The 226979-nt window shown below is 66.0% G+C and carries 193 protein-coding genes, 1 tRNA gene and 2 riboswitches (2 of these 196 cut by a window edge); of the genes, 94 read left to right on the top strand and 100 right to left on the bottom strand.

Annotated elements, in window-relative coordinates; translation table 11 throughout:
- A protein-coding gene (locus ACQ4L4_RS04460) for a winged helix-turn-helix transcriptional regulator (RefSeq protein ID WP_431103020.1) crosses the window boundary here: on the top strand, positions 1–94 show its final stretch. The gene continues 434 nt to the left of window position 1, outside the view; only the last 94 of its 528 coding nucleotides appear in the window; its start codon lies off the left edge, out of view; it ends in the stop codon at positions 92–94.
- Between the two features lie 11 nt (positions 95–105).
- On the opposite strand, the gene ACQ4L4_RS04455 is transcribed toward ACQ4L4_RS04460, so the two are convergent.
- Positions 106–603 (bottom strand): TetR/AcrR family transcriptional regulator, encoded by a 498-nt coding sequence (locus tag ACQ4L4_RS04455; RefSeq protein WP_431103019.1) that lies wholly within the window; start codon positions 601–603, stop codon positions 106–108.
- Positions 604–821: 218 nt separating this feature from the next.
- Here ACQ4L4_RS04455 and ACQ4L4_RS04450 point away from each other — a divergent pair, with 218 nt between their 5' ends.
- Positions 822–1628, top strand: a complete 807-nt coding sequence (locus ACQ4L4_RS04450) for an SDR family NAD(P)-dependent oxidoreductase (protein ID WP_431103018.1) — start codon at positions 822–824, stop codon at positions 1626–1628.
- A 69-nt stretch (positions 1629–1697) separates the two neighbouring features.
- Here ACQ4L4_RS04450 and ACQ4L4_RS04445 read toward each other — a convergent pair whose 3' ends face one another.
- Both ACQ4L4_RS04445 and ACQ4L4_RS04440 read right to left on the bottom strand, forming a co-directional pair.
- On the bottom strand, positions 1698–2207 hold the full coding sequence (locus tag ACQ4L4_RS04445; RefSeq protein ID WP_431103017.1) for a winged helix-turn-helix transcriptional regulator: 510 nt from the start codon (positions 2205–2207) through the stop codon (positions 1698–1700).
- Between the two features lie 434 nt (positions 2208–2641).
- Positions 2642–3532: a hypothetical protein gene (locus ACQ4L4_RS04440; protein ID WP_431103015.1), complete on the bottom strand. Its 891-nt coding sequence runs from the start codon at positions 3530–3532 to the stop codon at positions 2642–2644.
- A gap of 164 nt (positions 3533–3696) precedes the next feature.
- On the opposite strand from ACQ4L4_RS04440, the gene ACQ4L4_RS04435 reads away from it, so the two are divergent.
- Positions 3697–4926, top strand: coding sequence for an MFS transporter (locus ACQ4L4_RS04435; protein WP_431103013.1), 1230 nt, complete (start codon positions 3697–3699; stop codon positions 4924–4926).
- Between the two features lie 57 nt (positions 4927–4983).
- Complete coding sequence (locus tag ACQ4L4_RS04430) at positions 4984–6540, top strand: cation:proton antiporter (protein WP_431103011.1); 1557 nt, start codon at positions 4984–4986, stop codon at positions 6538–6540.
- Positions 6541–6575: 35 nt separating this feature from the next.
- Here the strand turns inward: ACQ4L4_RS04430 and ACQ4L4_RS04425 are convergent, their stop codons facing one another.
- Positions 6576–6941 carry an OsmC family protein gene (locus ACQ4L4_RS04425; protein WP_431103009.1) on the bottom strand — a complete coding sequence of 122 codons (366 nt, stop codon included), beginning with the start codon at positions 6939–6941 and terminating at the stop codon, positions 6576–6578.
- Between the two features lie 135 nt (positions 6942–7076).
- Positions 7077–7547 (bottom strand): hypothetical protein, encoded by a 471-nt coding sequence (locus ACQ4L4_RS04420; protein ID WP_431103007.1) that lies wholly within the window; start codon positions 7545–7547, stop codon positions 7077–7079.
- A 485-nt stretch (positions 7548–8032) separates the two neighbouring features.
- Between ACQ4L4_RS04420 and ACQ4L4_RS04415 the strand changes: the two genes are divergently transcribed.
- The 4 genes from ACQ4L4_RS04415 to ACQ4L4_RS04400 are packed head-to-tail and all read left to right on the top strand — an operon-like array spanning position 8033 to position 15038.
- Positions 8033–9505 (top strand): DUF3375 domain-containing protein, encoded by a 1473-nt coding sequence (locus tag ACQ4L4_RS04415; protein ID WP_431103006.1) that lies wholly within the window; start codon positions 8033–8035, stop codon positions 9503–9505.
- On the top strand, positions 9489–10355 hold the full coding sequence (locus ACQ4L4_RS04410; RefSeq protein ID WP_431103004.1) for a DUF4194 domain-containing protein: 867 nt from the start codon (positions 9489–9491) through the stop codon (positions 10353–10355). The genes ACQ4L4_RS04415 and ACQ4L4_RS04410 overlap by 17 nt, the downstream gene beginning before the upstream one ends.
- Entirely contained in the window at positions 10355–13783 is a 3429-nt protein-coding gene (locus tag ACQ4L4_RS04405) for an ATP-binding protein (protein ID WP_431103003.1), read from the top strand. The genes ACQ4L4_RS04410 and ACQ4L4_RS04405 overlap by 1 nt, the downstream gene beginning before the upstream one ends.
- Complete coding sequence (locus ACQ4L4_RS04400) at positions 13770–15038, top strand: Wadjet anti-phage system protein JetD domain-containing protein (RefSeq protein WP_431103002.1); 1269 nt, start codon at positions 13770–13772, stop codon at positions 15036–15038. The genes ACQ4L4_RS04405 and ACQ4L4_RS04400 overlap by 14 nt, the downstream gene beginning before the upstream one ends.
- A gap of 39 nt (positions 15039–15077) precedes the next feature.
- On the opposite strand, the gene ACQ4L4_RS04395 is transcribed toward ACQ4L4_RS04400, so the two are convergent.
- The 4 genes from ACQ4L4_RS04395 to ACQ4L4_RS04380 form a co-directional block, all read right to left on the bottom strand.
- The gene (locus ACQ4L4_RS04395) at positions 15078–15299 is read right to left on the bottom strand and encodes a hypothetical protein (RefSeq protein ID WP_431103001.1); all 222 of its coding nucleotides are present in this window, start codon (positions 15297–15299) and stop codon (positions 15078–15080) included.
- Positions 15300–15531: 232 nt separating this feature from the next.
- On the bottom strand, positions 15532–16773 hold the full coding sequence (locus ACQ4L4_RS04390; RefSeq protein ID WP_431103000.1) for a hypothetical protein: 1242 nt from the start codon (positions 16771–16773) through the stop codon (positions 15532–15534).
- 237 nt (positions 16774–17010) lie between these two features.
- Entirely contained in the window at positions 17011–18039 is a 1029-nt protein-coding gene (locus ACQ4L4_RS04385) for an aldo/keto reductase (RefSeq protein WP_431102999.1), read from the bottom strand.
- A gap of 74 nt (positions 18040–18113) precedes the next feature.
- Positions 18114–19325 carry an MFS transporter gene (locus tag ACQ4L4_RS04380; RefSeq protein WP_431102998.1) on the bottom strand — a complete coding sequence of 404 codons (1212 nt, stop codon included), beginning with the start codon at positions 19323–19325 and terminating at the stop codon, positions 18114–18116.
- A 391-nt stretch (positions 19326–19716) separates the two neighbouring features.
- Here ACQ4L4_RS04380 and ACQ4L4_RS04375 point away from each other — a divergent pair, with 391 nt between their 5' ends.
- The 4 genes from ACQ4L4_RS04375 to ACQ4L4_RS04360 all read left to right on the top strand — a co-directional run bounded on the left by ACQ4L4_RS04375 (position 19717) and on the right by ACQ4L4_RS04360 (position 24826).
- On the top strand, positions 19717–20211 hold the full coding sequence (locus tag ACQ4L4_RS04375) for a (2Fe-2S)-binding protein (protein WP_431102997.1): 495 nt from the start codon (positions 19717–19719) through the stop codon (positions 20209–20211).
- Positions 20212–20216: 5 nt separating this feature from the next.
- Positions 20217–22496, top strand: a complete 2280-nt coding sequence (locus tag ACQ4L4_RS04370) for a molybdopterin cofactor-binding domain-containing protein (RefSeq protein ID WP_431102996.1) — start codon at positions 20217–20219, stop codon at positions 22494–22496.
- Positions 22493–23803: a c-type cytochrome gene (locus ACQ4L4_RS04365; protein WP_431102995.1), complete on the top strand. Its 1311-nt coding sequence runs from the start codon at positions 22493–22495 to the stop codon at positions 23801–23803. Before ACQ4L4_RS04370 ends, ACQ4L4_RS04365 begins: the two co-directional genes overlap by 4 nt.
- 189 nt (positions 23804–23992) lie before the next feature.
- The gene (locus tag ACQ4L4_RS04360; protein ID WP_431102994.1) at positions 23993–24826 is read left to right on the top strand and encodes an enoyl-CoA hydratase/isomerase family protein; all 834 of its coding nucleotides are present in this window, start codon (positions 23993–23995) and stop codon (positions 24824–24826) included.
- Positions 24827–24919: 93 nt separating this feature from the next.
- On the opposite strand, the gene ACQ4L4_RS04355 is transcribed toward ACQ4L4_RS04360, so the two are convergent.
- Positions 24920–26884 (bottom strand): hypothetical protein, encoded by a 1965-nt coding sequence (locus tag ACQ4L4_RS04355; RefSeq protein WP_431102993.1) that lies wholly within the window; start codon positions 26882–26884, stop codon positions 24920–24922.
- Between the two features lie 179 nt (positions 26885–27063).
- Positions 27064–28068 carry an alpha/beta fold hydrolase gene (locus tag ACQ4L4_RS04350; protein WP_431102992.1) on the bottom strand — a complete coding sequence of 335 codons (1005 nt, stop codon included), beginning with the start codon at positions 28066–28068 and terminating at the stop codon, positions 27064–27066.
- 388 nt (positions 28069–28456) lie between these two features.
- On the opposite strand from ACQ4L4_RS04350, the gene ACQ4L4_RS04345 reads away from it, so the two are divergent.
- On the top strand, positions 28457–29404 hold the full coding sequence (locus tag ACQ4L4_RS04345; RefSeq protein WP_431102991.1) for an alpha/beta hydrolase: 948 nt from the start codon (positions 28457–28459) through the stop codon (positions 29402–29404).
- 106 nt (positions 29405–29510) lie between these two features.
- Here ACQ4L4_RS04345 and ACQ4L4_RS04340 read toward each other — a convergent pair whose 3' ends face one another.
- From ACQ4L4_RS04340 to ACQ4L4_RS04315, 6 genes are all read right to left on the bottom strand, one after another.
- The gene (locus ACQ4L4_RS04340; protein ID WP_431102990.1) at positions 29511–29939 is read right to left on the bottom strand and encodes an OsmC family peroxiredoxin; all 429 of its coding nucleotides are present in this window, start codon (positions 29937–29939) and stop codon (positions 29511–29513) included.
- A gap of 176 nt (positions 29940–30115) precedes the next feature.
- Positions 30116–30643, bottom strand: coding sequence for a Dps family protein (locus ACQ4L4_RS04335; RefSeq protein WP_431102989.1), 528 nt, complete (start codon positions 30641–30643; stop codon positions 30116–30118).
- Positions 30644–30744: 101 nt separating this feature from the next.
- Positions 30745–32160 carry an efflux transporter outer membrane subunit gene (locus ACQ4L4_RS04330; RefSeq protein ID WP_431102988.1) on the bottom strand — a complete coding sequence of 472 codons (1416 nt, stop codon included), beginning with the start codon at positions 32158–32160 and terminating at the stop codon, positions 30745–30747.
- Complete coding sequence (locus tag ACQ4L4_RS04325) at positions 32160–33269, bottom strand: HlyD family secretion protein (RefSeq protein ID WP_431102987.1); 1110 nt, start codon at positions 33267–33269, stop codon at positions 32160–32162. The genes ACQ4L4_RS04330 and ACQ4L4_RS04325 overlap by 1 nt, the downstream gene beginning before the upstream one ends.
- A 17-nt stretch (positions 33270–33286) precedes the next feature.
- Complete coding sequence (locus ACQ4L4_RS04320) at positions 33287–34816, bottom strand: MFS transporter (protein ID WP_431102986.1); 1530 nt, start codon at positions 34814–34816, stop codon at positions 33287–33289.
- A 120-nt stretch (positions 34817–34936) separates the two neighbouring features.
- Positions 34937–35227 carry a hypothetical protein gene (locus tag ACQ4L4_RS04315; RefSeq protein WP_431102985.1) on the bottom strand — a complete coding sequence of 97 codons (291 nt, stop codon included), beginning with the start codon at positions 35225–35227 and terminating at the stop codon, positions 34937–34939.
- A gap of 238 nt (positions 35228–35465) precedes the next feature.
- Between ACQ4L4_RS04315 and ACQ4L4_RS04310 the strand changes: the two genes are divergently transcribed.
- Together ACQ4L4_RS04310 and ACQ4L4_RS04305 are read left to right on the top strand one after the other, a co-directional pair.
- On the top strand, positions 35466–36566 hold the full coding sequence (locus ACQ4L4_RS04310) for a ZIP family metal transporter (protein WP_431102984.1): 1101 nt from the start codon (positions 35466–35468) through the stop codon (positions 36564–36566).
- Positions 36567–36580: 14 nt separating this feature from the next.
- Entirely contained in the window at positions 36581–37516 is a 936-nt protein-coding gene (locus tag ACQ4L4_RS04305; RefSeq protein ID WP_431102983.1) for a LysR family transcriptional regulator, read from the top strand.
- 106 nt (positions 37517–37622) lie between these two features.
- Here ACQ4L4_RS04305 and ACQ4L4_RS04300 read toward each other — a convergent pair whose 3' ends face one another.
- From ACQ4L4_RS04300 to ACQ4L4_RS04285, 4 genes are all read right to left on the bottom strand, one after another.
- Entirely contained in the window at positions 37623–38471 is an 849-nt protein-coding gene (locus ACQ4L4_RS04300) for a nitroreductase family protein (protein WP_431102982.1), read from the bottom strand.
- A 210-nt stretch (positions 38472–38681) separates the two neighbouring features.
- Positions 38682–39755, bottom strand: coding sequence for an XdhC family protein (locus ACQ4L4_RS04295; protein WP_431104870.1), 1074 nt, complete (start codon positions 39753–39755; stop codon positions 38682–38684).
- A 109-nt stretch (positions 39756–39864) separates the two neighbouring features.
- Complete coding sequence (locus tag ACQ4L4_RS04290) at positions 39865–40290, bottom strand: OsmC family protein (protein WP_431104869.1); 426 nt, start codon at positions 40288–40290, stop codon at positions 39865–39867.
- A 206-nt stretch (positions 40291–40496) separates the two neighbouring features.
- Positions 40497–41471: an MBL fold metallo-hydrolase gene (locus tag ACQ4L4_RS04285; protein ID WP_431102980.1), complete on the bottom strand. Its 975-nt coding sequence runs from the start codon at positions 41469–41471 to the stop codon at positions 40497–40499.
- 287 nt (positions 41472–41758) lie between these two features.
- Between ACQ4L4_RS04285 and ACQ4L4_RS04280 the strand changes: the two genes are divergently transcribed.
- The 3 genes from ACQ4L4_RS04280 (at position 41759) to ACQ4L4_RS04270 (ending at position 43686) form a co-directional block, all read left to right on the top strand.
- Positions 41759–42397, top strand: coding sequence for a cysteine hydrolase (locus ACQ4L4_RS04280; protein WP_431102978.1), 639 nt, complete (start codon positions 41759–41761; stop codon positions 42395–42397).
- Positions 42398–42476: 79 nt separating this feature from the next.
- Positions 42477–43118 carry a cysteine hydrolase gene (locus ACQ4L4_RS04275; RefSeq protein ID WP_431102976.1) on the top strand — a complete coding sequence of 214 codons (642 nt, stop codon included), beginning with the start codon at positions 42477–42479 and terminating at the stop codon, positions 43116–43118.
- Positions 43119–43293: 175 nt separating this feature from the next.
- Positions 43294–43686, top strand: coding sequence for a hypothetical protein (locus tag ACQ4L4_RS04270; RefSeq protein ID WP_431102975.1), 393 nt, complete (start codon positions 43294–43296; stop codon positions 43684–43686).
- 145 nt (positions 43687–43831) lie between these two features.
- On the opposite strand, the gene ACQ4L4_RS04265 is transcribed toward ACQ4L4_RS04270, so the two are convergent.
- Positions 43832–44116: a hypothetical protein gene (locus tag ACQ4L4_RS04265; RefSeq protein ID WP_431102974.1), complete on the bottom strand. Its 285-nt coding sequence runs from the start codon at positions 44114–44116 to the stop codon at positions 43832–43834.
- Positions 44117–44299: 183 nt separating this feature from the next.
- Positions 44300–45751: a catalase gene (locus ACQ4L4_RS04260; RefSeq protein ID WP_431102973.1), complete on the bottom strand. Its 1452-nt coding sequence runs from the start codon at positions 45749–45751 to the stop codon at positions 44300–44302.
- A gap of 345 nt (positions 45752–46096) precedes the next feature.
- Here ACQ4L4_RS04260 and ACQ4L4_RS04255 point away from each other — a divergent pair, with 345 nt between their 5' ends.
- Positions 46097–47296 carry an efflux RND transporter periplasmic adaptor subunit gene (locus ACQ4L4_RS04255; RefSeq protein WP_431102972.1) on the top strand — a complete coding sequence of 400 codons (1200 nt, stop codon included), beginning with the start codon at positions 46097–46099 and terminating at the stop codon, positions 47294–47296.
- Between the two features lie 189 nt (positions 47297–47485).
- On the opposite strand, the gene ACQ4L4_RS04250 is transcribed toward ACQ4L4_RS04255, so the two are convergent.
- Both ACQ4L4_RS04250 and ACQ4L4_RS04245 read right to left on the bottom strand, forming a co-directional pair.
- Positions 47486–47869 (bottom strand): response regulator, encoded by a 384-nt coding sequence (locus tag ACQ4L4_RS04250; RefSeq protein WP_431102971.1) that lies wholly within the window; start codon positions 47867–47869, stop codon positions 47486–47488.
- 103 nt (positions 47870–47972) lie between these two features.
- Positions 47973–48593 (bottom strand): response regulator transcription factor, encoded by a 621-nt coding sequence (locus ACQ4L4_RS04245; RefSeq protein ID WP_431102970.1) that lies wholly within the window; start codon positions 48591–48593, stop codon positions 47973–47975.
- A gap of 176 nt (positions 48594–48769) precedes the next feature.
- Between ACQ4L4_RS04245 and ACQ4L4_RS04240 the strand changes: the two genes are divergently transcribed.
- Both ACQ4L4_RS04240 and ACQ4L4_RS04235 read left to right on the top strand, forming a co-directional pair.
- Positions 48770–50521: a P-loop NTPase fold protein gene (locus ACQ4L4_RS04240; RefSeq protein ID WP_431102969.1), complete on the top strand. Its 1752-nt coding sequence runs from the start codon at positions 48770–48772 to the stop codon at positions 50519–50521.
- Positions 50522–50673: 152 nt separating this feature from the next.
- Positions 50674–52044 carry an MBL fold metallo-hydrolase gene (locus ACQ4L4_RS04235; RefSeq protein WP_431102967.1) on the top strand — a complete coding sequence of 457 codons (1371 nt, stop codon included), beginning with the start codon at positions 50674–50676 and terminating at the stop codon, positions 52042–52044.
- Positions 52045–52076: 32 nt separating this feature from the next.
- On the opposite strand, the gene ACQ4L4_RS04230 is transcribed toward ACQ4L4_RS04235, so the two are convergent.
- Positions 52077–52457 (bottom strand): hypothetical protein, encoded by a 381-nt coding sequence (locus tag ACQ4L4_RS04230; RefSeq protein ID WP_431102965.1) that lies wholly within the window; start codon positions 52455–52457, stop codon positions 52077–52079.
- A gap of 109 nt (positions 52458–52566) precedes the next feature.
- Between ACQ4L4_RS04230 and ACQ4L4_RS04225 the strand changes: the two genes are divergently transcribed.
- The 3 genes from ACQ4L4_RS04225 to ACQ4L4_RS04215 all read left to right on the top strand — a co-directional run bounded on the left by ACQ4L4_RS04225 (position 52567) and on the right by ACQ4L4_RS04215 (position 54687).
- Positions 52567–52962 (top strand): hypothetical protein, encoded by a 396-nt coding sequence (locus ACQ4L4_RS04225; protein ID WP_431102963.1) that lies wholly within the window; start codon positions 52567–52569, stop codon positions 52960–52962.
- Between the two features lie 260 nt (positions 52963–53222).
- On the top strand, positions 53223–53888 hold the full coding sequence (locus ACQ4L4_RS04220; protein ID WP_431102962.1) for a flagellar basal body L-ring protein FlgH: 666 nt from the start codon (positions 53223–53225) through the stop codon (positions 53886–53888).
- 28 nt (positions 53889–53916) lie between these two features.
- Positions 53917–54687: a cyclic nucleotide-binding domain-containing protein gene (locus ACQ4L4_RS04215; protein WP_431102961.1), complete on the top strand. Its 771-nt coding sequence runs from the start codon at positions 53917–53919 to the stop codon at positions 54685–54687.
- 886 nt (positions 54688–55573) lie between these two features.
- Here the strand turns inward: ACQ4L4_RS04215 and ACQ4L4_RS04210 are convergent.
- Complete coding sequence (locus ACQ4L4_RS04210) at positions 55574–55945, bottom strand: hypothetical protein (protein WP_431102959.1); 372 nt, start codon at positions 55943–55945, stop codon at positions 55574–55576.
- 283 nt (positions 55946–56228) lie between these two features.
- Between ACQ4L4_RS04210 and ACQ4L4_RS04205 the strand changes: the two genes are divergently transcribed.
- The 3 genes from ACQ4L4_RS04205 to ACQ4L4_RS04195 all read left to right on the top strand — a co-directional run bounded on the left by ACQ4L4_RS04205 (position 56229) and on the right by ACQ4L4_RS04195 (position 59027).
- Positions 56229–57899 (top strand): peroxidase family protein, encoded by a 1671-nt coding sequence (locus ACQ4L4_RS04205; RefSeq protein WP_431102957.1) that lies wholly within the window; start codon positions 56229–56231, stop codon positions 57897–57899.
- A 78-nt stretch (positions 57900–57977) separates the two neighbouring features.
- On the top strand, positions 57978–58403 hold the full coding sequence (locus ACQ4L4_RS04200) for a hypothetical protein (RefSeq protein WP_431102955.1): 426 nt from the start codon (positions 57978–57980) through the stop codon (positions 58401–58403).
- 324 nt (positions 58404–58727) lie between these two features.
- Positions 58728–59027 (top strand): hypothetical protein, encoded by a 300-nt coding sequence (locus ACQ4L4_RS04195; RefSeq protein WP_431102954.1) that lies wholly within the window; start codon positions 58728–58730, stop codon positions 59025–59027.
- A gap of 329 nt (positions 59028–59356) precedes the next feature.
- Here ACQ4L4_RS04195 and ACQ4L4_RS04190 read toward each other — a convergent pair whose 3' ends face one another.
- A complete protein-coding gene (locus tag ACQ4L4_RS04190; RefSeq protein ID WP_431102953.1) occupies positions 59357–59866 on the bottom strand; it encodes a hypothetical protein in 510 nt (169 codons plus the stop codon).
- Between the two features lie 346 nt (positions 59867–60212).
- Here ACQ4L4_RS04190 and ACQ4L4_RS04185 point away from each other — a divergent pair, with 346 nt between their 5' ends.
- Positions 60213–60863: a hypothetical protein gene (locus tag ACQ4L4_RS04185; RefSeq protein WP_431102952.1), complete on the top strand. Its 651-nt coding sequence runs from the start codon at positions 60213–60215 to the stop codon at positions 60861–60863.
- A 57-nt stretch (positions 60864–60920) separates the two neighbouring features.
- A complete protein-coding gene (locus ACQ4L4_RS04180; RefSeq protein WP_431102951.1) occupies positions 60921–61577 on the top strand; it encodes a hypothetical protein in 657 nt (218 codons plus the stop codon).
- Between the two features lie 348 nt (positions 61578–61925).
- On the opposite strand, the gene ACQ4L4_RS04175 is transcribed toward ACQ4L4_RS04180, so the two are convergent.
- Positions 61926–65045, bottom strand: coding sequence for a DEAD/DEAH box helicase (locus ACQ4L4_RS04175; RefSeq protein WP_431102949.1), 3120 nt, complete (start codon positions 65043–65045; stop codon positions 61926–61928).
- Positions 65046–65531: 486 nt separating this feature from the next.
- Here ACQ4L4_RS04175 and ACQ4L4_RS04170 point away from each other — a divergent pair, with 486 nt between their 5' ends.
- A complete protein-coding gene (locus ACQ4L4_RS04170) occupies positions 65532–66437 on the top strand; it encodes a DNA adenine methylase (protein ID WP_431102947.1) in 906 nt (301 codons plus the stop codon).
- Between the two features lie 80 nt (positions 66438–66517).
- Here the strand turns inward: ACQ4L4_RS04170 and ACQ4L4_RS04165 are convergent, their stop codons facing one another.
- The 3 genes from ACQ4L4_RS04165 to ACQ4L4_RS04155 form a co-directional block, all read right to left on the bottom strand.
- Complete coding sequence (locus tag ACQ4L4_RS04165; RefSeq protein ID WP_431102945.1) at positions 66518–66802, bottom strand: DUF433 domain-containing protein; 285 nt, start codon at positions 66800–66802, stop codon at positions 66518–66520.
- Positions 66803–67055: 253 nt separating this feature from the next.
- Positions 67056–69032: an ATP-binding protein gene (locus ACQ4L4_RS04160; protein ID WP_431102943.1), complete on the bottom strand. Its 1977-nt coding sequence runs from the start codon at positions 69030–69032 to the stop codon at positions 67056–67058.
- Positions 69033–69184: 152 nt separating this feature from the next.
- Positions 69185–69520 carry a hypothetical protein gene (locus tag ACQ4L4_RS04155; protein WP_431102942.1) on the bottom strand — a complete coding sequence of 112 codons (336 nt, stop codon included), beginning with the start codon at positions 69518–69520 and terminating at the stop codon, positions 69185–69187.
- Between the two features lie 257 nt (positions 69521–69777).
- On the opposite strand from ACQ4L4_RS04155, the gene ACQ4L4_RS04150 reads away from it, so the two are divergent.
- From ACQ4L4_RS04150 to ACQ4L4_RS04135, 4 genes are all read left to right on the top strand, one after another.
- The gene (locus tag ACQ4L4_RS04150) at positions 69778–70002 is read left to right on the top strand and encodes a DUF3606 domain-containing protein (protein WP_431102940.1); all 225 of its coding nucleotides are present in this window, start codon (positions 69778–69780) and stop codon (positions 70000–70002) included.
- 769 nt (positions 70003–70771) lie between these two features.
- Positions 70772–71320, top strand: coding sequence for a tetratricopeptide repeat protein (locus tag ACQ4L4_RS04145; protein ID WP_431102938.1), 549 nt, complete (start codon positions 70772–70774; stop codon positions 71318–71320).
- Between the two features lie 50 nt (positions 71321–71370).
- Positions 71371–71895: a hemerythrin domain-containing protein gene (locus ACQ4L4_RS04140; protein ID WP_431102936.1), complete on the top strand. Its 525-nt coding sequence runs from the start codon at positions 71371–71373 to the stop codon at positions 71893–71895.
- 62 nt (positions 71896–71957) lie between these two features.
- Positions 71958–72188 carry a DUF2789 domain-containing protein gene (locus tag ACQ4L4_RS04135; RefSeq protein ID WP_431102934.1) on the top strand — a complete coding sequence of 77 codons (231 nt, stop codon included), beginning with the start codon at positions 71958–71960 and terminating at the stop codon, positions 72186–72188.
- Between the two features lie 383 nt (positions 72189–72571).
- On the opposite strand, the gene ACQ4L4_RS04130 is transcribed toward ACQ4L4_RS04135, so the two are convergent.
- Positions 72572–73531 (bottom strand): LysR family transcriptional regulator, encoded by a 960-nt coding sequence (locus tag ACQ4L4_RS04130; protein WP_431102932.1) that lies wholly within the window; start codon positions 73529–73531, stop codon positions 72572–72574.
- Between the two features lie 109 nt (positions 73532–73640).
- Between ACQ4L4_RS04130 and ACQ4L4_RS04125 the strand changes: the two genes are divergently transcribed.
- The 5 genes from ACQ4L4_RS04125 (at position 73641) to ACQ4L4_RS04105 (ending at position 77141) form a co-directional block, all read left to right on the top strand.
- Positions 73641–74444, top strand: coding sequence for an NADPH-dependent F420 reductase (locus ACQ4L4_RS04125; RefSeq protein WP_431102931.1), 804 nt, complete (start codon positions 73641–73643; stop codon positions 74442–74444).
- A 101-nt stretch (positions 74445–74545) separates the two neighbouring features.
- On the top strand, positions 74546–75313 hold the full coding sequence (locus tag ACQ4L4_RS04120) for an SDR family NAD(P)-dependent oxidoreductase (RefSeq protein ID WP_431102929.1): 768 nt from the start codon (positions 74546–74548) through the stop codon (positions 75311–75313).
- 184 nt (positions 75314–75497) lie between these two features.
- Positions 75498–75878: a DUF427 domain-containing protein gene (locus ACQ4L4_RS04115; RefSeq protein WP_431102927.1), complete on the top strand. Its 381-nt coding sequence runs from the start codon at positions 75498–75500 to the stop codon at positions 75876–75878.
- A 462-nt stretch (positions 75879–76340) separates the two neighbouring features.
- On the top strand, positions 76341–76724 hold the full coding sequence (locus tag ACQ4L4_RS04110; protein WP_431102925.1) for a response regulator: 384 nt from the start codon (positions 76341–76343) through the stop codon (positions 76722–76724).
- Positions 76725–76736: 12 nt separating this feature from the next.
- Entirely contained in the window at positions 76737–77141 is a 405-nt protein-coding gene (locus ACQ4L4_RS04105) for a response regulator (RefSeq protein WP_431102924.1), read from the top strand.
- Between the two features lie 24 nt (positions 77142–77165).
- Here ACQ4L4_RS04105 and ACQ4L4_RS04100 read toward each other — a convergent pair whose 3' ends face one another.
- A complete protein-coding gene (locus ACQ4L4_RS04100) occupies positions 77166–77435 on the bottom strand; it encodes a DUF6471 domain-containing protein (protein ID WP_431104867.1) in 270 nt (89 codons plus the stop codon).
- A gap of 288 nt (positions 77436–77723) precedes the next feature.
- Here ACQ4L4_RS04100 and ACQ4L4_RS04095 point away from each other — a divergent pair, with 288 nt between their 5' ends.
- The 9 genes from ACQ4L4_RS04095 (at position 77724) to ACQ4L4_RS04055 (ending at position 87399) form a co-directional block, all read left to right on the top strand.
- Entirely contained in the window at positions 77724–77876 is a 153-nt protein-coding gene (locus tag ACQ4L4_RS04095; RefSeq protein ID WP_431102922.1) for a hypothetical protein, read from the top strand.
- Positions 77873–78745, top strand: a complete 873-nt coding sequence (locus ACQ4L4_RS04090) for a TnsA endonuclease N-terminal domain-containing protein (RefSeq protein ID WP_431102920.1) — start codon at positions 77873–77875, stop codon at positions 78743–78745. The genes ACQ4L4_RS04095 and ACQ4L4_RS04090 overlap by 4 nt, the downstream gene beginning before the upstream one ends.
- A 104-nt stretch (positions 78746–78849) precedes the next feature.
- A complete protein-coding gene (locus ACQ4L4_RS04085) occupies positions 78850–81084 on the top strand; it encodes a hypothetical protein (protein WP_431102919.1) in 2235 nt (744 codons plus the stop codon).
- Positions 81081–82646 (top strand): ATP-binding protein, encoded by a 1566-nt coding sequence (locus tag ACQ4L4_RS04080; protein WP_431102917.1) that lies wholly within the window; start codon positions 81081–81083, stop codon positions 82644–82646. The genes ACQ4L4_RS04085 and ACQ4L4_RS04080 overlap by 4 nt, the downstream gene beginning before the upstream one ends.
- Positions 82646–83824: a TniQ family protein gene (locus ACQ4L4_RS04075; RefSeq protein WP_431102916.1), complete on the top strand. Its 1179-nt coding sequence runs from the start codon at positions 82646–82648 to the stop codon at positions 83822–83824. The genes ACQ4L4_RS04080 and ACQ4L4_RS04075 overlap by 1 nt, the downstream gene beginning before the upstream one ends.
- A gap of 76 nt (positions 83825–83900) precedes the next feature.
- Complete coding sequence (locus ACQ4L4_RS04070) at positions 83901–84251, top strand: hypothetical protein (RefSeq protein WP_431102915.1); 351 nt, start codon at positions 83901–83903, stop codon at positions 84249–84251.
- Between the two features lie 536 nt (positions 84252–84787).
- Positions 84788–85840 carry a hypothetical protein gene (locus tag ACQ4L4_RS04065; RefSeq protein WP_431102914.1) on the top strand — a complete coding sequence of 351 codons (1053 nt, stop codon included), beginning with the start codon at positions 84788–84790 and terminating at the stop codon, positions 85838–85840.
- Between the two features lie 366 nt (positions 85841–86206).
- On the top strand, positions 86207–86566 hold the full coding sequence (locus tag ACQ4L4_RS04060; RefSeq protein ID WP_431102913.1) for a hypothetical protein: 360 nt from the start codon (positions 86207–86209) through the stop codon (positions 86564–86566).
- A 107-nt stretch (positions 86567–86673) separates the two neighbouring features.
- Positions 86674–87399, top strand: coding sequence for a hypothetical protein (locus ACQ4L4_RS04055; protein WP_431102911.1), 726 nt, complete (start codon positions 86674–86676; stop codon positions 87397–87399).
- On the opposite strand, the gene ACQ4L4_RS04050 is transcribed toward ACQ4L4_RS04055, so the two are convergent.
- From ACQ4L4_RS04050 to ACQ4L4_RS03960, 19 genes are all read right to left on the bottom strand, one after another.
- Positions 87354–87734 (bottom strand): hypothetical protein, encoded by a 381-nt coding sequence (locus tag ACQ4L4_RS04050; protein ID WP_431102909.1) that lies wholly within the window; start codon positions 87732–87734, stop codon positions 87354–87356. The genes ACQ4L4_RS04055 and ACQ4L4_RS04050 overlap by 46 nt on opposite strands.
- Before the next feature lie 233 nt (positions 87735–87967).
- Positions 87968–88441: an HD domain-containing protein gene (locus ACQ4L4_RS04045; protein WP_431102908.1), complete on the bottom strand. Its 474-nt coding sequence runs from the start codon at positions 88439–88441 to the stop codon at positions 87968–87970.
- Positions 88442–88774: 333 nt separating this feature from the next.
- The gene (locus tag ACQ4L4_RS04040) at positions 88775–90361 is read right to left on the bottom strand and encodes an MFS transporter (RefSeq protein WP_431102906.1); all 1587 of its coding nucleotides are present in this window, start codon (positions 90359–90361) and stop codon (positions 88775–88777) included.
- A gap of 413 nt (positions 90362–90774) precedes the next feature.
- On the bottom strand, positions 90775–92118 hold the full coding sequence (locus ACQ4L4_RS04035) for a hypothetical protein (RefSeq protein ID WP_431102905.1): 1344 nt from the start codon (positions 92116–92118) through the stop codon (positions 90775–90777).
- 675 nt (positions 92119–92793) lie between these two features.
- Complete coding sequence (locus ACQ4L4_RS04030; protein WP_431102904.1) at positions 92794–94041, bottom strand: hypothetical protein; 1248 nt, start codon at positions 94039–94041, stop codon at positions 92794–92796.
- Complete coding sequence (locus ACQ4L4_RS04025) at positions 94034–94702, bottom strand: response regulator (RefSeq protein WP_067273685.1); 669 nt, start codon at positions 94700–94702, stop codon at positions 94034–94036. The genes ACQ4L4_RS04030 and ACQ4L4_RS04025 overlap by 8 nt, the downstream gene beginning before the upstream one ends.
- Positions 94703–94818: 116 nt before the next feature.
- Entirely contained in the window at positions 94819–95088 is a 270-nt protein-coding gene (locus tag ACQ4L4_RS04020; RefSeq protein ID WP_431102902.1) for a hypothetical protein, read from the bottom strand.
- Between the two features lie 353 nt (positions 95089–95441).
- A complete protein-coding gene (locus ACQ4L4_RS04015) occupies positions 95442–96590 on the bottom strand; it encodes an ABC transporter substrate-binding protein (RefSeq protein ID WP_377155543.1) in 1149 nt (382 codons plus the stop codon).
- Between the two features lie 109 nt (positions 96591–96699).
- Positions 96700–98022, bottom strand: a complete 1323-nt coding sequence (locus ACQ4L4_RS04010) for a TRZ/ATZ family hydrolase (protein WP_431102901.1) — start codon at positions 98020–98022, stop codon at positions 96700–96702.
- A gap of 101 nt (positions 98023–98123) precedes the next feature.
- Positions 98124–99104 (bottom strand): nucleoside hydrolase, encoded by a 981-nt coding sequence (locus ACQ4L4_RS04005; protein ID WP_431102900.1) that lies wholly within the window; start codon positions 99102–99104, stop codon positions 98124–98126.
- Positions 99105–99123: 19 nt separating this feature from the next.
- The gene (locus ACQ4L4_RS04000) at positions 99124–100125 is read right to left on the bottom strand and encodes a ribokinase (RefSeq protein ID WP_431102898.1); all 1002 of its coding nucleotides are present in this window, start codon (positions 100123–100125) and stop codon (positions 99124–99126) included.
- Entirely contained in the window at positions 100122–101138 is a 1017-nt protein-coding gene (locus ACQ4L4_RS03995) for a LacI family DNA-binding transcriptional regulator (protein WP_377155547.1), read from the bottom strand. Before ACQ4L4_RS03995 ends, ACQ4L4_RS04000 begins: the two co-directional genes overlap by 4 nt.
- Positions 101139–101527: 389 nt before the next feature.
- Entirely contained in the window at positions 101528–102838 is a 1311-nt protein-coding gene (gene gltA, locus ACQ4L4_RS03990; protein ID WP_421037247.1) for a citrate synthase, read from the bottom strand.
- Between the two features lie 30 nt (positions 102839–102868).
- Complete coding sequence (locus ACQ4L4_RS03985) at positions 102869–103150, bottom strand: succinate dehydrogenase assembly factor 2 (protein ID WP_431102897.1); 282 nt, start codon at positions 103148–103150, stop codon at positions 102869–102871.
- Between the two features lie 28 nt (positions 103151–103178).
- The gene (locus tag ACQ4L4_RS03980; protein WP_431102896.1) at positions 103179–103883 is read right to left on the bottom strand and encodes a succinate dehydrogenase iron-sulfur subunit; all 705 of its coding nucleotides are present in this window, start codon (positions 103881–103883) and stop codon (positions 103179–103181) included.
- A 22-nt stretch (positions 103884–103905) separates the two neighbouring features.
- A complete protein-coding gene (gene sdhA, locus ACQ4L4_RS03975) occupies positions 103906–105714 on the bottom strand; it encodes a succinate dehydrogenase flavoprotein subunit (protein WP_431102894.1) in 1809 nt (602 codons plus the stop codon).
- A gap of 3 nt (positions 105715–105717) precedes the next feature.
- On the bottom strand, positions 105718–106080 hold the full coding sequence (gene sdhD / locus ACQ4L4_RS03970; RefSeq protein ID WP_088408869.1) for a succinate dehydrogenase, hydrophobic membrane anchor protein: 363 nt from the start codon (positions 106078–106080) through the stop codon (positions 105718–105720).
- A 75-nt stretch (positions 106081–106155) separates the two neighbouring features.
- On the bottom strand, positions 106156–106596 hold the full coding sequence (sdhC, locus tag ACQ4L4_RS03965; protein WP_431102893.1) for a succinate dehydrogenase, cytochrome b556 subunit: 441 nt from the start codon (positions 106594–106596) through the stop codon (positions 106156–106158).
- 126 nt (positions 106597–106722) lie between these two features.
- Complete coding sequence (locus ACQ4L4_RS03960) at positions 106723–107505, bottom strand: GntR family transcriptional regulator (RefSeq protein ID WP_431102892.1); 783 nt, start codon at positions 107503–107505, stop codon at positions 106723–106725.
- Between the two features lie 255 nt (positions 107506–107760).
- Between ACQ4L4_RS03960 and ACQ4L4_RS03955 the strand changes: the two genes are divergently transcribed.
- From ACQ4L4_RS03955 to acnB, 6 genes are all read left to right on the top strand, one after another.
- A complete protein-coding gene (locus ACQ4L4_RS03955; RefSeq protein ID WP_431102891.1) occupies positions 107761–108747 on the top strand; it encodes a malate dehydrogenase in 987 nt (328 codons plus the stop codon).
- 189 nt (positions 108748–108936) lie between these two features.
- Positions 108937–109947, top strand: a complete 1011-nt coding sequence (locus ACQ4L4_RS03950) for an HpcH/HpaI aldolase/citrate lyase family protein (RefSeq protein ID WP_431102890.1) — start codon at positions 108937–108939, stop codon at positions 109945–109947.
- A 181-nt stretch (positions 109948–110128) separates the two neighbouring features.
- Positions 110129–110725: a hypothetical protein gene (locus tag ACQ4L4_RS03945; RefSeq protein WP_431102889.1), complete on the top strand. Its 597-nt coding sequence runs from the start codon at positions 110129–110131 to the stop codon at positions 110723–110725.
- A 336-nt stretch (positions 110726–111061) separates the two neighbouring features.
- The gene (locus tag ACQ4L4_RS03940; RefSeq protein ID WP_377155558.1) at positions 111062–111307 is read left to right on the top strand and encodes an AbrB/MazE/SpoVT family DNA-binding domain-containing protein; all 246 of its coding nucleotides are present in this window, start codon (positions 111062–111064) and stop codon (positions 111305–111307) included.
- 1 nt (position 111308) lies between these two features.
- Positions 111309–111731, top strand: coding sequence for a type II toxin-antitoxin system VapC family toxin (locus ACQ4L4_RS03935; protein ID WP_431102887.1), 423 nt, complete (start codon positions 111309–111311; stop codon positions 111729–111731).
- A 56-nt stretch (positions 111732–111787) separates the two neighbouring features.
- Positions 111788–114376, top strand: coding sequence for a bifunctional aconitate hydratase 2/2-methylisocitrate dehydratase (gene acnB / locus ACQ4L4_RS03930; protein WP_431102886.1), 2589 nt, complete (start codon positions 111788–111790; stop codon positions 114374–114376).
- A gap of 171 nt (positions 114377–114547) precedes the next feature.
- Here acnB and sodC read toward each other — a convergent pair whose 3' ends face one another.
- The 7 genes from sodC to ACQ4L4_RS03895 all read right to left on the bottom strand — a co-directional run bounded on the left by sodC (position 114548) and on the right by ACQ4L4_RS03895 (position 119859).
- Positions 114548–115084, bottom strand: a complete 537-nt coding sequence (gene sodC / locus ACQ4L4_RS03925) for a superoxide dismutase [Cu-Zn] SodC (protein ID WP_431102885.1) — start codon at positions 115082–115084, stop codon at positions 114548–114550.
- 15 nt (positions 115085–115099) lie between these two features.
- Positions 115100–115603 carry a tetratricopeptide repeat protein gene (locus ACQ4L4_RS03920; protein WP_431102884.1) on the bottom strand — a complete coding sequence of 168 codons (504 nt, stop codon included), beginning with the start codon at positions 115601–115603 and terminating at the stop codon, positions 115100–115102.
- Between the two features lie 251 nt (positions 115604–115854).
- Positions 115855–116592 (bottom strand): anti-sigma factor, encoded by a 738-nt coding sequence (locus ACQ4L4_RS03915; protein WP_431102883.1) that lies wholly within the window; start codon positions 116590–116592, stop codon positions 115855–115857.
- On the bottom strand, positions 116589–117164 hold the full coding sequence (locus ACQ4L4_RS03910; RefSeq protein WP_431102881.1) for a sigma-70 family RNA polymerase sigma factor: 576 nt from the start codon (positions 117162–117164) through the stop codon (positions 116589–116591). Before ACQ4L4_RS03910 ends, ACQ4L4_RS03915 begins: the two co-directional genes overlap by 4 nt.
- 46 nt (positions 117165–117210) lie before the next feature.
- Entirely contained in the window at positions 117211–117816 is a 606-nt protein-coding gene (locus ACQ4L4_RS03905; RefSeq protein WP_431102880.1) for a DUF3455 domain-containing protein, read from the bottom strand.
- Positions 117817–117907: 91 nt separating this feature from the next.
- Positions 117908–118789 carry a YbgC/FadM family acyl-CoA thioesterase gene (locus tag ACQ4L4_RS03900; protein WP_431102879.1) on the bottom strand — a complete coding sequence of 294 codons (882 nt, stop codon included), beginning with the start codon at positions 118787–118789 and terminating at the stop codon, positions 117908–117910.
- On the bottom strand, positions 118786–119859 hold the full coding sequence (locus tag ACQ4L4_RS03895) for an alpha/beta hydrolase (RefSeq protein ID WP_431104866.1): 1074 nt from the start codon (positions 119857–119859) through the stop codon (positions 118786–118788). The genes ACQ4L4_RS03900 and ACQ4L4_RS03895 overlap by 4 nt, the downstream gene beginning before the upstream one ends.
- A gap of 141 nt (positions 119860–120000) precedes the next feature.
- On the opposite strand from ACQ4L4_RS03895, the gene ACQ4L4_RS03890 reads away from it, so the two are divergent.
- The 3 genes from ACQ4L4_RS03890 (at position 120001) to ACQ4L4_RS03880 (ending at position 123178) form a co-directional block, all read left to right on the top strand.
- Positions 120001–121161: an iron-containing alcohol dehydrogenase gene (locus tag ACQ4L4_RS03890; RefSeq protein WP_431102878.1), complete on the top strand. Its 1161-nt coding sequence runs from the start codon at positions 120001–120003 to the stop codon at positions 121159–121161.
- A gap of 58 nt (positions 121162–121219) precedes the next feature.
- Entirely contained in the window at positions 121220–121807 is a 588-nt protein-coding gene (locus ACQ4L4_RS03885; RefSeq protein WP_431102876.1) for a TetR/AcrR family transcriptional regulator, read from the top strand.
- A 120-nt stretch (positions 121808–121927) separates the two neighbouring features.
- Positions 121928–123178, top strand: a complete 1251-nt coding sequence (locus ACQ4L4_RS03880) for a hypothetical protein (protein ID WP_431102875.1) — start codon at positions 121928–121930, stop codon at positions 123176–123178.
- A gap of 40 nt (positions 123179–123218) precedes the next feature.
- Here the strand turns inward: ACQ4L4_RS03880 and ACQ4L4_RS03875 are convergent, their stop codons facing one another.
- Both ACQ4L4_RS03875 and ACQ4L4_RS03870 read right to left on the bottom strand, forming a co-directional pair.
- Positions 123219–124946, bottom strand: coding sequence for an IlvD/Edd family dehydratase (locus tag ACQ4L4_RS03875; protein WP_431102874.1), 1728 nt, complete (start codon positions 124944–124946; stop codon positions 123219–123221).
- Between the two features lie 7 nt (positions 124947–124953).
- Positions 124954–125997 carry a Bug family tripartite tricarboxylate transporter substrate binding protein gene (locus ACQ4L4_RS03870; RefSeq protein WP_431102873.1) on the bottom strand — a complete coding sequence of 348 codons (1044 nt, stop codon included), beginning with the start codon at positions 125995–125997 and terminating at the stop codon, positions 124954–124956.
- A gap of 162 nt (positions 125998–126159) precedes the next feature.
- On the opposite strand from ACQ4L4_RS03870, the gene ACQ4L4_RS03865 reads away from it, so the two are divergent.
- The 3 genes from ACQ4L4_RS03865 to ACQ4L4_RS03855 all read left to right on the top strand — a co-directional run bounded on the left by ACQ4L4_RS03865 (position 126160) and on the right by ACQ4L4_RS03855 (position 129472).
- Positions 126160–127050 (top strand): LysR family transcriptional regulator, encoded by an 891-nt coding sequence (locus ACQ4L4_RS03865; protein WP_431102872.1) that lies wholly within the window; start codon positions 126160–126162, stop codon positions 127048–127050.
- A 231-nt stretch (positions 127051–127281) separates the two neighbouring features.
- Positions 127282–128247, top strand: coding sequence for a tripartite tricarboxylate transporter substrate-binding protein (locus tag ACQ4L4_RS03860; RefSeq protein WP_431102871.1), 966 nt, complete (start codon positions 127282–127284; stop codon positions 128245–128247).
- A 211-nt stretch (positions 128248–128458) separates the two neighbouring features.
- A complete protein-coding gene (locus tag ACQ4L4_RS03855; RefSeq protein WP_431104865.1) occupies positions 128459–129472 on the top strand; it encodes a Bug family tripartite tricarboxylate transporter substrate binding protein in 1014 nt (337 codons plus the stop codon).
- 4 nt (positions 129473–129476) lie between these two features.
- Here ACQ4L4_RS03855 and ACQ4L4_RS03850 read toward each other — a convergent pair whose 3' ends face one another.
- Positions 129477–131891, bottom strand: coding sequence for a M66 family metalloprotease (locus ACQ4L4_RS03850; protein ID WP_431102870.1), 2415 nt, complete (start codon positions 131889–131891; stop codon positions 129477–129479).
- Between the two features lie 188 nt (positions 131892–132079).
- Here ACQ4L4_RS03850 and ACQ4L4_RS03845 point away from each other — a divergent pair, with 188 nt between their 5' ends.
- Positions 132080–133615, top strand: a complete 1536-nt coding sequence (locus ACQ4L4_RS03845) for an alkaline phosphatase D family protein (RefSeq protein ID WP_431102869.1) — start codon at positions 132080–132082, stop codon at positions 133613–133615.
- Between the two features lie 493 nt (positions 133616–134108).
- The gene (locus ACQ4L4_RS03840) at positions 134109–135071 is read left to right on the top strand and encodes an IS110 family transposase (protein ID WP_431102186.1); all 963 of its coding nucleotides are present in this window, start codon (positions 134109–134111) and stop codon (positions 135069–135071) included.
- 144 nt (positions 135072–135215) lie between these two features.
- On the opposite strand, the gene ACQ4L4_RS03835 is transcribed toward ACQ4L4_RS03840, so the two are convergent.
- From ACQ4L4_RS03835 to ACQ4L4_RS03820, 4 genes are all read right to left on the bottom strand, one after another.
- Positions 135216–135998, bottom strand: a complete 783-nt coding sequence (locus ACQ4L4_RS03835) for a M15 family metallopeptidase (RefSeq protein WP_431102868.1) — start codon at positions 135996–135998, stop codon at positions 135216–135218.
- A gap of 57 nt (positions 135999–136055) precedes the next feature.
- Positions 136056–136775: a GAF domain-containing protein gene (locus ACQ4L4_RS03830; RefSeq protein ID WP_431102867.1), complete on the bottom strand. Its 720-nt coding sequence runs from the start codon at positions 136773–136775 to the stop codon at positions 136056–136058.
- Between the two features lie 51 nt (positions 136776–136826).
- Positions 136827–137798 carry a bifunctional helix-turn-helix transcriptional regulator/GNAT family N-acetyltransferase gene (locus ACQ4L4_RS03825; RefSeq protein ID WP_431102866.1) on the bottom strand — a complete coding sequence of 324 codons (972 nt, stop codon included), beginning with the start codon at positions 137796–137798 and terminating at the stop codon, positions 136827–136829.
- A 100-nt stretch (positions 137799–137898) separates the two neighbouring features.
- The gene (locus ACQ4L4_RS03820) at positions 137899–138390 is read right to left on the bottom strand and encodes a response regulator (protein WP_431102864.1); all 492 of its coding nucleotides are present in this window, start codon (positions 138388–138390) and stop codon (positions 137899–137901) included.
- Positions 138391–138592: 202 nt separating this feature from the next.
- On the opposite strand from ACQ4L4_RS03820, the gene ACQ4L4_RS03815 reads away from it, so the two are divergent.
- The 4 genes from ACQ4L4_RS03815 (at position 138593) to ACQ4L4_RS03800 (ending at position 148497) form a co-directional block, all read left to right on the top strand.
- On the top strand, positions 138593–143728 hold the full coding sequence (locus ACQ4L4_RS03815; RefSeq protein ID WP_431102863.1) for a HAMP domain-containing protein: 5136 nt from the start codon (positions 138593–138595) through the stop codon (positions 143726–143728).
- Positions 143719–146214 (top strand): response regulator, encoded by a 2496-nt coding sequence (locus tag ACQ4L4_RS03810; protein WP_431102861.1) that lies wholly within the window; start codon positions 143719–143721, stop codon positions 146212–146214. Before ACQ4L4_RS03815 ends, ACQ4L4_RS03810 begins: the two co-directional genes overlap by 10 nt.
- A 98-nt stretch (positions 146215–146312) precedes the next feature.
- On the top strand, positions 146313–146510 hold the full coding sequence (locus ACQ4L4_RS03805) for a hypothetical protein (protein WP_431102860.1): 198 nt from the start codon (positions 146313–146315) through the stop codon (positions 146508–146510).
- A gap of 139 nt (positions 146511–146649) precedes the next feature.
- Positions 146650–148497, top strand: a complete 1848-nt coding sequence (locus ACQ4L4_RS03800; protein ID WP_431102859.1) for a hypothetical protein — start codon at positions 146650–146652, stop codon at positions 148495–148497.
- Positions 148498–148624: 127 nt separating this feature from the next.
- Here the strand turns inward: ACQ4L4_RS03800 and aceA are convergent, their stop codons facing one another.
- Entirely contained in the window at positions 148625–149923 is a 1299-nt protein-coding gene (gene aceA, locus ACQ4L4_RS03795) for an isocitrate lyase (protein WP_431102858.1), read from the bottom strand.
- Between the two features lie 469 nt (positions 149924–150392).
- Between aceA and ACQ4L4_RS03790 the strand changes: the two genes are divergently transcribed.
- Entirely contained in the window at positions 150393–150578 is a 186-nt protein-coding gene (locus ACQ4L4_RS03790) for a hypothetical protein (protein WP_431102857.1), read from the top strand.
- A gap of 338 nt (positions 150579–150916) precedes the next feature.
- Positions 150917–152467 carry a methyl-accepting chemotaxis protein gene (locus ACQ4L4_RS03785; protein ID WP_431102856.1) on the top strand — a complete coding sequence of 517 codons (1551 nt, stop codon included), beginning with the start codon at positions 150917–150919 and terminating at the stop codon, positions 152465–152467.
- Here the strand turns inward: ACQ4L4_RS03785 and ACQ4L4_RS03780 are convergent.
- Positions 152454–153431: a tripartite tricarboxylate transporter substrate binding protein BugE gene (locus ACQ4L4_RS03780; RefSeq protein WP_377155601.1), complete on the bottom strand. Its 978-nt coding sequence runs from the start codon at positions 153429–153431 to the stop codon at positions 152454–152456. The two genes, ACQ4L4_RS03785 and ACQ4L4_RS03780, sit on opposite strands and share 14 nt — an antisense overlap.
- 244 nt (positions 153432–153675) lie before the next feature.
- A complete protein-coding gene (gene queG / locus ACQ4L4_RS03775) occupies positions 153676–154755 on the bottom strand; it encodes a tRNA epoxyqueuosine(34) reductase QueG (RefSeq protein WP_431104864.1) in 1080 nt (359 codons plus the stop codon).
- Positions 154756–154850: 95 nt separating this feature from the next.
- Here queG and tsaE point away from each other — a divergent pair, with 95 nt between their 5' ends.
- Together tsaE and ACQ4L4_RS03765 are read left to right on the top strand one after the other, a co-directional pair.
- The gene (gene tsaE, locus ACQ4L4_RS03770; RefSeq protein WP_431102855.1) at positions 154851–155357 is read left to right on the top strand and encodes a tRNA (adenosine(37)-N6)-threonylcarbamoyltransferase complex ATPase subunit type 1 TsaE; all 507 of its coding nucleotides are present in this window, start codon (positions 154851–154853) and stop codon (positions 155355–155357) included.
- Between the two features lie 141 nt (positions 155358–155498).
- Positions 155499–156917: an N-acetylmuramoyl-L-alanine amidase gene (locus ACQ4L4_RS03765; protein WP_431104863.1), complete on the top strand. Its 1419-nt coding sequence runs from the start codon at positions 155499–155501 to the stop codon at positions 156915–156917.
- A gap of 367 nt (positions 156918–157284) precedes the next feature.
- Here the strand turns inward: ACQ4L4_RS03765 and ACQ4L4_RS03760 are convergent, their stop codons facing one another.
- Positions 157285–160782 carry a S41 family peptidase gene (locus ACQ4L4_RS03760; protein ID WP_431102854.1) on the bottom strand — a complete coding sequence of 1166 codons (3498 nt, stop codon included), beginning with the start codon at positions 160780–160782 and terminating at the stop codon, positions 157285–157287.
- A gap of 246 nt (positions 160783–161028) precedes the next feature.
- Positions 161029–161679 carry a DedA family protein gene (locus ACQ4L4_RS03755; RefSeq protein WP_431102853.1) on the bottom strand — a complete coding sequence of 217 codons (651 nt, stop codon included), beginning with the start codon at positions 161677–161679 and terminating at the stop codon, positions 161029–161031.
- 153 nt (positions 161680–161832) lie between these two features.
- Between ACQ4L4_RS03755 and mutL the strand changes: the two genes are divergently transcribed.
- A complete protein-coding gene (gene mutL, locus ACQ4L4_RS03750; protein ID WP_431102851.1) occupies positions 161833–163881 on the top strand; it encodes a DNA mismatch repair endonuclease MutL in 2049 nt (682 codons plus the stop codon).
- Between the two features lie 72 nt (positions 163882–163953).
- On the opposite strand, the gene ACQ4L4_RS03745 is transcribed toward mutL, so the two are convergent.
- The gene (locus tag ACQ4L4_RS03745) at positions 163954–165000 is read right to left on the bottom strand and encodes a hypothetical protein (RefSeq protein WP_431102850.1); all 1047 of its coding nucleotides are present in this window, start codon (positions 164998–165000) and stop codon (positions 163954–163956) included.
- Positions 165001–165093: 93 nt separating this feature from the next.
- On the opposite strand from ACQ4L4_RS03745, the gene ACQ4L4_RS03740 reads away from it, so the two are divergent.
- The 6 genes from ACQ4L4_RS03740 to ACQ4L4_RS03715 all read left to right on the top strand — a co-directional run bounded on the left by ACQ4L4_RS03740 (position 165094) and on the right by ACQ4L4_RS03715 (position 172923).
- Entirely contained in the window at positions 165094–165873 is a 780-nt protein-coding gene (locus ACQ4L4_RS03740; RefSeq protein ID WP_431102849.1) for a pseudouridine synthase, read from the top strand.
- A complete protein-coding gene (locus ACQ4L4_RS03735; protein WP_431102848.1) occupies positions 165870–167108 on the top strand; it encodes a multidrug effflux MFS transporter in 1239 nt (412 codons plus the stop codon). Before ACQ4L4_RS03740 ends, ACQ4L4_RS03735 begins: the two co-directional genes overlap by 4 nt.
- Entirely contained in the window at positions 167105–168124 is a 1020-nt protein-coding gene (gene miaA / locus ACQ4L4_RS03730) for a tRNA (adenosine(37)-N6)-dimethylallyltransferase MiaA (RefSeq protein WP_431102847.1), read from the top strand. The genes ACQ4L4_RS03735 and miaA overlap by 4 nt, the downstream gene beginning before the upstream one ends.
- Positions 168125–168206: 82 nt before the next feature.
- On the top strand, positions 168207–168866 hold the full coding sequence (locus tag ACQ4L4_RS03725) for an ABC transporter ATP-binding protein (protein ID WP_431102846.1): 660 nt from the start codon (positions 168207–168209) through the stop codon (positions 168864–168866).
- 137 nt (positions 168867–169003) lie between these two features.
- Positions 169004–171646 (top strand): FtsX-like permease family protein, encoded by a 2643-nt coding sequence (locus tag ACQ4L4_RS03720; RefSeq protein ID WP_431102844.1) that lies wholly within the window; start codon positions 169004–169006, stop codon positions 171644–171646.
- A gap of 155 nt (positions 171647–171801) precedes the next feature.
- Complete coding sequence (locus ACQ4L4_RS03715) at positions 171802–172923, top strand: lipocalin-like domain-containing protein (protein ID WP_431102843.1); 1122 nt, start codon at positions 171802–171804, stop codon at positions 172921–172923.
- Between the two features lie 7 nt (positions 172924–172930).
- On the opposite strand, the gene ACQ4L4_RS03710 is transcribed toward ACQ4L4_RS03715, so the two are convergent.
- Positions 172931–173548 (bottom strand): GGDEF domain-containing protein, encoded by a 618-nt coding sequence (locus ACQ4L4_RS03710; protein ID WP_431102842.1) that lies wholly within the window; start codon positions 173546–173548, stop codon positions 172931–172933.
- A gap of 308 nt (positions 173549–173856) precedes the next feature.
- Between ACQ4L4_RS03710 and ACQ4L4_RS03705 the strand changes: the two genes are divergently transcribed.
- Positions 173857–175941: a CHASE domain-containing protein gene (locus tag ACQ4L4_RS03705; RefSeq protein WP_431102840.1), complete on the top strand. Its 2085-nt coding sequence runs from the start codon at positions 173857–173859 to the stop codon at positions 175939–175941.
- A 58-nt stretch (positions 175942–175999) separates the two neighbouring features.
- Complete coding sequence (locus ACQ4L4_RS03700) at positions 176000–176539, top strand: GNAT family N-acetyltransferase (protein ID WP_431102839.1); 540 nt, start codon at positions 176000–176002, stop codon at positions 176537–176539.
- Positions 176540–176653: 114 nt separating this feature from the next.
- Here the strand turns inward: ACQ4L4_RS03700 and ACQ4L4_RS03695 are convergent, their stop codons facing one another.
- Positions 176654–177256: a MarC family protein gene (locus tag ACQ4L4_RS03695; protein ID WP_377155647.1), complete on the bottom strand. Its 603-nt coding sequence runs from the start codon at positions 177254–177256 to the stop codon at positions 176654–176656.
- Positions 177257–177382: 126 nt separating this feature from the next.
- On the opposite strand from ACQ4L4_RS03695, the gene ACQ4L4_RS03690 reads away from it, so the two are divergent.
- Positions 177383–177895 carry an Lrp/AsnC family transcriptional regulator gene (locus tag ACQ4L4_RS03690; RefSeq protein ID WP_431102837.1) on the top strand — a complete coding sequence of 171 codons (513 nt, stop codon included), beginning with the start codon at positions 177383–177385 and terminating at the stop codon, positions 177893–177895.
- Here the strand turns inward: ACQ4L4_RS03690 and ACQ4L4_RS03685 are convergent.
- The 7 genes from ACQ4L4_RS03685 to ACQ4L4_RS03655 all read right to left on the bottom strand — a co-directional run bounded on the left by ACQ4L4_RS03685 (position 177888) and on the right by ACQ4L4_RS03655 (position 187308).
- Positions 177888–179993 carry a hypothetical protein gene (locus ACQ4L4_RS03685; protein WP_431102836.1) on the bottom strand — a complete coding sequence of 702 codons (2106 nt, stop codon included), beginning with the start codon at positions 179991–179993 and terminating at the stop codon, positions 177888–177890. The genes ACQ4L4_RS03690 and ACQ4L4_RS03685 overlap by 8 nt on opposite strands.
- Positions 179994–180271: 278 nt before the next feature.
- Entirely contained in the window at positions 180272–181234 is a 963-nt protein-coding gene (gene xerD, locus ACQ4L4_RS03680; RefSeq protein ID WP_431102834.1) for a site-specific tyrosine recombinase XerD, read from the bottom strand.
- A gap of 188 nt (positions 181235–181422) precedes the next feature.
- The gene (locus tag ACQ4L4_RS03675) at positions 181423–183015 is read right to left on the bottom strand and encodes a Do family serine endopeptidase (RefSeq protein ID WP_431102833.1); all 1593 of its coding nucleotides are present in this window, start codon (positions 183013–183015) and stop codon (positions 181423–181425) included.
- Positions 183016–183146: 131 nt separating this feature from the next.
- Complete coding sequence (locus ACQ4L4_RS03670) at positions 183147–183587, bottom strand: hypothetical protein (RefSeq protein ID WP_431102832.1); 441 nt, start codon at positions 183585–183587, stop codon at positions 183147–183149.
- 582 nt (positions 183588–184169) lie between these two features.
- The gene (locus ACQ4L4_RS03665; RefSeq protein ID WP_431102831.1) at positions 184170–185657 is read right to left on the bottom strand and encodes an ATP-binding protein; all 1488 of its coding nucleotides are present in this window, start codon (positions 185655–185657) and stop codon (positions 184170–184172) included.
- A gap of 8 nt (positions 185658–185665) precedes the next feature.
- Entirely contained in the window at positions 185666–186325 is a 660-nt protein-coding gene (locus tag ACQ4L4_RS03660; protein ID WP_297524135.1) for a response regulator, read from the bottom strand.
- 50 nt (positions 186326–186375) lie between these two features.
- On the bottom strand, positions 186376–187308 hold the full coding sequence (locus ACQ4L4_RS03655) for a hypothetical protein (protein ID WP_431102830.1): 933 nt from the start codon (positions 187306–187308) through the stop codon (positions 186376–186378).
- A gap of 115 nt (positions 187309–187423) precedes the next feature.
- Positions 187424–187527: riboswitch (glycine riboswitch) on the top strand.
- A 10-nt stretch (positions 187528–187537) separates the two neighbouring features.
- Positions 187538–187657, top strand: a riboswitch (glycine riboswitch).
- Positions 187658–187722: 65 nt separating this feature from the next.
- On the opposite strand from ACQ4L4_RS03655, the gene gcvT reads away from it, so the two are divergent.
- The 4 genes from gcvT to ACQ4L4_RS03635 all read left to right on the top strand — a co-directional run bounded on the left by gcvT (position 187723) and on the right by ACQ4L4_RS03635 (position 193921).
- Positions 187723–188856 (top strand): glycine cleavage system aminomethyltransferase GcvT, encoded by a 1134-nt coding sequence (gene gcvT / locus ACQ4L4_RS03650; RefSeq protein ID WP_431102829.1) that lies wholly within the window; start codon positions 187723–187725, stop codon positions 188854–188856.
- Positions 188857–188944: 88 nt separating this feature from the next.
- Entirely contained in the window at positions 188945–189316 is a 372-nt protein-coding gene (gene gcvH, locus ACQ4L4_RS03645) for a glycine cleavage system protein GcvH (RefSeq protein WP_431102828.1), read from the top strand.
- 190 nt (positions 189317–189506) lie between these two features.
- The gene (gene gcvP / locus ACQ4L4_RS03640; protein ID WP_431102827.1) at positions 189507–192398 is read left to right on the top strand and encodes an aminomethyl-transferring glycine dehydrogenase; all 2892 of its coding nucleotides are present in this window, start codon (positions 189507–189509) and stop codon (positions 192396–192398) included.
- Positions 192399–192529: 131 nt separating this feature from the next.
- Positions 192530–193921 (top strand): L-serine ammonia-lyase, encoded by a 1392-nt coding sequence (locus tag ACQ4L4_RS03635; RefSeq protein WP_431102826.1) that lies wholly within the window; start codon positions 192530–192532, stop codon positions 193919–193921.
- Positions 193922–194129: 208 nt separating this feature from the next.
- Here ACQ4L4_RS03635 and ACQ4L4_RS03630 read toward each other — a convergent pair whose 3' ends face one another.
- Positions 194130–194435 carry a hypothetical protein gene (locus ACQ4L4_RS03630; protein ID WP_431102825.1) on the bottom strand — a complete coding sequence of 102 codons (306 nt, stop codon included), beginning with the start codon at positions 194433–194435 and terminating at the stop codon, positions 194130–194132.
- A 269-nt stretch (positions 194436–194704) separates the two neighbouring features.
- Between ACQ4L4_RS03630 and ACQ4L4_RS03625 the strand changes: the two genes are divergently transcribed.
- Positions 194705–196150: a DHA2 family efflux MFS transporter permease subunit gene (locus ACQ4L4_RS03625; protein WP_431102824.1), complete on the top strand. Its 1446-nt coding sequence runs from the start codon at positions 194705–194707 to the stop codon at positions 196148–196150.
- A gap of 60 nt (positions 196151–196210) precedes the next feature.
- On the opposite strand, the gene ACQ4L4_RS03620 is transcribed toward ACQ4L4_RS03625, so the two are convergent.
- The 9 genes from ACQ4L4_RS03620 to ACQ4L4_RS03580 form a co-directional block, all read right to left on the bottom strand.
- Complete coding sequence (locus ACQ4L4_RS03620) at positions 196211–197143, bottom strand: S1 family peptidase (protein ID WP_431102823.1); 933 nt, start codon at positions 197141–197143, stop codon at positions 196211–196213.
- On the bottom strand, positions 197140–198444 hold the full coding sequence (locus ACQ4L4_RS03615) for a GNAT family N-acetyltransferase (RefSeq protein ID WP_431102822.1): 1305 nt from the start codon (positions 198442–198444) through the stop codon (positions 197140–197142). Before ACQ4L4_RS03615 ends, ACQ4L4_RS03620 begins: the two co-directional genes overlap by 4 nt.
- 75 nt (positions 198445–198519) lie before the next feature.
- Positions 198520–201420 carry an XrtA/PEP-CTERM system TPR-repeat protein PrsT gene (prsT, locus tag ACQ4L4_RS03610; RefSeq protein ID WP_431102821.1) on the bottom strand — a complete coding sequence of 967 codons (2901 nt, stop codon included), beginning with the start codon at positions 201418–201420 and terminating at the stop codon, positions 198520–198522.
- Positions 201421–201465: 45 nt separating this feature from the next.
- Entirely contained in the window at positions 201466–202833 is a 1368-nt protein-coding gene (prsR, locus tag ACQ4L4_RS03605) for a PEP-CTERM-box response regulator transcription factor (protein WP_431102820.1), read from the bottom strand.
- A 73-nt stretch (positions 202834–202906) separates the two neighbouring features.
- Positions 202907–205045 (bottom strand): XrtA/PEP-CTERM system histidine kinase PrsK, encoded by a 2139-nt coding sequence (prsK, locus tag ACQ4L4_RS03600; RefSeq protein ID WP_431102819.1) that lies wholly within the window; start codon positions 205043–205045, stop codon positions 202907–202909.
- 107 nt (positions 205046–205152) lie between these two features.
- The gene (locus ACQ4L4_RS03595; RefSeq protein ID WP_431102818.1) at positions 205153–206529 is read right to left on the bottom strand and encodes a TIGR03013 family XrtA/PEP-CTERM system glycosyltransferase; all 1377 of its coding nucleotides are present in this window, start codon (positions 206527–206529) and stop codon (positions 205153–205155) included.
- Positions 206530–207096: 567 nt separating this feature from the next.
- Entirely contained in the window at positions 207097–208239 is a 1143-nt protein-coding gene (locus ACQ4L4_RS03590) for a branched-chain amino acid ABC transporter substrate-binding protein (protein WP_377155678.1), read from the bottom strand.
- A 352-nt stretch (positions 208240–208591) separates the two neighbouring features.
- Positions 208592–209020, bottom strand: coding sequence for a DNA polymerase III subunit chi (locus tag ACQ4L4_RS03585; RefSeq protein ID WP_431102816.1), 429 nt, complete (start codon positions 209018–209020; stop codon positions 208592–208594).
- A 55-nt stretch (positions 209021–209075) separates the two neighbouring features.
- On the bottom strand, positions 209076–210536 hold the full coding sequence (locus ACQ4L4_RS03580; RefSeq protein WP_431102815.1) for a leucyl aminopeptidase: 1461 nt from the start codon (positions 210534–210536) through the stop codon (positions 209076–209078).
- A 28-nt stretch (positions 210537–210564) separates the two neighbouring features.
- Between ACQ4L4_RS03580 and lptF the strand changes: the two genes are divergently transcribed.
- The 5 genes from lptF to ACQ4L4_RS03555 all read left to right on the top strand — a co-directional run bounded on the left by lptF (position 210565) and on the right by ACQ4L4_RS03555 (position 215564).
- Entirely contained in the window at positions 210565–211764 is a 1200-nt protein-coding gene (gene lptF, locus ACQ4L4_RS03575; RefSeq protein ID WP_431102814.1) for an LPS export ABC transporter permease LptF, read from the top strand.
- Positions 211761–212924: an LPS export ABC transporter permease LptG gene (gene lptG, locus ACQ4L4_RS03570; protein WP_377155683.1), complete on the top strand. Its 1164-nt coding sequence runs from the start codon at positions 211761–211763 to the stop codon at positions 212922–212924. The genes lptF and lptG overlap by 4 nt, the downstream gene beginning before the upstream one ends.
- Positions 212925–212985: 61 nt before the next feature.
- The gene (locus tag ACQ4L4_RS03565; RefSeq protein ID WP_431102813.1) at positions 212986–213411 is read left to right on the top strand and encodes a sirohydrochlorin chelatase; all 426 of its coding nucleotides are present in this window, start codon (positions 212986–212988) and stop codon (positions 213409–213411) included.
- A 30-nt stretch (positions 213412–213441) separates the two neighbouring features.
- On the top strand, positions 213442–214386 hold the full coding sequence (locus ACQ4L4_RS03560) for a CysB family HTH-type transcriptional regulator (protein WP_431102812.1): 945 nt from the start codon (positions 213442–213444) through the stop codon (positions 214384–214386).
- A gap of 8 nt (positions 214387–214394) precedes the next feature.
- On the top strand, positions 214395–215564 hold the full coding sequence (locus ACQ4L4_RS03555; protein WP_431102811.1) for a pyridoxal phosphate-dependent aminotransferase: 1170 nt from the start codon (positions 214395–214397) through the stop codon (positions 215562–215564).
- Positions 215565–215726: 162 nt separating this feature from the next.
- Here the strand turns inward: ACQ4L4_RS03555 and ACQ4L4_RS03550 are convergent, their stop codons facing one another.
- Positions 215727–217832: a type IV pilus assembly protein FimV gene (locus tag ACQ4L4_RS03550; RefSeq protein ID WP_431102810.1), complete on the bottom strand. Its 2106-nt coding sequence runs from the start codon at positions 217830–217832 to the stop codon at positions 215727–215729.
- Positions 217833–218069: 237 nt separating this feature from the next.
- Here ACQ4L4_RS03550 and ACQ4L4_RS03545 point away from each other — a divergent pair, with 237 nt between their 5' ends.
- From ACQ4L4_RS03545 to ACQ4L4_RS03535, 3 genes are all read left to right on the top strand, one after another.
- Complete coding sequence (locus ACQ4L4_RS03545) at positions 218070–218774, top strand: Crp/Fnr family transcriptional regulator (protein WP_088408218.1); 705 nt, start codon at positions 218070–218072, stop codon at positions 218772–218774.
- Positions 218775–218913: 139 nt separating this feature from the next.
- Positions 218914–219954, top strand: coding sequence for a phosphotransferase (locus ACQ4L4_RS03540; RefSeq protein WP_431104862.1), 1041 nt, complete (start codon positions 218914–218916; stop codon positions 219952–219954).
- A gap of 105 nt (positions 219955–220059) precedes the next feature.
- Positions 220060–220136 (top strand) — tRNA-Pro (locus ACQ4L4_RS03535).
- A 243-nt stretch (positions 220137–220379) separates the two neighbouring features.
- Here the strand turns inward: ACQ4L4_RS03535 and ACQ4L4_RS03530 are convergent.
- The 6 genes from ACQ4L4_RS03530 to ACQ4L4_RS03505 all read right to left on the bottom strand — a co-directional run bounded on the left by ACQ4L4_RS03530 (position 220380) and on the right by ACQ4L4_RS03505 (position 225111).
- Entirely contained in the window at positions 220380–221156 is a 777-nt protein-coding gene (locus tag ACQ4L4_RS03530) for an anti-sigma factor family protein (protein ID WP_431102809.1), read from the bottom strand.
- Complete coding sequence (locus ACQ4L4_RS03525; RefSeq protein ID WP_431102808.1) at positions 221156–221689, bottom strand: sigma-70 family RNA polymerase sigma factor; 534 nt, start codon at positions 221687–221689, stop codon at positions 221156–221158. Before ACQ4L4_RS03525 ends, ACQ4L4_RS03530 begins: the two co-directional genes overlap by 1 nt.
- A gap of 10 nt (positions 221690–221699) precedes the next feature.
- Entirely contained in the window at positions 221700–223169 is a 1470-nt protein-coding gene (locus tag ACQ4L4_RS03520; RefSeq protein ID WP_431102807.1) for a YncE family protein, read from the bottom strand.
- 8 nt (positions 223170–223177) lie between these two features.
- The gene (locus tag ACQ4L4_RS03515; protein WP_431102806.1) at positions 223178–223504 is read right to left on the bottom strand and encodes a DUF305 domain-containing protein; all 327 of its coding nucleotides are present in this window, start codon (positions 223502–223504) and stop codon (positions 223178–223180) included.
- Positions 223505–223651: 147 nt separating this feature from the next.
- A complete protein-coding gene (locus ACQ4L4_RS03510; RefSeq protein WP_431102805.1) occupies positions 223652–224014 on the bottom strand; it encodes a DUF4148 domain-containing protein in 363 nt (120 codons plus the stop codon).
- A gap of 182 nt (positions 224015–224196) precedes the next feature.
- Positions 224197–225111, bottom strand: coding sequence for a LysR family transcriptional regulator (locus ACQ4L4_RS03505; RefSeq protein ID WP_431102804.1), 915 nt, complete (start codon positions 225109–225111; stop codon positions 224197–224199).
- A 154-nt stretch (positions 225112–225265) separates the two neighbouring features.
- Between ACQ4L4_RS03505 and ACQ4L4_RS03500 the strand changes: the two genes are divergently transcribed.
- Positions 225266–226369, top strand: coding sequence for an NADH:flavin oxidoreductase/NADH oxidase (locus ACQ4L4_RS03500; RefSeq protein ID WP_431102803.1), 1104 nt, complete (start codon positions 225266–225268; stop codon positions 226367–226369).
- A gap of 135 nt (positions 226370–226504) precedes the next feature.
- Here the strand turns inward: ACQ4L4_RS03500 and ACQ4L4_RS03495 are convergent, their stop codons facing one another.
- Positions 226505–226979, bottom strand: the 3' end of a protein-coding gene (locus ACQ4L4_RS03495) for a hypothetical protein (RefSeq protein WP_431102802.1). It continues 1007 nt past the right edge of the window; only the last 475 of its 1482 coding nucleotides appear in the window; the start codon falls outside the window, past its right edge — the gene reads right to left on this strand; its stop codon occupies positions 226505–226507.

Below are 226979 nucleotides of genomic sequence, written 5' to 3'. Positions count from 1 at the left end.
CCAGCTCAACCGCGCTTTTGCTTCGGAGCGGGAAGAACGCAAGGCAGCGTTCATCGAAAAGCAGCGGGGTAAGTCTCGTAGGGCTCCCAAGTAGCCCGCAACGCATCACTGCTGCGCTCCGACGGTTGAGAGCAGCTCCTTCGACAGCGGCTGATCCCCCACTGCGCGAGCCAACACCATCGCTCCGACCATCTTGACCACGAGGTCCAGCGCTGCCTGACGTCCGCTGTCTCCCGCTTGTCCCATGGTCGGATCTGCTCGCTGGAATTGCTCCACTATGGCTTCCAGGTGGGTCGCAAATGCCGCGCGTAGCGGGTTAGTCGCATTCGTGCGGCCAACGTCCGTGGCAAGGGCAGCCATGAGGCATCCGCTTTGCGGCGCATCCCTGTGAGCTTCGCTCAAATAGCCTCCCACGAACGTCCCTAAGTCGGAGGCGAGGATCGCCGCCGACATCTCCTCTAGCGACGTCGCCGAGGCGAAGGAGAAGCTCTTCTCCAGCATGTCCTGCTTCGACTTGAAGTGGTTATAGAACGGGCCGTGAGTCAGCCCGGAGCCGCCCATCACACCAGCCACGCTTGCGCCGGCGAGCCCGTTCGACCGCATGACCTCCGATGCGCGACGGAGAACGCTTTTACGCCTTCTCTCCGCTTCCGCAGCTGGATATCGCATAGTCACTTCCTTTTTTGTAGGGACATTCCGAAGCGTACTTGACCCTCTTCATGTTGGTCATCATGATTGATATATACATGTCGCTCGTCATGTTATTTGCCGCCCGGGGCGACTGCCTCTGCGGTTCATCTTCTCCCTGAAGGACGATTCCCATGACCCAAGCATCGACCGCATCCCTTGGTACGGCCGCAATCACCGGCGCCTCCTCGGGCATCGGCCGCATCTACGCCGACCGCCTTGCACGCAAGGGATACAACCTTCTGCTGATCGCACGTCGCGGCGAACTGCTGGAGAAAGCTGCCGCCGAACTTCGCCAAGCTCATGGCGTGGCGGTTGAAACCCTCGTCGCCGACCTCGGCTCGCCGCCGGACCTCGCAAGTACTGCCAAGCGCTTGGCGGAAGACTCCGCTATCACCCTGTTGGTGAACAACGCCGGCGTCTCAACTCTCGCGCCCGTGGCCGACACGACCCAGGGTCAGATTGACGCGATGCTCAGCGTCAACATCGCGGCTCTGGTCACGCTCAGCCGCGCTGTGGTCGAGCGATTCCGCAAGGAAGACTCCGGCACCCTCGTCAACATCGGCTCGGTTCTCGGCTTCGCCACACTGCCAATCAGCAGCGTGTACAGCGCGACCAAGGCTTTTGTGCACTTGTTCACCCGCGGCCTACAGGATGAGCTGCAGGACAGCAAGGTCCGCGTTCACCTGGTGCTTCCGGCTGCCACGGCAACCGATATCTGGGAACTGTCGGGCGTGCCGCTCGAACATCTGGACGCTTCGATCGTCATGAAGGCCGAACACTGTGTCGACGCAGCGCTCGCCGGACTAGACGCAGGTGAGCGGGTGACCATGCCCTCCGTGGAGGATGTTGACACTCTCACGTCGCTCGACAAGGCTCGATTGACTCTGCTGACCTCTTCGCAAACTGGTCGCCCTGCCACGCGCTACAACGTGGCGTGAGAACGAGCAAGCGGCTGCGCACGGGAGTGCAGCAGCCGCTTGCCTCCCCACGCTGAGCCGGAACTACAACTAATCGCTCTTGCGCCCGTGACGCTCATGCCAAGCTTCTCGGTCGGCACGCTCCCTGACGAACGTCGGCCCTAACTCGACGTCATAGTCGTCAAAGCTGAACCCTTCGAATTGCTGGGCATCAGCCAGCGAATTGACAAGGGTTCCTGAGGCTCGGCTGCGAAGATCGATGGCGGATTCGCCGGGTGGTTGGTCGCCCGACCACTTTCGCCCCCAAGAGCGAAGAAGCATCAGAATGGGATCCAGCTCCTTGCCCTTCTCAGTGGTGTGGTACTCGAAGCGCAACGGCCGATGGCAGTAGGCTCGCCTTTCCACCACCCCATCACTTTCCATACGACGGAGGCGGGTGGTCAGGAGATGCGAAGACATTGTTGTCTGCGCCATCAGGTCGTCGAACCGATGGACGCCCATCGCTATCTCTCGGAGCAGTAGCAAGGTCCACCGGTCTCCGATGACGGCGAGGGACCTCGCGATCGGACAAACACTGGCGGTGACGCTCTCCCAGCTCATACCTCTGTCTCCCTATCGCGCGATAGACGATGTCTCTCGGGCGTTGACTACTTCGACCTGGCTACTCCCTGGGGAGCCAACGAGATGCATGTTGCTATGACAAGGGCACCGGGCGTTCCTGAGGCAGAAGGGTCAAAAATGATTAGTAACTTCGTTTGTTGAAGTCACATACGATAATTGTTCCAGCAACATATCGGCCGCACGTTGCCGCGATGCAGGCTCTCTATGGCTCTCCGCAAACGAGTCTACGCGCTTGATCTTACAGACAAAGATGCGAACCACCACACCCTGTCAATCTCTAGACGAGCCGCATATCGCCAAGTCAGAAGTCTGAAGGGCGGCCGCGGGCTTTGAGGTCGACCGAAGGTGGTCGCTTTTGCCTGCGACTGCAAGCGACCGCTAGCCCAGGATCTGGGAGCGGCGCAGACCAAGCATCACGCCGGCGAGAAATCTCGCGGATTGCGTCCCGCGAGCCAGAGCGCGACGTTGATGGCGTATTGCTTGGTCGATCTCAACGCATCGTCAAACTTGCGCATGTTGTCACCGGTGCGATCCGTCACGAACGATGGCGAGCCGTGCTCGATGTCCCAATTGAAGTCCGCGAAATGATGGAAGGTTGACTGTGCGATCGCCCTGCCCCCGTGTTCAGTGGCTTCGAAAGCAACGGCCAGATTGAAGCGTCTTGTGGTCGCGATGCTGCGCCCTTGCATGATGACTCTGGCGGTGTGGTCATGACGCGGCGCGCTGACCAGGCCTTCATGTGGATGAGCCGGCAAGTACTTCAGCGTCTGATCACTTTCGGTGGGGTCGTACAAAACCTCATGAGGCGCCCCAACCACGGCAATCCGCTGATAGTCGCCGTTCTCTCCTGAGTAGTAGTTCGGCCAAGAGATGCTCGTGTTTGTTGTGTTATCCGGATGCTGAAGCGTCGGATCCTCGTGAACGTTCTTGCTGTGGAAATGATGGGCCGCGCCCACGCCTCCGAGCGTGCACACTGAACTTCCGAGGTCCATGTGGTCCCGCGTGACCATGAGGCCGCCGCCCCGACGCCGGAAGGCACTCAGGCCCGCGCAATCCTCCGGAGCCAGCCCGTCACCCACATCGACCGCGATCAGCCAGACTTCATCGAAGTCCGACTCAGCCAGAGTGGAGATGATTGGGTCTGGAGAACCGCGCAGCGCGCGGTTGCGGGCCGTTACGTCGAAGACTTTGGCGCCGCTAGCATCGCGGGCGCTCTCCAAGTGTTGCTTCAGCAGACTGAAGCGTTCGATGTTCCAGTCATCTTCGATGGACTCGATAGTCGTTTGGAGAAGTACTTTGATCATGAATTCGCCGCCGCAGCGTCTGAACGCGAGAATTTCGCAAGTTTGATTCGTAACTGATGCGCGCTGAAAGCGCACCTATACCTTCGGATGGTTCGAGACAACTAACCACCGCAACTCTCACTCCATAGTAGCATCCGTTTTTGAAGTCTCTATGGAGCGAAGGTATGACATCGAATGCAAGCGAGAGTGAGAACGTCGTTCCATATAGGACTTTGCTCTGGCTAGCGCTCGGAACTTTTGCGATTGGCACGGAGGGGTTCATGATTGCGCCCCTGCTGCTAGAAATCACGAAGGACCTGCACGTCTCCGTAGCCGACGCGGGCCAACTTGTCACCGTCTTCGCGCTCACATACGCGATTAGCTCTCCAGTCCTTGCGGCCACCCTTGGCGGGGTCAACCGTCGAAAGCTCCTCATCGCCAGTCTGGTCGTTTTCACGGTCGGAAACCTGCTGGCCTGGGCGGCGACAAGCTACTCCACGCTTCTTATCGCTCGCGTGCTCTTGGCCCTCTCGGCTGGCTTGTATGTTCCTAGCGCCAACGCCGTCGCCAGCGCACTGGTTGCCCCCGCGCGCCGCGGCACCGCGCTGGCGATCGTCAATGGCGGACTGACGGTCGCTATCACGCTCGGAGTTCCGGTCGGTGCGCTGATCGGCGACGCCGCCGGCTGGAGGTACACGTTCGTGGGTGTCGCCGTCCTCTCCGTTCTGGCCACCGTTGGCCTTCTCCTGGGTCTTTCCAGGGACTTCGGACGCGGGATTCCCACAGCGACGCTAGCGGAGCGTCTCGCAGTGGCACGGCACCGTCCTGTTCTGTTGGCCTTGGCGACGACTACCCTGTGGGCAGCGGGCACTAACAGCGTCTACACGTACTTCTCGGTCTATTTCTCGGGGACGACTGGCGCCTCAAATCTGGCGCTCAGTGCAGCCATGTTCCTTTATGGGCTGGCAGGCGCCGCCGGGATGTACATCGGCGGCAAGACGACGGATAAGCACAGCCCCTCGCACGCGCATCTCCCATCATTGCTGGGCATGACCGCCACCTTCCTCTGTATGGCCATCGTGGCTTGGGCCATCCCTGCTCCAGCGAGCCTGATCCCTGTCTTCGCCCTTGTGATCGCTTGGGGAATCTCTGCATGGGCCTTCCATCCCGCACAACAGGCTCGCCTGATCGAGCTCACCGGGATCGGCGTGGCGCCTGTCGTGCTCTCCCTCAACGCCTCCTTCCTCTACCTCGGCTTCTCCATCGGTGCAGCCGCAGGTTCTGGCTTGGCCTCACCCGCAAGCGCTGGAAAGATTGGATTGCTCGGTGCCGCGTTTGAAGTTGCTGCCATCGCCCTGCTCTTGGTGCGCAAGGCTCACCCGCATCGCACCCGGCACGTGAGGGAACACGGCTGACCGATGGCGATGCGCGGCACTCTGCGCGTCTGCCCACCAACCACAAATAGCTCAGCCATGGAAAATCTTGAGGTAACTCTGGCCCTGCTGGCCATCTCGCTCCTGGTGCTGCACCTGGCGCGGCAGTTTCGGCTCCCCTACCCTTCAGTGCTGGCCATCGCGGGATGCGTGGTGGCAGCGGTCCCCTTTCTGCCGGTGCTGAGCATCGAGGCCCAGCTAGCCTTGGCCTTGTTCATCGCTCCCGCGGTCTTGGACAGCGCAACAGAGATCTCACCCAGAGAGCTGCGCCACAACTGGCTTCCGCTCTTGTCCCTTGCGGTGCTGCTGGTCATCGCTACCAGCCTTGCCGTCGCATGGACTGCCGTCTCTTATGCTGGTCTTGCGCTGCCAGCCGCGCTCGCTCTCGGCGCAATTGTGGCTCCGCCGGACGCGGCGGCCGCGACAGCAGTCCTGCGCCAGTTCAACCTCCCCCGGCGGACCATCGTCGTACTTCAGGGGGAGAGCCTGTTCAATGACGCCATCGCTTTGCTCATCTTCGGCCTGGCCATCGCCATGTGGGCCTCGCCTGAGACTCTGTTTACAAGGTCGCTCCCGCAACTTCTCGTTGCCGTCCCGGCCGGCATCGCGCTGGGTGGGGTTGCAGCGATAGTGAACATTCAGGCGTCGCGGCGGCTGAAGGGAACCCTCTCTTCAGTCGTCCTCAAGGTCACCATCACCTATGGAACCTGGGTCGCAGCGGAGCATCTTCATCTTTCCGCTATCGCGTCGATGGTGGGCCTGGCCATGGTTACCGCGAAGTATCTTCCCAAACACCTGTCCGCGCGCGATCGCGTGCAGGCGGAGGCGGTCTGGGTCTCATTCGTCTTTGTCCTGAACGTGCTGGCGTTTCTCCTGATGGGCCTTCAGGCTCGCAGCATCGTGACTGGCCTGGACAACGCCACCCTCTGGAAGTCGCTCACGTTCTCCGGCGTCATCCTGTTGGTGGTGCTGGTGACAAGGGCGGTCTGGGTTTTTGCGTACGGAACCATGTTGCGCAGCCTTCGAGGGGTTCTGGCGGATAAGGCTCCTCTGGTTTTTGTGCCAAACAAGAGAACGGGCGTCCTTGTGATGTGGTGCGGCATGCGAGGTCTCGTCACCCTTGCCTCTGCGCTTGCACTACCCGAAGCATTTCCTTCGCGCGACCTCATCGTTCTCAGTGCATTCGTGGTGGTGGTCGGAACGCTGGTTATTCAGGGACTGACCATCCGCCCGTTGATCGGAGCGCTCTCCTTGTTGCGAGGGCCGGCTGGTGGGGATATGGCTGAAGTCCGAGCAAAGCTGCTTCGCGAAGCACTGTCGACGTTGGAGCGCTCAGAGTCGCCGGCCGCGGCGCACCTGCGTGAGGAGTACGAGCAAGTCCGAAGCAAGCTGCTGCAAGGGTTGTTGCCAGCGGATGAACGCTCTGAGTTCGACCAACTGCGCGCGGAAGTGCTGCACTCTCAGCGCCTGCTCTTGCGCCGACTTCGCAGTGAGGACCAGATCGACGATGAAACCTTCCGCTGCATCGCACAGGACCTCGACTGGGCTGAGATCGCCGCCCAGCCTCGGGAGCAGACGCAGATCGCTGACGCATAACGAGCGCGTCTGCCTCGTGACAACACAACCTGCACCTATGCGGACTCACGAGCGCTGTTGAGGATCGCGTCCAGAGAGATGTCGACATCAAAAAGTCTTGATGTGGCACAGCTCGCCTTCGCTTGGCTCGCCAGGCGAATGAAGAGCCCACCGCACATACCAGGGACGTGGCCAGTCAAGGTCAGATGAAGACGGACCACCGCGCCCTGCGGGTCATCTTGGCTGAGCGTCACTTCCGCCTGCGTGCGTAGACTTTCCGGCTGGTAGTTGCTGTCCGACAGGATCCTGATCAGCTCCATCGTGAAGCACGCGGCGTGGGCAGCGCCCAACAACTCGCCGGCGCTGCAGCCCTGTCCCACTGACGTGGCGGTCGCTCCGCCACCAAGCTTCAGGGTTGGCAAGCCGTCGTCGACACCTGTCGCGGCGTGAGACCGCGCGCCACCCGACGTCCAGCGGGCACCGGAGCTCCGAAGGAACTTCATACATAGGCCCCGTTTAACATGGGCCATCGGCCAGCAGGTCGGTGCTTGGTTCGATCAAGCGCGAACGTCAACGTACTGCCCCTTCTGCGCATCGTTGTCCCTTCCCGCGTCTTGCGTAGCTAGGGACTCGTAAGTGGTGCTTGGGAAAGAGGCTCCGCCCGTCTGCGTATCCTCACCCTGCTCCCCGTCGGACAGTTCGACCGCATCCGCGCTGTCGTCGCCGTCCGCGGAGACGGGAGACTGGCCGGCATCGTCTGGCGTGTCCACTTCGGCTGACGCGAGCAGATCCGCCCGCGTCTTCTTCTCATCCGAAGCCTGACTGAGCGCCTGCAGCTCTTTCCCTTGCGCCATCAGCGGACGTAGCTTGGCTTCCTTTTCGGACTCCGAAAGCTTGGCATCGCTTCGAATCAACTGCGCCTGCAGCCCTCCGGAAGCGAGTTCTTGCACCCCTGCCGCTTCTTTCTGGCCTTGATTAGGACGCTGAAAGTTGGGCGCAGCTCGCACCGAGCTCATGCTGATGTTCATTAGGAATCTCATCCAGTCCAGCCCCGAGTCCCGGGGCAACACCTCCGTTATCGGCACTCACTTCTAGTTCTGAAGTTAATTGCAATGGACCGGTGCTTCAGTAGTGCCGCATGCACTCCGTGTCGACTTGTGTTGCGCTCGTCCGACGAACTTGAGCGGTCCACCGATTTGAGGGAGTCAGGGATGTTGATCGCGCAACGTAGAGGTTCTGAAGCCCACCGCACGCTACAGCTCAGGATCTGCCGGCCTTCGCGGCTCCGAACCCGAAGTCCAGGAAAGCGCTAGATAACGCGTGGGCGTTCCTGCTTGGTGTAACACCTGCTCGCTTAGCCTTTCGCAGCCTGCTAATTTGCATCAACAAAAGACGGTCAGGGAGGACCGATGGATGCCCATCAGATGGCAGGGAGGAGCACGGCCAGTGGCGACGCACCCGGGGAAACCCTCGCGCACCTGGTGAGCTACCAGACCCGAAGAATTTGCGCACCATGAGTACGCAAGATGCGCTCGCCCTCTACGAGGACTTGAGAGCCCGCCGGGACGAGCCCGCGTGGAGGCTTTTGGCAGCCATGCAGTCCCCTGCAATCTGCTCCTGCCTGAAGACCCTATTCGCCGCAGATCGCAATCTCGCAACATCGGCGTTCCACGAACGGCTGCATCGGCAGCTTGAGCTCGTTCGGCGCGCCGGCGCCGACCTGCCCAAGGCAGCACATGAATACGCAGCAGACTGGCTGGCCGAGGGGTGGTTGAGGCGGGATTTTCCGGCCGGCGCCACGGAAGAGGTTTTCGAGCTCACCGCCGCGACAACGGACGTCTTCCGCTACCTGGACCGCCTTAGCCGCCCTAGGGCAACGGCGACCGAAAGCCGTCTGACATCGGTCGTGCAGTTGCTGCAGTCTCTCGCTGAGGAAACCGACGAGAACCCGCGGACCCGCCTGGCCAATCTTCAGGCAGAGCGAAGCCGGTTGGACGAGGAGATTGAAGCTGTCAGGTCCGGCAAGGTTGTTCAGTTGCCCTCAGAGCGAGCGATAGAACGCGCGCGCGAGATCCTCGCCCAGGCCGACGAGCTATTTGGCGACTTTGGGCGCGTGCAAGAGCTGTTGGCGCAGGTCAACCTTCAGTTGCGCCGCGAACTTGTGGAGAACGACGGTGCCCGCGGCAACACCCTCGAGCGGATATTCAGCGGCATCGACATCATCAAGCAGACCGAGGCAGGCCGAGCCTTTGATGCTTTTTGGCGTCTTCTGGTCGACCCAGCCGCTTCCTCCAAGTTTGAAGCGGCCCTGGCGCAGGTGCTCGTCCGGCCATTCCTAGGCTCTCTAGAAGCCACTGAGCGGCGATCCCTGAGTAAGCTCAAGAGCCGCATGGTTGAGCAAGCTGCTAATGTCCACGCCGTCCAAGCGAGCTTCGCATCCGGCCTTCAGACGTTTGTCCGCAGCCGTGAGTATCGCGAGCAACGCCGGCTAATAGCCGTACTCCGAGATTCCATGAAGTCTGCGATCGCCGCAGCTGAAGAGATTCGACCTAACCAGAAGATCGACTTCTTCTTGATGCGCACCAGCGCTGCAGTCAGGTCTGCATCCCAATGGCAGCTGCATGACCCGGCCGAGCATGCGGTCAACGCTTCCATGAACGAGATCGAGGTGAGCGATGCGCGGCTAGAGGACATCGAGGAACTCGTTCAACGGTCAGAAATTGACATGCGAGCACTGAAGCGCAGTCTCATCGACGCGTTCTCAAGCGGAGCTGACCATCTAAGCATCGCTCAAATTCTCGAGCTTCATCCGGCCGAACAAGGACTTGGCTCAGTAGTCGGCTACATGCAGTTGGCAACCAAACATGCCCACCCGACGGATCGACGCGAGTTGGTGCGCTGGGAGGGAAGCGACGGACTTTGGCGGCGTGCAGATGCGCCTCTCTTCTATTTTCCCAAGGAGTGCGTGAATGAGCTTGTCGATTGACGCCGTACCGGATGAAGGATCGGCCAAGGCGGAGGAGCGGCCTGTACAGATGGACGCGGACGGCGTCGTGCCGCCCGCCGCAGTACTGTCAGCTCGCGTCTCGCACTGGCTCGCCTCGGCGCAGGAGGACGACGATCCAGGCGACGCGCCACCGCCTACTCCCTCTGGTCTCTTTAACGGTGACACCGGTACGCTGAGATCGGAGACGAGGCGCTGCCTGGTCGCACTGCTGAACGGCCCCAGCGTTGACGGTCGCCGACAAGGGCAGCTCTGGTCCATCCTCACGCGCGACCGTGAGGCCATCCAGACCTTCCTGCACAACATCTTTCTGGACCTCGTTGTGGACATCCCACAGCAGGTGGCCTTCATCCGCCAAGTACCCGACGAAGGAGAGGCCGACATCCCAATTCTGCTACGTCGCCAGCAGCTGACGTTCATCGACTCAGCGCTGGTCTTGTACCTTCGCCAGCGCCTTACCGAAGCGGACTCCGCTAACGAGCGTGCGGTCGTCTCCACCCAGGAAATGTCTGAGCACCTGGCAGTGTTCGAGAAGGCGCGCAACACAGACTTGGCGCGCTTCGATCGCCAGATTGCCGGTGCTATAGAAAAGTGCAAGACGCTGAATCTCATACGTCCGATACGAGCCAGCGAGGGACGTTTCGAAGTTTCGCCCACGCTGAAGCTGCTTTTCTCGGCAGAAGACATCCAGGCACTGACGAACACCTACGAGGGACTGAAAAGCGCGCCTCCGCCCGCAGCGGAACTGACGCTTGATGAAGCAATAGCCCGAGGTGTAGCCGGTGCGGACGCGCTTGACGACGATGAAGCGATTGATGACCGGGAGGAATGATGTCCAGCAACCAACCGACCAACCTATACCCCCTGCCAGCACCGGCTGAACCCACAAGTGCTGGAAGCGATGCCTCTACGACGGAGGATCTACGACTTGCTCAAGAGCGCAAGGAACAGTTCCGTCTGGTCCGAATCCAGAGCTACAACTGGGGAACCTTTGACGGCATCCTGCGCGTTGACGTGTCCGAGAAGGGGATGCTCTTCATCGGCCCGTCCGGCTCAGGGAAGTCCACGATCTTCGACGCCCACGCTGCACTGATGACCCCTCCTCGTCTGCTGCACTACAACGTCGCAGCTCGGGAGTCCGAGACCAAGCAGGACCGCACCACCCTTACCTACGTGCGAGGCGTGTGGGGCGAACAGACCGCGGGCACGGGAGAGATCGCGCAGCAGCAGCTCCGCCCCGGCCCGACTTGGGCCGTCATCTCGGAGGTCTATCGGAACGGGCTGGGGGATGTGGTGACCTTGGCACACGTCTACTGGGTGAAGGGCAGTTCGAATCAGACGCGTGACGTTCATAGACGCTTTGTTGTCGCCAGCCGCCTTCTGGACCTCAGCGAACTCGACTTCTTCCCGGAGTCGCAGTTCAACGTACGCCGCTTCAAGTCGGACCTGCCTGGCGTTTGGGAAAGTGACTCCTTCTCGGAATACCAGGAGCGCATGAGATCCAGGCTGGGGATCGATGCCGAGAACGCCCTCAAGCTTCTGCACAAGACGCAGTCGGCGAAGAACCTGGGCAGCCTGACAGATTTCCTCCGAGATTTCATGCTCGACGAGCCCAAAACTCACGCGATGGCCGATCACCTCGTCGAACAGTTCGAGCGGTTGGAAAATGCGCACAACGAAGTGGTTTCTGCAGCCAAGCAGATTGCCACACTGACACCCGCGAGAGTCCAGAACGCCGATCGGGAGGCCAAGATTTCCCAGCGTAGCGAGCTCAGCGAGGCACGAACCGGTATCGAGCACGTCGAGCGGGAGATGCTTCGCGATCTAAGACTCACCCGTATCGCGGCGCTCGAAACCCGGTTGTCCGGTCTTCAGTCTCTCTTGCTGATCAAGCAGCAGGACAGCGTCGATGCGCAAGGATCCGTCACGACTCTCCAGAGGCAACGCGACGGACTCGGGGGTGAGCAGCTGGCCACTCTTGACGCATCTCGTGCGGCCGCGGAACAGGACGCGTCCGAGAAGCAGGTTCGCTTTAACCAGATTGCTACGGCATGCCGGCACCTGGGGCTGACCATGCCCGGCGATCCGCTGAAGCACGCCGAGCTGGTCACGCAGGGGCGCCGGGAACTCGACAACGCCGCCGGCGGCGGCCCGGAAGGATCAACTCACCGCGATGAGCTGGTCGTTGCACAGCACGAGGGGAAGAAGGAACTTGACCAGATTCAGCGAAACCTGGTCGCTCTAACGCGCCTGCCCAGGTCGAAGATGCCTCCGGAACTGACCGATATCCGCAGGCACATCTGCAGTGAGATCAAGGTCGATGAGGGCGCCCTTCCGTTCGCTGGTGAACTCATCGAGATGGATCCCGCCGAAAAGGGCTGGCAGGGTGCGGTAGAGCGTGTACTCAAGGGATTCGCCAAGACCTTGCTTGTGCCGGAGGAGCTCTACGGCCCGGTGTCACGCATCGTCAACTCGACCAATCTGCGCGGCCGCCTTGTGTACCTGCGCCTGATTCCTCACAACGGTCGCAGCCCTGCTCCTCAAACCAATGGTCTGTTTGAGAAGGTTCAAGTCTCGGAGGGGCGCTTCCAGTCGTGGGTAGAGCGGGAACTGCTTCAGGGCTTTGATGCGGTCTGCGTTGAGACCGTCGAAGACCTGCAGGACGTCTCCTTCGGTGTCACCCGAGCCGGTCTGATGAAGTACAACGGCCGCCGACATGAGAAGGACGATCGATTCGCCGTCAACGACCAGCGTCATTGGGTGCTGGGCGCCGATACCCGCTCGAAGGCAGCGGCCCTACAGGACAGCCACGACGAACTGGAGCGCCGCATCGCGGGCATCGAGTCCGAGCTTCAGAAGATTGACACCAAGGAGCGCGCTCGCATTGGCCGCATGCTGCACTGGCAGACGCTTGTGGACCGAACATGGGAGGAAATCGACCATCAAAGCGCCGCGCTGAGGGCAACGAGGTTGAAGGGTGAAATGGATGCTCTGCGAGCTGCCAGCCCCGATCTCGACATTCTCGAGCGGAAGATTTCCGAAGCAGTAATCGCTGCGAAGAAGGCGGCGGAACGGCTTGATACCCACAAGGACACCATCAGTGGCGTCAAGTTCGACCTAGGAAACCATCAGAACGCCTTGGCCAGCGCCGATGCGTTGGCGCCAGTTGCTCCGACGCCGCTTCAACGGCACGCGGTGCAGCAGCGTCTTGACGAGCTCGGCCTGACCCCGACCATCGAATCGATCAGTAAAGACATCAACCAGGTCGACCGAAAAATCGGCAGCGAGATTGGTGCCCTTGACAGCGCGATCGCCCAGTTGGTGAACAAAATCGAGAAGCAGTTCAGCGAGTACAACCGTGTCTGGGAGGCGGAGTCTGGCGGCCTTGACCCGACGATGGCGAGTTTCGAGGAGTACGACGCAAAGCTCACGCGGCTTGAAGTCGACGATCTGCCGCGGTTCGAGGTCAGGTTCAAAGAGCTGCTCAACGAGCAAAGCAACCAACACATCGCGCTCTTGTCAAATCAGCTAGAGCAGGAGCGTCGGGACATCTCGGACCGGATGGATACGGTCAACGAAAGCCTGGCCAGAGCCGAATACAACAAGGGGACGCATCTGCTCATCGAGGTGGAGGAGCACACTCCATCGGAAGCTGTGGAGCTCAAGGCCCAGCTCCGGGCGGCATTGAGCCACTCGCTGTCCATGGATGACGCCGAGGCGGAGGCCCGTTTCCAGACCATGAAGAAGCTCATCCGGCGACTTGCGAGCCAAGAGCCCCAGCAGGTCGCTTGGCGAAAGCTCGCCCTGGACGTGCGCCTACACGTCGAGTTCATCGCTCGAGAGCTGGATGAAGAAGACCGCGAGGTGCAAGTCCACCGTAGCGGAGCTGGCAAGTCTGGCGGCCAGCGCCAGAAGCTCACAGCCACCTGTCTGGCCGCCGCACTCCGCTATCAGCTCGGCGGGTCCGGTCGCACCCTGCCCTCGTACTCCACGATTTTCCTTGACGAAGCCTTCGACAAGGCCGACGCGGACTTCACCGACGCCGCGATGAAGATTTTCAAGTCGTTCGGCTTCCAGCTCATTGTCGCCACGCCGATCAAGTCCGTCATGACGATCGAGCCATATGTCGGAGGAGCCGTCTTCATCCACATCAAGGACCGCAAGCACTCGCGCGCGCTCGTCCTTCGCTACGACGACGAGACACAGAAAATCGACTTCAGACCCATCGACGGTACGAGCGCGAACGATGAAGCATCCTGACGACATGCTGCGCTTCATCAAGCAGCGCTATCTCAGACAGCGGTGGCGCTGGCTCGAGGGTTCCGGCGCGTGGCCTTACCAAGTTTCCCTGGAACGCCCCACGCAGAAGGAAACGCTCGCCAATCCCGCGGGGGTGCGCGCCTGGTCTTCAGCCTGGCAGGCTTGGCGCAACGAGCCGTCTGTCGCCAAGCTCCGTCCGGAGCTCAGTTCTGTAACCATGTCATGGTCCGGCTTGGGGACTCAGACGTTACCCGATCGCCTGACTTTCCCTTCTGCAGAAAGCGTGGCGGAATACTGCGGAGACCTGGGGACTTGGCGCCTGGTGGCGCAACGTCGCGGCCAGATGCTCGAGCTGTGGCCAGCGCTGGAGAAGGCAGGCTTTGGCGCTCACTACGAGATGCTGGCAACCTACTCGAAAGCGGACTTCCAGCGCCTACTTGACCTGCTCACTTGGCTCGTCGCCAATCCCCGATCCAACCTTCTGCTCCGCCAGCTTCCTGTTCGCGGCCTGGATACGAAGTGGATTGACCTTAGACGGCGGGGCATGGTCGCCGACTTGGTCAGACGAATCCTGATGCCGCCGTCAGCTGCCGCTGCGATAGAGCCTTTGGCACCTCAGGAAGGCGATGAAAACACGGCTGCCCTCCTGCCCGTCGAAATTGCCGGTGACTTCTACGAGATCTGTGGTCTGCGAAAGCCCCCGCCTCGCATCCGAATCCTGGTTTTATGCCCTGAACTCAGGACGCACATCGGAGGCTTGCGAGACGTCGAAGCGGATGTAGAGGACTGGATGGGCTCACGCCTGCGGCCCGACCGCCTCCTCATAGTGGAGAACAAGGAGTCCGGTCTCTGCCTCCCAGACATCCCTGGCGCCGTTGCCGTCATCAAGCTTGGCAACGCCGTTTCCCTACTCAAGCAGTTGGCCTGGCTTCGCGACGTGCCCGCCGTGTACTGGGGGGACATCGACACCCACGGGTACTCCATTCTCACGCAGGCCCGAAAAGTGTTTCCGCGGATCCGCTCCGTGCTTATGGACGAGGGAACGTTAGAGGGGCACCTCGACCGACTGGTTGACGAACCGCAGCAGACCAGAGCCGTCGACACGTCCCTCCTGACGGTTGAAGAGCTGGCGGTCTATACGGGTCTGCTTGAAGGGCGCTGGGGTGCCTCGCAGCGGCTTGAGCAGGAGCGGTTGGAGTGGCCAAGTGCGCTGCGTGCTGTCACGGCCGAACTCTGGGTCGAATCGATGAACTGACATTCGCGAGAGCTAGGCCGGTATCGCCAAGTTCTAACCTTAGCCCTTATCTGACTCGTCTGATCCTAGAGCCATGGCCGCAATCGCGTCCATAGCTGCTTCGCGCGCTGCCTCCGGGTGATCGAACGTGCCTTCCAGCGGGATACGCACGTCTTCGCCACTTTCCGGCTCGCCCTGCCCGACAACGAGGACCGCGAACCACTTACCCTCCTCTGTCTGCTCCACCCTGACATCGGCCCAGAAATTTTCGGAATCGCTCACATCGCATCCTCCATGGGTGGGAGTAGACACTCTTCCTGGTCCCACCGCAAAGCTGAAGCCGGTGAAGGATCGGCTTTGATAGAAATCGGAACACGAAAGTCGGTTGAACCCGCCACAGTTCGGTCCGTGGTCGACGTGACCACCTCACTCAGGAGCCGAACATGACCAAACACCCGCCCAGCCAAACCGATCTCGACAACCACGCGAACCAGCTCAACCCCAATCACGATGCCTACTGGCAGTCGCGGGCCGAGGAGGAGCGCCCAGTGGACTGGGAGGAGCGCATCCAGGACGGGGACGAACGCTGATCGAGTAGCCAATCAGGCCACCGTAGATTTCCCGACATCGGCAGTTGGGCAGCCCAGCGCCGACGGTGGCCCTGCCACAGCGCGCGGTACAGGTCTTCGGACGGTATGAGAATCGATTTCGCTCGACGACTACCGCTGTCGGGAGTCACCATGTGCCTCTCGAACCATATCGCCATCACGATCCAGAGCCAAGGAGCGTCGAACTCTTCCCGGGGTGACAGCGTTTGACAAAGACTGCGCCAGATCGAAACGACCACCTTCCCTGTTGCCTTCTTCTCGCCGATGAAAAGTTTCCGGAGCTGTCCGTCGCCAAGGGCCACAAGTCCGATGTCTTCGGCTAACTCAGTCGCGCCAGCGTAGCCCCTCGGCCAGACTCCCTGTCGGTCGTACTTTCTTTTGACGAGCAGCCACATCACCTGCAGGAGGCTTTGCGCCGGATGAATGACTACACCTTTCTTCAGCTTGTGCGAATTGCGCTCGTCGAAGTCAGGATGAAATCTCGGCCAGAGCCAAGGGAGCGTGGGCTCCGGCTCGAGCGGCGACAAATAGCTTAGGTGCCACTCAAGGTCCAGGCCGGCGGCAAACGCCCACCAAGCGTGGTCGAGAAGCCTGCTGGTTGGGCTGATGAGGTTCAACCAGGTTCTGGCCTGTTCCAGCACCCTAACAAGCGCTTTGACGTTATCTGCGAGTTCGCCCTCTAGCAGCGCTAAGCAACCGCTTCCGACGGAAATTGCAGCAGCTCGATAGGCCGCGATATCCCTGCTGGCGAGCGCCGTCAATGCCTGGCCAATTGCAAGATCCAAACTCTCGGCCCGCTGACCGGAGAGGGGGAACTTCGCTACGCCCAACAGGCCAAGTCCATACGCGAACCCAGCGTAAGCGCCGCTCGGCGCGTTAGCAAAAATCTCTTCGATTTCGCGCAGCGAGTACCCGGCCACCTGTAGATCGGCGCCAAGCTTTTGCTGGGTGAACGCTTCCGCCTGTCTTGCGCGCGCGGCTGTTTTCGTCGTCAGACCATGGGAACTGACATGAGCCTGCGAAAGTCCGGAAAATCGCTTGAAGAACGTCTGAGCCGAGACTCCTTCAAATGCGATGTTCATGTGTAAAGGCAGCTCCTGGAACACAGTCCAGGCGCGCCGGAGTTCGTTGATGGAAGTGTGATCCATCCGAGCAAGGCCCTCTCATCCGGTACTGTTCGCGCACATTCTCCCTCCGCCGCTCCGCCGCTCCACCCGAAATGGCCTCGATTCTGGAGGTCCCGTCGCTCGCTTCGAGGCTGTCGACCAACGGCATACCAGCGTCCGCGGTGCCCTGCAGACGGCCACCAACATAGAAAAAGGCCATCCTTCCAGCCAAGAAGGATGGCCCAAGCGCGCTGCATTGCAGCGCCCACCACCGTGAGGTCAGACGACCGCGGGATTTCTCTCCGAGAAGGTGTCGCGCTGGTGCCAGTACGGGTAAACCGGACGTGTTGCGCTGACGTCATCAAGGCGCTTGATCTGTTCCGCGGTCAGCTTGAAATCAGCCGCTCCAACGTTGTCGCGCAACTGCTGCTCGTTCCGCGCGCCGATGATGAGCGTGGAGATGGTGGGGCGCTGCAGGACCCAATTCAGTGCCACCTGCGACACGCTCCGTTCCACTTCTTTCGAGATGGCCTTCAGCACGTCGACCAGGTCGAAGAACTGGGCTTCAGGAAGTTCGGGGCCGTGTGCGCCCAGCTGCGCGGAACGGCTTCCGGCCGGCGCGGGCGTATCGCGGGAGATCTTGCCGCTGAGGCGACCGCCAGACAGCGGACTCCACACCACCGTGCCGACGTTCTGGTCTTTGGCCAACGGCATCAGTTCCCACTCGTACTCGCGCGCCAGCAGCGAGTAGTACGCCTGGTGCGCGACGTGGCGGGCCAGCCCCTGCTGCTCGGAGATGCTCAGCGACTTCATCAGATGCCACCCGGAGAAGTTCGAGCAGCCGATGTACCGAATCTTTCCTGCCTTTACTAGGTCGTCCAGCGCTCGCAAGGTTTCCTCGATCGGCGTCATGGCATCGAAGGCATGAAGTTGCCAGAGGTCGATCCGGTCGGTTCCTAGGCGTTTGAGGCTTGCCTCGACGCCTTCAACGATGTGTTTCCTCGAGGAGCCAATGTCATCCGGGCCAGGCCCCATCCGGAAGGTGCCCTTCGTAGAGATGAGCAGCTCGTCACGTCGCCCGGCGATCGCCTTTCCAAGGATGGTCTCCGCAGCGCCATCGGAGTAGACGTCCGCGGTATCAAAGAGATTGATGCCGGACTCGAGAGCGGCGCTCACCAGTTGCGTGGCCTCGGCCACGTCGGTCTCGCCCCAAGCCTTGAAGAACTCATTGCCTCCGCCGAAGGTCGCCGTACCGAAGCTGAGCACCGAGACCTTCAGATCCGTGCCACCAATGTTGCGATATTCCATGAACTACTTTCCACGGCCACCAAGAGCCGCAAGGTGAAACAGCCGTCCGCACTCGGCGACCGGCGACGCGAGCTTCAGATGGTGGTGTCGACCACCGCCGTGCCAAGCGCCTTGCGACGCTCCGAGCCGAGCCCGTATATCTGCGCCTTCGCTGCGATCGTAGCCAGCGAAAGGACCGAGAAGAGGATCCCACACCAGATGACTCCGCGCGTTCCGAAGGTCTCAATGGCCATGCCACCTGAGAACGATCCCAGGACGACACCGGCGTTCGCAGATGACAAGTAAAGACTGTTCGCGAACTCGGGGGCTTCCGTGGCGACCGATGTCAGCCACGTCTGCGTGACCACCAAGCCGCTCGTATGCGCGGCGCCCCACACGAGCGCGACTAGCGCCATGACGAGCACCGACGGGGTGCTGAACGCTTCCAGGATGACATAGGCCGCAGCAAGCGCGATGGGATAGCCCAGCGCGGTAGCGAGCGGGCTTCGCGTCATCAACGCGCCTGCGGCCAGGTTTCCGGCGAACCCTCCAACTCCGAAGACAACCAGAATCAGGCTGATGGTTTGGCCGTCCATGTGCGCTTCGGAACGAAGGAATTCTGCGGCATAGCTATAAACCGCGAAGCCCGCCGAGAAAACGAGGATGCTCGTGACGATGCTCAGCCACAGGGCGCCCTTCTTCAACACGGCGACCTGGTGTCCAAAGCTCAACGGCTCAGATCGCTCCGGCCTCGGCAACATCGCAACGAGGCCCAAGCCGGCCAGCAACGTCACCGCCGCGCAGAAGAGGAACGATGCTTCGTAGCCGAAGCGGGCCGCAACCCAAGTCATGAGCGGGACGCCGAAGACGATGCCCAGCGTGGTGCCAACGAAAGCGTGAGAAGTCGCTTGAGCCGCTCGCTCTCGTCGGTAGAGCGAAGCCGCCGTCGCAAAGGCTGCGGAGAAAAAGATGGGATGCATCAACGCGGGGATCACCCGCAAGACCATCAGAGTGGAGAAATGGGTGGCGTATGCCGTGAACACACTGCACACGGTGAAGCCCAACAAGGTCCATGCCAGGGTGGACTTTCGATCGAACCGCGAGGTCATCAGCACCAGGATGGGACCCAAAAACGCAATGATGAGCGCGAAGAGGCTGATCAGTAGTCCCGCTTGAAAGACAGATACCCCAAACCTCTCAACGATGACGGGGAGGATTCCAACCACCCCGAACTCGACGGCATACAGGCCGAAAAGTCCGAGGGCGATAAAGGGCATGGACGACGCCGGCTTGGCGCTTTGGTTCATCAAGTACTTCCCAAAAAAAGAATGGCCAACAAGCGGCCCCGCCTCGAACTGCGGTGTCTATGCAGGACGTCTCAACCAGAGGGTCAGCCAGCACCGTTTTGACCGTCCCCCCGCTCTGCAACGTACCGGCGCGGTGATGGCTTGGATCCAAGCGATTGCAGCGAATGTAGTCATGCCTAGGGTGCTTGACGCCCATACCTTCGGATGAATTGACGCATCCAAAGGTGGAGGATGAAATTCGTTGTGCTTCTATCTTTGAAGCCTTATGCCGAGCGACGCCTACTAGGCTCATCGGAGCGCAGATGACGTGCTTTCGGGCGCCAGCCCGCTCGCCACAAGCAAACCTTGCGCGAACCTCGCCCAACCTGCAGCGGCTGTAGAAAGACCAACAATGTTTGACCTCAACGTAAACGGCAATCGTCACTCTGTTGACGTTGCCAGCGACGTCCCCCTGCTCTGGGTCCTGCGAGACGTCATCGGCCTGACGGGCACGAAGTTCGGCTGCGGGGTCGCGCAGTGCGGAGCCTGCACGGTCCACCTGGACGGACAGCCCGTCCGATCCTGCGTGCTGCCAGTCAGCGCCGTGGAAGGTCGTGCGGTCACGACGATCGAAGCGATCGGCGATACCGCCGTCGGCAAAGAGGTCCAGAAGGCGTGGCTGGACGTTGATGTCGTTCAGTGCGGGTACTGCCAATCTGGCCAGATCATGTCTGCGGTGGCGCTGCTGAAGCGGCTTCCCGACCCCACGGATGAGGACATCGACGTCGCGATGGCCGGGAACATCTGCCGTTGCGCCACGTACGTACGCATCCGAGGAGCTATCAAGCAGGCTGCCACAGGCAAGGTTGTGATGATGCAGTCGATCGCACCTTCGAGCAAAGGCTGACGAGCATGAAGAACATCATCACTTCCAAGTCAGCTGCTCCCATCGGAATCTCTCGTCGTGACGCGCTGCGTACGACCGGCCTTGCGATAGCTTTCGTCTGGACGGGTGGGGCCAGCAAGGCGGCTCTCGCAGGCATCAATCCTCGCCATCAGCCCGAGGACGCCGCGGCCGCAGCACTGGACGGCGCGCCGGCGTTTGCGCCCAACGCCTTCATCCGCATCGACACCGATGGGACGGTCAGACTCGTTATGCCCACGGTCGAGATGGGCCAGGCGATTTACACCGGCTCAGCCATGCTGTTGGCGGAAGAACTGGGCGTTGATATGGACCAGATCAAGGTCGAACACGCTCCACCCAACGAGAAGCTCTACGCGCAACCAATCCTTTTTGGCCAGATCACCGGAGGCTCAACCAGCACACGGGCAACCTTCCGAGTGCTGCGCGAGGCCGGCGCTGTCGCCCGGACGCTGCTCGTTGGCGCAGCAGCCGCCGCGTGGAAGGTCGACCCTGGGACCTGTACGGTCAAACGCGGTCAGGTGCTGCATCCAGCAACTGGTCGCTCGGTCGGATTCGGATCCATCGCCGCGGCCGCGGCGAAGCTGCCCATGCCCGAAAGCGTGAAGCTGAAAGACCCGAAGGACTTTCAGCTGATCGGACGACCGCTGCGACGAGTTGATTCCGTTGGGAAGGTCAACGGCTCGACGCCGTTCGCCATCGACACTTGCCTGCCTGGCATGAAGGTCGCTACTGTCATGGCGTCGCCGACGCTTGGCGGCACGTTGGTATCTGTCAATGACTCGGTGGCAAGGTCGATCCCTGGCTATGTCGACTTCGTCAAGATTGGCAACGCGGTGGCCACGATCGGGGAGCACTACTGGGCGGCAAAGCGTGCCTTGGACGTTCTGAAGATTGTCTGGAACAGGGGCTCGAACGCCACTCTGACGACCAAGAAACTGCGCGAGGCCATCGCCAAGACTTCCGAGACGGGCAAATCCATCGTTGCCCGAGAGGTGGGTAGCAAGCCAACAGGCACGACCGTTGAGGCTCTCTATCAGCTGCCGATGCTAGCGCATGCACCCATGGAGCCCATGAACACGACGGTTCACGTAACACCGCAAAAGTGCGAAATCTGGGTCGGTACGCAGCTTCCAACGCGGTCCGTTTCTTTAGCCGCAAAAATTTGCGGGCTCCCCGAGGAGAAGGTTGTCCTTCACAACCAGTATCTTGGTGGCAGCTTCGGCCGGCGGCTGGAGACCGACTTTGTCGAACAAGCAGTCGCCTTCGCGAAACAGGTGCCCTATCCGCTGAAAGTGGTTTGGTCGCGCGAGGAAGACATCCGCCAGGACATCGTTCGCCCGATGTACCACGACAAGGTGTCTGCCGTCGTCGACGCGGACGGAAAGCTCGTGTGGTTCGGCGATCGCATCTGCGGCGGCAGCGTCCTTGACCGCTGGCTGCCGGTTGCCTTGCGCAAGGACGGACTTGACGCGGACGCCACCGAGTGCGCAGACACCCTGCCCTACGATGTCGAGAATCTGAAAGTCGAGTGGGTTCGATACGTTGTTCCGGCCGGTATGCGAGTCGGCTGGTGGCGTGGTGTGGGACCGAACCACAACCTGTACGTCGTCGAGAGCTTCATCGACGAGCTGGCACACCGTGCTAAGAAGGACCCGGTCGAGTATCGGCGGGCAATGCTTCGGAAGAACCCGCGCATGCTCGCAGTTCTTGACCTGGCGGTGACCAAGAGCGGCTGGGGCAAGGCCACCCTGCCCGCTCGCGTGGGTCGCGGTATTGCCATCGGCGACGCATTCGGCACCAAGGTCTGCGCTGTGGTGGAGGTAGAGGTATCGCCACAGGGGGAAGTCAAGCTGCGCAAGGCGACCGTGGCTATCGATTGCGGCCTGATCGTGAACATAGGGTCGGTGGAAGCTCAAGTCCAGGGCGGCCTGCTCTTTGGCTTGAGCGCGGCCTTGTTCAACAACGCTACGTTGGAGAACGGTGCCATCCAACAAAGCAACTTCCACGACTATCGGACGCTTCGCATCAACGAGACCCCCATCGTCTCGGTGCACACCGTGAAGAGCGAAGAGTCGCCAGGCGGCCTTGGCGAGGTCGGCACAGCGATCGCCGCTCCCGCCCTCAACAACGCCATCTTCGCTGCCACCGGGGTTCGACTGAGAGAGCTTCCGGTCGACCGAGCGCTGCTGGCTCAAGGGAAGGAAGTTTTCAAGAGTGCGGTTGGCCTGCGGAATGACGCCGATGCCAACGAAGGAGCTCAAGCATGAAGCGCGTCGCCTCCTTGGTCGTCGCTGTCGCGGTGCTCGGCGTCGCGGGGTATGCATACCTGAACCGTGTCGATCCGAACGACGGGACTGCACCACTCATCGCCGGAGCGCCGGCGGATGCACCTCTACTGGTGCGCGGCGAGTACCTCGCAAAGGCAGCGGACTGCGTCGCCTGCCACACAGCCAAAGGCGGCGGGACGCCGTTCGCCGGCGGGTTGGCGTTCTCACTTCCCTTCGGCAAGCTATACGCGCCGAACATCACGCCGGACGTGAAGACCGGCATCGGCGCTTGGACCGACGATCAGTTCGTCAAGGCGATTCACGACGGTGTTCGCGCAGATGGCCAACGTCTGTATCCGGCGTTCCCCTACACCTCGTACACCCAACTGAGCCGTGCCGACATCCTTGCCATCAAGGCCTACTTGTTCAGCCTGACGCCCGTCGAGCAGAAGAACAAGGAGCCGGAGCTGATGTTCCCGTTCAACCAACGGTGGGCGATGGGCTTCTGGAACGCCGTGTTTTTCAAGAACGAACGGTTCCAGCCCAACCCCGAGAAATCGACGCAATGGAACACCGGCGCTTACATGGCCGTCGCCTTGGCCCACTGTGCGGAGTGCCATACGCCTCGCAACATCGGCTTCGCTCTGAACAAGAGCAACAACATGGCCGGTGAGGTCATCCAGGGCTGGAAGGCTCCCAACATAACCTCGGACCCGAAGCACGGTCTTGGAAGCTGGAGCAATCAGGAGATTGCGGACTACCTGATGAAGGGTCACGCTCAGGGTCGCGGATCGGCCGCCGGTCCGATGGCGGAGGCTGTCGAGAATAGCCTGCAGTACATGAATCGTCAGGACATCGACGCGCTGATTACCTACCTGCGAGATGTGCCGGCACGGGAAGGAAAGTCGCCGACGACCATCGACCCACGGCCACCGCTCGCCACGACGGCAACGGCCTTTGCGCCTGCGAGCAGCACGGTTCCCGAGCATGAACTTGGCATGCGACTGTTCTCCTCGGCCTGCGCAAGCTGCCATCAGTGGAACGGCGTTGGCCAGCAGACCGCCCACGCATCCCTGCTCGGCGCTCGCAGCGTCAACGATCCGGAGGGCACGAACGTGATGCAAATCGTGCTGGAGGGCGTCAACGTCCACGTTCAAGGCAAGGCCGTCTACATGCCAGCGTTTGGCCACGCGTACTCGGATACCGAGATCGCAGCCGTGTCCAACTTCGTGATTCAGCAGTACGGCAACAAGAAGGGGCTGGTCACGCCCAAGGACGTCGCCGAACAGCGGAAGAAGTCCGAATAACGCTTGGAGGCAGGCATGTCTGACAGCAGCACAAAAAAGCCCTCCTCGACACCGCAGCTCTCGCGCCGCAGCATGCTCGCTCAGAGCGCCGCGTCTGCAGCGGGAGCACTTGCCCTACCTGCGCTGGCAGCTGGCGAAGCTCCTGGAATCTCCGCGGCAGCCACTCCCAACTCCTCAGGAGGAAAGTCGATGTCATACAACTTTGCGACCATCAAGACTCGCCTGGAAGCAGGCGTCCTCTTCGCTCAGATCGACAACCCGCCTCTTAACCTGGTCGGGCCGGAGCTAGTTCGAGATCTGGTCGACCTGCTCAACACCCTGGAGCAGGACATCGAGGTTCACGTGGTGGTGTTCTCGAGCGCGGACAAGCAGTACTTCATCCCCCACGTGGACATCGCGAAGGTGGCCGAATACACAAAGCAAACGGCGCGCATCCCGGGAGCGGCCAGCGGCTCGCTGGGTGGGCTTTTCCGCCGCCTGAGTGAGACACGTCAGATCACGATCGCGCAGGTCGAGGGCTTCGCACGTGGGGCCGGCAGCGAGTTCGCGCTGGCCTGCGACATGCGCTTTGCAGCCCGCGAGTCCGCCGTCTTCTGCCAGATCGAGGCCGGTTTCGGTGCCGTTCCCGGTGCCGGAGCCATCCAGCATCTCACCAGGCTCATGGGCCGCGGACGCGCGCTCGAGGCGATTCTCTCCTCCAACGACTTCGACGCTGACTTGGCGGAGCGCTACGGCTGGATCAATCGCGCGCTGCCGCAAGCCGAGCTCGCACCATTCGTCGAGCGCCTTGCACTGCGCATCGCAAAGTTCCCGCCGGCGGGCCTGGTTGCCAACAAGCGACGCGTCAACGACATCGCGTTGCCTCCTCTGGCCGACGTCCGCAATGACGGCGCGCTGTTCCAGTCGACCATCCGAGAACCACGAGCTCAGGCCCGGACGAAGGAGCTTCTGGAAGGCGGAATGCAGACTCGAGGCGACCTTGAGCGAAACTTCGCGGATGCGCTAGGTAAGCTGAAGAGCTGAATTTGAGAGGAATGCTGGCAGAGCGCCTCCTCGTCCCCCGGTCCACCCGGTGCCACCTTCATCTGGCGCCGACCACAGCCCGGTCTGCTCGGATCACTCAGACTGCTCGCCCGGGGGTTGACGCACGTCCACCAGTTTTTTCTCAATCAGTACCTGCGAAAGCTCCGGGGGGAACATCAGCTCTGCAGTCAACCCGCTCCGTTCGAAAGAGAGCGTCCCTTCCAACACCCCGTCCAGCTGCTTGCTGGGCCTGGTCCGAGGGTCTAGGGTTCTAACCTGCGCAGCCAAAGCTTCGATCCAGTCCGATGCAGGTTTCGTGGCGTCCACGACAACGAACAGCTTCGAAAGCAGAAGCTGCACCAGATCGGACGGTCCCCTCAAGCTCAGCGATACGATCAGATCGCCTTGCGGCCAGCTCAAGCAAAGTGCAATGCTCTTGAGTCCGAGAGAGGCCACGTCGACGGCTAGCGCTTCGCTCAAGTCGCGAACGAACGCGTGCATGGTTCCCGGGAAACGTTCGGACGCCCCAAACTTCAACGGGACTAGCTGAAGTCGATCGTCCGGGACCTGTATGGAGGCCACCGCGGCGAGGTTCTTACGGGCACGTAGAAGCTTGTCAACCGCCCCGAATCCGACCTCCATGACCTGGACGATGTGTATCCCGTCAGCAAGTACAACTGGTCGCAGCCCAAGCTCGAGCTGCTTCATGGGGCACCCCGGATTCAACCAGATGAAGGCGCTCAATGCATCCTCGGCCGCAGCGGCATCTGCTTGAGCATCGCCCTTCGCGATCTGCTCCGCGACAACATCTCGCTCATCCTCCAATCCGTCGGTTTGGGCGCCCAGGTACTCCGGAACCAACGGATTCCCCTTGAAGTAGTCGCTGAGCAGACGCTTCCATTGGTCCACGCCCAAGATCCCATCGAAGCGAAATAGCTTCGTGTACTCCGAGTGTTTTCCTGCTCGGTCGATGTTGAGGTCGATCCGCTCGAGGTACCGTTCCACAGGGTAGGCACGGATCGCGCCGTCGAAGTGTGTGATGCACCGGTCTTCAAGCGAGTACTCGGCGTGAGCGTAGCGACACCCATACCGCTCCCCGGGCAGCCCTGACGACGGAATGTCTCTTAACTCCTCCAACTCCAAGGTACGGAAGCTCCTAGCCCCCTCACCGCTCGATCGAGTCTCAGGCGGTTTCCACCACACGTGGGTCTTGTCGACACCTTCGTAGTCCCTTGTACCCTCATCCGCTTTGTGCTCGGCAACGCCGCTCGGAATTGACGCGATGTCGTCGGAATAGCGCGGCCCATGCCAATACTCGAACTCCAGGAGCTCTTTGACTTCATCAGGATGGCCAACGCGGTCAGGATCCAAGCGAAGCCTTGCTCGCAATTTCACATCCTTAGCAGCCTTAGAGAAGCTCCTGAGGAAGTAGTCGTTGAGCTTGTTGACGTGTGCCTGGCCCCTCCTAAAATATCTATGGGCGAACAGCACTAGCTGCCGCTTCTCATCGACAAAGACGCCGGGCGACCGCACTTTGCAGCGCGTGAGCAGATAGGAATAGTCGACCAAACCGTCCTTGTCGACATGCTCGCTGGAAGGATCGAAAAGATCCGGATAGAGCCTAGCGGCCAGCCCGTCACGGATAGCCACGGCTGTCTCGACACGGAGATGCACTGTGTCCTGCTCATCCAGCACCTCCGGAACCACGCGCTCTGCCAATTCCTTTCGAAGACGTTCCGATCCGTCGGTGTGATGGCACTCCCAATAACGTCGTATGAATTCCGCCAGCTCCGCCCGTTCGGCCTCGGTCTCAGCCTGCTGGATGAGTCCAACTACCCGAACCATGGCGCCATCTATGAAGTGGCCAAGCGTAGCGCTCCAACCTGCAGGTCTGGTCAAGTCATGCTGCAAATTGACAGGCATCCCTCTCATCAGGCCGTGCTTCATCACGTGGACGAGATGACTTTCTTCCGCCTCCATCAAGGCGGAAGCCGGCACGCGCATCTTGGCGCGATTGACTTGGTCGGAATTGAAAATCTGCAGGCTTCTTTTTGGCATCAGTGACCTCCCAAGGTCAATTCTGCACGGGCTTCACTCCAAGAACATATATCCGCCTCCCAGCACGCCGCGGCCCCCCCGTGGCTACCAGCGCGGGGCTCGCGGCACCATCAAGTACGAAGGGGCTGGCCGCCTTGGCGAACCAGCCCCTTCCAAGTAGACAGCTACGAGGTGGCCTGTCAGTTCAGGAAGTCCTTCAAATACTTCAGAACGATCTCGGGCTTCTCCTCCGCCACAAAGTGGCCACTGCCCTCAACACGGAAAGTCTGGGAACCAGGCGCACGCTCATTAAGCGTTGCCTTCAGCCGCGGATAGCCTGGGCCACCCAGGCCAAGGACCGGCATCTTCAAAGGACCATAGTTCGCGTCATCGGCGATGTCCTGCTCAAACGCCTGGTACCAACCGTTGCTGGCACGGATGGCATCCTTGCTTCCGTAGGCAGCCGCATACACGGCGCGATCGCGCTTATCGATTGCGGCTTCGTTCTTCAGCATGTAGCGGAAGAACCATTCGTGCTCTAGGTGGGCCCTACCCTCGAGCAGCTCCTCCGGCAGCCCCTTGACCTGATGGAACGCGAACCACCAGAGGTACGGATGGTTCTCATCAATCTTGTCGTTGAAGGTGCCCGGGTCCGGCAGCATCGAGATCTTCATGTAGCCGGCCGAGGGGTGAGCGACGTCGAGCATCACCAGCTTTCGGGTCTGGTCCGGATGATTCGCGGCAAAGCTGAAGGCCACCATCGCACCAATGTCGTGGCCAATCACATCCACCTGTGAAAGCCCCAGCTTCGTCACCAACTCAGACATGTCCTTGGCCATGTTCTTCTTGTCGAAACCGCCGCTGGTCTTCTCGGACTGGCCCATACCGCGAAGGTCCGCAACGATCACGCGGTGGGACTTGGCCAGCTCAGGCATGATTTTGTGATACGACCACCAGGTGACGGGCCATCCGGGCAGCATCAGCACCGCAGGTCCTTCTCCTCCAACGACGTAGTGGATGCGAGCTCCATTCACCGTGGCGAATTCGCTCCTGAAGCCAGGCAACGTTTTGAGAAGCTCTGCATCCGAGACCGCGAGCTGCGCGGAGCTTCCACGCGGATTCCCCTTGTGCGGCACGTCGGCTGCCGATGCAGCGAAGGCAACCAAGGCGAAGGAGATCGCTGTGAGGGTGGTCTTTAGATTCATGAAGTGTGGAGTTGCTTGAACCACTCGACCACGGCAACCTTTGCCTTTGGAGCGAGTGGCATTCGTAGACACCCGGCGCACCGATCGGCGCGGCGGCCTTGAACTTCATGATAGGAAGTGGCTAAGTGCGGAACAACCATACAGAAGTCTGATCCGCAACCTCCATCCAAGACCTCGCTAGTACATCTTCTGTCTGCAAGCTTCGGCGCGCGCAAGAGTCCCCCGTGCGAAAGCGAGCAAATCCGACCCAGATAGGCGCGTCGGAACAACCCTGCGTATAGTTGTCACTTCCTTTTTTATAGTGACAATCTACTGAAATTCCGTTGCGCGTGAACTTTGTCTCCGGACGGGACGCAGCGGGTCTACAGCAGTGAAGTTGGAGTTGTTGATGAATTTTTCTCGTCGCCGGTTCGGCGGTCACGTCACAGGCGCGGCAGTTGGTGCCGCTTTGGCCGCTTGCGGTGCGGAAGGCTCTGACGGGTCCACTTCCAAGCGAGCGGTGGTCCTCGTTCACGGGTCCTGGTTCGGCGGCTGGTCCTACGCCCAGCTCATCCCATTGCTGGCAGCCAAAGGCATCACGGCCGTCGCGCCGGATCTGCCAGGCCATGGCCTGACCGCAAAGTTCCCGACTAGCTTCGGCCAACGGCCGCTGAACGCAGGAACGTTCGCGACCGAACCTTCCCCACTGGCGTCGATTTCGCTCAGTCAGTACGTCACTGCCATCCTGCAGACGGTCGACCAGCTCACGGCTGCTGGCTTCGGACCGATCTCGTTGCTCGGCCACAGCATGGCGGGCATCCCGATCACCGCGGCGGCCGAACAATCGCCTTCGAAGATCGCCAAGCTCATCTACCTCTCGGCGTTCATGCCTGTCACCGCTGCACCCGCAGCCGTGTATCTGCAGAAGGCCGAGGCCGCAACCAGCCAGATTGGACCGCTGTTGATGGCCGACTTTGCGCAGGTGGGAGCTCTTCGGTTTGACACCAACTCCGCCGACTCAACGTACCGTCAGGGTCTGAAGAACACGTTCTGCGCCGATATCTCTGATGACGCCTTTGCGGCCGTCGCTCATTTGATGCAGCCCGATGACCCGGTTCAGGCATTTGGAACCCCGACCGGCGCCACAAGCGCAAAGTGGGGATCGGTTGCTCGGGCGTACGTCGGTTGTACTGCAGACAACGCAGTCCCTCCGGCGCTGCAGAAGCTCTTCGTTTCCGAGGCCGACACCCTGGCCCCTCAGACCAAGACGGACTTCCGGACCTTCTCCGGTAGCCACACGCCGTTCTTCTCGAACCCGTCAGGCCTTGCCGACCTGCTGGCGACGCTCATCGCTTAAGCTCCTCGTCGAATAAACAAGCGGGGGACAGAACGCAAGTTCTGTCCCCCGCTCAGTTTTGTCCAGGGCGTCGACGAACCCGCCCCGGCCCGCTGGTCGGCGCGGATTAGGCCAGCAGCGTCGCTTCCATCGTAATCTCGCACTTGAGAAGCTTGGCGATCGTGCAGTTCGTCTTGGCTCGGTTGGCGCAGTGGAGGAACATTTCCTCCGTGGCACCTGGCACCTTGGCCGAAACGATGACATGGATGCCCTTGATGGTCGGGCGGCGGTCGTCGTCATAGCCCAGGTCCACATCGACATAGGTGTCGACGGATTTGGCCTCGAGCTTGTTCATGCCGAAGTTGTTCGCCAGCGCTTGGTTGAAGCAGCCGGCGTAACCGGCGGCCAGGAACTCTTCGGGGCTGGCGCCAGGCGTTCCTTCGAATCGGCTTGAGAACGAATACGGAGCCTTGTTGACGACGCCAGAGCGAGCCGAGATGGTTCCCTCCCCGGTAATCCATGGCCCTGTCCAGGTTGCGGATGCACTTGCCTTCACAGTTGACTCCTTCGTGAGGTAGGAAAAGTGTTGGAGGCCCTCCCCGACTCACGGGTTGAGTAGCGGGGGCACCTTCAAATTCAAAACATGTTTAGTGAACGGCTTCAGTTTTGGAAGCCATACATCGGTGTGTCACTGGGAAAGTGCCACCGACCGCTTAACGGAAGTTGGTGAGGTCAGCCCTGCAACAGCGAGCGAAGCATCCACGCCACTTGCTCGTGCTCGTTCAGACGCTGCGTTGCCAAGTCGGCTGTTGGCTCGTCGTGAGCGACGCCGGCCAACACCAGGACCGCCCGAGCGGTCCGGGCGACGGTCTCGTGACCCACCAACAGGATCCGAACCATCTCCAGGGCGGGAGGCGGCGCGCTGGGGGCGTCCTTGAGGGTGCTGAGGGCGCTGAACTCGGCGTACGAGCCTGGCGCGATGTGGCCAAGGGTTCGAATTCGCTCGGCGATGGGATCCACGGCGTTCCATAGCGCGGTGTATTGCGCCTCGAACATTCCGTGGAGCGAGTTGAACATCAACCCCGTCACGTTCCAATGAAAGTTGTGCGTGGTGAGGTAGAGCGTGTAGGTGTCGGCCAAGAGTCGGGACAGGAGCTCTGCGATCGCGCTACGGTCCTCGCTGGAAAGGCCGATGTCGACCTTCGGGGTGTTAGGCGTTCCCAAGGTCGCAGTTTTTGGCTTCTTCGCTCGTTGAATCATGTAGGTATGTAGATGGGAGGGGAAAAACTGGCGGCACGGCGCTCCGCCGCAGAGAGATCTCTACTGCGACCGTGGGGCGTCCGACCGGGCGCTGAATCAGCTCAGCGTGCTCGCGGCGGACTGTCTGGCTGCCAACCGCCGCCGAGTGCTTTGAACAGATTGACGTTGGCGACCAGGATGTCCGCACGGATCTGGACCGCCTGCTGTTCCGTCAAGAACAAGGTGCGCTGAGCGTCGAGCACTTCGAGATAGGTCGAATAGCCGGCGCGGAACCGGTTCTGAGCGATCCGTAAGGCCTCTTGGGTTGACGCACGCTGGGCGTCTAGTTCCATCTGCTGTTGGCTCGTGGAGGTGACGGTCGACAGCTGATCTTCCACTTCGGAGAATGCCGTCAGGACGCTCTTCTCGTAGTTATGCAGCGCCTCTGACCGTTGGGACTTGCTTAGCTCCACCTGCGCACGGAGGCGGCCACCCTCAAAGATGGGCGCCAGCACGCTGCCGCCCAAGCTCCAGATCTTGAACGGGTCCCCCGTGTAGACCGATGACCCAGTGCCGCCCAGCGCAGCAGTCAATCGAAGTGAAGGCAGTAACTGGGCGCGCGACGCTGCAAGCTGGGCGTCGGTGGCGGCAACCAGTGCTTCGGCTGCAGCGATATCCGGGCGACGGCGCACGAACTCCGAAGGAATACCGGTCGCGGGCAAATCTGGCGAGACGAGTCGACCTAACGCCGATCCACGCTCCACCGCCCCTGGCGCGCGGCCCAGCAGAAGGCAGATTGCATGCTCAGCTCGGCTGACAGCCAGCTCCAACTGAGGCACGACCACAGCCGTTGCCCGGTACTCTGACTCTGCCTGCGCCAGCTCGAGCTTGGAGGCGTATCCGTGCGCCTGTCGCGCTTTGGCGAACGAGACTGCAGCCTCTCGCGAGTTCAAGGTATGCCGAGCCAGCAGCAGGCGTTCATCCAGCGCTAGCAGGTTGATGTAGGCTGAGGCGGTGGCCGCGGCGACGCTCAGGGCCACTGCGTCTCGTGACGCCTGGCCTGAACGCACTCTGTCCTTGGCAGCTTGCGTCAGAGAGCCGAAGCGTCCCCATACGTCCACCTCATAAGACGCCTGAAACTGCTCCTGGTGCGAGGTGGCCAGGAACGGTCGGCGAGAGACAGGGCTGACCGCGTCAGCTCGGCCACCAGTCGCGCCGACTTCCAAAGTAGGCAGCTCCGCTCCGTGCTGTACCGCGGCGAGCGCTCGTGCTTGGTTGACCCGTTCCTGCGCAATACGCAGGTCGCTGTTGCTTTCCAAGGCCTGTGCGACCAGACTGGTAAGCGTGGGATCGCCAAACGCCTTCCACCAATCTGCGCTCACTTGCTGCGCACCTCCGGGCTGGCTCCAGCTCAGCGGGGCCTTGTTCGGCAGTTCTGAGTGTTCCGAGAAAACGGCGCACCCGGCGAGGGGCACAAGCAAGAAGAGCGCGAGCTTTGCCAGCTCCCCTCTTCGATCCTCAGAAAACTGGAAGCTCATCATTTGGCTGCCGTTTGCTGAGAGGACTTGGACGTGTCGACGCGGGTGATGACAGACATGCCCGGACGCAGACGTTCGACGAGAGGTTGGTCCGGATCGAGGGCGATCCGCACGAGCAGACGCTGCGGAATCTTCGTGAAGTTGCCCGTCGCGTTGTCGGGCTTGATGACGCTGAACTCGGACCCCGTTGCGGGCGATATCCGCTCCACGGTCCCTCGCAGAGTTGCGTAGGCCAGTCCATCGACCTTCATCTGTGCGGGCTGACCGGGCGCCATGTGAGCCGTCTGCGCTTCTTTGTAGTTCGCGACAACCCAAACCTGCGAGGGGACAACCGCCAAAAGCTGCGTTCCAGGCGTCACGTATTGGCCCAGTTTGACGCCGACCTCACCGATCTGGCCGTCGCGGGGAGCCAGGACGCGCGTGTTCTCAACGTCAATTTCTGCGAGTTTGACGGCCGCCTTGGCTGCCTCCACCGCGCCAACAAGAGAGGCCCGAGTAACCTCGACGGAGCGCAGGTCTTGTTCGGCCGAGGCACGCGCGGCATGAGTCACCAACACTGCGGCATCGGCCTGCCGAGCGGTTGCCTCGGCTTGACGGAGGGCAGCGACGGTCTGATCCCGCTCCCGGACCGAGAGCGACTCATTGCCGACAAGCGCTTCAGCACGCTGCATGTCAGCCTGCGCTCGAGCGAGTTGCGCTTTGGTATTCGCTACTTGTGCCGTGGCGCTCACGACCTGCGCGCTGGCGCTGTTGAGAGCTGCTTGACGAACCAAACGCGTCTGCGGAAGGTTTGCCAGGCTCGCTAGCTGCACCGCAAGATTCCCCTTGGCAACCTCCAGCTTCTGGAGGTAGTTCTTATCGTCCAGCTGAATAAGGACATCGCCCTTCTTCACCTTCACGAAGTCCTGCACGTTGACCGAGGTCACGTAGCCGTCCACCTTAGGCGCAACGATGGTCACGCTGCCACGGACGTACGCGTCCTCGGTCAGTTCCACCGGACTCTGGAACGGGGGAATCTCCCAGACGTAGAGGATGAGCAACACCGCAGCGACGGTGGCGGCGCCGATGGCGAGCATGACGCTCAGCGGACGTGCAGTACTTTCGGACATGTTGGCTTGATCAGCGATTACGTGTTCGGCGCTTGGGGCGCGGGAGTGGCAGCCTTCGCGCCCTTGACTTCAAAGCGGACGGTCACAACCAGGAGGTAGATGAACGTGCATACGGCCAGGGCTGCTATCAGGAAGAAAACATCGTTGTAGGCACGAATGAGCGCCTCACGACTGGTCTGCTGCATCAGCGTTGCAAGCCCTGCTCCGGATCGCTGAGCCGAGTCCACCAGGGTGCCGGCATAAGCGCCGCCGCCTTGCGCTACCCGAGCTGCGACTTGGGGGTCGCTTAGGCGTAGCCACTGCGAAAGTGCGGCGAAGTGATGACTCTGGCGCTCCGCCAGAAGAGTCGTCAGCGCAGCGGAGCCCATGAGGCTGCCCATCTGATTGCAGACGGCGAAAACGGCGAAGAAACTGATCACGTTCCTCATGCCGTCCAAGATGACCGGGATAAATCCAGTCAGCAGCGCCGACATCAAGAACATGGACGTGCCGATCGCCAGTAGCGTCTGGCTGAGATACAGATCCTCTGGCCGGGTCTGTGCCGTGGACTGGGTGTCCATCCAGGCAGCAGCGAAGATGAACAGCAGCGAAACCAAGGCGGGATACCGAAACTTCAGCCAGGGGATCGCCAACAACGACAGAAGGAAGCCAGCCGCGGTCCCGAAGGTCACCCACCAGAAAAGCCCGTGCATCTGGTCGTTCGTGATGCCCAGCGAGTACATCATCGTGACGACCCCGAAAGGTTGCTCCGAGAGCACCAATCGGAACAGGATGATGGTGATGGCCAGCGTCATGACCGGAGGCGTGCATACCCATCTGAGGTCGATGAGGGGGCGCTCTCGCCTCAACTCAATCATCACGAAGATACCGAGCAGACCGATGCCTGCGGCTAGGCACCCGCCGATCCAAGGAGCGTCAGTCCACCATGCCACGCGCCCTTGTGTGAACACCACGCAAAGCAGCGCCAAAGCGGTCGCGTAGAGCGAGAAGCTCAGTGCATCGCCTTTGTTGAAAACCTTCATCAAAGGCGGCGGCGTCAGCCGCACGGCATTGATTGCCGCCAAGCACGCGCAGGCCATCGCCAGGTCAAAGAGTTGCAACCCTCGCCACGACGCGTGCTCAAGCAGGCTCTCAGAGATGATCCGCGCCAGCGGTGACCCAAACTGAAGGGCAGCAAATCCCAGTGTGATGCCATAGGGAGCAAAACGCTTGGGGAACGCCTCCAGCATGTACAAGAGCGATAGCGTGATGAGCGGTGTCGCCGCAAGCCCCAAGGCAGCTCTGGCCACGAGCGCGGACTGGAGGTCTCGCACCACCAAGTTGATCACGCTCACCAGGAGGTAGACGAAGATCCCCCACTCGGCAAACCTGCGCAGGCCGTACTGGAGGCGCATCTTCGTCAGGATCACAGCGCAGGACAGCGACGTGGCGAAGTACGCGGTGGTCAGCCAACCGCCCTCCGCAGAGGTCGCACCCAGCGCCCCTTGGATTGCCGGGTAGTTGTTGTTGACCAGGAAGACACCCAAGCCTTGGGTGAGTCCGACCAAGGCCGCCACCAGGCCGTGCGCAACCCCGCTGCCCAGTTCATACGGAACCTCGGCAGGAGCCTGACTGGGGAGCGCTGGCGCTGGCGCGGTAGTCACAGGTCCGAGCTTTTCAGTGGACCGTCAGGACGCAGAGCCGAAGCCCCGGTACGGAGCAAGCGAGTAGGTCTGTTCGATGCGAAGCAGTCCATCCTTCACGAATGGCAGCCCGGACATCAGACGCACGGCCTCACCCTCGGACGGGACTTCCAGCATCAAGAGCGCGCCACCGCCACCAGCTTTGGACCACACCTGACGCACGATGTCCTGTGCATAGAGGCTGCGGACGTAGTCGGCCTCCGCCTTCATGCGCTCTGGGGTGATCTTCTTGAGGGCATCCGCATCGATGAACCCCACCACACAAATCACTTGCATCTCGACCTCTGGATACTCATTCGTTGACTTGAGGATTTGCCGCCGCGGGTATCAGCCTGCTTCGTTGAAGCAAGCGTAAAAGGCGACAAAAGCAAAAAACCTGCAGCTCATGCTAGCTTCAGTATTTGAAGCCATATATCAGACCAAGGTGTTAATTCGCGAGTGACCTAGGCTTACCCGGACGGTCTCTTGCGTCTATCAGCATCTGCAGCAAGCGTCTACCAGACTCTTTGACTAGATGACCACGTCCAGCCTGGAACCTAGAGTTCGCAGTCTGGTCGCAGGCTGCTCGCAGTTCATGCTCGAGCAGAGCAACGCCGCTCCTACATCGTCCGCACCGGTCCTCATGCCCATCGATCCACTTCGCTTACTTGAGATTGCGACCGGCACCTTGGCAGCCGGCGTTGGAAGCGTTTGGATCGCAAACTGCGTGACCAAATTCGGCGGCACGCGGCCCCAACTGGACAGCGAAGCGCACTACCTGTTGAGCCTCGCAGCAGGCGCCCTCTTAGCAACCGCATTTCTACATCTGCTGCCGGAAGCCTTCGAGAGCAATGCGTCGCCTTCAACGCTGCTTGCACTCCACTTAGCCGGAATCCTTGCGTTCTTTGTGCTCGACAAGGCGGAGATCTGGCATCACGGGCACGAACACGCCCGTGAACTTCCCTATGCGACCGCTGGGCATACAGGCTCGAACGGGTATTTGCGCGTCAAAGGTCATGCCCATTCCCCCCAGAGCGGTCACGCACACGACAGCCCCGGCGAAGCTCGATCGAAGAGTTCTGGCGCCTGGTCCGCGCTAGTCGGCGACAGCATTCACTGCTTCAGCGACGGGCTTCTCATAGCTTCAGCGTTCATCGCGGACGTCCGACTTGGCATCGTCGCGAGCACCGCAGTCCTTGTCCACGAAGTTCCTCACCACATAGGCGACCTCATACTGGTTCGCCAGTCCAGCAGCGGACGCGGAGCGTTCATGAAAGTTGCGTGCGCAGGCTCCGTGACGCTGGTGGGCGGACTTTTTGGCTGCTGGCTCACGAGCGAGTTCTCGGCGTGGACACCCTACTTCCTGGTCCTTGCCAGCAGCAGCTTCGTGTACGTCGCCCTGTCCGATCTTCTGCCTCAGTTGCAAGTTCGGCTTACCACCAGACAGGCGGGGCTGCAGGTCGCAGCTCTGCTCGTTGGTATCGCCCTCGTGGCAGCTGTCAGTCACATCGCAGAGCCGGAGCACACAGCCTCCAATCGACACGAACATGAAGCAAGCTCGCAACCGGAGGCATCAGCGCCGGCTCACGAGACCTCCTTCCCTGCGGCGCACCTGAGCACCGCCACCCCTCCCTGACGTTGAACAAGCCCATGGATAGTCTCAGCGGCATGTCCGTATTCGTCTTGGTAGCCAAGACCCTGAACTTCAGCGCCGCCGGCCGCGAGCTGGGCATCTCACCATCGGCGGTCGGCAAGGCGATAGGTCGCATGGAGACGAAGTTGGGGGTTCGACTGTTCCGTCGCACCACGCGTACGATCGAGCTCACCGACGAGGGCGTTCTATTTCTGGAACGCTGCGAACGGATACTGAGGGAAGTGGAGGCAGCAGAGACCGAGCTTGGCGCCTTGGCGTCGAAGCCGACTCCAAAGCTGCACATCAACCTTCCCTTTGCTGCAGACGAGCTGCTGCGCCCCCTGGCCGCCTTCTCCGCTTGCCATGCGGGGGTGGAGATCGAGATCGACCAGTTCGGAAGCCGGTCCTCACCGTTGGGTGGCGAGGCGGATGCGGCAATCTGCCTCGGAACTGTTTACGACCCTTCTCTGGACTCGCGCCAGGTGGGTACGCTCAGCTTCATCTTCGTGGGCTCGCCCGCATATCTGGCGCGTGCTGGGACACCCCAGACGGCGTGCGACCTCCACCGCCATGCGACCGTTCGCCTACGCTCTTCAGCAGGAGGTCAGCTCGAACCGTGGCCGCTTGAAGGATTCAGTGAGAGCTTCTCAAGTTCCGTGCAAGCAAAGGTCGTCGCAAACGGCATGGATGGCGTGCTGCACGTCGTCCTCGCGGGCGCAGGTGTTGGCCTGCTACCGGAGACGCTGGTGCGCAATCTGATTCGTGAAGGGCAACTGCTGCATGTGCTGCCTACAGTGCGCAGTCCTAAGGTCGCCCTCACCCTGGTTTGGCCAAGGGAGAAGCAGTCGGACCCAAGGCTTCGCTCCCTTGTGACCCTGTGGACTCAACCGGCAGGCGCGCACGGTGTGTGCATAGACACCCCAGACACGCGCGTCTCAGCTCTGGCCGCCTAGGCGTCAACGCAGAACTGAGCCTGAAGACGAGATTTGGCGGACACACTGGCGCGAAACGCGCGCCTCAAGCGCTGCCGGCGCCGAGCCCGCCGCGCGCCAGACACTGTCACTTCATAACGAACCCGCGCTCCTTAAGCACACGGAGCAGCTTTTCGCGGCCAGTAAGGGCTGCGGCGCCGGACACCCTTTGGATGGCCTTGGAGGTCCAAGTCGATGCTGGCATGTTCTGGCTGAGCTCAAAGTTCGTCATCGCTGCGTCGTAGCGCTTCATAGCGACCGGATCGAACGTGCCGTACTTCTCGCGGTGTAGAACGATGCTCGCAGGCAGTCGCGGTTTGATGTCGCTGTCGTAGTCGCGATCGGGAGTTCCGACGGCCAGGCCGAAGACCGCAAACGACTCCTCGGGCAGGCCCAGTTCCTTTGCGACTTCGGCTGGGTTGTTTCGCATGGCTCCGATGAAGCAACTTCCGAGTCCCATCGAGGTCGCGGCGACTGCGGCGTTTTGCGCGGCAAGCGACGAATCCACAACCGAAACAAGGAAGCTGTCGAAATATTCGAGCCCTTCAACGGCCGAAGCAGCTTGCTTGCCCAAGGTTCGAAGCCTTGCGAGGTCCGCCACAAAGACCAGAAGCAAGGGAGCTTGAATGATGTGCCGCTGATTGCCTGAAAGGACAGCCAGTTTCGCTTTCAACGACGGGTCTTGCACCGCGATCACGCTCCAAGACTGAAGGTTGGACGAGGTCGGTGCCGACTGCGCCGCGGCAACGATGGCGGCCAGCTGCTGTTCCGTCACACCCGCATCCGTGAACGCGCGGGTCGAGTAGCGGTTCACCAGCGTCGACAACACGACGTTCCACGGCGCTTTGGCATCAGCCAGATCACTCGCGTCGACGCCGTAGCGCTTGGCAAGCAGCTCCTCGCGGCTCATGTTGGCCACATCCAAAGAATTGTTCATGCTAGACACCTCAAAATCGCTCGTAGCCCACGTCGATCGAAGCGACGACAGATACCAGCAGGACCGAAAAATCTGTTGTGGGTTCATGGGTGCAGCTCCCTCGGCTCGACCTGGCTCGACCAGAGTTGAAGAACCCGCTTGAAGTCGATCGGCTGAGTGACCGCCCTCCGCTGATAGTCCAGGAGCGCCCGAATCAACTGCGTGCCGGGGCTATGCGAGCTCCATCGAACTCCGCGTCGGGTCAGTAGACAAGTTCACACCGGACCCTAAGCCGGCGCTGTCCGCAGCCTCGGTGGTGCACGCACTTGAGTCTTCAAACCTCAACTGCTCGAAGCGCTCCAGACTTCCGTTCTTGGCAGCTGTGAGCTCTGCGAGCGCCGAGATGGCAATCTCGGCGGGAGTCTTGCCGCCTAAAGGCAATCCAATGGGACCTCGCAGCCTGTCGACCTGCGCATCGGTGAGGTCAAACAGCTTTAAGCGTCCCCGTCGTCGGGCGCTGTTGCGGCGGGAGCCGATCGCACCAACGTAGAAGGCGTCCGAACGCAGCGCCTCCATGAGCGCCAGGTCGTCCAGCTTCGGGTCGTGGGTCAAAGCAATCACCGCGGTCCGAAAATCGACCTTCAAATCGATCACCACGTCGTCAGGCATGCCGGGAACCAGCTCCACCCCTTCGAGATTCCAGTCCTTGGTGTACTCGATGCGAGGGTCACACACATAGACCTGATAGCCCACGCCGGTCGCTACCTGAGCCAGGAACTTCGACAAATCTCCTGCCCCGATGACAAGCAGCCGCCAACGCGGTCCCATCACCGCGGAGAACTCGTTGTCATCAAGCTCAACGACGTTCTCCGTACCCGATCCATGCTCGAGGACAACGGAGCCATCTGACAGCCGAAGTCGCCTGCGCACGAGACCCCTTCCCACGAGCAGGGCCAGTAGCTCATCCAGCCGGCTCTCTAGGCTCAAGGTCTCTATGACCAATCGGATAGTCCCGCCGCATGGAAGGCCAAACTTGTGGGCATCCTCGGAGGAGATTCCATAGACAACGGCCCTTGGCGGCCGCTGTTCGATCCCGCCATCTCGAACTCCAGCGATGAGGTCGTCCTCGATGCACCCACCGGACACCGAGCCAACGACTGACCCATCCTCACATACCCCCAGCATGGCTCCCGGCGTGCGCGGACTGGATCCCCAGGTGTTCACCACGGTGACCAGCTGGCAGCGCTTACCTGCCCCCACCCACGCGGCGCAGGCGCGCAAAACTTCAAGGTCAAGGCTTTCCACGGCGTTGTTCAAGGTGTTCGCTCACCGCGTGGGAATTGCGGCGAGCGAGGGAGCATGCGGCACTCGCAAAAATACCCAAGATGGGCGTGACTAAGCCGCCACGTCCAAGTCAGGCGACCAGTTGCGCGTCCAACGTGATGTCTGCCTTCAGAAGCTTGCTCACAGGGCAACCTGCCTTGGCATCCGCTGCCAGCTTCTGGAACGTCGCCTCATCGGCCCCCGGCACTTCGGCCTTCAGCACCAGATGCACCTTGGTGATCGCGAAACCACCTTCGACGGACTCCAGCGTGACTTCGGCCTTCGTATCCATCTGCTTGGCGGTGAAGCCGGCCTGCTGCAGGATGAGGGATAGAGCCATCGTGAAGCATCCCGAATGTGCGGCCGCAATCAGCTCTTCGGGATTGGTACCCGGGAGGCCTTCAAAACGGCTCGAGAAGCCGTACGGATAGGCACTCAACGCGCCGCTCTGGGTGGAGATGGCACCCTTGCCATCCTTGATTCCGCCTTGCCAGACGGCGCTGCCGGTTCGCTTGATTTCCATGTTCAGTCCTTAAGGGAGTTAACGGAGGACGACGACCAGCGCCGCCCATCAAAGTTCATCAAAGCCCAGATCCGGAGACTCCAGGCTCGAATGTCATGCGCATCCCCATAGAGCTCGTCATCAGGCATGCGCAAGAAAATGCCGCGTCAAGCGCGGCAAGAGCGGCCGAGACTGGCTAACACCGGCCGGCCAAGGCCGTCTCAATCCCAGGGAGGGACGCTCCGGCGATAGACCCATCCTTTGCCCTTGGCGTGCAACGTGCCAAAGCCTGGGAACGAAAGATGTGCTGCCGCCACTAATGCGCCGGCGGAGGCCGCTTCCGCGAAGAGCTTCTGGCGCGCCACGACCGCGGCGCGCGGATCGCTGTCCCAAACGATGGTGACTGTCGGATCGTCGAACTGAACCGCAGCCACGTGAATAAGGTCCCCGAGGATGTAGAGCTTTTTGCCCTCGCTCTCGACGATGTAGCTGGTGTGCCCAGGCGTGTGCCCAGGCGACGGCACAGCAGTAACCCCTTCGGCCACGACGCCAGGGCCATCGATGGGCTTGAGACGGCCGTCCGCTTGGTACGGCCCATAGGCTGCAGCAGCAACCTCGAAGCCCTCTCGCTCCTCATGAGACTCGTTCGGCTTGGCCTGGTGGCCAAGGAAGAAGTCCACATCACCCTTACCCACGTGGACTACGGCGTTCGGAAACACCTTCTGACCGTCGCGCGTCAGACCCTCGACGTGGTCCCAGTGGCTGTGTGTGATGAAGACATCGTCGACATCCTCCGGCTTGTAACCGAGCGCCTTCAGGTTGGCCAGCACAGCACCCGTGGTCGGTCCATGGCTTCCAGAGCTGCCCACATCGAACAGCATCAAGCGCTTGCCGGTATTCACCAAGTAGGCGTTGATCGAGGTCTCGACCGGTGACTTCAGGTACTGCTTGGCGAGCGCCGCAGTCGTCTTCTGAGCAGGCTGCTTCAGCAGCTTCTCGACAGGGAGATTCAGACTTCCATCGAGCAGCGCCGCCACTTGGAACTGCCCGACCATGAGCGGGTAGTACCCAGGCGCCTGCGTTTTCACCATAGGCGCGGCCGCCATGGATGGTGGAACCAGTGTGATGGCGCCGAGCAGCGCGGCGGCGAACAGCGACGCGGATCTGGCCAACGTCTTGATTTCAGGCAACTTCATGAGGTTCCTCTCAGAGGTGTGGATCGGTCGGTCTGGCTCGCCGCTATCCCGGGCTCGTACCCCAAGCAACGCGGTTGCACCGCCACGACACCTGCGCGCCTCTATAGAAGCCCGCCGCGAGCCAGAGCCGACCAAATCCACGGTTCGAACTCTCTCTCGTTCCCAGCGCTGCGCCAACCAGACCAAGGTATGAGGGATCCTAAGCTCGCAACTTCTATTTTTGAAGCTAAACTTTTTTCGCGAACCCATATGTCGCCCAACGGCGACTCATCCGCAACGGAGAACTCATGACACAAGCCCTCTACCCCGCCGCCGAGACGGCGATCCTTCTCACCGACCCGTACAACGACTTCATGACTCCGGGCGGCAAGCTGTTCGATCTGGTGAAGGACGTCGCCGCAAAGAACAACGCCTTCGCCAACATCAAGAGCATCGTTGACGCCGCACGCGCTGCCGGCATCACCATCTACATCCTCCCGCACCACCGCGCCCACGCGCACGACTATGCGGACTGGGACCACGTCAGCCCGAACCAGGAGACGTCCCACAAGCTGCAGGCGTTCGCTGCGAACTCCTGGGGCGGCGAATGGGCCGAAGGCTTCGCACCGCAAAAGGGCGACGTGCTGGTGAAGGAACACTGGGGCTTCAGCGGGTTTGCCAACACCGATCTGGATGAGCAGCTCAAGCAACACGGCGCGCGCAAGCTGATCTGCATCGGCATGATCGCCAACGCCTGCGTCGAGTCGACCGCCCGCTACGGCATGGAGCTCGGATATCACGTGACGCTGGTCAAGGACGCCACTTCCGCCTTCAGCGACGAGGCGATGCACGTCTCCCATGAGGTCAACGCGCCGTTCTTCGCCCACGCGGTGCTGACCACGGCCGAGGTGCTTGCCGCGCTCAAGCCGGCCACTACTGCCGCCTAACCCTCACGGCTTCGACTGGGTCGATCGCTCGATGACTCCAGACGGCATCCCCAGCAACGAACCAACTTCTAGGAACACCATGACCACCGAATCCGACATCTATCCGACCAAGCAGACCGCGCTTCTGGTCGTCGACCCGTACAACGACTTCATGACCGAAGGTGGCAAGCTGTACGACGCCATCAAGGAAACCGCCGAAGCTTCCGGCATGTACGACAACCTGCGCAAAATCATCCCGGCCGCGCGCGCCGCGGGGATCAAGATTTTCGTGCTTCCCCACCATCGCTCGCATGACGGCGAGTTCGACCACTGGGACCACATTTCACCGTTCCAGCAGTCGGGCGTTCCCCTGCAAGCCTTCGGCGTCGGCACCTGGGGCGGCGAGTTCAATCCTGAATTCGGACCGAAGGAAGGCGACGTGGTCGTTCAGGAGCACTGGGCTCAAAGCGGCTTCGCCAACACCGACCTGGACATGCAGCTCAAGCAGCGCGGCATCCGCAAGATCATTCTGGTGGGCGTCATCGCTAACAGCTGCATCGAGTCGACCGCACGCTTCGGCGTCGAGCTGGGCTACCACGTCACGATGGTCCCGGATGCCACCGCAGCGTTCAGCCCGGCCGGCATGAAGGCGGCGTTCGAGACCAACGCCCCGACCTTCGTCCATGCGATCCGCAACGCCGAAGAGGTGATTGCCAAGTTTGAAGCGAACGTGACGGCTTGAGGTAGAGGGGCCGAGTTCGCCTACTACGGCTCTCCCTCGCCACAGGTCAGCGGGAAGGCGCTCGACGAGGCCGTCGAGCGCCTTTCTGTTTCTCCGATGGTTTTTGAGCGCTACCTAGCCAACGGAAGGCTGGCGCATACAAATTTTTCGGGCAGGAATCTCTCAAGGAGTACGCGTGAAAGACAGAGACGGACTGGCCCTCAGCATCTTGTTCGCCGTTGTGTGCGGCGCCCTGCTGGCCATCTCCAAGGCGATGGGCTGCGACCTCGCCACGCTGCTGCGCGCCGTTCCTGGAACGATCATCCTAGCGGTGGCCTCTCTGACCGCCATCTCTCGACTGCGCCTCGACCCAGCGCTTTGCGCAGCTATGGTAGCCACCCTGATGTGGCCCAACTGGTTCGGGATCGTAGACAGCATCGCGTTGGGCGGCATCGACCCGCACCAATTGCCCACACTCCCGGTTCCGAACGAGGTTCCGGTTTCGATCAGGATACTGGAGTGGTTCGGCGAAGGTTTCTGGCTCGGTGTAGCGGCATGGCGCGCTACGACGCTGCTGCGTGCCCGATGACGCCAGGCCCCTAGCCCCGCCCGCGGCGTCCCAGCGCTCATGGGGCTAGTACAGCTTGGTCGGCGGCATCAACGGACAAATGCAACGTGGCCATCGTACTATTCGGGCGCGCGCGGCTGAATGTCGCCGCGCGCTAGGCAGTGATCTAGACCTCCACCCCGGTGAACCGGGTGTTGATGTGGTCCTTCACGTTGATCGTCACATAGTTGCGATCGGCGAAGACGCTCACATCGACCTTCTCGTACGTGCTCACGCAATGAGCCAAGGCTGCGCTCAGCTTGCTTTCGATGTCCTGCACAGTCGGATAGTTGACGTCCGGTCGGAGCTCGAATTGGTACGGCTTCTTCAGCTCCGTCTCAATGTCGACCCGGACTGCGTCACCCGGCGGTGGTACCGCGACCGTGTAAGAAACGACTTTGTGTTTAGCCATTTTTTCCTCTCCCGATAAGCCCCGCGACTTGCTGGGCGTGCGTAATGAATTTCCGCTGATGATGTTAGGAGCAAGGCGGAGATCACTCTGCGCCTTCACCAAATGCCTGACTAAACTCAGAGAGATTGGTCCAGGCGTCCCACCTGGCCCAATCTCATTCATCGACCGCGATCAGGCCGTTACTCAGCTCCGCTCAGTCCTGGCCGCCAAGGCCGCGATGGCTCGTCCGACTCCAGCGCCATAAGCAGGGTCGGCCTTGGAGCAGTTGGCAACGTGGCGGTCCTTCACTTCCTGTGAAGCGTCGCCAAGGGCACGCGCCGTGTTCTCGAACAGCGCGTTCTGCTGCTGCAGCGACATCAGACGGAACAGCGCCCGAGGCTGGGAGTAGTAGTCGTCGTCGACGCGGTGGTTCCAATGGTCGGCGGCGCCCTCCACGCTCAGCGGCGGCTCGCGGAATTCGGGTTGTTCCTGCCATTCCCCCTGACTGTTGGGTTGATAGCCGATAGTGGAGCCGTGGTTGGAGTCCACGCGCATGCTGCCGTCTCGATGCGACGTGTGGAACGGGCATTTCGGCGCGTTCACAGGAATCTGGTGATGGTTCACGCCCAGGCGGTAGCGGTGAGCATCGCCATAGGAGAAGAGCCGCGACTGCAGCATCTTGTCCGGCGAGAAGCTGATCCCGGGCGGCACGTTCGCCGGCGAGAACGCGAGCTGTTCGACCTCGGCGAAGTAGTTCTCCGCGTTGCGATTGAGCTCCAGAACGCCAACATCAATCAGCGGGTAATCCGCGTGCGGCCAGACCTTGGTCAGGTCGAAGGGGTTGATGTGGTAGGTGCCCGCATCCTTCTCCGGCATGACCTGCACCTGCATCGTCCAGCGAGGAAAGTCACCTTTATCGATGGCGTTGACCAGATCCCGCTGCGAGCTCTCGCGATCACGACCCACCAGATCCTGAGCTTGGGCATCAGTCAGGTTCTCGATGCCCTGATGGGTGCGAAGATGGAACTTCACCCAGAAGCGCTCGTTGTCCGCGTTGATGAAGCTGAAAGTGTGGCTACCGAAGCCATGCATGTGGCGGTACGACTTCGGGAGGCCGCGGTCGCTCATCACGATGGTGACCTGGTGCAGCGCCTCCGGGAGCAAGGTCCAGAAGTCCCAGTTGCTGTTGGCGTTGTGCAGGTTGGTTCGCGGATCTCGCTTCACGACGCGATTCAGGTCCGGGAACTTCAGAGGGTCGCGAAGGAAAAACACTGGCGTGTTGTTTCCAACCAAGTCCCAGTTGCCTTCCTCGGTGTAGAACTTGATGGCGAAACCACGAATGTCACGCTCAGCGTCGGCGGCTCCTCGTTCGCCAGCGACCGTGGAGAAGCGAACAGCGAGCTCGGTCTTCTTGCCGACCTCGGAGAAAATCTTCGCACGGGTGTACTGACTGATGTCGTTGGTCACCGTGAACGTACCGAACGCACCCGTTCCCTTGGCGTGCATGCGGCGCTCGGGGATGACTTCGCGCGCGAAGTGGGCCAGCTTCTCAAGGTGCCAAACATCTTGGAGAAGCATGGGGCCGCGCGGGCCAGCGGTTTGCGTGTTTTGGTTGTCAACGACCGGAACGCCGGCCGCGGTGGTGAGTTTCTTCATTCCCATTCCGTTCACTGGGTGAGCTCAAGCGGATTTCGAACCCGCTTACGCACGCGATCCAAGCCGATCGCGCAAGGCGGTTCAGTAGCTCTCGGACGCAACTGTCCGGGGCGCGCCATCAGAGCTCGAAACGGCAATGCCAGCCAGTCATACACATTGGTTAATTGCCTTGCCCTCAAGCCTGATGGTGCGCGCAAGCCCAGCCGGGCAAACTAATTTGCGTTACTGCTCCATCCACCAACCGAAAACGCCGGGTTGCCTCCATCACAAATGAGCTGCGCAGAACCGTTGGCCTGCCGATGCTCATGACCGCCAGCCTCCACCCTTGAGAATGGACCGCTTGCCATGAACATCATCCGCGTCGGAAGTAGGACCCCTAATTGGGCCAATGTCACCAGTGCCACCGTTCTGCTCGCAGCCTTAGGGGGCGCCGTCACCGTCTACACGGGCTGGTTCTCTTTCCATCCTGAGGGAGCCTCCACCGCGCCAATACGCGTGACGGTCGCGCGAGCAGTCCAGAAGAACATCCGCGCCTGGCAGGAGTTGCCGGCGAGGCTTGAGGCAGCGGACAAGTTCAGCATCAGGTCGCGCGTCGAGGGCGTCGTACGCAAGATTCACTATCGCGCAGGCGCGCTCGTGAAGTCTGGCGACATCCTCTTCACGATGGATGACACAGTAATTCGTCAGAAGATCCGGATCGCGAGCGCTCGAGTAGAGCGGGCCATCACCCGTGTCGAGTCAGCCAACACAGAGGCTGAGCGACAGCAGCTGCACGTGGAGATTTCCGGGCACGACGATGGAGCCTTTGAGCGAGCCAAGCGAGAGCAGGACGAGGCCGTCAACGAGCTTCGTGAAGCTCAGACCCAGCTCGAGGCAGCCCGGATGAAATTGAACGCTGCGCAAGTGCGAGCGCCTGTCGATGGGACGATGAGTGCCCCTTCGGTGACCGAAGGCACCTTGGTCAGCAGCTCGGGAAGGACCTCGACCCTGGCCTCAATCACACCAGCAAGTCCGGTCTACGCGACCTTCGACCGTCAAAGCCTGGAGGAACTCCAACCGCTGCTCCGTCTCAAAGGTGATGCATCAGCGCTGAGCGTAGGAGGCGGGCTCCCGGCGATGCTCAAGGCACCCGATCAGCCCAGGTTCTTCAGCGGCTTCTTAAGAAGGATTGGCAACGGCATGTCGGCCGGAGGCAAGGCTGACCAGCTGCGCGCCGTGTTCGACAACTACCAGGGCCACCTGGTACCGGGCGAAGCCGTTCGAATCAAGATCCCCACGCTGGACCACGATGGCGCCGTCTTCGTGAGCGAGCAGGCCATCGACATGCGCGGCGACGACTCGTACGTCGTCGTGGTGGATGAGACTGACCGGGCCTTCTTGCGCAAGGTTCAGACAGGGACCGTCGTCAACGGACTGAGGATCGTCACGTCCGGACTGAAGGCCGGCGAGCGTGTCGTACTTGGTGGTTTGAAACGCCTTGCGGACGGCACGAAGGTCCTCCCTCAGCTGTCCACCGCCCCTGCGGACGGTCCAAGCTCGATGTAGTCGCCGGTCTATTGAGGAGCCCAAAGCATTGCTGCAGACCGACCCGCGGGTCGTGCTCCGGATCGAAGTGAGGCATCCAGCCCCAACCGCCAATAGGTGGACTGAGCCACGAGATACATCTTGCGCGGGAGCGACGCAAAGCTCGGCCCACCCCCCCCATCTCAGCTGCGGCGCACCCCGCCGACGACCTCAACGTGGATCGGAGCCCTTACCGAGAGCAGCTTCAATCCACTGAAGCAACTTTCCACCATCCAACGGCTTTGTCAGCAAACACAGCGCGCCCGCGTCGATCGCCTTCGACTCCAGGGCTTTGTCGTTGCTCGCGGTCAGCATGATGACGGGAACATCGGGACACCGTCGCCGAAGTTCGCGGGATAGTTCGAAGCCGTCCATCGCGCCCATGTGGATGTCCGTAGCGACCAGGTCGACCGAGACGTTCTGAGTGGACTCAAGCATCTGCTCCGCAGACTCGAAGCCCATCGCTCGGTAGCCGCAAGCTCGCAGCAGCCCAAGCTGGGCATGGAGCAAGGACTGATCGTCTTCAACGATGACAATGAGGGGTGCGGACGTCAAGGTGGTCTCAGAGCGCACGGCTTGGCGGATATCGCCAGCCTGCCAGACCCCAACTTTCCTCTTTCCCCGCATAACGGGGAACCATACATTGGTATGCGAAGAGTCAGGCTGTTGCGGAGGCCTTGACGCGCTCCACCAAGCGAACCATGTCGGCCAAAGTCCGCGCCTCCAGCTTTCTCATTGCGGAACCCCGGTGGATCTTCACTGTGATTTCGCTGATGTTCAGGATCGCGGCGACCTGCTTGTTCATCTTTCCCTGAACCACAAGCTCCGTCACCTGCTGCTCGCGAGGGGATAGTCGGGCGTAGCGTGCCTGAATCTGGTTCTCGTTGAGCTGCTGAGACAGACGCGCCTCATCTCGAGCAATTGCAGAAGTCACGGCATCCAGGATGTCCTGGTCACGAAATGGCTTGGTCAGGAAGTCGATCGCGCCAGCCTTCATGCCCCGAACGGACATGGGGACGTCTGCGTGCCCGCTCATGAGGATCACTGGGCAGAGGATGTGCTGCTCGGCCAGGCGGTCCTGGAAATCGAGGCCATTCATGCCAGGCAGTCGCACGTCCAGCATCAAACAGCCAGGACCGTCGAGCTCCGCTTTGTCCAGGAACTCCTGCGCAGAGTTGTAGCCAGCTGAGTTCAGCCCCACCGTCCGCAGCAAACTGGCGATCGCATAGCGGATGGACTCGTCATCGTCGATGATGTGTACGGTTGCAGAACTGTTCATGAGCGGACCCCGGTTGCGACCAGATTGTAGTCACTTTAATATCTGAAGTCTCAAGAGGGGCATCGCCACAGGTGGAAGTACGAATTTCAGCTGAAATAATGCCGAAGCTATCCTCAGCAGGTTAACGACGAGCAAGCAGACCCGGGCCACCCGGGCAGAGTCCAGGGAGGACCCACTTGAGCATCGACATCACCAGGCAGCGTCTGGACGCTGTCTTCGCAGACGCGACCCCGAAAGTTCTGCTCCTCACGGGAGGCTGGGGCGAGGGAAAAACCCATCAGTGGCGCGAGGCGGTCGCACGTGCGAACCCCGCCAAGACAAAGCTGAAGTTTGCCTATCTGTCCCTGTTCGGGGTCGGAAGCTTGGCCGACATGCGCAGGCGCCTCTCGGAAGAGCTTGTAGCAAGCATCTCCGTCCCGGGCGAAGCGACGACCCTTGGGCAACAGGTGGCTGAGCTAGCCGCCGGTCGGAAGTACCTCCAAGCCGCGAAACTCCTTCCTCTCATTCCGATCATCGGCAAGGCGGACGCGCTACTCAACGAGCTTTCGTTCTCGGCGGTCCGGAACGCGGTGATTTGCATTGACGACTTGGAGCGCAAAGGCGCGGGCTTAAGCATCGCCGACGTCTACGGTCTTGCCTCCTTCCTGAAGGAGGAGCGAAGCTGTCGAGTGGTTCTCGTTGCCAACGACGCAAAACTTCAGGGTGTGGACACCACCACCGCTCAGACCTTCATGGAGAAGGTCGTTGACGAGCAGGTTCACTTCTCTCCCACCGTCCAAGAGGCGTGCCAGATCGCGCTCGGAACGAGCCCCGATAAGGCTGGCCTGCTGCTCCAGGCGCGGATGCTGAACTTGGGCATAGCAAACATCCGCGTCATAAAAAGGCTCAAGCGCTTAGTCGACCAGATGGCTGTGACAGTTGCGGGACTAGATCCACAACTCCTGGAGATTGGCGTCCTCGCAGTTGCCATCTTCGGATTGGGTCATCTCGTTCCCGACGGGCGCTTCCCCAGCATCGAGTTCACTCTAAAGCGCGTGGATGCCGGCTGGATTCGATACGCGCTGCAGGCGGCCCATGGAAAGCAACCTCCGACCGAGGAAGAGAAGAAGGAAGCTAGGTGGGAGGAACTGCTCGAGACCGTCGGCGGTCCATCCAACTCCTCGTTTGAGCAGCTGCTCGCCGAGGCGGTGCAAAAAGGGTACCTCAGCACGGATCTGAGGAAACATGCCGAGCAGCTTTCTGAGAACCTTGGACAACGTGCACTTGCTGAAGGATATCGATCTGCGTGGATGGGCTTCTGGCATTCGCTGGAGGGCACCGGCGCCCCCCTCCTCGATCGGCTGTTCCAGACGACCATTGCGGCAGTCGGCGCCATAGGACCGGGTGACCTTCGCAACGCCTACGACGCCTTCGAGAGTGCAGGCCGCGGCGGCGAGGCGTTGCAACTGGTCGATGCATTCATCCAGGCGCACAAAAACCATCCAAGAATCTTCGATCGCAACTTTGCCGCCTTCCCAGAACACTTCAGCGGCGCGTTCGGTGAGAAGTTCAGCGAGGCGGCCGCCAAGTACACCCAGCAGCCAACGACCGAAGAGGTACTCAATCGGCTGGACGTGAATGCCTGGAATCCCGAGGATGCCTCGATCGTGGCCAAGGCCCCGAGAGCTGAGCTTGAAGCACTTGTCCGAGGAGCTTCCGGGACCACTTTCAGATCTCGCATCAGGGTACTTCTGCAGCTCGGCTCGATGAACGCCAAGGACCCGAAGACTGCCGAGACCTCGAAGTGGTTCGCGAGCCTACTTCAGGAATGGGCTGCGGCCGACCCTGTGACGGCGATACGCCTAAAGCAGTACCTGCCTCCGCCTGCCGCGCCCGCCATGGGTGCCAACTTGGACCTGGGCGGAGTCGCCGGCGTGCAAGGCGGCTGACTTAGCCTAGACACCGGAGGACGGGAATCCATTTCCCGCACATCGGAGCACCGAATCGGTCTGCTGAACCGCGGGCCGCCACCATCTGCAGCGCAGCAGCGCAGCAGCGCAGCAGCGCAGCAGCGCAGACAAGAAACTCTGGGAGGAGTTTTATGGGCTATGACATCGAACACGTCCGGACGCAGCATCCGGTTGGACAGGGATCGTTCCACTCGGCCAGCGTCACGGTCGTCCGACCAAGCGGCCGCTACCGCTTTGACTACGTCTACGACTGCGGCGGATTGACCTCTCGTGGACGACGCACGTCGGCGGTTAAGGCTGCAGTAGAGGCTTACTCGCCAAGGCAAGAGCAGCGGGTCTCAGAGGACGGCGAGGAGGTCGTCAGCGTCATTGATGCGCTCATCCTTTCCCATTTCGACTACGACCACATCAACGGTGCGAAGCTCCTCGCTGCCAAGTGCGAGGTGACGCGAATCTATGCTCCCTACCTGTCTCCTATCGAAATGGCGTTGGAGATCTCGCGGCAGGCTCACTCAGTGACAGGGCCGTACCTGGACCAGCTCTTCTCGGTCGCAAACGGCGGCAGCCTTTGGGGCGTCCCCGTCACGCGGGTGCAAGGCGGCCCTGGCGATGGACCAAACGATCTCGACAATCCGACGCGACGCCCCAAGGAGCCCAACCAAGACGAGCGCTTCAACGATGAAGCGCACCGATCGCCTTTCCCGGGGCGAATGCAAGCAGTCGTCACGTCAACTGGCGCCACGCCAGGGGACGTCATTGAGCACGCCAGAAACTTGGCGCTGGACGTGCATGGAGAGCGCATCTGGCAGCTTCGGTTCTGGAATCACCAGGTGCCTGAGGAGATGCTCTTTTATACGTGGACATTCCTCGATGCCGTCGGCTTCCCTCTTCAGGCGCTGAAGGACCCGAATGGAGCTGCAGCGGTCCTCGCCTGGCTTGCAACAAAGAAGAACCGGGACGACGCTGTCGACGCATATGTCGCAGCGTTTCGGCTTCTCGGAACGGCCGCATCGCCGCTGTCCACCGCCGAGCACGTTCCCAATCTGATCTCTTTGGGGCTCTTCAGCGGTCCGTGGCCTTGGGCTCGACCAACTCCGACCTACAACTACACCGTGTTGCCTCCGTATGAGTGGCACGATCACTTCTGGCCGTACTTCGACGAACTTGACAATGTAGGTTGGCTGGGAACGGGCGATGCGTTGCTAGGTGAACCCGACATCTGGGCCGACTTTTCTGCCCACTACTCAGCGGAGCTTCCGCGGGTGCAGACTGTCTTGCTTCCGCACCACGGTGCAGCTCCCGTGGGTGGCCCAGCCTTCTACCATCCGGGGCTGAATCATCGTCGTCACATCCAGTCGGTCATTTCCGCCGGCGCCCGGAACCGTTATGGCCACCCACGAGAAGAGGTCCTCACCCAGGTACGCAAACTGGGTGGTCACTTGCAGATCGTGACCGAGACCTGGGAGAGAGGATTCCGCGAGTTCGCTTGGATCGAGATCTGACCCAAAGCCGAGCGCCCTGGCGGCTCTAGTAATCAGAGCCGCCGCTTCCGCCTCTTCGACTCATCTTTGTCAGCTGGCGCATCTGACATGCCGTCGTGTGAGTTTTGAGCAGCCGCAGGGTCGTCGGCGCCTGAGGCTGCATGCTCCTCGATGTGAGAAAGGTCTAGCCTTCGCTGTTGGATCGCATCGAAAAGGCGTCGGATGCCAACACTCTGACCCCACCCGCGGGCCTTCAGATGTCCTTCCAGCTCCACGAGGAGGGCCAAGCTGTCACACCCCTGCACAAGGGCGATTGCCCCCTCGATGTCCTTGGCTTCCAAGCAAGACAGGACCTCGCGAACCCACGCATCCATACGCTCTCCGAGCTTCGATAGCACCGAAGTATCGTCGCTCGGCTCCTTGGACATCTTCATCCTTTAGGCTTATGGTCGATCACAAGCAGGTCGGCTGGAATAGGAGTCAAATCTGCGCTCAGGCGCGCTCACGCCTGGCCTTCCCCGCGACCGCGATTTCGGAACCTCAATGACGCTCCCCTCCTCGATCGACCGCCCCTTTGCGCTTCGCGTCGCAAAGGACATCGTTGATCTTGACCCACTTCTCGCATCCCTCCCCCGTTCGCTGGCAGCGCACAAGCTTTCCACATTGCGAGACCTCGCTGAAGAGCTGGCCTTGCAGTCCGAAGCACTTCGTCTCGAAGTCTTGCTAGATCGCCCGATACAGGAGCACTGCGACACATCGCAGGTGATCGTCCTGCTGCTGCGCAGATTGCAGGACCTCGCCCGGCGCAGCCGCGTGGCTCCCCTAACGATGGCGACTTTGCAGCTTTCGCTGCGCCTAGCGGACAAGATTCACAAGAATCTTGCGCTGTGGGTCGACGCACAAGGTGACGAGCTCGAGCTCTCCTTAGCGCTCCACTAATTTCGATGGGGACAGGGAGCCGCCCCGCTGGATGTAACTTCCACAATTGAAGTGCGAACTGCGGATATACCTTTTCCTAGGTGATGGCTGTCACCGAATCGACGACCATCGCTCGGATGCGTCGACTCATCGCCGCCTTGGCGGAACCACTCCCGCATGACGATGGCGTTCAGATCGATGAACACCAATACGCCATGCAACACCGCCGCCCCTCACACTGCCGCCGCCATCGCCACATCCGAACTGCACGACTTGGAGGCATGGTTGCCCTCGTCGCGACATTGATCGGCTGCGCCAGTGCTCCGTCAACTGTTGTCCGCACCCCGACGTTGGTGGCCCAGCCATTGGCACCCATGTACCTGGAGCACCCAGCCAACGGTGCGATCTATCAGCCGAGCATGTCGGCGAACTCACTCTTCTCCGGTGAGAAGCTGCCGAGCGCCATCGGCGACACGCTGAAAGTTGATATCCGGGAGACGGTCAAGGCGAGCCAGAAGCAGACCACGGACACCAGTCGCGACAACAAGCTTGCGGTCCATGGTCCTGGCGGCAAAAGCAAAATCGGCGCAGTGGAGAAGGTCCTGAACTTGGATGGGACAGCCGCGGGAAGCGACTCCTTTAAAGGATCGGGCACTACTGAGACCGACAACAGCTTTGTCACCCAGGTTGCTGTAAGCGTCATCAACGTGCTTCCCAACGGCAACCTGGTCGTTGCTGGTGAGCGCAATATCGGCCTCAACAAGGGCGTCAACACGCTACGCTTCTCTGGGATCGTCAATCCGCGCAACATCAGGCCGGGCAACGTCATCGCGTCAGGCGACGTCGTGAATGCAAGCCTGGAGAGCGTCGCTCAGGGGGATGTGTCGGAAGCGTCCTCGCGCACTTGGCTCCAACGAGTGCTCGCTCGAAGCCTCTCCATCTGGTGATGGCATCACGCTGCAGCGTCCAGCCCTCATGACGGGCTCCAGGCAATCCTCCCAAGCCGCTAGATCGCCGGCGAAGAAGTTAGCTCCCGGTGCGACGCCGGACTGGCTGTCCTCCGGCGAGGTTCGCAAATACCGGCGAGGCGAACGAATCATCGAAGCGGGGACGCCGCTTACCAAGTGGATCGCCATCAGCGCCGGGGCCGCGTTCGCGGCCGCTCGTGCAGCGTCCGATACCAAGGTTGCAGTGGCCACCCTCTGGCTGGGGGACGTCATCGGTGCTGAATCCCCGGTCGGCAGGCAGGCCGCGCGCTACGACGTGACGGCGCTCGTCGACGTGACGACGGTGGAGATCCCGCTCGCGACAGCCAGAGATAGAGCCAACGGCCCTGGCGAAGCGGCGGGCAGCGAGCTCTTCGCCGCTACCGCAGATCGGCTCCAAGACCAAATCACGATGCGCTTGGCGGGGAACGGCTTGCAACGCCTTATGAACGTCTTGGCAACACTGGCAACTGCCCTAAGCAGTTCGAGCCACTCCGTTGTTGGGAACAGCCTATCGCTCCCTGTTTCGCAGTCCTGCATCGGATACCTGGCGGGCCTGTCTCGTCGGCAGGCGTGGATCTACCTCGGCCAGCTTGCGGAACTTGGGTGGGTCAAGACGGGAAGAACGAAAGTTGCCATCGAAGGCGTGTCAGCATGGATGGCGCTTACGCGAGAGGTCGAAGTGAGGGGCCTAGAGTGCATCGCCTCCGTTGACCAGTGCGATGCCACACTTCAGTTGCTTGCATCTTTGGTCCGCTGATTTAGGAAGCTTGCGCCGGGCACTCGGTCAGAGGGACCTTCAGCTCCCAGATGAGGCGATCGCATTTGTCGTACAGCGACTTGTATTCGATCTCGATTAGCAGTCGTTGAAGATAAGCTTTTCGCATAACCGATTGCCTGCAGCTATACGCCCCTGCAAGTCCAAATATCTTCACCGGCGATTCCGGCCGGATCGCCTGCTCCGCCACAATACTTCTGGTCGCCATGCCCAAGTTTTCTGGGACCATGGAACGCAAGGAGTCGACATCTCCGACGGATGAGGATGCTGCCGAGCCACGGTTCTTCGCTGATGTCGAGGCGGCCGCCAGCTCTAAGCATTCCTCCAGCCGCTGACCCGCCAACTCCCTCGTTGGCTCCGTCTTAAGCGCCGATTTGCCGGGGTGGCAGAAGCGGACTCTAGTGATGAGCGCTGGTCCTAGGCCGTTGTTTACGACGGAGACGTAGAAGTCCTTTTCGTTCTGTCCATTTAGCTGATACTGAAACTGAAGGATAGGTCGCAGACTCAGCTGATTATGAAGTTCAGCGTCGGATGCAGCTTTATCGGACGATGCGACAGCTTTAGTAGCAATCTCAATGCTCTGCGTTGTCTGCGATAGCGCAATAGCAGAGGTCACGACGGCCGCACAGACCGCTATCGGCTCAAGTCGCTTGCACACCTCATACAGCTTCGTCCACGGCGACTGCTGACGCGGAGATGGCGGCCCCTCGGCTTGCGTCGCCGGGACTGCGGGCTGAGGTGGCGGTGGCGGTGGCGGTGGCGGTGGCAGTGGCGGTGGCAGTGGCAGTGGCAGTGGTGAAGAGTCTGACTCAGCCGCCACTAGCGGCTTCTCGTTGGGTCGCTCTGGGCCGATCTCAGTCATCGCAACTCATTTCTTGTTCACCGGGCTAGGGGCGAGAAGGCCTGCGAGGAAGCCAACGATGGTGGTGATGACCGCAAGAACCGTGTCGCTCTTTGTCGCGTACGGCTTGTCTGCCTCGATGGCCGAGTACATGCCACAGCAGAGGGCTATCACGGCGATCAGCAAGGAAAGAGCCAGCGCAGCCACAACCACGAGCCAGATCCAAGCCACGATTTTTGAGTCTGGCGGCAAGGCGATCGGACCAGGGAAGGTCCTCGTCACCTGCTCTTCCACCTTACGCAGGGTGCCCTCCGGATCACTCTTTACGTCCGCCAAGGTATCTGCGTTCGAGAGAATCTTGTCGACCATCACGGTCGCAGATCGGAGTTGCTCGGACATGTGACCTCCGCCAGTTCTTGTGGGTGATGGTCCTACATGACGCGCTGGCGAGCATCAGCAAGGAAGGGGAAAGAGCATCCCTATCGCTAGGGATTCGACGCCTTGACCAGCTCCGACAGCAGACCTCAACACCCGCGCGACTCTGTGCATGGCCCATAAACACTAAGTAAAAGTCCCACCGAGCTTATCCACAACCTTGATGTTGTACGCCTTACGGATCGCTCTTTAGATTGATGCTGGACCTTCACTCACATCGGCACGAGGTCCCATCAAGGAGTGCTCCATGAGATCAAGACATGGCCGCGAGGCTTTTCTCATCGCAGGCGAAGGCGTGCGGCGAATCGGGAACGACGGCGAAGCTGAAGTCGTTCAGGCATCCGCCCTCCAAGCCACCGTTCAGTTCCGCTTCTCGCGGTTCACAGGAGTCAAGTCCGCAACGCCCAACAGCACGAACGTGCTGATGAAGCTGGCGGTTGCGATGTCAGAACCTGGAGGGAGCGTTGATCCAACGGTTCCAGCTGGCTACACGTACCTTGGGCAATTTATCGACCATGACCTCACTCTCGATGAGTCCGAGCTAGACCTTGGCAAGGCCATCCTTGTCGAGGACCTCGTGTCCAAGCGCTCGCCATCTTTGGACCTCGACAGTCTGTACGGCGACGGTCCGGTCAAGTCGCCGCAGTATTACGAGCCAGATGGCGTTCACCTGAAGCGGGGGCGTCCTTTGGCCACTGGTGGGTCCGGAGCTGCAGCACAGGACGGGATGGATCTACCGCGCCATCGCGGAGGCGCAGGCCCTCGCCGCGGCACTGAACGCGAAGCCAACATCCCTGACATCCGAAACGATGAGAACTTGGCAGTCGCTCAGATCCACGTCGCTTTCATCCGCTTCCACAACCGCGTGGTCGACACGCTGATCGCGCAGAACACCCCAAGTTCGGTCCTCTTTGATCGCGCACGCGAGCTCGTTACGAAGCACTACCAGTGGCTCATCGTCAATGACTACCTTCCGCGCATTGCAGAGCCTTCGATCGTCTCGGAGGTGTTCTTGAACGGCCGCAAGCACTTCGAAGTGAACGGCCAGGCAGACGCCACCATGCCGGTCGAGTTTTCGGGCGCGGCCTTCCGACTCGGGCACAGTCAGATTCGTGTCGGCTATCAGTGGAACAAAATTTTCAATCGGGAGCGGGGTGCAGAGGATCCGCTCTTCTCTGGTCACCTTTTCCGACTGTTCCGCTTCAGTGGAACCAGCGGCAACATGTCCCCCTCCTCCGCGATCCCTGCTTCGCCTCAGGACCTCGCCGACCTCGAGCATCCCCAGAACCCTGGCGTCGAGTTGCCTGACGTCTGGGTCGCGGACTACACGCGACTCTTCGACTTTTCGGGCTTCGATGGCATCCCGCCAACCCCTCCCGCAGATTTCAACAACGCCATGGCCATCGACGCGCACGTGGTCGAGCCCCTCAAGATACTTCCGATCGGAAGCTTCGGCGGCGTCGGTGAACCGGACCTCGTGATGAAGCGAAGCCTGGCCTTCCGGAACTTGGCCCGCGGCCGCATGCTCGCGCTCCCCTCTGGTCAGCAGTTGGCAGATGCATTGCAAATCGGGTCGGTACTAACGGCCGAGCAGATCCTCGACGGCAACGGTGGCCCAAAGTTGTCCGTGGACCTGATCAGCGGGGATCAGCGGACGGAGGCGGGCTCGAACACCCCGCTCTGGTTCTACATCTTGCGAGAAGCAGAGTGGAATCAGCAGCACAAGAACAAGCTTGGACCCGTCGGTGCGACCGTCGTCGCCGAGACGTTCCATCGCGCCATCGAGAAGAGCCATCACTCCATCCTGGCGGATCGGAGTTGGAAGCCATCCTTCGGCGCAGGCGACCGTTTCAACATGGCCGACTTGCTGTTCTTCGCTTTTGAAGGCAAGCCTGAGCTACTGAATCCGCACGGGTGAAGACCGGACGAGCGGCCGAGTTTGATGCTCGTCCGCTCTTGAATGGCTCCAGGTCGACGGTGAGCGCCTGATGAGTTCGTGGTCGGCGCCCTGCCGACCGAGTCAAACGACTGCGTCAAGCATCTCCAAGAGCCGGCGTACTTCGGGGCTGCCAATGGACTTTTCCGGAGGCTCGTCTGGCCGCTCAGGCGGCGCCGGCCACGCCCACAGCACCTGTGGATAGCTGGACTTGCGCTTGCGGAGCCAGACATCCTCCTCTCCGCCAATCAGCAGACCTCTGGGCTCGATCCTGATGAGCCGAGCGCTGAAAAGCTCAACCAGTGGCTGAACCGAACCTGCGAGTGGCATGAGCAGGCAGACCTGACGGCCACGGCCATCCCGTCCGGCGTAATGGCTCGGATTCATCTGCAGCTTGCCGCTCAGAGGTGTTGCCGCGCGGAGTTCGTCGGCGGCAAGTTTTCTCCCCTGACGGCGCAAGCAAAGCGCTCGAACGATCATGGTTGATGTACTGTATTTACGTACAGTATAGTCGTCGCACCAACCTTGGGGACGCCAACATGCTCCTTGATCTGAACGACGCGCAAACCATCGTGACCTGGTGGGAGTTTTTCCGGAACGCCATGGCGAGCTACTGAACGACTGGGCCCGCCGTCGTCCAGAACATCGCGCTTCGATCGCTCAGGCGCGGAGACTCATCAGTGCCGACCCAGCCCGCCTGGCGCTGCTGGAGCGCTCAAGAAGGCAAGTTCAAGCGTCGTGGGCTGCGGAGGCTCTAGCGATGCCACCATCCCATGACGAGCTCGCCGCAGGAGAGCTTGAGGACTGAAGATGCCGAACTCTTCGCTCAGCCTCCAAGCGGCACAACTGGAATTCGAGTTCACGCTCCGCTATTCGCTCGATGAGCATGAGGTGCTGGTTGATGCCGTCATGAAACGGCTCGAGCAGACCGGCTGCGCGGACACACTCGTCGGCGCTGGCATCACCGGAGTTCTCGAACTGCAGTTCAGCCGCAGAGCGGCAACTGCCGAGGAAGCGTTGAACAGCGCCACCGAGGCAGTCCGCCGGGCCTTCGCTTCGGCTCGGCTGGTGAAGGTCATCCCGGCGCCTGACACGCCTACGGCGAGCTAGCCGACTAGGTGCTCGCTCGCTCTTGATCCAGCGCGATTCTCCAAGCTAGCTCAAAGAAAGCTGGGGGTTTCCTGGACCCTCGGGTCCTCAGGTCGCTCTCTACGAGCGATGCTGATCAGCGTCTCCGCCTCAACTATTCCCGCTTGGTCCACCAAGCCTCCATGCTCCGCCCTACCGCAGCCTTCTCGAAGGCACTCCTTCCGCCAACTCCCCTCACCCGTGGATCGAACGGACGGGGACGGCCACCAAAGATGGCCAGCCAAGCAACGCAAGTTCATGCAGACAGTTCCTTGATATTGAAGGTTGCAAGTCTGCCAATTTTCTTGCCGCTAGCTGGAGCTGGCTGCCACATCAGGTGGCGACAGTGGTAAGTCCCACGCGGTTGCCCATCTGAACATTCCGACACTCATCGCCACGCCACCTGCGAGATGCATCAGCTTCGGCCCGCCCGAAACAAGGAGTGCGATGGCCGCGGCTACCCAAACCGTCCCCAGCACAAGCAGGCGCCAGCGCAGACATCTGAGCTCATGCGGAACTTCGTTCTCGAGGGCACCCGAGCGCAAGCGAACGCGCGTCACCAACAGCTCGGGGCGCCCCGACAAAGCTCGCGATGCCGGCGAGTTCATGCCAACGACTGTGACGTAAATCGTCCTCACGTTGCCTTGCTTCAGGTGCTCAACGATTCTTTCTGGCAAGTGCACCGAGCCGTGATGCACAGAGGGAAGTCCCGCACTATCGCGATGCAGCTTCAGCAGATGGACTTGATGGTGCTCCGGCGTGAGCGATAGAGTTTGCCGCTTCACCTCTGCGCGGTCGATGTTGTAGATGAGCGTAGTCATCTACTGTGTAGCACCCTGGGACACGATCCTCCGTTAAACGCAGGGAGCCGCAATTCTAGAAATGCAGTTGCACAACCCCCGCGCAACGCTATTCAAGCCGCGGCGCAGCGAGTTTCACCGGTCTCAGGCGTTGTAGCCGCACTCCGCTCGATAACGGTTCCCGTGATGTACGAGCTGCGGACTTGCCAAGAACGAGGCAGGGGCCAACAGTTCCTCTTCGCGCCGGCACGTGCCTCTGCGGGGGCCTCGCCGACAAAGCCCGGTTTGCACCGTTGCAGCGGCGGTAGTCGCTCGCCGTGCATCACCTCGGTGAAGTAGTGGGGCCTAGAGCGGCGAGAATTGAAGCATGGACTCCTACTCCATCGATCCAGACTCGGTCCGAGACATCGCACCGCAACTCCTAGACGCCACTGGCGTGCTACGCGTCGTGCCCGCGGGCGTGCTCAATACCACCACAGCGCAAGAGTGGCTGCTTTTTGGCGTGCGCCATGGGTTCTACAGCTTTCCGACGGAAGAGCTCGTGGCGTTCCTTCGCGAGCGGATCGCAGGCCGCTCGGCCATCGAGATCGGCGCCGGCCATGGTGTGCTCGCCAAAGAGTTGGGAATACCTGCAACCGACAATCGTCAACAAGAAGAGCCCGCGCTCGCGGCGCACTACGCCGCCCTAAGGCAACCCACCGTCCCGTATGGAGCCAACGTCGAGAAGCTCGACGCAGCGGCGGCCGTCGAAAAGTACCAGCCGCAGGTGGTCGTAGCCTGTTGGGTGACCCACGTCTTTGATCCCAAGAACCCGTCTGCCGGCGGCAGTGTTTCTGGCATCGACGAAGCTCGCCTGCTCGCGCGATGCGACGAGTACATCTTCATCGGAAACGAACACGTTCACCGAAGCAAGCCACTGATGAAGGTGGCCCACGAGAGGCTATTGCCTTCTTGGCTCTACTCCCGGGCAGTGAACGGAAGCGCAGATTTCATTGCCATCTGGCGGCGACAGCGTTAATTCGGACGTCGATGGCGCAAAGATGGACGGCAGGACATAGCGCTACTGGAGGTGAGAATGCATGAAGTCTTGGCTTGGATGAAGGCCAACGGAGAGCTCTCGGGTTGGGCGCAGACACTTGGAGCGCTGCTGGCCTTGCTCGTCGCTCTTGTCGTACCTTGGCTGCAGCATGCTGCGCAGGCGCGCAGGGAACGTCTGGCCGAACTCGAGCTCCACATTTACTTGGCCACGGCGACCATGCTGTTGCTGCGAGATGCGCAGAACCTCAGCTCGAAAGTTCAACAGCTTGCCGACTTGCCAAAAACCGAACTCAACGATCCGGTGCTGATCGTCGACCTACTCGAGCGGCTACGGACGCTTGACGCCAAGGACACGAACGTGGCTCGACAGACTTCGCAATACGTAGCGAGGGCCGCAGTGCTTCGGATCAACCACTACCTGGACTCAGGCGACACTTTGACGCGTCAGCTTACCCCTCAGGTGATCGAGATCCTCAAGAGGGACTCGGCTCAAATGGGGGACGAACATGCCAAGCTGAACTTCCTGCTTGAGGAGCTGCTCTATAAGCAGACTTGGATGCAAGTCCACATCATGAAGCGGCCTTGGGTGTGGTGGAGCTTCAAGACCAAGGCAGGCCGAAAATGGCTTGAGGCCGCCAGCATGGACCAAGCTACGAAGCTGAAGGCCGAGATGCTTGGTAAGGCTGGATCCTGATCCCTGGCCGCACAGACTTTTCACGCCGTATGGGATTGCCTGGTCTCGAGTTGCCGCCACATACGGCAAACGTCGAGTCGCGCTTCCAAAGAGAACGGCCTGACAGCTTGCGCAGTCATGCCGAAAGGAGCCGCCGCTGGTCTAATCGGCAGCGCCCTGCTCGGAGGAGTACGAACAGGTCCACCCGTGCTAGGACATCGAGCATGAAGCTAAATTTCCACAACATCCGCTTGCCTTCTGTAGCGGAGCAGCGCTAATTCGCTTGTGCGCAAATACAGTACACGCCAAGCCGGTGGCGATAGATTTTACGGAGCACGGGCAAGACAGTGGCGCTTCCGCTGCGAGCTGTCAAAGCCGCCTAGCCATTTCGTCGAAGAATGGTCGAGCGCCCCAGTCCGCCTTATCCCCAATCACGTACAAGCGACTCTTGGCTCGCGACACGGCTACGTTCAACAGGTTTGACTTCTCCGCTGCCCAGTCTCTCGCTCCAGCGCTCCCGCCACCCAATACCAAAATCACTACTTCCGCCTCCTTGCCTTGAGTCGTGTGAACGGTTCCGACCATCCGGGCATCGATGCGGTGCAATCGACCGTATTTCACTAGGCTACTCGCGACATCCTTGAAAGGGGACACTAAGAAGATGCCAGCATCAGCGGTCTGATTGTGTTCGCGGAGCCTCAATAGAAGCTGCTCCAGCGCCACACCTTCGGCTGGTATCCAGTTGCCTTCAGTTGGCCCTTGTGTCGGGACATCTAGCCAATGGCTTGCCGGTAGCGGAAGGGCTGACGGCTTCTTTTGGTGCACCATCAGACCGTTATACGCAATGGCATTTGAGATGGTGAACATTGGATCGTCGCATCGACGATGGACTCGCAAGGGAGCTCCAACCCAAACTGCTGTTCTCGGGTCACGGCCAATCGTGGTTCCGAGAACCATTTGGCTATCTGCGAGGCGTTGAGCAGAGGTTCCTGTCGGGAAGAGTGTCGAATCGACACCACCGTAGTGCTCAGCAAGCGCCGCTTCAACGCTGTGCGGAATTGTGACTACAGGTTCAATCTGAAGCGGATCGCCAACGACAATCGCTCGTTTCGAGCGCCAGAGCGCGCCCACGCATGCTTGAGGCGGCGCTTGTCCAGCTTCATCGATAAGAAGCCATCCGATCGCCGGCTGCTCGACATCACCGAACATCGCTTGGACGGAAGCGAAGGCCGTGGACACGACTGGGCAAACCAATGCAAGACTGTCAAACGCGGCGATTCGCGCCTGAGTGTCCGGCAACCCCTTAGAAAGCATCTCGGCCGCGAGTCCAAGATTTGACTGCATCTTTGCGGCGTTCTCCTCGATGAACGCCCTGTGCAGATCGAGTGCAGCAAGGAAAACTTTGATGCGCGCTTCGCGCCACTTTGGGACGCTCCACGGAGACGAGCGCTCCAGAGCGTCCTCAGACAAGTCTATGTTCAGCACGTACGCCAAGTACTGAGGGGACAAGGCTGCGAACGATTTTTCCGCCTCACCCAAAGCTTCTCTAGTGCGATCGCGTGCGTCAGTGGCGTCCGCAATGACCTTCTCGCCCTCTTCCAGCAGTGCCGTTGCCCGCTGGAAGTCTGCAGCTGCGGAAGACTTCTCGAGCCTGCATTCCTCGTAACGGGCAGCAATTTCGTCTGCGTTGACTCGCCACGTTCGAGTTGCTGACCCAAAGGAGAACAAACTTTCCCAAAACCCGGGCTTGAGCGTGGTGTAGGCCTCCAACGCGCGCAGAGCATCTCTCGCTTCCTCTTCGGTGCGTTCACTTTCCCGCAAGAAGCGGCGGTGTTGATCCCGAATCGGAACGATGGCGGCTGAAGCGTCTCCTGCGGTCTGCGTTTGAGTCGCCAAGTCGGCCTCTAATTTTTCCCGGCCCTTTGGAAGATCTTGGAAGTTCTGCAGCTCCTCCCTTAATCTCTGTTCCGTAGCCAACGCCAGGTCAAAGTTATGCTTCGCTTGCGCGAATGACCAGCGCCCTTGAAAGCTTGGCTTTGCAGCCTTCTCAAGGAACTCTCTCATCCCGGAGACGCCATTGGCGTCTTCCTTGGACCAGTAGAGCTTGCTTTGAAACTGCTGCCGGTTGGTGCCATTGCCCAACTTCCCAGCGAGCAAGCCCCATGCCGGCTCGCCTAGCATGAGGCCAGCCAGCTCCTTGAAAAAATCCGTTTCGCCAAGCCATTTCGGATCGATTGCCTTCTGCAGGGGTAACTCTAGTGAGAGGTTTTCTACCGCACCATTGTTACTTGACGCGACGACTATGGAGAAACCGGCGAGGCTTGGTGCCAACGGAAAGTAGGACAGCGTCTTCGCTCCTACGCTGAACTGTTGCTCGCCTTGGAATGCCCTCCCCCCCAGTTTGCACAGCTCGCGGGCCCGCTCCACCACGATTGCGGCGACGAAGTCCCGCAAAAGCGTCGTCTTGCCTGTACCAGGCGGACCGTTCACAGAAAACACACCGTCGGCTTCTCTAAGATTGCACCACGCTGCATTGATAGCAAGTTGCTGGCTCCATACCAGTGGATGCTCAGAGGGCCAGCATCCCGCAGGGAAGCGATCAGGCTCTAGATGTTCCAACAGCTTAGCGCGATGGCTGCGGACGTCGATCCTCGCCGTGACATCTTCCGGCAAGCCTTTGACGAATGACCGAAGCGGCACGGAGGCGCCCTTTAATCCGCCCTGCAGTACTCGGTTGATGTCGCGGATGAAGAACGAATTAATGAGCTCGTCATCCGGTTTTGGCTGTTCATCCTGCCTCTTAATGGGACTCTGCCATGCCATTATTCGGTTGACGGGCGATGACCCGAACAAGGGCAGTACGCCGCACTTCTTGGCAACTAGGCCGGCAAAGTCGTGAAGCCACTCCATGGTGACGCCCGTTTCTACTGGCAACATGCTGATCCGCCACGCCAATTCGTCGCGAAGCGCCTTGGCCTGAGAGTCAAAACCAGCGAAACCGCTACGTGAGGACGAATGCTTTATGGGTGTCTGAGGTTGGTGCAGGCCCGCGTTATCGAACGAGTCCGCAGCAGACAAGTAAGCCAATCCGGAGCGCATCGCCACGCCGGCAGCCCACGTCGACATGCACAGAACAAACGACTCCGCGATCGGTCGCCCCAAGGCGTTACACCGCAAGCTAAACAGGCATGACACTCCGTTGAGCCGCTCATCAAAGACATCCTCGACTCGGCCAATCACTTTGCCCAAGGCGTGTACTAGGTCCTCCCGCTCGATGAGACCGGCGAAAACGGTGAAGGACCACTCTTTTCCCGATGCGAGAGGCAAGCGCGCGAAGTCTTCGTCAAACCAGGGCGGAACTCCCATTTCACCAAGATCTCGACCCGGCTTGGTCGTGTCGTTCTTCTTTACCTTTGGCACCTCTTGCGGACTTAGGGCCTCAACCGCCCGCCAAAAGGAAAGTGTGTTCTGAAACTTCTGATCCGACAAACCATGCTCCCTGATCGTTTGGAACGAACCTTACATCAAGGTGGATAGATCGGATGGCGCTAGGCGAACCTGCTCTCGACCACCCAATCGTCGAGGAGCATCAACGCTGTGTTGCGGGCGTGTTCGAAGGTTCGGCAGGGACCATCCCAAGTGATATCACCGTCTCCGCCCCCTTGAGAGCACTCAACACCCGGATAAAAGCATCCCCCGACGTTGGCGACCAATGCCCGAGCCTCTACTCTGCCGTCCAAATCACTCTCCCACCGCCCTGTCCATACGAACTCACCAGCGTAGGGCTCCGCCACCGACGTGGCAGGAGAGCACCGTGCAGCAGTGAGTAAGGTCAGCGAATGAGCTTCCATTCAAGGTGTAGGCACCACTTCGGCACCCGCAAACTGCACCCGACTTTTGTCGGACTTAGCTCGGCACCGCAGATGTGCGGGTGGATAACGTCACTGCGGCTAAACACCGTTCGCTCCACGTCGGATGCATGCGCATCCGACCTCCGCCGCTCTTCCGCCCCTCGCCGCCTCCAAGCCGCTCCTCAAATGGCCAGGAGGGAAGCAACGACTTTTATCGCAACTCCTGCCGTTGCTGCCGCCTGGCAGTCGGCTTGTCGAGCCGTTCGTCGGCGCCGGCTCCGTGTTCCTGGCAGCCAGCTACGACCAGTACGTCATCAGCGATGCCAATAGCGACTTGGTGACCATGTGGGTTGCACTGAAAGAGCGGCCGAACGAGTACGCGACGCGCGCGTCAGCGTTCTTCGTTGAAGAGCACCGATCGCAGGACGCTTATCTGCGAGTGCGCGCCGAGTTCAACGGCCTGGTGGACCGCTTCGAGCGCGCCGTCCGCCTCCCCTACTTGAACAGGTTTGGCTTCAACGGGCTGTTCAGGGTGAACCGCTCAGGTGCCTTCAACACGCCTTACGGCAAGCCCGCCAAGGTTCCAACGTTCCCTTGGGAACAGGTCGAAGCGGCCGCGGCAAAACTCGAGCGGTGCCTGGTGCTAAACGGCGGCTTCGCTGCGGCCATGGAACTCGCTGGCGACGGCGACGTGGTGTATTGCGACCCGCCTTATCTGGACAGTGAGACCGGCGCCAGCTTCACGGCGTACACCGTGGATGCGTTCGGGATGGAGCAGCACGAGCGATTGGTGGAATGCGCGCGCCAGGCGGTGAGCCGCGGGGCACATGTGTTGATTTCAAACCATGACACGCCGGAAGTTCACGAGCTATACGGCGGATGGGATGTCTGCGCAGTCGAGGTGCGGCGAAGCGTGGCAGCAGGTTCTGGAAGCCGCGGGATAGCACGAGAGGTCGTCGCGCGCCTGGCACCACCTGCCGTTGAAATTCGATGTACAGCCGACGAGCTGGTCGGCTCGAAGCCAGCGTGATAGCGCGACCAGTCGACGTGCATGTAAATGAGCCAGACTCTTCCGCTTACTGTCGTGCTTCGGGCTGGCTGCCAAGAGCGCTATCCGCGCGGGCGACGAACCACTTTGCTGCTCACCACCTTCGCACCCGGAAAGTCCTCGGCGACCGTTTTCCGTCTTGCGCCACCGGTAGGGTACATGCGCAGATGTTCACGGGCGGCGGCGACGTGCGCCTCCGTCAGAAACGGCCAGCTCTCAGCCAACTTCTCTAACGAGTATCCCGACGCAAGAGACGCGAGAACCGTTGAAATAGGAAGTCGCGAGCCAGCGAACACGGCTTCGCCGCCCATAATTTCAGGGTCGATGACGACGAGAGGTGCGTTCATGGCCATTGCGCTCTAACCATCCAGCGCCGGACCAGGACAAACTTGTTGCGATTGACCGGTGCGGTCAGCATTGGAGGTTCTGGCGTTCGCATCATGATTCTGGCGGCAGGCAGCACACGCGCAGGATGGTGCCGCAGGTTGCTCAAGCTTGGCAAGCTTTGGCAAAACATGGGAACCTTCTTCCTGCATGGCCCTGCGGTCAGCGACATGCCTTGGGCCAACAGCGCAGCAATACCTTCCCCAGCACAAGACGTTAGCCCAACGCCTTGAGGAGCGTCTGCAAGTCGTACGGTTTGGGAATGACCGGGACGCCTTCACGTCGCGCGCCCTCGGCGACGTCGCTATGCCCGGTCACCAGGACCGACCTCACCGCAGGCAGCCGCTGTCGAATGCGGCGTACCAACTCGACGCCGTGCATGTCGCCGGGCATCACGATGTCAGAGATCACGACGTCGGGAGCAAATCCACGCTCGAGCAATTCCAGAGCTTCGCGTCCGTTGCTGGCCGCCCTGACCACAAAACCGCCCGCCAGAAGCAGTTGCTCAGAGGCCTCTCTGACGTCATCGTTGTCGTCCACCAGAAGCACGACATCTCCGGAAGAGATGGGCGCCGACGCGACATCTCTGGCTTCCGCGGCACCCGGAGTATCGGCCTGAAGTTTCACGGGGAAGATGAGCGCGAAAGTCGTGCCTTTGCCTGGCTCACTGCGCACGTCGACTCTGCCGTTGCTCTTCGTGATGAAGGCCGACACTTGCGCTAAGCCAAGCCCAGTCCCCTTCCCCTGCTCTTTCGTCGAGAAGAATGGTTCGAAGATGTGCTCTCGAACCTCAGGCTTGATGCCTATGCCCGTGTCCGAGACCTCCACAACGACTTCCGCTCGGCCGCCTCGCTCTTGCTTGAACGCGCGCATGGCGATCGGGCCGCCGTCTGGCATTGCATCTCGGGCGTTGGTGACAAGGTTAGTGATCGCGACCTCGAACTCGAGCCCATCCAGCGTCACGGCAGGAAGGCCGGCCTCGCAATCCACGGATAGTGCATGGCGCGCCTCCAGTAGCGGGCGCACGGCGTCAGCCGTGCCCGATAGGGCTTCATCCAGCTTCAGAGGTGCGGCCAGAAAATGCCGCCGTCCCGACAAGGAAGTAAGCTGGCGCGTGAGGACCTCTGCCTTGCGCAGATTGCGACGGATGACCTCGCTATCTCCGTCGGCCGCTTGGCCAACGCGCCGCTGAAGTATGGTCAGCCGGCCAGTGATGACCTGCAAGATGTTGTTTAGGTCATGCGCAAGGCTCGCTCCAAGCTGACCCACAGCTTTTAGCTTCTCCGCCTGGGCAAGTTGAGCCTCCAGGCGCTCGCGTCGGGCCATCTCGGCCTGCAGGGTTTCAGTTCGGCTCCGAAGAACCGTGACCGAGTCCGCCAGCCGATGCTGAAGCCGCCGGAAGTGCTGACCCAAGACCAGGAGCATGACCGAGCTGACCACCACCCCTTCGACGCGTGCGAGATACCAGGACAGCGTGTAGCGGCCGCCGCCATAGGTGCTCAGGAAGACGCCGGCAGCCTCTGCGGACATGACGAACACCAGCCATACAAAAATGGAGCGCTTGTAAAGGCCACGTACCGCGATTAGAAGGATGGAGACAACGGCAACCACAGCTGCGGCGTGGGAGCCGTAGACGCTGAAGGCGCTGAAAAACTGGCGGCCGCTTTGAGTTGAAACTGCGGCGGCGTCGGTCAACTGAGATATCGCAACGGCCCCGCACACTACGACGAGGGCCACGACGTACGGCAGTGAGCCGCCCTGAGCGCCATGGATGCCAGGATGTCTGTCTCGCAGAGCCGCCCATCCGATGAAAAGTGCGAAGCCGCCGCGCCAAGCGATGAACAGCCAGCTCACCGCGTGAGGCGAACCCATCAACGGCTGGCTTTCCAAGATTGCGCCCGGGAACGTGAGGACGTGCAAGACCGCCATGAGCCCTGCGAAGAGGTACGCGGCAGCGATGGCCGAGTGCGCCCTCGTTTGAGCTGGGGCCGTGATCAGCAGCCAGAAGGTTGCGAGGTTAATCATCGCGACCGCCGCGCCGTAGGTCCCGCTGATATGCGGCAGTTGGGGAAGCGGCGTGGAAGCGTAGGGCGCGATCAGGAACGCGGATACGAGCAGCAGCGCAGAAAGTCCAAGCGCAAGCACTCTCTGCCTACGACTGGCAACTTCCTCGACGAACTCGCCCTGCCCCATCCCCGCCCCCGGTGTTGACCCATGATTGTCGCTTGGAGCGCAGACGCCGTTCGGCGTCGGTCACAGCGCGGTTAGGAGGAGAAGTAGGCGGACTGCTGCGCTCCCAGCGTCACTAGCTCCTGCAGCTTGAGGGCCTAGCTACGGCACCCTCTCTAGTGCTGTACGGTTTCCTCTGCCGGCAAGCTGCCATGTGCTCGGTGGACGACCTCCAACCGTGCGGCGATCCGTTCCACCCAGGCTTCTGTCTGGTGGTCAAACTCCGTGACGCCCCTTGGACGAACCAAAGCGCGGGTATGGTCAATCTGCGTCCTGAAAGAAGCGAGCAGCCCGTTAGGGTCCGGATGCGTGTCCACCAGCGCGCAAAGTACCGCCTGCATGTGGGTGGTCTGCAAATGCATGGAATACAGAGCCTCGCTCATCAAGCTTGCATGTCCCTGGAGCTCGGTCAGCAAGCGGTGAACATCATCCTTGTGTTGGTCATCGGTCATGGAGTCCTCCGTCCGCGCACTGTGGCAAGAACCACTCCGTCTGCACTGACCGGAGCCCACGTCGTTCGAGATTGACGGTCGCCTGGGCGGCCCAAAGGGGACGCTAGTAGGCGGCGGTGTTCGAAAGATGTACCGGCAGTCCGATTCCGCTCGGAACTTGACTGAAAAGGACTGGCGCACCGGAGCTGACTGCGCGGGCACTTGAACTGCCAGCAGGAGCTAGTAGTCAGCCGGGGACGTCCCCCAAAGGAGTCGATATGTCCGAAGAAGCCAGCTTCGCAGCGCCCGGAAGCTCTGCCGTACCCAACATCGACATCTCTGTCGATCAACAGGTCCAAGCGTGGGCCAAGAAGCTCGACGCCTCGCCTGATCAGATCCGCGAGGCAGTTCGCCAGGTCGGAGCGAACGCCAGCGACGTGGAGGAACATCTGAAGGGGTCCCGGTCCACCACGAACGCCGACCAGGTAAAGCGCGCGCTCTGACCACCCTGCATGACGATAGCCGAGCATCCGGTTACACCGGATGGCAGATACCTCGTAATCAACGGGCGTCTCTGGCGCCGCTCAAATCCATCCTTGCCACCGGAAGTGGCCCAGGCGTTGGTCTCGGAGCTCATGGACGCCAGGCGAAAGCTGGCGAGGAAAGATCTGAGCGCGCCGGCCCGAGCGGACGCTCGAGCACGCGTTGATGTCGCCAAGCGGAAGCTAGGCGAGCGAGGCGAGGTTTGGTGGGATGACGGTGCGCCGGACCTCAACAGGAAGCTGGTGCAAAACCCTCCCTATGCGGGCTGGTTTAGCGACCTGTCGCGCCCCTAACCGTCCACCTGCACCAACTCCGTGAGATGCCTAAGGTAGAGACGTGACGACTCATGCGCCTCATCGATCGAGCGTGCGAAATCGCTAAGCAACGAGTCTGGCGGTCGCGCGCCCGCCTGCGCTAGCAAGTAGAGGCGATGCGATACCGAGCGGCAGAGTGATTCCGCCCGGAGCCACCGGAAATAGATGGAGTCGTCATGGCGCATCAGAACTCTCCGAGGTGAGCGCCGAACTGGTCGGTGAGCGGGTCGGTTTCCAGGCGACACACCAACCGTCGGCTAAGTTTGTTCGCTGGCCACCTGCGTGCTCGCAGAGCGAATTCAAGACTGGAAGTTGTGACGGCATGTCGTCCTACAGCCAAGCTCGGCGGCAACCGTCTGACAGAGCTAAGACAAGACGATAACTTTCCCCGCAAGCAGTAACCGGAGGAAGCGCGATGAGCAGCATCACGACTGAAGTTCCCGCCGCCCGCTTGATGCAGCCACTGAGCGCCACGGCCGACCCCACTACCGCTGTCCTCGATCGCATCGTTTCCGAGTCCCTCGACATCGACGCGCTGGAGGCGATGGTCGACCTGGCCGCGCTTACGGAAGTAGAAGACGAAGCTCGAGCTGAGGCCGCTTATCGAGCGGCAATCTCCCAGGACCCGGGCTTCGTGAGCGCATATACCGCCCTCACCTCACTGCTCTGCCGACAAGGCCGGCAAGAGGAGGCGCTTGATGTGGTCAACGCCGCGCTCGAGATCTGCAACAACAGCGCGCAGCTGCATCACATCCGCGGCTGCGTGCTGGAGTCAGCTGGTCGGCTGGCAGCTGCAGTCGAAGCGTTCGGACGAGCACTAAGACTCGACAGCGCTCTGGCCGAACCCCACTATCACCTCGGCCTCCTTTGCGAGCGCCTGGGAGCACCGGTGACGTCGGCAAGGCACCTCGATCACTATCAGCGACTGGTTGCTAGCCACAGCGTCGACAGTCAGCTGAACTGAAGCGCACTTTCCCCAAGACCTTCCAACCCCAGCCCTAGCCAGGAGACAACATGCCTTCGACTACCACTTCGCGCGCGCCGTCTAAGTCGACCCGCAAAGCGCCTGCCAAGGCTGCCTCACGCCGCTCCCCAGATGCGGTCACATTTCTGCGCGCCGACCACAAGAAGGTCGCAGACCTGTTCGAACAGTTCGAAAAGTCGCGCTCGCCGGCGAAGAAAAAGCAACTTGTCGCTCAGATCTGCCTGGAGCTCACCGTGCACGCACAAGTGGAAGAGGAAATCTTCTACCCCGAAGTTCAGGCAGCTTTGCGAGACAAGGAACTCGTACCGGAGGCGAAGGTCGAGCACCAAAGCATCAAGGACCTAATCGCTGCCGTCGAAGGCGTTGAGCCCTATGGCGAAGACTACGACGCCAAGGTCAAGGTCATGAGCGAGTGGGTGAAGCACCACGTCAAAGAAGAGCAGAACGAGATGTTCCCCAAGGCCAAGAAGTCCAAGTTGGACTTGGTCGAACTCGGCGAGCGAATCAAGCAACGCAAGGATGAACTTTTGGCCGCGCGGGCTTCGACCCACTGAGAGCTACCTTCCTTGGCCGTAGGCACCTGCAAGCCGGTGGCCTTCAACTTGGAGTCGTCACCTTGGACCCAACTAGCCACGAGTTCCACGAGCTTTTCGAGCAGCTCGGTCTTCCTTCGAGCGAACCAGAAATCCGCACGTTCATCGCGGACCACCGCCCGCTACCGGGCGACGTGAAGATTACGGACGCTTCGTTCTGGACTGACGCGCAGCGGCAGTTGCTCAAAGAGCTGCTGCTTCAGGATGCTGACTGGGCAGTGGTGGTCGACCACCCTAACGTCGCCCTGCACTAAAGCTCCGAGAGGACCCGGAAATCCCGGCGTGAGCCATCCTCCATCCGCGATAGAGGACATCATGTTTTGCACTTCAGCAGCTACGCGAGCGCTTGTCACCGCAGCAGGAGCATCGCTGGCAGCGGGCCTCTGCGCCTTGAACCAGTTCGGCGCGATTGGGAGCATCGCGGTGACCGGACTTCTTGCGCTCGCAGTCTGGGCCTGGCTTCGAACGTGATCGTGCAATCGTCGCTCAGTTGCGGACGTAGGTGAGTGACCGTGCAACGAGGCTGAAGTTCTCGCGCGGAGTTTCTCTCCGTGCCTCGCGACTCCAGTATTGCTGTGGAATTCACTTCCGCTGCAATGCAGCAATCAGCTCCAAGATCGATGCGCTCTCGGCAAACTCAGGCTGTAGATGCCTGCGTAAGCACGTCTTCGGCCATTGAATGATGAAATTCATCCACGGCCGTGTCGACGTCCGTGAAGGTGCCAATACATAGGTCAACGAACCCACGCACTTTCGGATCCATGTAGCGACTCGACGCAAACAGGGCATGGACCGGCGACGACTGCTCGGCCCATCCTGGCAGTACCCGATACAGGGACCCGTCGGCCACATGTGCCGCAGCGATGAAACGCGGTAGCTGTGCGATCCCAAGGCCGGCGAGGGCAAGGTTCTTTGCGGCCACAGTGCTGCTCACCGCAGCTCGCGGCGATTCAGAGATGTCCACCGTCTCCGAACCGCTTAACAGTGTCCAGAACGGGCGCCCCCGTCGGGTTTTCATGATGAGACTGTGGTTGGCCAGGTCCCCAACGACCGATAGCCCGGGAGCACCGCGCAGGTATTCCGGGGCCGCATACAGCCCGTAAGCCACCTCGCCCAACCTGCGTGCGGACAAGCCTGAATCGGGAAGGGTGCCAACGCGTATCGCCACATCGACCCCCTCGTGAATGATGTCCACCAGGCGATTGGTGTATTCGGCCTCGATCGTCACCTTAGGCGCGGACTTCATGAATGCGGCGATCCAACCGTCCACGACCAGAGGCCCATATTCGGACCCCGCCGTGAGCTTGAGCAGCCCCTTGGGTTCGCCTGACTGCTGAGCGACGGCGGCCTCTGCGGCCTCGGCGGCAGAAAGGATACCGACAGCCCGCTCGAAGTAGTCGCGCCCCACTTCGGTGACGCTCAGACGGCGAGTCGACCGCGTGAGCAGGCGTGCACCGAGCTTGTCCTCCATGCGCGAAACGACGCGGCTGAGCCGTGCCTTGTCCGTCCCAAGGCGATCGGCAGCCGTGGTGAACGAGCCGTCGGTCACCACCGCAACGAAGGCTCTCATCTCAACCAAGTCGATTGATGTCGTCATGGACAACAGTTTGTGACTGTCGAGCCTATTTATCAAGTTTTACCCCACAAATAGAGTGGCGTTGTCGGTCGGCACAACCCGCCGATTTCACCTTCAACCTGGACTTCAAATGACACAAACCATCGGAATCATCGGCTCCGGCCTCGCCGGCAAGGCCGTTGCTCACTTGGCCATCGCAGCGGGACGCAACGTCGTGATCAGCAACTCGCGCGGCCCCGAGACGCTCGCTGCGCTGGTCAAGGAACTCGGCCCCCTGGCACGCGCCGGCACCGTCGACGAGGCCATCGCGGCCGCCGACATCGTTGCCCTGTCCATCCCCCTGCCCCGGTTCCAATCGCTGCCAGCGGGCAAATTCGCCGGCAAGGTCGTCATCGACCAGACCAACTACTACCCCGGCATGGGGGACTTCCGCCGGGCGGACCTGGACAAGGGCGAGCTGACCTCAAGCGAACTCATCCAGCGGCACCTGTCGGGCGCGAAGGTGGTCAAGGCCATCCACAACATCGGCTGGCATCACATGCAGTACAACGCGCGTCCGAAGGGTCATGCCGAGCGCACCACGTTGCCAATCGCCAGCGATGACGCTGACGCCAAGGCAGTCGTGTCGCAGTTCATTCAGGACGTGGGTTACGACGTTCTCGACGTCGGCCCGCTGGCCAACAGCTGGCGCATCGAGCCCAATACGCCGATCTATTTCTGGCCCTATGCGCCCGCCATTCCCGATGGCCTGACGCAGGAGCAGGCTAAGAAGGTCTACCAGCAAGCCGGCAAGCCGCTGACGCCCACCGCGGCTCGGCAGATCGTCGACACGACGGCGCGGCCGTCCCCGATTGGCGGCACCTTGGATGGTCTCCCCCCCATTCACATTGCGCTGTTCCTTGAACTGGCGAGCGCCGACACCGTCCAGCGGTAACGCACCGCCCCTCTCCATGCGACGAAGACAGGCTGGCACGGCCTCGCCAGCCTGTCCCTGCTCATTCGTGAGGCCGATGAACGAGACATCACGGAGTTTCAATGTCCAAGTCACTGACAAACAAGACGGCGCTGGTTACCGGCGGATCACGCGGCATCGGGCGAGCGATCGCAGAGCGCCTCGCCGCGGTCGGCGCGACGGTCGCGCTGACCTACAGCCAGAGCAAGGCGGGGGCCGACGAGACCGTTGCGGCCATCACCAAGGCCGGTGGCACCGCGTTCGCGCTTCACGCCGACCTCGTGGATGCTGGTTCGATCCCGACCCTGTTCGAGCGACTCGATGTCGAACTCGTCAAGCGACATGGCAGCAATACGCTCGACATCCTGGTGAACAACGCCGGCAATTCAGGATGGGGCAGCCTGGCGGATGCAACGCCAGAAAGTTGGGACACCATCACTGCAGTCCATGCGCGTGCGCCGTTCTTCATGGCACAGGCCGCGCTCAGTCGCTTGTCCACGGGAGGGCGAATCATCAACATCTCTTCTGCTGCGGGCACGCGCGCGATGCGCGTGGTGCCGATTTACTCGATGGCAAAAGCAGCCATCAACAACCTGACGTACGCGCTCGCCGCCGAGTTGGGAGCGAGGCAAATCACCGTCAATGCCATCGCGCCTGGATGGATTCGCACGGACATGAACGCAGCGGTTCGCGAGAACGACGAGATGGTGAAGACCATTGAAGCGGATACCGCGCTAGGACGCTTCGGCGAGCCCGCCGAGGTCGCCGCTGTCGTCGCATTCCTGGCCTCCCAGGAGGGGCGTTGGGTGACCGCCCAGGTCATCGAAGCAAGTGGCGGGTACATGCTCTAACGGACTTGTTGGTGAAGCGGACCGCGGTTGCGGCTTCAGTCACTGGTCCGCCGCCCACGCGGCTGCGTCGACACCGGTAGGCCGTGTGGCCGAACAAGTGGCTCGCACCACGTTACGCGACTATTGGCCTGAGATGCGAGCAGCCGCGCTTCCGAAACCAGACTCCGACTTCAATAGGCGACTCATGAACAGACCCATCCGTATCCCGGGACCGGACCATCCGATCACGGTGCAGCGAACCACGGCACGCGTGCGCGTCTTCGTGGCCGACCAACTTGTGGCCGACAGCGTCAGCACGTTGGTGCTGCGCGAGGCAGACTATTCCCCGGTGTACTACTTCCCTCCCGAAGACGTGGTCACGAACTTGCTGAGCGCCTCGCAGCGCACCACGTACTGCCCGTTTAAGGGTGATTGCAGCTACTACGACATTCCCATAGGCGGGTCCAGATCCCAAGCCGCTGTGTGGTTCTACCGCGAACCCTACGAGGCCGTAGTTGAAATCAAGGGCCGGCTCGCGTTTTATCCGGATCGGGTGGACAAGGTGGAAGTTGAGGAATCCGCCTGAGCAAGCGCGCGGCACTTGGATAAGTGCTCTCCGACAGCGGCGTGGCGCACGTTCAAGCGCTGGCCTGCAAATACTTCCCGCCCGCCAACGCCGCAACTTCACCTCTGCGCTACAAACAAGGAAGGCAAATTTCCCCCACCGAGGGCCCTCCGACGGACGGCAGGCTCGGCTGGCCTGCTCGTGCGATGGACCGAACGATTTACGCGATCCGGTCGCGGAGGACAGGCCCGGGATTCGCATCGACGGTCGACAAGCCAAGGCGCACCAGGTCGACGTCGCCCTCTTCCTCATGACTCGGGACGTGGTGCACTACCGCTGGGGTGGCCCGCGTCGGTTGTTCGCGGCGCCGTCAGCAGACACCCTACGCAGACTAGATGCAACCTCCCTCCACTGGGCGGATGACTCGCCGCTGTGCAGCCAGGTGACCTTCCAACATCATTGATCCATCACTGGGAGGAAAAAATGAAGTTGGTCGTAGTTGAAGATTCGGCGGTTCTACGTCGCGTGGTGGTCGACCGCCTGGAATGTGAGGCCGGTGCGACGGTCGTGGGACAGGCCGACGGTGAGGCCGCCGCGCTGACCACAGTACAGCTGACCACGCCGGACGCTGTACTGGTGGACTTGAACCTCGCCAGCGGAAGTGGCCTGAGCCTCGTGGCCCGGCTTCGCGCCAATCGCTTCCGCGGGCGGCTGCTGGTGATGAGCTCGAACGACCGTCAGGCTTACGAGCCGCTCGTCTTGGCCCGCGGCGCTGATCGCTTCTACGACAAGGCTCACGACTTCGACCGCCTCATCCGAGACCTGAGCAATCGCGCCGGCAGTCTCTGGATGGCGATGGCCAGCTGAACAGGTGCCGCCGTGAGAGTCCTCATCGTCGATCCCTCCGAGCGGTGCCGCAAGCGCTTGTATGAGCTCGTGCGCGACGTCCAAGGCGCCACCGTCGTTGGTCAGGCGCCTGACGAGTCACAGGCAAGCGTGTTGACGGCGCTCTGCAAACCGGACGTCATCCTCACCGAGTTGGACCTTGGTCGAGGTTGCGGGTTCTCGCTGATCGAACGTCTTCGAGCCGCCGGCTACGAAGGCGCTGCCTACCTGGTCACCTCGGCCGACGAGGCCGAGTACGGACCTCGCTGCATCGACGTCGGCATCACGGGCTTCTACGACAAGACGTACGACTTGGAGCGGCTGTCCAAGGCTCTGGCGGTTTTCGCTCAGGCGCCGGTCTCGTTTAGCCGGACGCACCTGCGAGCGGACGCGCTGTAGTCGTCCACGTCGTCCGAAGTTTCGCTAGGCCTGGGAAGGCCTATCCAGTTCCGCGCCCTTGCCTACCCCGTCAGGGATCACCGACGCCACATCCACCGTGGAGCGTCCCAGCGCGCGCATGGCCTGCATGAAGAAGGTCATCGCGAAGGTGCCGCGGTAGAGCTTGTTCTTGAGCGACGCCTCCGTCTCTTGCAGGCCAAGCGCGTTCATGCGCGTCGCCAACTGCGCAAGCGTCACTCCCTCCCGAGCGATCTCCGCCTTCAGTAGCCGCGACGCTGCGTCCGCCCAATCCACGTTCAAAGCAAAGCTCCGCCGGCGACTTGCACAAGCCGCCGAAAAATCCTAGAGTCTCGTCACGCGAGACTTTAGTACCCAATATGAGACTTAAGTAGCAGTGAGTGAGCCTAAAACGGCACGCTCTGCCATAGATCTAAAGAAGTCCGACTACACAGCCCAAGCGACTGAAACACGTTCAGCGCTCGGCGGTGCGGCCGCCCTTTGCCCGCGATTTTAGAGACCGAAATCATGAGCTGCAGCGACGGCAACCCAAACGGGCCCAATTCGACTTCCACTGGGACCACGATGACCATCACCCGCGACCGGTTTACCGGGTGCGTCGTGGACATCAGTGTCCGAGCAAGCCTGCCTGACGACCCCCGCGATTTCACCGCTGACCTGGGCAACGGTCTTGAGGTCGAGGTTACCGTCCTGGACTTCCTGACGATCGCCCGATGAAGCGGCGCGTTTCCAGGGCTTGGACCCTCACAAAAATCGCATTCCGGATTCGCCACGGCTACGGGCAAGGCGAACTGGCGGCCTACATCCCGTGGATTGGGGTGCGAGACCTGTCTTCGAAGGGAACCTCCACGCGCATGTGGAGCCCCAAGACTGGCCGCACGATGCAGTTCCTGTCCAACATCGAACGGGACACCTTCCTCATCGCCGAGTTCCGCGAGGACTTCGTTGACTACTGGGAACAGTGGCCGCTCGACCGGAACTGGACTCAGTGGGCCGCGGCTCGCCTTGGCCGTCGGCATCCCATCTACATAGGCGGTCACCTCCCGGTAGTGATGACCGTAGACGGCGTCTTGACTCTGAGGCACGGCGAGGGCGTCGTGCGCAAGGCCATCGATTGCAAGAACGTTACCGCGCTCGAGAACGCACGCACGCTGGAAAAGCTCGCCATCACGCGCCTCACCTTGGAGCGCCTGGGCCTGCCTCACCTGCTCGTCACGGAAGAACAGACACCGCCGCAGGTAGTCAAGAACATCCTCTGGGTTCGACTGGCAACGAGGAAGTCGCTCGAGATTGAACCGGTGCCTGGCGCCTTCGACATGTGGCCCATGCGCATGCATCGTCATCTGCGGCTCCACGGCACCGAACCGCAGTTCGCTTCGATGCCTCTGAACAAGTACTGCCAGTGGTTCGAAGCGCAGCACAACCTCCCGCGGGGCTTGGGCCTGCGATTCATGAAGCTGCTGATGTGGCAGCACCTGGTTGAGTTCGACTTGACGGTGCGAGCGCCCGAAACCCGGCCGCTGAGAAGCCTGCAGCTCAAGGCAGCGCCGCGCTTCAGCGCGAAGTCCACCCTCGCGGGTGCGTGAGACTGCCATGACGCTGTTCGATCAACTCGGCCCCCATCCGACTCCCGCGCTCGCGCCAGTGCCTTGCCAACCTGCTCGGTCGGCGCCTCAGCATGGAGCAGCCCATGGTTGACATCCATCGCGGCGACCTCTTCTCCAGCGCCAGCGCAACCTTCCGCCTGCTCGACACCGTGCTCGTGCGGGGAAAGAAGGTCGCCCACATCATCGGGATGGACGAGGCCAAAGCGTTGCCCAAGCAGTGGCCGTTCGAGGAGGTCGTTGACGGCTTGAAGGACGGCACTTACTTGAAGGCCTCCTCCAACGCGCGCGCTGTCGTCGTGCGCGCGAAGGACGACCAGGCCGACCCAAAGCAACTTGCTGCGGCCAAGTCGCCCGCCGAAATCCTGCTCGACTGGAGATGGAACCTCATCAAGCCTTTGGTGAGCAACCCTGATATCTACCTTCGGAAGAAACGGGGACCGCTGGTCGCCGGTCGTGCCGAGGAGATGGGCGCGTCAGAGCAGACCATCATGACCTGCCTGCGCCTGTACTGGCGCGGCGGCATGACCAAGGACGCGCTCCTTGGCAGCTTCGACAAGTGCGGCACAGCCAAGAACCCTCTCCCACTCGCGGAGCAAACGCCCCGCGGTCGACTCCCACGCAGGGAACGCTACGAGAAATATCGATGGAAGAGCGAGGCCGAGAAGAAGAAGGTTCTGAGGATCGCGAGGAAGTTCCTGCGAGCCAAGAAGACCAACACGCGGCACTTCGTCTACCGCCGCGTGATCGCCACGCTCTACAGCGTGCGCGATGCCAACGGTAAGCCGGTCCCCTTCCCCCTTGGCGAGCGGCCCACTCGCGCCCAAGTCCTGTACCTGCTTGAGAAAGACCGCTCCATCGAGGAAATCTTGCGCCGCAAGCTGGGCGATGACGTCTTCGAGAACGACGTTCAGCCCAAGGTCGGCTCGGCACGCGAGTACGCCAACGGCATTGGTCAGTACTACGAGATCGACTCGACCATCGTGGATACCTGGATTTGCGCTGAGGAAGACCCGACGGTGGTCATCGGCAAGGCCACCCTCTATCTCATCATCGACACCTTCAGCCGCCTCATCGTCGGCTTCCACCTAACGCTTGAGCCACCGTCGTGGGACAGCGCACTGGAAGCCATCATGACGATTGTCGAAGACAAGCAGCAACTGTGCGAACGCCTCGGTCTGGAATATCGAGCCGAAGACTGGGTCGCCCATGGGTTCTGGCCCCAGCTCTTCCGCGCCGACCGCGGGCCCGAAATGATTGGGTACGACAGCGACTGCATCCCTGATGGGCTTGAGACTGGCATCGTCAACGTGCCAAGACGCAAAGCTCCTCGCAAGGGAACGGTAGAGGTGAGCTTCAAGCTGGTCCACGCGCCGATCCGCGGCCATGTTGGCGGACACACCCCCTCAGCGGAGCAGCGCAAGCGTCAAGTTGATAACCACAAGGGGGAAGCCACGCGAACGCTGCGCTCCCTCCTCCCCGAAATCTTCTCCGGCATTCAGCAGAACAACCACAAGGTAATGACTCGCATCAAGCTGCCGGCCGCGCAGGTGTACGAGCGAGAGCTAGCCATCCCCACGCGCATGTGGGAGCGTGACCGTGAGCAGCGAGCCGGCATGTTGACCCAGCTGCGTGAAGAAGACCTTCGCTTCAAGCTCTTGCCGAGCGACTGGTTCACCGTCACGCCGGTTGGCGTCTTCTACAAAGGGCTGCTTTGGGTTCCGGAGAGGTCCAAGCAGGCCAAGTGGCTGCTGCCGGCCACGCGCGGCTTTTACAAGGTGCGCGCCACTTTCCGCCGCAATCTCGTTGACTTCATCTACGTCCACGACCAGAAGGACCCAACTGCGTGGACCAAGATGTACCTGGCCGACGACTGCATCGACTCCGCGGGCAAGACTTTCGCTGAAGTCGAAGATGTGGAGGAGGCTCGCCTGACCTTGGCGGAGTTGGCAGCCGAACACAACCTGGCCCTTGAGATTGCGCACGACGAAGCTTCCGCAGCGCGGGAGAAGGCCGCTCGAGCCAAGACGCAGGCTGCGCTCGACAAGGCAGGTTCTCGCTCACGCACCACGGGTGCCGTTGCCATGCGCGATGACGAGGCCAGGCGCAATCGGCTGAAGCAAAAGGCTCTGCCCGCGACGGTTGGGGCCCCACCTGCGGCGAACCGTACCCCCCAAATCTCCAGCGCCGCCCCCGCGCGCCCCGCTCTTCTTCCCTCTGTCACGGGGAGCACACCAGGTCGCGCCGGCAACTCCAACTCGATGGCCGCTGGCAACCAGGGGCTGCAGGCCTTGCTCGACCTTCGTAAACGTACAGCATGAAAAAACCGAACCCACGTGGCGATCGCCAAGACCAATTGGTCTTCACGGCGAAGTACTTCGACCACCCCATTCCTCGCTACAACAGCAACGCCTTAATCCGCGCACTGCGCCCTCTGCCAGACCATCTTGAGCTGCAAAGTCTCCTGACGCGTCTGCCGGAGTACGACAAATCGGAGCGACAACTGGACCGCAGCTTCAAGACTGCGCGCCTTCAAGAGCTCATGCGCACCTTCTATATCGGCCTGCCGCGCGTGGTGGACCTCATGGAGATGCTTCACGTCATGATTTGCGAGGGCTACATGGAGCGCGCACCCTTCTCCGCAGAAGACCACGCCAGACGCCAGCAACTCTATGAGCTTCAGGAAAGCCGCGAATTTTTTCAGCTCGACGAGGACGATGAGGGCTCGGAGTTCACCTCGGCCCTCATGGGGATTCCAGGCATCGGAAAGAGCAAGGCGCTCAAGCGCGTCAGTGCGCCGTACCGACGAGTCATCTACCACCCCGAGCTGAACATCTATCAGATTCCCGCTTTGCTCATTGAAATGCCCCACAAGGGCGTCAGCCTGAACGCGCTTGGGCACGCCATCATCCGCGCGTTGGACAAAGCCTTTCCACAAGGCCGCTACTACGACCAGTATTTGGCTAGCGATGGCAACGTCGAAGTCCTGTTCCTGAACGCCGTTGCGCTGATGCAGACGCACTACGTGGGCGTACTTCTGGTCGACGAAAGCCAAAACCAGGAATACCGCAGCGCGGGCGGCCGACAGACGAAGAACGCCGTCACTGGCCAGATGCCGTTGGCCACCCTGCTCATCAGCGCGACCAACAAGGCCGGGCTACCAATGCTCATGTGCGGGACGCCTGAACTTCGCGACATCCTCGGTCCGCGCGCGAGCATGACGCGTCGCACGGTCGGCCGCGGGATGCGGACTTGGAAGCCCCTCTCGCTGCCGACGCCGACTTCCGATGGAGGCGAGCTTCTGGGCGAGTTTGACGTTGTCCTTCAACTGCTCTGGGACTACCAGTGGACCAAGACTCCATTCGAGCTCACCCGCGGCGTGCGCAACACGTTTTACTACTACTCTCAGGGCATCACTGACGTCATCGTCAAGCTGTTTCACGACATCCAGCTGCGGGCAATTCGGCGCGGCGGCGATGAAGTGGTGACCGAGGAGCTTATCCATGCCGTTGCTCAAGAAGAGTTGGGGCCGCTCACCGAACTCACTCGGGCGATGCGCGAGATGGACTACGACCGCACAGGCCAAGCCGCCGACTTGGCTGCTTACCTGCGCATTGACCCTCATGAGATGAACTTTGAGCGACGGATTGCCCAGGAAGGCTTGGTCGACAGTCCTGAGAACGCGGCAGCGGAAGAGCCGGCGCCGGACGACGACGACATGCCCAACATCCCGTTAGAGGCGACGCAAGAGCCTGTGGAAGTCCCTACCGGGCCCGCGCCGAAAAAGCCTCGTAAGGCCCGGCGCAAGTCAGCGCCCGACTCTCAGCTGTCGTTGCCCGACATCGACCCTGTCGACAATCTGGACGACGCGTTAGGTGGCTGATGCTCCCGGCTCGCCGCCCCTATCCGGATGAGCTGTGCAGCAGCGCAGTATTTCGCTGCTGCCGCCAGTTCAACGCGCCCTTCAAGCCGCTCGGTGCGATCCACCTAGGTCGGGCGTCGTGGCGCCCGGCGTTTCTGGGAGCCAGCCCGCTGCTCCCGCTGGCGGAGCTGTTCAATATGCCTGCGGAGGATTTGCTCTGGCAGCACACCGTCTTTCCATACGCGACGGCCGCGATGGCTCCGGAGCTGTACGGCCGCGCTCTTGAACGTGCCTATGACGAGGCCGGCAATCTAGGCAGCCATACGGCGGCCGTCATCCACAACGTCACCCGAGGGGTACGCTTTCGCCGGTTCTGCCCTCAATGCATACGGGACGACACGCAAACAGCCCATGAGAGTTTCTGGCACCGCTCACACCACCTGCCTGGGGTGGACGTCTGCACCCGTCACCAGTGCTTCCTTCATGAAACGGATCTTGCGATCGCGGCCTACGGGACGCTTAGCAAGGCTGCTCCGAGCGAGTGTCTCGGCCGCCCCCTTGGCAGAGGGAGGCCATCTGCCGCGCTCGTTCATCTTGCAAAGCTGTCCACGAGTTGGCTGGATCGATGGCGCGGCGATCCTTTAGTGATGAGTTCGCTGGACTATCGACGCGAGGCCATTCGCAGGGGTTGGCTTTCTGAAACGCGCGAGGTCGATGCAGCGCATCTCGCTGCCTGCATTCGTCGTGTGTTCTCACGCAAGTTGCTTGTTCGATCCGGCGCTCCGATCGATACCTCTACCTCCAGTCATTGGGCTTCGATGATGCTGCGCCCCGCGACAAAGCTGCCCTTTGCACCGGTGAAGCACGCGCTCCTCCAGACTTTCTTAGCTGCGGAACCAGCCAGTGGCGCTCCACCGCTTGACCGCAAGGTTCTCGGTCCGCCAAGAACCACTGCAAGCGCACTGGACCGCTTCTATAGCTCCGCTGTGAAGAAGGAGCTCGCGCGCGTCCTTAAGCAAGGGGATCGCACCACGACCGAAAAGCTGCTGAAGACGGTGGGCTCCTGGGGCGCTTACCGCCGACGCAGGTCGGAGCTTCCCAAGCTCCAGGCTGTGGTCGACGAGTTCCGAGAGTCGAAGGTCTCGGCAAAACGCCTCCGTGCGGGCAAGCGAAGACCTCCGCGCCCACGGGATCCGTGAAGCCGTCCGCTCCACCGCCCTAACCCGCCCATGGCTGGCTTGGCCGACCAGCCTTCACCCTCCTGAAGGAGAGCAGATGCCCGTCTGGAAAATTGCAACCGTCACCACCAATCCGGGCTGCACGCTCATCAACTGGGCCGTGCTGGAGGTGGCCTCGGGCGAGCGACACTTGGCCGGTTACAGCCTCGACAGCAGCGAAGGTCGAACTTCGACTGCGATTGTGGAATTTGACTTCAAGACTCTCCGCGCGCGCACGTCCTCCGGCCGGACCTATGAGCTCTGCGGACCGCCAGGGCTGAACTCGGACGCCCTATACACGTGGGAGCGGTGGTGCCGACTGAACGAGGTGGATGGCTGGTCCGACAAGTCGCTAGACGTGCTGGCTGAGCACTCCAGAACGCTAGTCGGCGGCGAAGCCCAAGATTGAACTTGCCCTTGTTCCGCTTTTGATTCCTGACAGGGCGAGGTCAAGTCGCAGAAACCTGTCAGAAAGTGTCAAAAGACCGTTCAGCCGGCGAGTGTGGGCGAAGGCCAAGCCGCCACGTGGGTCACCAAGGCTCTCGCGGAAGCTCGTGCCTTAACTTCTGTGCACTGGTAGCGCACTTTGCATTGGTCCAACGCGGCCGGCTGAATCACAACAGTTCCACACCTTCGCACAACTGTCAGAGCCGATCTCGGCTACGTCGAAGGGCGTCGTCACGCGCCCCTCACCGAGAGCCGGCGCCTGCTGACACTCCAACGGAACGGATGCCAAGCCGAAGCCGGAAAAGGTCCGGACTACGGCATCGCCCTCGCCTTCCCAGTCGCAGTCCTCTGCGCTACTGCGGTCGGCAAGAAGTTAGCCGTTCACGACCAGGTGAGCGACGCGTTCGATGCAACGCCCCCTTCGCAGCCGCTTTACCCTGGCTTGGCTTCGATCAAATATAAGTTGCCGTTCCTGTACTCCCACGAAGGAGTACGAAGGTGGAATGGATCGAACATATCGAAAGGGTCGGGGATCAACTCAAGGCGTCTTACGTCGACGAACATCGTTCTCGAAGGGTAGCCAGCCTCTCGCAGTTGCCCAAAGCGATGCGCCTGAAAGTCGGCCAAGTGGCATCTGTCAAGTCTGCGGCGCTGGACAGCATGCGCCTCGTTGATGGCCGAGAGTGGCTGGAGGCGTTCAAGCTTTCCCATTTGAGCTCGGCAAATCACCAAGTATTCGAGCTCATATCCGGCAACCGCAGAATCCTCGTCCCCGCCGGGGTCGTGATTCAAAGCATCGTTGGGCAACTAGGTGGATTGGGAGACATCCTTCTACAGCCAACCGGCCTGGACCGGATGGGAGTGCCACTGGTGAGAAACGGAACATTGGACTTCGGCTTTTCAAAATTGATTCTGCTCAGTCGATCGTCCGACACCCGTGGAATAAGGTCGCGATTCGCTTGGCTTTCAAGTTACCCCGGCGCACGTCGCATGTGGCATAGCATTCAGGAGTTCGGCTCTCAAGGAACCCTGGGAATACTCTTGGCGCCAGCTTTAGCGGACATATCCTTCCACGGAAAACTTTACCGCGGCACCGCAATGGCGGTACGGATGGCAATAAGCACATTGACGCCGAAGGAGACCGCTTTTCCTTTTGCAGCGAAGTTTTCACCCAACTCCTTTACCTTCGACCATCGCAGCGCTGCCGCTCGAACACAAATGAAAGCGCTGGAACTAAGTGGACGTCGCAGCGGCCGTACCGCGCATCGTCAGGCCTCCCTACTCAAAGGTCCAGAAGGCTTCAGCATGAGTTCAGCCGAATGGGAAATCGTGCAATATCGCTTAAACGAAGCCGGCGTCAAAAAGGTGGCAGTTGCAAGAAACTCCCTGGATTGTGCTCTTGAGAAGTTTGGCGCTGGAACGGCGTGGCTGGATTTCGGTCGCCAAGGACGCGCCGCGAGCAAGTTTGCCATAACATGGGAACGGGCCGGAAAATGGAAAATCTTCACGGACATATTGCGGGAAGTGCGAAGCCAACCCCTGGGGTCTTGAAGACTGGAAGTGGCTGCAGGCAGCAGCAGGTGCGGACACTTCGTTCCGTCCCCCGCGTCGTTCCGCGGTAGAAAAATCTAAAACTGGTGCGCGATAAACGGGTTGCTATACGAGGAAGATCTCGTACATCAACAACAGACCATGCACCCTCACTCAATCTACTCCGGCATTCCTTCCAACGTCCCATCGGGCTACCTTGGTCTAGAGGCGCTTATCAAAGCATCAGCAGCTTCCGAGGGAGAACACTGTGCCGCACACCTCGCCCCAGGTTCCGAAGAGGATGAATGGACCCTGGCCGTCTCCTTACCGAGGCGGTGCCTTAGCCAACTTTCATCTTTGGCTCACAGCGCCTTGGACATCTGCGCCGTGGATTCGGCTGACTTGCTCGCTCGGGAAGCCTATTTCACCTTGGCGGCGCAAGGTGTGACGATTCACATCAACGCAGACAAGGTCCTGCGGCGATACTGGAACTTCCGACCGAGGATTCTCAACGTCGGGCTGGTTTGCGAGAGTGAATGCGTCATCGTACAGCAGCGTTTAACTGACTATGAGCTTGAATCGTTCGAGCTTGGCGCGCAGGGAATGCTCGGTGGTAGCGGCATAAATTACAACCCGTACCGCATCTGGACAGATGCGGAACTGAGTGCCGCAGCGACATTACAGACTCCCGAATGTCCTTCAGAAATCTTTTGCGAACTCCACTTTGGACCTGTGCCAATGTGTTGAGCTAGCTTATTCATCATGACCACCTGACCCGCGTCAGATGGCTAAAGGGCGGGCGGATAAACGCGGTAGCAATACCTCGATCTGCACGCCTTTTTTTTACAAGAGCTATGACTACCGCGATCTCCGCAGAACGTTTCAACGAAGAACTTGCGAACTGCCCTCAGTCAACGCGCCTCGAGTTCGCATACGTCTTTTCCCATTGGCTCCTTAGCGCGCTCTCAGCAGCCAGCCGCGACGCCGGGCCGGGCTCCAGCGAAGTTGAGCTCGCTTCGCTGCTTCGGTCGGTAGAGTCAAGCTCCTTCGTCGTTCTCGAAGTTCTTTGCTCAAGAACGCCGCCGGGTGTCGCCCGCGCTGCCCACCTCTGGCGAGAACTTACCGCGCACAACACCGTGGTCGCCTGGACACTTGAGCGCTCATTGCGTGAGTGGTACGTCCGGAGTAGCCATCGCGATGGCCTGGAGCGACGGATTTCCGCGAAAGACGTGAGCCTTAAACAAGCCGTCCTCGTAGGCATCCTGAAGTCCACCTTCCACCGTCTCCGGGGCGTCTCGCGGGGCTTTATGACTGCTGCAGACAAGGACTCGTTCAGTCAAATCTGCCAGGCCGCGAGTAAGGTGTTGCAGGTCGTCTGTCGGCATGACCCGACGACGGACCCAGAGTTCCGCCACGTTTTCGTTGTTCTGGAGCACATGCTTGCCACGTTCAGCTCGGCCCCTTCGGTAACGGCAACTGAACTGGCAATTAACGAGATGCATGATGCGGTTCACCACGTCATCTTCCATGCCACCTACTGCAACCACGAAACCAGCGCATGCTCTTGCGTCGGCCATTGACCGGTCTTGAGCGCGTGCCAGACAGACGAACTGACATCTGTCACTTCACCTAAACCGCACGCCGCGGCGTTCGCGAACAGCGGCGCCAGCGCATGGGCCTCGCTCACCGGCTGCGCGGGCACCCGGTAGTGGCGGCCAGACTCTGTGATCAACGTTAGTTGCCCAGGGATGAGCGCGACCAATGGTGTCGAGACGCGAAGTGGTCCGCTGGGAAGCTGGACGCTCAAGTGCAGCGCTCCGTCGGAACGCTTGAGCGCCAGCCAGTGAGTGACCTCGACCTTCGGCTGATGCAGCAGGTCGGGGGCGTAGCGGTGGTCTGCGAGGTAGATTCGCATAGCCGCTACGAAGCGCTACGCGTCCGCCGCCGGGGCGGTTACACGGATGTTCTTGGCTTCTTGACTGAGTTCACATTGCGCTCCAAGGTGGAAGTCGGTCCATCTTGGGCCGCCTCTAGCTCATAGAGTGAGCCATGGGGTGCGGCTGCCTTCCGCCGCGGCGGAGGTGAGCCGTTATCGTCACCGCCTCCGGCCATCGTTCGGAGGCAAGGTTGCGGCATTCGAAGCCTTCGTCAGTCGGTACTCCTCGTGTCCCGCTCGCCTTCGCCATCACTAGGTGACTGGCCGGCTGCCAGCAGCAATCTGCGAACCGCTCGATACTCTTCCATCCGTTCGAAGTCCCTTGCTGTGGGCTTCGGAATTCGAGAGATGTCCAAGTTCTCTGCGTTGTCAGCGAGCTTCACTACCCGTGCGATGGGATTGGCCGCCGCCCTCACGGCCGCCTGCAGCCGTGTTTCCCCCTGGCGCTTTGTAAGCGCATCCACCGCGGCGACGACCGCAGCGCTGAACCCTTCCGCTGCCAGTCGCTCCAGCGTGACTGAGGTGTCCTCCACCACATCGTGCAGAACCGCAGCGATCCGCTCTTCATCGCCTTCCAGCCGAAACATCACCCGCAGAGGATGCAGGATGTACGGCTGTCCTGCTTTGTCCACCTGACCGGCGTGGCCCGCTGCAGCGATCTCAATTGCTCGTTCAAGAGTGCTCATGGTTGGACTCTACCGGTCAACTATCCAAGGGTGGCGCCCCCCCTGTTTCGTGCTCGGCCTGTAGCCGCCGCCTGCCTAAGCCTGCTCAAGCGGGAGGCGCCCGTCAGCCGCGCGCGCCAGCTTCTCCACAACCTGAAGGTTGTCCAACCATTCGTTGAACTCAACGATTTGCTCGCTTCAAGCCTACCGGCCGTCGGATACGCGTCGGAAGTCTTCGATTACCCCCGAGAGCATCCACCGCATCCGCAGGACCTGTCCGGCAACAGCGGCGCCGTGGCCAGCAGGCGGGCTGTGTTCATGTCGGAGACGTCCCGAGCAAATAAGCTGCCAGAGTCATCCATCACGTCGAAGAGCCTCGGGTCTCATCAACACCCCTGCAACGGCGCCGCCGAGCACGCATAGCGCTGCGCTGGCCGCCATGACCCACCTATATCCGCTGACAAAGGCCTCATGGATGGCCCGTTGAGCTAAAGCTCTCACTGCGCTATCGATGCCAGCGGGCAAGTCGATGGCAGCTAGACGGCTCTGTTGCACTAGCACCTGCGATGCTAGGTAGTCCGGAACATTGTGCTGTGCGAGCAGTTCTTGCAACGCGGCCTCAAACCGCCAGGCCATCAACGCACCCAATGCCGCGATCGCCAGCACACCGGCCGCACGGGAAACTGCGTTATTGATGCCCGAGGCAACACCGGCGGAATCCGTGCCAGCGGCGTTCATAACTACGGTGGTCAGCGGTGCCACTGTGATGCTCATGCCCACACCAAGCACCAGGATGCCGGGCAGAAACCCAGTCCAATAGCTTGCTTCAACAGATGGCAGCCACAGCATAGCGAAGCCAGCACCTGCAATGACCGGACCGACGAAGAGAGGTTTGCGTGGTCCCACGCGCTCTACTAGTCCACCTGCCCAGCGCGACAGCGAAAACATGACGAGTACGAACGGCAGCAACGCCGCCCCCGCCGCTGCGGCTGGCAGCCCGTGGACCTGGATGAGCGCCAGAGGCACGAAAAACAGTCCACCACCAAGCGCGGCGTACACCAGCAGCGTCAGTACGTTGGCGCCCGTAAAGATGGGGTCGTGAAAGAAGTGAAGCGGCAGCATGGGTTGTGGCGTGCGCCGCTCCACCGAAGCGAACACACCCATGGAGACTAAGCCCAGCAGAAGTGCCGCTAGCACCGGCCACGAGTGCCACTGCCGCGCCGGAGCTTCGATCAACGCAAACACAATGCCACCAAGGCCGAGGGTAACGAGCGAGGCGCCGAGCCAGTCCAACCGTCTAGCTGCCTGCCGGTCTCGTGACTCCGGCACCTTCAGGATCGCCATGGCAACAACCCCGGCCGCGATGGGCGCATTTACCAGGAACGCCCAGGCCCATGAGTAGTGGTCAATGAGCCAGCCACCAATCACCGGTCCTACGGCGGCTGTGATGCCGCTGAAGCCCGCCCAGGTACCGATCGCTTGCCCGCGCTCCTTTTGGGGAAAGGATGCGCTGATAAGCGCCAAGCTGCCCGGCACCAGCAATGCCGCACCCACCCCCTGCAGCGAACGCGCGACGATAAGTTGATTCACGTCTTTGGACAGACCACAAAGGACCGATGCCAGGCCAAATATGGAAACGCCAAGGACGAAAATGCGCCGACGCCCAAACCTGTCTCCCAGCGCGCCACCTAGCAGCAGCAAGGCCGCCAGCAGAAGCGCGTATGACTCCACCACCCACTGCACTTGGTGCAGGCTCGCGTGAAGCTGCGCTTGGATGGCTGGAAGCGCCACGTTCACGACTGTGCCGTCGATGAACGCCATGCCCGAGCCAAGTATGGCGGTCGCGAGCACCCAGCGCTTCGTCGCCGCGGTACAAGGCGCCGCTTCTGAACCATGCTGGATGGCTGCCTTATCGCAGGGATGATGAAGCGGACCAGTCATAAACTTTCAAGCGTCAAGCAGGTGCTTGCGGCCCGCTGCCATTAGTAAAACGTTCGGCGTTGCGGGTGCCGCCGCGACATGCCAACGCATCTTCGGGCAACGATCCCGTGCCAGAGGGTGCCTTTTCAATCTCTACGCTTGCGGACCTTTTCCGTGCCAGAGCCACTGTGATGACCAGCCACTGCGCCGGACGGACCATTCGGCGCCGACATTTAAGTAGTGGCACGGCCTTGACATGCCTGCCTGCAAGCTTCGCGGACTGCATTGCTTCCCTGGGGTCAGGTTACGTGCTTTGTTAAGCTTGTCCCGTTCACCACGCAGTTCGGCGCCATCGCGAATGACGATGTTAAGCACCGCGTTCGTCTCAATAGACAACCTCGCGTTTACGGGTGAGAGCAGTCTACGGCCGCCCGCTATTCCTTTGGCTTCACCTCTGGCAGTTCAAGGAGCTTTGGATTTCCAAGATTGATTCGATGTGTGTACGGTAGGTACCTGAACATCGGAACCTCGTCTCCTCGCGAGGCCAACAGCACGAGCTGCAAAGCGAAGTTCTCAACCGTGGGGTTCCAGAGGTCGTTGTGGCCGTCCATAACCGCTTCTGTCGTTCGGATGTTCAAGATCGGAAGCCGCTCGGGAACAAGGCCGGTCGCCACCGCCCCTCTGGCAATGAAGTGATCCCCGGCCACGACTGTGCAGTCGCCTTGAACATCACAGCGGCGCAACTCAAGTTCCTTCGCCTTGGAGACACCGTCCTTGAACTGGTCAAGTCGCTCGACGCATAGCGGCTTTCGGCGTGCCTGATGGAGGTCTTGCAAGCCGTTGGTACCATCCAAGAACATTGGTCGCGGAGCCGCCAATAGGGGGCTTGCGTCCCCATCTAGACACTCGACCGACGGCTTTTCAATGAGTTGGTGCGTGACGTAAGGGATGTGGTGCCCAACCGCATGCCTATTCTCGTCCGGCGATTGGGCGTCCGCATATCGGTCGAACAATGTACTCAGGCTTCGACCTACTGGAAAGGCAAGTCTCGTGGCCTTGTCCGCGTCGGTGGTCAGGATGATCAGGCGTGGCTTTGAGCTGACTGGGTACTCTTGCCGCCTGGCCAAATCAAGCTGTGGACGAATTCGCATCGCCTCAAAAGCCGGGTTGATGAGTAAGATCAGGTCGGCAAACGGCGGCGGCTTAGCGCCTGGTCCTCCGTCAGATCGAATTTGCTCCATCAAGGCGTTCGAGAGCGAGGAATAGACCACCGCGCCGCCGAAGCTGTGTCCTGTGATGATGAGCTTGGATTCCGCGTCTGCGGTCTCCGCCCGAATCTGAGACAGCCGAGAGAACAGTTCATAGACGCCACCGCTGAGGCCGATGGTGTGAGCAGCTTCCTTGCGCCCCCAAAACGTGAGCAAGTAGCTCGCAGGCGTGGTCAGGCCTTTGTTCGGTATCGACTCCCCACGCCATCCAACGTAGATGCCGAGCACTTTCTTGTGGGGCTCAGTCGCCCTGCCCTTGGCGTCGGCCGGTCTGAACAACTCTTTCGCCTTGGCAACGCGTTCGACTTGCAGCTTGAAGTTCGCAAGGTTGTCGTCGTCCTTGACCTTGCCGTCTCTATCCGCGTGCTTACTGGCGTTGTGGTGCCAACCGTGGACGAACACCATCACGATGCCACCGGTTTTCGCGGCCTCGGTAGCGGCCGCGACCGCGCCTTGCATCTGCGCACGGTTCATCAAATTGCCGTAGTCGTCGTACTCGACCACGCTCACGCAGGCCGGTGATGAGTTCGAACATTCCAGCTGCGGGGGCTCCTGGGATGTCGGTGGCGGCAGCCTCCCATTGACGTCCGGACGTGGTCCGAGCTCCGTTCGATATGGTATCGAGCTCACGCAGCTGGAGAGCGTCGCAGCAGCTAACGCCGCGATTGCGGCTAGTCCAATGAGCCTCCAGCGCATCCCTCACCTCCCGTAGCTTTCAGCCGATTTTTCTCCGAGGCAGCTAGCCGCCAACCTGCTGCACAAGCCTACTGACGAAGTCCGACAAATCAGTTAAGCACAGCTCCAGCAACCGCTCATCCTCAACGTTGATGGCGCCCAAGGAAGATTTTTAATGCTCGTGAGCCCAGCCCTGACGCTGAGCCTGAAGAAACCAAGCGTTTCTCTACCTCGCTCATCCCAAGGGCGTTTTGCGCGGGCCCTGTCGATCAGCCTGTTTCGGCACTACCGGCTTGGTCAACAAGACCTCCGTGCAGAGTTAAGCCGTACGCGCGTCATACGGCCCTCGGGTCTTCCGGCCAAAGCTCGCGATGCCGCAGAGTTGAGCAGCCTCATGATTTTCGGGCTTTCCGGCGTGATAGCTAAAGACACTTTTCGGAGTTGGTTCAGTCGGCGATGCGCGGCAGCTCAAGACATATTCTGAGTTTGGCTGGCGCAGAGCGGCCCTCCCTAGGCAGGTAGCTCAAGACTCTTTTGGGTGACTTCAAGCAGATGGGAGAGCGACCAGCCCGCATCAGGCATCGGGAAGGACACGAGCTCTCGCACCGCGTTGTGGTCCCGCAGCGCGAAGACCTGCGCCAGCACGGACTGGAACAGCAGCGACATGGCCGTGCGCGAGCGCGTGCGCGCCACGTGCAACGCCAGGCGCGAGCAGGCGTAGAGATGGAACACCAGCAGCACGGGCAGCCAGTAGGTGTCCAGCCATTCCCGCCCGCGCAGATCCAGCAGCGGATAGGTGAGCGCCGCGAACGCGCCCGCGCCGAACAGGGCCAGCATCCCGCCCCGGCCCAGGGGCTCGTCGACGAAGGCGAAGATGAACAGCGTCAGCACCACCACGACGCCACCGATGCAGGCGTACTGCGCCCAGAGCCACAGCGGCAGCATCGCGGCCGGGACGTAGGGCAGCAGCACCAGCGAGAACAGCACCGACCACAGCACCGTCGTCGCCCCCGCATGCAGGAACACGGCGCCCTCCCGCCGGTTCGCCAGCCAGGCGCCCAGCATGAACATGCCCGCCAGCAGGCAGAAGACGTTGGACGCATTGGCCAGCGAGGTTCCGAAGAACAGGGTCAGTTCGCCGATGTAGGAGATGGTGTCGAGGTCACCGATGTAGATCGGCGCGATGTGGATCTGCCGATCCCAGGTCGAGAGCTCGACGGTCAGCACGTTGCCGTCCGGCCGCACGAGGCTCCGCGCCAACGGCACCTGCAAGGGGCGGTACCACTTGTAGCGCGCGTCGGCGGTCGACTTCGGCAGGCCGGCGACCCAGACGCCGTTGAGGTAGACGTCCATGCCATCCAGGGCCTGGCTGATCAGCAGGCTGGTGCCGGGGATCCGCGACTCCTGCCGGAAGGGCGTGCCCGCCGGCGTCTCGCAGCACGGCGCCGGGCGGGCGAGATAGCGGTCCAGGTCGATCCGGAATCTCGCCCGCTTCAATCCGGCCGACTGGCTGACGTCGTGAAAGTATGGGAGGGCGAAGCTCCCCTGGTGGGCGAGGATCAGTCCCTCCAGCCGGGGCGTCTCCGGACCCGTATCGCGCGCAGCGGAAGTGGTCTCGACGATCTCCAGGTCCTGGGCCCCCTCGACGCGGTAGACCCGCGTCGCCAGACTGCTGGTCGCCACGACCAGCAGGGCCAGGATGAAGAAGGTCAGCCAGAAGAACACCGTCTTCAGCGAGCTCCGCCTCGGACTACTCATCGATGAGACCGTGCAGACGCGCGGCGTTGGCCGCCATGGCCCGCGACTTCACCCCGAGCTTGCGGTAGACGCTGCGCAGGTGCTGGTTGACGGTGTGATGCGAGATGCTCAGCCGACGTCCGATCTCGACGATGGGCAAGCCATCGACCAGATGCCGCAGGACCTCCCATTCCCGCTCGCCCAGCCCGAGGTCACGGAGCACCTTCTGCCGGTCGACATGCGGCCGCACGTTGTTCTCGAGCATCGTGATCCGCTCGACGACCAGCTGCGCGACCGCCGGGCTCAGCGGCGCCTGCCCGTTGTGCGCGCTGACGAGCTTGTCCACCATCGACGGCTGGATCTCCTCCTTGAGCAGGTAGCCGCTGGCCCCCGCCCGCAGGCTGCGCATCACATGCTTGCTGTCGCCGAAGGTGCTGACGACGACGCTGCGCGACTCCGGGCACTTGTCCTGGATCAGCCGTATCAGTTCGACACCGTCGACGTCCGGCAACCCCAGGTCGACGATGTACAGGTCCGCGCGGTTGGCGAGGATCGCCGCCACGGCCTCTCCGCGATTCTTGGCGATGCCCACCACCTCGCAAAAGCTACTGTTCGAAATCACGTCCACCAACCTCTTCATGACGGTGGGGTCGTCCTCGATGATCACGACGGCGATACTCATTCATTGGCTCCTTCTCACTCGTTATCCCATTGCCCAGAGGCGGGCACAGTTTCGCGAGCGAGCAGAAACGAGCAATCACCGAAGCAAGTAAACCCGAAAACGCCAGACTACTGAATTCAGTGGTGGTCCAGGATTCGCGGCGGCGGCTGGTCCCACTCCCTGTCGGCGGGCCGCGCGACCCGATGCCATCGGCCTTTGATCCAGCCTTCGGTGCTGGCGGCCAGGCAGGCGATCAGCAGCATCAGTCCACCAATCGCCAGCAGATAACCAATGACAGTAAGTTCAAATAAGGGATGCCCGGGGGGCGACGACTCGGTCCGCTCGGCCACCAGGCATCCCACGCCGGCGAGCGTCAAGCCGATTGAGATCGCATACATATTTCGCATGACACAAATCCATTCGCAAACTGTTGGCGGCAGTGTCACCGACTGCGATCAGTTTGCTAATCACTCATGAATGCATTTATCGACTTAAACATGTCAGCCTCTCGCGATTCGAATGACGAATTCATTGGTCGACTAACGAATTCGTGTCGTTCGCCGAGCTCGTCTCGAATATGCGAGGCCGCTCCGACCCATTCTCGGACCGCCATTGCCGATATCGAGGCCTGGGATCGAGATGCGCCGACTCAGTCGCTGAAAGCCGCCCGGCGGCGACCTGTCCGGCCGGCGTGCGCGTCAGGAAAAACAGGACGGGCGCCCGAAGGCGCCCGTCGCGAAGGGAAGATCCGACCTCGGGATCAGCGCAGGAAGCGGCCTCGCGGATCGATGATCGCGATGTCCGCGTAGTTCGTGCCCGTGTGGTCGGTGGGCGAGTACCCCACCTCCATGCCGCCCAGATCGAAGCGGGTCATGCTGTTGAGGACCTTCTGGATGGCGGCGCGGCTGGGATCCTTGCCGGCGCGCTTGAGCGCCTCGACCAGGACCTTGGCGGAGGCGAAGCCTTCCATCATGGCCGGCGTGACCTGGCCGTTGGATTCGGCGGGATTCGCCTTCACCAGGTCGCCGAGTTCGCGGACCATCGGCACGTTGGTCGAGCGCTCGCTCGGGAAGACCTGCGAGACGATGATGCCGGCGGCGTTCTGACCCAGCAGTTGCACGAAGCCGTTGGACGCGTTGTTCGACAGGGTGGCACCCAGGATGCGCGAACCGGCCGCGCGCAGCGCATTGATCGTGTCGGCGGTGATCTGCTGCGAGGCGACCATCAGCACGACCTGCGGGTCCGCGGCGATCAGTTGCTTGACGACGCCGGCGATGTCCGGCTTCTCGCGCTCATAGGTGAAGTGGGCCACCGGCTTCATCTTGCGGTCGTTGAAGCCCGCCATCGCACCGACGATGCCGTCCGCGCCGAAGGTGTCGTTCACCTGCACCAGCGCGATGCGCGTGTTGCCCATCTCCAGCAGCAGCTGGACGGCACGCTCAGCCTCGCGCTGGTAGGTCGAACGCACGTTGAAGACCAGGGGGTGGACCGGCTTGTGCAGCAGCATGGCGCCGGTGGACGGCGCGATCAGCGGCACCTGGCCCTTTTCCAGCAGCGGAAGCACGGCTTGCGTGTGCGGCGTGCCCCGCGTCAGGAACAGGGCGACGGCGCCCTTGTCGATCAGCGTCTGCGCGTTGGCGGCGGCGCGCTTGGGATCGAAGCCGTCGTCCAGCGACTGCAGGTCGATCTTCTGGCCGTTGACGCCGCCGGTGGCGTTGACCTTGTCGATGTAGAGCCTGGCGCCCAGCGTCAGTTCCTTGACGCTGGCCGCGACCTGGCCGGTGAAGCCGGCCGTCTGGCCGATCAGGATGTCCGCGCGGGCGGCGGCACTGAGGCCGAAGGCCACCAGGGCGGTGGCGATGGAGGCGGCGAACCGGCTCAGGGGCCGGTTCCGTGTAGGCTTGCTCATGGTGGTCTGTCCCGCCGGCTCGCGGTGGCGGCCGGCTTGTGTCTCCAGCACGCCGACGGTCAGTTCGCCGCCGGCCCCTCGGCGCCGCGACCCCCACGTTCAGGGGGGATCAGCGCCCCGCGCGCATCTTAGCCACGATGTCCGTGACCCGCCCCAGCAAAGCCTGCGTGTCGAAGGTCAGAACGTTGCGATTCGACAGCACCTGGCGGCCGCCCACCCAGACGTCCGTGACATGTTCACGCCCCGCCACATAAACGAGTTGCGCGTCGGCGTGATAGACCGGCTGGCATTCGATCGAGTCCAGTGCCACGGCGACCACGTCGGCCAGCTTGCCGGCCTCCAGCGTGCCCAGGTCGTTCGCGCGGCCCATGGCCTTGGCGGCGCGCACCGTGGCCATCTCCAGCGCGGTGCGCGCGGAGACGGTCAGCGGATCGCCGGTCACGCCCTTGGCGAGCAGCGCCGCGGCGCGGATCTCGCTGAACATGTCCTGGCGGTTGTTGGAAGCCGCGCCGTCGGTCCCGAGGATGGTGTTGACGCCGGCCGCCTCCAGGGCCTTCACCGGCGCCACGCCCGAGGCCAGCTTGAGGTTGGAGCTCGGGTTGTGGACCAGGTGCACGCCCTGCTTCGCGACGAGGTCGATCTCCTCGGGGCTCAGGTGGACCATGTGCACGGCGATCATCTTCGCGTTCAGCAGGCCGAGCTTGTTCAGGCGCGCCAGCGGGCGCTCGCCGTACTGCTTGATGCTGCCGTCGATCTCGTCCTGCGTCTCATGGATGTGGCAGTGCATCTGCAGGTCGTACTTCTCCGCCAGCTCGCGCAGCTGAATGAAGGTCTCGTCCGAGACCGTGTACGGCGCGTGCGGCGCGCTGGTCCAGTCCAGAAGCTTCTCGCCCTTGAACTGCTCGTAGGCGGCCAGGCCCTTCTCGATGTAGTCCTGCGCGTTGGCGGCGTAGCCGGTGGGGAAGTCGATCACGTTGATCGAGACGCCGGCGCGGATGCCGCTGTCCACCGCCGCGCGGGCCATCGTGGTCGGGAAGAAGTACATGTCGTTCAGGTAGGTCACGCCGCCACGCAGCGCCTCGGCCGCGGACAGCAGCGACCCCTGGTAGGTCCAGTCCTCGCTGACCCACTGGCGCTCCAGCGGCCAGATGTGGTTGTTGAGCCAGTCCATCAGCGCGAGGTCGTCCGCGACGCCGCGCAGCAGCGACATCGCCGAATGCGTGTGGGCGTTGATCAGGCCGGGGATCAGCACATGGTTCGGGAGCTCGACGCGCTCGGCGTCGGCGTAGCGCTTGAGCGCTTCCTCGCGCGGCAGGACGGCGGCGATGCGTTCGCCCTCGATGGCCAGCGCATGCTGCTCCAGCACCGGGCTGTCCGGCGTCATGGTGATCAGCCAGCGGGGCAACAGCAGCTTCACGGCTTGGGTCGTCATTCGGGTTCTCCTTGCTCACGCCGTTCGGCGCGACGTGCATTGTCTTGATTCTTGAGAGCGTCGTCGCGCGATCGCATCGCGTCGCGGCGACAACGCCGGCGTCAGAAGATCTCGTCGAACAGCGCCAGCACGCGCGCCGCGTCGACCTCGACGCAGACCTGCTGCGCCGGATGGCCGCTCCAGGGCGTGCCGCCGCCGTGCTCGCCGCGCCAGTCCTGGATGGTCTGGCCGGTGGCGATGCCCTCCAGCGCCACGCGCACCGGGCCGGCACGCAGGGTGAACGCGTCCGGCACCAGCAGGATCGCCGCCGCGCTGGCGTCGTGCGCGTAGATGCCGCCGATGCCGTCGCGCGCGTCGTAGAACTGCTGGTAGTGGCGCGTGGCCTGCCAGAGCAGGTCGCCGGCGCCCTCGCCCCGGCGGCGCAGCTTCGCCAGGTCGGCCTCGCGCATGATCGCTTCCTGCGTCACGTCCAGGCCGACGATGGTCACCGGCCAGGCCGCGGTGAAGACCTGGTCCGCGGCTTCGGGATCGGCCAGGATGTTGGCCTCGGCCACCGGCGTCACGTTGCCGCCGTGGCCCTTCAGGCCGAAGGCGCCGCCCATCACGACGACGCGCTTGACCTTGCCGGCGATCGCCGGATCGTGCGCCAGCGCGAGCGCCAGGTTCGTGAACGGACCGACGGCCACCAGCGTGATCTCGCCGGGCCGCTCATTGACCAGGTCGCAGATCAGCTCATGCGCGGGCCGCGGATCGAGCGGCCGCGTCGGCGCCGGCAGGCGGTCGGCGACACCGCCCAGTCCATCGTCGCCGTGCACGTGCGCGGCATCCTTGCGCCGGCGCTCGTCCCGCAGCGGGCCTTCGGCGCCGGCCGCGACGGGCACATCCTTGCGGTAGAGCGCGGTCAGCCCGCGCGCGTTGCGCGTGGTCGTGGCGACGGGGCCGTTGCCGAAGGCCGTCGTGACGGCCACCAGCTCGAAACGCGGATGGCAGGCCAGCAGCGCGAGCGCGAGCGCATCGTCGATGCCGGGGTCGGTGTCGAAGAGGACCGGGATGCGGCCGGAAGCGGGGATCTTGCTGTCCATGGGGTACTGCGCTCCAGGGTCAGGAGTTGCCGTCGGCGGAGTGTGCCCCGTTCGCCGTCAACGTGGCGAGCTCGGGCAATTCCGGCAGCTCGGAGCGGTGCGGCATCGCCTGCTGCACGCCGGTGCGGCTGACCGCGAGCGCCGCGGCCAACTGCCCCAGCGCGGCCGCGCGGGCCGGCACCAGGCCCTCGGCCAGACCGACCGCGAGGCCGCCCACCAGCGTGTCGCCGGCGCCGACCGTGTCCACCGCATCGACGCGGGAGGCGCGCAGATGCAGCCCGTCCGGATGCTCGTCGCTGAGCAGCCACGCGCCGGCGCCGCCCAGCGTCACGAGCACGTGCCGCGGTCCCAGCGTCCGCAGATGCGCGGCGGTCGCACGCGCGATGGCGATGCCGTCGGCATCGCCGGGCAGCGCCACGGCGCGGGCCAGCTGCAGCGCCTCGGTCTCGTTGACGATCAGCCAGTCGCTCAGGCCCAGCAGCGCGGCCGGCAGGTCCTGCGCGGGCGCGGCGTTCAGCACCGTGATCACGCCGGCCTCGCGGGCGATCTCGAAGGCGCGCTGGATCGCCGGCACCGGCACCTCCAGCTGCGCCACGACGACCTTGGCCTGCCGCAGCAGCGCCCCGCCCTGCTCCACGTCGGTCGCATCGAGGTCCGCATTGCTGCCGGGCACGACGACGATCGCGTTCTCGCCGCCCTCGCTCGCGACCATGATCACCGCCACGCCGGGCCACGCGGCCTCGTCGCGGCGGATCGCCTGGACATGCACCCGCTCCGCTTCCAGCGCCTTCAGCAGATCCTGGCCGTGCTGGCGCATGCCGACGCGGCCGATCAGCGCGACCTCGGCGCCCAGCCGCGACGCGGCCACCGCCTGGTTGCCGCCCTTGCCGCCGGGCGTGCCGGCGAAGGCCTCGCCGATCAGGGTCTCGCCCGGCGCGGGCAGGCGCACGGCGTGGGCCACGAGGTCCATGTTGACGCTGCCCACCACCACCACGGTGGCCGCAGCCTTTGCTGAAGTCATGAAAGCTCCGGAGACGACGGCGCCGCGGTGCTCTCGCGCAGCACGACCTGCGGCACGAGTTGCAGGTCCTTGAAGGGCGCCTGGGGATTCTCGATGCGCTCGATCAGCGCGCGGCCGGCCTCCCGGCCGAGCTCGCGGATCGAGCAGCCCACGCTGGTCAGCGCGGGATAGACATAGCTGCCGAGCTCGATCGCATCGAAGCCCACGACCGACAGCTGACGCGGCACGTTCAGTCCGAGTTCGGCGGCGGCGCGCAGCGCGCCCATGCCCATCAGGTCGTTGCAGGTGAAGACGGCGGTGAGCTCGGGCTGGCGCGTCAGCAGCGCCTTCACGGCCTCGTAGCCACCCGCGGTGCTGAAATCGCTCTCGGCGAGCCACTCGGCCCGCGCCTCCAGGCCGCGCTGCTGCAGCGCGTTGCGCCAGCCGGCGACGCGTTCAGTCGTCACTTCGAATTCGGCGGGGCCGCTCACGCATCCGATTCGGCGATGACCCAGCTCCAGCAGATGGCGGACGACCTCGAAGGCGCCCAACTGGTTGTTCACGCTGACGCGGTCCGCGCGCGCGCCGGGCACCAGGCGGTCCACAGTCACCACGGGCACGCTCGCATGACGGAAGGTGCTGGCCAGCGTCTCGGCATCGCCGGCGGAGCTCAGCAGCAGGCCGTCGATGCGTTTCTCCAGCAGCGTGCGCAGGTAGGCCTGCTGGTGCTTGGGGTCGTTGTCCGAGTTGCAGAGGAAGACCGAGTAGCCCGCCTGCCGGCACCACTCCTCGGCACCGACGACCAGCTCCGCGAAGAACGGGTTGCGCACGTTGGGCACCAGCACGCCGACGATCTTGGTCTCGCTGCGCCGCAGCGAGCGGGCCACCGCGCTGGGCAGGTAACCGATCTCGTCAACCGCCGCCAGCACGCGCGCGCGGGCTTCGGCGCTCACCGGTCGCGTGTTGTTCAGCACATGCGACACCGTGGTGAAGGACACCCCCGCCAGCGCGGCCACATCCTTGATGGTGCTCATCGGTCGATCCGGTCCTCTGCTCGTGCCAAACTGGCTGGTTCAGTCAATTGCAAACGTTTGCAAAGCATACCCCATGAGGAATGCGCTCCCGGTCGGGGGGAACACCGTGCATCAAATATTCCAGCGCGGTGTTGCCTGGCCTTCCTGCTCCGGATTGCCAAGCGCGGGCTCTCCACGCAGCAGGGGGCGCCCCTCCGGGGACCCCCAGCAGCATACCGGCCCCACCCTCGTCCGTTGACATCGGGTCAGGTCTTGCGGCGTGCGGAACGATCAGCGCTGACATCGGGTCAGGCCTTGCGTGCGACGTGCGGGAGCGGATGAAAAAAGCCCCTGGCGCGGGCGCAGGGGCTTGGTGGGGTGAGCCGGTGTTCCGGCTCGGCGTCTGCTGATCAGCGTTGAGCGATCGGCGTGACGTCGCGCTTGGTGGCGCCGACGAACAGCTGACGCGGACGGCCGATCTTGTACTCGGGGTCGCCGATCATCTCGTTCAGCTGGGCAATCCAGCCGACCGTGCGGGCCAGCGCGAAGATCGCGGTGAACAGCGGCACCGGGATGCCGATGGCGCGCTGCACGATGCCGGAGTAGAAGTCGACGTTCGGGTACAGCTTGCGGGCGACGAAGTATTCGTCTTCCAGCGCGATCTTCTCCAGCTCCATCGCCAGCTTGAACAGCGGGTCGTCGTGCAGGCCCAGTTCGTTCAGGACTTCGTGGCAGGTCTCGCGCATCAGCTTGGCGCGCGGGTCGTAGTTCTTGTAGACCCGGTGGCCGAAGCCCATCAGCTTGACGTTGCTGTTCTTGTCCTTGACCTGCTTGATGAACTCGCCGATCTTGGCCACGCCACCCATCTGCTGGATGTCGTTGAGCATGTTCAGGCAGGCCTCGTTGGCACCGCCGTGCGCGGGGCCCCACAGGCAGGCCACGCCCGCGGCGATCGCCGCGAACGGGTTGGTGCCCGACGAGCCGCACAGGCGCACCGTCGAGGTCGACGCGTTCTGCTCGTGGTCCGCATGCAGCGTGAAGATGCGGTCCATCGCGCGGACCAGCACGTCGTTGGGCTTGTACTCCTCGCACGGCGTGGCGAACATCATGCGCATGAAGTTGCCGGCGTACGAGAGGTCGTTCTTCGGATAGATGTACGGCTGGCCGATCGTGTACTTGTAGGCCATCGCCACCAGCGTCGGCATTTTCGCGATCAGGCGGATCGCGGCGATCTCGCGGTGCTCGGGGTTATTGATGTCGGTGCTGTCGTGATAGAAGGCCGACAGCGCGCCCACCAGGCCGGTCATGACCGCCATCGGATGCGCGTCGCGACGGAAGCCGCGCAGGAAGAACTGCATCTGCTCGTTGACCATCGTGTGGTTGGTCACGCGGTTGACGAACTCTTCCTTCTGCGACGGGCTGGGCAGCTCACCGTACAGCAGCAGGTAGCAGGTCTCGAGGTAGTCGCAGTTGGTCGCCAGCTGCTCGATCGGGTAGCCGCGGTACAGCAACTCGCCCTTGTCGCCGTCGATGTAGGTGATCGTGGAGTTGCACGACGCCGTCGACAGGAAGCCCGGGTCGTAGGTGAACTTGCCGGTCTGCGCGTAAAGCTTGCGGATGTCGATCACATCCGGACCGATGGTGCCCTTGTACAGGGGCAGATCCATTTGCGGGCTGCCATCGGAGAACGACAGGGTGGCTTTGACGTCAGACGGGGTCATGGGCATTCCTTATGACTTCGGGGGTTCTGGTTACTGAGGAGTCCGCAGCATCGCGAGCACGGCATGAACGTCGGGCCGGTCCAGCTCGTCGGCCGGTTCCTTGCGGGCCAGCATCAGATCGAGCAGGTCGTTGTCCGACAGGTCCATCAGCTGACGCAGGCCTTCCGCGTGGAATTCGGTCAACGCGCCTTCGTGCCGCCGGAAGAACCGCTCGATGAAAAGATCATTCTCCAACAGCCCGCGGCGGCAGCGCCACTTGAGCTTGGAGAGATCCCTCTCATCGATGAGGGTGTTGGCGTCGGCGGCGTTCATGCGTGTGCGTAGGTTCGCGCGAGCAGGCTCAGACGGTGCGGCGCACCATCAGTTCCTTGATCTTGCCGATCGCCTTCGTCGGGTTGAGACCCTTCGGGCAGACGTCGACGCAGTTCATGATGGTGTGGCAGCGGAACAGGCGGTACGGGTCCTCGAGGTTGTCGAGGCGCTCCGCGGTGGCCTGGTCGCGGCTGTCGGCGATGAAGCGGTAGGCCTGCAGCAGACCGGCGGGACCGACGAACTTGTCGGGGTTCCACCAGAAGCTGGGGCAGCTCGTCGAGCAGCTCGCGCACAGGATGCACTCGTACAGGCCGTTGAGCTCGTCGCGCTCCTCGGGGGACTGCAGGCGCTCCTTCTCGGGCGGCGCTTCCTCGTTCACCAGGAACGGACGGATCGAGTTGTACTGCTTGAAGAACTGCGTCATGTCCACGATCAGGTCGCGGACGACGGGCAGGCCCGGCAGCGGCTTGAGGACGATGACGTCCGGCAGCGAGCGCAGGTTGGTCAGGCAGGCCAGACCGTTCTTGCCGTTGATGTTCATCGCGTCGGAACCGCAGACGCCTTCGCGGCACGAGCGGCGGAACGACAGCGAGGGATCCACCGCCTTGAGCTTGAGCAGGGCGTCCAGCAGCATGCGTTCGTTGCCGGCGAGCTCCAGCTCGATGGTCTGCATGTACGGCTTGGCGTCCTTGTCCGGGTCGTAGCGGTAGATCTTGAAGGTGCGCTTGATCATGTGTGTGTGCTCCTGCGGCCGGTCAGAAGGTACGGACCTTCGGGGGGACGCTATCGACGGTCAGCGGTTGCAGATTCACCGGCTTGTAGGTCAGGCTGTTGGACTTGGAGTGCCACAGCGTGTGCTTCATCCACTCCTTGTCGTTGCGGCCCAGCGGGAATTCCGCATCGTCCGCGCCGCGCTCGAAGTCGTTCACCGTGTGGGCGCCGCGGCATTCCTTGCGCGCGGCGGCGGACACGATCGTGGCCTGCGCGGCCTCGATCAGGTTGTCCACTTCCAGGGCCTCGACACGCGCGGTGTTGAAGACCTTGGACTTGTCCTGCAGCGTGATGTTCTTGACCCGCTCGCGGATCGCGGCGATGGCGGTGACGCCCTCGTCGAGCAGCTTGCTGGTGCGGAACACGCCGGCATGCGACTGCATCGCGGCGCGCATGTCGTCGGCGACGCCCTGCGCGTATTCGCCGCCGGTGTTGGACTCCAGGCGGTTCAGGCGCGCCAGCGTCTGGTCGGCGGCGTCCTTGGGCAGCGGCTTGTGCGACTTGCCCGAGTTCTTGACGGCGTCGACGATGTGATTGCCCGCGGCACGACCGAAGACCAGCAGGTCCAGCAGCGAGTTGGTGCCCAGGCGGTTGGCGCCGTGCACCGACACGCAGGAGCATTCGCCCACCGCGTACAGGCCGTTGACGATGTCCTTGTAGTTGTCGCCCTTGGGGGCGACGACCTGGCCGTGGACGTTGGTGGGGATGCCGCCCATCTGGTAATGGATGGTCGGCACGACGGGGATCGGTTCCTTCGTGATGTCGACGTTGGCGAAGTTGTGGCCGATCTCCAGCACCGACGGCAGGCGCTTGGCGATGGTGTCGCCGCCCAGGTGGGTCATGTCCAGCACGACGTAGTCCTTGTTGGGACCGCAGCCGCGACCTTCCTTGATCTCCTGGTCCATGCAGCGCGAGACGAAGTCGCGCGGTGCCAGGTCTTTCAGCGTCGGGGCGTAGCGCTCCATGAAGCGCTCGCCGTTGGCGTTGCGCAGGATCGCGCCTTCGCCGCGGCAGCCTTCGGTCAGCAGCACGCCCGCGCCGGCCACGCCGGTCGGGTGGAACTGCCAGAACTCCATGTCCTGCAGCGGGATGTCGGCGCGCGCCGCCATGCCCAGGCCGTCGCCGGTATTGATGAAGGCGTTGGTCGACGCGGCGAAGATGCGGCCGGCACCGCCGGTGGCCAGCAGCACGGTCTTCGCTTCGAGGATGTGGATCTCGCCCGTCTCCATCTCCAGCGCGGTCACGCCGACGCAGTCGCCGTCGGCGTCGCGGATCAGGTCCAGCGCCATCCACTCGACGAAGAAGTTGGTGCGGGCCTTGACGTTCTGCTGGTACAGCGTGTGCAGCAGCGCGTGGCCGGTGCGGTCGGCCGCGGCGCAGGCGCGCTGGACCGGCTTCTCGCCGTAGTTGGCGGTGTGGCCGCCGAACGGGCGCTGATAGATCGTGCCGTCCGGGTTGCGGTCGAACGGCATGCCGAAGTGTTCGAGCTCGTAGACGACCTTGGGCGCTTCACGGCACATGAACTCGATGGCGTCCTGGTCACCCAGCCAGTCCGAGCCCTTCACGGTGTCGTAGAAGTGGTAATGCCAGTTGTCCTCGGACATGTTCCCCAGGCTGGCGCCGATGCCGCCCTGGGCGGCCACGGTGTGCGAGCGGGTGGGAAAAACCTTGGACAGGACGGCCACGTTCAGGCCGGCCAGCGACAGTTGCAGCGACGCGCGCATGCCGGAGCCGCCGGCACCGACGATCACCACATCGAATTTGCGCTTGGGCAGCGAGGTTCCGATTTGCATTTCTTACAGCCTCCAGAGCACTTGGATCGCCCAACCCGCGCAACCCGTCAACCACACCAGCGTGAACGTGTGCAGGAACAGCCGCACGCCCACCGGTTTCACGTAATCCATCCAGATGTCGCGCACGCCGACCCAGGCGTGATACGCCAGGGACACGATCAGCGCGAAGGTCAGGAACTTCATCCATTGCTTGCTGAAGATGCCGGCCCACAGGTCGTAACCGATGGCCTGGCTGGTGAACAGCACTTGCGCCAGCAGCACGATGGTGAACAGCGCCATGAGCAGCGCGGTGGCGCGCTGGACCATCCAGTCGCGCAGGCCGTAATGCGCACCGGTGACGATGCGCTTGCTTCCGTAGGTTGTCATTGTTGATTTGCCTCTTGGGTCAATCGTCGGAATTCAGTCCGACCGCACGGCCCGCGCCGCGCGGTCGCGGCGTGATCAGTACAGGCCGAACAGCTTGGCGCCGAGCGCCAGCGTCAGCACGACGCTGAGCACCAGCGTCACGACGGCGCTGACGTGGCCCTGCTGCTTGCTCACGCTGTGCGTCGCGTCCATCCACAGGTGGCGGACACCGGCGATGAAGTGGTGCAGGTAGCCCCAGATCAGGCCCAGCGTCACGAGCTTGATGAACCAGCCCGGCAGGAAGCCGATGCCGGACACGAAGGCCGCGGTGAAGGTCTCGTACGAGATCTCCGACGTGAGGCTGGTGTCGAACATCCAGATCACGAACGGGAGCAGGAAGAACATCAGCAGGCCGCTGATGCGATGCAGGATCGAGACGATGCCGGCCGGCGGCAAGCGGTACGCCACTATCTGCGTGACATGGATGTTGGTGTAGACCGGTCGATTCTTCTTGGTGGCTTGGGTGGCGTCCGTCATGTCCGACCTTGTAATCAATGTGAAACCCGAAGATTTTATGGCAACGCAACACCCCTCAAGGGTGTCCTGGGCGCATGTCGTCTTCCGGCGTTGCCATGAAAACGTCAGCGCCGCAACGCGAAAGCATCAGTTCAGACTGTTGCGATAAAAGTGGTGGGAAGTGTTGTAGAGACCGCGGCGCAACTCCACCGGCTTGTCGCCGTAGGTGAAGGAGAGCCGCTCCACGCTCAGCAGCGGACTGCCGGGCGTCACCTGCAGCAGCGCGGCGGCGTCTTCCTCCGCCGCGACCGCACGGATCTTTTCCTGCGCCCGGATCATGGGCACGTTGAATTCGGTTTCGAGCAGGCTGTAGAACGGGCCGCGATGCTCGAGCAGCCGCTCGGTCGTCAGCCCCTTGAACAGCGTGCCGGGCAGCCAGATGTCGTCGAGCACGACCGGATGCCCCCCGCTGTGCAGCAGGCGGCGGATCTCGATCACGGGATCGCCGGCGCGCAGCTGCATCAGCCTGGCGATGAAGGCCGGCGCACGCTGGCGCTTGCAGTCCAGCAGCTGGCGGCCGAGCGACGAGGCCTCTTCCGCATCCGGCGTCAGCCGCAGGAAGCGGTATTGCTGCTGCTGTTCCGCATGGGTGGCGACGAAGGTGCCCTTGCCCTGCTTGCGGACCAGCAGGTTGTCGGCGGCCAGTTCGTCGACGGCCTTGCGCACGGTGCCCTGGCTCACCCCGAAGCGGGCCGCCAGGTCCATCTCGCTGGGGATGGTCTCCCCCGCCTTCCATTCGCCGGCCTGCAGCCCCTTCAGGATCAGCCCCTTGATCTGGCGATACAGCGGGCTGAACGACGGCGCGGCTTCCGCGCGCGCCAGCTCATTGAGCGGCGTCACGGGGTGGACCGGTGCGGCGGGGGGCGACATGGGGCGCGATTCGAGCACAAACCCGAAGACAGCGTCCACCCTCCAGAGGGAGTCCGACCGGATTAGTCTTATATAAGACAGAAGAGTGTCAGTTCCGCGCAATGGTCATGCGCTACTTTTGGGGGCAACTCCCCAGACCGGTGGGCGAAGAAGACCCTTTCGCGATCCGTGCCGGGGCCGCGCTGTCCTACACTTGCCGCCGCTGGCGCGGACTGCGCCTCACGCATCATTCACTCGCACTTCTCGGAGACCCTGATGAGCAAGAAACCCGTTCGCGTCGCCGTCACCGGCGCCGCCGGCCAGATCGGCTATGCCCTGCTGTTCCGCATCGCTTCCGGCGAGATGCTGGGCAAGGACCAGCCCGTCATCCTGCAACTGCTGGAGATCCCCGACGAGAAGGCCCAGAACGCGCTCAAGGGCGTGATCATGGAGCTGGAAGACTGCGCCTTCCCGCTGCTGGCCAGCATCGAGGCCCACAGCGACCCGATGACCGCCTTCAAGGACACCGACTACGCGCTGCTGGTCGGCTCGCGTCCGCGCGGCCCGGGCATGGAACGCTCGGAACTGCTGTCGATCAACGGCGCCATCTTCACCGCGCAGGGCAAGGCCCTGAACGCCGTGGCCTCGCGCAACGTCAAGGTGCTGGTGGTCGGCAACCCGGCCAACACCAACGCCTACATCGCGATGAAGTCGGCCCCGGACCTGCCGGCCAAGAACTTCACCGCCATGCTGCGCCTGGACCACAACCGCGCCGCCTCGCAGATCGCCGCCAAGACCGGCAAGCCGGTCGCCGGCATCGAGAAGCTGGCCGTGTGGGGCAACCACTCGCCGACGATGTACGCGGACTACCGCTTCGCCACGATCGACGGCCAGTCGGTCAAGGCCCTGATCAACGATGAAGAGTGGAACCGCACGACGTTCCTGCCGACCGTCGGCAAGCGCGGCGCCGCGATCATCGCCGCCCGCGGCCTGTCGTCGGCCGCCTCGGCCGCCAACGCCGCCATCGATCACATGCGCGACTGGGCCCTGGGCACCAACGGCAAGTGGGTCACGATGGGCGTGCCGTCCAACGGCGAATACGGCATCCCGAAGGACGTCATGTTCGGCTACCCGGTGACGGTCGAGAACGGCGAGTACAAGATCGTCGAAGGCCTGGAGATCGACGAGTTCTCGCAAGGCGCGATCAAGAAGACGCTGGACGAACTGCTGGAAGAGCAGAACGGCGTGAAGCACCTTCTCTGAACCACCCCTACCGCCTTCGGCGGCCCCTCAAGGGGCGGCTCCGAGGCCTGGCAGAGCCAGATCCTCGTGCCCTGCTTGATAGGGACCAGGCTTCGCCGGTCCGTCGCTGAAGGCAGTATCGTTGGGCCGACCTTCGTAAGAAGGCCGGCCCTTCTTCCTTCCAGACCTCCTCATCGCCCCCCTCATCGCATGAGCACCCTCCTCACCCCCGCCCAGGCCCTGTTTGAAGAAGGCCAGGCGCCCGTCGTGCTGCCGGTCGTCGATCACTACTGCGGCGTCGAGGCGCGCATACTCAAGAGCCTTGAACTGCAGGTGCGGATGGGGCCGGTCTTCGACATCACGCTGGATTGCGAGGACGGCGCGCCCGTCGGCGGCGAGGCCGAGCACATGCTGCTGGTGCTGCACCTGCTGAACGGATCGCTGAACGCGCATGGACGCGTCGGCGTGCGGGTGCATCCGTTCAGGCATCCGGCCTTCGAGGCCGACGTCGAGGCGGTGATCGCCGGCGGCGGCGAGAAGCTCGCCTTCCTGATGATCCCGAAGCCCGAAGGCATCGAGGATCTGAGCCGCGCGATCGCCTTCATCGACGACTGCCTGAAGCGCCACGCGATCAGGAAGCCGCTGCCGCTGCACACGCTGATCGAGACGCACGGCGCGCTGCGCGACGTGATGGCGATCGCCGCGCATCCGCGCATCGAATCGCTCTCGTTCGGCCTGATGGATTTCGTGTCCGCGCATCGCGGCGCGATCCCGCGCTCGGCGCTGACGGTCGAGGGCCAGTTCACGCACCCGCTGGTGCAACGCGCGAAGCTGGCGATCTCCGCCGCCGCGCACAGCTACGGCAAGACGCCGTCGCACTGCGTCGTCACCGAGTTCAAGAGCGAACGCGCGATCCAGTCCGCCGCCGAGCGCGCCGCGCGCGAGTTCGGCTACACGCGGATGTGGAGCATCCATCCGAACCAGATCCAGCCGATCATCGATGCCTTCGCGCCCAGCGTCGCGGAGATCGACGAAGCCATCGACATCCTGCAGACCGCGCAGGCCGCGCAGTGGGCGCCGATCCAACACCGCGACATGCTCCATGACCGCGCCAGTTACCGCCTGTTCTGGCACCTGCTGCAGCGCGCGCACGGCACCGGGCAGAGCCTGCCGACAGAGGTCGAGCAAGCGTGGTTTGCGCCGCATCCATCGCCCCCGTGACGGCATGAACACCCCGTGAAGACCCTAGCAACGATCAACGGTTTGACACATTAAATCCCCGCTTCAGGGGACGCGCGCGCAGTCACAATCGCGCATCGCCGAGCTCCGGCGTTTCGTTTTTCCGGCCGTTGCTTCGGCTGGTGATTCAAGGTCCCTCAGGTCCAACTTTCACGTCCTCCTCATGCGACTGACCGCCCTCCTCCTTTCCGGCGCCGCTGCCGCCGCGCTGACGCTGACCACCGGCATCGCCACCGCCCAGCCCGCCGCCAACACTGGTACCGCCAAGCCCGCCGCCACCACTGGTGCCGCCAAGCCCGCGGCACCGGCCAAGACGGCCAAGCCCGCACCGGCGAAGACCGCCGCCAAGAAGCCGGCCGCCAAGACGCCCGTCCCGCCGCCTCCGCTGCCAGAAGCGAACGAGGAACAGCTGGCCGCCGCCAAGCGCGCCTACCTGGGCCTGTACGAGTGCGAGTTCAAGCAGTCGATCACCATCGAGCCGAACACCAAGGACGTGGGCTACATCAACGTGGCCTTCAAGAAGGACACCTTCGTGATGAAGCCCGTGCTGTCGACCACCGGCGCCCTGCGCCTGGAAGACGTCACCGGCCGCACGCTGATGGTCCAGATCGCCAACAAGTCGATGCTGCTGGACGTCAAGGCCGGTCAGCGCCTGGTCGACGAATGCGTCCACCCGGAGCAACGCGCCGCGATCGAAGCCGCGCGTTCCGCCTCGGCCCCCGCCGGGGGTGGCCTGGGCATCACGCCGAGCGCGCAGTAAAGCCTTCGCGCCCGCTGGACGAAGCCGCCTCTCGAGGCGGCTTTTTTCTTGGCCGCCGCTCGCGGGGGAGGCCGGTACCCCCTTCCGCTCCACACGTCTCCTCACGCTCGACAGTTACGCGGCAGGGGGTACCGGCCCCCCCCGCTCGGACCGTTGACCGCCCCATATCCATACTGCGGGGGTCGGGCTTCAAGGGGAGACGCTGGCTTTCATGGGCTGAAAGTACGTACAATTCGTGCATACTTTCTGATTCATACCGTTCGTGCGACGCCGCACCGAACGGTCATGAATCCGCCAGAGCCGTCGTCTAATCTCCCAGCATCGCCAGGAGCCCGCATGGAAGCCACCGTCGCCGAACGAGGTCAGATCACCCTGCCCAAGGCCGTGCGCGACGCGCTGGGCCTGACCAAGGGCACGACGCTCAAGGTCGAGCTCGACGGCGCGCGCATCATCCTGCGCAAGAACGTCGACGACGCCATCTCCCGCGCTCGCGGCCGCTTCAAGCTGCCCGAAGGCACCGCCACCGACGACGTGATGCGCGACCTGCGCGGCCGCGCGCCGGACGAGTCCACCGACGCCTGACATGATCGCCGTCGACAGCTCCGTCCTCATCGACCTCCTGGGCGACGCGCCCGGCGCGGACGCGGCAGAAGCCGCCCTGCGCCTGGCGCTGTCCAGCGGCCCGGTGGTGCTGTGCGACGTCGTGCTGTCCGAGGTGACCGCCGGCCTGGGCCACGGTTCCGAGGTGATGGACGCGCTGGAGGAGATGGGCCTGAGCTTCCTGGCCATCGACCAGCGCGCCGCGATCCGCGCCGGCGAGATGCAACGCAAGTTCAAGCAACGGCTGGCCGACAAGGGGGCGGACGCCTCGTCGTCGCGCGCCATGCCCGACTTCCTGGTGGGCGCGCACGCGATGCTGCAGTGCGACGGCCTGATCACCCGCGACCAGGGATTCTTCCGCGACTATTTCAAGGGCCTCAAGGTCATCGTGCCCAGCGCACCGTGACCGACGACAGACCCGCTTTTCCGACCCAAGCAAAGACCACAGAGACTGGAGTTCGCATGCTGCAAGCCTACCGCCAACACGAAGCCGAACGCGCCGCGCTCGGCATTCCGCCGCTGCCACTCGACGCCAAGCAGGTGGCCGAGCTGATCGAACTGATCAAGACCCCGCCCGCCGGTGAAGACGCCTTCCTGCTGGACCTGCTGACCCACCGCGTGCCCCCGGGCGTGGACGACGCCGCCAAGGTCAAGGCCAGCTTCCTGGCCGCCGTCGCGCACGGCGACCTGAAGGTGGGCCTGATCTCCAAGTCCAAGGCCACCGAGCTGCTGGGCACCATGGTCGGCGGCTACAACGTGCATCCGCTGATCGAGCTGCTGGACGACGCGGAAGTCGCCGGCGTCGCCGCCGAGGGTCTGAAGAAGACCCTGCTGATGTTCGACTACTTCAACGACGTCGCGACCAAGGCCAAGGCGGGCAACGCCAAGGCCAAGGAAGTGATGCAGAGCTGGGCCGACGCGGAGTGGTTCACCTCGCGCCCCGAAGTCCAGAAGAAGATCACCGTCACCGTCTTCAAGGTGCCCGGCGAGACCAACACCGACGACCTGTCGCCGGCGCCGGACGCCTGGAGCCGCCCCGACATCCCGCTGCACTACCTGGCGATGCTGAAGAACACGCGTCCGGACGCGGCCTTCAAGCCCGAGGAAGACGGCAAGCGCGGCCCGATGCAGTTCATCGAGGAACTGAAGAAGAAGGGCCACGTCGTGGCCTACGTCGGCGACGTCGTCGGCACGGGCTCGTCGCGCAAGTCGGCGACCAACTCGGTGATCTGGGCCACCGGCCAGGACATCCCCTTCGTCCCGAACAAGCGCTTCGGCGGCGTGACGCTGGGCGGCAAGATCGCGCCGATCTTCTTCAACACGCAGGAAGACTCGGGCTCGCTGCCGATCGAGGTCGACGTCAGCAAGCTGGAGATGGGCGACGTCATCGACGTGCTGCCGTATGAAGGCAAGCTGGTGAAGAACGGCGAGACCGTCACCGAGTTCAAGCTCAAGAGCGACGTGCTGTTCGACGAAGTGCGTGCCGGCGGCCGGATCAACCTGATCATCGGCCGCTCGCTGACCGCCAAGGCGCGTGAGTTCCTGGGCCTGCCCGCCTCGACGCTGTTCCGCCTGCCGCAGGCGCCGGCCGAGACCAAGGCCGGCTTCACGCTGGCGCAGAAGATGGTCGGCCGCGCGGTCGGCCTGCCGGAAGGTCAAGGCGTGCGTCCGGGCACCTACTGCGAGCCCAAGATGACGACCGTCGGTTCGCAGGACACGACCGGCCCGATGACCCGCGACGAGCTGAAGGACCTGGCCTGCCTGGGCTTCTCGGCCGACCTGGTGATGCAATCCTTCTGCCACACCGCGGCCTACCCGAAGCCGGTGGACGTCAAGACGCACCGCGAGCTGCCCGCCTTCATCTCCAACCGGGGCGGCGTGTCGCTGCGTCCGGGCGACGGCGTGATCCACAGCTGGCTGAACCGCCTGCTGCTGCCCGACACCGTCGGCACCGGCGGCGACTCGCACACGCGTTTCCCGATCGGCATTTCGTTCCCGGCGGGTTCGGGCCTGGTCGCCTTCGGCGCGGCCACCGGCGTGATGCCGCTGGACATGCCGGAATCGGTGCTGGTGCGCTTCAAGGGTGAGATGCAGCCGGGCGTGACGCTGCGCGACCTGGTGCACGCGATCCCGCTGTACGCGCTCAAGGCCGGTCTGCTGACCGTCGCCAAGGCCGGCAAGAAGAACATCTTCTCGGGCCGCATCCTGGAGATCGAAGGCCTGCCCGACCTGAAGGTCGAGCAAGCGTTCGAGCTGTCCGACGCGTCGGCCGAGCGCTCCGCCGCCGGCTGCACGATCAAGCTGAATCCGGCGCCGATCAAGGAGTACCTGAGCTCCAACGTCGTCCTGATGAAGAACATGATCGCCGACGGCTACGCCGACGCGAAGACGCTGCAGCGCCGCATCGAGAAGGTCGAAGCCTGGCTGGCCAAGCCCGAGCTGCTGGAAGCCGACAAGGACGCCGAATACGCGGCCGTGATCGAGATCGACCTGGCCGACATCACCGAGCCGATCGTCTGCTGCCCGAACGACCCGGACGACGCGAAGGTGCTGTCCGAAGTCGCCGGCACCAAGATCGACGAGGCCTTCATCGGCTCGTGCATGACCAACATCGGTCACTTCCGCGCGGCGGCCAAGCTGCTGGGCGGCCAGCGCGACATCCCGGTCAAGCTGTGGGTCGCGCCGCCGACCAAGATGGACCAGAGCGAGCTGATCAAGGAAGGCCACTACGCCGCCTTCGGCACGGCCGGTGCGCGCACCGAGATGCCGGGCTGCTCGCTGTGCATGGGCAACCAGGCGCAGGTCCGCGAGGGCGCGACAGTGATCTCCACCTCCACGCGCAACTTCCCCAACCGTCTGGGCAAGAACACCAACGTGTTCCTGGGCTCGGCCGAGCTGGCCGCCATCGCGTCCCGCCTGGGCCGCCTGCCGACCAAGGAGGAGTACCTCAAGGACATGGGCGTGATCGATGCCGACAAGGCGAGCGTCTACCGCTACATGAACTTCGACCAGATCGAGGAATACGCGGAAACGGCGAAGTCGGTGGCGTGATGCCACGAGCGACCTGACGGTCGCTCGATCGCGAGATCGGCGGGGGATGTGGAGTCCCCTGCCCCTCGCCAAAGAACAAGGGCCCGGAGGTGCGAACCTCCGGGCCCTTTGCATTGGCGATTGCGACCATGACGTCGCCGCGGCGCGGGCGTTGCGCCCGGGCCGGAATGCTCAGCCGCCGATGACGCCGCAGGCGACACGCGCCCCGCCACCGCCCAGCGGCGCGGGATGGTCGGAGTGGTTGTCACCGCCCATGTGGACCATCAGCGCGTGCCCCTTCACCTCGTCGATCTTCTTCAGGCGCGGCGACAGCACCGGGTTCGTCGCCTGGCCCTCGTGCGACACGTACAGCGGCGGCAGGTCGCCCAGGTGGCCGTCGCCCCACGGCTCGCCGTGGCGCTTGCTGCCCAGCGGATCGAAGTGCCCGCCCGCGGCGCCGGCCGGCGTGACCGTGCCGTTGGCCGTCGATGGCGCGCACGAGGGGTTCTCATGCACGTGGAAGCCGTGCACGCCGTGCGGCAGTCCGGTCAGTTGCGGATAGAACGCCAGGCCGTAGGGCGTCTCCACGATGCGCACCGTGCCGACCGAGGGGCCGGCGCCGTCCGCCTGCGCGGCGGCGAGGTTCACGGTCAGCTCGGCGGCATGGGCCGCCGCCACGGCGCCGCAGGACACGAACAGGCCCAGGCACAACGACTTCACGAGGTTCATTCAAAGCTCCTTGGTTTACCAACCACCCTTGGCCACGTACTTGTTGCCGTTGGCCTGGTAGCGCGCGATGGCTTCCTTCAGCTCCGTGTGCTGCTCGCAGGACGACTTGCACTCGGTGGCCAGCGAAGCCAGGCGGGCCTGCGCCTTCGGCAGGTCGCCCTTCATCAGGTAGAGCTCGCCAGAGTACTCCAACGCGTTGCGGTGATGGGGATCGATGCGCAGCGCCTCGTCGTAGTAGCGCTCCGACGCGGCCAGATCCGGATTGCCGGCCTTGCGCGACACATAGCCCATCAGGTTGTTCCAGTCCGCGCTGCGACGGTCGTCGACGCGCTTCAGTTCATCGCGAGCGGCTTCCCATTGACGGGATTGGATCAACTGGCGTGCGATGGTCAGCGTGTTCGCCGCCGGCGCCGGAGCAGCCGATGGCGGCGGCGACATGTCGGCCGCCTGCGCGGATGGCATCGAACCGGCCAGCGCCCAGACGGCGGCCACCAGGGACAGCAGCTTCATAGTCTTCATGTGTTGCTCCTCAAGCGTGATGCAGGACATCCTGCTCTTTGACTTACGGGCTTGTCATGACGGCGGACGCACCCGGCTTCGTAAATTCGTTGTAACGATTCGTCGGGCGCCCGCGCCTTTGCATCGCCCTCATCCAGGCCTCATCCAGGCCACAACCAGGCCTCACCCAGGCCTCATCCGGTCCTCACCCAGGCCTCATCCGGTCCTCACCCCGGCCACTGGTGTCCTCCTCCGCACTCGTCCTCCTGAACTCACCACACCTTGACGCAGGCCCCTTCGAGCACAAACGCCGACGGCGTGGTCGGTGCCGGTCCATCGCCCGCCTCCAGGCTGATCGCGACGCGACTCACGCTGAAGAAGAGCTTCTCGGATTCGGCCGGCAAGGCTATCTGCGTCTGGCCCGATGGCGAGACCGTGCCGACCACGAACGGCGCACCGTCCTTCGGGATGGCCCACAAGGTGGCGCGACGGCCTTCAGGCACGGCGATGGGACGCAGCACCTTCACGGTGAGCAGCTTGCCGTGGCGCTTCGAACTCACGACAACGGAGGGTGGCGCGGCTTGCGCGCCGAGCACGCCGACATAGCTCGCAGGCAGCGCCTCCGACGCGGTCTCCAGACCCACCGTGGTGGGCACGGTCTTCACGAGGACCACCGCGAGCAGCATCCCGGCCAGGACGCCGCCGGCGGCGCGACCGGAAAGCCAACCCAGCACCGTGCCGAGGACGCCACTCGACTTGGGCGCCTGCGATGCCTGAGTGCGCGGGAACAGACGCTGCTCGATGCCCTGCCACGTCGTGACGGGCGGCTGGATCAGCACCGGCGAACGCTCCATGACCGCCAGGCGCTGCTCCCACTGCGCAACCGCGGCAGCGATCGGCCGGGAGTCGCGCATCAGCGCGACGAAGCGACGTCGCGCAGGTCCCTGCAGCGTGCCGAGCGCGTACTCGCGCGCCAGATGCTCCACCAGCTCGGGTCGGTCGTAGTTCATGGCGCGGTCACTCCACCGGCTTCGAGGCAGGCCTTGAGGCGGTCGAGCCCCCGGCGCACCCACGCCTTGATCGTGCCGAGCGGCGCATGGAGCGCCTCGGCGATCTCGGTGTGGACCATGCCGCGGTAGTACGCGAGCGCCAGGGCCTGGCGCTGCTGCGCGGACAACGCCTGCATGCAGGCCCCGATGCGGGCGTCGGCGAGGTTCTGCTCGAGGAGCTGCAGCGGTTCGCCGGCCGCGTCCGCCGGCACGGCGAGCGCGTCTTCGTCGAGCTCGACCGAGTGCTCGTCCTCGTTGCGGCGCGAGCGCAGCTGGTCGATGGCCTTGTTGCGGACGATGTTGATCATCCAGGTCATCGGCGTGCCGGCGTCGGGCCGGTAGGCCTGCGCGTGGTGCCAGATGCTCACGTAAGCCTCCTGGAGGTTCTCCTCCGCGCGCTGTTCGTTCCTCAACATACGCAAGGAGACGGAGAACAGATGCGCGCTCGTCAGTCGATAGACGAGCTCGAAGGCCGCGCGGTCGCGCAGCGCCACGCGGGCCATCAGTTGGGGGAGATCTTGATTCGCTTGCATCGCCGGAGTCACAGCCAGGACCCGGGATGATCGGTCAAGCCGGACCTCACCGCGACGGGGCGGAACCCCAAAAGAGGTAGTCGGCGGTGTAGTCGATCCGGACGGTCCGACCGGTGGCGGCGGCGACGCACTCCTGCGCCGGCGGCGCGACGCCGCCCACGGTGTGGATGCGCTGCACGGCGTCGACGGGATCGAGGCCGCCGGAACCGCTGCGCGACTTCACCGTCAGCAGCAGCCAGGGAATGGCGCCCGCCGTCGGCGCCGGCGACGATGCCTTGGCCTGGCCGACGATGCGGGAGCCATCCTCCAGGCGCCAGAACGGTCCGGCGCCGTGGTCGCCGAGCTTGGCATTGCGCGCGTCGAAGAGCGTCGCCTCGGGCCCGCGGAACTGCCACTCCCAGGCGCCGTTGGCGGCCTGGGCGCACTCGTAGATCTGGACGCCGATGGCATGGACCTGGAGAAGCATCCGCGAGCCGTCCGCGGGCCGAAGCGACGGTGGGACGTCGGGGACCTTCACCGCGATCGCGTTCGCGGTCGCAGTCGACGGATCGGGCAGGCGGGCCAGCACGTCCGCGGACGGTCGGGAGGCCTGCGCGCTCGCGCAGGCGGCGAGCGCGAGAACGGACAAGACGGCAGCGGTGATGCGCTTCATGGAAATCTCCTGGGTAGGAAGGCAGAAGGAGCGGCGTCAGTGCCGCACCTCATCCACTTACGGAGAGGGATCCGAAACGGACGCACCCGTCTTACAGACCCCGCACCATCTCCACGTGCGCGATCCCCGCCTCCTCGAACACCGGCCCGCGCCGCTGGAACCCCGCGCGCGTGTAGAACCCTTCGGCGCTGAGCTGCGCATGCAGCAGCACCTCGCGGTAGCCCTGCTCGCGGCCGGCCTGCATCAGCGCATCCAGCACCTGGCGGCCGACGCGGCTGCCGCGCATCGGCGACAGCACCGCCATCCGCCCGATCTTGGCCACCCCCGGCACGTGCTCCAGCAGCCGGCCCGTCGCCAGCGGCCGGCCCAGCCGGTTGTAGGCCACCGCGTGTGTGCAACTCTCGTCGGCGGCGTCCCACTCCATCTCGGCGGGGATCTTCTGCTCCTCGACGAAGACAGCCTGGCGGATGCGGTGCGCGTCCTCGCCCACCGTCGCCCAGTTGCCCACGCGCGCCTCGGTCATCGCCTCGCCGCGCTCGAAGCCCAGCAGCAGGTCGCGCAGCGCCTGGGGCACCGCCTTGGGCACGCGCGCCACCGGATCCGCGAAGACATAGACCAGCTCGCCGTGCACCAGGCACTCGTCGCCGCGGAACACCGCGCAGCTCACCGTCAGCGAGCTCGTGCCCACGCGTTCCGTGCGCACGCCGATGTCGAGCAGCTCGTCGTAATGCGCCGAGCCGAGGTACTCGATCGTCGACTTGCGGACGAAGAGATCGCCCTCCAGCGCCTGCATCGTCGGCGCGTAGGGCAGCGCCAGCGCGCGCCAGTAGCCGCCGACCGCCGTGTCGAAGTAGGTCAGGTAGTGGCCGTTGAAGACGATCTGCTGCGCGTCGATCTCGGCCCAGCGCACGCGCAGGCGTTCGAAGAAGCGGAAGCGGTCGCGGGTCAGGGCGTGGGGCGCGGTGGTGCTCATGCGGAAGCCCCGGTCGGGGTCGAGGAAGTCGTCGTCCCGGAAGCGGGATCGGAAGCGGGATCGGAGGCGCGATCGGAAACAGGAACGGAAACAGGAACGGGAGCAGGAACGGAAACCGGCGCCGGCAGGCCGAAGGCCGTCCTCAGCGCGTCCGCGCAGGCATCGAGCGCCTGCTCGGCCTCCGGAATGCTACGACCCATCTTGATGAAGTCGTGTGTCACGCCGCGGTAGAGCTCCAGCCGCACCTCGTTGCCGCTGGCGCGCAGCAGGTCGGCGTAGGCGATGCCTTCGTCGATCAGCGGATCGGCCTCGGCCAGGATGAGCGTGGCGGGCGCCAGGTCCTCGTGGTCCTCGGCCTGCAGCGGCGCGAAGCGCCAGTCGTCGCGCTGTTCCGTCGGGATGTACTGGTTGAAGAACCAGGCGATCGTGTCGGCGTCCAGCAGATGGCCCTTTGCGAAGCGGCGGTGCGAGTCGGTGTCCGCATGCGCGGTCGCACCGGGCGTGATCAGCAGCTGCATCACCAGCGACAGGCCCAGGCGGTCACGGATGTCGCGCGCATGCAGCGCCGTCACCGCGGCCAACGTGCCGCCGGCGCTGTCGCCGCCGACGGCGATGCGCGCGCGGTCCAGGCCCAGGTCGGCGGCCGCGGTCGCCAGCCATGCCAGCGCGGCCCAGCAGTCGTCGACCGCGGCCGGGAACGGGTGGTCCGGCGCCAGGCGGTAGTCGACCGCGATCACCGCGGCGCCGGTGCGCAGCGCCAGCTGGCGGCACAGGCTGTCGTGGGTCTCGAGGCTGCCGATGACGAAGCCGCCGCCGTGGAAGTACAGCAGCACCGGCAGGCCGCGCGCGTCCCGCGCGGCCGCGTCCTCACGCGTGAACGGGGCGTAGAGGCGCGCGGCGATGTCGCCGGCGGGACCGGGGATTGCCAGATTCTCGATGCGCGGCAGCGGCGCCCGCGGCAGGTCCAGGATCTCGGCGCCCATGAGGTAGGCGATGCGGGCCTGCCTGGGCGTGAGGCTGTGGAACGACGGGCGGTTGGCGCGGTGGATGCGCTCCAGCACCGCGGCCATCCGCGGTGTCAACAAGGTGCTACTCAACGGGAACTCCAGGACGTAGGCTCGGCTGCTGCCAAACCCCAATCGCGGGATTCTCCCAGACCCCGCGGGCCCGCGCCGATGCGGCCCGCCATCACCAGGCAAAGGACGTCGCCCATGGCCCTGATCCAGTACCTCACCCACATCCATCTGGAGGCCGGCGCGCGCCGGCTGATCGGCGCGGAATGCGTGCGCGCCGGCATCACCAGGCCGCTGATCGTCACCGACAAGGGCGTGCGCGCGGCCGGCGTGCTGGACCTGGTGCTCGAGGCCTGGGCCGCGTCGCCGATCGACGCGGCCGCCCTGCCCGTCTACGACGGTACGCCGCCCAACCCGACCGAGGCCGCCGTGCGCGAAGCCGTCGAGCGCTTCCGCGCCCACGGCTGCGACGGGCTGATCGCCGTCGGCGGCGGCTCCAGCATCGACCTGGCCAAGGGGGTGGCGATCGCCGCGAGGCACGACGGCCCGCTGACACGCTACGCCACCATCCTCGGCGGCGCCGGCAACATCACGTCCCAGGCCGTGCCGCTGATCGCGGTGCCGACGACCGCGGGCACCGGCTCCGAGGTCGCGCGCGGCGCGATCATCATCGTGGACGACGGCCGCAAGCTCGGCTTCCACAACTGGGAGCTGATGCCCAAGTCGGCGGTCTGCGATCCGGAGCTGACGCGCAAGCTGCCCGCCTCGCTGACGGCCGCCACCGGCATGGACGCGATCGCGCACTGCATGGAGACCTTCATGTCCTCGGCCTTCAATCCGCCGGCCGACGGCATCGCGCTGGAAGGTCTGCGCCGCGGCTGGCGCCAGATCGAACGCGCCACCACGCACCCCGACGACATCGACGCCCGCCTGGACATGATGGCCGCGAGCACGATGGGCGCGCTCGCCTTCCAGAAGGGGCTGGGCTGCGTGCACTCGCTGAGCCACGCGCTCGGCGGGCTCATGCCCAGGCTGCACCACGGCACGCTGAACGCGGTGTTCCTGCCGGCGGTGATCCGCTTCAACGGGATGCACGACTCGATGCGGCGCGACGACAAGATCGCCCGCATGGGCCATGCGATGAACCTGCAGGCAGGCACGCCGGCCGACGAGCTCGCCGCCGCCGTCAAGGCGATGAACCAGCGGCTGGGACTGCCCGCCAGCCTTGGCGAGATGGGCGTGACGGTCGATCTCTACGAGCAGATCGTCGACCGCGCGCTGCACGACCACACCCACAAGACCAATCCGCGCGAAGCTTCCGCAAGCGACTACCGGAAGATGCTGGACGAGTCCCTGTGATCTACCAACTGGTAGATCACCCGTAGAATCGGGGGCTCCTTCATCCGATGCAGACCCCATGACCGTCGAGCTCTCCCCCAAGGCTGCCGAGATCGTCGCGCATACGCGATCGCTGCTGGTCTCGGGCGGCTACAACAGCTTCAGCTACGCCGACCTGGCCGAACGCGTCAGCATCACCAAGGCCAGCATCCATCACCACTTCCCGAGCAAAGCGGTGCTGGTCCAGCGCGTCGTCTCGCTCTATCGCGAGGAAGCGAGGAACGGCCTTGCCGGCCTGGTGCGGAAGATCGACAACCCGGTGGCCGAGCTCAACGCCTACGCGGACTACTGGGCCGGCTGCATCCGCAGCGGCGAGCACCCGTTCTGCATCTGCGCGATGCTCGCCACCGAGATGCCGACCATCCCCGAGGAAGTCGCGATCGAGGTGCGAGGCCATTTCCACGATCTGGGTGCGTGGCTCGCGTCCGTGCTCAAGCGCGGCGTCGCGGCCGGACAGTTCCACCTGCCCGGCAGCCCGGCGAACTCGGCGCGCGCGTTCATGGCGGTCGTGCACGGGGCCATGCTGGTGGCCCGCGCCGTGGACGACCCGAAGGCGTTCGCCGCTGTCGTGCAGCCGGCCATCCTCAAGCTGACGCAAGCGGCCTGACGCCCTGCTCCGGCGGCGAGGACCGCTCAGATTTCGCGAGCCTCCAAATCCGCGTCCTGCCGATGGCCGCTCCGACGGACTGCACCGACCCTGGCGGCTCCCTCCCGCAGGACCAGTCCGATGAAGCACACCGTCCGCAAGGCGCAGACGTCGACCTCCGCGCCATCCCAGGCAGCCGCCTCGAAGGTGTCCGCCAGCGGCGCGGCCAGCCAGGCGATCGCTGCAACGCCGCGGGCCGTGGCCCAGCGTTCACTGATCCGGCAGCTGTTCGGCGACCCGTCGCGATCGGGTGATCGCGTCGACGCCGGCCGCCCCGCCTTGTCCACCCGTCCCCCGGCGAGCGCCTGGGTGGCGCAGCTCGAGCACTTCCCCGCGGACAGGACGGACGGGACGCTCGACACGCTGCACGCGACGATCCCGAAGGGCGACAACGGAGAGACGGAGGACATCTCCGGCACCGAGCTCCAGAAACGGATCCTGGCGTTGGCCGGAGGCATGGGCACCGCCGGCGGCTACCGGCTGGGTTCCTTCCTCTACGGACGGGACAAGACCCTCACGCGCAAGACGGACGACCACGCCGAAGAGGCGCTCGAAATGACACGGATCCCGACGAGCGAACGCGGCAAGATCGATCCCCTGCTGGTGCCCTTCGTCCGGGCCACGGTGGGGCACAACGGCCAGTTGGCCTACGTCGACCACAACGCCGAGCAGATCTTCGCGCATCACTACGTCGTCATCGACGTGGACTGCCAGTTCGACCGGCGCGGCAACGTGGGCTTCCACAAGGACAGCCGGGGGACCACGGTGTTCTTCAACCTGAGCTACAGCAACGCGGCGCCCATCCAGGGACCGGACCATTACGAGGACATCAAGGGGGACGCAGGCATGGAGCGCGACCTCCCGGGGGAGACTCAGCGCGACATCCAGGCGCGCAGACTCGCTCAACAGGACGTTCCGTTGTCCATCAAGTCACCGACCCTGGAGGCCAACGCGCTCATCGGCCTGTCCGATCCGAACAACTGGCATTCGACGCCGGTGCTCAACCATCGCCGACCGAGCACCATGAGCAGGGAAGACATGCTGAAGATCGTGGCCCCGCGCGTGCCCAAGGACACCGATCTGGGCGCGCTGTCCGACGCGACGCTGGCCGCCTATGTGATGGGCTGCTATCACACCCACAACCTCGAGGCGGCCGCGACCTCATCGTCACAAGACAAGCAGGCGCTTGTCGATCAGGCCCCCAAGCTGAAACGCCGGCTCAGCACGGCGCTCGACTCGGGAGACATCGCGCAGTCCGATCTGGACAAGGAGGCCAAGGCCCCGCGCAGCTTCATCCGGACCTGGGTCCGCTTCGTCCCCAAGCCCAAGTGAGGCCGCGCCGTGCGGTCCCGCCGCACGCTCGCCCGGATGCTCAGCGATCCTCCGGCGCCTTGCCTGTCGTCTTCACCGCGCGCAGGAAGTCGAAGTCGACGCCCTGGTCCGCCTGCGTGACGGTCTGCAGGAACAGCTTGCGATAGCCCCGCTCCGCCGTCGGCTCGACGACCGGGTGCTCGGCGGCACGCTTGGCCAGTTCCTCGTCGGAGACCAGCAGCGCGATCTCCCGGTCCTTCACGCTCAACCGGATGCGGTCGCCATTGCGCACGTGGGCGAGCGGGCCGCCCACGGCCGCCTCCGGCGTCACATGCAGCACGATCGTCCCGAAAGCCGTGCCGCTCATGCGGCCGTCGGACACGCGCACGATGTCCTTCACGCCGGCGCGCGCGAGCTTGCGCGGGATCGGGATGTAGCCCGCCTCGGGCATGCCCGGCGCGCCCTTCGGCCCGATGTTCTTCAACACCAGGATGTCGTCGGCGGTCACGTCGAGGTCGTCGCTGTCGATGCGCGCGGCGAGGTCCGCGCTGTTCTCGAAGACGACCGCCCTGCCCTCGTGCTCCATGAGCTTGGGATCCGCCGCCGACTGCTTGATGATCGCGCCGCCCGGCGCCAGGTTGCCGCGCAGCACGGCCAGGCCGCCCTGCGGATAGATCGGCCGGTCGAAGGTCCGCACGACGTCCTGCGCGAAGCCCTCGCCGGCGCGTTCGATCTCCTCGCCCAGCGTGCGGCCGGTGACCGTCAGCGCCTCCAGGCGCAGCAGCGGCTTGAGCTCGCGCAGCAGCGTCGCCATGCCGCCCGCGTGGTGGAAGTCCTCCATGTAATGCTGGCCCGACGGCTTCAGGTCGAGCAGCACCGGCGTCTCGCGCCCCAGGCGGTCGAGGCCCGCGAGGTCGATGTCGATGCCCATGCGGCCCGCGATCGCGGTCAGGTGCACGATGCCGTTGGTGGAGCCGCCGATCGCGAGCAGCACGCGCAGCGCGTTCTCGAACGCCGCCGGCGTCAGGATCTTGTCGATCGTCAGGCCCTTGCGCGCCAGCTCGACTGCCTGCGCGCCGGTCTGCTCGGCCACGCGGATGCGGTCCGCCGTGACGGCCGGCGGCGAGGCGCCGCCCGGCACCGTCATGCCGAGCGCCTCCGCCACGCAGGCCATCGTGCTGGCCGTGCCCATCACCGAGCAGGTGCCCACGCTCGCGACGAGCTGGTTGTTGACGTCGGCGATCTCCTGGTCGTCGATCTCGTCCGCGCGGTACTTGCCCCAGTAGCGGCGGCAGTCGGTGCAGGCGCCGACGCGCTCGCCGCGATGGCTGCCGGTCAGCATCGAGCCGGTGATCAGCTGGATCGCCGGAATGCCCGCGGACGCCGCGCCCATCAGCTGCGCCGGCACGGTCTTGTCGCAGCCGCCGATCAGCACCACCGCGTCCATCGGCTGCGCGCGCACCAGCTCCTCGGTGTCCATCGACATCAGGTTGCGCAGGTACATGCTGGTCGGGGCCGAAAAGCTCTCGTGCACCGAGATCGTCGGGAAGTCCATCGGCAGCCCGCCGGCGAGCATGATCCCGCGCTTCACCGCCTCCAGCAGCTGCGGCATGTTCCCGTGGCACGGGTTGTAGCTGCTGCCGGTGTTGGTGATGCCGATGACGGGGCGGTCCAGCGCGTCGTCCGTGTAGCCCGCGCCCTTGATGAAGGCCTTGCGCAGGAACAGCGAGAAGCCCTGGTCGCCGTAGTTGGTGAGGCCCTTCTTCAGGCCCTTGGGTTGATCGCTCACGACTGCCTCACTCGTCTGCCTTGATGTTGGCCGCGGCGATGACCTTGGCCCATGTCGTCACTTCGCCCTTGAGGCGCTCCTGCGCGGCGGCCGGCGTCAGCGGCGCCTGCGCCACCACGCCCTGCTGGGCCAACTGTGCCAGCACCTCGGGCTTCTTGAGCGCCTTGTAGATCTCAGCGTTCAGGCGCGACACGACGTCCGCCGGCGTGCCCGCCGGCACCAGCACGCCGAAGGTCGAGGTCGCCAGCAGGCTGGGGAAGCCCGCCTCGGCCGTGGTCGGCACGTCGGGCAGATTGGGATCCCGCGCGGACGCCGCCACGGCCAGCGGCGTCAGCTTGCCGCCCTTGATGAACTGCAGCACCGCCGGCACGGTCTCGGCCATGAACTGGATCTGGCCCGCGATCAGGTCGGTGACGGCGGGGCCGCTGCCGCGGTAGGGGATGTTGTCGGTGGCGAGCTTGCCCTGGAGCTTCAGCATCTCCGACGCCATTCGCTGCGGCGCGCCGGCGCCGGAGGAGCCGAAGGAGGTCTTGCCCGGATTCGCCTGGATGTAGGCGACGAGTTCCTTCAGCGACTTCGCCGGCACCGAGGGGTTGGCCACGAAGACCAGGGGCACGCTGCCGACGACGGCCGCGGTCTGGAAGTCCTTGACCAGGTCGTAGCGGACCTTGCCCTTCTCCAGCGTCGCGATGGTGGCGTGGGAGGTCATCGCGCCCATCAGGATCGTGTAGCCGTCGGGCGCGGCCTTGGCCACCGCCTGCGCGCCGAGGTTGCCGCCCGCGCCGGCGCGGTTCTCGACGATGACCTGCTTGCCCAGCCCCGTCGACAGCTCCGCCGCGAGGATGCGGCCAATGATGTCGGTGGCGCCGCCGGGCGAGAACGGCACGATCATCGTGATGACCTTGTCCGGCCAGGTCGCGGCGGCGGCGGATCCGCCCAGGACGAGCGAGGACGCCACCACCGCGGCGGCGACGGCGAGGACCTGGCGGCGACGGACGCCGGAAGTCCGAAGCACGGGACGGGGCAATGAGCGCGGCAATAAACGGGGCATGTTGTCTCCTGGCTGTGGTCAGCGGGGTTGTTATGAGTCGTTGTGGATAGCGATGGTTGGCCAAACACGACCTGAGAACAATTTGCTTCCCATTGCTTCAGAGCAAAAAATTCCTTATGTTCCGGAGCCGCCCGGTCAGGGCGACGGATGAAGGACGCCGGGATGGATCTGCGCTACGTTCAAAGCTTCGTGACGACGGTGGAGTGCGGCTCCATCGCGGAGGCCGCGCGGCGGCTCGACATGACCGCGCCGGCGGTGGCCGCGCGCCTGAAGGCGCTGGAGGACGACCTCGGCACGGCGCTGATCCGGCGCTCGGGGCGTTCGGTGAAGCCGACGGCGGCGGGGCTCAACATCTTCGACCGTGCCCGCAACATGCTGCGCGAGGAGCGCGACCTGCGCGCGCTCGCCAACGAGAAGGTGCAGCTGGGCGAACTGCGGCTGGGCGCGTTCGTCTCGGCGCTGACGACGGTGCTGCCGCCGGTGCTGCGGCGCCTCTACGCGAGCCATCCCGACCTCTCGGTCTCGGTCGTCTCGAACGCGTCGACGGAGCTGGTGCGCATGGTCGCGGCCGGCGACCTGGACGCCGCGGTGGTGGTGGAGCCTCAGTTCACGATCCCCAAGACCTGCGAGTGGCGCGAGCTGATGACCGAGCCGCTCGTCGTCGTGGCGCCGAAGGAGCTCGCTCGACGCGACGCGCACGACCTGCTCCGCACCGAGCCCTTCATCCAGTACGACCGGTCGGTGCTCGGCGGTCAGTTGGCGGACCGATACCTGCGTCAGCAAGGCCTGACCCCGCGACGGCGGCTGGAGATCAACGGCCTGATGTCCATCGCCGCGATGGTCGACCAGGGGCTGGGGATCTCGCTGCTGCCGGACTGGTCGGCGCTGTGGTCCAGCGGCTTGTCGATCCAGAAGGTGCCTCTGCCCGGCACGGCGCCGGTCCGCAAGAGCGGCTTCGTCTGGAGCGCACAAAGCCCGCGCGAACCGCTGGCACGGATGTTCCTGGAGCAGGCGGAGGCGCTGTTCGCCCCCAAGATCAAGCGGAAGCGGTGAGCCTTAAATCCTGGCAAAGCAGGCGGATAGGCATTTCCGACTTCGGAAATGGCTAAACACCTGGCAAAGCATCCGGAATGCATCGTGACCGCCATGCCGCTCCGGCATAACAGCTAGCGCCATTCCAGCATTGGTCGCGGCGAGGCCACCGACCAGAATGCGCGCGGGCGGCTCCTCCCGGTCCGACCCGCAGCGCGCCGTCTCCGGCGCCGATTCCCCCACAAGGTCCCCATGAAGAGACAAGCATTCCTCTGGGCCGGCGCCGCGTTGGCGTTCGCCGCCCCGCTCGCGTTCGCGCAATCCCTCCCCGCCGGTCCGCTCAAGATCGTCGTCGGCTATTCGGCCGGCGGCGCCGTGGACGTGGTCGCCCGCGCCGTCGCCGTGCGGCTGCAGACCGAGCTGAAGCAGCCCGTCATCGTCGACAACAAACCCGGCGGCGGCAGCAACATCGCCGCCCGCACCGTCGTGTCCGCGCCGGCCGACGGCGCCACGCTGCTGATGGCCGCCAACGCCGTCGCGGCCAACATGGCCCTCTACCAGCCGCCGCCGTACGACTCGGAGAAAGACCTGGCCCCCGTCGCGCTGATCGGCCGCGTGCCGGTCATCATCGCGGTCAATCCGGAGTCGCCGTACAAGACGCTGGCCCAGCTGATCGAGGCCGCCAAGGCCAAGCCGGAATCCGTCGGCTACGCGACGCCGGGCAACGGCTCCACGCCGCATCTGGCCGTCGAGCTGTTCGCCAGCGCCGCCAAGATCAACCTGATGCACGTGCCCTACAAGGGCGGCGCCCAGGCGCTCACCGACGTCATCGGCGGCCAGGTGCCCGTGGTGGCGCTCAACGCGCTCGAGATCCTGCCGCACTGGAAGAGCGGCAAGCTGCGCCCGCTCGCCGTGCTGAGCGCCAAGCGCTCCAGCCTGTTCCCCGACGTGCCGACGATCGCGGAGTCCGGCTTCCCCGGCTTCGAGGCCTCGGTCTGGTACGGCCTGATGGCGCCGGCCAGCACGCCCAAGCCGGTGCTCGCCGCGTTGAGCGCCGCCGCCGTCAGGGCCGCCCAGTCGGCCGAGGTCAAGGAACGCCTGGCCCAGGCCGGCGGCGAGAGCACGCCCGGCGACGCCGCGGCCTTCGCCAAGCACCTGCATGCGGAGCGCGAGCGCTACACGAAGCTGATCACCGCCGCCAAGATCAAACCGGATTGAGTGGCACCTTTCCTTCGCGAGCCAGCCCTCGCGGCGCGTTCGGGCGAGGCGCGCGCGCCTTGCCGGACGACGGGCGATCTGCGCGTCCGCCGCACGCTCCGCCCGGGTAATCACGCTCGTGATGCGCGGGGAATCGACGTCTCATCGATCCACAAGATCAGGAGACCTCATGTCCATGCCCCGCTTTGCCCCCCAGTCCGACCTCCGTCCGATGCGGTCCGCCGCCTCCGGCCTGTCGTGCCGCGCTTCCTCCCGCCGCGCGATCCTCGCCACGACCGCGGCAGCCCTGCTCGGCGCGTGGGCCGCACTGCCCGCCTTCGCGCAGGACGCCTTCCCCACCAGGCCGATCCGCTTCATCGTGCCCTACGCGGCCGGCGGCACCACCGACCTGGTGGCCCGCACCGTCGGCGCGCACATGTCGCAGACGCTGGGACAGACCGTCGTCATCGAGAACCGCGGCGGCGCCGGCGGCAACCTCGGCATGGACGCGGTCGCCAAGGCCGCGCCCGACGGCTACACGGTCGGCATGGGCGCCATCTCGACCAACGCGCTGAACCCGCACATCTACAAGAAGATGTCCTTCGATCCGCGCAAGGACTTCAGCGCGATCGGGCTGCTCGGGAACTCGACGATCGTCCTCGAGGTCGGACCGTCCCTGCCGGTCAAGTCCGTCGCCGAGCTGCGCGCCCATGTCGCGAAGAACCCGGGGCTGCCTTTCGGCACGGCCGGCGCGGGCACCTCGATGCATCTGGCCGGCGTGCTGTTCGGCCAGCTCAGCCACACCGAGTGGGTGCACGTGCCCTACAAAGGCAGCGCGCCGCTGATCACCGACCTGATCGGCGGCCAGATCCCCGTCGCCTTCGACAACCTGCCCGCGTCGCTGCCGCACATCCAGGCCGGCAAGCTGCGCGCGCTGGCGGTGGCCGGCTCGCAGCGCAATCCGGCGCTGCCCGACGTGCCGACGCTGGCCGAGGCCGGCCTGCCGGGCTACGCGATCGAACCGTGGTTCGGGGTGTATGGTCCCGCCGGATTGCCCGCGCCGGTCGTGCGCCGACTGGAGCAGGCGCTGAAGGCCGCGCTGGCCGATCCGGGCGTGAAGGAGAAGCTGGTCGCCGCCGGGTTCTCGCCGAAGTCCTCGACCGCCGCGGAACTCGCGACGCTGTCGGCGCAGGAGTACGAACGGCTCGGCAAGGTGGCGCGCAGCGCCAACATGACGGCGGATTGAAGGGTCAGCGCGCGGGCCGCTTCACCACCGCGCCGACCTTGCAGGACGCCGTGTCGAACTGCGTCGTCCCCGGCGCGCCTCGGCCGCCGGTGGTGCCGTCGGCCGGCGTCCACTCGTTCACCAGCGGCAAGGTGCCGCCGAAGTCCGCCGCGTTCATCACGGTGAAGCGCGTCTGCCACAACGAACCGTGCGGCGTGCTGAACAGCTGCAGCTTCACCAGCCCGCCGCGACCGGTCGGCAGGTTCACCGCGTAGGTGGCGAAGTTGTCGCTGCTTGTCGCGTCCTTCGCGCCGCGCTTGTAGCCGGTCGCGTCATTGGGCTTGTTCCAGTCGCGGTAGCCGATCGGCAGCAGGTGGCGCAGCACCGTTCCGTCGCCGTAGGTCGCCACCAGCGTGTAGTCGCAGCCGCTGGTCACGCAGTAGTAGCCGCTCCAGCCGCCCGGCTTGTCGCTCAGGAGGCGGTCGACATCCGCCTGCACCGTCGGGTCGATCCGCTGCGGCAGGTTGCCGGTCCACGCCGGCGTCACCACCATCGTGCTGGCCGTCGGCGCCGCATTGAAGTGCGACACCGTGCCGATCACCGTCTGCACCTGCTGGTCCAGTTGCAGCACGTCCGTGCCGGCACGCGCGCGGTCGTCGTTGGAGACCTTCTCGAACGCACCTGTCGTGCGGTTCCAGCGCTTGTAGCCGCCGTCGAAGGTCGAGTCCGGGAACAGCTTGTCCAGGAAGCCCTGCTGCAGGATCGCCGCCTGGTAGTCGGAGAACGCGTTCCACCGGTAGCTCGCCGCGTTGCGGTCGTCGTCGCCGCCGGACATCGGCGTGCGCTGATAGCAGACGCCGTCGACGGTGCGCGTGTCGCAGGCCTGGCCGCTGAACTCGCGCGTCGTCAGCAGCTGCTGCTTCACGCTGTCGAAGCCCCAGGCCGAGCCGCTCTTCGTGCCCAGCTTGTAGGGATCGTCGCCCGCCTCGGCCGCGGCATCGGCGTGCGGCAGCCCGTAGGCATGGCCCATCTCGTGATTGAAGATGGCCGAGTAGATCGTGTCCGGCCGGTAGTCGCCGCCCGACACGGCCACGCCGTGGCCGCCCAGTCCGCCGCCGGTCGAGGCCGCGACCTGCCTGCCGCCGCTGAGGGTCTGGACGAAGCCGTAGAAGCCCGCCGCGAAGGCCTGGTCGCGGTTGGCCGTCCAGCCGCGCAGGTCGCGCAGGAGGCGCAGCATCCGGGCGTTCGTGTCGCCATCGATGGCGCGGTAGTCGGCCCACGAGGACACCGTCATCGCGGGATAGCAGAACTTGTCGTCGTTGCGGCCGGGCACCGCGAGCTGGTCGATCGTGACCGCGCCGGCGAGGCGCGCGTCGAGCTTCGCGATGGGCAGCTTCTCGCGGTACTCGAGGTCGATCGGATACCCTGCCGTCGAGAACGCGCTGAGGTTGAAGTCGGGCACGACCGATTGCGAGGCGCGTGCGCCGAACAGGTAGATCGGCACCGTGTGATGCTTCAGCGTCGTGGCCGGCGTGACGGTCAGCGCGATCGTCCGCGGCGACGAGAAATCGGTCTGACCGACTTCCAGCGTCGTGCCGATCTGCACCCATTCCTTGGGCAGCAGCGCGCTGTACTTGACCGACGAATACGCAACCCCGCCGCCGTCCGAAGTGGGCAGCCGGCCCGGCGTGTTCATCGTCAACGGACCGAGCGTGCGACCGTCCGCGAGCTTCGCGCGGACCAGCAGCGAGCCCACCGAGCCCGCCGTCGTGGACGGCTGCAGCATCAGCAGCGCCGCGCGGTCGGCGACCAGCTGGAGCTTGCGGCTCTTGTTGAGCTTGGCCTCGTTGGGCGACTGCAGGGTGCGACCGTGGGCCGGGATCACATGCGTTTGCGCCAGCTCGACGCCCAGCAGTTCCGGCGTCACCGTCGGCGCGGGCGGAGACACCTGCACGGGCGCCGACGCCGGTGCAGGCGCGGGAGCGGGTGTCGGCGCGGGAGCGGGTGTCGGCGCGGGAGCGGGTGCAGGCGACGGCGCGGACGAAGGCCCCGGCAGGTAGAGCGCCATGGCGCGCACCGGCGCGGGCGCGGGCTCCACCGGCTGCGTTGACACGCTGGAGACGGCGAAGCGCATCGGCACGGACGGACTCGATCGCGCCGTCACGGTCGCCGGAACGGGCGCCGGCGGGATGACCGGCGGCGGCGTCGGCACCGCGCCGGTCAAGGCGAATTTCGGCTTCTTGATGGCCGGTGCCGGCGGCTCCGGCGGCCGCACAGGCCCCATGCCGGCGAAGGCGCGCGCGTTGGCGCCGCCGCCCTGCGCGGCAGCGCTCACGCTGGGTTCGGGTTGACTGCTGCCTCCCGCCTTGTACGCGGCGAACGACGCTGCGGCGATGAACGCGGCAGCGGAAACGACCGCTTTGGGGTAGGGAACCGTCATGAGTGCGACATACGAATCTGCAAAAAGGCGGCGAATGATCAACGATCCTTCCAGGTTCTTTGCCTCGCCTTGACCAACTCTTACGCCTGATGCAGCCCGCTACAGGTCACCCGGGAGAGGTAGTCAGGGGCATCGGATCCCATCGGCGGTCACGGGGCCGTCAGGCTTCGCGGCTACGCTCCGGGGTCATGACTTGCCTCTGGACCCCCTCGCGCCGCGGCCTGCTGCAGGCCGCCCTCGCCGCCGGTTGCGCGCCGGCCCTGCTCCGTCATGCCGACGCCGCCGAGGCGCCCCTGTTTGCATTGGGCGTCGCCTCCGGCAGCCCGCGCGCCGAGCGCGTCGTGCTGTGGACCCGGCTGATCGGCGACCGGCTGCCGGCCGAGGTGCCGGTGCAATGGGAACTGGCGGAGGACGAGGCCTTCAAGACCATCGTCGCGCGCGGCACCGAGCGCGCCGAGCCGGGCACCGCCCACAGCGTGCACGCCGAGCCGGCGGGCCTGCGCCCCGACCGCTGGTACTGGTATCGCTTCCGCGCGCTGGGCCAGCAGAGTGCGGTGGGGCGCACGCGCACCTCGCCGGCCGCCGGCGCCGCCGCGTCGTCGCTGCGTTTCGCCATCGCGTCCTGCCAGCGTTACGACCACGGCGAATACGCCGCCTGGGGCGACATGGCGACGCAGAACCTCGACCTGGTGCTCTTCCTCGGCGACTACATCTACGAGTCCGCCACCGCGGTCGACAGCAAGGCACCGCGCCGGCATCACGGCGGCCAGTGCCGCACGCTGGAGGACTACCGCCAGCGCTACGCGCAATACAAGAGCGATCCGCAGCTCCAGGCGATGCACGCCAACGCGCCGTGGATCCTCACCTGGGACGACCATGAGACCCAGAACGACTGGGCGGGCGACGTGTCGCAAGACCTGGCCCCCGATTTCCATGAGCGCCGCGTCGTTGCCGCGCAGGCCTACTGGGAGCACCAGCCTTTCCCGAAGCACCTGCGTCCGCGCGGCGCCGACATGACGCTGAACCAGCGCTACGACTGGGGCAGTCTGGCGCGGCTCGTGACGATCGACGACCGCTCGTGGCGCGATCCGCAGGCCTGCCCGAAACCGGGCCGCGGCGGCTCCAACACGGTCGACCTGAAGGACTGTCCGTCGCTGCGCAACCCGCAGCGCACGCTGCTGGGCACGGCGCAGGAGCAGTGGCTGCGCGACAGCTGGGATGCCACGCGTCCGTGGAACCTGCTCGCGCAGCAGACGCTGATGGCGCGCTTCAATTCGCAGGATCCGGCGAAGGGGCCGGGCCGCTACTGGACCGACGGCTGGGACGGCTACCCCTTCGCCCGCGAGCGGCTGCTGCGCGACCTCGCGGCGCGGCAGGTGCCCAACGCGGTGGTGCTCGGCGGGGACGTGCACGCGAACTACGTGTCCGACCTGAAGCTCGACTGGGACGACCCAACAGCCCCGGTGCTGGCCAGCGAGTTCTGCGGCACGTCCATCTCCAGCAACGGCTCGGAGCAGTCGCGGCTGGACAAGGCCCTGCCCTTCAATCCGCACATCCGCTATGGCCGCAGCGATCAGCGCGGCTACATGCGCTTCGAGCTGCGCGCCGAGCGGCTGGAAGCCGAGCTGCGCAGCGTGCAGACGCCGTGGGACGCGAAGAGCGCGATGTTCACGGCGGCGCGTTTCGCCGTGGAGGCGGAACGGCCGGGCGCGCAGGCGGTCTGACGCGCGCTGGCAGGCACGCCTGCCGATACCAGTGGACTGCCGACGCCGCTCGCCCTCACCCCCGCCCTTGTATGTAGCAAAGTAGCCCAGGCCGTCACAGGCCGACCAGCCCAGGGTAGGCGCTTCGGCGCCATGCCGAGGGAGAGCGAGGGTCGTGGTGGCCGACCTCATTCGCCATGACGGACAGCCCGAACGGTTGTGAGGTCCATTGAGGCCGTATCGAACGCAAGGAAGGGCGCTGTCATGAGCGAAGAGATCTTCATCGGTATCGACGTTTGCAAGGCTTGGTTGGACGTGGCTCAGGTGCCCGCTCCGCCTTGTATGTAGCAAAGTAGCCCAGGCCGTCACAGGCCGACCAGCCCAGGGTAGGCGCTTCGGCGCCATGCCGAGGGAGAGCGAGGGTCGTGGTGGCCGACCTCATTCGCCATGACGGACAGCCCGAACGGTTGTGAGGTCCATTGAGGCCGTATCGAACGCAAGGAAGGGCGCTGTCATGAGCGAAGAGATCTTCATCGGTATCGACGTTTGCAAGGCTTGGTTGGACGTGGCTCAGGTGCCCGCTCCGCCTGCCGACAAGTCCGGTGCGTTGGCCACGAGGGTGGACAACGACGAGCCCGGACGAGCAGTGCTGGTGTCGCAGCTCAAGAAGCTGGGGCCCACGCTGGTGGTGATGGAGGCCACCGGTGGCTTCGAGGCGGCGCTGGCGGGTGAGCTGTGCGCGGCGGGAATCGCCGTGGCGGTGGTCAATCCCAAGAAGGTGCGCGACTTCGCCCGGGCCGCCGGCGTCCTTGCCAAGACGGACCGGCTGGACGCGAAGGTGCTGGCCGAGTTTGCTCAGCGCATGCGTCCGCAGGTGTACGCGCTGCCGGATGAGACGCAGCAGGAAATCATCGAACTGGTGGATCGGCGAGCGCAGTTGGTGACCATGCGCGCACAGGAAAAGAACCGCTTGTCCACGGTCAAGCACGTGGCGCGCACGAGCGTGCGACAGCACATCGAGTGGCTGGATAAGCGGATCAAGGAGATCGACAAGGATCTGGACGGTCGCTTGAAGGACTCGACGATCTACCAGCCCAAGTACGAGCTGCTGGACAGCGTGCCGGGTATTGGCCGAGTCACGATCACGATGCTGCTGGGACGCCTGCCGGAGTTGGGCAGCTTGGACCGCAAGCGCGTGGCGGCGCTGGTGGGCCTGGCGCCGTTTGCCGACGACAGTGGCAAGCGGCGCGGCCAGCGCTACATCCAGGGCGGACGAGCAGACGTCCGCACGGCGATGTACATGGCTGCGCTCACGGCCAAACGATGCAACGGGCCCATCAAGGCGTTGTACGAACGCCTGCGCTTGGCGGGCAAGCCCTTCAAGGTCGCGATGACTGCATGCATGCGCAAGCTGCTGATCATCCTCAACGCCATCCTCAAAACCGGCCAACCCTGGAGAAACGCCGAAGGCGCTTGACACGGTTGCTCTCCCGCGGGCGGGAGAGGGAGTAAGAAGGGCGACAGTCGGACTCCCTATCCCGCTTGCGGGAGAGGGCGGGGGTGAGGGCCAGTGGCCGTTTCAGGAAAGCCGGCCTGGATCGCCTGTCGACGCTGTCCCGTCTCAGTCCTTCACATTCGGCGTCTTGAAGCCGCCGCCGGCTTGCGCCGCTCGGGCTCTGACTTCATCGAACTCCCAGTGCCACGGCTCCCGGCTCACCGTGCGGACGAAGCCGAAGGACGTGGCATGCCGCTTGAGCCACTCGTAGGTCGGGTTGCCGTCGCCGCCGGCGACGGACAGGTCGAACGCGATGCCGTTCTGGTGCTTGGAGAAGCCCGGTTTCGCCGCCGTGTTGAATCCGGGCAGTCCCCGCACGAAGCCGTCGTGCAGCAGCTTCTGCTCCGGGTAGGACCGGAAGCCGCTGTTGAGCGTGATCCTGACGCCGTCGTCCTTCGCGGCCGCCACCAGCGCGGCGAACGGCGCGATGGTCTTCATGGCCAGGCGCTCGATCTCGAGGTTCGAGTCGACGATCGCGACGAGGTCGAGCTGCTCGAGGAACTCGCCGTTGTCCCACGCGGCATTCGGGCCGAAGCGGTTGGCACCGGGCTCGGGCGGCACGAGGCCGATGGTCTCGTTCATGAAGGTGCCGGCGAGGTTGCGCGTCGACGTCCAGCCGAGGACATCCCCGCCGGCGGCGGCCGCCGCGCGACCGAAGACGATGCGCTTCTTGCTGCCGGCCTCCTCGAGCTTCACCGCGACGATCGTCACCGACGTGCCCTTCGCGATGGTCTTGAAGCCGCCGCCCGGCGACGGCACGAAGGCCATCAGATCGTCGTCGCGCCGGATGCGCGCATCCGGGTCATCGACGACGAAGGTCCTGTCGCGGAAGCTTTCTTCGAGGCTCACGGCGGGCTCCAGGAGTGGAGCTGTCAGCGTAAGCCGGGCCCTCCCCCCGGCGCCTCATCAAAAGGGATGAGACGCGATCAGGCCACCGGACAGCGTGATCGCCACGGCGATCACCAGCGCCAGCTCGTCCCCGCCGAAGAAGTCCTTGTCGAAGGCTTCGGAGTCCAGGATGCCGACGACGCGCCGATCGGCGTCGAACAGCGGCAGGCAGGCTTCGGCCTTCACCTTCGGATCGCAGGTGTAGTAGCCGCCGCCCTCGGCCACGAACGCTGCCACGTCGTTGATCAGGCGCGCGCGGCCGCTCAGGCCCACGGCGCTGTTGTTGCTGCCTGCGGCGAAGGCCTCGGTCAACGGGAACTCGGCGCGGCTCTCCGCGCCGAAGTAGGCCAGCTTCACCAGCACCGACTCGTCGGCGGACTTGCGCCGCGCCTGATACACGCCGAACCAGTGGCTGCGGCTGTGCTCGCGGTAGTAGCGCGTGACGATCGTGGCTTCAGCCAGCAGGCGCTGGTTGTCCGCGGTCTGTCCGCCGAGGATGGCGGCGAGCTCATAAGGCTGCTCAGCCAACTGGCCGAACAGGGAGCAGGCGCCGCCTTCACCGAGTTCCGGCACGCGGAAGCTCCAGCTCACCGGCGTGGCGGCCAGCGTTTCCGGTGTCAGCAGCGCTTGCAGCGCCGCCTGGTGCGCCCGCACGGCCTCCGCGAAAGACGGGGAAGAGGCGGCGTCGGCGAGGTCGGCCCGCAGGCCGCTCCAGTCTAGGTATTGATCGAGAGTCATGGTCGGGAAGGAAACAGGAGGATGTCGCGAACGTCGCCGACAGCGGCGCCGTCACGCGGTCCTCTCAAGATCGAGTTCCCAAGTTTCGCCGACGAGATCCAACCCGAATCCCTGGAAGGGCTCTGTGCTCGTCAGCCGGTAGCCCGCCTTGCGATAGATGTGCTTCGCGGCATCGAGCTGGCTGTTGGTCCACAGCCGCACGCGCTGGTAGCCGGCCTCGCGCGCGAAGCGGTGGCATTCGGCGACGAGCCGATCGCCCAGTCCGAGCCCGCGCGCGGCCGGCTCCACCAGCAGCAGCCGGAGCTGCGCGGTGCCGTCGATCGGCACGTCGGTCGTCTCGTCGCGCGCCTGCACCAGCGCCACGCTGCCGATGTTGGCGCCGTCGCGTTCGGCGATCCAGCAGGCCTCTCGGCGGGCGTCGAAACGCTCGATGAAGTCCGCGGCGATGCGCGCCACGAGCGCCTCGAAGCGCACGTCGAACTGGTACTCGCGCGCATAGAGCGCGCCGTGCCGCGACACGATCCATCCCATGTCGCCGGGCCGGTGCGGGCGCAGGATGAAGCCCTGCTTCGCGAGCTTGTCCTCGGGCGCTTCCAGCAGCCCCTGCACGCGGCGGAAGGCTTGCAGCAGCTCGGTCTGCTGCGCCTCGCCAAGCTGGCCGAGCAACGCGCCGACCTGCTCCTGCGATCGCCGCTCCAGCGGCTTGAAGGCCTTGCGTCCTGCCGGACTCAGCTGCAGCAGCGACTGGCGCGCATCGACCGCGCTGCGCGTCGCGCGCACGAGGTCGCGTTCCTTCAGGTCGCGCAACAAGCGGCTCAGATAGCCGCCGTCGAGGTCGAGCAGGCGACCAAGGTCGGTGGCGGTGATGCCGTCGCTGTTCTCGAGATGCGCGAGCTCGAAAAGGATGCGCCCTTCGGTCAGGCTGAACGGGGAATCGAGCAGGCCCTCGTTGAGCACCCCGATGCGGCGCGTGTAGAAGCGGTTGAAGCGGCGGACGGCTTCGACGCGGTCAGGATCGGACATGGCGGGATGCTCCGCCAGTTACTTGCTTTTGGCAAGCAATTGATTGCCGGAGCATCAGCGAGCCGCGTCGTCGACATTCGCCATGGCGTCGCCGCCACACTCAGTGCTTCGGTGTGCGATCCCTGTACATCGGACGCGCGGGACGGATCGCCGGCGCGTTGCTTCCCGCCGCGAAATTGCCCGGTCTTGCCGCCAGCAATACCGCCAGCAGGTCGGTCACGTTCAGCGGCTTGTAGAGCAGGCGGTTGAACCCGGCCAATCCCGCCGACTCGTCCGTGATCTCCGGTCCGCCGCCGGTCAGGCACACGTACATGACATGGCGGCCGGCCTCGGCGTCGATCAGCTTGGCTTCGGACACCACCTCCAGGCCGTTCATGTCCGGCATGTCGAAGTCGACGAACACCAGCTCCGGCTTGAACAGCTTCAACAGGCGCAGCCCCACCCGGCCGCTGTAGGCGACCGAGGTCGCGCAGCCGTAGCAGCGGAACAACTCGCTGAGGCTGCGCGCCCCTTCCGGGTCGTCGTCGATCACGAGGACCCTCAGCGCGTGCGGCGACGCGTGGGGTGCCGCGTGAGGCGATGTATCGGACATCGAAGTCTTCTCCCTGAATGCAACACGACGCAACGGCGGCCCGCGCACGACAAAGCGCGGGCGGCATCCGCCGTCCGTCCACACCCCACATCGGCAAGCTGCGTGCCCGACCCCGCCCTCCTAAACCCAGGTCCCGCCAGCGTTGTCGCCCGGCTAAAGTCGATCGGTTGAGCCGCGTTCAGACGGCCGTCGGGAGTCCTCCATGAGCGTCTTGGAAGAAGGGTTGGCCGTGGTCCCGGCCGAGCACCTGAATGCAATGCTGCTGGCGCTCCACGCGCTGCGCCGAGGAGACCCGGACGTGCGGCTGCCCTTCCACTGGACCGGCGTCGCCGGCAAGCTCGCCGACGCGTTCAACGAGGTGGTCGAGCAGAACGCCTCGATGGCCGCCGAGCTCTCCCGCCTGCGCCAGGTCGTCGGCCGCGAAGGCCGGCTCAAGCAGCGCGCCACCCTGCCCGAACTGCGCGGCTTCTGGGGCCAGCAGATCGACTGCATCAACGCGCTCATCGACGATCTCGTCCATCCCACCAGCGAGGCCGCGCGCGTGATCGGCGCCGTCGCCCAGGGCGACCTCACCAAGTCCATGGCGCTGGAGGTCGACAGCCGCCCGCTGCAGGGCGAGTTCCTCCACACCGCCAAGACCATCAACCGGATGGTCGAGCAGCTCGGCGACTTCTCCGCCGAAGTGACCCGCGTCGCGCGCGAGGTCGGCACCGAGGGCAAGCTCGGCGGCCAGGCCGAGGTCAAGGGCGTCGCCGGGACCTGGAAGGACCTGACCGACTCCGTCAACTCGATGGCCGGCAACCTCACCGACCAGGTCCGCAACATCGCCGACGTCACCACCGCCGTCGCGCAGGGCGACCTGTCCAAGAAGATCGAGGTCGACGTCAAGGGCGAGTTCCTGACGCTGAAGAACACCATCAACACGATGGTGGACCAGCTGCGCTCGTTCGCGTCGGAAGTGACCCGCGTCGCGCGCGAGGTCGGCACCGAAGGCTCGCTGGGCGGCCAGGCCCGCGTGGAAGGCGTGTCCGGGACCTGGAAGGACCTGACCGACTCCGTCAACTCGATGGCCGGCAACCTGACCTCGCAGGTGCGCAACATCGCCGACGTGACCAAGGCCGTGGCCGCGGGCGACCTCTCCAAGAAGATCACCGTCGACGTCAAGGGCGAGATCCTCGAGCTCAAGAACACCGTCAACACGATGGTGGACCAGCTGCGCTCCTTCGCCGCGGAAGTGACCCGCGTCGCGCGCGAGGTCGGCACCGAAGGCAAGCTCGGCGGCCAGGCCGACGTGCAGGGCGTGGCCGGCACGTGGAAGGACCTGACCGAGTCGGTCAACTTCATGGCCGGCAACCTGACCTCGCAGGTGCGCAACATCGCCGAGGTCACCACCGCCGTGGCCGCGGGCGACCTCTCCAAGAAGATCACCGTCGACGTCAAGGGCGAGATCCTCGAGCTCAAGAACACCGTCAACACGATGGTGGACCAGCTGCGCTCCTTCGCCGCGGAAGTGACCCGCGTCGCGCGCGAGGTCGGCACCGAAGGCAAGCTCGGCGGCCAGGCCGACGTGCAGGGCGTGGCCGGCACGTGGAAGGACCTGACCGACTCGGTCAACTCGATGGCGTCCAACCTGACCTCGCAGGTGCGCAACATCGCCGACGTGACCAAGGCCGTGGCCGCGGGCGACCTCTCCAAGAAGATCACCGTCGACGTGCTCGGCGAAATCCTGGAGCTCAAGACCACGATCAACACGATGGTGGACCAGCTCTCCTCGTTCGCCGCGGAAGTGACCCGCGTGGCGCGCGAGGTCGGCACCGAAGGCCGCCTCGGCGGCCAGGCCACCGTGCGCGGCGTGTCGGGCACCTGGAAAGACCTGACCGACAACGTGAACTTCATGGCCGGCAACCTGACCGGCCAGGTGCGCGGCATCGCCAAGGTCGTGACCGCCGTGGCCAACGGCGACCTGGCGCAGAAGCTGACCGTGGAGGCCAAGGGCGAGATCGCCGCGCTGGCCGACACCATCAACTCGATGACCGACACGCTCGCGATCTTCGCGGACCAGGTGACCACCGTCGCGCGCGAGGTGGGCGTCGAAGGCAAGCTCGGCGGCCAGGCCAAGGTGCCGGGCGCGTCCGGCACCTGGAAGGGCCTGACGGAGAACGTGAACGAACTCGCCGCCAACCTGACCACCCAGGTGCGCGCGATCGCGGAGGTCGCCACCGCCGTGACGCAGGGCGACCTGACGCGCTCGATCACCGTCGAGACGCAGGGCGAGGTCGCGTCCCTCAAGGACACGATCAACGAGATGATCCGCAACCTGAAGGACACGACGCAGAAGAACACCGAGCAGGACTGGCTCAAGACCAACCTGGCCAAGTTCACGCGGATGCTGCAGGGCCAGAAGGACCTGGTCACCGTGGGCCAGCTGATCCTCAGCGAACTGGCGCCCGTCGTCGGCGTGCAGCAGGCCGAGTTCTTCGTGCTCAACATGCGCGGCGAGATGCCGCGCCTGAAGCTGATCGCCAGCTACGCCTCCGGCGGCCTGGCCACGCACGGCAAGGAACTGGCGCTCGGCCAGGGGCTGGTCGGCCAGTGCGCGCTGGACCAGGAGAAGATCCTGCTGACCAACGTGCCGGGCACCGCCTTCCGCATCGCGTCCGGCCTCAGCGAGACCGCGGCGATGGAAGTGCTGGTGCTGCCCGTGGTCTTCGAAGGCCGCGTGCGCGGCGTGCTGGAGCTGGCCTCGCTGGAACGCTTCAGCTCGACCCACCAGGCCTTCCTCGACCAGCTGACCGAATCCATCGGCATCGTGATCAACACCATCGAGGCCAGCACGCGGACGGAAGACCTGCTGATCCAGTCGCAGTCGCTGGCCGAAGAGCTGCAGCGCCGGCAGCAGGAACTGCAGCAGACCAACGGCGAGCTGCAGGAGAAGGCGCAGCTGCTGGCCCACCAGAACCAGGAGGTCGAGCGCAAGAACACCGAGGTCGAGCAGGCCCGACAGGCGCTGGAGGAAAAGGCCGAACAGCTGGCGCTGACCTCGAAGTACAAGTCCGAGTTCCTCGCCAACATGTCGCACGAGCTGCGCACGCCGCTGAACTCGCTGCTCATCCTGTCCGACCAGCTCTGCAAGAACAGCGAGGGCAACCTGACGCTCAAGCAGGTCGAGTTCTCCAAGACCATCCACGCGTCCGGCAACGACCTGCTGATGCTGATCAACGACATCCTGGACCTGTCCAAGATCGAGTCGGGCACGGTGGCCGTGGACGTCAGCGAGCTGCGGCTGGACGAGCTGCAGCGCTCGGTGGAGCGCAGCTTCCGCCACTTCGCGGACTCCAAGCACGTCGGCTTCGCCGTCGAGATGGACCAGCCGCTGCCCAAGTCGCTGGTCACCGACGTCAAGCGGCTGCAGCAGATCATCAAGAACCTGCTGTCCAACGCCTTCAAGTTCACGCACCAGGGCCAGGTCACCTTCAGCGTCACCGCGGCGTCCGACGGCTGGGCCGCCGACAACGAGGTGCTCAACCACGCGGGCCAGGTGATCGCCTTCGCGGTCGCGGACACCGGCATCGGCATCTCCGCCGACAAGCAGCAGATCATCTTCGAGGCCTTCCAGCAGGCCGACGGCTCGACCTCGCGCAAGTACGGCGGCACCGGCCTGGGCCTGGCCATCAGCCGCGAACTGGCGCGGCTGCTGGGCGGCGAGATCCGGCTCGTCAGCGCGCCGGGTCGCGGCTCGACCTTCACGCTCTACCTGCCGCAGCACTACACGCCGGCGCGCAACGCGCGCCCGCGTCTGGCGCCGGCCGCGCCGGCCAAGCCCGAGGCCGGCGGCGCGCCGTCGTCCGCGCCCGCCGATGACCGCGACGATCTGCCGACCCACTCCCCCGCCGCGATCTCCGCCGCCGAACTGGCCGAGGCGGCCGTGCAGCGCGCCGCCGCGCGGCGGGCGCCGTCCGCGCAGGCCGGCCCGGTGGAAGGTCGTGGCGATGGCCGCGATGAAGGCCAGGGCAAGGGCGCCGGCGCCGGCGATGGCGGCATGACGCCGCTCGACGCGCACCGCGTCCAGATGGACACGCCGCCCGACAGCATCGTCTTCGCCAACGTCGCCAAGGACGACCGCGAGGACATCGGCAGCGGCGACCGCGTGCTGCTGATCGTCGAGAACGACCTGGCCTTCGCGAACGTGCTGCTCGAAGCGGCGCGCCAGTCCGGCATGAAGGGCCTGGTGGCGACCACCGGGGCGGGCGCGCTGGCGATGGCGCAGGAGTTCCGTCCCAGCCTGATCACGCTGGACATCTTCCTGCCCGACATGCAGGGCTGGCGCGTGCTGGACCGGCTCAAGTCCGACCCCGACATGCGGCACCTGCCGGTGTGCGTGGTCTCGACCGACGATGCGCGCGAACGCGCCTTGCAGGCCGGCGCGCTGGGCTTCCTGCCCAAGCCGCTGCAGTCGCGCGACGATGTCGACGTCGCGCTGCGCGACCTGCAGCGCTACCTGGACCGTCCGCGACGGCGCCTGGCCGTGGCGATGCCCGAAGGACCGGAGCGGCTCGCGCTGCTGACGCCGCTGGCCGACGACATCGAGACGGTGTTCGTCCAGACCGCGGCGCAGGCGCGCGACGTGCTGCCCGGCGTCGACGCGCTGCTGGTCGACGCGGTCGCGAGCGCCTTCGGTCCGCAGGACGTCCTGGACGCGCTCGAGACGCGGCCCGGCACGCTGCCGCTGCCGGTGGTCGCGCTGAACGCCGAGATGCCCGCCGGCACCGCCGGCGCCACGGAGCCCTCCGAGGAACAGGCCGCCGCGCGCCGCTGGACCCGGCCGCACGGCCTGCCGGTGCGCACGGCCACGGGCACCGACGCGGCGCTCGCGGCGCTGGCGCTGGCGCTGCACCGCGCGCCCGCCGACATGGGCGACGGCGAGCGCCAGGCGATGCACGACGCGCAGGAGAGCAGCTGTCCGCTGGCCGGCAAGAAGGCGCTGATCGTCGACGACGACATGCGCAACATCTTCGCGCTCGCGACCGTGCTGGACGGCCACGGCATGGTCATCGTCTCCGCCGACAACGGCCGCGAGGCGATCCGGCTGGTGCAGGAGGACCCGTCGATCGACATCGTGCTGATGGACATCATGATGCCGGAGATGGACGGCCTGGAGACGATGCAGCAGATCCGCCGCCTGCCGCGCGGACGCGAGCTGCCGATGGTCGCCGTCACCGCCAAGGCGATGAAGGGCGACCGCCAGAAGTGCATCGAGGCCGGCGCCTGGGACTACCTGTCCAAGCCCGTCGACCCCGCCAACATGCTGACCGTGCTGCGGGGCTGGCTATGCCGCTGAGCGCCCTCTTCGACGGCTACGCGACGCCGGACGCGGCGGAGCGCGCCAGCATCCTGATCGTGGACGACCTGCCGGAGAAGCTGCTCGTCTTCGAGACCATCCTGGCCGACCTCGACCAGCACCTGGTCATCGCGCGTTCCGGCAGCGAGGCGCTGCGCGAGGTGCTGCGCCAGCAGTTCGCGGTGATCCTGATGGACGTGAACATGCCGGGCATCGACGGTCTGGAGACGGCGCGGCTGATCCGCGGCTACCGGCGCTCGGCGCACACGCCCATCATCTTCGTCACCGCCTATGCGGACGAGCTGCAGACGGCGCAGGGCTACTCGCTCGGCGCGGTCGACTACATCCTCTCGCCGGTCATCCCCGACGTGCTGCGCAGCAAGGTGCGGGTCTTCGTCGACCTCTTCATCATGCAGCAGCGGCTGCGGCAGCAGGCGCTGGAGCGCATCGCCATCGCGCGCGCCGAGGCCGCGCAGCGCGCCGCCGAGGAGAACACGCGGCGCTCCATCTTCCTGGCGCAGGCGGGACGGGAGCTGGCCGACTCGCTGGACGCGGACGTCGCGATGCGGCGCCTGCTCGCGCTGCTGGTGCCGAACTTCGCCCCGCGCGCGCTGCTGTGGCTGCGCGACGCGGGCCACGGTCATGAGCGCGTGCTGCGCTGCGACGCGCCGCCCGCGGCCGGCGAACCCGCCCCGTTCATCGAAGGCCGCGCGCAGATGCTGTCGGAGGTGCTCTACGACGCCACGCGCACCGCGATCGAGCAGATGATGCCGCCTCTGCCGAACGGCACTTCCGCGGCGTCGCACGCGCCCCCGGCCGTCACCCCCGCCCTGCCCCCCAGCATGCCCGGCCTGCCCGACGACGACGAGCCCCCGCCCCGCGCGCGGCTGCGCCGCGACACCGCCAGCGGCGTCGTGCTGCCGCTGGTCGCCGGCGAGCGCATGCTCGGCGGCCTGCTGCTGGTCGAGCCGCATCAGCCGCCCGACTGGCCGACGCTGGAGGAACTGGCGGGCCGCGCCGCGATCGCCTTCGAGAACGCGCGGCTGTACGGCGCGCTCCAGGCCGAGATCGTCGAACGACGCCAGGCCGAGGCCGGGCTGCTCGAAGCGAGCCGGCGCAAGGACGAGTTCCTCGCGATGCTGTCGCACGAGCTGCGCAATCCGCTGGCGCCGATCCGCAACGCGATCGAGGTGATGCGCGCGCTGGCCGACACCTCCACGCGCGACGGCCAGCCGCACCCCGACGCGCAGGACCGCGACCGGCGGCTGGGCGAAGCGGTCGCGGTCACCGATCGCCAGGCCCGGCACCTGACGCGGCTGGTCGACGAGCTCCTCGACGTGGCGCGGATCAGCCAGGGCAAGATCGTGCTGAAGAACGAAACCGTCGATCTGCGCGACATCGTGCGCCACGGCCTGGAACCGGTGCAGTCGTTGATCGACGGGCAAGGCCAGCAGCTCTGCCTGACGCTGCCCGATCGCCCCGCGCGCGTGCGCGGCGACGCGGCGCGCTTGATCCAGGTCGTCACCAACCTGCTGCACAACGCGAGCAAGTACACCGGCCCCGGAGGCCGCATCGCGCTGACGCTCGTCCACGAGGACAGCGACGGCGCCGGCCAGGACGGTATCGGGCGGGACGCCGCCGGGCAGGATGCCGTCGGGCATGAAGGCGTCTTCGTGCTGACCGTGCGCGACAACGGACGCGGCATCGCCGCGTCGCTGCTGCCGCATGTCTTCGACCTGTTCGAGCAGGGACCGCGCGGACTCGACCGCAACCAGGGCGGCCTCGGCGTCGGACTGACGCTGGTGCAGCGCCTGGTGCAGCTCCATCACGGCCAGGTCGAGGCGCGCAGCGAAGGCCCCGGTCACGGCTCCGAGTTCGAGGTGCGCCTGCCCGCCGCCGTGGACGAGGCACCCGGGACACCGCTCGCGCCCGTCGCTGCCGAGGAGCGCGTCGCAACACCGCATGCGGAGATGGCGGCCGGCCATGATGTCCGCGATGAAGTTCGCGGCGATGTCCGCGGCGATCTGCTCGACGATCTCCGCGGTGACGCTCGCGCCGACGGGCACCGGGACGAGGACGAGTGCCCGTGCCGCGTGATGGTCGTCGACGACAACCGCGACGCGGCCGACTCGATGGCGGTGTTCCTCGAACTCGCGGGTTTCGACACCGCGGTGCAGCTCGACGGCCCCAGCGCGCTGGACGCCGCGACCACGCGGGCGCCGCAGGTGGTGCTGCTCGACATCGGCCTGCCCGGCCTGGACGGTTATGAGGTCGCGCGCCGCCTGCGCGCCCTGCCCGGCGGCATGGACTGCCTGTTGATCGCGCTCACCGGCTACGGCCAGCAGGACGACCGCCGCCGTGCGCACGAAGCCGGCTTCGACGTCCATCTGGTCAAGCCGGCCGATCCGGATGCGGTCGTCGAACTGATCCAGGAATGGCGGCAGCGCGATCGGAGCGCACGGCCCGCGGAGGCCGCCGCGCGCTGAACGGGAGGCTCGGAACGGGAGGCACTGGACGGAGGGCGCCGAACGGGAACGGCGGCCGGGGCACTACGGGAACTCCCCTCTCATCAAAGACGATCGCCATGCCTCTGCCCCTCCTCGCCACCGTGCTCGCTCCCGCCGTCTCGTCGCTTGTCGGCGGTCTGGTCCAGAAGGGCGTTTCCAAACTCGCCGGGCCACGGGCCGGCACGATGGCCGGCAACCTCGCCGGCGCCGTCGCGCCCAGCCTGATGCAGAACGCGGGCTCCGGAGTGCCTTCGACTTTCCCCCAAAGGCGCTGACCGCAACCAGCACGGGGCTGCTCATCGGCAGCCTCGCACCCAGCCATCGCAACGAGCCAGGTCTGCACCCACCCGATCCATGAACCGGGACTGCGACCGGCCACTGCCGCACGGTGGAGTCCCCTTCGGAAGACACACCATGACTGGCCTGTTCCCGCTCGGCGTTCCGAGCGGCCCCCCGCTGCCGCCGGACGATCCGGTGAGCGTCACCGTGGGTCACCGCGTCCTCTCGTCGCGTCCCCAGGTGATCGACGACTTTTCCGGATCCGGCTTCCTCCCGCTGCTGCGGATGCTGGCGCGCGTTCGCAACCTCGACGGCCCGGACGACATCGCGAGCGGCATTCCGACGGCGATGTCCCGGGCCCAGGCACCCTACGCGGAGATGGGGCTGCTGGCGGCCTTCTTCCCGCTGGTCGCCGCCGCCGCGGTGGGCGCCGTCAGGTCGGCGCGCGCGGGCTACACGCAGGACTATCCCGACAGTGTGCGGCGCACCCTGGACCAGCAGCAACGGCTGATCGACGCGTTGAGGCACGGCAACAGCGTGGGCAACGGCGCCGGCGCCGGCGTCGGCGAATCGGAAGCCACGCTGCAGCCGCTCATCGACCTGCACGCGCAGGGCGTCGAGCGATTCGAGGCGCGTCGACGGCATCGCGACAAGGGCCTCCTCTCGCTGCTGAAGCACAACCTGACCAGCAAGCGGCATCACACCCCGGGCAACGGCGTGCTGAGCGACGCCTTCAACAAGCGGGCTGCCGACATCATCGCCGAGCGCCTCGCACGCCACTGGCGGCTGGACACCGAGGAGACGAGTTATCAATCGCATCTGCTGCAAAAGTGCGAAGGCGAGCGGCAGGTCGCCAAACGCATCCGGACCGTCAGGCTGCTGACGGGCATCGGCATGCCGGGCATGGCGGCCGGCATGGTGGCCTCCATGGGCAAGTCGGCGGCCTCCGCCGGCGCGGTGGCGGCGCAGGCCGCGGGGAGCGTGTCCGGCCAGGTGGCGGCCGAAGCGGCCCATCACGCCCTCGGGGCGGCGACTGGCGGCATCATGATGGGGGCCCAGTTGGCCCAGGGCCTGTCGGGCGTCGTGAGCGGACGCCTCCATGCCGCGCAGCACCGCCAGATCCGCCGCGACCGGGACGCCGTGCAGGCGATCGCCGCCGACCTGCCCGAACGCGTTCCGACGCTGTATGCGCGGGACGCGCGGTTCCTGCTGGCCGACAGCGCCAGGAGCCAGGCGTGCGACGCGCTGCTGAGCGCAGGCCAGGGACTGATGCTGGGCGCCGGCGTGTCGACCTTCGCCTGCCCGCCCGCGGCCCTGGCGCTGGCGGTCCCAGGCATCGCCCTCACGCTGGGCGGCAGCGTGGGCGCGGGCATCAACGAGGCGCATCGGGACGGCTATCTCGGCGAACAGGCGCCGGCGTCGATGAAGGCGGCGATGCGCCTGGGCAACCTCGGGTCGCGCTTGCGCGAAGGGACGCTGGGCCAGGTCTTGCGGGAGGTCGCGGACCAGTTCGAAGGTCACCAGGACCGGGCCTCGCTGGCGCGTCGTCGACGCGATCCGAAGTCCCGCGACGGGGAGACCGGACTCGCGCCTCAGGAACAGTGGGCGGGCGAACTGCGGCAGCACCCGGCCAGCGCCGCCATCACCGCGCTGAAGTCTTTCCGGCAGGAGGTGTTCTTCGCCACGGCTCGCGATCTGGCACGCCGCCGGGATCCGGCGACGCAGGCGCTGTTCCACGACGCGACCGGGCGCCGGCTGAAGACGCTGACCGACGATGAACGATTCGCGCGACACCTGGCCGCCGATCCCCAGGCCCGGGCCATCCAGCTGCGACGGCACAACGAGATCCTCGCGCGCCACCTCCAGGCGGTGGACCGCTTCGGACGCGCGGACAGCCGCGAGGCCCTGACCGACCTGGCGCACGTGAAGCGGGACCGCACCGCCCGACACGGGCCCACGCCCCCAGCGATGCGAGCGGCATGAGCGGCAACTGCCACTAGAGCGGCGGAACGGGCGCGACCGGCGCCATCGGACCGACGAAAAAAGGGCTGCTTCCCAGCAGCCCTTTCCGGTTCACCGGCCCCGACTCGACGGGGCCTCGGCGCGGCGATCAGCCGTGCTTCGCGTCGAAGAACTGTTCGTCCTCCGTCGACCCCTTCAGCGCCGCGGTCGACGCCTGCGCCTCGATCGTGGTGGTGACCGCGTCGAAGTAACCCGTGCCCACTTCGCGCTGGTGCTTCACGGCGGTGAAGCCCTTCTCGGCGGCGGCGAATTCCGCCTCCTGCAGCTCGACGAAGGCGCTCATGTTGTTGCGCGCGTAGCCGTAGGCCAGGTTGAACATCGAGTAGTTCAGGCTGTGGAAACCGGCCAGCGTGATGAACTGGAACTTGTAGCCCATCGCGCCCAGCTCGCGCTGGAACTTGGCGATCGTGGCGTCGTCCAGGTTCTTCTTCCAGTTGAAGCTCGGCGAGCAGTTGTAGGCCAGCAGCTTGCCGGGGAACTTCGCGTGGATGGCTTCGGCGAAGGCCTTGGCGAAGGCCAGGTCCGGCTTGCCCGTTTCGCACCAGATCATGTCGGCGTACGGCGCGTAGGCCAGGCCGCGGCTGATGGCCTGCTCCAGGCCGTTGCGGGTGCGGAAGAAGCCTTCGACGGTGCGCTCGCCGGTGCAGAAGGGCTTGTCGTTGTCGTCGATGTCGCTGGTCACCAGGTCGCCGGCCTCGGCGTCGGTGCGGGCCAGCAACACGGTCGGCACGCCCATCGTGTCGGCGGCCAGGCGCGCGGCGACCAGCTTGGCCACCGCTTCACGCGAAGGCACCAGCACCTTGCCGCCCATGTGGCCGCACTTCTTCGCGGCGGCCAGCTGGTCTTCGAAGTGCACGCCCGAGGCGCCCGCCTCGATCATGGCCTTCATCAGCTCGAAGGCGTTCAGCACGCCGCCGAAGCCGGCTTCCGCGTCCGCGACGATGGGGGCGAAGTAGTCGATGTCGCTCTTGCCTTCGCTCCATTGGATCTCGTCGGCGCGCTTGAAGGTGGCGTTGATCTTCTTGACGACCTTCGGCACCGAGTCCACCGAGTACAGCGACTGGTCGGGGTACATCTCGCCGTTGCTGTTGGCGTCGCCGGCGACCTGCCAGCCGGACAGGTAGATCGCCTTCAGGCCGGCCTTGACCTGCTGCATCGCCTGGTTGCCGGTCAGCGCGCCCAGCGAGTTGATGAAGGGCTCGGTGTTCACGAGGTTCCACAGCTTCTCGGCGCCGCGCTTGGCCAGCGTGTGCTCGATGTGGATGGAGCCGCGCAGGCGGACCACGTCGGCCGCCGAGTAGCCGCGCTGGATGCCCTTCCACCGGGGGTTTTCCGCCCAGTCCTTCTCGAGGGCGGTTATCTGCTGTTCGCGGGTCAAGGTCGTCATGGTGAGCTCCTGGTGGTTCGAGTGAAGTTGCAAAACCGATGGCTCAAATCTAGACGCCTCGACCTCCGGCGTGTGAGTCGATGTCTTATATAAGACTGATTTTTTAATCCTTTTAAATCAACAACTTGGAAAACAGAAACCGGATCGTGAGAACAGCTCTTCCATGATGAGAAATCTTGCGGCGCTGCAGCAAGTCAGTTTTTTGCATGCCGGCAAGTTCTTTTCATAATTTGAAATTCATCGAGGCGCCGGGCGGACGGATTCCTGGCAGATGGAGGAGTCACTCCCTCATTTGCAGCAGTCGCTCGACGCTCCGCCGCAATTCGACGGTCGACCCTTTGAGTCCGCCCACCGCACTAGAGCATTCGTGCCGCGACCTGATTTCAGGCCGCCGCGCGCCGGGATACCGGTCGTGCTCCGCGGCACCGTGGCGACCTCCCGATCGCGCGGCGGTTTTCAAGGAAAAACGATGATTGGTGCAATTGCAAGTGCTGTGCTTCCGGGCATGCTGGGCGGCGTCGGCGGCAACAAGGGTTCGGGTTCCGCGGGCGGCGGCCTGCTGTCGGGCATCGGCGGCATCGCCAACAGCCTGACCGGCGGCCTGCTGGGCGGCGCGGCCAACTCGCTGGGCCTGGGCAAGCTGTTCGGCGGCTGATCCGCACCCGGCGGTGCGGCGGCGCTGGCGACAGCGGTCTCTCGACCGCCTGTCGCCCGCATCCGGCGCTCTCCGACCACGCCGACAAGGGGCGCTTCGTGCGCCCCTTGTTCTTTGGTGACATGGCGATGTTTCACCGCGCATCGCCCGGCACAACTGCACGTTCGCCCCGATTCACCCCGCGCGTTGTCAGACAACTAGCTTCTACAGTCCTTCCCATGCACGCGGCAGCAAGCCTGTTGGCGCTGCGTTAAGAGCGCACGCCGATGATCCATCGGCCACGGCGTTGTATGACAACTGGCCTCCGCCATGACGGAGGCCGAGACTGGGGAGATGCTGTGAAACTGAATGACATGCGCCTGTCGGTGCGGCTGGCCACGGGCTTCGGCGTGGTGCTGCTGCTGGTGGCGGCGCTCATGACCGTGGGCTGGCTGGGACTGAACTGGACCGCCGACGCCACCCGCACCATGATGGCGGTGCCGCTGCAGAAGGAGCGCCTGGTGAGCGAGTGGTACATGCTGACCATCGTCGGCGTGAAGCGCTACACCGCCATCGCCAAGAGCACGGACGCCTCGCTGGCCGACTACTTCGCCGGCGACGTGAAGATCTCCACCGCGCGCGGCAACGAGATCGTCAAGGCGCTGGACGAGCTGCCCAAGAGCGACGCCGAGAAGAAAGTCGTCGCCGAGCTGACCGAGGCGCGCCAGACCTACATCGCGACGCGCAACAAGATCGCCGAGCTCAAGAAGAGCGGCGACACCGACGCCACTGAGCGCCTGCTCAACGAGCAGTTCCGTCCGCAGGCCGAGGCCTATCTCCTGAAGATGACGGGCTACCTGAAGTTCCAGCAGCAGACGCTGGACGAGATGGCCGCGGAGGTCGACCACGTGACGCAGCGCGCGCAGACCCGCATCACGGTGATGGGCCTGCTGGCGATCGTCGCGGGCACGCTGTTCGCGTGGGCGTTGACGCGCTCGGTGACCAAGCCGCTGTCGGAAGCGGTGCGGCTGGTCGAGGCCGTGGCCGAAGGCGACCTCACCCGCGCCGCGCCCCCGCAGGGCAAGGACGAGATCGGCGCCATGGTCGGCGCCCTGGAGCGCATGCGGACCAGCCTGCAGACGGCGATCTCGCAGGTGCGCGAGTCCTCGGAGAACATCCAGAACGCCTGCCACGAGGTGTCGGCGGGCAACCAGGACCTGAGCCAGCGCACCGAGCAGACCGCGTCCAACGTGCAGCGCGCGGCCAGCACGATGGAGCAGCTCAGCGGCACCGTGGGGCACACGGCCCAGTCGTCGGGAGAAGCGAACAAGCTCGCGGTGGCGGCGTCCTCGGTGGCGGAGCGCGGCGGCGAGGTCGTGGCGGAGGTCGTCACGCGCATGCAGGGCATCCACGACAGCTCGCGCAAGATCGCCGACATCATCGGCACCATCGACGGCATCGCGTTCCAGACCAACATCCTGGCGCTGAACGCGGCGGTCGAGGCGGCGCGCGCCGGCGAGCAGGGCCGCGGCTTCGCGGTCGTCGCCTCGGAGGTGCGCACGCTGGCGAGCCGCTCGGCGGCCGCGGCCAAGGAGATCAAGTCGCTGATCGCGGCCAGCGTGGAGCAGGTCGAGGCCGGCACCGCGCTCGTGAACCGCGCGGGCGACACGATGACCGAGGTGGTTCAGGCCATCGCCCAGGTCAACCGCATCGTGGGCGAGATCAGCGTCGCCAGCGCCGAGCAGGCGACGGGCGTGTCGCAGGTGTCCAGCGCGGTCAGCGAGATGGACGCCGCCACACAGCAGAACGCCGCGATGGTCGAGGAGATCGCCAGCGCGGCGTCCAGCCTGCGCGGCCAGGCGCTGGGCCTGGTCGACGCGGTGCGGGTCTTCCGGATCAGTCGAGCTTGAGCTTCTGCTGCTCGACGACCTTCTTGTAGACCGCGTACTCGGCCTTGATCTGCTCGGTGAACTGCTCGGGCGTATTGCCGATCACGATCGAGCCGGTCTCCTCGATGCGCTTCCTGACCTCGGGCATCTCGACGGTCTTGCGCGCGGCCTCGTTGATCTTGGCCACGACTTCCTTGGGCAGGTTCTTCGGGCCGAGGATGCCGTAGTAGGCCATGCGGTTCACGGGCTCGAGGCCGAGCTCCTTGAAGGTCGGCACGTTGGGCAGCACGGCCAGGCGCTGCGGCGCCGCGACGGCGATCGCGACCAGGCGGCCGTCCTTGATGAAGGGCAGCGCCGACGGCAGGTTGTCGAAGATCATCGGCACCTGGCCGGCGACGGTGTCGTTCAGCGCGGGGCCGGCGCCGCGGTACGGGATGTGCGTGACGAAGACGCCGGTCAGGCTCTTGTACAGCTCCATCTGCAGGTGGCCGATGCCGCCGGTGCCCGAGGTCGAGTAGCTGTACTTGCCGGGGTTCTTCTTCAGTTCGGCGACGAAGGCCTTGTAGTCCTTGGCCGGGAAGGACGGATGCACGGCGATCACGTTGGGCGTGGCCGCGAGGTTGATGATCGGCGTGAAGTCCGTCAGCGGGTTGTACGGCGTCTTGGGATTGATCGCCGGGTTGGTGGCCGTGGTGGACACGGTCGCGACGCCTAGGGAGTAGCCGTCCGGCGCGGACTTGGCGGTGTCGTTGGCGCCGATGATGCCGCCGCCGCCGGCCTTGTTCTCGACGATCATCGTCTGGCCCAGCGGCCCGTTGATGTGCTGCGCGACGACGCGGGCCACGATGTCGGTCGTGCCGCCCGGCGCGAACGGGACCACCAGCTTGACCGGCTTGGTCGGATAGGACTGGGCCAGCGCCGCGGCGCAGGACAGCGACAGCGTGCTCAGCAGCAGGCCGTGTTGGAGGATCGAGCGACGGTTCATTGGGCTCCTCGTCTTTTGAACAATAGGTAACGTGATCGGAACAGCTTAAGGATGTGCCGGCTGGCCCGGCCTAGCGGAACTACGTAGAGACCCCGTCGCAGGGGCGGGAAACCCCTGGCGCGGCCTGAGGATGGGTTCGGGAGTTCCGATGTGCCCAGGCCGCCGTCTTGCGGGCCAGGCGTGCGATCACCGCAGGGGGTCGCAAACTTCATCGCGGACTTCATCGCGGACGTCATCGCGGCGTTCAGGCAGGCGATCGAGGAATAGCGTCCTGCGCCAGCGCCCACTCGATGTGCTCGGCCACGACGGGCGTCGCGGTCGGCAACGCGGCGTTCAGCGCCGACCGCAGGTCCGAGCGCAGATCCGGCGCCAGGTCTTGCCTCAGCGCGTTCCCCATCGCCACGGCGATGTTGCGTCGCCATCGCGCATGGCCGATGCGGCGGATCGCGGAGCCTTCGGTGCGCTTGAGGAAGGTCGCCTCGTCCCAGGCGAAGAGTTCCAGCAGCGACGCATGTCCCAGCGGCTCGCGCCATTCGAAGTCCGGCAACGGATTCCTGCGCGCGAACTTGTTCCAGGGGCACGCGAGCTGGCAATCGTCGCAGCCGTAGATGCGGTTGCCGATCGCCTCGCGGAACTCGATCGGGATGGGACCGTCCTGCTCGATCGTCAGGTAGCTGATGCAGCGCCGCGCGTCGAGGCGGTACGGGGCGACGATCGCCCCGGTCGGACACGCGTCGAGGCAGGCGCGGCACTGGCCGCAATGCGCGGTGACGGGCTCGCTCGGCGGCAGCGCGAGGTCCAGGTAGATCTCGCCGAGGAAGAACATCGAGCCGCTGTCGCGGTGCAGCGTCAGCGTGTGCTTGCCGCGCCAGCCGATGCCGGAGCGGCTGGCGAGCTCGACCTCCAGCACCGGCGCGGAATCGGTGAACACGCGGTGCCCCATCGGGCCGACGCGTGCCTGGATGCGGTCGGCCAGTTGCTGCAGCCGCTGGCGCAGCACCTTGTGATAGTCCCGGCCGCGGGCGTAGAGCGAGACCTGCGCGCGGGCCGGGTCGCGCATCGCGGCCCATTCGCGGTCCTGCCAGTCGTCGCCGGCGGCCTCGGGCAGATAGTCCATGCGGGCGGTCAGGATGCTGATCGTGCCCGGCACCAGCTCGGCGGGTCGAGCGCGCTTGAGGCCGTGCGCGGCCATGTACTGCATCTCGCCATGGAAACCGGCGTCGAGCCAGGCCTGCAAACCGGCTTCCGCGTCGCTCAGATCGACGTGGGCCACCCCAATCTGTGAGAATCCGAACTCAAGCGCCCAGGCGCGGACCTCGACCATCAGCGCACGCAGCGCGTCGGGGTCTCGGGAGGGGCTCGACGGGTCATCGGAGGACGCGTCGGGCCGTGGCGTGTTGACCAGGGAATTCATCGCAGTTGAGCATTCTAGAAACCCGCCCGTACCGTTGGCCTGACGAGGCCGCCTGCGAACGTTTCGCACAGGCGTTGGCCCGCTGTCCGCAGATCGCGGACCTGAGCATCGAACTCGACGGCGGCCTGGGCGCCGGCAAGACCAGCCTGGTCCGCCATCTGCTGCGCGCGCTGGGTGTCACCGGCCGCATCAAGAGCCCGAGCTACGCCGTGGTCGAAGACTACGCCCCGCCGGGCCTGGGCGGCCTGCCCGCCCATCATTTCGACTTCTACCGCTTCAGCGAACCGCGCGAGTGGGAGGACGCGGGCTTCCGCGACCTGTTCGCCGCGCCGGGGCTCAAGCTCAGCGAATGGCCCGACAAGGCCGCCGGCATGCTGCCGCCGCCGGACCTGCGACTGGCGCTCGAAGTCAACAGCGACGACAGCCGCGACGTTCGGGCCGAAGCGCACACGGCGCGGGGCCAGGACTTGCTGGCCGAGCTCGACCGGCAGCTCGACGGCCTTCCCGACTGATCCACGGCGACCGCCCCGCTTCACATGAACCCAGACATGAACGGAGACATGATCGGCCTGCCCTCCACCACCACCGCGCAGCCGGCCACGGAAACGTCGCTGGACAGGCCGCTGGACACGGCGATCGCGCGCGGGGGCGAGATGCCCTCGCGGAGCCGCCGCAAGGCCCTGGGCCGCATGGGCGCGACGGTGCTGAGCTTCTCCGTGCTGCCCGCCATGCCGGCGCTGGCCGCGAGCGCCACCAACATCGTCGCGGTGCGGGTCTGGCCGGCGAGCGACTACACCCGCGTGACGATCGAATCCGATCGGCAACTGGCCGCGAAGAGCTTCATGGCGGCGAATCCGGACCGGCTCGTGATCGACATCGACGGGCTGGAGCTGAACGCGGGCCTGAAGGAGCTGCTGGGCAAGGTCAAGCCGGACGATCCGTTCATCGCGGGTGTGCGCGTGGGACAGAACCAGCCGCGCGTGGTGCGCATCGTGCTGGACCTGAAGCAGACGGTGGCGCCGCAGGTGTTCACGATCGAGCCGGTGGCGGCTTACCAGAACCGGCTGGTGCTGGACCTGTATCCGACGCGCGAGCGCGATCCGCTGCTGGACCTGGTGCGCGGCAAGGAAGCCGCCGAGTCCGCCGCCGCGCAGTCGGTGAACGACGCGCTGGGCGAGCTGATCGGCCGCATCGACCGGCCGCTGTCGGCGGCTTCGTCCGCCGAGCAGGCCGCGAGCGCCGCGACGCCGCCGCAGCGCCCGACGAGCGCGACGGCGATCGCGAAGATCGACACCCCGCCCCCGCCCGCGCCGCCGCTGAAGGAAGTGGCCCCGGAGATGAGCCAGACCAAGCTGGACCGGCTGATCGTGATCGCGATCGATCCGGGCCACGGGGGCGAGGATCCGGGCGCCATCGGCCCGACGGGCCTGAGAGAGAAGGACGTGGTGCTGGCGATCGGCAAGAAGCTGCGCGACCGGCTGAACGCGAACCCGCGCATCCGCGTGATGATGACGCGCGACGCCGACTTCTTCGTCCCGCTGGGCGAGCGCGTGCGCAAGGCGCGGCGGGTGCAGGCCGACCTGTTCGTGTCGATCCATGCGGACGCCTTCATCACGCCGAAGGCGCGAGGCGCGTCGGTCTTCGCGCTGTCGACCAGCGGCGCGAGTTCGACGAACGCGCGCTGGATGGCCGACAAGGAGAACGCGGCCGACGTGATCGGCGGCGTCAACACCAAGGCGGTGAAGGACGCGGGCGTGCTGCGCGCGATGCTGGACATGAGCACCTCGGCGCAGATCAAGGACAGCCTGAAGCTGGGCGGCGAAGTGCTGGGTCAGATCGGCAAGCTGGCCAAGCTGCACAAGGGCAGCGTCGAGCAGGCCGGCTTCGCGGTGCTGAAGGCGCCGGACGTGCCGTCGATCCTGGTGGAGACGGCCTTCATCTCCAACCCCGAGGAAGAGGCCAGATTGCGCGATCCGGACTACCAGGACGACCTGGTCAAGGCGCTGGCGACCGGCATCGCGCGGTACTTCGCGAAGAATCCGCCGCTGGCGGCGAGGCATCGGGCGTTGTGAGCGATTGACTCCCTCCCTCGCCATCAACACCAGACGCTGATTCGGCCAACGCGTTGGCGTAGCGGATCATGTCGTCGGCCATCCCCCGGCCTTTCGCCTCGATCCAGGCACGCCGCTCTGGCGGCAGTTCAGCAAGCAGGCTCTTGAGTGTTCGACTCATCGTGCGCGACCTTTCAACGATCTAATTCTTGAAGGAATGGATCGTAGGACTGGCAATCGTGGCCGTGCTGCGCTCTCCCCCATCAAACCTCTGGCTCCCTCTTTTGGTGGAGGAGCGTCAGCAAGCAGCAAGGGACGCGAACGTCGAACGGGGCACCAATGAAAAACGGGGCCGCAGCCCCGTTCCGTTTCGTGATGGCGAGATGCCTTACTTGCCGACCTGCGTCGGCATCGCCGGTGCCGTCGTGCGCTGGATCGGCTTCCAGGTCTTGAGGCGTTCGAGGACGCTCGCGACGCCCGCTTCGAGCTGCACATCACGTCCCGCGTTCACCGCCACCGGATCCAGATCGACATCGATGTCCGGCGCGACGCCTTCGTTCTCGATGCGCCACTCGCCTTCCGGCGTGAAGAAGCGGAAGAACGGCACCACGAGGAAACCGCCGTCGATCAGGCTCGGGTTCGCCGAGATGCCGATCAGGCCGCCCCAGGTCCGCTTGCCGATCAACGGGCCCAGGCCCGTGCGCTTGAACGCATAGGGCATGAAGTCGCCGCCCGATCCCGCGTCCTGGTCGATCAGCATCGCCTTGGGACCGTAGATCGCGCCCGCGGGCGTGTCGTAGATCAGGCCGTCGCGGTCCTTCCAGCTGCCCAGGTAGGCGCGGTTCAGCAGCTCCGTCACGTAGTTCGCCGCCTGGCCGCCGCCGTTGCGGCGGTCATCGACGATGAGGCCCGGCTTGTCCACCTGCGCGAAGAACATCCGGTTGAAGTGCTGGAAGCCCGGACCCGCCGTGTCCGGCATGTACACGTAGGCGATCTTGCCGCCGCTCAGGCGATCCACTTCCTCGCGGTTGTGGTCGATCCAGGCCCACTGGCGCAGCCGGCCCTCGGTCGCGATCGGCTCCACGGTCACGCGGCGCGCGCCCTGCCCGTTCGCGTTGGCCGACACCGTCAGCTGCACCTGCTTGCCGACCGTGTTCTCCAGCTGCTGGTACAGGTTGTGCGCGCCGTCCACCGGCTGGCCGTTGACCGCCAGCAGGTAGTCGCCTTCCTTGACGCCCAGGCCCGGTGCCGCCAGCGGCGCCTTCAGGTAGGGATCCCAGCGGTCGCCCTTGAAGATCGTCTTGATGCGGTACCGGCCGTTCTCGACGCTGAAGTCCGCGCCCAGCAGGCCCACCGCGACACGCGCCTCCTGGTGCACGTCGCCGCCGCCGGTGCGGTTGTGGCCGACCTGCAGCTCGCCGATCATCTCGACCAGCAGGTCGTTGAGGTCCTCGCGGCGCTGCACACCCGCCACCAGCGGCGAATAACGCTGGTACACGCCCTTCCAGTCGAGGCCGTGCAGGTTGGGGTCGTAGAAGAACTCCTTCTCCATCCACCAGGTCTCGTCGAAGATCTGACGCCATTCGGCGCGCGGATCCACGCGGGTCTTCAGGCCCGACAGGTCGATGCTCTTGGTGTCGATCTTCTCCTTGGCATCGGCGATCTCCAGTCGGCCGCCGCCCGGGCTCAGCAGGATCTTCTTGCCGTCGGGGCTCAGGCTGTAGCCCTCGATCTGCGGCTTGACCAGCTTGGCCTTCTTCTCCTCGAAGTCGAAGCGGTACAGATCGCCCTTGCCCCCGTTGCCGCCCTCGGCGTCGATCGAGACGCCCGGCTGCTTGCGCTCGATGTAGAACAGCGCGCCGTCGTCCGCGACCGCCAGGTCGTCGTAGCGCGCGGTCGAGACCGGCAGGCCGACGATGCGGTCCTTCAGGCCGGCGAAGTCGATGCGCACCGGCTTGACCTTGGGCTTCACGTCCTTGCCGTCGTCCTTCTTGCCGGACTTCCCGTCGTCCTTCGATTCCTTGTCGGCCTTGGCGTCCTTGTCGGCCTTCTCGCCCTTCTCGGACTTGTCCGACTTGTCGTCCTTCTTGTCCTCGTCCGCCTTCTTGTCCTTGCCGTCCTCGTCACCGGCCTTGGGCTCGAGCGGCGACCTGCCGTCCGCGCGCAGCACCGCCGCGTACAGGCCCATGCGCAGCGAGCGCTCCTGCGTGGACATGTCCAGGCCCACCTGGGCCGGGCCCGAGTTGATCGACGCGGCGAAGAAGAGCACGTCGCCCTTGGTCGAGAACGCCGGCAGGTTGGCGTGGCTCAGGCCGTCGGTGACCGTGTGCTGCTGACCGGTCTGGAAGTCGGCGATGCGGACCTGGCTGAAGAAGTTCTTGCCCACCACCGTGTAGGCCAGGTAGCGGCCGTCGGGCGAGAAGCCGACGTCGAAGCCGGCGCGGCGCTCGCTGCTGTCGATCTTCGCGAGCTTGCCCGACTGCGCGCCGGTCAGCGGCAGCTGGTACAGGTTGAGGTGGTTGTCCTGCAGCACCAGCCGCGCGCCGTCGGGCGACCACGCGAGCAGCGTGTAGTAGCCGGTCTCCGGCAGCAGCAGCTTGCGGGTGGGCTTGTTGGCGGCCTGGTCGCCGAGCTGGTCGCGGATCACGACCTGGTGGCGCATGCCGGGCTCGTCGGAGACGTAGGCGACCTGCTGGCCGTCGGGGCTCCACAGGCCGTCCTTCTCGCGCACGCCGGAGGTCTGCGTCAGGTTGCGCACGACGCCGTCCTTCACCGGCACGGAGAAGATCTCGCCGCGCGCGCTCACCACGACGCGCTTGCCGGTGGCCGACAGCGACGCGCCGGTCATCGTCTTGGCGGCGTCCTTCCACTGCACGCGCGCCTCGTTGCTCGGCTCGTTCAGCGCGATGCTGAGGAAACGCGCGGTGCCGCCGTCGATGCCGACTTCCTTCAGCTGGCCGCCGGCCTCGTAGACGATGCGGCCGTCACGGCCGTCGGCGCTGCGGACGTCCCAGACGGTTTCCTTCGTCAGCTGGCGCAGCGCCTTGGTCCTGGTGTTGAACGCGAACAGGTTGGCCGCGCCGTCGTTGCGGTCGGAGATGAAGACGACCTCGTCGCCCATCCAGATCGGGTTGCTGTCGGTCGCGTTGACGTGGGGGATCTGCTCCCAGGTCTTGCCCTTGGGATCGAGGATCCAGATCGGCGGCGTCGTGCCGCCGCGGCTCTGGCGCCAGCCGCTCGGGCCGACGTACGCGGCCGCGTAGGGACGGTAGGCCAGGCGCGTGCCGTCGGGCGACCACGTGCCTTCGAAGGCCACGGCCTCCATCACCTTCTGCTCGAAGCCGCCGTCGACCGGCACTTCGAAGAGCTGCCGGCTGCGGTTGTTCAACACCTCGCGGTTGGAGGCGAACAGCACACGCTTGCCGTCGGGGCTCCAGCCGGTCACCACGTCGGCGGCCGGGTGCCAGGTCAGGCGACGGGGCTGACCGCCGCTGGCGGCGATCACGTAGACATCGGTGTTGCCGTCGTAGCCCGCGGAGAACGCGATCCACTGGCCGTCCGGCGAGAAGCGCGGCGCAAACTCGGCGGCCGCGTGGCCGGCGAGCCGGCGCGGCTGGCTGCCGTCGCGGTTGGCGATCCACAGGTCGCCGCCGTAGACGAAGGCCAGATGGCGCGCGGACACGGCGGGCTCGCGCAGCAGCAGGGTCACGGCTTGCGTCGGCGCGGTCGTCGCGGCCGTCGCGGCCGTCGCGGCCGTCGCGGCGGCGGATGCGATGACGGCGGGTTGAGCCTGCTGGGCCTGCTGAGCCTGTGTCGGGGCTGCCGCGATGACGGCGGTCAGACTCAGGGCCAGGGTGATGGCCTTGCTGAGGATGCTGGGTTGCATGAGCGTGATCGGCGGTGAAAACAGCGGGCGAGGATAGCCCCGCGATTTCACCGTGACGAAGCTCACCCCCAGGGTTTGCGCGCTCTGCGGGTCGGTGTTTTCCCTTTAGGTGCCGCCTGCCTGCCGCGACCGGGGCGTTGGCCGCTGGGGCATGGGGCCACAGGCGTCAAGCGCCTGAACCCCAAGCCCCACCGTCCCCCACCGCTCGTGGAGTACGACGTCTTGGCGGCTCGCTGTCTGCGTCGATCAGGCGGTGGTGGTCTTCGTGCGCGAGGCGCGCCATCCACCGTACAGCGCGATGAGGCCGGGGATGATGATCATGGCCCAGATGATCTTGCTGAGATGGGTCTGCACGAACGGGATGTTGCCGAAGAGATAGCCCGCCATCGTCAGGCCCACGACCCAGATGACGCCGCCGGCGACGTTGTAGGCGGTGAAGCGGCTGCGGGTCATCGCCGCGACGCCGGCCACGAAGGGCGCGAAGGTGCGGATGAAGGGCATGAAGCGGGCGAGGATGATGGTGACGCCGCCGTGCTTCTCGTAGAACTCGTGCGCGGCGTCGAAGGCGCGCTTGTTGAAGAAGCGCGACTGCTCCCACTGGAAGACCTTCGGCCCGAAGTAGCGCCCGATCGTGTAGTTGCACTGGTCGCCCAGGATCGCGGCGACCAGCAGCACGGCGATCGCCAGCGGCAGGCTCATCATTCCGGTCCCGCACAGCGCGCCGACGACGAACAGCAGCGAGTCGCCCGGCAGGAACGGCATCACCACGAGGCCGGTCTCGACGAACACGATCAGGAACAGCAGCGCGTACACCCACATGCCGTAGGCGGTGACGAACTCGGCGAGGTGCTTGTCGACATGCAGGATGAAGTCGACGAGGAAGTGCATCAGGTCCATGGGCGCGGATTATGGCGGGCGGTTCCCGGTCAACCGGTGACGAAACGCGAGATTGACCGACTCGGAAATGCGGTGTGGTCCACCGAACAGAGTCAAGCCCTCAGATCGGCAGTGATCGGCCCCGGAACCGCGCCACCTTCTACAATCGCCCCCATGGACGACACCCTCGCCCCGACGGCGAACGCCGCGGCCGCATTCGACACCGCCGCCCCCGCGGGCCGGCGCGCGATCCGCGAACTCCCTGATGAACTGATCTCCCAGATCGCCGCCGGCGAGGTCGTCGAACGCCCGGCCTCCGTCGTGCGCGAACTGGTGGACAACGCGCTGGACGCCGGCGCCGGCCAGATCCAGCTCAAGCTGATCGCCGGCGGCATCCGCAGCCTCATCGTCGAGGACGACGGCCACGGCATCCCCGACGGCGAACTGCCCCTGGCCATCAAGCGCCACGCCACCAGCAAGATCGGCACGCTGGACGACCTCGAGGCCGTCGCGACGATGGGCTTCCGCGGCGAGGCCCTCGCCGCCGTCTCGTCCATCGCCGAACTGGCCCTGGTCTCGCGCTACGACGGCGCCGCCCATGCCTGGCGCCTGGAGGCCCGCACCGGCGAACTCAGCCCCGCCGCCCGCGCCAGAGGCACCTCCGTCGAAGTCCGCGAGCTGTTCTTCAACACGCCCGCCCGCCGCAAGTTCCTCAAGAGCGAGAGCACCGAGCTCGCCCATTGCCTCGAAGCGCTGCGCCGCCACGCACTGGCCCGGCCCGACGTCGGCTTCGCCGTCTGGCACGAGGGCAAGCTGGTCGACCAGTGGCGCGCCTCCCCGTTGCCGCAGCGGATCGCGGAAGTCCTCAACGAGGACTTCATCGCGCAGAGCCGCGAGGTGTTCGCCGAGGTCGGCCCGATGCGCATCCACGGTCGCGTCGGCCTGCCCGAAGCCGCCCGCAGCCGCGCCGACATGCAGTACGTCTACGTCAACGGCCGCTACGTGCGCGACAAGCTGATCGCCCACGCGATCCGCTCCGCCTTCGACGACGTCCTGCACGGCCACCGCCAGCCGAGCTACGTGCTGTTCATCGACGTCCAGCCCGAGCTGGTCGACGTCAACGTCCATCCGACCAAGATCGAGGTCCGCTTCCGCGACGGTCGCGAGATCCACCAGCAGGTGCGCCGCGCCGTGGTGGCCGCGCTCGCGCTCTCGCGCAGCAGCGAGGAAAGCCAGCCGACCGCGGCGCCGCTCGCCACGACCGGCGAGCCCGCCGCCTCGCCGGGCCGCCAGCGCTGGACCGGCACGCCGGCCTGGGAACAGGGCGGCATGGCCGGTGCACCGGGCACCTCGATCGCATCGGGCACGGACGGACAGACTGCGGGCGACGCCGCTTCCGGCCAGTTCGCCTACGAGCCGCCGGCCCCCTACACCGCGCCCTCCGCCCGGTTCGCCGGCCCCGAGGGCTGGCGCGCCCCGATCCCGACCCGCGCGCAGACGGCGCTCGCGCTGGAACAGGCCGAGGCGCTCTACGCTTCCGGCCCCAGAAGCGGCCTGCCGATCACGCCAGCCTCGGCTTCCGCGCTGTCGGCGCTGGGCGCCGCACCGGCCGCCCCGCTGCCGTCGAGCCAGGCCGGCGAATGGCCGCTGGGTCGCGCGATCGCGCAGATCCAGGGCATCTACGTGCTGGCCGAGAACGCGCAGGGCCTGATCATCATCGACATGCACGCGGCCCATGAGCGCGTGGTCTACGAGCGCCTGAAGGCCGCGCTGGGCGAGACCCGCATCGACTCGCAGCCGCTGCTGATCCCGGTGACCTTCGCCGCGACGCCGGCCGAGATCGCCACCGCCGAGGCGCAGTCCGAGACGCTGCGGCGCCTGGGGCTCGACATCTCCCCGCTGTCGGCGAAGGTGCTCGCGGTGCGCGAACGCCCGGCGCTGCTGGCCGGCGGCGATGTCGTCGAACTCGCGCGCGGCGTGCTGGCCGAACTGGCACAGTTCGACGCCAGCCATGCGATCGAGCGCGCGCAGCATGAGATCCTGGCCACGATGGCCTGCCACGGCGCGGTGCGGGCCAATCGCCAGCTCACGATCGACGAGATGAATGCGCTGCTGCGCGACATGGAACGCACCGAACGCGCCGATCAGTGCAACCATGGACGCCCGACCTGGCGCCAACTGACCCTGCGCGACCTCGACGCGCTCTTCCTGCGCGGGCGCTGAGTCCGGGCGACTCACCGCGCCCGCCCGTCGTCCGCTCCCTCGCTCCCTCTTTTTCCGGCGGATCCCCGCAATTCACCCCGAAGCAGTACCGACATGGCCACGCTCAAACTCAACAAGAACAAACCGGCCGATGCCAAGTCGGCGGACGACAAGGGGCCGCGCCGCGCGCCGCTGCGCGGAAAAGGCGTCAACAAGCCGCGCCCGACGCTGGCACAAGCCCAGACTGACCGCGCCGAACGCGAGGCGGCGTTCCAGAAGCGCCTGGCTGAGGAAGGCCGTGAACGACGTGACCCGCGACGTGACGATCGCGGCCAGGACACCCGCGGCCCGCAAGGCCGCGACGATCGTCGTGGCGGCCCCGGCCGGCCGCCCCGCGAAGGTGGCCATGGCGCCCGGCCCGATCGGGGACCGCGTCAGGACGACCGGGGTGGCCAGGGAGGCCCGCGCGGCCAGGGGGATCGCCCCGGCTTCTCCGGTGGCCGCCCCGAAGGCGGGGAGCGCCGCCCATACGGCGACCGCCCGCGTGCCGATGACCGTCCCCGTCGGGACGACCGGTACGGGGACCGCCCTGCCCGTCCGCAGGGTGATCGCCCTTACGGCGATCGTCCGCAGGGTGATCGTCCTTACGGAGATCGTCCGCAGGGTGATCGCCCCTACGGCGATCGTCCGCAGAGTGATCGTCCTTACGGCGATCGCCCGCGGGGTGACCGGCCCTACGGAGATCGTCCGCAGGGTGACCGCCCTTACGGAGATCGCCCGCAGGGTGATCGTCCTTACGGCAACCGTCCGCAGGGGGACCGCCCTTATGGCGATCGCCCTCAAGGGGATCGTCCTTACGGTGATCGCCCGCAGCGCGACCGCGCCTATGGCGATCGCCCTCAAGGCGACCGGTCTTACGGTGATCGGCCGCAAGGGGATCGTCCCTACGGCGACCGCCCGCGTCGCGACGATCGCGGCGACGATCGCGGCGGCGACCGGGGCGGTGATCGCGGCGGCGATCGCTACGCCCGCGGCAACGAAGGCTCGCGCTACGGCAACGGCCCCGGCGCCGGTCCGGGCGCCCGCTACGGCGACGACCGCCCGCGTCGCGCGCCCTACGGCGACCGCGATGCGGGTCATCCCTCCGATGTCCATGCCCGCGCCGAACGCGAGGAGCGGGCCGAGCGCACCGACCGCCCGCGCCAGCCGGACGCGGCGCGCCAGCCCGCGCCGGTGCGCCTCGCCGACCAGGATGCCGGCGAGCGCCTGTCCAAGCGCATGAGCGAACTCGGCCTGGCCTCGCGCCGCGAAGCCGATGAATGGATCGAATCCGGCTGGGTGACCGTCGACGGCCAGCTCGCAACGCTCGGCCAGCGTGTCGGCCCGGACGCGAAGATCGAGGTCGACCCCGCCGCCCGCGAACAGCAGGCGCAGCGCGTGACCATCCTGCTGAACAAGCCGATCGGCTACGTCTCCGGCCAGGCCGAGGACGGCTACGAGCCCGCCTCGGTGCTGGTCAAGGCCGACACCCATTGGGGCGAGGATCCGTCCAAGATCCATTGGGCGCCGGGCCACGGCCGCGGCCTCGCGCCGGCCGGCCGTCTGGACATCGACTCCACCGGCTTGCTGGTGCTGACCCAGGACGGCCGCATCGCGCGCCACCTGATCGGCGAGGACTCCGACGTCGAGAAGGAGTACCTGGTCCGCGTCGCCATCGAGAACGGCGATCCAGAGCAGGCCCCGCAGCACGCGCTCGACCCGCGCGCGGTCGCGATGCTGATCCACGGCCTGGAACTGGACGGCGTGCAGTTGAAGCCCGCCAAGGTGAGCTGGGCCAACGAGGACCAACTGCGCTTCGTCCTGCGCGAGGGCCGCAAGCGCCAGATCCGCCGGATGTGCGAACTGGTCGGGCTGAAGGTGCTGGGCCTGAAGCGCGTGCGCATCGGCCGCATCCCGCTGGGCCAGCTCCCGCCGGGACAGTGGCGCTACCTCGCGCCCTGGGAGCGCTTTTGAGCGTTCCGTCGCCGGCGGCCGCTGACCGCGGCGCGAGCCCCGCGCCCGCGCTGCAGGTCGTCGCGCTGGCGATGCTGCTGGGGCTGCAGCCGGTCACGACCGACCTCTACCTGCCCGCCCTGCCCGGCCTGCGCGCCGACCTGCAGGCGGGCATGGGCGCGACGCAGCTGACGCTGTCCGCGCTGATGCTCGCGTTCGGACTTTCCCAACTGGTGCTGGGCCCGCTGGGCGACCGCTTCGGCCGCCGGCCGGTGCTGCTGGGCGGACTGTCGCTGTACGTCGTCGCCGCGATCGGCGCGGCGCTGGCCTCGACGATCGAGGGCCTCGTCGCCTGCCGCGCGCTGCAGGGCCTGGGCCTGGCGGCGTCGGTCGTCGTCGCGCGGGCGATGCTGCGCGACTGGTTCGAGCCCCAGGAAGGCGCGCGGATGATGGCCAAGGCGCTGTCCGGCCTCGGCGTCATCGCGCTGGCCTCGCCGCTGATCGGCGGCGTGCTCGCGGCCGGCCTCGGCTGGCGCTGGGCGATCCTGGCGACCGCCGTCTTCGGCGCCGCGACGCTGGCGCTGATCGCGCTGCGCGTCCCCGAAAGCCTGCCCCGTCCCGACCCCGCCGCGCTGCGTCCCTCGGGCCTCGTCGCCAACTGGCGGACCGTGCTCTCGAACCCGACCTTCCGCGCCTACGCGCTGCTCACCGCGCTGGCCTACGCGACGCTGTACGCCTTCCTCGCCGGCTCCAGCTTCGTGTTCATCGAGGTCCTGGGCCTGCGCCATCACGCCTACGGTGCGCTCGTCGCGGGCGGCGCCGCGCTCTACGTCACCGGCACGCTGATCTGCCGCCGCTGGCTGCGCACGCTGAGCATCGCCGACACCGTCGCGCGCGGCGCGTGCTTCACCGCGCTGGGCGCGCTGGGCATGGGCCTGGCCGCCTTCGTGCTGCCGCCGTCGCCGTGGGCGCTGATGATCCCGCACGTCGGCATCATGATCGGCCACGGCGTGCTCCAGCCCTGCGGTCAGGCCGGCGCGGTCGGGCCGTTCCCGCGCCAGGCCGGCGCGGCGGCGGCGCTCTCGGGCTTCGCGATCGCGCTCGCCGCCTTCGCCGTCGGCGCGTGGCTCAGCGCCAGCCTCGACGGCACCGTGACCCCGCTCGCCGCCACGATGATGGTCCTCGGCCTGTGCACCGCCACCTGCGCCTGGACGCTGGTCCGCCGGACCGGTCAGCCTTCCTCCCGTCCCGCATGAGTGACGCCGCCCGTTCCAGGACCAAGGTCGATGTCGATGTCGATGCCATTGCCGATGCGCGCGTCGCCGCGGTTCACACCGGCCTCGACCTTAGTCCGCTCTGCATCGCCGGTCCGACCGGCTGCGGCAAGACCGCCGCGGCGCTCGCGATCGCGCGCCGCCAGCCGGTGGAGATCATCAGCGTCGACTCCGCGCTGGTGTACCGCGGCATGGACATCGGCACGGCCAAGCCGACACCGGACGAGCTCGCGTCCGTGCCGCATCACCTGATCGACATCCTCGAGCCGACGGAGAGCTACTCCGCCGCGCAGTTCGTCCGCGATGCGATGCGGCTCGTGCCGGAGATCCAGGCGCGCGGCGCGCGTCCGCTGCTCGTGGGCGGCACGATGCTGTACTTCAAGGCGCTCTTCGACGGCCTGTCGGAGCTGCCGCAGGCCGACCCCGCGCTGCGGGCGCAACTCGACGCCGAGGCCGCGCGCGACGGCTGGCCCGCCATGCACGCGCGGCTGGCCGCGCTCGATCCCGAGACCGCCGCGCGACTGGCGCCGATGGACGCGCAGCGCATCCAGCGCGCGCTGGAGGTCTGCCTGCTCAGCGGCGAACCCATGTCGGCGCTCTACCGGCGCCAGCGCTCGCAGGGCGTCGACTGGCCGCTGATCTCGCTCGAACCCTCGGACGAGGCCCGCGCCTGGCTGCATGCGCGGCTCGGGCAGCGCTTCGCGCTCATGCTGGAACAGGGCTTCATCGACGAGGTCCGCCGCCTGCGCGCGCGCGGCGACCTGCACCTCGGCCTGCCGTCGATGCGTTGCGTCGGCTACCGCCAGGCGTGGGAACTCCTCGACGCGAACGAGGCCGCGCCCGACCTCGCGGCGCTGCAGGAACTCGGCACCGCGGCGACGCGCCAGCTCGCCAAGCGCCAGATCACCTGGCTGCGCAGCATGCCGGCGCGCCGCATCGTGCCGGCCGAGGCGCCGGACGCGCTCGACCGGCTGATCGCACACGTCGACACGATCTGACCGGGCGCCCGCCGGGACAGGCGCCACAATCCCTCGATCGACCTCCGGCTTCTCCACGACGATCTGGAAGAGGGTTCCGACGATGGATGTCCCGCTCCTCACGGCCACCGGCCTGACCAAGCGCTACGGCGCGCAGACGCTGTTCGAGCACCTCTCGCTCACGCTGCAGCGCGGGGAGATGCTCGCGCTGCTCGGCGAATCCGGCAGCGGCAAGTCCACGCTGCTGAACGGCCTGGCCGCGCTGGAGCCGCTGGACCGGGGTCAGGTCGTGCTGCTGGGGCGCGACATCCTGTCGCTGGACGAATCCGGCCAGGCGCAGCTGCGCCGCGAGCAGCTGGGTTTCGTGTTCCAGGCCTTCCACGTGCTGCCGCATCTGAACGTCCACGACAACGTGGCCCTGCCCTTGCTGCTGCAGGGCAAGCCCGACGCGAAACGCGTGGCCGAGATGCTCGACGCGGTCGGCCTCGCCGCGCAGGCCCGGCACCTGCCGCGGCAGTTGTCCGGCGGACAGCTGCAGCGCGTCGCGATCGCCCGCGCGCTGGTGCACCGGCCGGTGCTGTTGCTCGCCGACGAGCCCACCGGCAACCTCGATCCCGCGCATGCGGATCAGGTCATGCGGCTGCTGCGCCAGCAGTTGCTCGAGCAGAACGCGGCCTGCCTGCTGGTGACGCATTCGGCGCACGCGGCGGAGCACGCGGACCGCCGGTTGCGGCTCGAGAACGGGCACCTCGTCGAGGCATGAGCCCGCGATGCCCGCCGCAACGAACCCGCAATGAACCCCCAATGAAATCGCGATACCACCGAAGCCAGCGATGAATCCGCGATGCCCCCGCCCTGCGCCCACGACGGGCCGACGATGAGCCGGCGATGAACGCGCGCGTGAACTCCTCCGCCCTCGCCGGCCTGCGCCGCGCCTGGGGCTGGTGGTGGCAGCTGTCGTGGCCGGCGCTGCGCCTGCAATGGGGCCGCCAGCTCGCGGCGCTGCTGACGATCGCGCTGGGGCTGGCGCTGGCCGGCGCGGTGCACTGGATCAACGCGTCGGCGCTGGCGCAGTTCGAATCCGCCGCGCGTCAGAGCAGCGCGGTGGCCGATACCGAACTCAGCCCCGCGCCCGGCGCCGCGCCGCTGTCCGACCGCTACTTCGGCGAACTCGCCGCGCGCGACGACATCGCCGCGATCGCGCCCCGGCTTGATGCCAGCATCCGGCTGCAGGGCCGCGACGGGTCCTGGCATCGCGTGCGGCTGATCGGGCTGGACCTGGTGCAACTTGGCGCCTTCCATCCGCAATGGTTCCCCAGACTGGACGGCGCGGACCTCGGCCGCGCGCTGCGCGAGCCGGCGCTGCTGGTCAGCGACGCGGCATGGTCGAAGCTGGGTTTCGACGTCACGGCGAACGCCGGCGCCGGCACGTCCGCAGCCCTCCCGGCCTCGGGGTCAGGTCTTGCCGCGTCCCCTGCGCCGCCCTCGCCCCTGCCCCGGACCCTGCGCGTCGACCTCCCGGACGAGCCGGCCCCGCTTCCCGTCGCCGGCCGCGTGCCGGACCGCCAGCAGCCGCTGGTGATCGTCGACATCGCCTGGGCGCAGCAGCTGCTGCACCGCCCCGGGCAGCTCGATGCGATCCTGCTGCGCATGGCGCCGGACCGCGCGGTGCCGACCGACTGGCCCGCCGGCGTCCAGGCCCATGCGCCCGAGGACCAGGCCCGCCAGCAGGCCGACGAGGCGCGCCGCCTCACGCGCGCCTACCGGCTCAATCTCGGCGTGCTGTCGCTGATGGCGCTCTTTGTCGGCGCGTTCATGGTCTTCGCGGTGCACAGCCTGTCGGTGGCGCAGCGGCTGCCGCAACTCGCGCTGCTGGGCGTGCTCGGCATGAGCGCGCGTCAGCGGCTGGCGCTGCTGGTGTCGGAGGCGCTGGCGCTCGGTCTCGCCGGCGCGGTGCTGGGCCTGGGGCTGGCCGTCGCGCTCGCCGAGCTGGGCCTGCACGCGCTCGGCGGCGATCTCGGCAGCGGGCTGACCGGGCTCAGCGGCGGACGGCCCGAGCTGCAGCTCTCGGGCGCCTCGATCGCGGGCCTGCTCGCGCTGGGACCGCTGGTGAGCCTGGGCGCGGCCGCCCTGCCGCTGGCGTGGCTGCGCGGCCTGCCGGTCGCGCAGGTGCTCAAGGGACTCGGCAGCGGCGGCGATGCCGGCCGCTGGTGGTGGATGGGTCCGGTGCTGCTGGCCGCCGCCTTGCCGCTGACGTGGATGCGCCCCGTCTTCGGCCTGCCGCTCGGGACCTACGCGGCGATGGTCGCGCTGCTGCTCGGCGCGCTGGGCACGGTGCCCTTCGTGCTGCGCGCGATCACGGGCCTGCTGCGCGGCTGGGCGGCGCGGCGCGCGCTGCCGCTGCTGGCCGTCGAACGCGCCCGCGACCAGGCGGGCGAAGCGGGCCGCCTGATCGCCGGCGTGCTGGTCGCGCTCGCGCTCGCCGTGGCCATGCTGGTGATGGTCGCGAGCTTCCGGAATTCCCTGGACCAGTGGCTGAGCGACATGCTGCCCGCCGATCTCTACCTGCGCCAGACCGCCCGCGACAGCGCCCAGCAGGGCCAGCCGATGCCGCCGGGGCTGGCGGCGTCGGCGGCGGCGCTGCCGGGCGTCGAGCGCGTGGCGGCGCAGCGCACGCGCTCGATCGGGATCCGGGTGCGCGGCATGACCGGCGGCACGACGCTGCTGGCGCGGCCGCTCGATCACCGGCTGCCGCTGCAGGGCGAGGCCGCCACGTTGCCCGACGGCCTGCAGCCGGTCTACATCAACGAGGCGATGCGCGACGAGCTCCGCCTCGCCCCCGGCGACCGCTTCATGCTCCGGCTCGACGGACGCCAGTTGCCGGTCGGCGTGAAGGCGATCTGGCGCGACTACAGCCGCCAGAGCGGCGCCGTGCTGATGGAGAGAAGCGACTGGCAACGGCTCAGCGGCGATGCCGCGATCACCGAGCTCGCGCTGTGGCTGAAAGCCGGCGCCGATCCGATCGCCGTGCAGCAGGCGCTGCGCGACAGCTCCGGCGCGCCGGAGTCGCTGGAGATCGCCTCGGCCGGCGAACTGCGGCGCTTCTCGCTCGCGATCTTCGACCGCAGCTTCGCGATCACCTACTGGCTGCAGGCGGTGGGACTGGGACTGGGCCTGTTCGGCGTGGCGGCCAGCCTGTCGGCGCAGTTGCTGGCACGGCGGCGCGAGTTCGGCCTGCTGCTGCACCTCGGCCTGACGCGCGCGATGCTGCGCCGGCTGGTGCTCGCCGAAACACTGCTGCAGGCCCTGGCCGGCGCGGTCATGGGGCTGCTGGTCGGGCTGGCCATCAGCGCGGTGCTGGTGTTCCGGCTCAACCCGCAGAGTTTTCACTGGAGCATGGACTGGGCCATCCCCGGCTGGCGCGTCGCGGCGCTGCTGGTGGCCAGCCTGCTCGCCACGGGCGCCACCGCCGCCTGGGCCAGCGCGCGCGCGCTGCGCGCCGGCAGCGGCGAGGCGCTGCGCGCCGTGCGGGAGGACTGGTGATGATCGGACGGCGGCCGCTGCTGGGTGGTTTCGGACTCTCGGCGCTGACCCTGGCGCCTCAGGCGTCGTTCGCCCAGGCGCGAAGGTCCGGCGCCGGCGCCGGCGCCGGCTCAGGGTCGGGGTCAACGCCTACGTCGGCATCGGCTTCGGAGCGCTTGTCCGCCGCACCGCTGCATTTCCCCCGCGACCATGGCGCGCATCCCGAGACGCGCGTCGAGTGGTGGTACGTGACGGGCGTGCTGTACACGGGTTCGGCCGCGGCCGCGCCGGCCGCCCGGATCGGCAAGGACGGCGACGGCAGTCCCCGCCCGGACTTCGGTTTCCAGCTCACCTTCTTCCGGGTGCGGAACGATCTGAAGCGTCCGTTGCAGTCGGCGTTCGCGCCGGATCAGATGATGCTGGGCCATGCGGCGATCTCGGACCTGGGCCGGCAGCGCCTGCTGCACGACCAGCAGGTGCTGCGGCACGGTTTCGCGAACGCGCGGACCGAGCTCGACGACACCCGCGTGCGCCTGGGCAACTGGCAGTTGCGCCGCGTGGACACCTCCGGCGGCGCCGGCGGTGTCGCCACTGCCGGCGGTCGCAGCCGATACGCGCTGCTGATGGCGAGCGAACACGCCGGCTTCGCGCTCGAGCTGACGCTGGATGCGCCGCAGGCCCCGCTGCTGCAGGGCCGGGCCGGCTGGTCGCGCAAGGGACCGGGCGAGCAGCAGGCGAGCCGCTACGTCAGCGAGCCGCAGTTGTCGGGCGCCGGCAGGCTCGCGCTGCGCGAGGGCGGCACGCACGGCACGCGCGATGTGCGGGCCCGGGCCTGGCTGGATCACGAATGGAGCAACCAGTACCTCGGCCGCGGCGGCGACGCGGCGCCGGACCGCGCGGTCGGCTGGGACTGGCTGGGATTGAACCTCGACGACGGCGCGTCGCTGACGCTGTTCCGGATGCGCGGGCAGGACGGCCAGGGGATCTGGACCGGCGGCAGCTGGCGCGCGGCGACGGGCGGCGCGCCGGTCGATTTCGAGCAGCAGCTCCAGTTCGAGCCGCTGGCGTTCTGGAAGAGCCCGGTCAGCCTCGCGACCTATCCGGTCCGCTGGCGGATCCGCACGCCGCGCGGCGTGTTCCTGGTCGAGGCCGCGTACGCGTCGCAGGAGATCGACGCACGCCGCAGCACGGGCTTCCCGTACTGGGAAGGCGTGGCGCGCGTGGCCGACGAGGCCGGCCGCACGCTGGGCTGGGGCTACCTGGAGATGACGGGCTACGCGGGACGGGTCCCGCTCTAGCGCCGCGCTAGGCCGGTCGCGTGCCGCTGTAGCGGCTGCGTCCCGACGGGATCGCCGCGTAGGCGCGCACGCAGTTGCAGCCGGCGCTGCGGGCCAGCGCCAGCGCCTGCCGGGCCTGCTGCAGCAACTGGTCCGCGCCCTGCTGCGGCTCGCGCCGCCAGTCCTGCCAATGGGCCAGGCCCAGGCTCGCGCTCAAGGGCAGCGCCTGCCCCTGCCAGCGGTAGTCGAGGGTGGCCACGCGGGCGCGCACCCGGTCGGCGGCGTCCAGCGCGCCCAGCGGATCGGTGCACGGCAGGTAGGCGGCCCACACGCCGCGCGGCAAGGGCAGCAGCCAGTCCCCGCCGCGCAACTGTTGCCGCACAAGCTGGTCCAGGCGCTCATCCAATGCCTGGAGGCAATCCTCGCCATGCTGCTGCTGCAGTCGCGCCCAGGGATCGAGTTCCAGCAGCATCAGCACGCCGTCGTGGCGGTGCCGCTGCGCGCGGGCGGCCTCGCGTTTGAGGTCGTCCATCAACTGCGCCTCGTCGGCGGCGGCGATCCGCGCCGGAGGCTCGCGACGCGCCAGCCAGCGCCGCCGCAGGGAAGTCCACCAGGCCCCGGGGCCCCTGTCCGAGTCTTGAGCCATGCCGCCCACCTTCGCCGGAGATGAGGATTGATTGCAGCACAGGAGCAAGCCGCGCGCCGCCCCCTTGAGCGGGGGAGGATAGGCGCTTGCGCCACGGTGCGTCGCGTCAGTTGTAACGAATCCGGACGCGCCGCAGGGACGCGTGCGACCGGACCGCGCCTGCTCTACAGTCAACGGCTGTGTCCAGCGCCCGCGACCCTGCCGCCCTGCCCGTGCACGCCACAACAGAACAAGGTTCGCGAGATCCGGGAGACTCGCGGGATCCCACGTTCAACGATCCGGCCGCTCCGCCGCCCGGCGACCTGCCGATGCCGGCGGTCGTCGGCGCGCTGCTCGTGCTGCTGGCCGGCCTGGTCCTGACGCTCAGCGCGATGCTGTGGAACCGCAACCGCGTCGTGGCCGAAGGGCACCGCGTCCTCGAGGCCCAGATCGAGCGCCTGCAGCGCGACGTCGTCCAGCGCTTCATGCAACCCGTCTACGGCCTCAAGGGCGCGCGCGGGACGATCGCCGCGCTGCATGGCCGGCTCGACCGCCACGCCTTCCGCGCCTACGTGCAGTCGCGCGACCTGGCGCGTGAATTCCCGGGGGTGCGCGGCTTCGGCTTCGTGCCGCGCGTGATGCGCGCCGATCTGCCCGCGTTCATCGCCGCCGAGCGGGCCGACGGCGCGCCGCAGTTCTCGGTGCGCGGCTTCAGCGACGCGGCGCCGGACCTCTTCGTCGTCGCCCACATCGAGCCGCTGTCGCAGAACTATCCGGCCTGGGGCTTCGACCTCGGGTCGGAATCGACCCGCCGCCGCGCCATCGAACGGGCGATCGCCACCGGCGAGGCCACGCTGTCCGCGCCGGTGCCGCTGGTGCAGGATCGGGCGCACGGGCCCGGCATGCTGCTGCTGGTGCCGGTCTTCCGCGACGGCGCGGATCCGGTCACGCCCGACCAGCGTCGACAGTCCCTGCTGGGCATGCTCTACGCGCCGCTGGTGGCGCAGGAGATCCTGCACGGGCTCAAGGAGGGCCTGGCGGCGGCGCCGATGGACTTCCGGCTGCTGGTCGACGACCACAGTCCGACCGAGGACCTGCTGCTGGATTCGGCCACCGGCATCCAGCCGCTCGACGCCCCGCCGACCGCGCGGGCCGGTTTCGACAACCGCATCGTCGCGGTCGAACGCCAGGTCGAGATCGCCGGCCGGGCCTTCCGCGTCGAGGCCGCGCTGACGACGGCCTATGAGCGCGACGTCATCGACGCCGCGGGCTGGGGGCCGGGGCTGCTGGGCGTGGTGCTGACGGCGCTGCTGGCGGCGACGACCTACCTGCTGTCGGCCGGCCGCGCCCGCGCGCAGGCCCTGGCCGACACGATGACCGAGGACCTGCGCCGCCTGACGCTGGACCAGCAGGCGATGCTGGACACCGAGGTCATCGCCATGGCCAAGCTGCGCGGCCGTCGCATCGTGTGGAAGAACGGCGCGCTGGAGCGGCTCTTCGGCTACGGCAGGGACGGGATGCTCGGGCTGCCGGTGCGCGAGCTCTACGTCGACGAGGACAGCTTCGCCGCGCTCGGCCAGAACGCCTATCCGGTGCTGCGGCGCGGCGGCCACTACTGCAGCCAGCAGCAGATGCGGCGCAAGGACGGCAGCCTCGTCTGGGTGGACCTGAACGGCGTCGCGCTGCCGGGCGAGCGCGACGAGGAGACCACGCTCTGGATGATGGTCGACATCACGCAGAGCAAGGCCTACGAGGCCCGCGTCGAGCGCGCCGCCTTCCACGACGCGCTCACCGGCCTGCCCAATCGCGTGCTGCTCGCCGACCGGCTGCGCCAGTCGATGGCCGCGGCGCAGCGGCAGCAGCAGTCGGTGGCCGTGGCCTACCTGGACCTGGACGGTTTCAAGGCCGTCAACGACGCGCACGGCCACGATGCGGGCGACGAGGTGCTGAAGGCGGTGGCGCAACGGCTCGGCGAGACGATCCGCGCCACCGACACGGCCGCGCGGCTCGGCGGCGACGAGTTCGTCGTGCTGCTGACGCCCCTGCCCTCGCCCGAGGCCAGCCGCGCCACCTGCGAGCGGGTGCTGCGCGCGATCCTGGAACCGGTGCGGCTGTCCTCGGGCGCGACGGTGCAGGTCGGCAGCAGCGTCGGCGTCGCGCACTATCCGCTCGACGGTGTCGACGCCGAGGTGCTGATGAGCCGCGCGGACCAGACGATGTTCGAATCCAAGCGCGCCGGACGTTGCCGGATCCGCTGGCTCAACGGGGCGCTGCCGCCGGACGAGATCGATCTGTCGGCGCTGCGGCAGCCTGCGGTGGCGCCCTCGGCCGCGCCGACGTCCGGCATGTCGGCGGAGACGTCTCCGACGACCGATCCGCAGCGTCTGCGGGGTGACCGGAGTCATGCACGCTGAGCCGCCGTACAGTCGGGCGATGACCTGCCTGACCACCGCCCGCCTCCGCCTGGAGCCGATGACCGACGCCCACCTGCAGGGCCTGTTCGAGATGAACCGCGACCCCGAGGTGATGCGCTACATCACCGGCAAGCCTGACACGCTCGAGGACACGCAGGCCATGATCGACCGGGTCAAGGCGCGCTGGGCGGAGTGGGGCTTCAGCTGGTGGACCTTCTTCGAGATCGACACCGGCGAGATCGTCGGCGCCGGCTGCATCCAGCATTTGCGCGGCGACAGGGCCAACCCGCACGAGATCGGCTGGCGCCTGCGCCGCGACCGCTGGAGCAAGGGGTACGGCTCCGAGGCGGCGCGCCGCATGGCGGCCTTCGCGTTCGACACGCTGCAGGCGCCCGAGCTCGTCGCGGTTTGCGAGCCGGCGAACGAGGGCTCGGCCCACATCATGAAGAAGCTCGGCATGAGCTACCGCGAGCTGCAGCGCTGGCACGACGCGGACATTGCGGTCTACGGCATGACGGCGGACGAATGGCGCCGCTCCCCGTCCGCGGCCAAGGCGGCGCAAGAGATTTCCGCCACAACACTGGCTCCCCGCGGCTGACGCGGCGCCGGTTTGGGATGCGCCGCTAGGCGCAAACCGGAGCCATAGCGGCGCTATGGCGAGGATTTGCAACGACGCGGCGCGCCCGAAGCGGTGCTGCGTCAGTCGTGGGGATCAGAGGCCGCCGACGAAGTAGCGCTTCAGGCCAGACAAGATCATCTCGACGGCGATGGCGGTCAGCACCAGGCCCATCAGCTTCTCGATCGCCGAGACGACCGAGTCGCCGAGCAGCTTGCGGATCCGGTCCGCCAGGATCAGCGCGAGGAACGAGATCACCATCGCCGTGAACAGCGCGCCGATCCATTCGGCCACGCGGTCCGGCTGGCGCGAGGCCAGCAGCAGCACCGTGGCCATCGCCGACGGACCGGCCAGCAGCGGCACGGCCAGCGGGAAGATGAACGGCTCGCGGCCGGTCTCCACGCCGTAGGCGGACTCGCCGGCGTGGCTGAAGATCATCCGGATCGCGATGATGATCAGGATCACGCCGCCGGCCACCTCGAGCGAACGCTCGGACAGGTGCATCAGCCGCAGGAAGCCCTCGCCCAGGAACATGAAGGCCAGCAGCACGCCGAAGGCGATGGTCACCTCGCGCAGCGCGACTTTGAGCCGGCGCTCGCGCGGCACGGCCCGCATGATGGGGATGAAGATCGGCAGGCTGCCCAGCGGGTCGAGCACCAGCAGCAGCAGGATGAGGGCGGAGAGAAAACTGTGATCCATGGGGCGGGATTCTCGCCGATGGCGACGCGCGGGCGACTGGGCGTTGGCGCGCCGCCACGCACGCTTCGTTCATCCGACTCCATAGAATCGCAAGGATTCCTCGCCCTGACCCCGATGATGAACAAGATGAACGACAGGATGGACAAGAAGCCCGCCCCTGCCCGGCCCACGGGTCCGGTCGTGCTGGATGCGATCGACCTGCGGATCCTGGAGGCGCTGCAGCGCGACGGCCGGATGTCCAACGTCGACCTGGCGACCCAGGTCCACCTGTCGGCGCCGCAGTGCTTCCGCCGCGTGCGCGCGCTGGAGGAGCGCGGCGTGCTGCGCGGCTACCGCGCCGATGTCGCCCCGCTCGCGCTGGGACTGAGCGTCACCGCCTACGTCAGCCTGAACATCACCGCGCAGGCCTTCGTCCGCGTGCGCGAGATCGAGTCGCTGATCCGCGACTTCCCCGAGATCCTGGAGTGCCACACCGTGTCGGGGGACTCGGACTACCTGCTGAAGGTGGTCGCGCGGGACCTGCAGGCGCTGTCCAAGTTCCTGACCGACAAGCTGATGCAGCTGGACGGCGTCGCCGACGTGCGCTCGATGATCTGCCTGGAGGAGATCAAGCCGCCGGCGGGGCTGCCGGTCAAGTAGGCGCGTTCTGCTTGGACGGCACGGCGAATTCCAGGGCCGCGATCGCGTAGTTCAAGGCTTCGTGCTTGCGCTGGGCCACTCGATATTCCGCGCTCACGCCGCTGGGGTCGCGCGATGCGGGGACGCCTGATGCGGGGTCGGCCAAGCGGATCATCTCCCGCAGTCGATCATCGCGCGCGGCCTTGATCGCCGGCAGCTGACCGCCATCGTCATGGAACGCATCGATGAGTCGTTGCCGCATCGGTGGCGTCAATTCATTGAATGCTCGACTGGCCGCCTTGGTGAGGTTCCGGGCGATGAACTCGGCCTCCCCGACACCGCCAGCGCCAGCGCCAGCGCCGGTCGCTTCGAGCTTCTGATGCACGTGACGGAGCTGGTCGACGACAAGCATCATCCGGTCCGCCATCTGATCCGCCAATCGGCCCTCCCCATTGCGGAACGGCAGGAGACGCTTCAACTTCTGCGCCATGCCCAGGGAACTGTCGATCTCCCGGAACAGCGCCTCCATCGAGTTCTGAAGGGGTCGTTCGCGCGAGGTCGCCAGCAGGTTGGCTTCGCTGGCGGCGCGCGCCTGCGTCAGTGCCAGCGTAGTCGCCGCTTCAGCATTCCTCGAGGTCTGCAGAAGGTCCGGGGCGGAAGCGGACCGCGGCAGCGCGGCGAACGCCTTCGGCAGGCGAGCCATGGCGTCCATGATCTTGCGTTCCTTCAGGTCGGCAGCTTGGCGATCGTCGACCTCGGGATCATGGGTGGCCACTGCCGGCAACTGGGCGAACATTCGGTGAACCTCGGCGTTCGTGATCGCCGGGGTGGGCATCAATGGCCGATGCAAAGCGGTGTTGGCGGGAATCGGCTCGTCCAGCAGCGATGACTCGGCGCCGGACATCGCTGCCGGTGCCGGTGCGCGCGCAGGTGCGGGTGCGGGTGCGGGTGCGGGTGCAGGTGCGGGTGCGGGTGCGGGTGCAGGTGCGGGTGCGGGTGCGGGTGCGGGTGCGGGTGCCGGTGCCGGTGCGCGCGCAGGTGCAGGTGCAGGTGCAGGTGCAGGTGCAGGTGCAGGTGCAGGTGCAGGTGCAGGTGCCGGTGCAGGCGCAGGCATGGGTGCGGGCGCAGGTGCCGGTGCCGGTGCCGGTGCGGCTGCAGGTGCGGGTGCAGGTGCTTGCGCGTACACGCGCTCGCAGGCCTGGCTGAGCTGACGATCCAGCCCTTGCGCAAAGGCCTCGCCGTGCCGGTCCCGCGCCTCCTGAAGGAATCGGCGCTGCTCTTGCTGGAACTGTTCCAGGCTGGGCCCTGGCTGCTGCAGCTCCTCCGCCTCCTGGCGACGGCGATCCAGCGATTCCATCTGGTTCATCAGCGTGATCGCCGCACCGGAAGCCGTCGCGCCGTCCGCGCAGATCAAGGCCAGGCCGCTGACGTCACCGAGCGACTCCTGCCTCGTCGCGACGGCGTCGCGGGCGCGGGCCACGTCCAGTTGAAAGGCCTCCGGATCCCGCGGCTGGGCCTGCACGTCATGCATGCGCATCAGCCGCGACTCCACGGGTTCCCCGGGGAGCTGGATGTCCACCTGCAACAGCCAGCTGCCGTCCGGTTCCATGCCGTCCAGGCGATACGCACTCGCGCGCGCTTCGCCGCCGTCGTCGGTCTGCAGGCTGCAGACGATCGACTGCCCCGGATGCTTGAGTTGCTCGAAAAATGGCGAGATCGGCTCACCGGGCCCCGGATGCAGCAGCATCACATCGGACACGTCCTGCTCGTCCAGTGCCTGCAGAACGCCGAGGAAGGCATGGGGATCGATGGGCGTGGGCGGCGACGACCGGACAGGCCCTGTCGCCGCGCGTTCCGGCGAAGCGGCGCGCTGAAGGTCCTGGCCGGCTTGCGGCGCCGGGCCGCTGCGGACAGGAGCACCGGACTGCGGTTGCGGCGACCGCGGCGTGGAGGGTACCGGCGTGGGGTACGGCACGTACTGGATCGGCGCGCCAAGGGCCGCGGGAGGCGCCGCGGCTCGCAGGACGGGCGGCATGTACCGGGAGATCTCGTGCAGCGCCGCATTCAGGATGGGCGCAATCACGCCGTGCAGCGGCTGGCCGGCCGCGCAGGCGGCCAACGGCAGCAGGTGGGCAAGATGGATCCCGTGCGCCACGGGCGGCCACACGGACGCGACGCTCCCCATCGAGGCTCCTCCGAACGACGCATGCATGGCGCCGCCCCAGCCGACAGCGGAGGCGAAGGGGGAATGGAAGAACGTGTTGTCGAACATGGGGCGGGGGAATCGTGCGGGGCAAGGCCTCGAAACGGGCCCGGCCAACGATCCAGGGAAGCGTGGATGACCGTTTGGTGCGGTCACCGTCCAACACGGTTCGGCGCTCCCCCGCCCGCGCGCCCTCATCCCCTCGGGTGATGCGCCGCGTGCAAGGCCTTGAGGCGCTCCCGCGCCACATGCGTGTAGATCTGCGTGGTCGACAGGTCCGCGTGGCCCAGCAACAGCTGGACCGCCCGCAGATCCGCGCCATGGTTGAGCAGGTGGGTGGCAAAGGCATGCCGCAGCGTGTGCGGCGAGATCGGGCTCGTGATCCCCGCGATGAGCGCGTACTTCTTGACGATGCGCCAGAAGCTCTCCCGCGTCATGGCCTGGCCGAAGCGGCTGAGGAAGAGGTCGTCGGTGCCGCGCATGCCGAGCAGCTGCGGCCGCCCTTCCCGCAGATAGCGCATCAGCCAGGTGTGCGCCTCCTCGCCGAAGGGCACCATCCGTTCCTTGTCGCCCTTGCCGGTCACGCGCAGCACGGCCTCGCGCAGGCCCACGTGCACGCTCTTGAGCGTCACCAGCTCGGTCACGCGCAGCCCGCTGGCGTACATCAGTTCCAGCATCGCGCGGTCGCGCAGGCCCTGCGCGGTGCCCACGTCGGGCGCGTCGAGCAGCGCCTCGACCTGCTGCTGCGACAGCGTCTTGGGCACGCGCATCGGCTGCTTGGCGGTGATCAGCTTGAGCGTGGGGTCGCGCTCGATGCGGCGCTCGCGCAGCGCCCAGCGGAAATAGCGCTTGAAGACGGACAGCCGCCGGTTCGCCGAACTGGCCTTGCCGCCGTCGTGACGCGCGGCGGCGTAGCCCATCAGGTCGAGTTCCTCGACCTGGTCGAGCGTCCGGTCCCGCTCCGCGGCCAGCCAGTCGGCGAGCAGCTGCAGATCGCGCTGGTAGGCGAGCTGGGTGTTGCGCGACAGGCCTTCCTCGATCCACAGCGACTCGATGAAGGTGGCGATCGAGCGACCACTGCGCTCGCGCGCGGCGCAAGGAGCGACAGGATCGGCGGGGGGCGGGGACGGCGACTCGGACGGCAGCGGCGATGACATGCCGCGCATGATGCCAGCGCGCGGTCAGCGGCGGCGGTCCGGCCGCCCCCATGCGGCCCCATGCGGCCTCGGGCGGCCATCTTGCTGCGCCAAAAAAAAAGGGCCCGCGCCACCACGCGCGGGCCCTACGGAGCAACCGCCACAGGCAGCGGTTGGTTGGGGACCGGGAAAGAGGGAGACGCCGCGCGTCAGCCGATGCGCACCGGCACGAAGATCTTGTCGCCGCCGCGCTGCACCAGCAGGGCGACCGATTTCTCCGCGCCCTTGACCGCGCTGCGGACCTGATCGAGCGACTGCACCGGCGTGCCGTTGACCGCCAGCAGCACGTCGCCGGCACGCACGCCGGCACGCGCCGCGGCGCTGCCCTCGCCCACCTCCTGGATCAGCAGGCCGTCGCGGGTGCCGAGCTGGCGGCGCTCCTCGGGCTGCAGCGGGCGCAGGGCCAGGCCCAGCTTGGCGTGATCGCCGTCCGCATCGCCGCCGACCTTGGCGAGCTTGGCACCCTTCTCGTTCGCATCGCCAAGGGTGGCGGTGATCGTTTCGCGCTTGCCGCCGCGCCAGACCTCGATGTCGACCTTGTCGCCGGGCAGCGACTGGTCCACCAGCGCCGGCAGATCCCCGCTGGACACGATGCGCTGGCCCTTGAATCCGAGGATCACGTCGCCCGAGCGCAGTCCGGCCTTGGCGGCCGGGCCGTCGTCCTCGACGTTGGCGACCAGCGCGCCTTCCGGACGGTCCAGCTTGAAGGAGTCGGCGAAGCCCTGGTTGACCTCCTGCACCACCACGCCGAGCTTGGCGTGCTGCACCTTGCCGCCCTTCTCGATCTGCTGGCGGACCTTGTTGGCGACCTCCACCGGGATCGCGAACGACAGGCCCTGGTAGCCGCCCGACGCGCTGTAGATCTGCGAGTTGATGCCGACCACCTCGCCCCGCGCGTTGAACAGCGGGCCGCCGGAGTTGCCGGGGTTGATCGCGACGTCCGTCTGCAGGAACGGCACGCGGCTCTCGTCCGGGCCCAGCGAGCGGCCCTTGGCGCTGATCACGCCGGCGCTGACGCTGTTCTCGAAACCGAACGGCGAGCCGATCGCCAGCACCCATTCGCCCACGCGCAGGTCCTTGGTCGCGCCCATGCGGACGATCGGCAGGTTCTTGGCCTCGATCTTCAGGACCGCGACGTCGGTCGACTTGTCGCTGCCCAGGACCTTGGCGCGGTACTCGCGGCGGTCGGTCAGCTTGACGACCACTTCCTGCGCGTCCTGCACGACGTGGGCATTGGTCAGGATCACGCCGTCGGCGCTGACGATGAAGCCGGAGCCCTGGCCGCGGATCTCGCGACTGCCGCCGCCTTCACCGCCGCCGTTGGGGCCGCCGGGCATGCCCGGCACGCCGAAGCGGCGGAAGAATTCGTAGAAGGGATCGTCGGGGTCGATCTGCGGCCCACGCGCGGCCCGCGTCTTGACCGTGCCCGACACGCTGATGTTGACGACCGCCGGGCCCTGCGCCGCGGCGATCTGCGCGAAGTCGGGCATGCCCGCGGGCGGCGGCGTGAAGTTCCCGGCCGGCGCGGCGGCATTCGCCAGCGGCGTCGTGGCCGCGGCCACCTGGGTGTCGCCGTTCGATGTCGAGGCACCGTCGGTCGACGCCGGCGCCGAGGTCTGCGCGACCGGCATCAGCTTCGCATTGCGCATCGCGAGCGCACCGCCCGCGGCCCCCAGCACGCCAGCCGCGGCCAGCGCCCACACGAGTTTCTTCACCGGAATCATCTTCTCCACTTGAGCCATCTGAACCTCCAGATTCACTGGGAGTCGGCGACCAGTGCGGGAAGCCTTGGCGCCGACTCGATGGCTTGAAGTTTGAGCAGCTTGGCTTAGGTCGCTCTTAATCCGCGGCAGGCGCCCTTGCGGTGCCGTTTTCAGCGGCCCGTCGACGATGCCGTGTCGCGCATGGCGCCGAGCACCTGCAGCGTGACCAGCAGCCGCTCGTTGCCCCGCCAGCACGCGTTCTGCTCGGTGATCCCGGCGCACAGCTGCTCATGGCGTTTCAGCGTGTCCTGGAACGAGCCGTCGCCGCCGCTCACGCGTCGGGCCCATCGGCGTCGACCCGCGTCGTCCAGGCCGTCGAACGCGGCCTGCATCCAATCCCCGCAGAGCCTGGCGCCGACCTCGCGTCGCCGAGCGGCTGCCCAGTGTTTGGGCAGCTCATCGAGCACGGGCGCGACCAGCGACATCGCCAGCGGCTCCACGGCCCTGTGCTTCGGCCCGAAGACCCGCCGCAACCACCCCTTCACCCCGGTGGGCGCCGTCATACGCGCCGTGAGGCTGCGGATGGCGGTCTGGCGCCAGGGCGTCAGCAAGCGGGCCGTCCACGCCGTGTCCTCAGCTTCTTGCGCTTTCTGCGCTTCCTGCTGCGGCGTGCAAGCGCGCGCAACCGCGGCCAGAGCCGTCGGCCCCGCGGCCACAGGCGTGTCGTGCGGCGGCGCGGCGCGGGGGGAGCTCAACTGGGACTTGCGCAGGCTCGCGCCCTTCGGACGAGGCCGCGCGGGTGCATTGGCGTCATGGCCGCGCGGGCGCTCGCCGCCGGGCGCGATCCGATCATGCGGGTCAGGCGCTTGGGGCGCTTGGGGCGTTTGGGGCGTTTCGGCCGCGGGCCAGGACTCAAGCGACTTCAACGCGGAGAGGAAACGCGTCGAGGCGAATCCAGCGGACGGGATGAGCATGAGAGACCTTTCGCGAAGCGTTGAGGTCCTTCATGGGTGGGAGCAGGGAGACACCCGGTTCCCTCGCGACATCGCGTCTGGCGCTGGCGCGCGATCGGGCACGCGTGGGGGCCATGCGGAAGCGGAAGCGGAAGCGGAAGCGGAAGCGGAAGCGGATGCGGATGCGGATGCGGACGCGGACGCGGAGGCCCATGCCCATGCCGCCGCCGCCGCTGGCGGTCAGGCGGGCGGCAGCGCGGGGGGAGGCGATGAAGGCGGCAGCAGCCCGGGCGGCGGCCCCGGCGGCAAACCGGATGGGGGCGCGGCCAGCGGCGCGCGGGAGAGCGGCATCGCCAGCTCGACGCGCAGTCCGCCCAGCGCGGTGCTGTGCCCCAGCCGCAGCGTGGCGCCGTGGTCGTCCGCGATGCTGCGCACCAGCGCCAGTCCGAGCCCGCTGCCCGGCGCCTGCTGCGCCTGCGATTCGGACCGGTAGAAGCGGTCGAACACGCGCCCGCGCTCCGCGTCGGGAATGCCGGGGCCGTCGTCCTCGACCACCAGCAAGGCCTGGCCGCCGCTGCGCTCCAGGCTCAGGTCCACGCGGCCGCGGCCGTACTTGATGCCGTTGTCGAGCAGGTTGCGCAGCAGCATCGTCAGCGCCTCGCGATGGCCGTCGACCAGCACCGCGTCGCAGCGCTCCATGCCGAGGTCGATGCCGCGCGCCTGCGCCAGCGTCGCGCCGTCGATGACGGCATCGCGGCACAGCACGTCCAGCGCGATCGGCTGCGCCGGCGCCTGTGCCTTGGCGCTGTCCTGGCGGGCCAGCGCCAGCAGTTGCTCGATGAGGTGGGACGCCCGGTCGATGCCCAGGCCGAGTTTCTCCAGCGCCTGGACGCGCGCGCCCTCGTCCGGCGCGCGGCGCAGGGACTGCAGCTGGAGCTTCAGCGCGGCCAGCGGCGAACGCAGCTCGTGCGCCGCATCGGCGACGAAGTGCTGCTGCTGCTCGAAGGCCTGCCGCACCCGGTCCAGCAGCGCGTTGAGCTCGGTGACCAGCGGCTGGACCTCGGCCGGCAGGTCCTCCTCGTCGACCGGGGCCAGGTCTTGCGCGGCGCGGCGCGACAGCTGCTGGCGCACCCGCTCCAACGGCGCCAGCGAGTGCGACACCACCCACCACACGACCAGCGCCAGCATCGGCAGCATCAGCGCGGTGGGCAGCACGGTGCGCCAGGCCAGCTGTCCGGCCATGCGCTGGCGCACGGCGATGTCCTGCGCCACCTGCACGACCTGGAAGCGCCCCTGCACCGCGAAAACGCGATAACGCTTGCCGCGCAGCGCGACGTTGGAGAAACCCAGCACCGCGCGCTGCGGCAGCCAGTCCGGTCCGGCCGAGCGGTACAGCGGCGTGCCGTCCAGGCCCCAGACCTGCACGATCAGGTCGATGCTCTGCTCCTCGCCGAGCGGCAGCGGCAGCCCCGTGCCCATGCCCGCGCGCAGCGACAGCGCCACCTGCTGCATCTGGTAGTCGAAGATCTCGTCCGTCTCCATCAGCGCGTTGCGGTAGGCGCTCATGCCCTGCGCGAGCGCGCCGGTCAGCACCGCGCCCAGCAGGAACAGCAGCAGGCGGTAGCGCAGCGATCGCGGCAGCAGCGCCAGCCGGCCGCGGCGGCCCGCGCCGGAGCCGGCGTCCGCCTTCATTTCGCCATTCGCGTCCGCCTTCATGTCCGCATTCACGTCCGCCTTCATTCCTTGGGCACGCGATAGCCCACGCCGCGCACGTTCTGGATCAGTTCCGCGCCGAGCTTCTTGCGCAGGCCGTGGATGTAGACCTCCACGGCGTTGCTGCTGATCTCGTCCTTCCAGCCGTAGAGCTTTTCCTCGAGCTGCTGGCGCGAGAGCACCATGCCCGGACGGGCAAGCAGCGGCTCCAGCACCGCCCACTCGCGCTGCGACAGCGTGACCGGATGGCCGTTGGCGGTGACCTCGCGCGTGGCGGGATTGATGCTGACGCCCATGTGCTCGTAGACCGGCTCCGCGCGGCCGGCGGCACGGCGCAGCAGCGCGCGGATGCGGGCCAGGAGCTCGTCGAGCTCGAAGGGCTTGAGCACGTAGTCGTCCGCGCCCGCGTCCAGCCCGGCCACACGCTGGGCGGTCGCGTCGCGCGCGGTGGCGATCAGCACCGGCACCGCCTGCTTGCGGCCGCGCAGCGCCTGCAGCACGCTCATGCCGTCGCGCCTGGGCAGGCCCAGGTCCAGGATCACCAGGTCGTAGGTCTGGGATTGCAGCGCGGTGTCGGCGATCTCGCCGTCACGCACCCAGTCCACGGCGTAACCCTCGGCGCGCAGCAGCTCGAGCAGCTGCTCGCCGATCATCAGGTCGTCTTCCACCAGCAGGAGTCGCATGGGCACGATTGTGCACGCGCGCCGGGGCGGCCGCGGCCGCGAACGGCCGGTCAGGCGTCCGCGGGGCGCCGTCGCACGGGGCCGGCCTCGAGGACCACGGGCGCACGCCAGTCGCGCGACGGCGCGATCGGGAGCGGCGGGGGCGGCGGCAGCGGCAGATCCTTCGCCGGCGAGGGCGTTCTCCGGCGGCGGGCGGCAAAGCCTGCCCCCGCCTCCTTGGGCGACGCCCCCGCGCGCAGCTGCTCGATCACGCAGCGGATCTGGACGAGGTCCCGCTGGCGCTCATGGATCACGGCCAGGCCGTCATGGTCCTCGGCGTCCTCGCGCGGCGAGCGGTATCGCCTGGCCAGCGCGACGGCGTCCCGCAGACCGCTCGCGAACCGGACCGCCTTGCCGGTCGGCAGCGCATGCACGGACAGGGGCTTCCTGCTGCGCAGTTCGCCGTCCACCTCGATCGCCAGTTCGATCCCACGCGGCAACTGGCCCGGCGGCGCCGGCAGCGGCCATGTCCGGATCCGCAACCGGCCATGGCCCCTGAGCTCCCGGTCCACCGTGCACGGCCCGCCGAGCAGGCGCTCGACCAGCGAGCGGTGCTCCGGCGCCACCCTCGGATCGGGTTCCTGGCGGACCGGCACCGCCACGCCGCCGATCCCCTGGTTCAGCACCGCGTCGGCCAGACGCACGAGCAGATCGCCGTCCTGCCCCGCGCCGGGTCCGGCGGCGATGGCCCAGGGATCGCCGGGTCGGCGCAGCACGCCGGATCGGGATCCGGGCTCCAGCCCGGCCACCGGCCTCAGTCCGGCCCGCCAGGCCGCCACGCCCTGGGACAGCAGTCGCCGGCGCTCGGACGCCTCCTTGCTGCCCGGCGCCGGTCCCTCCCGCCTCGCGGCGCTCCAGGCAGACTTCAGGTGGTGGCTGTCGGCCTTGGCATCGAGGCCCAGGCAACGCGTGAACAAAGAAAAGATCGATGAGATGACGGGCATGTCGAGGGTTTCCATTCCTGCCCGTCCATCGGGCCGCTCCCCCTGAGTGCAGATGACGGCGCGGAGCACCTGTAAACCAGGCGGTCGCGAGGCGGACCGATTCCATGACTACAATGCGCGCCTGTCAGGAGAGAGCTCCCTCGCGGGAGCCGCCGAAGGCGCAGTGGCACTGGTGATCCCACGCTGCGAACGCTCAGGCAAAAGGACTGACGAAACGCTCGAGACATCGGGCGTCCTCACTGGAGAGAGACGGGGCGGACCTTGCGGTCGAGCCCGTCCACCGAAGGGGCAAGCCGCCGGTCAAACGCCGACGGCCAATCTCTCAGGTAAAGCGGACAGCGAGGGCATCTCCCCCACCTTGACGTGACCGGTTCACAGTCGGGGTGGTCATGACGAATGCCCTCGGAGCGAGACATGTCCGCTGATCAGACCCTGAACACGCCTCTGCACAAGACCCCGCTGCACGCGCTGCACGTCGAACTCGGCGCCAAGATGGTGCCCTTCGCCGGCTACGACATGCCGGTCCAGTACCCCGCCGGCGTGATGGCCGAACACAAGCATGCGCGAGCCCAGGCGGGCCTGTTCGACGTGTCCCACATGGGCCAGGTGCTGCTGGTCGGTGACGACGCCGCCGCGGCGCTGGAAACGCTGGTGCCGGTCGACATCGTCGACCTCGGGATGTTCAAGCAGCGTTACGCGCTCTTCACCGCCGACGACGGCGGCATCCTCGACGACCTGATGGTCGCGCGCCGCACGGACGGCCTGTTCGTCGTGGTCAACGCCGGCTGCCGCGACCAGGACATCGCCCACATGCGCAAGCACCTGTCGGGCCGCTGCGAGGTGCGCCCGCTGCCGGACCAGGCGCTGCTGGCGCTGCAGGGCCCGCAGGCCGTCACCGCGCTGTCGCGCCTGAACGCCGATGTCGCCAGGCTCGTCTTCATGACCGGCGGCTTCTTCGAGCTGGACGGCATCCCGACCTTCGTGACCCGCTCGGGCTACACCGGCGAGGACGGCTACGAGATCTCGGTCCCCGCCGACCGTTCGGTGGAACTGGCCCGCAAGCTGCTGGCCCAGCCGGAAGTGATGCCCATCGGCCTGGGCGCGCGCGACTCGCTGCGCCTGGAAGCCGGCCTGTGCCTGTACGGCCACGACATCGACACGACGACGACCCCCGTCGAAGCCTCGCTGACCTGGGCGATCCAGAAGGTGCGTCGCGCCGGCGGCGCCCGCGCGGGCGGCTATCCGGGCGCTGCGGTCATCGACAGGCAATTCGCCGAAGGCGCGGCGCGCAAGCGCGTGGGCCTGGTCAGTTCGGAGCGCATGCCCGTGCGCGAAGGCGCGAAGCTCGTCAACGCGGACGGCCTGGAGATCGGCGTCGTCACCAGCGGCACGCTGGGCCCGACGGTCGGCAAGCCGGTGGCGCTGGCCTATGTGCAGACGCCATACGCCGCGCTGGGCACCGAGCTGTTCGCCGAGGTCCGCGGCAAGCGCACCCCGATGACGGTCTCTTCCACGCCGTTCACGCCCAACGGATACTTCCGCGGCTGATCCGCGATCCTGGGTCGCACGTCCTTCGATTCCCTCGAGCTCACCCTCGAGATTCCCCTTTCAACTTTCCGACGCACGGAGCCTCTCCATGAGCATCAAGTACACGCCCGACCATGAGTGGGTCGACACCACCGACGGCATCGCCACCGTGGGCATCACAGTCCATGCGCAGGACGCGCTGGGCGACGTCGTGTTCGTGGACCTGCCGGATGTCGGCAAGTCCTTCGCCGCCAAGGAAGTGGCCGGCGTGGTCGAGTCGGTCAAGGCCGCCGCCGACGTCTACGCGCCCGTCTCCGGCGAGATCGTCGAAGTCAACGAGGCGCTGCGCGCCGACCCGTCGCTGGCCAACACCGACCCGCTGAAGACGGGCTGGTTCTTCAAGGTGAAGCTGTCCGATCCGTCCGAGCTGGACGGTCTGATGGACACGACCGCCTACGACGAGCTGGTCAAGAACTCGTAATCCGTCGACTCCATGCGCGCAAGGCCTCGCCCGGGCCTGCTGCCACGCCGCCGCCGGCCCTCACCCCCCCCTCTCCCGCAGGCGGGAGAGGGCGTGAGCCAAGCGGAAACGGGCCTTGTGTCGCATCAGCCGGTCGCTCCCCATGAGGGAACGAGCCGGCAACGAATACCTCTCTCCAGGATCGCCCGCCATGTCCGCCCTGCCCTCGTTCGCCGAACTTGAAAACGCTGCCGAGTTCCACGCCCGTCACATCGGTCCCGATGCCCATGACGAGACGCTGATGCTGAGCGCCATCGGCGCCGCGTCGCGCGCCGCGCTGATCGACGCCATCGTCCCGGCCGCCATCAAGCGCGCCGCGAAGATGGACCTGCCGGATGCCGTGACCGAGTCGCAGGCGCTGGCCGAGCTCAAGGCCATCGCGGGCAAGAACCAGATCCTGAAGAGCTTCATCGGCCAGGGCTACCACGGCACGATCACGCCGGGCGTGATCCTGCGCAACATCCTCGAGAACCCCGCCTGGTACACCGCCTACACGCCCTACCAGGCCGAGATCTCGCAGGGCCGCATGGAAGCGCTGGTCAACTTCCAGACCATGGTCTGCGACCTGACCGGCCTGGCCATCGCCAACGCGTCGATGCTGGACGAGGCCACCGCCGCCGCCGAAGGCATGACGCTGGCCGCGCGCATGGGCAAGAGCAAGAGCCAGACCTTCTTCGTCGCCGACGACGTGCTGCCGCAGACGCTGGAAGTCGTGCGCACGCGCGCCGAGCCGCTGGGCATCACCGTCCAGGTCGGCAAGGCCGAGGACGCCGGCAAGACCGAATGCTTCGGCGCGCTGGTGCAGTACCCCGGCGTGACCGGCGTGGTGCGCCCGCTGCAGGCGATCGCCGACGCGGTGCACGCGCAAGGCGGCCTGCTGGTGGTCGCGGCCGACCTGCTGGCGCTGACGCTCATCGCGTCGCCCGGCGAGCAGGGCGCCGACATCGCCGTGGGCACCACGCAGCGCTTCGGCATGCCGATGGGCGCCGGCGGCCCGCACGCCGCCTACATGGCCTGCCGCGACGAGTTCAAGCGCTCGCTGCCGGGCCGCCTGGTCGGCGTGTCCGTCGACTCGCACGGCAAGCCCGCCTACCGGCTGTCGCTGCAGACCCGCGAGCAGCACATCCGCCGCGAGAAGGCCACCTCCAACATCTGTACCGCGCAGGTGCTGCCGGCCGTCGTGGCCAGCATGTACGTCGTCTATCACGGCCCGCAGGGCCTGAAGCGGATCGCGCAACGCGTCGCCGCCTACACCGCCGTGCTGGCGCAGGGCCTGAAGGCGCTGGGCCTGTCGCTGGTGCACGAGACCTCGTTCGACACGCTGCACGTGAAGACCGGCGCCCACACCGGCCCGGTGCTGGCCGCCGCCGTCGCCGCCGGCATGAACCTGCGCCAGGCCGGCGAGGACAGCATCAGCCTGACGCTCGACGAGACGACGACGCGCGCCGACATCCAGGCGCTGCTGACGGTCTTCGCCGAAGGCAAGCCGGTCGCGGACGCGTTCGGCGGCGCCTCGGCCTCGACGCTGATCCCCGCGGCGCTGTCGCGCACCAGCGCCTACCTGACGCATCCGATCTTCAACATCCACCACTCCGAAACGGAGATGCTGCGTTACATCCGCCTGCTCTCCGACAAGGACCTGGCGCTGGACCGCAGCATGATCCCGCTGGGCTCGTGCACGATGAAGCTGAACGCGACCAGCGAGATGATCCCCATCACCTGGCCCGAGTTCGCGCAGGTGCACCCGTTCGCGCCGCAGAGCCAGTTGCAGGGCTATGCGCAGCTCGACCAGCAGCTGACGGCCTGGCTGTGCCAGGCGACCGGCTACGCGGGCGTCTCGCTGCAGCCCAACGCCGGCTCGCAGGGCGAGTACGCCGGCCTGCTGATCATCAAGGCCTGGCACGAGTCGCGCGGCGACGCGCACCGCAAGATCTGCCTGATCCCGGAATCGGCGCACGGCACCAACCCGGCCTCCGCGCAGATGGTGGGCATGCAGGTCGTCGTCACCAAGTGCGACAAGGAAGGCAACATCGACCTGGCCGACCTGAAGGCCAAGTGCGAGCAGCACAGCGCCAACCTGGCCGCGATCATGATCACCTACCCCTCGACGTACGGCGTGTTCGACACGCACGTCAAGGAGATCTGCGCGCTGGTGCATGAACACGGCGGTCGCGTCTACGTCGACGGCGCCAACATGAACGCGCTGGTCGGCATCGCCGCGCCCGGCCAGTTCGGCGGCGACGTGTCCCACCTGAACCTGCACAAGACCTTCTGCATCCCGCACGGCGGCGGCGGCCCGGGCGTCGGCCCGGTCTGCGTGGTCGAGGACCTCGTGCCCTTCCTGCCGGCGCACCGCTCGGCCGGCCTGGGCGAGAAGACCGCCATCGGCGCCGTCAGCGCCGCGCCGCTGGGCAACGCGGCGGTGCTGCCGATCTCGTGGATGTACATCCGCATGATGGGCGAGGTCGGCCTCAAGGCCGCGACCGAGACCGCGATCCTGTCGGCCAACTACGTGGCCGCGCGCCTGTCGGACCACTTCGACATCCACTTCAGCGGCAACATCGACGGCGTCAAGGGCGGCGGCGTGGCCCACGAGTGCATCCTGGACCTGCGCCCGCTCAAGGACAGCAGCGGCATCTCGGCCGAGGACGTCGCCAAGCGCCTGATCGACTACGGCTTCCACGCGCCGACGCTGTCGTTCCCGGTCGCGGGCACGCTGATGGTCGAGCCGACCGAGAGCGAATCGAAGTTCGAGCTGGACCGCTTCATCGCCGCGATGATCCAGATCCGCGAGGAGATCGCGAAGGTCGAATCCGGCGCCTGGTCGAAGACGGACAACCCGCTGGTCAACGCCCCCCACACGGCCGAGAGCCTGCTCAAGACCGAATGGGCCCACGGCTACAGCCGCGACGACGCCGCCTACCCGGTGCCGGCGCTGCGCCACGTGAAGTACTGGTCGCCGGTCGGCCGCGTGGACAACGTCTACGGCGATCGGAATCTGGTCTGCTCCTGCCCCCCGCTCTCGGCCTACGCCGACGAGTGATCAGGGTGATCGACGAAGGCCGCTGACGCGGCCTTCTTTTTGGCCTAGTTTCCATCCAGGCCGTCCGGCCCCGCGCGTCACGAGCGACGCGGGCGGGCGTTCCACATCCGCAAGAGCCCACGAGGTCCGCCATGGCAGTTTCCGTCTTCGACCTGTTCAAGATCGGCATCGGGCCGTCGAGCTCGCACACCGTCGGTCCGATGCGCGCGGCACGCATGTTCGTGCAGCGCCTGCGGCATGAGGGCGTGCTCGATCGCACTGTGCGCGTCGCCACGGCGCTGTACGGCTCGCTCGGCGCGACGGGCAAGGGCCACGGATCGGACAAGGCGGTGCTGCTCGGCCTGGCCGGGCACGAGCCCGACACCGTCGACATCGAGGCCATCCCCGGCATCCTCGAGGGCATCCGCAACGACAAGCGCCTCGCGCTGGGCGGCGATCACGTCGTCGCCTTCGACGAGGCGCGCGACCTCGTCATGTACCGCCGCCAGAGCCTGCCGCTGCACGCCAACGGCATGCGGCTGATCGCCTACGATGCCGACGGCAACGAGATCCAGAACCGCGTGTACTACTCGGTGGGCGGCGGCTTCGTCGTCAGCGAGGAGGTGCTGGCGGACGGCAGCAAGCAGAAGCAGATCGCGCCGGACACCACCGTCCTGCCCTACCCCTTCAGGTCGGGCGCCGAGCTGCTCGAACTGACGGAGAAGGAAGGCTGCTCGATCGCCGAGATCATGCGCCGCAACGAGCGCCACTGGCGCACCGACGAGGAGACCCGCGCCGGCCTGCTGAAGATCTGGCAGGTGATGCAGGACTGCGTCCAGCGCGGCTGCCGCACCGAGGGCATCCTGCCCGGCGGCTTCAAGGTGAAGCGCCGCTCGGCCGCGCTGTACCGCGACCTGATCGCCCATCCGGAGGCCGCGTTGCGCGATCCGCTGCAGGTGATGGACTGGGTCAACCTCTACGCGCTGGCGGTCAACGAGGAGAACGCCGCCGGCGGCCGCGTCGTGACGGCGCCCACCAACGGCGCGGCGGGCATCGTGCCGGCGGTGCTGCACTACTACGCGCGCTTCGTCCATTCGGCCAACGAGGACGGCATCGTCGACTTCCTGCTGACGGCCGCGGCGATCGGCATCCTCTACAAGGAGAACGCGTCGATCTCGGGCGCGGAGGTCGGCTGCCAGGGCGAGGTGGGCGTGGCCTGCTCGATGGCCGCCGCCGCGCTGTGCGCGGTGATGGGCGGCACGCCGGCGCAGACCGAGAACGCGGCCGAGATCGGCATGGAGCACCACCTGGGACTGACCTGCGATCCGGTCGGCGGCCTGGTGCAGATCCCCTGCATCGAGCGCAACGCGATCGCGTCGGTCAAGGCCATCAACGCGGCGCGCATGGCGCTGCGCGGCGACGGCACGCACCACGTCAGCCTGGACAAGGTCATCAAGACGATGCGCGAGACCGGCGCCGACATGATGACCAAGTACAAGGAGACCGCCCGGGGCGGTCTCGCGGTGAACATTGTCGAGTGCTGACACGCCGCCGACGTGTCAGAGGGGAGGCCGATTCGCGTGCCCCGGCGGTACGGCTTGCCGGAATCAATCGCGAGTCAGGCGGCGAAAACTGTCAGCACTCGAGCAAACGGTGGGTCCGGATCTCCCTGCCTGGCGTCCGCCCCATGACGACGCAGGTTTCCTGATGGGAAGACCGGACCGGGATCGGATCAGCCTCGGTCGCTGATCGTCACGGTGCGGTGTCGGTGTCGGTGTCGCTGCCCGGGACGACGCTGGCCAGCGACGGGGTCTGGCCATGGCCCGGCTGCGACGGGATCGCGGAACCGAAGGCCGGGCGGGCCTCGGACACCATGCGGGCGCTCATGATCGTGGCCGTCGCCGGGAAGGTGTTGGTCACCGGCGCGGCGCCGCGTGCTTCCTCGACGGCGCTGAACAGCAAGCCGGCGCCGATGGCCAGGCTGCTCAGCAGGATCGCGGTCTTGAAACCGCTGTTGCGTTCGACGCGGATCGCTCGCGCGTACTTGGTGGTGCTCATGTGATGCCCCCCGGTTGATGGAACGAATGTTCCGCCTCAGTGCGTCCTGGCGGCAGACGTGCATGCCGCATCGCGCGGTGCAACGATGCCGGCAGGCCGCGTAGGCGATCGACCGACGGCTGACAGCCGGTGACAGCACCGACCGCCGGTCGGGCGAACGGCACTGGCGGCGCCCCCTCGCCCGCTGCTACAAACGCGTCCGTGTCGATTTCACGGCGGCCCGCCCGTCGTGGGGACAGACACCCTTCGTTCGACACCTCCCTCTGCCCATGACCTCTCACCTTGATCCGAAACGGCGCCGCTGGCTGGCGCTCGGCGTGCTCTGCCTGGGCGTGCTGATGATCGTGCTGGACACGACCATCGTGAACGTGGCGCTGCCCTCGATCCGCGCCGACCTGGGCTTCACCGAGACCTCGCTGGTCTGGGTCGTCAACGCCTACATGCTGACCTTCGGCGGCTTCATGCTGCTGGGCGGCCGGCTGGGCGACCTCCACGGCCACCGGCGCATGTTCCTGGCGGGACTGGCGCTGTTCACGGCCGCGTCGGCCGCCTGCGGGCTGGCGCACACGCAGACGCTGCTCATCGCGGCGCGCGCCGTGCAGGGGCTGGGCGGCGCGGTGGTGTCGGCGATCTCGCTGTCGCTGATCATGAACATGTTCACCGAGCCCGGCGAACGCGCCAAGGCCATGGGCGTCTACGGCTTCGTCTGCGCGGGCGGCGGCAGCATCGGCGTGCTGCTCGGCGGACTGCTGACCAGCACGCTGAGCTGGCACTGGATCTTCCTGGTCAACCTGCCGATCGGCGCGGTCGTGATCGGGCTGTGCCTGTGGCTCATCGAGCGCGGCGGACCGACCGCGCCGGACGAGACGCTGGACTGGGCCGGTGCGGTGACGGTCACGCTGTCGCTGATGCTGGCGGTCTATGCGGTGGTCAACGGCAACGAGGCCGGCTGGACCTCGCCCCGCACGCTGGGGCTGATGGGCACGGCGGTGGCGCTGCTGGCTGCCTTCCTCGTGCTGGAGACCAGGGTGGCGCATCCGCTGATGCCGTTGTCGCTGTTCCGGCTGCGGTCCGTGGCCGTGTCCAACGTGATCGGCGTGCTGTGGGCCGCGGCGATGTTCGCGTGGTTCTTCCTGTCGGCGCTGTACATGCAGCTGGTGCTGGGCTACGACGCGATGCACGTGGGCCTGGGCTTCCTGCCGGCCAACCTGATCATGGCGGTGTTCTCGGTGGGCCTGTCGGCGAAGCTGGTCATGAAGCTGGGGCTGCGCAAGCCGCTGTGCGGCGGGCTGCTGCTGGCGGCGTTGGGGCTGGCGCTGTTCGCACGCGCGCCGGCGGACGGCGGCTTCTGGCTGGACGTGCTGCCTGGGATGCTGCTGTTGGGGCTGGGCGCGGGCGTCGCTTTCAATCCGGTGCTGCTGGCGGCGATGAGCGAGGTCGCGCCGAGCGAGTCCGGGCTGGCCTCGGGCGTGGTGAACACGTCCTTCATGATGGGCGGATCGCTCGGACTGGCGGTGCTGGCCAGCCTGGCCGCGGCGCGCACGGCGGAACTGGGCGCGCTGGGCGCCGCCATGCCGGTGGCGCTGGCGGGCGGCTACCGCGTGGCGTTCGCGGTCGGCGCGGTGTTCGCGGCGTCGGGCGGCCTGCTGGCGCTGCTGTTGCGCGAGCCGGCACCGCAGGCCGGCGCGGCGGCACCGGTGGCGCATCCGGGATGAGGGCTCGTCGACCCGGTCACGCCCCTCACGTCGGGACGACGCAGCCAGTGACCTCGCCGATCACTTCCCCAGCAGCGGCCACACGTACTTCACCGGCACCGCGTAGGTGATGCCGCTCGGCGCGCTGAGCGCCGATTCACGCGTGCCCTTGAGCACCACCATGTTGACGATGCCCACCACCTTGCCGGTGCGGATGTCCAGCAGCGGACCGCCGCTGTTGCCCGGGTAGGCCGTCGCGTCGAGCTGCAGGAATTCCATCGCGCCTTCGCGCAGCTGGCGCACCGCGCGCTCGGACAGCGTGTTCGAGGTCGGCGCGGGCAGCGCCGCGCGCGTGATCGCGGCCACGGTGCCGCGGTGCGTCGCCATCGTCACGCCCAGCGCCGTGCCGATCGGATAGCCCATCAGCGCCACGGCGGCGCCTTCGCGCACCACGGGCTGGTCGCCGTCGGCTTCGGCCAGCGGCAGCACGTCGACCAGCGCGCCCTTGTCGTCAGCCAGTTCCAGGATCGCCAGGTCGCGCGCCGTGTCGCGGCGCAGCAGCTTCACGGCACGCAGTTGCGGCTGCCCCGACGCGTTCCCTGCCGCGGGCACGGTGATCACGAGGTCCTTCTCGATCGGGTTCGGGATCACGTGCGCACAGGTGACGATGCGCCGGCCGTCGGCGACCGCGAAACCCGTGCCGCGAAAACCGAAGCGCGGGTTGTCTGTCGCCGCGAACGTGCCCACCGCCACCACCGCCTGCCGGCTGCGGTCGATCAGGTCGGGCAGCGTGTTGGACATCTCCTGCGCCCGCGCCGGCGCGGACGCGCCGAACAGTCCCGCCATGCCCAGGGCGCCCCCGGCGCCCAGCGCCAGCAGCTCGCGACGCCGCGGCGCCGCGGCGCGTTTGCCGCGATGGATCCGCTCATCCACGGGACCGGACATCGGATCGGAGGTCGGGTCGAACGTCAGGTCGAACGTCGGGTCGAACATCGGAACGGTACTGCCAGTCATGCGGCCAGGTCCTTCGTCGTGGTGCCCATCTCCAACGTGGAGACGAAGCTGCGCCAATGGCGGTCGGGTTCGTCGATGCGGAAGCCGTAGAAGCTGCCCTGCTCGGTGTCCTTGCGACGCACCGCGCGCGCGGTCACGTGCGCGGTCTCGTTGTGGCCGAGCTCGATCTCCACCGTGCCGTCCTGGTTCAGCGGCAGGTCGTGGTCGCACTCGGCCTGGAAGCCATGCGCCGACACCTCGATCACATCCAGATCGAAATGCCCCAGCTGGCTGTCGTTGGCGGCGCGGATGTCGAGGTGGCCCGGGCAGCGGATCGAGTAGCGCGGGTATTGCCGCAAGGAACGCCCCAGATCCTGGCCGCCGCCGCTGAGCATCGGCAGCACCTCGCGGAACTGCGCGTCGTCGCGGTACACCGACCACAGCAGCGCCTTCTTGCGGTCGTCCATCGTCGGGAACACCGGCACGACCTGGTTGAAGAAGTGGTCGAGCAGCGCCGGCGTCATGACTGGGTCGTTGGTCGTGTGGAAGCGGCGCTCCGGCAGCCGGATGTTGGGCAGCCGATGGCGGAAGAAGTAGTGGTGCAGGTTCTTTTCCGGCCGGCGGCCGCGGTAGCGGCGCTCGAACAGCGCGTCGGCCTCGTGCAGGTCCAGCGTCGCGCCGACCGCGGGCGCGCCGTTGGCGAAGTCGTACTCGGCCACCGTCTGCTCGCGCAGCCGCGTGAAGGACAGCAGCGCCTCGTAGAGCTCGATCTTGTCGGGGTTCACGGCGATCACCAGGTGCCGCGTGTCGAAGTACTCGGTGCAGTACTGGTGCATGAACTTCATCAGCGGGAACAGGATCGCGCCGCCGGTCTTGCGGAACGCCGGCGCGATCGCCAGCGCCGAGATCTCCGCGACCTTGCCGCCCTTGGCGCGCACCCCCTCGAGGTCGAAGACCGACTGCAGCGGGAAGCCGAAGACGCCCTCGCGCACCATCGAGATCGTGCCCACCACCTGGCCGTCGTACTTGGCGCACAGCGTCGTGGTCGTCGGCAGCGCGTGATAGATCGTCACGCGCAGGCCGCTCGGGTCGGGTTTCATGAAGCCGCTGCCGACGTAGGCGTCGTGCAGGATGCGGAAGCAGGCGTCGAGTTCCTCCTGCGTGTCCGCGACCTTCAGCTCCAGGCGCTCCGACGGCGCGGGATCGCAATCCACCATGCGCCGGTAGACCGCGAAGCGCATCGGCTTCGGGAGCGACGAGAACAGGCGCCGCAGCGCCTGGTGGAGCCGCTTGCGCAGGCTGGATCGTCGAATCTGGCTCATGACCGTCCCCTCCCCGGGCGCGGTAGTGCCACCGTCACGCGGTCCCCGCGGCGATCGACCTCAGGATCGGACGCCTCAACGGATCGCGGCCTGCAGCTTGCGCACCTCGGCTTGTTGCTCGAAATTCGGTCCCAGGTCCGCCAGGCGCTTGAGTTCCGCCTCGGCCTCGCCCTTGTTGCCCCCCGCCACGTAGAGCTGCGCGAGGCGCAGCCGGTACGCGGCGATGGTCGGCGCCTGTTTCACGGCGTCCTTCTGCACTTCGATGGCCTTGGCGTTCTGCCCCTTGGCGGCCAGCGCCTCGGCCAGCGTGTCCATGTACGGCGGCACGTTGGGACGGAGCTTGTTCGCTTGCTGGGCAAATTTCAAGCCCTCATCCGCCTTGCCGGCCCGCAGCCGCAGCCAGGCGACGTTGTTGGCCGCCGCCGCGTTGTCCGGATTGGCGGCCAGCACCGCCTGGTACCGCTGCTCGGCCTCAGGATAGCGGCCGGCGTTGAGCGCCACGTCGCCGAGGTGATACGTGAACATCTCGTCCGACTTGAACTTCGCCAGATACGCGGCGGCCCAGCGGTCCGCCTCGTCCTTCCTGCCGGACTCGATCAGCACGCCGTGCAGCGCGATCGCGAGCTCGGTGTTGGGCGCCGTCGCGCCGGCCTGCGCGGCCAGCTGATCCGCCTTGCGGTAGGCCGCGATCGCGGCCGGCGCATCCTTGCGCGCGCGGGCGATGTCGCCCTCGAGCTTCCAGCCCAGGCCGAACTTCGGTTGCGCCGTCTGCAGGCCCTTGGCCGCCGTCAGCGCCAGGTCGGGCAGCCCCAGGAGCAGGCTCTTCTCGACCACCTTGCGGGCCAGTTCCCCGTCGCCGGGCGCGATGGCCTGGGCACGCTTGAGCGCCGCGGCCGCAGCCGCCTTGTCGCCCGCCTGCGCATGCAGATCCGCCAGCCGCAGCGGACCCAGCGGCGAGCGGGGCTGCAAGGTCGCGACCTTGTTGAAGCTGCTGATCGCCTGCTGGCGGTCGCCCGTGGCGGCCTGCACCTGGCCCAGCAGGTCGACCAGCGCCGGGTTGTCCGGGCTTGCCGTCACGCCTTCCTGGGCCAGCGACAGCGCCGACTTGAAGTCCTTCTTCTCCATCAGCAGGCCGACCGCCGCCTGGCGCGGCGTCGCGTCGTCCGGATGCTGCTTGGAGAGTTCCGTCAGGCGTTTGACGGCCGCGTCCCTGTCGATCAGCTTGTGGGTCAGCTTCAGACCCAGGATGGCCATCTCCGCGCGCAGGTTCTTCGGCTCGGCCTTGAGCACCGTTTCATAGCGCTTGACGGCGTCCTCGGCCTTGCGGTCCTGCAGGTCCTGCGCGGCCAGGCTGTTGGCCGCGGTCATCGAGCCCGGGTCGCGCTTGACCGCTTCCTCGAAGCTCGCCCGCGCGCCCGCGCGGTCACCGCGCAGCAGCGCCAGGCGGCCGCGCAGCTCGGCGGGCGTCGCGGACTTGGGATCCTTCTTCTCCAGCGCCGCGATCGCCTGCGAGGCGCCCGCATCGTCCTTCTTGCGCGCCAGCACGCTGATCAGCGCGATGTCGGCCACGGTGCCCTTGTCCTCGGCCGCCAACTGGCGCAACGCGGCCAGCCCGGCTGCCTCCTGGCCCTTCTGGATCTGGTTGAGCGCCAGCCCGACGCGGCTGCGCACGTCGTTGGGGTTGGCCTCGGCGGCGCGCGCGAGGAAGCGCTCGGCCTCTCCGCCCTGCCCTTGCTTGAGCCGGATCTCGGCGGCCAGCGCGAGCGCCTCCGACGAGGCGACCTTCGCATCGAGCGCCGGTTGCAGCGTGGTCATCGCCTGCTCGGCATCGCCGCCGCGCAGCTGCAGCTGCGCCAGGGCGACGCGTGCCGGCTGCGCCTCGGGCGCGGCCTGGATGACCTTGCCGTACTGCGACTCGGCCTGTCGCAGGTCGCCGTTGGCCTGCGCCACCCGACCGGCCAGGAAGAGCGCGCGCTCGTTGTTCGGCGCCACCTTCAGCAAGGCCTGCGTGAGGTCGGTCGCCTCCTTGACCTGGCCCGCGTCCATCGCGAACACGGCGGCGTAGTAGTAGGTCTGGGGGTGCTGCGGCGCGGCCGCCTTCATCGCGGCGACGGCGTCCTTGGCCGCGGCCTTGTCACCGGCGCGCATCAGCTGGTTGATCAGCCCGGCATGCGCGCCGACGAGCTTCTTGTCGAGCTCCAGCGCCTTGCGGAAGCTCGCGACCGGTTCCGCCGAGGGCGCCTCGGCCAGCACCTGCAGCTCGCCCTTGAGCTGCCAGGCCTCGGCCGACTGCGGCGACTTCTCCAGCACGCGCTCGACCTCGGCGCGGGCCTCGGGCAGCTTGCCCTCGCTGGTCAGCAGACGCACGTTGACCAGGCGCACCGCCGCGCTGTCGGGCGTCGCGCGCAGCGCCGCGTCCGCGGCCTTGCGCGCCTCGGCCAGCTTCTGCTTCGCGACATAGGCGCCGACCAGCGTCATCTGCAGATCGGCCTCGTCGGCGGCGGTCTGCAGATGGGCGTTGCCGTACTGGCCGAGCAGCTCGTCCACCTTGCCCTGCATCAGCAGCAGCCGCGCCTGCAGCGCGACCAGCGCGTCACCGCCGAAGCCCTGCGTCTTGGCCTTCCCGGCCTCGATCGCCGCGCCGGCGACATCGCCGCTGTCCAGCAGCGCCTTGGCGAGCAGGTAACGCGCCTCGGCCAGCGACTCGTCCTTCTGCAGCGCGTTCTTGAGCTGGATGATCGCGGCCTTGTTGTCCCGCTTCTCCAGGTGGCCCTTGGCGGACTTCACCAGGTCCTGTGCGGACTCGCCGAAGCAACCGGCCAGCAGCAGCGCCGAGCCCAGCGCCAGCGCGGTCGCGCCGCGCCGCAACGCGCGGCGGCCGTCGCGGGAAAGGCCGGCGTCCGCCACGCCGCGGTCAGCCGTGCGGGGTGCGGGCAAGGGTCCGGTCATCTTGGTGTTCTCAGGCTTGCGGGACATGCGTCGTCTCTTTCGCTGTCGGGTGGTCTGTCGAGGGATCGATGCTCAGGCCTTGACGCCGAGGCGGGCCATCAGGTCGTACAGCGTCGGCCGGCTGACCCCCAGCAGGTCGGCGGCCTTGGCGATGTTGCCGTCGGTGCGGGACAGCGCGGCCACGACGGCCTGGCGCTCGGCGCGCTCGCGCACCGTGCGCAGGTCGAGGTCGGCCGCGTCCGCCGGCACTTCGCCGCCGGCGGGCACCGGCAGGTTGAGGTCGTCGGCGGTGATGCGGTCGCCGTCGGCCATGATCGACGCGCGCTTCATGACGTTCTGCAGTTCCCGCACGTTGCCGGGCCAGCGGTGGGCCTCGACCGCGCGGATCGCGTCGTCGGCCAGGCGCAGGATGGGGCGGCGCTGCTCCGACGAGAAGCGGCGCAGGAAGGCATGGCTCAGCAGCACCGCGTCGCCGGCGCGATCGCGCAGCGGCGGGATGTCGACGACGATCTCCGCCAGGCGGTAGAAGAGGTCTTCGCGGAACAGGCCCTGCTCGATCTTGGCCTTCAGGTCCTGGTGCGTCGCGCCGACGATGCGCACGTCGACCGCGATCTCCTGGCGCCCGCCCAGACGTTCGATGCTGCGTTCCTGCAGGAAGCGCAGCAGCTTGGCCTGCAGCGACATCGGCAGGTCGCCGATCTCGTCGAGCATCAGGGTGCCGCCGTGCGCGGTCTCGATCTTGCCGACCGTGGTCTTGGTCGCGCCGGTGAAGGCGCCGCGCTCGTAGCCGAAGAGCTCGCTCTCGAGCAGCGCCTCGGGGATCGCCGCGCAGTTGATCGCGACGAAGCGGCCCTTGCGCTTGGACGCGTCGTGCAGCGACTGCGCCAGCACTTCCTTGCCGGTGCCGCTCTCGCCGAGCAGCAGCACGGTGGCGTCGCTGCCGGACACGCGTTCGACGGTGCGGCAGATGCGCTGCATCTGCGCGTCGCGCGTGAGCAGCTTGCCGGTGGGTTCACCGTCCTGCTGGGTGAGCAGCCGCTGGTTCTCCTGCTGCAGCTCGTGCAGGCGCATCGCGCGCTCGACGGTCAGCACCAGCACGTCCGGATCGACCGGCTTGGCCAGGAAGTCGTAGGCGCCCATGCGGATCGCGCGCAGCGCGTTGCTCTGGTCGTTCTGGCCGGTGAGCACGATGACCTTGGTGCCGGGTTCGAGCTCGATCAGCTTCTCGAGCAGCTTGAAGCCCTCGGAGGTCGAGTCCTGGTCGGGCGGCAGCCCGAGGTCCATCGTGACGACCGGCGGCTTGTGCCGGCGGAACTGCAGCACCGCGCTGGCGACGTCATCGGCGGTGACGGACTCGAAGCGGTCCATCGACCACTTCAGCTGCTTCTGCAGCGCGAGGTCGTCCTCGACGATCAGCAATGCGGGAGGTTGAGCGCTCATGTGGACTCCCCCCGCTTCGCGGGACGTTCCGGGGAGGCGAGCGTGCCGCCTTCGGGCGGCCGTGCGTCGGCACTCATCGCGCCTCCACCAGGCCGGCATCGCTGCCCGACTGGGCGAAAAACAGCGGCAGCAAGATGGTGACCTTGGTGCCTCGTCCGGGCGCGCTTTCCACGTTGATCTTCCCTCCAAGTTCCTGCAGGTACTGGTAGCTCTCGTAGGCGCCGATGCCCATGCCCGCCGCCTTCGTCGTCTGGAACGGCTTGAACAGCCGTTGATCGATGAACTCCTGCGTCATGCCGCAGCCAGTATCTTCCACTTCCACCTGCGCGTGGCTGCCCACGCGCTGCAATCGCAGCGTCACGCGGCCGTCGATCGGCGTCGCGTCCAACGCGTTCTGCACCACGTGGCCGAGCACGCGCTCGATGCGTTCCTCATGACCGCGCGCGCTGACCTCGTCGCGCAGCTCCAGGTCCAGCGCACGGCCCTTGCTGACGGCCGCCGCGGCCAGCCGCCGCGCGATCGTCGTCAGCGCGACGCCGCCGGCGCTGCCGTGATGCGGCTTGTCGCCCTCGCGCAGCTGCAGCATCAGCTGCCGCATCTTCTCCAGCGAGTTCTCCACCGTGTCCAGCATGTCCTGCTGGAACTCCGGGTTGTCGCGCAGCCGCTTGGCGTTCTTCATCATCAAGGACAGCTGCGTGACGATGTTCTTGAGGTCGTGCACCACGAAGGCCGACATGCGGTTGAAGGCCTCGAACTTGCGCGCCTCCAGCAGCGCTTCCGCCGCCTGCATCTGCGCGAGGTAGCTGGCGGCCTGCTGGGCGGCGGTGCGCAGCAGGTCGCGCACCTCCCAGTTCAGCTCCAGCCGGGTGCGCGGCTGGCCCAGGATCACCCAGCCCGTCAGCGCGCCCGCGTTGAGCAGCGGAATCAGCAGCCAATGGCGGGCATCGCCGGCGATCGCCTCGGGCAGCGGCGCATGTTCGTAGGCGGCCGGGTCGCGGCGCCATTCGTCGAGGTCGACGATCCACGCGCGCTCCTGCAGCAGTCGCAGCAGCGGTTCGTCGGCGGTCAGCGGCTGGCGGTCGTCGTTGAGGTTCCAGCGCGCGGCCTGCTGGTACTCCGCGGCCGGCGCCGCCACGGGCGCGCGACGCAACCACAGCGCGCCGGCCGGGCTCTCCACCAGATGGGCCAGCCCGTGGATCACCGATTCGCCCAGCTCCGCCGGCGACGCGCTGGCCGACAGCATCGCGGTGAAGCGCAGCCATTCCTGCCGGTAGTCGTAGCGATAGCTGAAGAAATGCTTGCTGATGGTGACGCGCAGCTTGGCGCGCAGCGAGCCCGACAGCCCCATCGTCAGCAGCACCAGCACGCCCACCACGAGCAGCACCTGCTGCAGGGCGCGGCCCCACTCGCCGCCGGTGTAGCGCACGTAGTAGCCGATGCCGGACACGCCCAGCAGGTACACGCCGACGATCAGCAGCGTCGCGGAGTGGAAGGCCGCGGTGCGCGAGACATGCAGCTTGTCCAGCCACTTCTTGTGCCGGCGGCTGGCCAGCCACAGCAAGGGCACGGCCAGGCTGTGCACGGCGGCGCGCACGCTGAGGGCGTCGCCGTCGAACTGCGCGAACAGCGAGGCCTGCGAGAACACGAACACGTCGAACGCGAACACCGCGCCCAGGCCCAGGCTGACCGGCTTGGCGTTCCAGCGCGCGTCGCTGTCGATGTTGCGCAGCATCTGCTCGATCAGCACCAGCCCGAACACGCCCAGGCCCAGCCAGGCCATCGTCATCGGACGCTGCATCGCGACCAGCGGCGCGTCGCCCCAGTAGCGCCACAACGGCAACGCGACCGCGGTGACCACGCCGGCCCACGCCAGCCATTGCAGCGGCCGCGCGACGCCGGCGCTGCGCGAGCGGCCGTCGTCGTCGCGCGATTCGATCAGCGCCAGGATGAAGGAGAACCACGCGCCGTAGCGCAGCGCGTCGCAGATGGGCAGGAGCACCAGCGCGGGCCACTGGTGGCCGCCGAGCCAGCCCTGCTCGACCGCGGCGTCAAGGCCGGCCCACAGGGCCGTCAGCAGCAATGCGGCCTGCAGCCGCAGCGCGCGGCGCCGGTGCTGGCCGAACTGGGGCAACACCACGACCGCCAGGGCCAGATGCGCGAATACCGCGACGATCCCCGACGCGGCGCCGAGGCTCAGGGTGTTGGCCCACATGGATCAATGTCCCGACGCGCGGGCCGCGATCAGGAACGGCCGCGGACACCGGCGCAAAATCGGGCGCGGGAACGGGACGCCGGGAGCGCAACGCCCCGCCGTCGCGCTCAGCGCGCCCCCCGGCCCGTCAGGACCACCGCCACCGTCTCGAGCATGATCAACAGGTCGAGGAACAGCGTGTGGTTCTTGACGTAGTACAGGTCGTACTGGAGCTTCTCCAGCGAGTCCTCGATGGTCGAGCCGTATTCATAGCGGACCTGCGCCCAGCCGGTCACGCCCGGCTTCACGCTGTGGCGCACCGCGTAGTACGGGATCTGCGCGACCAGCTCGTCGACGAAGAACGGGCGCTCGGGGCGCGGGCCCACCATGCTCATCTCGCCGCGCAGCACGTTGATCAGCTGCGGCAGCTCGTCGATGCGGACCTTGCGGATGAAATTGCCGACGCGCGTGACGCGGGCGTCGTTCTTGGTCGCCCACTGGGGACGGCCGTCCTTCTCGGCGTCGTTGCGCATGCTGCGGAACTTGATCACCTTGAAGGTCGCGCCGTTCAGGCCGACGCGTTCCTGCGTGTAGAAGATCCCGCCGGGCGATTCCAGCTTGATGAGCAGCGCGGTGACGGCCATGATCGGCGCGGTCGCGACCAGCAGCACCAGCGAGGACACGAGGTCGAAGGCGCGCTTGACGGCGCTGCGCAGCACGCCCTGGTTGAAGCCGTCGCCGAAGATCAGCCAGCCGGCGTGGACGTGGCTGATCTTGATCTGCGCCAGCGTCTTCTCGAAGTAGGTGGCCAGGTCCACGACGCGGATGCCGTAGAGCTTGCAGTCCAGCAGCTGGCGCAGCGGCATGCTGCCGCCGCGGCGCTCGGACAGCGCCACGACGATCTCGTCCACGCCCAGGCGCATCGCCGCGTCGGTCAGGCTTTCGGCGGCCAGCAGTTCGTGCGCGGGCACCTGCGGGTCGACCTCGTTCGGGCCGGGCAGGAAGCCGACGATGTGCGCATGCGGATCGGCGGCGCGCAGGCTCTCGCTGACGGCCAGCGCGGCGTGGCCGCTGCCGAAGATCAGGATCTTGGTCCGGCCCGCGCCCTGCGCACCGGAGTGCGCGGCGTACACGCGGTGCACCATGACCAGCGCGACGGCCAGCATGGCGGTCGTGGTCAGCAGGTCGCGGTGGGAGACGGTGGCGGGGATCAGGCTGAACAGGCCGTAGGCCAGCGGCAGGCCGATCAGCAGCGCGAAGAGCGCGCGGGCGCAGGACTGCGTCAGCGAGCGCTTGTGGGATTGGGAGTAGAGGCCGGACGCGGAGTTGATGACGAACATGCCGCCGGCCAGCGAGAGCCCGTAGGACGCGGCGAAGCTCACCATGTGCTCGCTGCTGCCTTGGCTCAATGCGACCGCGAACACCGCCGCCACGATCAGGCCCAGGTCGAAAAGCACCTGGACCAGGGTTCGACGATGGAGGTAATGGTTAAAAATTCGAATCATGCCCGTCCCCAAAGCTGGTCACGGCATCCTCTCGGGATGCTGTCGCCGACCCGGGTGAACCTCTCAGGACCGCTCGTCGCGAACACGTCCTCCGCCAGAGGAGTCCCCATTCGCTGCGGGGGGCATCATGCCTCCCACCCCCAGGCTTGAAAGCCCCCTGTTTGCAGGGGCGATCGCCTTGCAATCCGGCTCGGTTGAACCCGTCTCGCCGACCGCCGCGGAATCCCCGAATCGACCCCTTGGCGCGTTGACCGGGGCCATTGTCTGTAGGCCCTGTTAGGTGCAAACCCCCTGACTGAATGCTTTGAGGGGCTCTCGTGTGGGAATGCACGTGAGTGAGGGGGGTGACCCCTCGATCAAGGGACAGGCCCGTGTCGCCCCGACGTCGGCTTGTCAGAGCGGAAGCGTGAAGGGGCGACCCGGGAAACGACGGGCGAAAAAAAACGCCCACCGAAGTGGGCGTCGTGTCGACGGCGCATGCTCGTCGCATGCTCGTCGCGTGACCGTCGCGTGACCGTCGCATGACGGCCGGCCCCTCTCCCGAGGGCCCCGGCCTCGCGCCGACGATCAGCGCACGACGGCGATCTGCTCGCGGTTGCCGCCCTTGTACGTGTACAGGGTCAGCGCGCCGTTCTTGATGTCGCCCTTGGCGTCGAACGCGATCGTGCCGGTCACGCCCTTGTAGTCGGCTGTCTTGGCCAGCACCGGCAGGTAGACCTTCGGATCGGCGGACTTGGCCTTGACCATCGCGTCGACCATCACGTTGACCGCGTCATAGACGTACGGGGCGTAGATCTGGACCTCGACCTTGTACTTGTCCTTGAACTTGGTCTTGAAGGCGTCCAGCGACTTCTTCGACTCGCCTTCCACGCCGCCCGCTTCCGCGCAGACGACCTGGCTGTCGGCCAGCGTGCCGGCGGACAGCTTGGGCAGTTCGGCCGTGCAGATGCCGTCGCCGCCCATGAACTTGGCTTCGATGCCCAGCTGCTTCATCTGGCGCAGCATCGGGCCGGCGACGGCGTCCATGCCGCCGAAGAAGACGACGTCGGGCTTCTTGCCCTTCAGCGAGGTCAGGATGGCGGTGAAGTCCGTGGCCTTGTCGTTGGTGAATTCACGACCGACGACCTTGCCGCCGGCGGCCTTGACGCCCTTCTCGAATTCATCGGCGACGCCCTGGCCGTAGGCCGTGCGGTCGTCGATGACGGCGATGGACTTGCCCTTCAGCGAGGTCACCGCGTACTTGCCCAGCGTGCCGCCCAGGTGCACGTCGTCGGCCACGACGCGGAACGCCGTCTTGTAGCCGTTGCGGGTGTACTTGGGGTTGGTCGCCGACGGCGAGATCTGCGGGATGCCGGCGTCGCTGTAGATCTTGGACGCGGGGATCGTCGTGCCGGAGTTCAGATGGCCGATGACGCCGTTGACCTTCGAGTCGACCAGCTTCTGGGCGGCGGCGGTGCCCTGCTTCGGATCGCCGGCGTCGTCTTCGGCCAGCAGCTCGAACTTGACCTTCTTGCCGCCGATCGTCACGCCCTTGGCGTTCAGCTCGTCGATGGCCATCTTGGCGCCCAGTTCGTTGTCCTTGCCCAGGTGCGCGATGGCGCCGCTGGTGGGACCCACGTGGCCGATCTTGACCACCGCATCCTGCGCCAGGGCGGCGCCGCTTGCGGCAATGGCGATTGCGCCCACGATCACATTCAGCTTGGATTGCATCTAGGAACCTCCGACTCGGGAATATGTGGAATGACGTTGAGTTCTCAACGCGAGCGACCATACCCCGAAAGACGGAAGCGTTTCCATAGTGAAAATGCTGTGAACGCGGTCACGGCGCAGACGTTGTCGCGCCCCTGTCACCGGGGCAAACCCGGATGGTTTTCGCAGGAGTGCGACGGCGTGCACACAGGCCGCACGCGAAGTGCGGATTTCCGCCCAGTCGATCGCGCATCAGGGGGATTCGCGCCCTGCCCATGGGCTTCGCGGCACCACGACGGCGCAACGCGTCACCGGCCTGGCACCAGCCCGGCGCGGGCTTCGCCTGGCGACGAAATGACAAGAATCAGTCGGCTCAGGCCGACATCACGTGGTGATTCAGCGTCAGGCCGAGCGCCTTGTAGGCCTTGAATCGTCCGCGTCCCGCGGCGACCTGCTCGGCGTCGGTGGAGACCAGCTCCAGCACGCGCTCGAAACGCTCGAGGCCGGGCGGTACGCCGGGCTCGAAATTGAGCAAGACCTGGCACCCGGCCAGCGCATCGAGCTGGTCCGAGAGCAGGATCGGGGTGCGCGCCCGCAGCGCCGCCGGGGTGTCGGCGCGCAGCAGCAGGTGGGGGAGGAATTCGCCGGGCTCGAAGGTCCAGAGCGTCTGGTCCAGCCGCTCCAGCAAACGCATCGGGCCCCAGATGCCGACGGTCAGTCCCGCCGCCTGCGTCTTGCGCAGCAGGCGGCAGGCGTAGACCTGGCGGTCGGGCACGCCGGTATAGAAGTTGACTTCCGTCACCGGACCCGCCCTTCCCTCGTCAGCTTGCGGAAGTTCCGAAGAACGCCGGCGGCGTTCAGCGGACCTGCGACAGCACGAAGTGCGTCAGCAGGCCGACCGGACGGCCGGTCGCGCCCTTGGCGCCGCCGCCCTTCCAGGCGGTGCCGGCGATGTCCAGGTGGCCCCAGCGGTACTTGGACGCGAAACGCTGCAGGAACTTCGCGGCGGTGATGGAACCGCCCTCGCGACCGGCGACGTTGGCGACGTCGGCGAAGTTGGTCTTCAGGCCGTCGGCGTAGTCGTCGTCCAGCGGCAGGCGCCAGCACGGGTCCAGCGCCGTCTCGCCGGCGGCGCTCAGCGCGGCGGCCAGTTCATCGTCGCTCGCGTACATGCCCGAACGCACACCGCCCAGCGCGATCACGCAGGCGCCGGTCAGCGTCGCGACGTCGACGACGGCCGCGGGCTTGAAGCGCTCGGCATAGGTCAGCGCGTCGCACAGGATCAGGCGGCCTTCGGCGTCGGTGTTCAGGATCTCGATGGTCTGGCCCGACATCGAGGTCACCACGTCGCCCGGCTTGACCGCGCGGCCGCTGGGCATGTTCTCGCAGGCGGCGATCAGCACGACCAGGTTGATCTTCGGCTTGAGCTCGACCACGGCGCGCAGCGTGCCCAGCACGGAGGCGGCGCCGCCCATGTCGAACTTCATCTCGTCCATGCCGGCGCCCGGCTTCAGCGAGATGCCACCCGAGTCGAAGGTGATGCCCTTGCCGACCAGCACCACCGGCGCCTGCGTCTTGGCGGCGCCTTCGTACTTCGCGACGATGAAACGCGGCGGCACGTCCGAGCCCTTGGCCACGGACAGGAAGGAGCCCATGCCCAGCTTCTCGATGCCCTTCTGGTCCAGGACCTCGACCTTGATGCCGTGGCTCTTGGCCAGGGCCTTGGTCTGGTCGGCCAGGTAGGCCGGCGTGGCGACGTTGGGCGGCAGGTTGGCGCATTCGCGCGCGACGGCGATGCCGGCGCCGATGGCCTGGCCGCGGGTCAGGCCGGCCTTGACCGCCTTGACGTCGTCCTTGCCGTGCAGCAGGGCGATCTTCGTCAGCTTCGACGCGGCGGGCGCGCTGGGCTTGGTCTCGCGGTAGACATAGGTCGCTTCCAGGGCGGCGAGCACGGTCTGCTCGGCCAGGGACTCGGTCAGCTCGGCGCCGAAACCGGCGTAGGCCACCGAGGCGCCCGTCGCGCCCTTGCCCTTGAGCTGGCCCAGCGCGGCGCCCAGCGCGCTGCGGGCGGCCTTGAGCGAGGCGCCGCTGGCGGCGACGATCAATCTGGGGGCCTTCAGGCCGGCGGGACGGACCAGGGACAAGACCTGACCCGCCTTCAGCTCGAAGTCGCCGAGCTTGACGGCATCCTTGACCAGGGCGGCGACGGCCTTGTCGAGCGACGCCGGCAGGCTGTCGCCCGCGACGACCAGCACGAGGGCGTCAGCGCCGTGCGACGACAGGGCGTCGAGGGAAACGAGCTGAGAGCGGAAGTCCATAATGCCGAGAAGTAGATAAAGTGCCCGGATGTTATTCGATTCAACCGTACGCAAGGAACTGGCCCGCAGTTTCGGATTGGCCTTCGTGGTCATCCTGACCATCGTCGTCACGATGCTGCTGGTGCGCTCGCTCGGCATGGCGGCCAAGGGCACGGTGGCCCCGCAGCACGTGCTGCTGTCGCTGGGTTATCTGGCCCTCGCCCAGTTGCCGGTGATGCTGAGCCTGTCGCTGTTCGTCGCCGTCGTCATGTCGCTGGGGCGCATGTACAAGGAATCGGAAATGACCATCTGGTTCGCCAGCGGCCTGGGCCTGACGCGCTTCGTGCGGCCGGTGCTGACGATGGCCTCGCCGGTGCTGGTCGTCGTGACGGTGCTGATGACCATCGTCTGGCCCTGGAGCAACGAGAACAGCGTGCAGCTGCGCGAGCAGTTCGAACAACGCAGCGATCTTTCGCGCGTCGCGCCGGGCCAGTTCCAGACCTCCAACGACGGCTCGCGCGTGTTCTTCATTGAGCGCGACCCGGCCGATGAATCCGCCGCCCGCAACGTCTTCATCATGAACAACACCGAGCACCTGGAGTCGGTGACGACCTCGGCGCGCGGCGCGCTGCAGTACAAGGACAACCAGCGCGTGCTGGTGCTGGATCACGGCCAGCGCAACGACGTCGACCAGCGCAACGGCGACAAGTCGGTGGCGCGCTTCCAGCAGTACCAGGTCGTCGTCGACGACGAGGTGATGCGCGCCGGCGGCACGCGCCCGCCCAAGACCCGTCCGACGCTGGACCTGCTGGTCGACCGCACGCCCCAGAACGACGGGGAACTGGCCTGGCGCTTCGGCATGATCCTGGGCTGCGTCAACCTGGTGCTGCTGGGGATCGGCATCTCGGCGACGAATCCGCGTCGCGCCAGCAACTGGAACCTGCTGTTCGCGCTGCTGGCCTTCATCGTCTACTTCAACCTGATCAACCTGACCCAGACCTGGGTGGTGGGCAACAAGATGAAGCTGGGCCCGGCGCTGGTGGCGCTGCATGGCGGCGCCCTCCTGGTGACGCTGCTGCTGCTGCTCTGGCGTGAACAGGGCGCGCGGCTGGGCGCGCCGCGCAGCGGCGTGCTGCCAGCCCCGCCCGAGAACCCCGCCTACGCGGAGACGGTCTTCGCCGCGCCCCCGGCCGGCATGGTGATCGCGCCGGCGTCGATGTCCGGCTCCACGCCGGGAGTGCCCACATGAGAACCGTCCGGCGGCTGCTGTACCGAGACATCCTCAGCTCCTTCACCCTGGTCATGGCCGGGTTCCTGGCGCTGTTCTTCTTCCTGGACTTCATCGACGACCTGGACCGCTTCCAGCGCCTGGGCCTGGGCATCGGGCTGGCGGTCTGGTCCAGCGTGCTGAAGCTGCCGGGCCGCTTCTACGAGCTGATGCCCATCGCGGTGCTGATCGGCACCATCTTCAGCATGGCGCGGCTGGCGCAGTCCAGCGAGTTCACCATCCTGCGCACCGGCGGCCTGGGTCCGCAGCGGGCGCTGGGCCTGCTGAGCGTGATGGCGCTGGCCTTCGCGGTGCTGGCCTTCGTCGTGGGCGACTTCGTCAACCCGTGGGCGGACCGCCAGGCGCAACTGCTCAAGTCCAGCGCCAGCGGCGGCGTCACGAACGCCCAGGGCGCCTGGTTGAAGGACCGCATCGGCGACTACAGCTACGCGGTGCACGTCGGCCGGGCGCGCGCCAACGGGACGATGGAGGACGTGCTCGTCTTCGAGTTCGACAGCAAGGGCGCGATGGCCACGCGGATGACCGCCAAGAATGCGACCGTCGACCCGACCGGCCGCTGGCTGATGAACGACGTGCGGCTGATGCAGTGGTCGCGCGCGCCGACGCCGCTGAACCAGCCGGCCCTGGCCGCGCCGCAGCACGCGGACCCGGCGGCGCCGCAGGACAAGCTGGCCGAGAACCCGGCCGTGCGCGAGATCCTGTTGCCGAAGTATGAGTGGCAGAGCCAGCTCCCCTCGGGCGTGGTGGCGGCCGCGGTGCAGCCGACCTGGAACATGTCGACGCTGGAGCTCTACCGCTACACGCGCCACCTCTCCTCGCAGGAGCAGTCGTCGGCGCAGCCGGAGATCCAGTTCTGGCGCAAGGCCTTCTATCCGTTCGCCTGCATGGTGATGGTGGCGCTGGCGCTGCCCTTCGCCTACCTGCATTTCCGCTCGGGCGGCATCAGCGTGAAGGTCTTCGGCGGCATCATGCTGGGCATCAGCTTCGTGGTGCTGAACGCGATCACCGGCCACCTCGGCCTGCTGCGCGACTGGACCCCGTGGCTCGTGGCCTCGGCGCCGAGCCTGCTGTACCTGGGCATCTCGATGGGCGCCTTCTACTGGCTGGTGCGTTATCGATGAGCGGCGGGATCGCCGCCTGCCGGGCCCCACGCGGGCCCTGTCGCCTGAGGGAGAACCGCTGATGGACAGCCTGCTGCTCTTCGCCCACGGGGCCCGCGATCCGGCCTGGGCCGGCCCGTTCCAGGCCATCGCCGCGGAACTGCAGACGCGCTGCCCGGACCTGCCGATCGCGCTCGCCTATCTCGAGCTGATGACGCCGGACCTGGCCACCGCCGCCGGCGCGCTGGTCGCCGTGGGCGCCACGCGCGTCCAGATCGTGCCCATGTTCCTGGGTGCCAGCGGCCATGTGCGCCGCGACGTGCCGCCGCTGGTGGAGTCGTTGCGCGCGCAGCACCCGGGCGTGCTGTTCGTGCTGCACGACGCCATCGGCGAACAGCCCTCGGTGATCCGCGCGATGGCGGGCGCGACGCTGGACCTGATCTCGTCCGTCACGCTCCCCGCCGACCCGCTCAACCCCGCCACGCCGACCGTGCTGGCCCAGTCCTGACGCTCCGACGAGCCCCGCACTGAACCCGCCATGAACCTCCACCAGTTCCGCTTCGTCCAAGAGGCCGCGCGCCGCAACCTCAACCTGACCGAGACGGCCAAGGCGCTGTACACCTCGCAGCCGGGCGTCTCCAAGGCGATCCTGGAGCTCGAGGAGGAGCTCGGCGTCGACATCTTCTCGCGCCACGGCAAGCGGCTGCGCAGCATCACCGAGCCCGGACGCCAGGTGCTGAAGTCCATCGAGATCATCATGCGCGAGGTCGGCAACCTCAAGCGCATCGGCGAGGAGTATTCCAAGCAGGATGTCGGCACGCTGTCGATCGCCACGACGCACACGCAGGCGCGCTACGTGCTGCCGGGCCCGGTCACGCAGCTGCGCAAGCAGTTCCCGCAGGTCATCATCGGCCTGCACCAGGGCAGCCCGGACCAGGTCGCGAAGATGCTGATCGACGAGACGGCCGACGTCGGCCTGGCGACCGAGTCGCTGTCGCAGTTCGAGGAGCTCGTCACCCTGCCCGCCTACGAATGGCAGCACGTGCTGGTGATGCGCGCCGAGCATCCGCTGGCGCAGCTCGAACGCATCGACCTCGAGCACCTGGCCGCGCAGCCGCTGGTCTCCTACCACCCGAGCTTCACCGGCCGCACCCGCATCGACCGCGCCTTCGCGCAACGCCAGCTCAAGCCCAACATCGTGCTGGAGGCGATCGATTCCGACGTCATCAAGACCTACGTCCGGCTGGGACTGGGCGTGGGCATCGTGGCCGAGATGGCGGTGCGCGAGGACCCGCCGGGCGGGGAACTCGTCTCGCGACCGCTGGGTCACCTGCTGGGCCAGAACGTCGCGCGCATCGCCTTCAAGCGCGGCGCCTACCTGCGCAACTACGTCTACAGCTTCGCCGAGCTGCTGTCCGATCGCCTGAACCGCACGCTGCTGCAGCGGGCGATGAGCGGCGAGGCCAGCGACTACGATTTGTGAGCCTCCCCATGCGCATTCACACTCCCGTTCCTGCGAGCCGTCTGCCCCAGCTGGGCGTGACGGTCTTCAGCGTCATGTCGGCGCTGGCGCAGCAGCACCAGGCGGTCAACCTGGGCCAGGGCTTCCCTGATTTCGAAGGCGATCCGGCGCTGCTGGACGCCGTCGACGCCGCGATGCGCGCCGGCCACAACCAGTACCCGCCGATGCCCGGCGTCCCGGCGCTGCGCCAGGCGATCGCCGCGAAGATCGAGACGCTCTACGGGCACTCGTACAACCCGGACACCGAGATCACCGTCACCGCCGGCGCGACGCAGGCGATCCTGACGGCGCTGCTCGCGATCGTGCACCCCGGCGACGAGGTCATCGTGCTGGAGCCGGCCTACGACAGCTACGCGCCCAACATCGCGCTGGCCGGCGGCGTCATGGTGCCGGTGCCGCTGGATCCGGCGAGTTTCCGTCCCGACTTCGACCGCCTCCGCGCCGCGCTGACGCCGCGCACCCGCGCGATCATGATCAACAGCCCGCACAACCCCAGCGGCGCCGTGTGGAGCGCGGACGAACTGCGCCAGCTCGCCGAACTGCTGGACGGCACCGACGTGCTGGTGATCAGCGACGAGGTCTACGAGCACATGGTCTACGACGGCCAGACGCACCAGAGCGTGTCGCGGCTGCCGGCACTGGCCGCGCGCAGCTTCGTCGTGTCGAGCTTCGGCAAGACCTACCACGTGACCGGCTGGAAGGTCGGCTACGTGACCGCGCCGGCGCCGCTGATGGCGGAGTTCCGCAAGGTCCACCAGTACAACGTGTTCACGGTGAACTCCGCGATGCAGCACGGCATCGCGACCTACATGCGCGACCCGGCGCCCTACCTGGGCCTGAGCGACTTCTACCAGCGCAAGCGCGACCGTTTCCGCGCCGGACTGGCGGGCTCGGCCTTCGTGCTGCGCCCCTGCCCCGGCAGCTACTTCCAGTGCGTCGATTACAGCGCGCTGCCGGCGCCGCTGGCCGCGATGGGCGACATGGAGATCAGCCAGTGGCTCACGCGCGAGATCGGCGTCGCGGCGATTCCGCTGTCGGCGTTCTACGGTGGCGGCAGCGACGCGAAGGTCATCCGCTTCTGCTTCGCGAAGAAGGACGAGACCCTGGACCTCGCGCTGGAACGCCTGAAGAGGATCTGAGCCAATCTGAGCCAATCGCACGCCCCGCCCCGCGGACAGCGAGCGCTACTGGGGCCGGAATGAGGCTGGGGGTTCGCGGAGGCGATGCCCCCTGCCTCGTGGAGCGCCCGCGCTTGGCCACACGCCAGGCTCGTGGCCCGCGCCTGCCGCCGGAACGGACGATCAGCGTCCCTTGGGTTCGCGCGGCGCGTCGTCCTCGACGAGCGACAGATCCAGATCCACCGACTGCGTGAGCGGCGTCCGCGACGGCGCTGGTGACTGCCAGACCATCGTGGCCATCTGGTCCGCCGGCGCGGTCGCATCCAGCGGCAGCACGACGTCGATGGACGACCCGTCGATCTCGTGCTCGGCGCGGTCCCGCGCCACCGCGTACAGCAGCAGCAGGTCGCGATAGGCTGGCAGCCCCAGGTCCCCGCTGTACTCCTGATGGTTGGACAGCAGGTCCTGCAGCAGGCTCATGCTGCCCTCGGGATCGGACCAGGCGGCCTCGAGCCGCTCGATCAGTTCCCCGTGGGTCTCCAGCGCCTCGCCCTGGTTCAGGTCGTCGCTCCACGACGGCGCGCGGGCGTGGAACTGCTCGGCGAAGCGCGCACCGACGCGATCGAAGGCTTCGCGGTCGCCGCGACGCTGATAGAGCTCCATCAGCTTCAGGAACGGCAGGCCGCTGGCCGCGTCGCGGTGGTTCAGGCGCGAGGACAGCAGCTCGATCGCCGCGTCGTCCTGGCCCAGCACCATGAAGAAGTCGACCTGCTGCTCGAGGTCGATGAGTTCCTCGACCGTCACGGTGACGCCACCGACGCCCAGGTCGGCCGACAGCGGCGCCGGCCGCGTATCGTCGCGCTCGAACCGCAGGCTCAGCGGCTCCAGCGCATCGAGCGCGGCCAGGGCGTCGAGCGCGTCGTCCGCCGCCGTGGTCGGCGCGCGGGCCGGCTGGCGCTGGACGGCGGACGTGGGCGGCGTGGGCGACATCAAGGGCGCGGGACGGGTCGGCTCCTCGTTGAGGCTCAGCGGCATCGGGATCGTCGACGGCGCCTGGGACGCCACCGGACCGTCGCTCGACAGGTGCGACATCAACGGCACCGGCGAGCTGTGCGGATCGGTGGGTGTGAACGGGGACGGACCGGTCGGCACGGGCGGCAGCACCGTCTCGGCCCCTGGCAGATCGTGGCGGGAGTCGCCCAGCCAATGCTGACCCGCCTCGCGCTTCTGCAGGCGGTTGCTGCGCCACAGCAGCAGGCTGCTCGCGGCCAGCGCCAGGCTCAGCAGGCTCAGGCCCAGCACCCAGACGGACGACGCGTTGCCCCCGCTCGCGGCATGCTCGCGCGCGGCCTGCAATTCCTGGCGCAGCGTGGTCATCGCGGCCATCGTGCGCTTCTGCTCGGCCTGCATCTCGGCAAGCTGCTTCTGCATCGCCAGCATCTGCTGGCGCGCGTCCTCGGCGGCGCTCGCGGCACTGGCGGCGGCCTCGGCGGCCAGCAGCGCCGGAGCCGCCGGCTGCAGCGCCTCCATGGGTTCCAGCGACAGGCGCGGCGTCGGCGCCCGCACCACGCGGGCCGCGCGGGCCTCGCGCGCCTGGATCTGGGCACGGGTCCGACTGGTCTCGCCGGCCGGGGCGCGGGCACCGTCGGTGCCAGGACTTGCCTCGACCGTCCGGCGCTGGGGACGCTGGGGGCGCTCGGCGCCGCTCGCGGTGGTGCCAGGCGTTGCGGCGGCCGCGATCGCCAGCTCATTGCCCACGCGCGGCGTCGACGAACGGGGAGCCGGTGCCTCCGTCGGGCGCGCCGGCTGGTTCTCCTGCAACGCCTGCAGCGCGGGCGACACGGTCGCCGCGGGCGGCGGGCCGGCGTCGGCCATCGGCTCGCCGTTCAGGCCCGGCGGGTCGATGAAGGCGGTGTACTGGCGCGTCAGGCGCGTCGGGCAGCCCACGCTGAGCTGCACCGAGACGATGGGCTCGTCGATCCGTTGCGCGCTGCGCAGCCGCACGCCGGTGACGCGCGTGCCGTCGCCCTCGACCTGCCAGTGCAGGCCCGACGTGGCCAGCGGGTTCTCGCCGGCGCTGACTTCCGCGCGCACGCACTCGGGCGTCACGGTCTCGCCGGGGTTGAGCTGGACGGGGAACAGCAGGTTCAGCGGCTGGCCCAATGACGATGCCGCCTGGGGGCGGCCGACACCGAGGCTCCAGGCCGGCGCCGACATCATGAGGATGGCAAGCACGAGAACGCTGTGCGGCGGCAACGCGCCGCGCGGGTCGTGATGATCTCGATCCATTCCCGCTGTTGTTGCTGTTGGTGTGCGTTTCACTCTAGCACGGCGCTTACAGGGACAAACCCGGAAAAGCGCCCCTTCCTCCCCCCGGATGCGCATCGCCCGCGCATCATGCGCGCATGGTCGCGGCGCCCACGGGCCTGCCGCGAGTCCCTCACAATAAGCCGGAAGAAGCCGCGACGCACGCGGTCCATCCGCACATTTCAGGAGACCGCTGGCTTGTCACGCCAGCGACAAAGCATGAACAGCTCGGTTCTTACAATTTCCGAACGCAACAACATCGAGACGGGGCCGTGGTTTTCCAAACTGTCACTGCCGCTGCGCAGCGACATTCTGGCGCGCGCCACCGTGAGACGCCTCACCGACGGCGCGCTGATGTCGGTGCGCGGCGAACCGGCCGAGGAATGGATCGGCGTGGCCAAGGGCGCGGTGCGGGTGAGTTCGGTCTCGCTGTCGGGCAAGCAGGTCACGCTGACCTATGTCGAGCCCGGCATCTGGTTCGGCGACATCGCCCTCTTCGACGGCCTGCCGCGCACCCACGATGCCAGCGCGCATGGCGAGACCACGCTGCTGGTGATCCGCAAGCCCGACTTCCGCGATCTGCTCCAACGCCACACCGAGCTCTACGAGGCGCTGCTGCGGTTGAACTGCCGCCGCCTGCGGCTGATGTTCGACCAAGTCGAGGACCTCAACACCCGACCCCTCGCCTCGCGGCTGGCCAAGCAGATCCTGCTGCTGGCGCGCAGCTACGGCGTGTCGCAGGGCGAGGAGGTCCGCATCGGCCTGCAACTGGCGCAGGAAGACCTGGCGCAGTTGCTGGGCGCCTCGCGGCAGCGCGTGAACCAGGAGCTCAAGGGCTTCGAGCGCGAAGGCGCGGTGCGCGTGGAGCCGACCCGGCTGGTGGTGTTGAGCAAGGAAAAGCTGCTGGCGATCGCCAACCGCTGAGCGTCGGGAGAACATCGACACGGTCGACACGGTCGACGGGATCGACCCGGTCTCCAGGACGCTCGGATCACGAATCACGACAACTTCAGGAGACCTTGTGGACGATGCTTTCACCGGCACCCGTGCCCCTTCGCAATCGATGGATGCCCAGGCGCTCGCCGCCTGGCTGGCGCGCGAGATCGACGGCTTCGCCGGCCCGCTGACGATCGAGCAGTTCAAGGGCGGCCAGTCCAATCCCACCTACAAGCTGATCACGCCGGGCGCGACCTACGTGATGCGCGCCAAGCCGGCGCCGGTGGCCAAGCTGCTGCCGTCCGCGCACGCGATCGAGCGCGAGTTCACGGTGATGCGCGCCCTCGCCGGCACCGACGTGCCGGTGCCGCGCATGCTCGCGCTGTGCGAGGACGAATCCATCGTCGGCCGCGCGTTCTACGTCATGGAGTTCATGCAGGGCCGGGTCTTGTGGGACCAGACGCTGCCGGGCGCGTCCACCGCCGAACGCACCGCGATCTACGAGGAGATGAACCGCGTCATCGCCGCGCTGCACCGGGTGGACTTCCGCGCGCTGGGGCTGGCGGGCTACGGCAAGCCGGGCAACTACTTCGAGCGCCAGATCGGCCGCTGGAGCAAGCAGTACCAGGCGACGATCACCGGCCCGAACGAGGCGATGGACCGCCTGATCGAGTGGCTGCCGGCGCACATCCCCGAGTCGGCGCGCGACGAGCGCGAGGTCGCCATCGTCCACGGCGACTACCGGCTGGACAACCTCGTCTTCCACCCGACCGAGCCGCGCGTGCTGGCGGTGCTGGACTGGGAACTGTCGACGCTGGGCCATCCGCTGGCGGACTTCAGCTACCACTGCATGTCGTGGCACATCCGCAAGAGCGGCGCGGCGCGCGGCCTGGGCGGCGTGGACCTGGCGCCGCTGGGCATCCCGAGCGAGCTGGACTACGTGCGCCGCTACTGCGAGCGCACCGGCCGCGGCGACGCGGCGACGGTGATGAAGGACTGGAACTTCTACCTCGCCTACAACCTGTTCCGCATCTGCGCGATCCTGCAGGGCATCGCCAAACGCGTCGAGGACGGCACCGCGTCCAGCCAGCAGGCCCGCGAGGCCGGCGCCGGCGCGAAGCCGATGGCGGAGCTGGGCTGGTCGTTCGCGCAGAAGCTGTCGGGCTGAGCGCGAAACGAGCGGCGGCGATCGCGCTGCGACCCACTGCTTTGGGAGCAGAGGGTCGCGAGTTCCGGAGCGGTCAGATTTTCAGGCTAGAATGCAAGGCTCAGTCGGGGCGTAGCGCAGCCTGGTAGCGCATCTGCTTTGGGAGCAGAGGGTCGCGAGTTCGAATCCCGCCGCCCCGACCAACCATCTCGAAAGCCGCAAGGAGTCCTGCTCCTTGCGGCTTTTCCTTTTCCGGCGCCCTCCGTTGGAACGCCCCCTCCAACGACGTGACGCGGCCCGCACCCATCAGCACGGAGGGGTCCCCGCCCAGGCCAAGCAACACCTGGCCCAGGAAGCGTGGGAATCCGACCCTGTGCGCCGGTTGGCGGGAGCCGTGCATGGATGCGGCGTCAGATGGCGATAGACGGCGTTAGACGGCCAGACGGCTAGACGGCGTTGTTGCGCAGCTGCCGGCGCACTTCGTCGGCGATGGGATGCAAGGCTTCAGGCGTTTCAGTTCCGACAACGCTGTAGCCCAGTCCCCGAGCAGCCCAGGTGAAGCCGCGAACCGCTCCGGTCGCATGCTTGAGCATCGGAGCCTCCTTGTCCACGAGCATCGGTCGGACCATCATCGCGATGCGCGTGCCATCCTGACGCTCATAGAAGAACAGGCCTCCGGAGCCGTGGGCGGTGGCGACCACGCGGCCGCCGGCGTAGCGGTATCCGGACTGGCTGAGGTCAGGAATATCCACCGGACGCTGCAGCTGGGTCGACACCTGATGGAGCAGCGTCGCCCGATCGGTCTCCCCAGGCCCTTCTGCGGAATACGCGGCGAAACTGCTGCGCGCTTCTCCAGCCAGGGCCACGATCCCGGACGTCGGCACGGGATCCCAGACGTCACGCATTTGCCAGCCGCCCAAGGCGCCGGTGCCGAGCGCCATGACGACGGCGGCGGCCGTTCTCCAGCGCCAAGGCTGCGGCGCGTCGCGCCGCGCAAGGAGCGTGTGGATCTGCAGCCGCTCGGGGACAGGTTCGTCGGCGATGGGCGCCAATGTCGACCGCAGCAGTTGGCGCTGCATGCTGAGGCTGGCCACCGTCGCGGCATCAGCGGGATGTCGGTCCAGATGCTCCTGCACCTCCTTGCGACGCGGCGCATCCAGCAGACCATCGACAAATGCGTGCAGGTCGTCCTCGTCGACGGGACGGACATTTTGCTTGCTCATTACTTCATCCTCCGCAAGTGCGGTTCCGCGGTCGCCGGGGGCCGCTGCCTGGGCCCCCCTTCCATGGCGCGCTGCAGCTTTTCCCGCCCCCGGGCCAGGCGCGACATGATGGTTCCGATCGGCACGTCCAGGGCCTTGGCAGCTTCCGCATAGCTCAAGCCTTCGACCGAGACCAGCAGCAGCACGGCCCTCTGCTCTTCAGGCAGCGTTGCCAGCGCTCTCGTCAACTCGCCGTACTGGACGTGCGACTCCTGGGTGGCAGGCGAGGCGAAGGCCGACTCATCCACATCGGCGATGTCGATGTGCTGCCCCCGGCGCGTGTCCTGGCGAATGCGATTGACGATGAGGTTGTGCGCAATCGCGAAGACCCATTGCCTCGTATTGTCGACCTGCCGGCGGGTCGCCCAGTGGCTGATGGCCCGCTCCAGACAGTCCTGGACCAGGTCGTCCGCGAGGTCCCGATTCCGGACCATCGCGCTCGCATACCGGCGCAGGGCCGGTATCAGCGGCTGGAGCTCGGTGATGAGCGCCATGTCGGGCGCCCTAGTCATGGGCGGACTGGGCAAGGGTCTGCGTCTGCACCGGCTCGCCTGGCTTGCCGTTGACCACCGGGACGATGACCAGGTAGCGCCGGGCGGCAGGCGCGTCGGACTGGACGATCTGACGAATCGGACCAATGGCATTCACGATCGCAGCCCCGGCGGGGTTGGTCATGAAGTTGGCCAAGGGCTGAAGGGCGCCACGGCCGTCCCGGGACTCGGCAAGCGCCAGGAGGAAAGGCTGCCTGGGCGTCAGACCCGTGACGGAGGCCTGCAACACCTGGAGCAGGCCTTGGTCGAACAGCGAGACGCTGGTCCGGGTCACGTCCGCCTTGCCGCCGGCGTCCGTCAGGGTCAGCGATGCGACCTGTCCGGCAACGCCCAGCGGCTGCAATCCTTGTGTGCCGTCGCCAGCGGGCACGGCGTTGGGCACGTAGACGACTGCCTGGGGCGCCTGTCCGATGGGAACGTGCCCGATCACGGTGTTCGTCGATGTGTCGATGACGGCCAGGGCGTCCTCGTTTTCCAGACCCACGTAGATGCGCGAGCCGTCCCCGGACGGCCACGCGCCGTGCGGCAGCTTGCCCACGGGCACGGTGGCCACCTGGCTGAAGTCATCCGTGCGGAAGACCTTCACCTGGTTCAAGCCGCCCACGGTCACATAGGCGAAGGTGCCTGCCTTGGTCTTGGCAAAATTCACGTGGTTGGTGATGGGTCCGGTGTCGAACGACTTCAGCACGTTGAACGGCGGTCTGGCGTTGAACGCGGTCGTGCGGCCGACGTCCTTGAGCGTGAACCACACCTGCGTGCCATCGGGCGAAGCGGCGATGTTCGGGCAGAACGGGCTGTCCTGCTTCACCTTCGCGACGATTTGATGGGTGGCCACCTCGATGACCGCGGTTTCAGGGTTGAAGGAGGAGCAGACGTAGCCGTACTTCCCATCCGGCGAGAAGATCTGCATCCCCGGACCGCCGGCCGTGACGATGCGAGTCTTCTCTTCGAAGGTCGCTGCGTCGATGACGGAGACGTAGTTCTCGCCGCGGACGGTCACCCAGACCTCTTTCCCATCCGGCGTGAAGAAGGCCTCATGGGGCGAACGACCGACATAGGTCGTGTGCCTCACCGCATTGGTCTGCGTGTCGATGAACGTCACGGCGTTCGAGCCGATGGACACGACGGCCAAGCTGCGGTGGTCAGGCGAGAAGCCCATGCCGTGGACCAGCACCTGGCCGCGATACAGCGGGCTGAAGTTGCCGGGCGACGGATCGCCCAGACGAATCACCCCCACCAGCCGATTGTCGACAGGGTCGGTGACGGACACCGTGTTGGAGAACTGTTCCGCGGCGTAGACGCGGTCACGATGGCTGATGGCGATGTCGGGAGCGGCAGCGCTGCCAGGTGCCTGACCGGCCATGGCGGCGCTGGCCCAGACGGCGGTCAACAGCAGTGACGTGCGCAGCGAATTCTTGAGCATGACGATTCCTAGTGGGTATGGCCGTGAGCCGCGCGCGGGGCGGAGGCCGGATCGGCGCCGTTGACGCCGTTGACGCCGTTGACGCCGACCTGTGTCGGCGCGGGAGCGGAAGGCGACAGCTCAGCGCCGATGGCGAGCTGCATGGCCGCGATTTCCTGCTGCTGGTCGACGATGATCTCTTGCGCGATGCGGCGCAGCTGTTCGTTCTTGCCATGGCGCAGTTCCGCCTGCGCCATCTCGATGGCCCCCTGGTGATGGGGAATCATCATCAGCGCGAAGTCGCGGTCGATGTCGCCGGACGGCTTCACGTCCATCGCCGCCATCATTCGATCCATGGCGGCATCGTTCTCCGCACGGAACGCTTCTTGAGGCGTGTTCGCGCCGGCGTAGGCGGTGATGGCGCAGGCCGCGACGGCCGAAGCCGCCATCCAGGAGGGCCAGCGGAGGCCACGAACTGTGATGTTCATGGGGTGTGCGCCCCCTCAATCGGCCGAGGCCGTGGCGGTGACGGTGGCGCCAGCGCTGGCCACCGCTTCACCGCGCTCGCGAGCGATGCGAGCCACCGCCATTGCGAAGGCGGGCGACTGGCGCAGCGCTTGATATCGCGCCTGGGCCTTCATGTAATCAGCGCCGTACACGTCCGGCGCATCGCGGCTGTCCAGGGCCTGCAGGCCCGATTGCCGGTAGATCTCAAGGTCGGCCAGCACCTGGGCCCGGGTCACCGGCGCGGCCTGGCTGGTGAGCACCCGCGGCAGCGTGGTGGCGGCGGCCTCGTGGGCAGGGCACGCGAAGGTGGCGGCGCTCATCACGAGCGAGGTGACGACAACGGCGATTTGCTTGTTCAAGAGGCTTCTCCATGGGATCAACGGGCAGGCCCGCGTTGAACGGGTCCGACAGGCGCCTGTCGCGACGGTGACCAGCGCTTGCCGGCTTCGCCCGAGCTGCGATGAACGCCTGTACTGACGTAGACGCCGCAGCCCCGGGGCTATTCCCCGGCCCTGAAAAGATTCCCGGCCACGAGCACGGCTCACTCCGCCGGCATGCGAGGGGGTGCCGCCAACTTCGGTGCCATCGCGCCGACGGTCTTGCGCAGGTGCTCCACCACATGCTGGGCGCGCGCCGACAGCGGCCATTCGGCACGGTGGATGAGCCACAGCGTGTCCACCACCGGCGAGCCGCAGTCGAGCACCCGGATCTCGTCCTGCCGAGGGAACGCACGCCGCGCATGCTGCGTCAGCACGGTGAACCCGAGGCCGCGCGCCACCGGTTCGAGCAGCAGGCCGATCTGGTTGCTGAAGCCGCGCACCGGCAGGTCGCGCACGCCCGGCGAGCCGGGGAAGTGGCGGCTCAACAGACGCCCGGCCATCGCCTGTCCGTCGGGATGATCGATGAAGCCGATGCGGCGCAGGTCGTCCCACTGCGCGATCGTCTCCGTCGCCGGGAACACCAGCTCCAGCGGCTCTTCCAGGAAGGCGCAGCTCGCGAGCCGCACATCGTCGGGCCGCAGCGTCACGAGCCCCAGTTCATAGCGGTTGTCCAGCACCGCCTGCAGCACATCGGGGTCAGGAGCGAACCGGTGCCGCACCACCAGTCCGGGACGCCGCGCCTGCAGGTCCAGCAGGTGCGGATAGACGAACAGCCCGATGCCGCCCGGCGTGATCATGCCGACCTCGCCCTGGCAGGCGTCCTCGTCCGCGAGCCGGCCGCGCAGGCGCTGGTCGGCCTCGTCCAGCTCGCGCCAGTAATCCAGCGTCGCCTTGCCCGCCGGGGTCAGCTCGATCGCACGCGGGCGGCGGATCAGCAGCGGCCCCAGCGAGCTCTCCAGATGCCGCACATGCTGACTGACCGCCGCCTGGGTCAGGTCCAGCGCCTCGGCGGCGCGCGTGAAGCTGCCCAGCCGCGCCAGGGTGGCGAAGCTGCGCAGCCATTGGGGATTCAGCATGGGCGACTCGGCTCGAACATAAGGAAGTCTTATCACGGCGATAAGGCCGCAGTACTTTTCATTATGGATCCGACTTTCTAGACTGCCGTCTCTGCGGGTCTTTCCCTGCTTCCCCCGCCCTCCGGCGGCTCCCGCTTTTCCCATCAAGGTCTCCATGTCCAGCCTGTTCTCTCCGTTCACTCTCAAGGACGTCGTCCTGCGCAACCGCATCGCCGTGCCGCCGATGTGCCAGTACAGCGCCACCGACGGCCTGGTCAACGACTGGCACCTGACGCACTACGCCGGCCTGGCGCGCGGCGGCGCGGGACTGGTGATCGTCGAGGCCACCGGCGTTTCGCCGGAAGGCCGCATCACGCCCGCCTGCCTGGGTCTGTGGAACGATGAACAAGCCACGGGCCTCGCCCGCGTGGCCGCGTCCATCGCCGCCGCCGGCGCCGTGCCCGGCATCCAGATCGGCCACGCCGGGCGCAAGGCCAGCGCCCACAAGCCCTGGGAAGGCGACGACCACATCGCCGCCGGCGATCCGCGCGGCTGGGCCACGCTGTCGCCCTCCGCCGTGCCTTACGGCAAGGGCCTGCCGCAGGTGCCCAAGGCCATGGACAAGGACGACATCGCCCGCGTCCAGGCCGACTTCGTGGCCGCCGCGGTGCGCGCCCGCGACGCCGGCTTCCGCTGGCTGGAGCTGCACTTCGCGCACGGCTATCTGGCGCAGAGCTTCTTCTCCGTCCACGCCAACCGGCGCGACGACGAGTTCGGCGGCAGCGCCGAGAACCGCGGTCGCTTCCTGCTGGAGACGCTGCGCGCCGTGCGCCGGGTCTGGCCCGAGCACCTGCCGCTGACGGCCCGTTTCGGCGTGATCGAGTACGACGGCCGCGACGAGCAGACACTGGCCGAAGCCATCGGCCTGACCCGCGCGATGAAGGCCGAGGGCCTCGACCTGCTGAACGTCAGCGTCGGCTTCACGACGCCGGAGGCGCAGGTCCCCTGGGGCCCGGCCTTCCTGGGCCCGATCGCGCAACGCGTGCGTCGCGAAGCCGGTCTGCCGGTCGCGGCCGCCTGGGGCTTCCACACGCCGCAACTGGCCGAACAGGCCCTGGCCGACGGACAGCTGGACCTGGTGATGATCGGACGCGCGCTGCTGGCCAACCCGCACTGGCCCTACCAGGCCGCGCAGGAGCTGAAGAAGGACAAGCCCACCTGGGTGCTGCCGGCGCCATACGCGCACTGGCTGGAGCGCTATCAACCGCAACGCGGTTGAGTCCCCCTCGACGAACGCCCTGACGATCGTGCACGGAGCCGGGCATGCCGGTACCCCCGGGAGCGAATTCCGAGCGGCGAGGAGGAGATTGAGCGGACGGGGGTACCGGCATGCCCGGCGGGCGCTCGGTCCCCGTCAAAGCGGATACGAATACCCCTGCTGGATCGCGCGCTCGTAGGTGCAGACCTCGATCGCGTCCCGGCGGCTGTCGAGGTAGTCCAGCAGCGCCGTGAACTTCGCGAACTGCGCCGCGTTGCCCGCCGGGATCACGTGGAAGACGAAGATGGCCAGCCCCCGGCTGGCCGCCGCATAGCTCGCGAAGTTGATCAGGTCGGCGCCGGTGTTGATGTTCAGGTCGATGCCCAGCGCCGTGACGTAGTTCGGATCGGCGATCGGAAAGGTCTCCGGCAGCACGGCCTTGGCGGTGATGGAGCCGCTGGCGCCGACGTTGAACCCGCGCATCCCCATCGGGAAGTTGGTCCTGCGCGCCGCCTTCCAGTCCAGCGCGTTGGGCGAGTTGTTGGAGAAGTAGGAGCCCATCCCTCCCCCGTTGAGCCCCAGCGCCACCCACAAGGCGCGTTGCGAGGCCATCTCGGACATCGCCTGGCTG

It is taken from the genome of Roseateles noduli, from assembly GCF_050626985.1.
GTDB lineage: Bacteria > Pseudomonadota > Gammaproteobacteria > Burkholderiales > Burkholderiaceae_C > Roseateles > Roseateles noduli_A.
The sequence above is the reverse complement of the archived record's forward strand: the minus strand, read 5'-3'. Positions and strand labels throughout refer to the sequence as shown.

Bases quoted from the DNA above. Each gene is read 5' to 3' on its own strand.
- ACQ4L4_RS03900 (WP_431102879.1), bottom strand. From the start codon at position 118,789: ATGAGCACCACCGCGCCCCACGCCCTGACCCGCGACCGCTTCCGCTTC.
- ACQ4L4_RS04130 (WP_431102932.1), bottom strand. From the start codon at position 73,531: ATGACGACATCAATCGACTTGGTTGAGATGAGAGCCTTCGTTGCGGTG.
- ACQ4L4_RS04040 (WP_431102906.1), bottom strand. From the start codon at position 90,361: ATGACTGGTCCGCTTCATCATCCCTGCGATAAGGCAGCCATCCAGCAT.
- sdhD (WP_088408869.1), bottom strand. From the start codon at position 106,080: ATGACAACCTACGGAAGCAAGCGCATCGTCACCGGTGCGCATTACGGC.
- ACQ4L4_RS04215 (WP_431102961.1), top strand. From the start codon at position 53,917: ATGACGGGCTCCAGGCAATCCTCCCAAGCCGCTAGATCGCCGGCGAAG.
- ACQ4L4_RS04025 (WP_067273685.1), bottom strand. From the start codon at position 94,702: ATGAGTATCGCCGTCGTGATCATCGAGGACGACCCCACCGTCATGAAG.
- ACQ4L4_RS04260 (WP_431102973.1), bottom strand. From the start codon at position 45,751: ATGAAGAAACTCACCACCGCGGCCGGCGTTCCGGTCGTTGACAACCAA.
- ACQ4L4_RS03745 (WP_431102850.1), bottom strand. From the start codon at position 165,000: ATGACCCGCATCGCGGTCGCCGTAGGGCGCGCGACGCGGGCGGTCGTC.
- miaA (WP_431102847.1), top strand. From the start codon at position 167,105: ATGAGTGACGCCGCCCGTTCCAGGACCAAGGTCGATGTCGATGTCGAT.
- ACQ4L4_RS04140 (WP_431102936.1), top strand. From the start codon at position 71,371: ATGCCTTCGACTACCACTTCGCGCGCGCCGTCTAAGTCGACCCGCAAA.
- ACQ4L4_RS04440 (WP_431103015.1), bottom strand. From the start codon at position 3,532: ATGATCAAAGTACTTCTCCAAACGACTATCGAGTCCATCGAAGATGAC.
- ACQ4L4_RS04225 (WP_431102963.1), top strand. From the start codon at position 52,567: ATGACGCTCCCCTCCTCGATCGACCGCCCCTTTGCGCTTCGCGTCGCA.
- ACQ4L4_RS03765 (WP_431104863.1), top strand. From the start codon at position 155,499: ATGCCCTCGCGGAGCCGCCGCAAGGCCCTGGGCCGCATGGGCGCGACG.
- ACQ4L4_RS03630 (WP_431102825.1), bottom strand. From the start codon at position 194,435: ATGAGCACCACCAAGTACGCGCGAGCGATCCGCGTCGAACGCAACAGC.
- ACQ4L4_RS03840 (WP_431102186.1), top strand. From the start codon at position 134,109: ATGAGCGAAGAGATCTTCATCGGTATCGACGTTTGCAAGGCTTGGTTG.
- ACQ4L4_RS03690 (WP_431102837.1), top strand. From the start codon at position 177,383: ATGAACGACAGGATGGACAAGAAGCCCGCCCCTGCCCGGCCCACGGGT.
- ACQ4L4_RS04085 (WP_431102919.1), top strand. From the start codon at position 78,850: ATGGTTGACATCCATCGCGGCGACCTCTTCTCCAGCGCCAGCGCAACC.
- queG (WP_431104864.1), bottom strand. From the start codon at position 154,755: ATGGTCGAGGTCCGCGCCTGGGCGCTTGAGTTCGGATTCTCACAGATT.
- ACQ4L4_RS04305 (WP_431102983.1), top strand. From the start codon at position 36,581: ATGGATAGTCTCAGCGGCATGTCCGTATTCGTCTTGGTAGCCAAGACC.
- ACQ4L4_RS04285 (WP_431102980.1), bottom strand. From the start codon at position 41,471: ATGAAGTTGCCTGAAATCAAGACGTTGGCCAGATCCGCGTCGCTGTTC.
- gcvT (WP_431102829.1), top strand. From the start codon at position 187,723: ATGTCCGCTGATCAGACCCTGAACACGCCTCTGCACAAGACCCCGCTG.
- ACQ4L4_RS03595 (WP_431102818.1), bottom strand. From the start codon at position 206,529: ATGATTCGAATTTTTAACCATTACCTCCATCGTCGAACCCTGGTCCAG.
- gltA (WP_421037247.1), bottom strand. From the start codon at position 102,838: ATGACCCCGTCTGACGTCAAAGCCACCCTGTCGTTCTCCGATGGCAGC.
- ACQ4L4_RS04390 (WP_431103000.1), bottom strand. From the start codon at position 16,773: ATGGATCACACTTCCATCAACGAACTCCGGCGCGCCTGGACTGTGTTC.
- ACQ4L4_RS03915 (WP_431102883.1), bottom strand. From the start codon at position 116,592: ATGAACTACGACCGACCCGAGCTGGTGGAGCATCTGGCGCGCGAGTAC.
- ACQ4L4_RS03515 (WP_431102806.1), bottom strand. From the start codon at position 223,504: ATGGATCGAATGATGGCGGCGATGGACGTGAAGCCGTCCGGCGACATC.
- lptF (WP_431102814.1), top strand. From the start codon at position 210,565: ATGTTATTCGATTCAACCGTACGCAAGGAACTGGCCCGCAGTTTCGGA.
- ACQ4L4_RS04385 (WP_431102999.1), bottom strand. From the start codon at position 18,039: ATGGAATATCGCAACATTGGTGGCACGGATCTGAAGGTCTCGGTGCTC.
- ACQ4L4_RS03960 (WP_431102892.1), bottom strand. From the start codon at position 107,505: ATGTCGCCCCCCGCCGCACCGGTCCACCCCGTGACGCCGCTCAATGAG.
- ACQ4L4_RS03705 (WP_431102840.1), top strand. From the start codon at position 173,857: ATGCCGGCGGTCGTCGGCGCGCTGCTCGTGCTGCTGGCCGGCCTGGTC.
- ACQ4L4_RS03505 (WP_431102804.1), bottom strand. From the start codon at position 225,111: ATGCTGAATCCCCAATGGCTGCGCAGCTTCGCCACCCTGGCGCGGCTG.
- ACQ4L4_RS03550 (WP_431102810.1), bottom strand. From the start codon at position 217,832: ATGGATCGAGATCATCACGACCCGCGCGGCGCGTTGCCGCCGCACAGC.
- ACQ4L4_RS04205 (WP_431102957.1), top strand. From the start codon at position 56,229: ATGAGATCAAGACATGGCCGCGAGGCTTTTCTCATCGCAGGCGAAGGC.
- ACQ4L4_RS04400 (WP_431103002.1), top strand. From the start codon at position 13,770: ATGAAGCATCCTGACGACATGCTGCGCTTCATCAAGCAGCGCTATCTC.
- ACQ4L4_RS04415 (WP_431103006.1), top strand. From the start codon at position 8,033: ATGAGTACGCAAGATGCGCTCGCCCTCTACGAGGACTTGAGAGCCCGC.
- ACQ4L4_RS04315 (WP_431102985.1), bottom strand. From the start codon at position 35,227: ATGCAAGTGATTTGTGTGGTGGGGTTCATCGATGCGGATGCCCTCAAG.
- ACQ4L4_RS04000 (WP_431102898.1), bottom strand. From the start codon at position 100,125: ATGACTTCAGCAAAGGCTGCGGCCACCGTGGTGGTGGTGGGCAGCGTC.
- ACQ4L4_RS03805 (WP_431102860.1), top strand. From the start codon at position 146,313: ATGCCTCTGCCCCTCCTCGCCACCGTGCTCGCTCCCGCCGTCTCGTCG.
- ACQ4L4_RS04090 (WP_431102920.1), top strand. From the start codon at position 77,873: ATGAAGCGGCGCGTTTCCAGGGCTTGGACCCTCACAAAAATCGCATTC.
- ACQ4L4_RS03530 (WP_431102809.1), bottom strand. From the start codon at position 221,156: ATGAGCAAGCAAAATGTCCGTCCCGTCGACGAGGACGACCTGCACGCA.
- ACQ4L4_RS04010 (WP_431102901.1), bottom strand. From the start codon at position 98,022: ATGACGACCCAAGCCGTGAAGCTGCTGTTGCCCCGCTGGCTGATCACC.
- ACQ4L4_RS04370 (WP_431102996.1), top strand. From the start codon at position 20,217: ATGAAGAACATCATCACTTCCAAGTCAGCTGCTCCCATCGGAATCTCT.
- ACQ4L4_RS03980 (WP_431102896.1), bottom strand. From the start codon at position 103,883: ATGATCAAGCGCACCTTCAAGATCTACCGCTACGACCCGGACAAGGAC.
- ACQ4L4_RS04125 (WP_431102931.1), top strand. From the start codon at position 73,641: ATGACACAAACCATCGGAATCATCGGCTCCGGCCTCGCCGGCAAGGCC.
- ACQ4L4_RS03820 (WP_431102864.1), bottom strand. From the start codon at position 138,390: ATGTCCGATACATCGCCTCACGCGGCACCCCACGCGTCGCCGCACGCG.
- ACQ4L4_RS03525 (WP_431102808.1), bottom strand. From the start codon at position 221,689: ATGGCGCTCATCACCGAGCTCCAGCCGCTGATACCGGCCCTGCGCCGG.
- gcvH (WP_431102828.1), top strand. From the start codon at position 188,945: ATGAGCATCAAGTACACGCCCGACCATGAGTGGGTCGACACCACCGAC.
- ACQ4L4_RS04210 (WP_431102959.1), bottom strand. From the start codon at position 55,945: ATGTCCGAGCAACTCCGATCTGCGACCGTGATGGTCGACAAGATTCTC.
- ACQ4L4_RS04420 (WP_431103007.1), bottom strand. From the start codon at position 7,547: ATGAACATCAGCATGAGCTCGGTGCGAGCTGCGCCCAACTTTCAGCGT.
- lptG (WP_377155683.1), top strand. From the start codon at position 211,761: ATGAGAACCGTCCGGCGGCTGCTGTACCGAGACATCCTCAGCTCCTTC.
- ACQ4L4_RS04325 (WP_431102987.1), bottom strand. From the start codon at position 33,269: ATGTCCGAAAGTACTGCACGTCCGCTGAGCGTCATGCTCGCCATCGGC.
- gcvP (WP_431102827.1), top strand. From the start codon at position 189,507: ATGTCCGCCCTGCCCTCGTTCGCCGAACTTGAAAACGCTGCCGAGTTC.
- ACQ4L4_RS03955 (WP_431102891.1), top strand. From the start codon at position 107,761: ATGAGCAAGAAACCCGTTCGCGTCGCCGTCACCGGCGCCGCCGGCCAG.
- ACQ4L4_RS03725 (WP_431102846.1), top strand. From the start codon at position 168,207: ATGGATGTCCCGCTCCTCACGGCCACCGGCCTGACCAAGCGCTACGGC.
- ACQ4L4_RS04080 (WP_431102917.1), top strand. From the start codon at position 81,081: ATGAAAAAACCGAACCCACGTGGCGATCGCCAAGACCAATTGGTCTTC.
- ACQ4L4_RS04245 (WP_431102970.1), bottom strand. From the start codon at position 48,593: ATGAACAGTTCTGCAACCGTACACATCATCGACGATGACGAGTCCATC.
- ACQ4L4_RS04405 (WP_431103003.1), top strand. From the start codon at position 10,355: ATGTCCAGCAACCAACCGACCAACCTATACCCCCTGCCAGCACCGGCT.
- ACQ4L4_RS04145 (WP_431102938.1), top strand. From the start codon at position 70,772: ATGAGCAGCATCACGACTGAAGTTCCCGCCGCCCGCTTGATGCAGCCA.
- ACQ4L4_RS04345 (WP_431102991.1), top strand. From the start codon at position 28,457: ATGAATTTTTCTCGTCGCCGGTTCGGCGGTCACGTCACAGGCGCGGCA.
- ACQ4L4_RS04410 (WP_431103004.1), top strand. From the start codon at position 9,489: ATGAGCTTGTCGATTGACGCCGTACCGGATGAAGGATCGGCCAAGGCG.
- ACQ4L4_RS03860 (WP_431102871.1), top strand. From the start codon at position 127,282: ATGAAGAGACAAGCATTCCTCTGGGCCGGCGCCGCGTTGGCGTTCGCC.
- ACQ4L4_RS03815 (WP_431102863.1), top strand. From the start codon at position 138,593: ATGAGCGTCTTGGAAGAAGGGTTGGCCGTGGTCCCGGCCGAGCACCTG.
- ACQ4L4_RS03870 (WP_431102873.1), bottom strand. From the start codon at position 125,997: ATGCCCCGTTTATTGCCGCGCTCATTGCCCCGTCCCGTGCTTCGGACT.
- ACQ4L4_RS04350 (WP_431102992.1), bottom strand. From the start codon at position 28,068: ATGAATCTAAAGACCACCCTCACAGCGATCTCCTTCGCCTTGGTTGCC.
- ACQ4L4_RS04160 (WP_431102943.1), bottom strand. From the start codon at position 69,032: ATGGGGCAGGGCGAGTTCGTCGAGGAAGTTGCCAGTCGTAGGCAGAGA.
- ACQ4L4_RS03620 (WP_431102823.1), bottom strand. From the start codon at position 197,143: ATGACTGGCAGTACCGTTCCGATGTTCGACCCGACGTTCGACCTGACG.
- prsR (WP_431102820.1), bottom strand. From the start codon at position 202,833: ATGAGCGCTCAACCTCCCGCATTGCTGATCGTCGAGGACGACCTCGCG.
- ACQ4L4_RS03825 (WP_431102866.1), bottom strand. From the start codon at position 137,798: ATGTCCGATCCTGACCGCGTCGAAGCCGTCCGCCGCTTCAACCGCTTC.
- mutL (WP_431102851.1), top strand. From the start codon at position 161,833: ATGGACGACACCCTCGCCCCGACGGCGAACGCCGCGGCCGCATTCGAC.
- ACQ4L4_RS03615 (WP_431102822.1), bottom strand. From the start codon at position 198,444: ATGAGCCAGATTCGACGATCCAGCCTGCGCAAGCGGCTCCACCAGGCG.
- ACQ4L4_RS04230 (WP_431102965.1), bottom strand. From the start codon at position 52,457: ATGAAGATGTCCAAGGAGCCGAGCGACGATACTTCGGTGCTATCGAAG.
- sdhA (WP_431102894.1), bottom strand. From the start codon at position 105,714: ATGCAAATCGGAACCTCGCTGCCCAAGCGCAAATTCGATGTGGTGATC.
- ACQ4L4_RS04375 (WP_431102997.1), top strand. From the start codon at position 19,717: ATGTTTGACCTCAACGTAAACGGCAATCGTCACTCTGTTGACGTTGCC.
- ACQ4L4_RS03500 (WP_431102803.1), top strand. From the start codon at position 225,266: ATGTCCAGCCTGTTCTCTCCGTTCACTCTCAAGGACGTCGTCCTGCGC.
- ACQ4L4_RS03675 (WP_431102833.1), bottom strand. From the start codon at position 183,015: ATGGCTCAAGTGGAGAAGATGATTCCGGTGAAGAAACTCGTGTGGGCG.
- ACQ4L4_RS04445 (WP_431103017.1), bottom strand. From the start codon at position 2,207: ATGAGCTGGGAGAGCGTCACCGCCAGTGTTTGTCCGATCGCGAGGTCC.
- acnB (WP_431102886.1), top strand. From the start codon at position 111,788: ATGCTGCAAGCCTACCGCCAACACGAAGCCGAACGCGCCGCGCTCGGC.
- ACQ4L4_RS03780 (WP_377155601.1), bottom strand. From the start codon at position 153,431: ATGAACCGTCGCTCGATCCTCCAACACGGCCTGCTGCTGAGCACGCTG.
- ACQ4L4_RS03995 (WP_377155547.1), bottom strand. From the start codon at position 101,138: ATGAGCACCATCAAGGATGTGGCCGCGCTGGCGGGGGTGTCCTTCACC.
- ACQ4L4_RS03555 (WP_431102811.1), top strand. From the start codon at position 214,395: ATGCGCATTCACACTCCCGTTCCTGCGAGCCGTCTGCCCCAGCTGGGC.
- ACQ4L4_RS04275 (WP_431102976.1), top strand. From the start codon at position 42,477: ATGACCACCGAATCCGACATCTATCCGACCAAGCAGACCGCGCTTCTG.
- ACQ4L4_RS04195 (WP_431102954.1), top strand. From the start codon at position 58,728: ATGCCGAACTCTTCGCTCAGCCTCCAAGCGGCACAACTGGAATTCGAG.
- ACQ4L4_RS04185 (WP_431102952.1), top strand. From the start codon at position 60,213: ATGGACTCCTACTCCATCGATCCAGACTCGGTCCGAGACATCGCACCG.
- ACQ4L4_RS04255 (WP_431102972.1), top strand. From the start codon at position 46,097: ATGAACATCATCCGCGTCGGAAGTAGGACCCCTAATTGGGCCAATGTC.
- ACQ4L4_RS04190 (WP_431102953.1), bottom strand. From the start codon at position 59,866: ATGACTACGCTCATCTACAACATCGACCGCGCAGAGGTGAAGCGGCAA.
- ACQ4L4_RS04430 (WP_431103011.1), top strand. From the start codon at position 4,984: ATGGAAAATCTTGAGGTAACTCTGGCCCTGCTGGCCATCTCGCTCCTG.
- ACQ4L4_RS03850 (WP_431102870.1), bottom strand. From the start codon at position 131,891: ATGACGGTTCCCTACCCCAAAGCGGTCGTTTCCGCTGCCGCGTTCATC.
- ACQ4L4_RS04095 (WP_431102922.1), top strand. From the start codon at position 77,724: ATGACCATCACCCGCGACCGGTTTACCGGGTGCGTCGTGGACATCAGT.
- ACQ4L4_RS03560 (WP_431102812.1), top strand. From the start codon at position 213,442: ATGAACCTCCACCAGTTCCGCTTCGTCCAAGAGGCCGCGCGCCGCAAC.
- ACQ4L4_RS03810 (WP_431102861.1), top strand. From the start codon at position 143,719: ATGCCGCTGAGCGCCCTCTTCGACGGCTACGCGACGCCGGACGCGGCG.
- ACQ4L4_RS04120 (WP_431102929.1), top strand. From the start codon at position 74,546: ATGTCCAAGTCACTGACAAACAAGACGGCGCTGGTTACCGGCGGATCA.
- ACQ4L4_RS03865 (WP_431102872.1), top strand. From the start codon at position 126,160: ATGGATCTGCGCTACGTTCAAAGCTTCGTGACGACGGTGGAGTGCGGC.
- ACQ4L4_RS03985 (WP_431102897.1), bottom strand. From the start codon at position 103,150: ATGAACGCCGCCGACGCCAACACCCTCATCGATGAGAGGGATCTCTCC.
- ACQ4L4_RS03935 (WP_431102887.1), top strand. From the start codon at position 111,309: ATGATCGCCGTCGACAGCTCCGTCCTCATCGACCTCCTGGGCGACGCG.
- ACQ4L4_RS04005 (WP_431102900.1), bottom strand. From the start codon at position 99,104: ATGGACAGCAAGATCCCCGCTTCCGGCCGCATCCCGGTCCTCTTCGAC.
- ACQ4L4_RS04115 (WP_431102927.1), top strand. From the start codon at position 75,498: ATGAACAGACCCATCCGTATCCCGGGACCGGACCATCCGATCACGGTG.
- ACQ4L4_RS04155 (WP_431102942.1), bottom strand. From the start codon at position 69,520: ATGACCGATGACCAACACAAGGATGATGTTCACCGCTTGCTGACCGAG.
- ACQ4L4_RS04310 (WP_431102984.1), top strand. From the start codon at position 35,466: ATGACCACGTCCAGCCTGGAACCTAGAGTTCGCAGTCTGGTCGCAGGC.
- ACQ4L4_RS03855 (WP_431104865.1), top strand. From the start codon at position 128,459: ATGCGGTCCGCCGCCTCCGGCCTGTCGTGCCGCGCTTCCTCCCGCCGC.
- ACQ4L4_RS03800 (WP_431102859.1), top strand. From the start codon at position 146,650: ATGACTGGCCTGTTCCCGCTCGGCGTTCCGAGCGGCCCCCCGCTGCCG.
- ACQ4L4_RS03895 (WP_431104866.1), bottom strand. From the start codon at position 119,859: ATGGCCGCGGTGCTGGAGCGCATCCACCGCGCCAACCGCCCGTCGTTC.
- xerD (WP_431102834.1), bottom strand. From the start codon at position 181,234: ATGTCATCGCCGCTGCCGTCCGAGTCGCCGTCCCCGCCCCCCGCCGAT.
- ACQ4L4_RS03910 (WP_431102881.1), bottom strand. From the start codon at position 117,164: ATGCAAGCGAATCAAGATCTCCCCCAACTGATGGCCCGCGTGGCGCTG.
- ACQ4L4_RS04380 (WP_431102998.1), bottom strand. From the start codon at position 19,325: ATGAACCAAAGCGCCAAGCCGGCGTCGTCCATGCCCTTTATCGCCCTC.
- ACQ4L4_RS03545 (WP_088408218.1), top strand. From the start codon at position 218,070: ATGAACAGCTCGGTTCTTACAATTTCCGAACGCAACAACATCGAGACG.
- sodC (WP_431102885.1), bottom strand. From the start codon at position 115,084: ATGAACCTCGTGAAGTCGTTGTGCCTGGGCCTGTTCGTGTCCTGCGGC.
- ACQ4L4_RS03885 (WP_431102876.1), top strand. From the start codon at position 121,220: ATGACCGTCGAGCTCTCCCCCAAGGCTGCCGAGATCGTCGCGCATACG.
- ACQ4L4_RS03700 (WP_431102839.1), top strand. From the start codon at position 176,000: ATGACCGACGCCCACCTGCAGGGCCTGTTCGAGATGAACCGCGACCCC.
- ACQ4L4_RS04300 (WP_431102982.1), bottom strand. From the start codon at position 38,471: ATGAACAATTCTTTGGATGTGGCCAACATGAGCCGCGAGGAGCTGCTT.
- ACQ4L4_RS03790 (WP_431102857.1), top strand. From the start codon at position 150,393: ATGATTGGTGCAATTGCAAGTGCTGTGCTTCCGGGCATGCTGGGCGGC.
- ACQ4L4_RS03565 (WP_431102813.1), top strand. From the start codon at position 212,986: ATGGACAGCCTGCTGCTCTTCGCCCACGGGGCCCGCGATCCGGCCTGG.
- ACQ4L4_RS04280 (WP_431102978.1), top strand. From the start codon at position 41,759: ATGACACAAGCCCTCTACCCCGCCGCCGAGACGGCGATCCTTCTCACC.
- aceA (WP_431102858.1), bottom strand. From the start codon at position 149,923: ATGACGACCTTGACCCGCGAACAGCAGATAACCGCCCTCGAGAAGGAC.
- ACQ4L4_RS04050 (WP_431102909.1), bottom strand. From the start codon at position 87,734: ATGCGAATCTACCTCGCAGACCACCGCTACGCCCCCGACCTGCTGCAT.
- ACQ4L4_RS03520 (WP_431102807.1), bottom strand. From the start codon at position 223,169: ATGCTCAAGAATTCGCTGCGCACGTCACTGCTGTTGACCGCCGTCTGG.
- ACQ4L4_RS04170 (WP_431102947.1), top strand. From the start codon at position 65,532: ATGCATGCGCATCCGACCTCCGCCGCTCTTCCGCCCCTCGCCGCCTCC.
- ACQ4L4_RS03580 (WP_431102815.1), bottom strand. From the start codon at position 210,536: ATGGACTTCCGCTCTCAGCTCGTTTCCCTCGACGCCCTGTCGTCGCAC.
- ACQ4L4_RS04180 (WP_431102951.1), top strand. From the start codon at position 60,921: ATGCATGAAGTCTTGGCTTGGATGAAGGCCAACGGAGAGCTCTCGGGT.
- ACQ4L4_RS04220 (WP_431102962.1), top strand. From the start codon at position 53,223: ATGGTTGCCCTCGTCGCGACATTGATCGGCTGCGCCAGTGCTCCGTCA.
- ACQ4L4_RS03830 (WP_431102867.1), bottom strand. From the start codon at position 136,775: ATGACTCTCGATCAATACCTAGACTGGAGCGGCCTGCGGGCCGACCTC.
- ACQ4L4_RS03635 (WP_431102826.1), top strand. From the start codon at position 192,530: ATGGCAGTTTCCGTCTTCGACCTGTTCAAGATCGGCATCGGGCCGTCG.
- ACQ4L4_RS04070 (WP_431102915.1), top strand. From the start codon at position 83,901: ATGCCCGTCTGGAAAATTGCAACCGTCACCACCAATCCGGGCTGCACG.
- ACQ4L4_RS04150 (WP_431102940.1), top strand. From the start codon at position 69,778: ATGTCCGAAGAAGCCAGCTTCGCAGCGCCCGGAAGCTCTGCCGTACCC.
- ACQ4L4_RS04235 (WP_431102967.1), top strand. From the start codon at position 50,674: ATGGGCTATGACATCGAACACGTCCGGACGCAGCATCCGGTTGGACAG.
- ACQ4L4_RS03920 (WP_431102884.1), bottom strand. From the start codon at position 115,603: ATGAAGACTATGAAGCTGCTGTCCCTGGTGGCCGCCGTCTGGGCGCTG.
- ACQ4L4_RS03655 (WP_431102830.1), bottom strand. From the start codon at position 187,308: ATGCCCGTCATCTCATCGATCTTTTCTTTGTTCACGCGTTGCCTGGGC.
- ACQ4L4_RS04020 (WP_431102902.1), bottom strand. From the start codon at position 95,088: ATGCGAAATATGTATGCGATCTCAATCGGCTTGACGCTCGCCGGCGTG.
- prsT (WP_431102821.1), bottom strand. From the start codon at position 201,420: ATGTCCCGCAAGCCTGAGAACACCAAGATGACCGGACCCTTGCCCGCA.
- ACQ4L4_RS03660 (WP_297524135.1), bottom strand. From the start codon at position 186,325: ATGCGACTCCTGCTGGTGGAAGACGACCTGATGATCGGCGAGCAGCTG.
- ACQ4L4_RS03710 (WP_431102842.1), bottom strand. From the start codon at position 173,548: ATGGCTCAAGACTCGGACAGGGGCCCCGGGGCCTGGTGGACTTCCCTG.
- ACQ4L4_RS03945 (WP_431102889.1), top strand. From the start codon at position 110,129: ATGCGACTGACCGCCCTCCTCCTTTCCGGCGCCGCTGCCGCCGCGCTG.
- ACQ4L4_RS04110 (WP_431102925.1), top strand. From the start codon at position 76,341: ATGAAGTTGGTCGTAGTTGAAGATTCGGCGGTTCTACGTCGCGTGGTG.
- ACQ4L4_RS04165 (WP_431102945.1), bottom strand. From the start codon at position 66,802: ATGAACGCACCTCTCGTCGTCATCGACCCTGAAATTATGGGCGGCGAA.
- ACQ4L4_RS03695 (WP_377155647.1), bottom strand. From the start codon at position 177,256: ATGGATCACAGTTTTCTCTCCGCCCTCATCCTGCTGCTGCTGGTGCTC.
- ACQ4L4_RS04265 (WP_431102974.1), bottom strand. From the start codon at position 44,116: ATGGCTAAACACAAAGTCGTTTCTTACACGGTCGCGGTACCACCGCCG.
- ACQ4L4_RS04335 (WP_431102989.1), bottom strand. From the start codon at position 30,643: ATGATTCAACGAGCGAAGAAGCCAAAAACTGCGACCTTGGGAACGCCT.
- ACQ4L4_RS03890 (WP_431102878.1), top strand. From the start codon at position 120,001: ATGGCCCTGATCCAGTACCTCACCCACATCCATCTGGAGGCCGGCGCG.
- ACQ4L4_RS04455 (WP_431103019.1), bottom strand. From the start codon at position 603: ATGCGGTCGAACGGGCTCGCCGGCGCAAGCGTGGCTGGTGTGATGGGC.
- ACQ4L4_RS04055 (WP_431102911.1), top strand. From the start codon at position 86,674: ATGACTACCGCGATCTCCGCAGAACGTTTCAACGAAGAACTTGCGAAC.
- ACQ4L4_RS03950 (WP_431102890.1), top strand. From the start codon at position 108,937: ATGAGCACCCTCCTCACCCCCGCCCAGGCCCTGTTTGAAGAAGGCCAG.
- ACQ4L4_RS03940 (WP_377155558.1), top strand. From the start codon at position 111,062: ATGGAAGCCACCGTCGCCGAACGAGGTCAGATCACCCTGCCCAAGGCC.
- ACQ4L4_RS03845 (WP_431102869.1), top strand. From the start codon at position 132,080: ATGACTTGCCTCTGGACCCCCTCGCGCCGCGGCCTGCTGCAGGCCGCC.
- ACQ4L4_RS03540 (WP_431104862.1), top strand. From the start codon at position 218,914: ATGGATGCCCAGGCGCTCGCCGCCTGGCTGGCGCGCGAGATCGACGGC.
- ACQ4L4_RS04355 (WP_431102993.1), bottom strand. From the start codon at position 26,884: ATGCCAAAAAGAAGCCTGCAGATTTTCAATTCCGACCAAGTCAATCGC.
- ACQ4L4_RS04450 (WP_431103018.1), top strand. From the start codon at position 822: ATGACCCAAGCATCGACCGCATCCCTTGGTACGGCCGCAATCACCGGC.
- ACQ4L4_RS04015 (WP_377155543.1), bottom strand. From the start codon at position 96,590: ATGAGCAAGCCTACACGGAACCGGCCCCTGAGCCGGTTCGCCGCCTCC.
- ACQ4L4_RS03880 (WP_431102875.1), top strand. From the start codon at position 121,928: ATGAAGCACACCGTCCGCAAGGCGCAGACGTCGACCTCCGCGCCATCC.
- ACQ4L4_RS03755 (WP_431102853.1), bottom strand. From the start codon at position 161,679: ATGGACCTGATGCACTTCCTCGTCGACTTCATCCTGCATGTCGACAAG.
- ACQ4L4_RS04030 (WP_431102904.1), bottom strand. From the start codon at position 94,041: ATGAGTAGTCCGAGGCGGAGCTCGCTGAAGACGGTGTTCTTCTGGCTG.
- ACQ4L4_RS04045 (WP_431102908.1), bottom strand. From the start codon at position 88,441: ATGAGCACTCTTGAACGAGCAATTGAGATCGCTGCAGCGGGCCACGCC.
- ACQ4L4_RS04330 (WP_431102988.1), bottom strand. From the start codon at position 32,160: ATGAGCTTCCAGTTTTCTGAGGATCGAAGAGGGGAGCTGGCAAAGCTC.
- sdhC (WP_431102893.1), bottom strand. From the start codon at position 106,596: ATGACGGACGCCACCCAAGCCACCAAGAAGAATCGACCGGTCTACACC.
- ACQ4L4_RS03625 (WP_431102824.1), top strand. From the start codon at position 194,705: ATGACCTCTCACCTTGATCCGAAACGGCGCCGCTGGCTGGCGCTCGGC.
- ACQ4L4_RS03760 (WP_431102854.1), bottom strand. From the start codon at position 160,782: ATGCAACCCAGCATCCTCAGCAAGGCCATCACCCTGGCCCTGAGTCTG.
- ACQ4L4_RS03590 (WP_377155678.1), bottom strand. From the start codon at position 208,239: ATGCAATCCAAGCTGAATGTGATCGTGGGCGCAATCGCCATTGCCGCA.
- ACQ4L4_RS04075 (WP_431102916.1), top strand. From the start codon at position 82,646: ATGCTCCCGGCTCGCCGCCCCTATCCGGATGAGCTGTGCAGCAGCGCA.
- ACQ4L4_RS04435 (WP_431103013.1), top strand. From the start codon at position 3,697: ATGACATCGAATGCAAGCGAGAGTGAGAACGTCGTTCCATATAGGACT.
- prsK (WP_431102819.1), bottom strand. From the start codon at position 205,045: ATGTGGGCCAACACCCTGAGCCTCGGCGCCGCGTCGGGGATCGTCGCG.
- ACQ4L4_RS04365 (WP_431102995.1), top strand. From the start codon at position 22,493: ATGAAGCGCGTCGCCTCCTTGGTCGTCGCTGTCGCGGTGCTCGGCGTC.
- ACQ4L4_RS03905 (WP_431102880.1), bottom strand. From the start codon at position 117,816: ATGAAGCGCATCACCGCTGCCGTCTTGTCCGTTCTCGCGCTCGCCGCC.
- ACQ4L4_RS04360 (WP_431102994.1), top strand. From the start codon at position 23,993: ATGTCATACAACTTTGCGACCATCAAGACTCGCCTGGAAGCAGGCGTC.